Source organism: Shewanella holmiensis, assembly GCF_025370255.1.
Lineage (GTDB): Bacteria > Pseudomonadota > Gammaproteobacteria > Enterobacterales > Shewanellaceae > Shewanella > Shewanella holmiensis.
In genome coordinates, this window is the sequence record NZ_JAMTCD010000002.1 from 115,344 (window position 1) to 346,029 (window position 230,686).

The window sequence follows — 230,686 nt, forward strand, 5'->3', positions numbered from 1 at the left end:
TCCTGCCACCCACCAAAGGCCAATACCCAATCGCCTACTTTGTAATCTGGATGCTGACTCGCTTCAACCTGTGACACAGTCGCGCCCACCATCACCTCGTCAATAGCCACCGGATCCGCATAAGATTTAGCATCATTCATCCGCCCTCGCATGTAAGGGTCTAGTGATAAATAAACCGCACGCAATAACACTTCACCAGACTGTGGTGTCGGTTTGCTTACGGTTTCTAAACGAAAGTTTTCGGCTGTCGGTTCACCCTGTGGACGAGAGGCTAAAACAATACGACGATTGTGAGATGACATGATTAATCCTTTTAATTGCAATACAAAACGCTGACTAGGGTTGATGCAATCATAGCTACAATAGCTAAAACAACAGTGGTAACATCGTCACACGTTTTACTTATTTACGTTACTGTGAGCCATTTTGATCACAGCCCAAGCAGAGTGAGTTATGAAAGAAGACCATCATTTACATCTTGATAATCAACTTTGTTTCGCTGTTTATTCGACATCGCTTGCGATTACGCAGCTGTATAAACCTTTATTAAGCGCAATCGGGCTTACCTACACGCAATACCTTGTTATGTTGATCATTTGGCAAAATGAAGGCTTAAACCTGAAAGATATCGCCCATAAGTTAGCCCAACAACCCGGCGCAATAACCCCTGTTGTCAAGCGCCTTGAAGCGTTAGATTATATTCAACGCATTAGACACCCAGAGGACGACAGACAATTATCATTAACCCTCACAGAAAAGGGCGTAGCGCTGAAGGAAAAAGCCATGCAAATCACTCAGTACGTAAAAGCCCAAAGTGGTATTGATGAAGCCGAAATGGCCGTTCTCAAACTACGCTTAGATGCCTTTCGCCATAAATTACCAAAGCACATTAATCTGCCTTAGCCTTAGCCCTAACATTAACAACGAGTAACGAGTAACGACGTCATTAAGAGAACCTATTAAAGCACATTGTTATCGCGATAATCAATTGTGCGCAATTAAATAAATTAATATTATCTATAAATTATTGTTAAGTGTTAAACAGCCTACTATTTTGTACTTTAAGATCAGTAGGCTGAGATAAGTACCTATATTTAAATTTATTTATCAATCTTGCTTATAAACAATGCCGGACTTCATCACAAAGGGGATATTTAACAAGGTTTCGATGTTTTCAAGTGGACTTTGTGACGTGGCAATAATATCGGCATACTTGCCTTTTTCAAGCGTGCCCAAGCTTGCTGACATATCAATCAATTCAGCAGAATTAACCGTGGCGCTGGTTAAAATATCCATATTACTCATGCCCGCACGATGCATTAAAACTGCTTCTTTAGCATTATCACCATGATGCGATACGCCGCTGTCGGTGCCATAAGCAATCTTAACGCCCGCTTGGTATGACGCTTTAAAGTTAGCGATCATATCGCCGCCAACACGAATGGCTTTTTCTTTAATCGCAGGAGACAACACATCTGTGGTTTTAGCCATTTGCACCACAGTGTCACCAGCCAGTAGGGTGGGCACTAAAAACGCCCCTGTTTTTTTAAATAATTTGATGCTTTCTTTATCGGCATAGCTGCCATGTTCAATACTGTCGACACCTGCACGCAATGCCGCGTTAATGCCGGATGCGGAATGTGCATGGCTGGCCACTTTACGCCCTAAAGCGTGGGCAGCATCAATCACTTCTTTAAGCTCATCATTTTCCATTTGTTGGCCAGTGCCGGTATTGGTATCCGATAACACCCCGCCTGTAGAGGTAATTTTAATCACATCGGCACCAAATTTAATTGCACGGCGCGTGGCTCGACGACAATCATAAGGGCCATCACAAATGGTTTTTTCTGTGTATAAATCCAGTAAGTCAGGGCTCATGCCATCAACATCACCATGGCCACCCGTTACCGAAACGCCGCCAGAGGCTATAATTCTTGGGCCATCAACCCAGCCTTTATTAATCCCATCACGCAAAGCATATATTTGCTCGGCTTTAGCGCCTAAATCACGCACGGTTGTGAAGCCTGCCAATAAGGTTTTTTTAGCAAAATACGCACTGTGCATGGCAACATCTGCATCAGACATACGCAGTTTTTGGCTGTCATTTTTAGGGCCTAACTCACCCTGTAAATGCACGTGCATATCCATTAAACCTGGCATCACAAAGGCTTGCTTTAAATCGATAATCTTTAGGGTGTCATCTTGGTTATGGGTAACGGTGTCGGCATAACCTTGCAGCACGTCAATGATCACTCCATCTTTGATCACTAAGGTTTGCTCTTTGGTTGGCTTGGTTCCTGGCACAGCAAGTAATTGTCCGGCGTGTAATAAGGTAATCTCTGCTGCCTGTGTCGAAAATGCTAATAACAGGCCAGCCATAGCTATGGCCAGTTTGTTAACGTTAAATAAAGTTGTTTGCATATTTTAATCACTCGATGATGAATTTTAAACCTACCTGCAAAGCCGTAAAAAATACCGAATTCTGGCTGTTATTACGGCTAATTTAGTCGCTTTGTCCGATTATTAAACCACTTATGTAAAGTCAGTACCAACAAGGTGTTAATCAACTTTAAATACTGTTAAATTTACACCATTAACAATAAGCCTTTAACCGTAACACCTTAATAACGATTTCGGTATAGATTAGGCGTAAATGTTCATTCACGTGTGTCCAAAAAATGAGAGAAAAACCCGTGTTTAAAAAACTCCTTTCGATGACCAGCGCCACCCAAATGATCGTCGCCATGTTTATTGGTTTTGCCGTTGGCATTTTTTTTGGCGAATCTGTCGGTTGGTTAAGCACCATAGGCACTGGGGTCATTTTGCTGATGCAAATGACCGTATTGCCTTACATTGTGGTGTCGTTAGTGGGCGGCATAGGTAAGCTCAAGCCTGATACCGCCAAACTCATCTTTAGCCGTGCTGGCATCATCATGTTACTACTTTGGGCGTTGGGATTATTACTTGTTGCCTTAATGCCGCTGTCTTTTCCGTTTGTCGAATCCGCCTCTTTTTTCAGTACCAGCATTATTGAACCCGTGGTTGAAATAGATTATTTCAAGCTATACATTCCCTCTAACCCGTTTGAATCTATGGCCGCAGGATATGTGCCCGCTATGGTGGTATTTAGCATTGCCATGGGGCTAGCTTTAATTGGCATGAAGGGCGACAACAAAACCCAGCTATTAGAATTCATGCACACCTGTGGCGAAATGTTTGGCCGCATTACTCAAGGCATGGTGAAAGTATTACCTATTGGTATTTTTGCCATGTCGGCCTCTGCGGCAGGTACTATGGGCGTTGATGAATTTGCGAGTATGCAAGTGTATCTCATCAGTTATTTCGCGCTATGTTTAGTGCTCACCTTTGCGGTGCTACCTTGGATAGTCGCTTCACTTACCCCCATTACTTATTGGCAAACAATTCAAATGTCTAAAGCCAGTTTAGTTACCGCCTTTGCCACGGGTAACATCTTTATTGTGCTACCTGTGATTGTTGAAGAGTGCAAACAGGTAATGAAAAAGCACAATACCACCAGCGAAGATACCGACACCTTAATTGAAATTCTGGTGCCAATTGCGTTTACCTTCCCGAATATTGGCAAGCTCACGGTCATTCTATTCGTGTACTTTTGCAGCTGGTTTAATGGCACACCTATCGAGTTATTAGATCAACTGTCATTATCGGTGAGTGGTTTACTCGCCCTGTTTGGTAGCGTGTATGTGGCCATTCCCTTTATGCTCGACCTAGTCCACTTACCGGCAGATTTATTTCAACTTTTTGTTATGTCAGGCTTTATTACCGGTAAATTTAACTCCATCACCGCAGTAATGAATTTATTTATTTTAACCTTACTAACAGCGGCCATGTTTCAAAAAAACCTCAAATGTTTTTTACCACAACTGATAAAAATGACCTTAGGCGTAGCAGGCAGCATTATCATTACTGTGCTAGTTTGTCGTTTGGGAATGGGGTTATTTATTCATAGCCCAGAGGTCACCAGCGGGGTGATTGCCAACATGCAAGTGGCAGATAAAGTTCCAACTATTGTTAAAACCCAATATCCACAACTGGGTAAAACGCCCACCAGCCCGATTGCCAGTGTCGACATGATTAAACAGCGTGGCATCCTCAAGGTTGGGTACATCCCCAGCAATGTGCCTTTTAGCTATTACAATAATGCAGGTGAATTAGTTGGTTTTGACAGCGCCATGGCCAGTAAACTTGCCGAAGACCTAAACGTTAAAGTAGAGTTTGTGCCCTTTAAAAAGAAAGATTTAGTCGCATCACTGCAGGCGGGTTATTTTGATATCGCCATGTCAGGTTTAGCGATGGACATTGAGCTTATGGGCGATCTTAGCTACACCAATCAGGTGATGGAGCTTAACTTTGCCATTGCCGCGCCTGATCATATGGTCAACCAATTCAAAACTACCGACAGTATCCACACACTCAATAACATCACAGTGGCCTATGTAGAGCATAATAATGCTATACAAGCCATCAAACAAAAGTTTGCCAATATCACCTTTAAACAAATCAGTGGCTATCAGCTGTTTTTTAGGCAAAAAAATAATCAATACGATGCGTTAATCATCAGTGCTGAAGCCGGATCAGCCTGGACCTTATTTTTCCCCAGTTATGGCATTACCTTACTTGAAAATAATGTGCGCTACCCCGTAGCCTATGCGGTCGCCCCAAGTAACCAGTCGCTACTCAATTATGTCAATAATTGGCAAAACTTGCGCCAAGTAGATGGCCATCAGCAGCAATATTATAACTATTGGATGCTAGGCCAAGGGGCAACTAATCCCCCGCCTCGTTGGTCGATTATTCGCGATGTATTGCACTGGGTAGAATAAAATGAATATTGCCGTTTATGGTGCAGGCTCAACAGGATGTTATTTAGCGGCAGAGCTTTTGTTAGCAGAGCTTGATGTTAGCTTAATTTGCCGCGAGCGGATTAAACACAGCATCATCAACAACAAGGGCATCCATATCAGTGATTATCTGGGCATGTCGCAGTCAGTTATGCCAACCGAAATGATCACCGATGTCGAACATGCTCCCCATATTGCCGCACATTTTGATGTCGTGTTTGTCACCGTTAAATGCCATCAGCTCACACAAAGCTATCCACAACTGCTTACCATTACCCACGCTAACAGCAGCATTGTTTTCATGCAAAATGGCCTTGGCAGTTTTGACCTCGCCGCGCAGCATCTGCCTCAGCGAAAATGTTATCAGGGCATTACCCCGTTTAACGTGCTGCAATTAGCCAATGGCTGTTTTCACAAAGGTACCGAGGGGCAATTTATCTGGCCGTTATGCCACCACACGCAGCACATTAGCCACACCATGAGCCAACACGGCCTAAGTTGCCAATTGCATGATGATATGGCCGCAGTAATAAACGGAAAATTGTTGCTGAATCTTAATAATGCCCTAAACGCAATTTGTGATTTACCCATACAAGCACAGCTTAAACAACGGCCATTTCGGCGTTTACTCGCCCAAGCGATGCAAGAGTGGCTTAATGTTTGTCAGCAAGCCAACCGCCCTGTTGCCCAATTGACTAAAGTGCCGCCCAAATGGGTGCCAGTGATCCTCAATCTACCAAATGGGTTATTTTCAATGTTGGCAAAGTCGATGTTAGATATTGATCCCAAGGCCCGTTCATCTATGTGGGAGGACATACAGGCCAAACGCTTAACCGAAATAGATTTTCTTAACGGTGCTGTGGTAAAACTAGGTCAGCAATATCATGTGGCTACGCCAATCAATCAACGTATTTGTGCTGCGATAAAAAGGCTCGAACAAGGTGAAACGCTTGATATAAGTCAATTAAATCCAAACCGTTTGACCGATTAATATTTAACCTCAGCTGTGGATAATAAGTGCATATCAAACAGATCTCAGCGACATTCATTCATCTCTAAACCAGAGTTGAGATTATTTAGCTGCATAAATAACAACATGAGAACATAGCATGAGCAAACAACACTTCTTTTTTGGTCCGTGGCAAGTCAACCCTGCAAGCAATAGCTTGCAACAAGGCGCTGACATCAAGCAAATTGAGCCCAAAGCAATGGATGTGTTGATACTACTCTGCCAACATCCAGGTGAAGTACTCAGCCCAGACGACATAGTCGAGCAATGCTGGGGCCATACCGTTGTGGGCGATAACCCGCTGCACAAAATCATTACCCAACTGCGTAAAGCCTTAGGCGACAGCGCATCTAAGCCACAATTTATTGAAACCATCCGTAAACGCGGCTATCGCACCTTAGCTGAAGTTAATTACCCGTTAATTGACCATGATAATCAAATTGAACAAAACACCTGGCAAGGTGGTTCGCCCTTTCCCGGGTTGCGGGCATTTGATGCCAAAGATGCCGAGGTTTTTTACGGCCGCAGTGAGCAAGTCAGCACCTTACTCAAACGCATGAGCAACCAGGTACAATTTGGTCGCGCATTTTGTTTATTACTTGGGCCTAGCGGCAGCGGTAAATCATCATTATTAAACGCAGGAGTCGTGCCGCAATTTATGCGCCCACAAGGGTTTGATGGCATTGGCATTGTGTCTCACACCTGTTTAGATTTGGCCGATATTAGTCAGGATCGTTTATTTACCGACATCGCCCTTGCTCTGCTGGATTTAGACATCAACGATATACCGGTATTTGATGGCATGACCGCTGAAACGCTCGCCGTCATGTTGCAGCAAGATATGCCCAAGGTCATTGCACAAGCTAAACAGGCCTTAGCCACTATCGAGCAAACTGACATCGCTATTACGCCCAAACTCTCGATATTTATTGATCGCCTTGAAGTGCTATTATCCTCGCCATTATTCACCGAGCCAGAAATTCAAATCGCATTAGATATGATTGAATCGCTCGCCACCAGCGGCTACTTTATGGTGTTCAGTGCGTGTAGAAATGACTTTTATCCGCAGGTGGTCAGTCGCCCCAGTTTAATGGCCGGTAAAGCCAGCGGATCACACTTTGACTTAACCGCACCAAACCGCACCGAGTTACTGCAAATGATCCGTCTGCCCGCTAAAGCTGCGGGCCTTAAATGGGACACAGACCCGCAAACCAGCACCCCATTAGATGAACTACTGTGCGCCGAAGCAGCTAATAACCCTGACGCACTGCCTATGCTGCAATACACCTTACAAGAGCTGTATATACAGCGCGATGAACACGACACCTTATTAGTGTCGGTTTATCAAAAACTGGGCGGAATAGAAGGCGCTATTGGTCAAAAAGCCGAAGGTATTTTTGCCGCATTAGCCGCAAAGCACCAACACAGTTTAAGCAAAGTATTATCGTTATTAGTCACCTTATCCGCCGATGAAACCAACATCACCAGCCGCGCCGCGCGCTTAAGCCAACTGAGCAACGACAACGAAACCGCCCTAGTACAAACCCTGATTGATAACCGCTTATTTGTGTCACACCTGCAAAATGGCCAGGGCTGTTTCAGCGTTGCCCACGAGGCACTATTACGACGCTGGCCACGGGTATTACAATGGATTGAGGCACATCGTGACAGCTTACGGGTTAACGCACGTTTAACCGTACTTAGCCAGCGTTGGCAAGATGAGCAACAGCACAAAGCCTACTTACTGGCCGAAGGTAAACCGCTGCAAGAAGCACTAGCACTGGCCGACAACCCGCTGTTTAATTTAGATACTGAACAACACGCCTTTATTCATGCCTCTAAGAAAAGCGTTGGCGTAAAACGCCTGGCGAAAATGTCGACTATTGCCGTGCTGTGCATGCTGACCCTACTGGCTGTTTTTATGAGTGTAAAAAGTATTCAGGCTGAACAATTTGCTAAACAAAAACAACAACAGGCAGAAAGCTTATTAGGCTTTATGGTCGGCGAGTTCGCCGATAAATTACGTAGCGTTGGTCGCATGGATTTATTAGATGGTATCACCCAAAAGTCGATGGAATATTTTGCTAGTAATGATCAACAAACGAATGCATCAGCCGCCTACAAAAAATTAAGTTATCAAAGCCGCTTACAACACGGTCAGGCATTGGCAGCAAAAGCAGAGGTTGCTTATTCAAGGGGCGATAACAGCAAAGCATTAACAGCATTTATCGATTCTCAAAAAATTCTTCAAGCGCTCTATGATGAAACCAGAAACGCCCCAGATATTGAACTACTCAAACTATTGGGCGCAAACGCTTTCTGGGTAGGTCAAATAGCATTAAATGACAGAAAAGATGCTGAAACACTCAAGCAATTTGAACTTTACCGCGATTACAGCATTAAGATGAATCAAATTGCACCAGACAATATCGATTCGTGGATCGAGTTATCTTATGCCTACAACTCACTAGGCAGTCTATTTTTCAACCAGAACAATTTCAGCAATGCTCAACGCAATTTCGAACTCTCTTTAGAATTAAAGAAAAAAGCTTTAGTGCAGTCGCCTCAAGACAGTTTACTTGCCTCATCTACTGCAGATACCTATTCATGGATAGCGAGCACCGCAATGAAACAGGGGGATTTAGAACTCGCTCTATCTTTGCATGAACAAGCACAAGCAGTATTAGCTGCGCCTTTAGCAGAAACGCCCAATAATGCCCCTTTGCTAGAAATATTGTCTTATAGTCTTATACATCAGGTGAATATTTTAAGTGCACAAGCTAAATGGCAACAGGCTTATCAAAAAAGCGAAACGGCCTATAGTTTATTGGATAACCTCTTTAAACAAGATCCAGAAAATAGAAGTTGGAGAGAAAGAAGATTTAATTTTCAAGCACAAAAATTAGGGATTTCAGCCCAACTTGCAAAGCAAAATGGTTTACCTCTATCGGATTTTACCACGCCTCAAAAACTACTTGAGCAATTAGCAAAGGAATATGCATTTACTAACAAGGTAGCTAACGAATACGAACAATTGAACAATAAAGTAATATTTGAAGCAATTAAATATTATCAAACGTTAGCGCAGTGGCAAGACAGTGAACAACTTCTTGAACAACTAAATATTAACTTGAAAAAAGAACACAAAACTCCGTCATCAAACATTTTTTGGGCGGAAGTTGCCTTGCTTAATGCCACACAAGCAAAACACAATCAACAGCCTAATTTAATGATCACAAGTTGTAAGCTGGCACTAGCGAACGTACCTGAAAAGTATCATCCATTTGAAATTGAAATAAACCAAATTGTTGTGGTTGCAAATTTATGTCTGCAATCGAAAGTATCAATAGCAGAGCAGATTAGTGCACTCAATAAAATGGACATTAATGTCTCGACGCATTACCCACTTTTAACCTCTAAAACGTCCATCCCACTATAAGGAAATAATAATGTCATCTACCAATAAAATTAATGTCACTGTAACTTATGAGCAATCCACCTTTTTATATAATGGTACACCAACCTGCCAATTGGTTGTGCAAGAAGACACATCTATTAGATTTAAATTAGACACCGCGACAGCGGCTAATTATCGATTTGCGGGGGTTATTTTTGACAACCCAAATGACCCAGACATCGGAAAAGTCAGCATAAAAAACCAAGCCACTGAGTTAAAAATTCAAGACACATACTGTAAAAATGACGATGATATTTCATTCAGAATTGTGTTAACGCCACTCAATTCACACGAATGCATTGTCAGTCCTGACCCACAAGTAATCAATAAACCCCCTATGTAATTAATTTAAAAACAATAAGATACAACCAGAAGGTTAACAGAAGGTAGTTTTTTACTTTTTCCAATATAGTGTGTGTCATCGAAATACGTTTATTTGACACGCACTATATTTAAAAAGGGACTGACCATGATAACCTCTAACAAATATCAAGAAATCCATGACACATTAATTCGTGCCACCGAACTTGCTAAGGCGTTATCAGGTAAAAACTTCCCCACGCCAGATCCAAAAAATGTGTCTGTCGCTCCAGCACAAATGACGCTAACCAGCCCCCCAAAAACAGTATCGACACCAAAAATTATTGAGCACACGTTAGACCAAGCAACCCAATTATCTAGCCTAGGTTTTTTAATGAATGCCATTTCAGAAGCCATTTTTGTGGTCAATGATGAAGGCGTCATTGAAATGATTAACCAGCATGCCGCTAAACTTTTTGGCTCGCCAAAAGAGTTATTGATTGGTCAAAAGTGGACTAACTTTGTTAACTCAGCCTACCAACAAGAATACTATGAGTTGTTTGCCCATTGGCGTGAAACCTTCACCCCATTTAACCACGGCCCAAAAGAAATTATACTGCAGCGCGCTGACTCCAGTTTAGTCGATGCCGATATTTCACTATCGTGCTTACCTGTCGGTGAAAATGCCACGCCGTTAATTGTCGGGGTAATGCACAACCTCACTAGCCACAAAGAAAAGTTTGAAGAGCTCACCCGTTTAGCCAATACCGACAAACTCACCAGCTTAGCTAATCGTCATGCTTTTGATGAAGCATTGCAAAATGCCTGGGAAGATAGCATCCAGCATCAACAACCATTAAGTTTACTGCTGATTGATATCGACTTTTTTAAAATGTTCAACGACAACTATGGTCATATCAATGGCGATAAGTGCTTACAAAAAGTGGCTCAGGTGATTAATTCAGCCATGCCTAACCGCGACTGTTTAGCCGCCCGTTTTGGCGGTGAAGAGTTTACCGTTATTCTGCCTAACTTCAGTCAAACACAGGCGCAACGAGTGGCTGAAAAAATTCAGCGCCAAATTAATCAAATTAAATTTACTGACATGGGCTTAACTCAAGAAGTAAAAGTAAGTGTCAGCCAAGGTATTGCCTGCGAGCAACAAGGCCAGTTTCGTACCGCAATGGCACTGATTTGTGCAGCCGATACCGCCCTTTACCGTGCAAAAGCAGAAGGCCGTAACCGTATTAGCCTAAGTTTGTAATAAGGTGGAATGACCAAGTCAGTTAGCACATTTTAGCCTGTGCGCCTTAACCCAAAAACCGCCCAGTGGCATATTGCATCCAGCTATGTCGATTTGCCACTAGGGTAAGGTCAGCGGAACAAAATGAAAAAATAATTGATTTAAAATAACCCTTTTATGTTTTAGCGTCGTTTATACCCACAAATCACTTATCAATCGGCCGCACCTTGCTGTAAATCTGGCCGACACCTTTATTTTTTGTGGAGTACATTTATGACATTACTAACTAAAACCTTTGCCCTTGCATCATTAACCTCAGTGCTAACCTTTACTGCATTACCTGGTCTTGCCGCCGATTACAACTTTCCCCACATTGAAACCTCAGGCGCCAGTGAAATAGTGATAGATGCCGATATGGCAGTGGTTAATATTGAAGTGGTGGTAGACGCGCCAACATCAAAAGCGGCTAAAGATGCCTCAGATAAAGCCATTAGCCAGTTTTTAAGCCGCTTGAAGCAAGCTGGCGTGGATAAAAGTGATATTCAAAGTGCCAATTTAAGCTTACACCCGCAATATCATTACCAAAAAAATGAACCCGCTAAATTAAAAGGCTACCAAGCCAGCCGCAGAATGACCATTACCGTTAAGCAACTTGAACAGCTTAACGACTTATTAGACAGTGCATTAGAGCAAGGCATCAACCGCGTAAACTCGATTGAGTTAACCTCAAGCAAGCGTGCAGACTTTATCGAACAATCTCGCCAAGCCGCGATTGAAGATGCCAAGCAAAAAGCCCAATCGTTAGCCAAAGGATTTGATAAAAAGGTCGATGGTGTGTGGCAAATTCGATACTTTGATCAACACCCTATTCAACCAGTACAGTACAAAATGGCGGCAGAATCGAGTGACGCCAATCAGGGTTATCAGCAAGGACAAGTGACCGTGAGCGATCGCGTTGAAGTGATATTTAAATTGAAGTGATTTTAAAGTTAAATGAATTTTAAATAGTCATAGCGTCTCACAAGCACGCGAAACTAGATTGTTATCGACATAATTGTCATTAGCATAAAAAAGTGGTCAGGCGTATATCGCCTTGACCACTTTTTTGTTCGCCCGTTAGAAAGTTAATTAGTGTTGAGTAACGATTTTTAGCAACCACAAGATAACTAAAGCGTTTTAAGTGTATTAAAGGACCTAAATTGGTAAGCGAGCCATATAATATGGTAATGCCGCATATACGATTGCTCTAGCTTTTTTTTGCATTTACATTTCACCAACAGCGTTTTAACAACAAATTGACAGCGCTGTCAATCTGACGTATAGATACAAAAGTTTAAATATTTTGTAAAAAATAAACTGCGGATTTGTCCTGAATATAAATAGTTACGATGTCGTGGAGCAAAAACTAATCACGATTTAGTGGACTACTCAAAATGCATTCCAAACTATAAAATCATAAAATTAGGAGTAAAAAGTGAGTACTTTAACAAGATTAATCCCTTTAGCTATTACCCTTTCTAGCTTTAACGCATTCGCCAATTTTAGCCAAACAGAGCTAAACGAATTTGCCGACAAAACAAGCTGGTCATGGCAAGTGGTCGATAACTATCATAATGACGATAAATCGCACCTCGCCAATATTGAGTTAATCAATCAATCTAGTGTTGATTTACCTAAAGGCATAGCTGACTGGGTGATTTATACCAATGTTATTCGCCCTATTCTGACTAAGCAGTCCCAAGGATTGGCATTTCAATTTGTCCAAGGGGATCTTTATAAAATCACCCCGACAGTCAACTTTAACGGCCTTAAAGCTGGTGATAAGCTGACGATTCCCTTTGAAGCCGAAAACTGGGCATCTTCTTATAGCGACTTTATGCCGCGAAGCTTTATTACTCAACACTCACTTACCCCTGCAATTTTTAGCTCTACTGATACCGAAGATAGCAGCAAGTACATAAAGCCACTCAATCAGCCTGAGCAATACCAACGCTATAATACGCCTAAAGATCATTGGGAAAAACCTACCAGCACATGGCGTTATGACCGCTATAGTCCTACTCAAAAGTATGCGCTTACAGAAAACGCTGCCAAGCGAGTGATAATCCCGACCCCCAATAAGGTGAAGTACCGTAGCGCTAGCACTCTATTAACTGCTGATTGGCAAATATCTTACCAAGGAAGCTTAAAATCAGAAGCTCACTTACTATCAAAAACGCTAGATAATAAGCTAAACGGCTCGCTAAAAATCACCCCAAACCATCTACCAGCCCAAGATAAAAACCTTATTTCATTATCTATTTATAATGGTGATGAAAACTGGAAGCCTGAAAGTTACAGTTTAGACATTGAAAAAAATCGTATTAACATTATTGGTGCAGATAACGCGGGTGTCTTTTATGCTATTCAAAGTTTATTGAGTTTGACACCAAGTGGCACTCAGCCTCAAATTGAATTACCTCAACTTAGCGCCAACGATGCTCCACATTTTGAATGGCGTGGCTTTATGTACGATATGAGCCGTAATTTCCATGGCGTGGAAATCACCAAGAAACTCATCGACCAAATGGCACATTACAAACTCAATAAGTTACATTTGCACTTAACCGAAGATGAGTCTTGGCGAATAGAGATTGACGGCCTACCAGAGCTGACAGATTTAGGTAGCCAGCGCTGTTTTGACCTATCTGAAACTGAATGTATGTTGCCAACAAGAGGTTCGGGGCCTTTTAAAACCTCACAAACTAATGGCTTTTACAGCAAAGAGGAGTTTATCGATATTCTTAAGTATGCCAAGCAAAGGCATATTGAAGTCATCCCAGAGGTTGATATGCCAGGTCATGCCCGCGCAGCAATTAAGGCGATGGAACTGAGGCACGATAAGTTAATAAAGTCCGGCGATAAAGCAGGAGCTAATGCCTATCTGTTGTCTGACCCACTGGATAAATCCGTTTACTCAACAGCACAGTTCTTTAACGACAACTCCATCAACGTGTGTATGGACTCTACCTATAATTTTGTCGATAAAGTGGCTTATGAATTTCAACAAATGTACCGTCAAGCAGGTTTAAAGCTCACGAATATCCATATCGGTGGCGATGAAGTCGGCGTAGGCTCTTGGTCCGCGTCTCCTATTTGTAATCAATTATACCAAGCTGCCGATAGCGGCGTAAAAGGCCCTGCAGATCTTAAAGCCTATTTCACTCGTCGTGCAGCAGAAGTATTAGCCGCACGCGGGCTAAATATTGCACTATGGGAGGATGGTATTATGTTTGACACAATAACCCCCTTCCCTATCGATCAATTTCCTAATAAGAAAGTCTACGTTAATGCCTGGGATAATATTTGGGAATGGGGCGTATCGGACCGCGCTTATCGACTCGCAAATGAAGGCTATCATTCAATTCTTTCTATGGGCACCCATCTGTACTTTGATCATCCACAAGAGCCAGATCCTGCAGAACGAGGATTATATTGGGCAGCGCGCTATACCGATGTCGAAAAGGTATTTAACTTCATTCCTGACGATGTATACGCCAACGCGGATTTCACCCGTGCGGGTGAGCCAATTGATAACTTAGAAGACCTAGTTGGACGCGCTTTACCTCCGCTCAACAAGCCTGAGAACATTGCTGGTATTCAAGGACAAGTTTGGAGCGAAACAATTCGCACTCCAGAACAATTAGGACAAATGATTTTCCCGCGAATTATTGCTCTAGCAGAGCGAGGATGGCATCAAAATACTGTTCCTGCCGGTGAGCAACAAACGCAAACGCGCCAATGGGCTGAGTTTGCTAGTGTACTAGCGCTGAAAGAGTATCCAAAGCTTGAGGAAGCTGGGGTAAGCTTTTACTTGCCAATTCCTGGTGCCAAACGTATTGACAATCAAGTGCATATAATTACTCAATTACCAGGATTAGCAATTGAGTACAGCCTAGATAATGGTGAAAACTGGCAAGTGTATAATCAGCCTATAAGCTTATCTGACGCCATACAAGTTCGCTCACGCTCAGGCGAGCATACAAGCCGTGTAGGATACTTCGAGTAGATTATTGAGTAAGCCATGCTTGCAGCCAATCTATATTGGCTGCAAGCATCTCACTGCAATCATCTTATTGCAATTATCTGTTTGTAATCAATTACCTGAATGACTCTTTGGAACAAAACGTTTTAAGGTGCCATCGTATTGTGGAAAAAAGTGCTTAAAGTTATCGCACTTTAATACACAAAACTGCCTGAATTGCGCTAAAACGATTAATCGCTGTAGCTAAGCTTTTGTTACCGAGTCACTTTTTGCCATCATAGCGCGGCCAAGTAATACAACACCGACAATTAAAAATGGCACACTTAACCACTGCCCCGCTGTCATCAAGGTTTCACTATAAGCAGTTAGGCTGACCTTAACCGATTCAATCGCAAAACGTGCACTAAACACTAACACTAAAAATAGTCCAAATAGGCCACCGTGTTTTTGTTTCAATTGAGATGTACGATACAAGATCACCAGAATAATAAAGATAAACAGGTAAGCTAAGGCTTCATATAACTGCGCCGGATGACGCGGCAGCATATCAATACGTTCAAAAATAATACCCCAGGGTTTATCTGTTGGCTCACCTAGAATTTCTGAGTTGGCAAAGTTGGCCATCCGCACAAAGAAGCCAAAAATGGCCGTGGCAATCGCCAATCTATCAAGTAAAAATAAGAAAGGTAAACCCACTTTGCGCTTGTAATAGTACAAGGCTAAAATTGCCCCTAGTCCGCCGCCATGACTGGCGAGACCACCTTCCCAAATAGCGAATATTTTCATCGGATGGGCTAAGTAGTAACTCGGGTCGTAAAAGGCACAATGCGCTAATCTCGCGCCAACAATAATACCGATAACGCAGTAAACCAAAAAGTTATCGAGTGATTCTAAATCTAAGCCTTCAGCTTGATAGATTTTTTTCATTACCTGAAAACCCGCTGCTATTGCGGTGGCAAATAATGCACCGTACCAATGTACGGTCAACCCCATAAACGACACCAAAACAGGGTCTAAATTCCAAACAAAATGGTCCAACGTATACTCCAAACATCACAATCGATAATGGCGCTCATGCTACGCTGTTTTATCTCGCCCATAAAGCGACTTGAATTATTATTAATTGAATGCCTTTTTAGTGACAAAATCACGTAAAATAACGCTATATGATTTTCACGATGATGAGCCCTATGCCAGATTTGCCTCAACCAGCTGATACCCCTATCGAATGCCACATTGATATCACACATACCGCTTTGGATGCCGTGACCTTATTGTCACAGCAGTCGGGTTTGTCGAAGCAGGTGATTAAACAGGCAATGCAAAAAGGGGCGGTGTGGCACACCCACGGAAAACAGGTTAATCGTTTACGGCGTGCTAAAAAGGCATTGTCAGTGGGCGATAAAATTCATCTTTATTACAACAGCCATATTTTAGCCGAAGTTCCTGCTGCAGCGCAGTTGATGTTTGACCAAGGTGAATATAGCTTGTGGTACAAACCCTATGGCTTGCGTTGTCAGGCGTCAAAGTGGAGCGACCATACTACGATTAATCGTTATATTGAGCTAAACACTGAGCCGCAACGCAGTGCTTATATTATTCATCGATTAGACCGCGCAGCATCTGGTTTGATTATTATCGGTCACACAAAAAAAGCCACGGCAGCTGTAGCGAAGTTGTTTGAAATACGCCAACTAGATAAGTTTTATCAGGTGATTGTGCATGGCCGTTTTGCTGAAACAACCCAAACAATTGCAACCGATGTTGATGGTAAACCGGCGTTATCCTACGCCACATTGCTGGAATACAATGCCGCGCTTGATCAGTCAAAGGTACGGGTAAAGATAGCCTCTGGTCGTAAGCATCAAATTCGTATTCATATGGCCAGCCTAGGCCATAGCGTAGTTGGCGATCGCTTACACGGTAATGCCCATAGTGACGCGCCTGATTTAAAACTTTGCTGTTGTGAATTTGCGTTTACCTGCCCTGTAACGCATCAGGCTGTCACCTTCAATTTGCCCGAAGCACTTAGGCCGCAATTTGAATAGGGTGGCTTATAAGGTGACTTGAACCGCCAATAGCGATGGCACAACATTAATGGTCTCCAGCATGATAATGGCGTTAATCATTAACGATGTCGCTAAAACTCGCCGTTAATAATGACTGTAAATCAGTTGACGTCATTTGCAGCTCTAACCCTCTTTTACCTGCACTAATATACATGTCTGTTAAACTGGCGGCACTTTGGTGGATAACCGTGGCTAAGCGCTTTTTTTGCCCTAACGGACTCACGCCACCTAATACATATCCTGTTGTGCGCTCAACCTTAGTCGTCTCGGCCATTTGCACTTTTTTCACTTTCAACGCTTTAGCCATCTTTTTGAAATTTAACTGCTGATCTACCGGTAATATTGCCACCGCTAGTTGGTGAGTATCGGTTTCGACCACTAAGGTTTTAAAAACCCATGCAGCAGCCACGTTTAATTTTTCAGCGGCCTCTATACCATAAGAGACCGCCGCAGGATCATGCTGATATTCATGCACGGTAAACTTAAGGCGATGCTTTTTGACTAAGTTAATTGCTGGCGTCATGTGAGATAAAACCTGTTAAAAATAGTAATGAATTAACCTCAACTCAGGCAAAGAGATGAGGTGACTTACAGACGATTAAAGTTATTCTATGCTATAACCCAATATCGCATATACATAATCACGTGCAGGATACATATATGAATCAGCTTTTTACGGCAGTACTTTTCTCGGTGGGTTTAACCAGCCCAATGCTAATGGCTAGCACCTTAACCCTGCCGAGCACGGCAGATATTATTGCCGTTAATGGTCAACCCATTAAAGCAGAGAATACTCTTGATTTAGCTGAGGGCGTTAACCAACTGGCTTTACGTTACACGGGATCATATCGCGACCGTGGCAGTATGGAGCGTTTTGAGTCAGAGGTAGTCATTGTCCGATTTAACGCCGAAAATACATCCTACCAGCTTGTGTTACCCAACATCAGCCAGGCCAAACAGGCCAGCCGTTTTAATCAACAACCCGAGATTGTCATTAACAGTACCAGCGGCCCAATTGCCATTCAAACCGATGTATTAATTAAAAACGGCCTACAACTCGGTCGCAATTACCAGCAGGAACTTGCGGCCTATAATCAAACTCAACAAGGGGCTGCTGTAAGTCAATTTGCCTCGGCTTACGCCGTTGCCGTGCCCGTTGCGCCGGTAAGTATTGCTCCACCACAAGGGGTAACAACACCCACGGTAATATCAGCTGCGACTATTGCACCTGTTTCGCTAGCACCCCCTAGCCCAATTGCCACATCCAAAAGTGTTGTGGAGCCAAAAACCATTGAACAGGATCAAGCTGAGATCCGTGAAATGCTTGATTATTGGTACAGTAAAGCCAATGACAATACCAAGGCCGAGTTTAAACAAAGTATCAACTAAACATTGTGATAGAGAGTTTAAAGCCATAAAAAAAGGAGCTAAATGCTCCTTTTTGGGTGTTAACAGGGGTAGCTAATCAAGGCTTGGTTACATAAACCAAGCACGATAAGACTTGCCCTTTAATTTACCCTTGGTGATTATCGACATCGCTTTTTGCGCGACGTTACGAGATACCGCAACATAGGCGCGAATATCGGTCACTTTAATTTTACCAATATCGTTAAACTCAATACCGTTATCACCCGTTAATGCCCCAACAATATCACCTGGACGAATTTTTTGCTTTTTACCGCCCTCAATTTGAATGGTTTGCATTAGCGCTTGTAGCGGTGCTTTGTTTAATGCACTTAATGGCGGCAAAGTCGCTGCAACGATATCTTTGTTGAGCGCTTCTTCAATCATTGCCATTTTGTAGCCGTCGTTCTCGCCAAAAAAGCTGTAAGCGGCACCATGACTCCCCGCACGACCTGTGCGGCCAATACGGTGAATATGCACTTCACTGTCATAGGCTAAGTGATAGTTAAATACCGCATCTAAAGCATCAATATCTAAACCACGGGCAGCAACGTCGGTCGCCACCAGAATACGCGCACTTTTATTGGCAAACTGCAGTAACATTTGATCGCGATCGCGTTGTTCTAAATCACCATGTAACGCTAATACGCTGAAGCCAAACTCAAGTAATGAATCGGCAACCTGTTGGGTTTCACGCTTGGTATTACAAAATACAACGGCACTTTCTGGTTGCTTATCAAGCAGTAATAAACGCAAGGCTTCTAAGCGACCTTGGTTGTCTTCAATACGGTAAAAATGCTGTTCAATCGTTAAATTGTCGTGGGTAGATTCCACTTTAACCATCACAGGCTTGTACATGATACGCTCAGCAATAGACTGAATTTGCTCTGGGAACGTCGCACTAAATAGCAGTGTTTGGCGCTCATGCGGAGTTTGATCGATAATCGCGTCAATGTGTTCTTGGAAGCCCATTTCCAGCATGCGATCGGCTTCGTCTAATACCAACATATTGACATTGCTGAGGTCCAGGCGGTTACGATCTAAATGATCAATAATACGCCCAGGTGTACCAACAATAATGTGAGCACCGTGTTCAAGCGAGCCAATTTGCGGCCCCATCGGCACGCCGCCACATAATGTCAGCACTTTAACGTTATGAATACCACGGGCTAGAGTACGAATTTCTTTAGCGACCTGATCGGCTAATTCACGGGTGGGACACAGCACCATAGTTTGAATACGAAAACGCTTTACATCCAGCTTGTTGAGTAATCCCAAACCGAAAGCTGCGGTTTTACCAGAGCCAGTTTTTCCTTGGCCTATAACATCATCACCCGCCAAAATTGGCGGCAAACTTTCGGCTTGAATTTGTGTCATAGAGTCATAGCCCATAGTGCTAAGGTTATCTAATAACTCGGGTTTTAAGTTTAATGATGAAAATGCCTGACGGGCAACTTGCGAAGGTGACTGACTCAAGGGAATATCCTGTGCTTAAAGCTAACGGAAAATAATAAGGCCAAAGCAAATGGCTTTGGCCGGAACGCGCTAATTATAGCAATAAACAGTCTACATTACCGCATCATTGTTTTTCGTCACGCTAAAATTTGCACAATTAAACATCAACTCAATGATAACGCACCAAAACGTCCTTGCTGATAATCCTCTATCGCCTGGTTAATTTCAGCTTGGGTGTTCATCACAAAAGGCCCCATGTGCACAATCTGCTCTTTAATCGGAGTTCCTGCCAAAATTAAACACCCTAATCCCGTTACCCCAGCTTGAAATGTTGCTAACATTTGTGGGTTTATACACAGCATAGTGCCAGCTGAAAATGATTTCGTTTCACCGTCAACGTTGACAAATAACGTGCCTTGATACAGGTAAACATTAACCGCCTCAAAGTGGTTTAAGGCCAAATCGACCTGATTATTGGCCGGTAGCGTTAAATCCGCGATGGCGGCATTACCCGCCAACCCTTCAATACTGGTATTGGTGATACTAGAATCACGCATATCGGCAAACTGCCAAGTGCCCGCTAAAGCGGTAAGTGAAGCGCCATTGGCGTGAACAAGCGATGGATTTGGGATCATCGTAGTATCACGATAAATAGCCGGACGCATTTTGTCTTTCGCGGGCATGTTTATCCAGATTTGAAAACCATGTAAGCCTTCATTGGCATCCGCTAGCGGCATTTCTGAATGGATAACGCCACTGCCAGTACTCATCCACTGCACATCGCCTGCACGAATCGCTTTAACATTACCCATGTGATCACGATGTTCAAAACCGCCTTTCATTATATAGGTGAAGGTTTCGATGCCGCGATGGGGATGCGGAGGAAACCCGCCAATGAAATCTTGTTTATCATCAGATTTGATTTCATCTAGCATTAAATAAGGGTCAAAACGTTGCTGGCCAAAATCGGCGACACGCTTAATATTTACGCCATCACCGTCCATCGCTGGTCGCGCCTGAGTCTTACTGATGATATTCATATTGACCTCTAAATAGCCTCACTAACACAACAGTGTATCAGTGTATTGCCTCCACTTTATCGACTATTTAGTTGAAGATAAATTGCATAAAATGCGTAAAAACATTCTATTTATTAGAACACTCAGCATTCCCATAACAGCTTGCGACTTAGGAAATTAATTTTTATATGAGAATAATCTTATACAATTACTTTATAAAACACTCAATATGAGTTGAGTTATGTCGGTTGAGCATGGTGAATTTCAAATATGCCTTGACGGCTGTATCATCAAATCTAAGTTGATAGGTTCATTTAATGAATTCGGAGCAAAATGCTATACCGATGCAGTTATTGAGATCGTCAAAAAATTTGATGGCAAACCCTTTGCTATTTTAGTCAATAACTTAGAATTATTTGGCGGTACGCCAGAAGCATATCAAGTACTTGAACAATATAATATATGGGTTAACCAGCAACACATGTTAGCCAAAGCATTTGTGTTCAATGCCTCTATTTTGGCAACGATAATGAAAAACATGCCACCCTCTATGCAAGCCGACAATATTCAAATGTTTAAAACTTTAGAAGATGCAGAGTCTTGGTTAAAAGAAGTGTTGCTGCAACATGTCGAAATAAGAACCTAATGTCGACTAGGCTAAACCAGATAAACAGCGTATCAGCAAACCTAATCCTGCTTTTTAACCTCTCATCCTATTAGCGTTTTTAGCGCCAGCTCAAGCAGAACTCTTGTTCTGCCAATGCTTATAATGACAATTCTTGTAATGCTAACAGTGCCGCAGAGGCTTTGGCTGATGGAACAAAAATATGGTCGTGATAATAAGCTGCAAAGACATTAGCGCTTATGCCTTTGGCGGTTAGCTTTGCCGACACAGCGGCGGTTAAACCCACGGCCTCTAAACTAGAATGCACGGTTAACGTAATTTGACGAAACGTATTCTCAAACGTTAAACCCGCATTGATCGCGGCCTCCTTTTGAAGCACTAAAGTTAACCCTTCTGACTCCATAAAAGTGGCTATCGGATTTAACGCTAAATAATCACCTAAATGCCCTTGAACTTTACAAAATACACATTCAGTATCAAGTAATTGTGGTTGTATGGTTTGTAAAAGTTTATCGAGTTCGGTAATACCTGACATTGCATTGCCCTTAATTAACAACGATATTGGTTTAGACAATGATTAAGTTTTTTTGAGTATTAACCAAATTGCTCTGATGATGAATAAAAATACCCCTAAAGCCCCCAAAAACACAAACAACATGCTTAGAGGTAAAAAAACGCTTTCAATCAAGACATTTTTTTCATCAAGATATTGATAATAGGTAATTTCAATATAGCCAAAGGCAATGCCAATGATCAATAACAGCCCACTAAACCACAGTAATTTATGCTTCATAATGGCCCCTTGAATAAAGCTTTTTGACATCACCATCATAGTTAGAATTGGAGAGAAAAAATTACTTATCCAATTGATATTACTACATTTAATGTATTGGATATTATTAAGATTTTATAAATTTATTATCCAGAGTGCCGTTATTCACTTCAAAACGGATAAAAATACAAATGAAGCTGAATTAACATCTAACTGTAACGTTGATTACATATTTCCATGTCGTAGCTATACACAACACATTTATTACGGCCATTTTCTTTGGCTTGATAAAGGGCTAAATCTGCTTTTTTACACAATTCTTGAAAACTTTGAAGCGCAAACGCCTGACATTCTGCCACCCCAATACTGACGGTCACCTTGGTAGTACCATTAAATGCCGAACGTTCGATCTCGGTTCGGATCCTTTCAGCTAAATATGAGGCCGTTTCTAGATTGGTATTAGGCACTGTAATAACAAATTCTTCACCACCATAACGACCAACAATATCAATTTTTCTCACACTGCGCTTGATAACCGAGGCGACATTAATAATCCCTTGATCACCAGCATAATGGCCATGTTCATCGTTCAATTGTTTGAAAAAATCGATATCAATCATGATGATGCTGATAGGCTCATCTCTTTTAATCGCCATATAGATAGCTTCATTGGATAACCGTTCTAATGACATGCGGTTATACAATTGACTTAAACCATCCAACTCTGCCAGCTTTTTAGTTTTACACAGCATGTCGAACAATTTAACCAACAACCATAAAATAATGACAAACATAGACACAATGACCAAACGACCATATATGTTTTCAACCACTAGATTTTGCCATTGGTCTTCAGAAAGCTGATAAGCAACGTAAAACTTTCCTTTAATCAAATTAGATAAAATGTAATAACCACCAGAATATTGAGCCAATTTATAATTAACAACCTGTTCATCGAGTTTAAAGCCCACATTCTCTAAGTCTTTAAATGCCTTATTGGCAATCACCTGACCTTTATCAGAAATTAGGCTAATGTCATTATCCAGTGCTGACAAATCAGAATGTAACACTTTATTCAGGTAATCCAACCCCACATCTAATGACACCGCACCTTTAAAAACATCATGATAATAAACTGGAGTGGATACCGAAATCATCAATCCAGCCCCAGCTGCATCATCATACAAATCAGATATCCGAGTCTCTTTATTTGGGTTTTCCTCTGGAGTAGCGATGAGCCAGAAAGGCTTAGAATAATTGTACTCTGTAAAGTGGAACTGCTCTATCGGCACACTTGGGCTCAGTAAAATAAACCCTTTTTGAGAGGTATAATAAGACCATATAAATGGATGACTTTTAGCTGCGATAGGTGCGGATAAATTCAAGCCTAATAGCGCATTGATTTCAGACCACATTTCAGCATCCACATCTTGCATTGAACCTATACCGGTTAAATTGGCTGTCAATGGATGACCGGCAATGGTCTCGTTACCTTGCAAACCAAAAGCATTTAATTCAGGAAAGTTTTTAAATGAAGATATTAATGGATGAGGATTAGATATATCGTGTAAATCGAAATTGAAAATCAGTTGTTCTTTGATGGATTCATTGTAAGCAATGGCCACATCTAACATCTGGCCCACCTCACGCTCATTGTCTTTTAATGTAGAAATAAGCTGCTTTTCAATATTATTTTGACCATGATGATAGACAGTAGCAAGGCCTCCTCCCCAAAGGATAATGATAAGAAAGTAAAAAATTTTCATATCTTACTCTTCGACATAATGTGTTGTGTACCTGCCAATCAATGAACATTCGATTCCAAAATACGACTCAAGTGTGGGGCAATATGTGAAACTTACTGCATTTATCAGATTAGCAGTGATTTACATATCTTGCTGAATACTTACTCTAAAATCTCCACTATTTCATTTTTATATGTGAGGTTAAGCAAGATAATGATTACGGCAGGTTAATGCCTAAGTTTTTTGAGGTAAAAGCGTGTTAATCAAGGTAAGTAGAGCGTGCTAAAACGAACTCAATAGAGCCTGTTTATCTTGACTAATAAAGGATTGTTCAAGATATAAATGAATTAAGCGCAACGAGTTAATTTGTCATCAACGAATATTCGCAACCTGATGTAGGCTTAGCACGCAACTGATTGTGAAAGCGGATGATACTTTGCTACTTATAGGTAATAGTCACCACTTGTAAATAATGATAAATTACACTTATTTTTTATATGCTTACGTTATTTTTTACTGTTATAACCAGAGGTTTTGTTATGGGTATTGCTAAAAAGATATCTCTTGTATTGATAATGTTGCTGGCTTTATCCAGTTGTTCTTTACTCGAAGTAAAATTAGAAAGTGGCATAGAACCACTACCACAAACGCAGCTAAATATGCGCGTGTTTAGCCGAGATTTCAGCCACACCTTTTACAGCGAAGTAGAAACCAGTGCAGACAAAATCATTTTATTAGCATCTAACCCTGAAAGTAACCCCCTCACCACATCTGAGTTTGTGGCATTAAAATCAAATAGTTTAATGTGGAAAATTAACAGCGAACAAGCTTTACAGCGCGCCATATTTCAAGCATCACCAGTATCAGCAATGGTTGATACCTGGGTATTAACCGCCCAGATGAACGCCTTTTTCTCATTGGGCAATGGTCATCAGCTTTTTGGCGAACATCAAGCCATCGCCATCGCCGCAAGTGAGCGTTTACAGGCTAATTTTGAACAGACCATTAAAGGCTTTGTAAAAACAGGGGAGTTTGAACAATATAAACAATTTATCACCCAATATGTTGCTGAACACCCCATTACCGATATTACGTTTACCCGCACATCCGCTTTTAATGCGTGGTTAGCATATCGAAATATCAGCGAATTTGAAGCGATTACAACCTTTGGCTCTGTGCCTGAGGTGATGAGTGACATTTCAGATCGCATGGCAATGTTCGCAGATCAAACGCCTAAGTTATTAACTTGGAAAGCTGAATTGTATGCACTGCATTCCAATATCAGCGCCGATGAATTACAAAAAACCTTAGCCAGTATTAACAACACATCTGCCCGTTTTCAGCAATTAATGGCACAAAGCCCCGAAATGATGGCCAGTTTAGCCAGTGATTTACGCAAAGAGCTAACACCACTGTTAACCCAGTTAAGTGAGTCTACTGATGATAAGTTGGCGCAATTATCCATTGAGCGTCAGGCATTAGAATTAATGGTTAAAAATGAGCGAATAGCGCTAGAAGAAATGATCACCCGCGAGCGCATTGCCGCTGCGGCAAATCTGGATGATATTTCAAAGCATACCGTAGAAGTGGTTTTTAAAGAATTAACCCATACACTAAAAAGCTTGATTCTATACTTTGTGTTATTCCTATTTGTGATCTTTTTTGCACCTTTAGGATTAGGTGTATGGCTAGGTAAGCGAATGGCACTTAAGTCAGAAATGAAAAAATAATCGCAAGATGAGCTGAAAGTCTAACTAGATACTGTTTAACAGAGAAAAGAGCATGGCGGTGAATGATGTGACTAATGAAGCAATGACTTTTCACCATCATCACTATGCCAAATGCTATTTAAGCAATATCGAGTGCATTTGATTTTACATAGAATGACACCTTACACTTAATTGAGCCTGAAGCTCACTGTGCTATTAGCACCTAAGATTTTCTTTTTGTTTTAAGTCTTGTGTAACCAGCTCTTCAATGAGTCCATCTTGTGTTTGATAACGTTCAATAATGCGTTTGATTGTCCGCTTGGTTGTTAAAGATAGCTGTCTTTGTTTTTGATTTGTTTTTTCCCCGGCTAATTAATTTGAACAATTAACATAAGTTTACTGCCATCAGATGCTTGTTAACTGTACAAAATTACACATTTTTTATAAAACAGCTACAATTTATTCACTGCCATCCGGAGTTAACTATTATGTCATACACTGCTGCCATTAATCAGTCCAAAGTAGACGATTCCACCTTTGAGATTGAAACATCAAAAATCATTGTTCCAAATGAAATGTTTGATAACTGGCAACAGACCTTGGATTTACTTTCAGAATTGGCCAACACCCCTGTTTCACTAATCATGCGCGTTCATAAGGCAAGCATCGAAGTATTTGCCTCAAGTCGGACTAATGACAACCCTTATAAAAAACATGATAGCGAAAGTTTAGGGCACGGCCTTTACTGTGAAACCGTGATTAATGAAGCAAAAGAGCTCCATATTCCTAATGCTCTTAAAGACGCACTTTGGAATAACAACCCTGATATAAAACTAGGCATGATCGCCTATTGCGGTTTACCACTTCGTTGGCCAGATCAAAAAGGGACATTTGGAACGATCTGCATGCTTGATAACAAAGAGCATGTTTATAGCGAAAAAATTCGTAGTCTTCTGACGCGTTTTCAAAGCGCGATTGAATCAAATTTGATGACCCTATATCAGCAAACTAAATTACAAATCCAGAATCAAGAGTTAGAAAGAAAAGTACAACTTCGCACTCAAGAGTTAGTTGAACTCAGTGAAAAATTAATAAAAGAAATTGAAAATAGTGCCCTAACTGAAACAACACTTGAATACCACAAAAACTATGACCCACTCACAGGATTACCAAATCGCATCACCCTAATCAATACATTATCTAGCATGCTAGAAAAAGGAAAGCCTAAAGATAAAGTCTCAGTACTGTATCTTGGATTACGTAATTTTAAATCAATTAATGATAGTTATGGTTACTTGATTGGCGATAAAGCACTTTTAATATTAAGTCAGCGTTTACAAAAACTGATTAATAAAAATACCTTTATATCTAGGATTGCAGGCGTCGAATTTGTCATTATTCAAACACATAAATCTTCTAAAAATGCGATATGTTGTAGTAGCTCAGACTTGATCTGACAGTTACCCATTTTTTATGGTGTCTGTCAGCTTAGATTTGAGCTAGATTTTTATCTGCCCAAATCTGTTTCCCATCCAATAATGTTTCAAGTGGCGTTCGACCACAGCACATTTTGCCTTGATGAGTTCGATCATTGTTGTAGTAATTTATCCATGCGTCTAGATCTTTTTGCAACATTTCTAAATTATCGTATAGCTTTTTTCGGAAAGTAACCTGATAAAATTCATTCAAAATTGTCTTATGGAACCGTTCACAAATACCATTCGTTTGCGGTGACATTGCCTTAGTTTTTGTATGATCGATATCATTTATTGCTAGGTATAACTGGTAGTCATGCTGCTCAACTCGCCCGCAGTATTCTGTTCCCCTATCAGTCAATATTCGTAGCATAGGAAGCTCGTGTTGTTCGAAATAAGGCAGAACTTTATCGTTGAGCATATCTGCTGCGGTGATTGGTGTTTTTGTCGTATAGAGCTTGGCAAACGCTACCTTGCTATAAGTATCGACGAAAGTCTGTTGGTAGATCCTACCCACACCTTTTAGGTTACCGACATAGAACGTATCTTGTGAGCCGAGGTAGCCTGGATGATGAGTTTCTATCTCGCCACATGCTTCATCATCATGTTTTTTCTTTTCAAGAGCAGCAACTTGGGCATCGGTTAGTATAATTCCGTCATTGGCGACCTTGTCCTCTAATGCTTTAAGCCGTTTCTTAAAGTTTTCTAGGTTATGGCGAAGCCAAATAGAGCGAACACCACTACCTGACACAAATATCCCCAGCTTACGCAGTTCATTACTGGTTCTATGTTGGCCATGAGCCGGAAAGTCGATAGCATATTTAATTACTGACTGTTCAGTCGCTTCGTCAACTCGATTCTTCAGATTAGGTGTTCTGCGTGTCTTTTCAATTAAGGCGTCAATACCACCATCTTCAACAAGTTCTTGATAGCGATAAAATGTATCTCTAGAGACACCCATTACTTTACATGCTCGAGATACGTTACCCAGCTCTTCAGCTAAATTGAGTAAACCTGCTTTGTGTTTAATGATTGGATTGTTAGTATGCAACATGAGAGTTACCTTTGGTTTTGATTAAAAGATTCGACACCTTTATCAAAACGGGTAACTCTCACTTTTTCAAGTTGAATGTCAGATCAAGTCGAAACTAATACATAGTAGTGCAGTGCTAACATCCGAAGCCTTTGGTACAGCTATTAGGGCTCACTGGCAAACGGAAAATAATCAGCATTGGCTTTTAGATACGCTATTTCAAGAAGATAAGCAGAAAATGTATGATGAGGATGGTGCCAGTATCCTAGCTATTTTAAGGCGTTGGGCATTAAATCTAGTGAAGCTACATCCCGCTAAAACAAGCCAGAACCAGAAATTCAATAGGGCTTGTTGGAGTGATGATTTCAGGGAAGAGATTATTTTTGGCGCTGGTCAAAAAGTGTAATCAGCCCCTGTCAAGTATGGGAATTGCGCAAGCTCCTAATGATGGGATTGAAGCCATTTCGCTTATTCAAAAAGCCAGTGCGGCCATGACGATAAGCAAATCAAATGGATCAAGCCATAGTTTTTTTAACCAACACACTCAACAGAACTTAAATCTACGCTCTCAACTTGAATCACGGTTAATGGATGCATTAAATAAAAATGAGTTAAGCCTTCATTATCAACCGCTAGTTCATCTAAAAACACAAAGAGTTGTTGGTGCAGAGGCATTACTTCGTTGGCATAATCCAGTATTAGGTAATGTCCCTCCTGATAAATTTATTTCTTTAGCAGAACGAAATGGCCAAATTATTGATATAGGTAATTTTGTACTTCACACAGCACTTTCTCAAACGGCTAAATGGTATAAAGCCGTAGAGCATGACTTTAAGATTGCAATTAATATTTCACCATTACAAATCCGTAATCCTCGCTTTCTTGAACACGTTGCAGACTTGCTTAAACTATATCAACTACCAGCTACCGCTTTAGAGCTTGAAATAACTGAAGGTTTATTATTACAAGATGAGCACATAGCTCAGTTTACAATTCAAAAACTACAACAACTTGGGATAAAAATCTCGTTAGATGATTTTGGTACGGGTTATTCATCATTAAGTTACTTACAAAAATACTCATTTAATACCCTAAAAATAGATCGCTGCTTTATAAAAAAACTAGAAGAAAATAAACAAGATAGAGAGCTAACTAAAACCATCATAGCGATAGGTAAAAAACTCAATTTAGAAGTGATTGCAGAAGGTGTTGAAACCGTCAATCAAGATGCCTTTATTCGCAAAGAATGCTGTGATTTGGGTCAAGGTTATTTTTATGGGAAACCAATGACTGCAGAACAATTTGAACGCACTTTTATCCATAAAAAATGCACTTGATCATCGAGTTAACACACCTCATTGAATTAATTGTATGAGCTATAATCCTAGAAAATACTGACTATGAGTAAGCCAAAAGGGCCTTAATAAAGACCCTTAGACACATGGAACAAATTAACTAACCTCAGATCGCAAGAATAAATGCATATTAAACAGCTCTTTGCTGCGCTCACAGCTTTGAATTGGCTTGTAATAGACTCGCTATTAAAGTGTCAATTCACCTTGTTATCAGCACCACATCAAATTTACTATAAGCAATTGAATATTAAGAATATCAATTGCCCCTTAACCCGAGTCGAGGTTAAATACATTTCTAGCTTCGCAGCCCAATACCACGCGATATAAGGTAGTAAGCCAACGTCCATAAGGCGACACAAAAGCCGACCATGATAGCCACCGATAACGGCACGCTGATATCGGCAAAGCCTAAAAAGCCATAGCGGAATACGTTGATCATATACACCACAGGGTTTAACCCTGACACACCTTGCCAAAATTCTGGCAACAATGACAACGAGTAAAACACGCCACCAAGATAGGTTAATGGGGTTAATACAAACGTTGGAATGATACTGATATCGTCAAAGCTTTTGGCAAATACTGCATTAATTAATCCGCCGAGTGAAAATAGCACTGAGGTTAAAAACACCGTTAATATCACCAGACCAACATGATGTAAGCTGATATTAACAAACAACATTGCCACTACAGTCACAATAAGGCCGACACATAAGCCACGGGCCACTCCGCCGCCGACATAGCCGGCTATCATCACATAATGTGGCACGGGTGCGACCATAATTTCTTCTATATTGCCTTGAAACTTAGCGCTATAAAATGATGAGGCCACATTAGAATATGAGTTGGTGATTACTGACATCATAATTAACCCTGGAGCGATAAATTCCATGTAGCTTACGCCACCCATTTCACCAATACGGCTGCCGACTAAGTTACCAAAAATGAGAAAGTATAAGGTCATAGTAATAGCTGGCGGCACTAAGGTTTGCACCCAGATACGGGTGAAGCGATTAATTTCTTTCTTTAAAATACTTCTAAAGGCGACTAAATACAGTGCGTTCATTATTTCGCCCCCTTGGCTTTTTCAACGAGCTCGACAAATAGCTCTTCTAGGCGGTTAGCTTTATTGCGCATTGATAGCACTTCTATGTTGGCAGTGGTTAGCTGGGTAAATAGGCTATTCATGCTTTGATTTTTAGCCACATCAACTTCTAGTGTGTGTGGGTCTATCAAGCGACATGACATGTTTTCCAGCTTAGGTGCGGCGCTGAGATTTTGAGTCAAATCTAAGATAAAGGTTTCAACATTTAACTTACTAAGCAACGACTTCATGCTAGTGCATTCCACTAAACGCCCGGTGTCGATAATACCAATATTACGACACAGCATTTCAGCTTCTTCAAGATAATGGGTGGTGAGAATAATGGTCACGCCCTGGGCATTAATCTGCTTTAAAAAATCCCACATTGAACGGCGCAGCTCAATATCTACCCCGGCTGTGGGTTCATCTAAAATAAGCAGTTTGGGTTCATGCATTAATGCGCGAGCAATCATTAGGCGACGTTTCATGCCGCCCGATAACTCACGTGCCTGCGCATTACGCTTGTGCCATAAATCCAGTTGTGACAGGTATTTTTCAGCACGAACCAACGCAATGTTGCGTGTCACGCCGTAGTAACCAGCCTGGTTAACCACAATTTGCAGCACAGTTTCAAACTGATTAAAGTTAAATTCCTGAGGCACTAAACCAATACACAATTTGGCGCGTTCAAGTTGTTGGTCAATATCAAAGCCAAACACTTTGACGCTGCCTGCGGTTTTTTGCACTAACGAACTAATAATGCCAATAGTGGTCGACTTACCTGCACCGTTAGGGCCTAGCAATGCAAAAAAGTCACCTTGTTTAACCGTTAAACTGAGTGACTTAACGGCTTCAACTCCCCCTTTATAGGTTTTTTGTAGGTTTTCTATCACCAGGGCATCGGTGTGTTCTGTCATGCTAAATTCCTTATTTTATCGAAAAAAACTCCCACAATTGTGGGAGTAATTTGTAATACTGCTGTCGTTATAAAGGCACGACTTTAGCTATGTAAGGCAGATTTCGATATTGCTCGGCATAATCAATGCCGTAGCCCACAATAAACTCGTCGGGAATTGTCATGCCAATAAAATCAACGGGCACATCCACTTCACGGCGTTCTGGCTTATCTAATAAGGTGCATAACGCCAGGCTTTTTGGATTACGCAGCAATAAAATTTCACGCACCTTATTTAAGGTGTTGCCCGAGTCAATTAAGTCTTCAACAATCAATACGTCACGACCAGCAATATCTGATTGAACATCTTTTAATATTTTTACATCGCGAGAACTGGTGGTTGAGTTGCCATAACTTGATACCGACATAAAGTCGATTTCAACATGACCTTTAATACGGCGACATAAATCGGCCATAAAGACCACTGAGCCTTTTAGTAGGCCAACCATTAATAAGCGCTCACTGTTGGCATAGTGGGCGTTAATACGCTCGGCAAGTTGGTCTAAAGTATTGTTGATTTCTTCGGTTGAAATCATAGGTTCAATCGTGTGTTTCATACTGTTCTCAATTATCGATATTTTGGGGGGCGTCAACGCCATAACCCCAGCGATTTGTCAGTGCGTGTGATATTCCCAAATGATCCAGAATTCGGGAAACCATGAAGTTTACCAGATCTTCTATCGATTTGGGATTATGATAAAACCCTGGTGCGGCAGGCATAATGGTTGCACCATTGCGTGTTAGGCTTAACATATGCTCTAAGTGTATGGCGCTAAAGGGAGTTTCCCTAGGAACAAGAATTAATTGACCGCGCTCTTTTAATACCACATCGGCTGCACGTTCTAATAAATTATTACTCATTCCGGTTGCAACTGCGGCTAATGTGCCCGTTGAGCAAGGGCAAATAACCATTTGCTTCGGCGCCGCACTGCCTGATGCTGGCGGCGAAAACCACTCATCTTTGCCTAACACGACTAACTCACCCGTCAGGGCGATTTTTTGCTCGGCAAAATAACTCAATAATTGTGCTCGCGCCTTTTCAGGATTTGCGCTCAATTGCAGTGCATGTTCTGTGGCTAATACCACTCTCGCGGCGCTAGATATCATCAAAAAAACCTGATAATCGGCCGCAAGCAGACATTGCAGTAACTTGATACCGTAAGGTGCTCCTGATGCTCCGGTCCACGCTAGGCTAATTGCTTTCTCTTTTCTGGCATAAGCCATGATTTTTCCTTATTCGGTGCGCCCCATAACCACTGATTTAGCGCATGGGTTATTGGCTCAGCAATGCCTGAATAATTTGCTGATGAATCCCATTAAAACCACCGTTACTCATTACCACAATGGTGTCACCTGGTTTGGCTGATTGACAGACCTTAGCCACGATATGACCAATATCATCGCTCACCGCAACGGGAAGGGTTGCCGAGCGCATATTGTCGGCAATATCCCAGCCCACGTTACTGGCCTGATATAACCAGGCTTCGTTTGCTAAAGCCATTGAGCTGGCTAAAGTGTCTTTGTGTACGCCACTTTTCATGGTGTTTGAGCGCGGCTCAAGTACCACAATGATTTTGCCATCGCCCACTTTAGCGCGTAAGCCTTTTAATGTGGTTTCAATCGCAGTTGGATGATGAGCAAAGTCATCATAAACCGCGATATTATTTGGCGTGGCCAGTAATTCCATCCGGCGTTTTGGCGGGCTAAATTGGGTTAATGCTTCAATGGCATTAACAGGGGTAACGCCAACATGCCTTGCTGCAGCAATGGCCATTACCGCATTTTCAATGTTGTGTTGGCCAATTAAACCCCAGTCTAAAATCCCCTGTGATTCGCCTTTAAAAAACACTTCAAACTGATGACCATCTGCGGCAATACATTTTCCCTGCCAACCGTTTGTGTCCGCTTGCTGGCTAAAGGTCTCTTGCTCGCTCCAGCACCCCATATCAATCACTTGTTGTACGGCTGTAACATCTTTAGGCCAAATCACTTTGCCTTCGCTCGGTACGGTACGGATGACATGGTTAAACTGACGCTGAATGGCGGCTAAATCGGCAAAGATATCAGCATGATCAAACTCAAGATTGTTGATCACTAACGTGCGTGGGCGGTAATGGACAAACTTAGATCGCTTATCGAAAAATGCACTGTCATATTCATCGGCTTCAACTACAAAAAAAGGAGAATTGCCTAAACGAGCAGACACACCAAAGTTTTGTGGCACACCGCCGATTAAAAAACCGGGCTCGTATCCACAATATTCTAATATCCAGGCCAACATGCTTGAGGTCGATGTTTTACCGTGAGTGCCGGATACAGCAAGTACCCAGCGGTTTGGCAAAATATGTTCTGACAAAAATTGCGGCCCAGACGTGTACTTAATACCGCGGTTTAATACGGCTTCAACACACGGATTACCTCGGCTCATGGCATTACCAATCACCACAAGATCAGGTTGGTCTTTACCTTCTTCACCTAGTTGGGAAGGGTCAAAGCCTTGAATTAATTCTATGCCCTGCTGCTCTAGCTGTGTGCTCATCGGTGGATAGACATTGGCATCGCTGCCCGTCACTTTGTGCCCCATTGCGCGTGCTAACAATGCCAAACCGCCCATAAAGGTGCCACAAATGCCAAGAATATGTACGTGCATGCAAAAACTCTATTTAAGAACCATTGAGCGTTATTCTACCCAGTAGCAAAGGCATTGTCAGTTAACAATGCCTTAATTTAACTTCATATTAGTTAATCGGGTTTGCATCAAAGTTTTTATGCTGCCAAAAACTCTGCTCGGGTAGATGGATTGGCTTTGAAGCTGCCGCCTAATGCAGTTGTTTGGGTGCTTGAGGTCGTGTCCATGATGCCGCGCGATTTAACACAATAATGGGTAGCATTAATGCTAACGGCCACATCTTGGGTATCCAGCAAGGTTTGCAATGCCACCAATACTTGCTGGGTTAATCGCTCCTGTACTTGTGGACGCTGGGCAAAGAATCTCACTATACGATTGATCTTCGATAAACCAATAATTTTACCTTTAGGTATATACGCGACCTTGGCGATGCCATCTATGGTGATAAAGTGATGTTCACAGGTGCTAACCACACTGATATTGCTCACTTTTACCATTTCCTCTACGCCCATTTTATTATCAATTTGGCTAATTTTAGGGAAGTTGGCGTAATCCAATCCGGAAAATATTTCATTTACATACATTTTGGCAATACGGTGTGGTGTTTCCGCTAAACTGTCGTCGGCTAAATCTAATCCTAACGTTGCCACGACTTCTGTCATTAATCCTTTAATGCGTTGATATTTTTGTTCAGAGGTCAATTCTGATGGTAATAGTGGCGTTTCTAACCCGTGCTCAACTAATGCTGACTGCACTTTTTGTGCGGCGACTGAAATAGTACTGTTTGCTGCTGACATAAGATAAGTCTCGTAAGTAAGGTTAACGACGGTGCTCTAAAGATAAGGATACTGAATCAGCGAACCTTAAGGCATGTGGTTTGTCGATGGTCACTTTAGCTAATGTCACTGAGGGATGTTCACTGCAGATATCGACAACATCTGCGACTAATTTTTCAAGTAATAGAAACCGCCCTTCTTCAACATGCTGAATCACCTTTTTAGTGATCACTTTATAATTTAAGGCATCGGCAACGTTATCGGTTTGAAATGACTTATCCGCCGGATAATGGATTTCAATATTGATCACCACATCTTGCTGCTTTTCCCTTTCATCAGGATTAAAGCCGATGAAAGTGCGTAAACGCAAATTGGTGACGTTAATAATCGCATTACTATAAGCACCTGTTGTTAAGGACATAATATTGGCTCGAATTTAACTAACATGCTCTTTGATACGCAATTAAATTGACAACGGTTCACATACGAATAAAAAAGCCCTATTCAATAAATAGGGCTTTAAAGACCAACATATATGAGCAACTTAATTGGCTTGGAAGGTTTTGTAATCGCGGTATTTTACCTTGAAGAAAATAATGTAAAACACCGGCACAATCAGTAGCGTTAGTACCGTTGCTACACCTAAACCGAACATCACTACAGCAGCTAATGATTCAAAAAATGCGTCGGTTATTAACGGTAACACGCCCAAGATGGTTGTCACCGCTGCCATACACACAGGCCTAACACGGCTAACGGTAGACTCAAACACCGCCTGAAAGATTTCTTTGCCCTCGTTAATTTCGGTGTTGATTTGATCAAGTAACACAATACCGTTTTTAAGTAACATGCCCGATAAACTTAGCATTCCCAATAGGGCCATAAAGCTAAATGGCTTATCAAGAATGATTAACCCAGACGTAATACCAATAAGGGCTAACGGCACACAACACCAAATCACCAATGGCTTACGCACTGAATTAAATAAGAACACCGTTATGAGAAACATAAACAAAAAACCCATGGGTAAGGTAGCAAATAATGACTCTTGCGCATCACTTGATGATTCAAATTCGCCCCCCCATTGTAACTCGTAACCAGCTGGCAGCTGGATGGCTTCAACTTTAGATTTAACCTGAACAAATAATGCCGCAGGCAAAATATCATAGGCAAAGTCGGCATCAGCAAACACGGTTAACGTACGCTTTCTATCACGACGTTGAATGATGGGATCTTCAAATTTCACATCAAAACCATCAACAACTTGCTGCATAGGGACAAAGGCATTAACCACAGGGCTCCATATGCGCAAGCTTTCCATAGACTCAATATCGATACGCTCTTCTGCGGGAAGTCGGCCAATAATTGGCAGTAACGTTGTTCCTTCCCGATACACACCAATTTGCACGCCAGAGAAAGCAAATAAAAATGATTTATCAACATCACTTTTTACAATCCCCAAACGACGCGCCTGAGTTTCGTTAAAACGTGGCGAAATATATTTTACCCGTTCGCGCCAGTCATGGCGTACGTTGACAGTCCCCGGCGTGGCATTAAAGACACTCATGACCTGCGCGCCAATTTCACGCAGTACGTCTGGATCTGGACCGCTGATCCGAGCTTCAATTTTGGCATCGGTGGATGGGCCAATTTCTAAACGTTTAAATTTAAGTTGAGTTTGCGCAAAGTGAGTTTCAGCAAATTCTCTGAAGGTTAGCATCACGTTTTCTAAAGTATCAAAACTGCTGGTACGAATGGCGATTTGTCCATAAGAACCAAAGTTTTTCTCTGGCGAGTAGGTTAATAAGAAGCGAGGAAAACCTTTGCCTATCGTGGCTGAAACAAACTCTACGTTATCGATAGTGGCCGCTTTGGCCTCCATGGCTTCAATAATGTGCTGAGTTTCACGAATATCTGTGCCTTCAGGCATCCACACATCAACCAAAAATATCGGCGTTGTCGAGGGCGGAAAGAAAGATTGTTTAACATAAGCAAAGCCTGCTACTGATCCTACAAAAAGCACAACAACTGCAATGGTGCTTGCCCAGCGGTACTTCATACAAATATTGAGCAACATTTTGTAGAACACAAAGAAAGCCCCTGCGTAGGGATCTTTCACTTCGCCGTCTTGCTGTTTTTCACCTTCAACCCCAAAAAACATTTGGGCAAAAAATGGGGTGATCGTGATGGCGGTAATCCAAGATAAAAACAAGGAGAACAATAGTACCCAGAACAATGACCCGGCAAACTCTCCTGTTGCATCAGGGGATAATCCAATTGGAGCGAATGCGGTAATGGCAATAACAGTTGCCCCTAATAAAGGCCACATGGTTTGCTTAACGATGGCTTGTGCGGCCTCAAGCGTGGTTTGTCCTCGCTGACGACCAATGAGTATCCCCTCAACCACCACAATGGCATTGTCCACCAGCATACCTAAGGCAATAATTAATGCCCCAAGGGAGATACGTTGTAGTTCAATCTCAGCCTGTAGCATCAACATAAAGGTGCCAAGGCAGGTTAAAAATAAAATTAACCCTATCAAAATACCGCTTTTCAATCCCATAAACACCAATAGCACACCAATCACAATGACTACGGCGGCGATAAGGTTCCATACAAAGCTGCTAACGGATGCATCAACCTCATTAGGCTGGTTATACATGGTTTCAATTTTCATCCCTGCGGGACGGGCGCTATCAATTGAGGCTAGCTTGGCATCAACTAACTTGCCCACCTCCACCACGTTAACCCCAGATGAAAAAGAAATACCTAAATTTATCGCACGATTTTGATTGAAACTTAACAGGTTAGTGGGAATATTTTGAAATCCACGTGACACGGTGGCGATATCTTTTAAGTAGATGAGTTTATCGCCAGTGGTTCCTGGAATAATTAACTCTTCAAGTTCTTGTACTGATTTAAACCCGCCGCTGGTGCGAATTTTTAAATTATCACCTGCCACTTGAATATTACCGGCATCGGATACTAAGTTTTGGGAGTTCAGCAAGTTGGTGACTAATTGTGGATCAATGTTTGAACTGGCCGCTTTATTAAGCGACATTTCAACAAACACTTGCTCCTGTTGCTTACCCGCTAAAGACACTTTCCCTACGCCTGGGATTAACTCTAATTCACGCTTTACGTAATCGACATAATCTGAAATATCACGATAACTATAGTCTTTCCCACTGACCATCAACATGATGCCGTAAACATCACCAAAGTCGTCGTTAACCATTGGCGGACGGGCACCTGGCGGCAAACTAGATGACATGTCATTGACTTTGCGGCGTAATTCATCCCAAATTTGTGGCAGCTCATTCGGGCCATAATTGTTTTTCATGGTCACCGTAATTTGTGACATTCCAGAGGTGCTTAACGAACGAATTTTATCAATATAGGGTAATTCTTGAATCGCCTTTTCGACTAAATAAGTCACCTCTTCTTCGACCTCGGTTGAGGTCGCACCGGGGTAGAGAGTTACCACAACCGCATCTTTAATGGTAAATGGTGGATCTTCTAACTGGCCTAAGCCAGTAAATGCCATTAATCCACCAACAAGTAAAATCAGGGTAAACATCCAACTAATAACGGTATTTTTAACGAAATAACCTGCAATATTCATAGATGATTATCCTTTGACCAATTCAACATGTTGGCCTTCAAGTAATCTTGAGGCTCCGACGGTAACAATTGTTTGGCCATCTTTTAGCCCCTCAACCACTTCTATTTGATCGCCCACAATCACCCCTAAACGCACCGCTTGATATTTCACGGTTTGAGATGTGGCATCATATAACCACACGCCACTTTCCTGTTTAACCAAATCATCACCGTCTTTCATCACCACGGCATTAATCGGCAGTAAATATTCACGATTATAGGTGTAGGTAATATTGCTTAAGTTTATAGACACTTTGGCTGGCATCCCTTCAAGCACTTTAAAGCTAGGGTCTAAATCGCCCACTATGGTGGCTATGTAGGTGGAGGTTTTAGGATCTTTTTCGGTATTCACCTCAAGTAAATGGCCGTCGAAATACTGCCCTTCGAACGCTTCAAATTGCACTTTTAGTGACCCTTCTTCTTTGCCGCGATATGCTACAGCAATTAGCGTATCGGGCATTTGAATGTCCACTTCAATTTGATCAACTTTTTGAACGCTTAAAACCGCCACGCCCGGTTGAACGTTTTCAAATGACTCTAAAAACACATCACTGACCATGCCATCAAACGGTGCGCGAAGTACGGTATATTGTAAGGTTAACTCTGCTTGCTTGGCCTGGGCTTTAGCCACTAAATACTGCGCATTGATTTGATCAAATTCAGCTTGGGCCATGAGTTTTTGGTCAACCAACTGCTTCACACGCTTAGCTTGCTTCTCGGCGACTTCCATACGAGCTTTGCGATCTTCTAAGGTAATTTGATAATCGCGTTTTTCTAACACCGCAAGCACCTGACCTTGTTTGATCTCTTGCCCTTTCGAAACCGGAATTTGCGCAATACGTCCTTCCACTCGAAAAGATAATCGGGTTAAGTCTTGCGCGCGCGCGACACCGTTAAACTCTCGCAATACCTGATTTTCTATGGTCGGTAAAGTGTAGGTATCGATTAAGGTGGGTTTGGCCAAGATTTGCTCTGCTGGCTGACAGGCGCTAACAAGCAGACCTAATACCAACAGGCTTAATACGCGATAGTGCTTATAGTGGGAAATTTGCATATTACAGTCCTCGCTCCTTGATCCATTGTACTGCGGCATCACCGTCTGCTAATTCTGAGGCGCCTGCGATCACCAACCAGTCACCGTCTTCCATACCCGCTATTAATTGACCGCTCTGAAGTTTTACTGCCACTTTTTCAACTTTATTCTCATTAGGTAGCCATCGAAATACAAAATATTGCCCCTGCTGCTCGACAATCGCCCCTGCTGGGATCGTCGGATTACTTTGTGAACCTCTGTATGGCAATTTAACTTTAACCGAGGCGGCCATGCCCGGTAATACATTAAGTTTTTCGGGCATAGGAAGGGTTAGAATAAGCGTGTAGCTGCCGGTGCTGGCGTCGGCTAAGGTGCTCATTTCTTTTAACGTTGCGGGATACCATATCTGGCGACTATCAAATTTAACTTCAATACTGTTGACTGGTGAGCCTTGTTGATTTTGACGTTGAATCGCACCAATAAATTGTTCAGGCAATTGAAAACCCACATCGATAAACGACTCAGTTCTGATCCCAAGCACTGATTCTTGAGCTTTAACAAATTCAAAGGCTCGTTTATCTCGCTTTGAAATCACCCCATCATAAGGTGCGACCAGTTTGGTATAGGTAAGATCGGTTTTGGCTTTATCTAATGCTGCGGTTGCGATGGTAAAATCACTTTTTGATTGGTCATAATCGTTACGCGATACCACGCCTTGTTCTACCAACGAACTGTTGCGTTCAAATAAGACTTTGGCAAGCTCAAACTGAGCTTTAGCCACTTCGTATTGCTGCTGATATAAATCACTGTCTAACTCAGCTAACACATCTCCAGTTTTCACATTCGCCCCTGGGCGTACATGAATATTGGCAATTTGTCCTGCTACCCTAAACGATAACGCGGCTTTATCCGATGCCCTAACCTCTGCAGGTAGCACCCTTTCTCGATTACCTTTGCCAATATCTAATTGAATCACTTTAACTGGGCGAGCAGATGGAGTGTCGCGAGCAATGTTGGCATCTTCAGCTTTCACCGCATGGGAAAATAGCATCAAATTAGACATAACAAGTATCAGTAACCGATTAAAAGACAAGCAAGGTTTCATATTGAATTGATCCATCAACAGCAAAAGTTAATGAAGTGTAACACTTTAGCCGTTAAATCATCACCACTGTGCAAGACATAAACAGCTGCCAAAAAATAAAATAAGATCTAAGCCGTCAAGCTTTGCGTATAATCAGCATGGTTCACCTATCACTAATAAGGCTCATAGCATGGAATTAACCATTTTTTATGACAGTGCTTGTCCACTTTGTTCCAATGAAATGGCGCAGCTTAAAAAGCATGATAGGCTGCATAAAATTCATTTAGAAGATTTGAATTCAGCAGATTTATTAACACGCTACCCCAATCTTGATATTGAAAAAGCCAACACTATTTTGCATGGATTAACCTCTGATGGAAAAATGCTGCTCGGCTTAGATGTCACGGCGATGGCATGGGGATTAACTGGAAAGCATTGTTGGGTAAAGCTGCTGCGCTTACCGCTAATAAAACCTGTTGCCGACAAAGCCTATTTAGCATTTGCGAAGAATCGCTACAATATCTCGTATTTGTTAACTGGCAAAAAGCGTTGTACTTCAGACTCCTGTTCAATTGAACCTAAAGCATGACCACCAATACCTATCTGGTTATCGGCGCATCATCGGGTATTGCTAAAGCCGTTATTGCAGAGCTAATTGCTCAGCATACCGCGCAACAACTACCCGCGAACATTATTTGCATTAGCCGAGGCAAGTTGGATATTGCGGTTGTTGATAACCAGTTAATCACATTACAATCAATAACATGTGATTACCATCCAGCCTCAATTGATTCGGTATGCCAGCAGTTACAGCGTTTTCGCGATACCATTGTGAGGGTATTCATTTGCAATGGTGTACTGCACAAAAATGCTGCTGAACAACCTGACGCTAATTTAAATCTGCCACAACATCACAATATTGCGCCAGAAAAACGCATTGAAGATATCGATGCAGAGGCATTAAAGTGGTTATTTGAGGCTAACAGTATTACGCCAATGATGTGGCTTAAGTACCTTACTCCACTTTTATCTTCCAATGCCAACGCCGAAAAATGCGTGGTGTCGGTATTAAGTGCCAGAGTCGGCAGTATTAGTGATAATCAATTAGGAGGCTGGTATGGTTATCGGGCCTCAAAAGCTGCACTGAATATGCTTATAAAAACCACGGCAATTGAGTACGCAAGAAGATTAAAGCACGTCAAACTTATAGCCTTTCACCCCGGGACAACCGATACGCCTTTGTCTCAACCCTTTCAAGCAAATGTGCCTAAAGGCAAATTGTTTACCCCAGAGTTTGTGGCTAAGCAGTTAATCACCATTGCGGATCAAAGTGATGTGGATGGTGCCGCCAGTTTTGTCGATTGGGCTGGTAAAAGTATTACTTGGTAATTGCCAAGTTAACGCTAACATTGATTGAAAAACCAAGGTAAAGGTTTAAGCTGCACTTAAAGTAAGATGTTAATTTGAGGCATAAAAAAACGCGAAGCATTGCTTCGCGTTTTTATTAGTGTGTCGAATTACTTAACGAATTCAACACCTAATTTAATATCACCTTTTAAAGTGTCTAACATTGCATCGCGAGCGTTAGCTTCAAATGCACTGATTTCACCGTATGGTAATACTTTTTCAACGCCGTTTTTACCCAGTAATACTGGTTGTGCGAAGAATTCAGCATGTTCACTGCCGCCATCTACGTATGCACATTCAACCACGTTCGCTTCACCTTGAAGACCACGTACTAAAGATAAACCAAAGCGACATGCTGCTTGGCCCATTGATAATGTTGCGCTACCGCCACCGGCTTTAGCTTCAACAACTTCAGTACCCGCGTTTTGAATGCGAGTTGTCATTGCAGCAACTTCTTCATCAGTGAAAGTCACGCCTTCAACTTGAGAAAGTAATGGCAGAATAGTCACACCGCTGTGGCCGCCGATAACGTTAACTTTAACATCTGCAACGTTTAAACCTTTCAGTTCAGCAATAAAAGTTTCGCTACGGATAACGTCAAGCGTGGTGATACCGAATAAACGATTTTTGTCATAAACACCGGCATTTTTTAATACTTCAGCAGCAATTGCTACAGTGGTGTTAACTGGGTTAGTAATGATACCCACTAATGCTTTAGGACAAGTTACAGCCACTTTTTCCATTAGGTTACGTACAATACCCGCGTTGATGTTGAATAGATCTGAGCGATCCATACCTGGCTTACGTGCAACACCAGCAGACATTAATACTACGTCAGCATCAACTAATGCAGCAGTAGGATCTTCACCAGCAAAACCTTTTACTTCAACGTCAGTTGGGATGTGACTTAAGTCAACCGCAACACCAGGAGTAACAGGAGCGATGTCATATAGAGACAACTTTGAGCCCGCAGGCAGTTGAGTTTTTAATAATAAAGCTAAGGCCTGGCCAATACCACCAGCAGCACCAAGTACAGCAACTTTCATAATCATCTCCATCTATTTATGCAATGTGTGACATAGATCTTCTATCTATAGTGGCGTCACATTACTGGATTGCTGTAGTAATTTCAATTATCCATTGGTGGAGTGTGGTAAATAAGTGTTTACTAAAATCCAGCCAATAAAGGCTGGGTGTTTAAATATAGGGGTTAGATCATTGTGCTATGAGATATGACAAGTATTCGCAAGTTTAAATACGGATAATTGAGCATAGCTTTTAATAACAGCTATGCCTGAAATCAATACTGGTTTAGATCAAGCCTCAAACACGGTTTCTGTGCTTTTTTGACCAATATGCACTTGATATAATGCCGCGGGAGGCTGTTCTCGTTCGATGAGATAACTCCAATAATCATCATCCAATGCACTGATAAATCCCGCTTCTCCCCGGGCGGTTAATATTAGTCGCCACCATATAACGCCCCATAAACCAAACGTCATTAAGGTTAAGCAAAAATGCAATGGATGGTTAATTTCCCGCTGAGTCTTGGCATCATTGCTGCCGACATCGGTTAAGGAATTATTGATACGAGTAGTATGAGTTGCGGCATCATTTATAGTAGGATGCCGATGCACCCTGAATTGATATTGCTTAGTCATAATTCACCTTTAAATAATCAGAATCTCAGTTTGTGCCGATAAAAAGGTGTTCAAGTCGCTGATGTAGTGCTGATTAAAAAAACATCTACACGAGATAACCATTTGAGTTTTAATCATTAAAATGATCGTAACCGACCTTGATGCCAAATTGAGATTGAATAACGAATACCTTAAGTAGAATAAACTAAGCATAGTAGACTTTAGTCGAATATCGACCCTAAAAAGAGATAAAAAATGAAAATAAGAAAAGGTCAATTAACCGATTTAACCGCTCTAGTGAACTTTAACCAAGCGATGGCGATGGAGACAGAAAACCTGCAGTTAGATAATGACACCCTCACCCGTGGTGTTAATGGTTTATTAAGTCACCCCGAACGTGGTTTTTATTTAGTGGCTGAAGTTGATGGGGCCATTGTGGGTTCATTAATGGTGACCTTTGAGTGGAGTGATTGGCGTGCAAGCCAGTATTATTGGATTCAAAGTGTCTATATTCGCCCGCAAAATCGTCGCCAAGGCATTTACGGCAAACTGTATCAAGCAGTGAAAGATATGGCAGCCGCTAAGGGGGATGCGGCAAGTTTTCGATTATACGTTGAGCATGAAAACAAACCCGCGCAAAGCACTTATGAAGCCCTAGGTATGGAACAGAGCCACTACTTAATGTACGAAGAAAAAGTAAAGTAACCTTACTTTCAACCTCATGAAAATAATCAATGTCGATGAGTTATCTTCAATAAAACAATCATCGACGCTATAAACAACGGGCCAATCGGCCCGTTTTTATATTGTTTGAGATTCAACAGATTAGCCTGCGCGCATCGCCATAATGGTGGCCAAATTGATCGGTTGTGGATATTCGACAAAATCGCTTTGTTGCTGATCCACCGCATAAATTGACATTCTATCGGCCAGTTCATTCCCTTCAATACCCACGTGGGCTGCAACGTGCACGATATTTAAACGATCTTTATATTGATCGTACAAAGCATGGGCCGCTTTAATCAGCGCTAAATTGGCAATTTCGCCCCCTTTACGGGTCCAACCTTTGGCTTTCCAACCGTAAGCCCAATTGCTAATGCAGTTAATCGAATATTGCGAGTCACTGTAAATTCGCACGGTCAAATTATCATTTAGTGCAGAAGCCGCCATTTTGATCGCTTCATGTAAAGCGTTCAGCTCAGCGGTATTATTAGTGCCATGGGGATTAAACAGACCATACCACAAGTTCGACAGTTTGCCGCTTCGATATACAGCTACGCCTGAACCCGCTTTTCCTGGGTTAGGATCGCAACCACCATCTGTATATAACACAAGATCAAATTCACTTAATGCCTCAGGTTGATGCTCAGCCACACTGGTTTTATTTGAGGCGCTTACTGATTTAGCGCCTCTATTGGCAGGACCTTTACTGGCGGTGCTGCTCGCTGAAAAAATCGCTTTGTTGGCCGATTGAGCAAAAGCCGCTTTCGCCTCTGGCTCTGTTGGGAACGATTTATACTTTGCCCCAGGAAACTTATCTACCTGACGTTTAGCTTCATCCCAGGTTGTGTAAATACCCGGTTTGTGTCCTTGCCAAACAACATAAAACTTTTTTGCCATGTGCGATGTTAACCCTGAAAAATGCCCAAAGGGCGATCATGCCATGCTCACCGGATCCAGTCTATCGCTTATCAGGCGAGTCATAGGCAAACAGCTAAAAAGGACCGTAATAGCGCAGCGACTTATCCGTTTACAGGTTCACTTCACCATCAATATGTTGATAATTCACTGCACCAGAGCCGGCACTATGAATAGTTAACCCTTTCGCGTAATCAACATTGATACTGCCTGATCCATCATCTATGGTCACTAGCCCTGACACTCGCTGCACTGTCATGCTACCTGAACCATCGTTAATATCGACATTTCCATCAACGTCAGTCACTTCAATACTACCCGAACCATCTTTGATGCTGACATTACCCAATACATTGCTCGCGTGAATACTGCCTGAACCATCTTTAATCGTCAGCTGCTTCGCACCGTCTAAGGTGATGCTCCCTGAACCATCGGTAAGGATAATGTCGGCATTCATGCCTTGAATATCGATAGAACCAGACCCATCTGTGATATCCATTTTTAAGTCTTTAGGTACCGTCAGTGTCACATCAATACGCGGCGATTCTGTCCCAGTCCAATCAGAATGCTGTTCTACCTGAGCCACTAATTTAGCCAAGGTCCCTGATTTAACTAGGCTTAAAGTCACGTCTGCATCATCGTCAGCAAAAATATCAGCGCTTAAGGTAATGGCGTCAGTATTTTCATCACCTTTAATAATTAGCATACCAGCACCTGTGTCTGCGACAAGTTGCTCAATATCCACGCTAGAGAGACTCAGCACTTGTTGTTTTTGTTCCAGATCGCTGGCAATGCTATACGACACATTAAAGACATCGGTATACATGACTAATAGTGCAGCTGCTGCGCCCACTAATACGAATTTGGTTTTCATGGTGGCCATGTTGTTCATCCTTGTTGTTTAATTGGCTTATATAGCATCAAGTCGATAAATAGCCTGTGGTGATTTAGGCCACTTGTCATAATGATGCAAGGTTAATAACAGATACTAAGCAATTCACGCGCCAAAATTTAAGTTATTGTTTTATATTACATATGACAAAGTTTAATCTGACATCATAAGTCAAAAACACTAACAGTTACGACTTTTCACTCATTTCATTGATACACATCTGCTATCATGACGGTTATATTTGTATCAATACAATCAGTAAAACGCATCATATGACACAACAACATATCTCCATTCTCGTTGGCTCCAATAATCCTGTAAAAATTGCCGCCGCGCGCGATGCCATAGGTCAGTATTTTCCAGATGCTCATATTGAGTGTCACGGCATGCACGCTCCCTCTTTGGTTGCGGATCAACCAATGACCGAAGCAGAAACTAAATTAGGCGCAATTAATCGGGCAAAGTTTTGTCAGCAACATGCAATAGCGACCCATCAGCCCGCCAATTTTTATATTGCGATGGAAGGTGGTGTGGACCAATTTGATCATGGTGCCGCTACTTTTGCTTATATGGCCATAATCCATCAGGATAAATTAAGCATTGGCCGCAGCGCATTGTTGCCCTTGCCGCCAAAAGTCTTTCAAGCACTAGAAGCCGGGGAAGAGCTAGGCCATGTCATGGACAGATTGTTTAATACTGAAAATATTAAGCAAAAAGGTGGCGCTATAGGCTTGCTTACACAGGGCTTAGCTACTCGTGGCAGTATTTATACTCAAGCCATAGTGTTAGCTATGGCGCCTTTTATCAAACCAGCATTTTTTGCTGAATAATTAACGATATCCCTTGTTGAGTAATTCATTATGTCTACAGCCTCACCCATAATTAGAGTATTAACCGCCAATGATGATGCAGGAATTGCGAGTGTGATCCGCTTAGTGTCAGCAGAATATGGGCTCACTCCTGATAAAGGGTTTAGTGTTGCAGACAAAACCTTAGATAGCTTAAGTCAGGTTTATAACCGTGATAACGCCTGTTATTGGGTTATCGAACTTGATGGCAAAATTATGGGTGGCGCTGGTGTGGCTCCTTTGGCAGGGAACACTGCAATTTGTGAGCTTCAAAAGATGTATTTTATGCCTGAAGCGCGCGGTAAAGGACTTGCTAAGACCTTGTCTAACTTGACCTTTGAATTTGCTAAAACACAGGGCTTTACACAAATATATTTAGAAACCACCGCGGTATTGGTTGAAGCCTTAGCCTTATATAAAACCCTGGGATTTGATAGCTGCAAACACTTAGGTGAAACTGGGCATGATGCCTGTGAAATCGCGATGATAAAAACACTTTAATCGACTCGCTTGCTCTACATCTGGTCATACACGATTGAACACCAAAAGGTTTAGCTGGTTTTTTAAGCAACATATTTACTGATGAATCAATAACCTTTGCAATCTGCGCAAAGCTTGATAGCCTCAAAGCATGGGTTTCCATCAGGAGGATGATATGGAATATCGACGTCTTGGGCATTCAAGCCTAGAAGTAAGCAAGATCTGTTTAGGTACCATGACTTGGGGTGAACAGAATACTGAGTCAGAAGCATTCGAACAATTAGACTACGCCATTGGCCAAGGTATTAACTTTATTGATACCGCAGAAATGTATCCCGTGCCACCAACGGCAGAAACTCAGGGGGAAACTGAGCGTATTTTAGGGCGCTACCTAAAAGCCCAAGGCAACCGGGACGAACTTATTATTGCCAGCAAAGTGGCCGCGCCAGGCCTTAAAGGGGATTACATTCGCCCGAATATGGCATTGAACTGGCGTAACATCCATCAGGCAGTTGAAGACTCACTCGCGCGCATGCAAATCGATACTATCGACTTGTATCAAGTCCACTGGCCAGATAGAAACACCAACTATTTTGGCGATATGATGTATAGCCATAATGACAAAGAACATTACACGCCGATTTTAGAAACACTTGAAGCGCTTGCTGAAGTAGTTAAGCAAGGAAAAGTGCGCTATATCGGTATTTCAAACGAAACGCCTTGGGGCTTTATGCAATACCTGCGTTTAGCTGAGAAACATGATTTACCGCGTATTGTGAGTATACAAAATCCGTATAACTTACTGAATCGTAGTTTTGAAATTGGCATGTCTGAAATTAGCTTGCGTGAAAATGTGCCCTTGTTACCCTACTCGCCATTAGCCTTTGGTGCCTTAACAGGTAAATATGAAAATGACCAATGGCCAGAAGGCGCAAGATTAACCATTCATAAGCGTTTTGCTCGCTATAACAGTACGCCAATGGCACTGCAAGCGACTCAAGCTTACGTTGATTTAGCCAGAGAATTTGGCTTAAGTCCTGCTCAAATGGCATTAGCTTTTGTTAATTCGCGCCAATTTGTGGCATCCAACATTATCGGCGCGACAAACTTACATCAGTTAAAAGAAAATATAGACAGCCATAACGTCATCTTGTCTGACGAAATGTCAGCACGATTAAATGAACTGGCGCATTTGTACCGGTTCCCATGTCCATAACGTTGGCTTAAATTAGGTTAACCTTGCATTAGGCATCAATATCATTGAAGATCTTGATGCCTTTTTAATGAGTGTTAAGTGAATGACCGATAGCCAATTTGATCATCAAGCCATACGAAGCCAATTTCCTGCGCTGCAACAACAGCTAGGCGATAATCCTCTGTGTTACTTAGATACTGCTGCTACCAGCCAAAAGCCGCAGTGTGTCATTGATGCAATGAACCACTATTATCGCCTTGATAATGCCAATGTTCACCGCGCCGCACATCAATTAGCTGCAAGGGCGACGCTGCAATATGAACAAGTTCGCGCACAGGTTCAGGGCTTTATTAATGCCGCCTCAACTCAGCAAGTTATCTTTACCCATGGGACGACTGAATCAATCAACATGGTGGCGCATGGGTTAACAGACTTATTCAAAGCCGGTGATGTGATTCTGGTGGATAGCGCTGCCCATCATGCGAATATTGTTCCCTGGCAGGCCCTTGCTCAACGTACCGGAGCCAAAGTCATCCCTATCCCGCTGGACGCCAATGGCTGCCTTAACCTTAGCGCTTATGACGCGTTATTAACCCAAGTCCCAAAACTGGTGGCACTGTCGCATGTCACCAACGCCATGGGCACAATAAACCCTGTCAAAGCCATGGTTGCCAAAGCCAATAATGTCGGCGCCATGACCTTAATTGATGGCGCGCAAGCGGTGGCGCATCTTAATGTTGATGTACAAGCCATTGATTGTGATTATTATGTTTTTTCAGGCCATAAAATGTATGGCCCAACCGGAGTAGGCATACTTTACGGTAAACTTGATGCGTTAGAAAAATTAACCCCTATGCTGACTGGCGGAGAAATGATCAAAACTGTCAGCTTTGAGGGAACCTCTTACACAGAACTCCCTAATAGGTTAGAAGCCGGCACCCCTGCCATTTCAGCAGTGATAGGGTTAGGTGCAGCTATTACGTTTTTATCTGAATTACCTCAAGCGCTTATTCATCAGCATGAACAGCAATTAATTGGCTATCTTCAGCAACAGTTAAGCCAATTAAGCGATATTAGCGTATATGGAGTAACGCCAAACAATGACAATATTGGTGCTGTGGCTTTTAATCTGGCCGATGAACACCATCAAGATGTAGGTATTTTATTAGATCAGCAAGGTGTGGCGATTCGCGGCGGCCATCATTGCGCTATGCCTTTAATGCAAAGTTTGCAGATAAAAGGCTGCTGTAGAGCTTCTATAGGCATATATAGCAACCAGCAAGATGTTGATCGCTTTATTCACGCACTGACTGAAGTAAAATCCATTCTATTGTAAGGCCAAACATGACAAACAACGCCATACCACAACCAGCTTCAAGCTTGTTCTCCCCCCTATCAGAAGACGTGCTCAACAGCGCTAAATTGATAGAACAGGCCAATAACTGGCAAGAGAAATACCGCCAAATAATGTTATTAGGCAAAAAACTGCCAAACTTAGCGGATGAATTGCGCCATGAATGCGCTCAGGTAAAAGGCTGTGAAAGCCAGGCTTGGTTATACCATTGTCAAATTGATGGCCAACATTTTTACCTAGCCGACAGCGATGCGCGTATAGTCAAAGGATTGATTGGCTTGTTACTTGTGGCAACACAAGGACGAACCAGCAGCGAAATTGCCCAGTTTGATATTGCAGTGTATTTCGAAAACTTAGGATTAAACGGACAATTAAGCCCATCGCGGACCAATGGATTACATGCGTTAGCGCAGGCCATTGCCCGTTACGCAACCGAGACAAATTAAAAGGATAAATCGTTAATGTCACATGACTTGCTCACCCGCCGTAAATTACTTAAAGGCCTTGGCGCAGCAGCGTTATGTAGTCCATTTATCTCTCAGCAAGCCTGGGCTGTTGACCACCGCCCTTTATTTATCGACGGTTTATCTTTTTTACCCAAAGATATTAATGATGTAAAAGCCTCTAAGCTAAGCGCGTTTATTGCCGACATATCAGACATTGAAGCCATCAAACAAGCTGACGGCACCACCAATTACAAGCGCAGCTATAATGCCTGCATCAAAAGCATTAAAGCAGCAAAAGCCATCGTCGATGCCAACCCTGATGTCTATCTACAGGGACAAAGTGGTTTAGATATTAGCAGAGCATTTGACTCAAAGCGCACCGCAGTATTTTTTCAAATCCAGGGTGCAGATTGTGTTGAAAATGACAGTAGTCAAACCAATTGGCAGCAATTGGAAGAATTCAAACAACAAGGTTTACGCGTATTACAACTGACCCACCATTATGGTAATCGTTTTGCTGGCGGGGCTCTCGATAATAATGGTAAAACCGGATTAAATTTACCCCTAACGCCCGCTGGACATGAGTTAATCGAAGCGCTGAACCATCGTCATATGTTAATAGATGTCAGCCACTCCAGTCCTAAAACAGCGCTGGATACAGCAAAAGCCAGCAAAAGCCCAATCGTTCAAAGCCATGGCGCGGCGAGAAGTATTGTTAATCATGCCCGCTGCTCACCCGACGAAGTGATACGTGCTATCGCTGATACCGGTGGCGTGTTTGGCATTTTTATGATGAGTTTTTGGTTAACCAATCGGCCTGTTCCGACTATTAACGATTACATTAAACAGATAGATCATGTGGTAAGAATTGCAGGCGTAGACAGTGTTGCCATTGCCAATGATTATCCGCTGCGTGGTCAAGAGAACCTATTAAAGCTGAATAATGATAATGCAGAAGGGGTGAAAGAGTACTTAGATTGGTGGCACAGTTTACGGGCTAAAAATGTGCTCGGTTTTGATGTGGAGCCTAAGCATGTGGTGATCCCAGAATTAAACACCATTGAACGTATGAGCCGCATTGATGATGCATTAAAAAAAGCCCGCTTTAAGTCATCGGATAGAGATCGCATTATGGGAGGTAATTGGCAACGTGTATTAAATCAAGTATTGATTTAATACACTATTTAGGCCTAAATGAATAATCAAATATTGATATAACCACTCAAAAGGATTCGCATGGAAAACCTTACAATCAAGCCTAGTTATGTCAGTTTATTCAGTTGTATTGGGCCTAAATGCGCAGATAGCTGCTGTAATGATTGGATGATTACTTTTGATAAACAAAGCTATAAAAAAACACTGAAAAATAAATACTTAGCTGATGTTGCCAAATTTGCTTTATATGAAACCAAAGACAGTGAAAGCTCATGGGCGATAGTCAATTTAGATAAAAATGGCGCTTGCCCTTTTTTAACACCACAAAAGCTGTGTAACATTCATGCCAAAGCGGGCGAGAAAGCCCTAAGCCATACCTGTAAAACATACCCTAAACGGGATCAGTTTATTGGTCCAGATAAGTATCAAAGCCTGTATTTATCTTGCCCTGAAGTGGCACGTATAGTGTTATTTGATGACAATGCCTTTCAGTTTTCGGCTAACGCGAGTGGCAATAAAACGGTTAACACTCCCAGCCCTGAATGGTTAGAAAAAACCTATGAATACAGTTTAGATCTATTATTAAATTCAGGATTAAGTTGGCAAGAATCGTTTTTAGCTATCGGGCTACTTGTAAAAACCAGTGACGAAGTGCGTACCAATAAAGCTAACATCGAGCAATTAGAGGTGCGTTATAACCAATTGCTCAGCATGTCGAAAATGGGCATGATCTCTAAACAATTCAACACGATTCCATATACATCACTGCCTCAAAAACACACGTTTGTCGCCATACATGATGCATTGTGTACCATGCACTCACGAAGTACAAGGCCTAGGTTTGAATCGATTAACAACGCCATTACCGCCTTGTGTAACGAACAAAATGATTACTCAATTGAGGGGATTAATGGGATTTGGAACACCGAAGTAGAAACACAACTAACGGATCACTCTGAACTATTTACTAAATTCATTCTTTATTCAATGTTCCATAACCATTTCCCTATGCACGCAGAACATGATCCTGAACAAGTATTTCAACAACTTATCATAGACTGCTTTATGATCCGTTGTTATCTCGCTGCGACTTATGCAGCAGAAAAACAGTTAACCGAGGAAAACATTATCAAATGCTTTCAGGTTTATCATGTTGTTCGTCAACATAAACCCAAATTTATAGAACGCATAAAAAATATTTTAAGTGAGTATGACTTAACATCACTACCATCAGCGATAAGCTTACTTAAAACGCAATAACCTCAAAACTATCGGTGTGAAATCAATCACACCGATGCTTTTTTAAATCCCTAGTCCTGCAACCATTTTCTCGCCATCAATAACCTGTAACGCACTTAAATAGTCCACTAAAGCCTGTACCTGAGTGGCTAGATCACCTTTGCTAGTGTCTATCGTTAACTCTGCCGCGTCGGGATCTTCATAGGGTGATGAGATACCTGTAAAGTTCGCAATTTCACCTTTACGCGCTTTGGCATACAAGCCTTTAGGATCTCGAGACTCACACACGCTAAGTGGTGTTGAAACATGCACTTCAATGAACTTACCTTCAGGAAATAAGCCTCTTACGCGCTCACGCTCGGCACGGGTGGGTGAAATAAATGCCGAAAGCACAACCAGCCCAGCATCAACCATCAACTTAGCGACTTCGCCAACACGACGTAAATTTTCATCGCGATCATCTAGGCTAAATCCTAAGTCTTTACACAAACCATGGCGAACATTATCACCATCAAGTAAATAAGTATGAAAGCCGGCCTCAAATAAGGCATGTTCTAATGCGCCAGCTAATGTTGATTTTCCTGAGCCTGATAAGCCTGTAAACCATAATAACACTGGATTTTGATTCTTTTGACGCCCACGAGCGGCTTGATCTATTTCATGCTGATGCCAAACGATATCAGTCATAACAACTCCTTTTATGCCGTAATTCGATACGACATATAACAACTAAAATTCAATTCTTAACCCCAACGGTGGATCAAAAATGAGGTAAATTAATGTTTGCCCGACCTTATATGATGCTTAAAACGGGAAAAAATACGGCACAGCAAAGATAACAGTCAGTGAATACACTACAGATAACGGCAAACCTACTCGCACAAAATCAGACAACTTATAATTGCCGGCGTTGTACACCATTAAGTTAGTTTGATAACCATAGGGCGAAATAAAACTAGCACTGGCACCAAATACCACCGCCATAATAAATGGCCGAGGATCCACGCCATAACTCGTAGCAACGGCATATGCGACAGGAAATGCCAATGCAGACGCAGCATTATTGGTAATTAACTCCGTCACTATCAGGGTGATAAAAAACACCCCTACAAACGCTGCAAATACCCCGTAGCCATTAAATACACTGATAACACCATCAGCTAAATTTTTGGCTAAACCTGTGTCAATCATCAAGGTCGCCAAACACAGAGCGCTGCCAACAATCACCACTAACTCAAGCGGAAAACGACGTTTTAATTCCGATAAACTCACCGCACCAATCGCAAAGTAGCTCAGCAATAAGATCACTAGTCCTTTTGCTAAAGGCACCAACTCGGTAACACTGGCTAAAATGGTCAGCACAAAGCCTAAAATCACCCAGTTACTGCGCTTATCATCAAGGCGAACATTTAAATCTAACCCGCTGATTGCCGCAAAATCGGTACTCAAATTAGGGCTATGGCTAAAGCGATCGCCAGGGGTGATCAGTAACACATCACCAGGCTGTAAAACGATATCACCTAACCCCCCCTTCAGCGGTGCATGACCGCGACGAATAGCCATTACCGCCGAGTCATAAAGCTCACGAAAACGCGCATCTTTTAGAGTTGTGCCAACTAGCTTAGACGAAGGCCCTAATACGGCTTCAACTAGGTTTTGCCCTTTTGCGTGCTGCTTACCAAACCATTCAAGCCCATCAAACTGATGTAATAACTCGACTGATTCGACCGCACCACTGAATCGCAGCATATCGCCAGCTTGTATCACCATATTCGGGGGTACAGGACAAATACGAATACCGCTACGCTCTAACTCAACTAAGTACAATTTTTTTAGCGCACGCAGTCGGTTATCAACTACGCTGTGTCCTACCAACTGTGAGTGTTTAGCAACATGGGCTTCTAGCAGATAAGGTAAAGCTTCGTCTTGATTATCTTCTCGGCGATCGGGCAAAGTATTGGCTAGCAACATTAAAATCAATAACCCTGTCACGACAACCAAAATACCAACCTGAGTAAACTCAAAAAAACCTAGGGGTTTTAAACCTGCGTTTTCTACAAATGAGTTAACGATCAAGTTGGTTGAGGTGCCAATTAAGGTTAATGTTCCGCCTAAAATGGCAGCATAGTTTAATGGCAGTAATAGTTTTGACGGTGCGTGAGCCTGATTACGTCTTACCACTCCAATTAACGATGCCACTACGGCAGTGTTATTGGTAAACGAGGATAATATTGCCGTTGATACCCCCATTTTTGCCAGAGTACTAAATAAGCTACCTTTACCAATCACTTGACTTAATTTACCGATAAGCCAGGTTTTTTCTAGTGCTGTGGCGGCAAGCACCAACAAGACTAAAACAATTAACCCATTGTTAGTAAAACTCATTAATGCTTGATTAAGTTCTACTAACCCTAATAAGTAGGCACTTAATAGTGCCATAGAAAACATTGTGGCAGGTTTGGCGGCTCCCGCTATCAGACCGCCTACCATTGCTAACAATATGATCGCTAACAGCCACATTTCGCTCATAGATTATTTTCCAAGCAAACTAATGTCGCGGGCATTCCAGTGCGGATAATGCTTGCGTACTAGTGCATTAAACTCAAGTTCAAATGGGCTAAACTCACTACTTACTTGCTTTTGACCTTGATAGCCATCAACCACCATCACTGCCGCTACTGTGGCATTAGATAGGCGATCAATTAAGATCATGCCGCCAGTATCACGCACTAAGCTATAAGCATCTAATACTACGGTTTCGGTTAAATCTAACTTCACGCGGGCAATAGTGTTTAAACTCAGTGAGGTTGCGGCACTGCGCTCAAGCGTATTCACATCAGTGATATATTCAATTTCACTAACAACGGCTTGGGTTTTCTTACCGGCCACTTTGACATCATAAAGCTGACCAATTTGTAATGGTTTTTCATCCATCCACACTAAATCAGCCACAATATGATTCGCAAGGCTTGGGGCGCTATCAGGTTTAGCAAGTAAATCACCGCGAGAAATATCAATTTCATCTTCTAAAGTGATAGTCACAGCTTGACCTGCTACCGCTTCAGTTAAATCGCCATCAAAGGTTACAATACGCTCAACTTTACTGCGCTTGTTCGATGGCAGTGCCACTACTTCATCGCCCACTTTTAGTACGCCTGAAGATAATGTGCCTGAAAATCCGCGAAAATCGAGATTTGGACGCAACACATATTGTACAGGGAAGCGCACTGGCAATTCGCTTAACTCACGTTGCGTATCAATCGTTTCAAGCAATTCAAGTAAGGTACCACCTGTGTACCAATCACTTTGAGTGCTGCGGTTAACCACGTTATCGCCATTTAAAGCTGATAACGGTACGTAATGAATATCTAGATCACCAAAATCTTTTACGAAATCAGCAAAGTCAGCTTGAATTTGATTAAATATCTTTTCATCAAAACCCACTAAGTCCATCTTGTTCACGGCGACCACAAAGTGACGTAAACCCAACAAAGATGCGATAAAGGCATGGCGCTTAGTTTGAGTTTGCACGCCATAACGAGCATCAACCAAAATAACCGCTAAATCACAAGTAGATGCTCCTGTTGCCATGTTGCGAGTATATTGCTCATGACCCGGGGTGTCGGCAATGATGAACTTACGCTTTTCACTTGAGAAATAACGGTAAGCCACATCAATGGTGATACCTTGTTCGCGTTCAGCCTGTAAACCATCAACTAAAAGCGCTAAATCAATGGCTTCGCCTGTAGTGCCCATTTTGGCACTGTCGCTTTTTAGGCTCGCTAATTGATCTTCATAAATTTGTGCGCTGTCATGGAGTAAGCGACCAATTAAAGTACTTTTACCGTCATCGACACTGCCACAAGTTAAAAAGCGTAATAGGCCTTTATTTTGTTGAAGGGCTAAATACTGTTTTACGCCATGCTCTAGAATTTCAGCGGCCATACGGGTAGTGTTATTTACTGCTTGATTCATATTCTTTCTCACTCAATTTGAGTTTATCAATCTGGTTACTAACGTGGTTTAGGTACCAAAATTAGAAGTAACCTTGACGTTTTTTCTGTTCCATTGACGCACTTTGATCCGAGTCGATGAGTCGACCTTGGCGTTCGCTTGAGCGAGTTAACAGCATTTCCTCGATAATTTTTTCAAGGCTATCGGCGTCTGAATGCATTGCAGCGGTTAGCGGGTAACAACCTAAGGTTCTAAAACGTACCCGCTCAGTGGTAATTTCTTCACCTGCTTCTAGTGGCAAACGGTCATCATCTTTCATGATTAACTGGCCACCTTTATTGACTACTGGACGATCTGCTGCAAAATACAGTGGCACAATTTCAATGTTTTCTTGGTAGATGTATTGCCAAATATCTAACTCAGTCCAGTTTGATAATGGAAACACACGAATACTTTCGCCTTTGTTTACCGCACCGTTATAAGTACGCCATAATTCTGGACGTTGGTTCTTAGGATCCCAGCGGTGGTGCTTATCACGGAATGAATAAACACGCTCTTTAGCACGAGATTTTTCTTCATCACGACGTGCGCCACCAAAAGCGGCATCAAAACCATATTGATTAAGTGCTTGCTTCAAGGCCTGAGTTTTCATGATGTCAGTGTGTTTAGCACTACCATGAGTAAACGGCCCCACGCCCTGCTCTACGCCTTCTTGGTTGGTATGGGTTAATAGCTCAAAGCCAAACGCTTTTGCCTGTGCATCACGAAACGTAATCATTTCTTTAAATTTCCACCCCGTATCGACATGCAATAGTGGGAAAGGAATTTTGCCTGGGTAAAAAGCCTTGCGCGCTAAATGTAGCATTACCGAAGAGTCTTTACCGATTGAGTAAAGCATCACAGGGTTATCAAACTCAGCGGCAACTTCACGAATGATTTGAATGCTTTCCGCTTCCAGTTGTTGTAAATGGCTTAATGAACGACCTGCCATGATGGATCTCCGTTTGCTAATTAAGGGTGAATCGCTGTTGCGATCCATTAATTTAATTCATATTACAGTGCGTTAACTGAAACAGCACCTTGGTTAACTTTTGCGTTGTCTTGGGTTGATTGTGGCTGAAACCAATTCAGCGTATCTGCAAGCGTGACCACTTCACCAATAATCATTAACGCCGGCATCTCTAAAGCTGGATCGGCAGCAAGTTGCCCGAGTTCACCTAATGTACCAATAAAGCGTTGTTGATCTTGCGTTGTTGCTTTCGACACTATGGCTACCGGAGTGTCTGCACCACGGCCTGCATTGATCAATCCTTTGCTGATCACATCGGCATTTAAAATACCCATGTAAACCACTAATGTATTGTTGGGATTGGCATACCCCTGCCAATCCATTGGACGACTGGCTAGCTGACAATGGCCGGTAATAAAAGTCACACCTTGGGCATGATCACGGTGCGTTAATGGAATACCCGCATAAGCCGACGTACCACTTGCCGCTGTGATACCGGGTACCACTTCAAATGTCACACCAGCCTCAACTAAGGTTTGTAACTCTTCACCACCCCGGCCAAAAATAAATGGGTCACCGCCTTTTAAACGTACAACATTTTTACGGGTATAGGCTTTAGTGACCAGTAACTGATTAATTTCATCCTGGCTAGCACTGTGTTTACCCGCTCGTTTACCTACGGCAATTTTTTCAGCGCCATGGGGAATCAAATCTTGTATATCCTGACTCACTAACGCGTCATAAAGCACAACATCAGCTTGCTTAAGAATGCGATAAGCTTTAACAGTTAATAGTTCAACATCACCAGGACCGGCGCCGACTAGCCACACTTTGCCCTTTGCTTGTTGGCCTGGCATTGATACTAATTCCATCACACTTACCTCGTATTCTTTGATTAGCATCAAATATAGCGTTTTACTTATTCCAAATATAATAGTAAATAGTTAGTTTTTATTCCTTTTGGGTATATGAAAGGATTTTATAGCAACAATATAAAATAAATATTAAAAACAACATGATTTAAATAACACTTTGCCCCTACAATTGGCACACACAATATCAACGTTTTTTAATGGGTTACTAACATGAAACATGCTATATCGTTAAGCTTGTGCATACTTTTTACACTAAGTGGCAGCTTTCAACTACAAGCAGAAGACTCTTTATTGAAAGAAAGGGTAAAAGATGAGTTAGCAACATCTGAGCAACCGTTTGTGCTTACGCCCCATAAAGCGAACTACATTTTACCGGTCACCTATCAAACTCGCCCAAACAATGCCCCTTTTGAAGAAAAATATCCAAATGAGGATGTAGAAGTTGATGAAATGGAAGCTAAATTCCAAATCAGTTTTAAATTCCCTGTTTGGTATAATGTGTTTGGAGACAATGGCCATTTGTTTTTTGCGTATACCAACCAATCCTATTGGCAAGTTTATAATAAGGATGTTTCATCTCCTTTTCGAGAAACCAACCACGAACCCGAAGTGTTCATGTTATTTAACAATGACTGGGAAGTTGCAGGGTTAACCAATTCCTTTTTGGGTGTCGGTGTCGTTCACCAATCTAATGGCCAAGCCGATCCGTTATCGCGCAGCTGGAACCGCATATATGGCAGCATGATATTTGACCGAGGACCTTTCGCATTAGGCTTAAAAGCCTGGTGGCGTATACCTGAAGATGAAAAAGAATTCCCGACAGACTCGCGCGGTGATGACAACCCAGATATTAATGACTATATGGGCAATTTTGAACTGACCGGCGTTTATGGATTAGATAACCACAGGTTTATGATGCTACTGCGTAATAACTTATCATCTGATAATAAAGGTGCATTCGAATTTACCTATAGCTACCCTATTGTGGGCAATTTACGAATCTATGCGCAATACTTTAATGGCTATGGTGAAAGCTTGATTGATTACAATCACCATAACCAGCGTATCGGTATTGGATTAGCGTTAAACGACTTACTCTAACCTAACCACCTTATCGAACAAAAAAAACCTAGAACACTGTTCTAGGTTTTTTTACACGTTTACTTAGCCAAAGTTGAAGTTACTTAGGAGCTTTCGAGCTCATTTTAGAACCGATTTCAATACCTTGACTATTAATATCAACCGTCATCTGTATGCGCATGTTGTAGTCTTTCATCATTGATAATTCTTCTGGCACCTGCTCACCACTTTGCTCAATCATGGTGACTAAAGGCGTGAACATTTTCTCATAGTCAGCGGTTAAATTAACAAGACCATTTGCATCCAGTGCTTGCTTAGTCATTTTATCTGCTAATGCTTGCGCATTGTCACCGGTATACAGTACCAAATGCTGTCCCTTAATCGCCATGTTAACTTGCACACCAAACTCAGGAGGCAACATTAATAATGAAGTCACATCAACGGCATCACCATCAACCGCCAAATTAATTTGTGCTAAAGGTGGGTAAAAAGGTTTAACCATATCTATCAGCATGGCAGGGTTTTCAGCTGATAAACTCACTAATGCATCAAGCTTTTCAAATGCTGGCGAACCATTTTCATCCTTTAGTTGATAATCCATTACGGTGAAGTTTACCCCTTTAACACCATTTGCCATTCCGGTCATCATGCCGATCATAGCGGGATTAAATTCAGCCATTGCATACTGACTTTCAGCTAACGCCTGACACTTGAATGTTGGCGTGGTTAAGTCTTTCCAAACAGCGTTTAATGAAGGGGCTAACTGCGCTACATCCATCCCCAGCCCCACTGACAAAATATGATTTGCAGCATCAGCACCAAAATCAGGGATAAAACCACGCATTTTAGTCAAAGCATCAAGAATAACCGCGTTTTTAGACTCAATAACCACACGAGCATCAAATGTGCTTTCTTGGCGAGAAATGGAATAGGCATTAAACCCCATGACGGTTCTTGGCCAGTTATTGGCAATTGCCATTAACTCAGTTTTGCATTGTTCACTTTGTAATTCTGCAAATGGATTATCATTTTGCAATGAGGCTAATTGGGTAATTTGTTTGGCCAACATGTTGCCATCGGCAGTGGTGATGCCATCGGCAGTGGTGATGCCTTTGATTAACTCAACATGGTTAACAAAGCTAATGCTGTCTTGAGTAAAATCATGCTGCTTAGCGATGTCTTGTAATATCGTCGTCGCAGAAATTGGGTTAACGACTTTTTTAGCACCTAATGCCGTTTCTAGCAATTCAACCTGGTTAAGCGATGTGTTTAACGTTACGGTTAACCAGCCTTTATCTTCAGCAAAAATGATATCAACGGTTTCTTCTGAGTCCGCACCAGTCACTCGATAAGCACGGTATTCGAGTCCTGCTATGGTCGCGGTAGTATGAACTAAACCACTTTCTTGCTCTGCCCGGTCTAACTCAGCCCAAAAAGCGTTAGCATCAGCAAGTTGCAGCTTCATAACAGGTAATGCACCAAGCGTATAAGCATAACTTTGCATTTCATCTGGCAGACCATAATGCGCCACAAGAGTGTCGGGGTCAGTCATTAAGCTCAAATACTGTTTATAAAGGCTAAGAAAAAACTTCTCATGCGGCTCAGTAAAATCACTTAACTCGTTCAATTGCTCAACCGAATACCCCTGAGCATTACCTGCAATGCTATAAAGATAATCTTTAATTGGAAAAGGGCTTAACTGTCCAGAAAACGCTAAGGTATCTGCAGGGACATAATCCAAAATAGGATTCGACGCGACTGTGTTAGATTGCTGGCTAAAATAATATCCACCTGCACCAACGGCTAATACAGCCACTGCAACTGCCATTTTATTCATTTATAAACTCCGATTTATTCACTAATTAACTCTTCCATGAGAGTCTTGATGATTTTCTGCTACTCAAAAGTACCTATCTAAAACATTCTAATACATAGGTAAATATTTCAATAATTTAACATTAATTAGCCAGTAACGCATTAGCTTCAGTCGGTATTAATGAAGCTTTAAAGGGGAACTGGGTTTTGGACAACAGTGTGTAGGCCTTCGAATGAAGGCGTTGGCATTTTGAGCTTATAACATTTGGCTGAGTTGGAATTGGGATTTGTGTTTAAAGTCGAATCTTCATTGTAGTTAAAAGCCTGCGGCTCGCTAATGTGCAGATACTGCTTCGGGACGCTATGCGTCATCCCTGACCGCTTAACGAAAACATCCCTGTTTTCGATACCCTCAGCCGCATCTACACTTGGTTATTTGATCTCTTCGATTTAACCTTTCGGGTATCAATCGGACAATAAAAAGCTAAATCGTTTTTGGACAGAAGCGACTTAGTCACCTAACCATTTTCTGGACAAAAACGCGTCAGGGTTTCAAATCGTGTAGGCTATAGTTTAGAAAAGAGTCTGATACACCTTTAGTTTGTTAGCCAACTTAACTATGCCACACTATGAAATCAGAAGGTTTTAGACAATACTGTACCTGTAAATAATTGACTTGCGATATCTTTTCAAGGTGATGGGCTTTATTACTATGCGATGAAGGGCAACTGAGTAAGATATGGGAAGCTCTACAACACTATGCGCTTTAGCCTGAGAGATATAAGGGACTAAAAATAATGAAAGAATTTGATGTTAAAAAAATAATCAAATCTTTAAAAAGTGCTTACGGCGAAGAGTTTATTTCTAGCATAACAATGCAATTGCACAAGCTTATTGAAGCAGATTACACCTTTGTGGCGAAGTTAGACTTAAATCGTCGAGTTTCTAAAACAATATCTCTTGCTGCGGGAGATAGCTTTGGAAAAAATTTTGAATACGCCCTTCGACACACACCATGTGAAGATGTAAGCCAAAATAATACCTGTGTTTTTTCAAAGGATGTTTGTCACCTTTACCCGAAGGATCAACTGCTGATTGATATGGGAATAGAAGGTTACATTGGTTCGCCGCTAGTAAATTCGTCAGGGCAGGTTTTTGGTCTTATTGTAACCTTGTTCAAACATAAAATAAGCCATTCCGAAAATATTAGCGCTTTGTTTGAGCTCTTTGCTGGGCGTATTTCCTCTGAAGTCGAGCGGTTAGAAAAGGAACAAGAAATAGCGGCCAATAGCCAACGATACAAGGCGGTATTATCAACGTCTAAAGATGGCTTTTGGGAAACAGGCATTGATGGGGAAATATTGGAGGTAAATGACGCCTACTGCCAAATGTCTGGCTATTCAGAAGCTGAGTTAATGGAGATGTGCATTTGGCAGTTAGATGCTGAGCAATCAAAACCAACTGTTCTGAAAATGATAGCAAAAATCTGTGTTGAAGGAGGGGCAATATTTGAATCGAATCATCGCCATAAAAATGGTCAGATATTTCCAGTCGAAATTATGGTTAGCTACTCGGGTATAGAAGGTGGCAGCTTTTTTGTATTTATCAGGGATATCTCAGAAAGAAAAAGGCATGAAGAAAAGATTAAACATATGGCTTATTTTGATGAGTTAACCAACTTACCTAATAGACAATTATTAACAGATCGATTAAAGCAATCGTTATTGATGGCAAATCGAACCAATAAGCTAGTTGCTATATTATTTTTAGATTTAGACGGTTTTAAAGAAGTTAATGATCAGTTTGGTCACTCTGTTGGTGATGAGGTTCTTGTTTCTGTGTCAAACCGAATTATGGAGACATTACGCGACACGGATACCTTTGCTAGAATTGGAGGAGATGAGTTTATCATCATACTACCAGGGCTTGAGTCTGTCTTGGAAGGTGAAAAAATAGCCCAACGCACGATTGAAGACTTTAGTAAGCCATTTGATATACAAGGCAACCGGTTACATATATCTACAAGTATAGGGGTTACCTACTACCCCATTGATAATAATGATACAGACATTTTGTTGCGTCATGCAGATCAGGCTATGTATGCAGCTAAAAAGCAAGGAAAGAATACTTATTCCATATTTGACACCGTTGAAAACACGCTAGAAGCACAGCGACATAAGAAGGTTGCAGACTTTAAGCTTGCTATCGAACAAAATCAGCTACGCCTTTACTATCAGCCTAAAATTTATTTGCGTTCAGGTTGCTTAGCTTCTGTGGAGGCATTAATTCGATGGCAACATCCAGAAAAAGGATTGTTAGCACCAAGCGCTTTTTTACCACATATCAAAGATTCCCCTTTAGAAATCGCATTAGATGATTGGGTGCTAAAAAAAGCGTTAGAACAACAAGCAGAATGGCAAGAGCAAGGATTAGAAATAAAGGTCAGTGTAAATATTTCTCCAAGATATATTAGTCAACAAAGTTTTGTTGACTATTTGAGCCAGCTATTACATTCCTTTCCAAATGGAATCGCTCGTTATCTAGAAATAGAGATTGTCGAAAATCATGAGCTCGGTGATGTTAATGCAGTGGCTAACATTATGAACCAATGCAAGTCCTTAGGTGTTAGCTTTTCTTTGGATGATTTTGGAACAGGATATGCGTCGTTAAGTCACTTTCACAGCTTACCGCTTAGCGTATTAAAAATAGATCAATCCTTTATTTATAATATAGAAACTAATGAGCTTGATAAAAATATTGTTAAGGGAGCTATTCAACTGGCTCACGCGGTAAACATGCCTGTGGTTGCAGAAGGGGTGGAAACAGTGCAACTTGGGAAAATATTAAAGGAATTAGGTTGTGAATTAGCACAAGGCTATGGCATTGCGAAACCTATGCCAGCTAAAGAGCTCTTAACTTGGGCTGAAAACTTCAAGCATGACACTGTATGGAAGTATTTATAACTGAGTTAAAATTAATTTCGTTAACTAAATCATATGTTCATAAGCACTTAAATTATCAATATGCTTTAGTTGAGAGTAGTAACGAAGCATATGTATGTAGAATCAGCTTCAGCTCAAAGCTGCACGTCAATAATTTATTTTGTAAATTGTTTTTGGGCAAAAACAAGTTAGCATTTTTGAAATAATCTTATGTCACTCACTCTTTAAAACTTGCCGACTCAGTAAATACCCGAAAGGTTCATTATGGTGGTTTGCGAGCCGACCATCCGACCCATGGATGGGTCGGCTGAGCTACAAGGACGTACTTGCTGCGTGTCGGTGAGTAAATACCATACTGAAACTATAAAGATAAACTTCACGATGCATTCTTTCCTATGTGCGAAGTTTCATGTTCATAGTGGCCGTAGGCCATATTCCAAACAAACCTTTGGGACAAAAGCACGTTAGCTTTTTACTCGCAACTCACACCAAACAAGGTCGAATCGAAGCGATAAAATGACCAGGTGTAGATACGCCTGAGGGTATCTAAAACAGGACGTCTTCGTTAAGCGGCCATGGATGGCTTACAGCGTCCCGAAGCAGTATCTGCACATAAGGTCGCTCTTTCACATCTGACCCATAGGGATATGGGAAATGTCAGTGTGGCTGCCGGGAACATCACTGACCATGTGACCACGACATTCCGTTCATCCTGAACATCCATGCTGCAGGTAATTGATTACCCAAAAGGTAAAGGTTAAAACAGAAATAACCCATTCCTGCGCAGCTAGACACTAAACCCAACATGACCAATACTGCTCAACGCTACTCAGCTAAATAAAAAATGCCAAAGCTTCATTTGAAGGACACCTAACTTTCGGTCAAAAATGAGTTTCATCTCATCGTAATAACAAAGCAATGATAATATTAATGCTAAAAACAGACTGAACAAGCCATTTTTAGTGCTGCGATGTTGGAATGAAAAAGACAATGCAATATTAAGCCGTTTCTGATTCATCCTTAAACCATCAAAGACCGCCTCGACATCTAGATACTCATTTAACCACTTGAAATCTTATATCTTTCCGAATAAAACGTGACCAAGTAGTTTTGTTGAAGAAAGCTTACGCCGCTAATAAGGGGCTGGGTGACAAGTGGAGGAATAGCTGTCCAGCTCAATCAACCCCTGCAGCAAAATGCCGTGATAACGCGCTTGCACAAGTTGGTAATCTAAACTTGGGGCAAAGTAATAAGTCATCTTTTCTGCACCAGTTTGTTCGATAGGAATTAGCTGCAACTCGCCCCACGGAGCTATGGTGCGGGTTTGCACTTCTTGCACATAGTATTGATAGGGTTCAATGGCATCAGAGGCTTGTCTGATTAACGCAAATTGCTTGCGGCCTTTTAGCAAGGATTCTCGAAGCTGAACCGTTAAGGTATCGACATCTCTAAGGGGGATCTGTTCTGAAGCGTAAGTGCTAACTTTGCCATCAAGATTCACCTCTGATTGCCGCCCATCTGGGCTAAACGTCACCTGCAAATCACGGCTACGAAAGCCGCTCACTTGCTGATGAAAAGACTGGGTTAACCATTCATTAGTCGCGTCTGACCATACTAACTGCGAACGCTGCTGATATTCAGTTCCAATGCCTAAAATACTGGCTTGGCTTGTGGCGTTAATCACCCCTGTATTGCCTTGCCACTGTTCAGTACGGGTCATTTCACCGGTATGAATGCCACTCAGATAAATAGAGTAACTGGCATGGCGACTACATTGAAGTTGCTCATCATTTGCTTGTGCATTCCAACTGCATACGCCTACCAACAAGCCAATAACTAGCCTTGGTACAGGCTTTAACCAGACAGGTTGAAATACCCAGGCTTGATACAGCCAAGATGCTGGAGTTGAAGAGCTTGCAGCAATAATCGATGTCAAAATAGTCGGCTCATGATTGGGGTTAAAAAACTTCATTCACATTTAAATAGAAGTTTGTTTCGTTTTCACCGACACCGATATCAAAGCGTAAATTAATATTGTCTTTCACTCTAAAGCGAAAACCTGTGCCGTAAGAGGTTAATAGCTCATCGGTTAACTGATTTATTTTAGGTGCTACGCTACCCGCAGCGCCCCAAAACACCATGCCATAACGATGAAATATCGGTAAACGGTATTCCACTTGCCCCATCATCATTTGTTCATCACGGTAACGGCCTTTGATATAACCCCGCATGGCGTTTGAGCCACCAAGCGTCGGCAATAAATTCCATGGCATATCGCCATCCGTGAAGTGAGCTTGCACTTGCCATGCAATTAACCCCGGGGCTGAGCTTAAATCGATATAGTTTGCCAGCTCAATGTTATAAGTTGAAAATGACGAAAATTGATCGTTTTGATAAAGCCCTGCATCAACCTGAAACAACCAGCCCTTAGTCGCATTTAAGCGATAATCTCTAGAGTCATAAATACTGGTGATCACCACCCCTGAACTAAAGTTACTTGGCAGGAGCTCACTTGAGTCAATAGGCGTTGGTGTTGCCATGTACTCAAGCTCATTAGCACTGGCATAGATAAAATCAGCACCAATACCAATAAAGTAATTGCTGGCAATTTCGTTCATCCAACGAGGCTTAAAGCTATAAAGCTGCTCATCAAACTCATGCAGGTTTGCATCCATATTGCCCTGTTCAATGCCTTTTCCATAATAAACTGCCGCTTCATTATGTAACTCAACATCAAGCAATAAACGCTGTTTGCCTTGATTGAAAAACGTCATGTTTTCCACTTCAACACCATATGAGCCGTTCATCGACACAAATGAATTAAGTACCAATGATGAGGGTTGCTCATCCGCTGCAGCATTGTCGGTTTTATATAACCCCACCATTAATAAGCCCACACCAAACTTTTTCTCGGGGGTGTAATAAGCGGTAGGTAAATAACTCATATCGATGGCTTTGCTGTCGTCAAACTTACCGTCTGCGCCAAAAACTGACAAAATGTTATCAATCCATGTGGGCTCCATGTCTTCTGGGGTTTCAAATAAAGGCTCTACAGCACAGGCAGAATAAGACATAAACAAGGTAAGCAATAAAATTCGTTTCATAAAAACTCTAATCAAAATGAATGCCAAAGGTGGCAGTTAGTTAGCACAAAAAAACCAAACGAGGTTTAGCGATAATGGTTTTTTCGAGCACATCTTAACTGAATATATCTGTACGACCATATTAAAATACATATCACTCAAAATTAGATTAAAACTTAAAAAACCATTTAAATACTGTGTGATCTAAATTTAGTGGAGTCAGGGTAAACGTTATAAAAAATAAGTAAACCGTTCAGCTTATAGCTTTTTTGATTAATTCTTACCCGTCGTCATCAAGAAACCGAAAGCGCATGAACAAAAAATTAAGGTACTAATAAGCCAAAGACTGTTCAAAACAGGGCGATGTTTCACATATGCCCATAGGAATATGGGAAATGTAAACGTGATGTCGGGTAGATCACTGCCTATGTTATCACGATCCTTAACATCTCTACGACAGGCTATGAGTTCCCATCAAATATTGAACGAGTTACCCTAACCAAAGTCATAGCCGCTGAGTAATTTAGTAGGGTAACGTCAACATTTACAAGAAGATAACTTCTAAGCCAATTTGCCCAAATATAAGACAGGTGATCTTAATTAAGTCTTGGATGCTAAATATTGGTTTGAATTGTGAAGTCTGCTGGCGAGCCAAATACTGTAAAAATGAACCATGGGTGTTTGCTCCCATGGGCGGTGAGCTGTAGGGAAATACTTGTGCAGTCGGTGAGGAAATGCCATAAAAACCCGTAAAAAGTATTTCTGACAAGCTCACTTTGGGACGAGAAACAAGGTCACTTTGGTGTGATAGGTGCACAAAAAGTACAGCTTTGGCTAACAATATAAAGCCCCAACAAGCAATGCTTGTTGGGGCTTAAATTTGATTGCTTATACGCTAACAAGTCAATCAATGTGCTCGAGGATGCGAGCGAAGCTTTTGAAGGTACTTGGACTGCAAAAACAATCCTAAAAAGTGTCGACAAAAACCATCTACGGAAGTGATTAAATGTAGCCGACTCACCTGAGTATTGCCTGTTTTTTTTAAACAAAAATTAACCCATTTTATGGAGTTATTTGAATTTCAAATAGTTACTGATAAATTAATTTTTATCACTTGGCGATTAAATTTCGTAATGAAGACCACATTCTCGTTTCATGCCATTAAAGCGAGTGTCTTCTTCACTCATACCTAATTCTAAAGGCTTACTTGAATGAGTATCGCCCACCGACACATAGCCCTGCTCCCATAATGGGTGATATGGCAAGTTGTGCTCAGTTAAATACACATGCACATCTTTATTGCTCCATTCAATAATCGGCAACAACTTAAAACGGTTACCGTGAATAGCCAATATCGGCAAGGCTTCACGGGTGCTGGCTTGAGTGCGACGTAAGCCTGCAAACCAGGTGCCCACATTCAATTCAGCTAATGCCCGCTGCATAGGTTCAACTTTATTCAGACGGTTATATTGCTCAAGCTCGTCCAAACCTTGCTCCCACAATTTACCAAAGCGCGCCTCTTGCCATGCTGGCGTTTGGGCGGCACGATAAACCTGTAAATTCAGTTTTAATCGCTCGGTTAACTCATCGATAAATTGATAGGTTTCAGCAAACAAGTAGCCAGTATCGGTCAAGATAACCGGGATATCGGCTTGCACCTGGCTAACCATATGCAACATCACTGCGGCTTGAATACCAAAGCTAGACGATAAAGCATGTTCGCCAGGCAAGAAGGCCAGCCCCCACGCCACGCGCTGTTGTGCTGTCAGCCCTGAAAGAAACTGGTTTATGTTATCCAGTTCTACCTTTTGCACCTCTTTTGGCGCGCTGAGCAATTGAACTAATTGCTCAGGGCTAATCAAGGTTTGGGCTGTAGCATTGGCTACAGTATTCATCATAAATCACCCATGAAAGTCTTTAGCGGCATCTAATACCGCCTTTACAACACCAATACGTACCGTAAAGTTACCAAAGGTCTCGCCGGCATCACGCTCTTCAGCGTAGCGACCAAACAAGCCATCCAACTCAGATAGAATCTCTGCTTCTTGGATGTTTTCTTTGTGCATTTTGTTCAAACGTGTGCCTTCAAAGCTAGCGCCTAAATACAGGTTATAACGACCAGGTGCTTTACCCACTAAACCGATTTCTGCCGCAAATGGACGCGCACAACCGTTTGGACAACCCGTCATACGCACCACAATGGCTTGTTCGCTAATACCATGTTTTTGTTGTAATGCATCAATATGATCAATAAACGCTGGGAAATAACGCTCTGCTTCTGCCATCGCCAGAGCACATGTTGGCAATGCCACACAGGCAATGGAGTGACCGCGAGTTGCCGATAACACTTCACCAAGCAAGCCATGCTTACGGGCTAAACCTTCAATTTCAGCTTTATCTTCAGCGGCTACACTAGCAATAATCATATTTTGATTAGAGGTCATGCGGAAATCGCCTTTGTGGATCTTAGCGATTTCACGTAAACCCGTTTGCAATGTTTTACCTGGCATATCTTTAATACGGCCACTTTCGATAAACAAGGTTAAGTGCCACTTGTTATCGATACCTTCAACCCAGCCATAACGATCGCCGCGATCACCAATAACAACGTCGCGCTTAGTCTCAAATTTTACCCCTGCACGCTTTTCAACTTCGGCCTTAAACGCATCATAACCATGATCAACAATAGTGTATTTTAAACGTGAACGTTTACGATTAACTCGATTGCCCCAATCACGTTGCACCGTCATTACAGCTTCAGCAAATTTGATCACATCGGCCGTTTTAATAAAACCAAAGTCATCGGCTAAACGTGGGAAGGTTTCCACTTCGCCATGGGTAGAACCCATGCCGCCGCCAGCAACTAAGTTAAAACCAATTAGTTCACCTTGTTCGGCAATAGCAATAAAGCCTAAATCGTTAGTGTAAACGTCAACATCATTATCAGGTGGCACTGATACTGCCATTTTGAACTTACGTGGCAAATAGGTTTTGCCATACACAGGCTCATGGGTTTCGGTATCTAATAACTTTTCTTCATCTAACCAAATTTCTGCATAAGCACGCGTGTGCGGCAGCAAGTGATCAGATAACTCTTTGGCTACTGCGTAAGCTTGTTGATGTAACTTAGATTCAACAGGGTTTGGGTTACACATCACGTTACGGTTAACGTCACCACAGGCGGCGATAGAATCCAGCGCAGCTCTGTCTAATCCTTGAATCAACGTTTTCAGATTACGCTTTGGAATACCGTGATACTGAAACGTTTGACGCGTAGTTAAACGAATGCTGTTTGAGGTGGTTAAAGTGGACGAAATTTTATCCACATCTAACCACTGTGCTGGTGAACAAATACCACCTGGCACACGCGCTCGAAGCATAAAACTATATAAAGGCTCTAATTTTTGCTCTTTACGTTCATTACGTAAATCACGGTCATCTTGCTGGTAAAATCCGTGGAATTTAATTAACTGCTGATCGCCATCACTAAACGATCCCGTTACTTGAGTATCTAAACCCTCTTGAATGGTACCGCGCAGATAATCACTGTCGATTTTTAAATATTCGTTTACTGCTAACTTTTGCTCACTCATGGTGACCGCCTCTTATTCGATAATCACTTAGCTGCAATATTGCTGTGTAATGACTCATCAAGTCGCAATTTTCACTCGGCAGCTAAGCCTAATATACGTTGTTTAGGTTAACCTTGACGCTTAATACACGTCTTTTTGGTAACGTTTGCTGCTGCGTAATTCTTCAAAATAAGTCTCTGCAGCTTCAGGTGTTAATCCACCCTCGGTAACGGCAACATTCAACAATGCCTGGTGAACATCTTTTGCCATACGTTCGGCATCACCGCAGATATAAACGTGAGCCCCATCTTGTAACCATTGCCATACAAGACTTGCTTGTTGGGTGATGCGATGTTGCACATAGACTTTCTCCGCTTGGTCACGAGAAAACGCGACATCTAATCGGCTTAAGTCACCATTTTTCAGATACTGTTGCCATTCAACCTGATACAAGAAGTCTTGTTCAAAGTGAGGGTTACCGAAGAATAACCAGCTATTGCCCTCTACGCCATCTGCAACACGTTGCTGCATAAAGGCGCGAAAAGGTGCGACACCTGTACCAGGACCAACCATAATCACTGGCGTTTGTGGATTTTCTGGTAAGCGGAAATGATTATTCGGCTCAACATATACCTTCACTTCCTGACCTTCTTCAGCGGATGCTAAGAAGTGTGATGCGCCGCCAAATCTTGCTTGTCCTTCACGCTCATCTTCAACCAAGGCGACCGTTAAGTGCACTTCAGTTTCGACTTCAGCCTGGCTAGAAGCAATTGAATATAAACGCGGTGTTAACGGACGTAATACTTCAACTAATTGTTCAGCAGTCACTTTAGCAGGATAGATTTTGACTAAATCAGCCAGTTGGTGCTTAAGAATAAACTGACGCGTTTGCTCTTTATCTTCACTTAATGCCAACAAATCTGCGTTAGCGCTAAACTCTGCCCAAGCTTTAACAAGACCTGGATATAACTGGGTCAACTCTTTCTTGTCAGTTAATGCAGCTTCCAGACTTAACACCTCTTTACCAACGGTCACTTCAGTTGCTGGATTTAAAGCCAAACCTGAAATAATTTCATTCACTAAGTTTTGGTTGTTACTAAACCAAATACCTAATGCATCGCCGACTTGGTAAGTAATGCCTGACTCGCCTAAATCAATTTCAACGTGGCGAACATCACGGTCAGAATCCCGACCGGTAAGTTTTTGGCTAACTAATACTTCAGCGGTGTAAGGCTTTTGCTTGGTAAACTCACTGCTTGAAGCCTGTGCTGGCGCTAAAGACACCACACTTGCACCCGCTGTTTGAATATGCGGTTTAACCGCTTCAACAACACTGTCTTGCCAATCTGCAGCAGCTTGCTCGTAATCAACATCACATTCAGCTAACGGTAATAATTGCTTAGCCCCTAATGCCGCAAAACGCGCATCAAAGTCTTTACCGGTTTGGCAGTAAAACTCGTAACTTGAGTCACCTAATGCTAATACCGAATAATGTAAGTTATCTAATTTTGGCGCACGTTTTGATGCTAAAAACTTATGCAATTCCATAGCGTCATCAGGTGCTTCACCTTCACCATGGGTACTGACCACGGCTAATAATAAGGTTTCTTGCTTCAACTGGCGCACATTGTACTCGCCCATTGATGTTAAGTTCACCGTATAACCTTGTGCCTGCGCTTTAGCGGCCAATTCAGTTGCAACGCCGCGACCGTTACCAGTTTGGCTGCCATATAGAATGGTAACTGTTTGGCTTGCACTGGTTTGCGCAGCGCCATCAGATGCGACTACCTGACCTTGGTTAGCGCTTGCAGCTAAGTAGCCACTCACCCAAGCAAGTTGTACAGCGGATAACTCAGAGGTGAGTTGTTTTAGCTTATCAACTTGTCCTTGTGACAATGGTGAAGCTAATGCAGATAGTTCTTTTAACAACATAAGACGGCCTTATAACAGTGTAATGTAGCCAAGCTTACTCCTGTCGACTAAAAGCAAAAAAGAATAAAAGATAATTTTTTATTCCATTTAGGAATATGCAAAGGTGTTTTTTTAGGCTACAAAAGTGTGGGTTAGTTAAAACTTTTTAATTTCCCTTAATTAAAACAGCGTTTATTAACCTTGTAGCACTTGTGCGATTGAAGTGTCTGCAGCAAGCTAGACAATTGGATTAACTATTGATTATCTATCAGGTTAATTGTTCTCTGAAAAAGACAATAAAAACCATTCCCAGAAGGAATTGTTAACAGAGACGTATTGATGTTCACCTAGTCACATCAATGCCAGCCTAATTCGATGATTTGTTGATTACGACCGTTAGCAAATCATCATGTGAAACTATGATGCAATTCGGCTGGGGAGCCTTATTGCATTTTAATCATTAACCATCAGGGATCAGTCATGCAGATTGGAATACCGAGAGAAAGTATCGCAGGTGAAACGCGCGCAGCAGCGACGCCAGCAACCGTGGTACAACTAAAAAAGCTCGGCTTTAGTGTGGCCATAGAGGCGGATGTTGGTAAATTATCAAGTTTTGATAATGCCGCATTTGAACACGCTGGGGCCGAAATTGTAGAAGATGCGTTTCAAGCTGACTTTATTTTTAAAGTTAACGCACCTACAGATGATGAAATTGAGAAAATGAAGCCTGGCACCACGATTGTCAGCTTTATTTGGCCTGCTCAAAATCCTGAATTGGTTGAGAAGTTAGCTCAGAAAAAAATCACCGTGATGGCGATGGACATGGTGCCACGTATTTCACGAGCCCAGTCATTAGATGCCCTATCGTCTATGGCCAATATTGGTGGTTACCGTGCAGTCGTAGAAGCCGCACATGAATTTGGACGCTTCTTTACTGGCCAAATTACCGCCGCAGGTAAAGTCCCGCCAGCCAAAGTACTGGTAATTGGCGCTGGTGTTGCCGGTCTTGCCGCGATTGGTGCCGCAGGCTCATTAGGCGCAATCGTGCGGGCATTTGATACTCGTCTTGAAGTGGCTGAGCAAATCGAATCAATGGGTGGTGAGTTTTTAAAACTCGAGTTTGAAAATACCGAAGGCGGTTCTTCTGACGGCTACGCAAAAGTCATGTCAGAAGAGTTTATTGCGGCTGAAATGGCATTATTTGCCGAGCAAGCCAAAGATGTGGATATCATTATTACCACAGCGCTTATTCCTGGTCGCCCTGCGCCTAAGCTTATTACTAAAGACATGGTTGATAGTATGAAGTCAGGCTCAGTGATCGTCGATTTGGCTGCGGCCACTGGCGGTAACTGTGAATATACCGTAACGGGTGAAAAATTTATCACAGATAACGGCGTAAAAGTACTAGGTTACACTGACCTTCCAGGTCGCCTTCCTGCACAATCATCACAACTATACGGCACTAACCTTGTTAACTTGATGAAGTTAATGTGCAAAGAGAAAGACGGTAACGCCGTACTTAACTTTGAAGATGTGGTTATGCGTAACATGACGGTTACCCACGAGGGTGAAATTACTTTCCCACCACCAGCCATTTCGGTGTCAGCTGCACCAGCCAAACCGGCTGCGGCGCCTGTGACCAAAGCGGCTGAGCCCAAAGCCCCTTCTAAGCTTAAGTACGTTTTAGGTGCTGCGGGCATTGCCGCTTTTGCAGCCATCGCATCCGTTGCCCCTACAGAGTTCTTATCTCACTTTACGGTATTTATATTGTCATGTGTGGTGGGTTACTACGTGGTCTGGAACGTGTCTCACTCATTACACACACCGCTAATGTCCGTAACCAATGCAATTTCAGGCATTATTGTGGTGGGGGCATTACTGCAAATAGGCCAGGGATCAGCTTTAGTTACCGCGCTGTCATTTGTTGCTGTGTTAATTGCAAGTATTAACATTTTTGGTGGTTTTACCGTCACTCAGCGCATGCTGAAAATGTTCCGTAAAGATTAAGGGGAATTATCGTGTCAGAAGGACTGGTAACAGCATCGTATATTGTCGCGGCGGTATTCTTTATTTTAAGCCTTGCGGGGCTTTCAAAACAAGAAACAGCTAAAAACGGCAATTTATTTGGCATCATAGGGATGACCATTGCGCTTGGCGCAACCATTTTAAACCCGAGTACCACTGGCGTAGTGTGGATTATTTTAGCAATGGTGATTGGCGGCGCAATTGGTGTCCGTTTAGCTCTCAAAGTTGAAATGACCGAAATGCCTGAACTCGTTGCCATTCTTCACAGCTTTGTGGGTATGGCAGCAGTATTAGTGGGCTACAACAGCTTTATCGATTTACACCCACAAGCCATTAATGAAATTGTGGTTGCCATTGGTAGTGATTTAGATACTACTCTTGCAACCGCTGAGGCGGCATTTGCTCAGGCGAGTCAGGCTCAGCAAGATAGTCATCACCTGACTGGCGCTATGCTGAACATTCACCTTGTAGAAGTTTTCCTCGGTGTGTTCATTGGCGCGGTAACCTTCACAGGCTCTGTCGTTGCATTTGGTAAATTGCGCGGATTAATTCCATCAAAAGCATTAACCTTACCGCATCGCCATAAGATGAATCTTGTAGCAGTCATTGTATCGTTAATTTTAATGGTGCAATTTGTGCAAACCGGTGGCGCAATCACGCCTATCCTCATTATGACTTTAATAGCCTTCGCATTTGGTTGGCATTTAGTTGCCTCTATTGGCGGAGCGGATATGCCAGTTGTGGTGTCAATGCTGAACTCATACTCAGGTTGGGCTGCTGCAGCTGCTGGTTTCATGCTATCAAACGATTTGTTGATCATCGTTGGTGCATTAGTGGGTTCATCAGGCGCGATTCTGTCTTACATTATGTGTAAAGCTATGAACCGCTCATTTATATCTGTTATCGCAGGTGGATTTGGTAACGATAGTGCGGCATCTACAGGCGAGGAAGAAGTGGGTGAATACCGCGAAACCACCGCAGAAGATGTGGCTGATATGCTGAGAAACTCTGATTCAGTTATCATCACTCCAGGCTACGGTATGGCAGTGGCGCAAGCTCAATATCCTGTGGCTGAAATCACCCGTAAGTTACGTGACTTAGGCATTAAAGTTCGCTTTGGTATTCATCCTGTTGCAGGACGTTTACCTGGTCATATGAACGTATTATTGGCTGAAGCAAAAGTACCTTATGACATCGTATTAGAGATGGATGAAATCAATGAAGATTTCTCTGACACAGATACCGTGTTAGTGATTGGTGCCAATGACACAGTAAACCCAGCGGCAATGGAAGATCCAAACAGTCCGATTGCTGGTATGCCAGTGTTAGAAGTGTGGAAAGCACAAAACGTTATTGGCTTTAAACGTTCAATGAATACTGGCTATGCTGGTGTGCAAAATCCGTTGTTCTTTAAAGACAATACCCAAATGTTATTTGGTGATGCCAAAGATAGTGTAGAAGCTATTCTAAAAGCGCTGTAACACCGTTAGCGTAAATCACAAATACCAGCCTAGTGGCTGGTATTTTTTTGGCTTTTTTCGGTGTTATAAATTGGTGAAGATGTTATCTTAAAAATTAATCTAAGGTTTACCCTTAACCTGTAAAATAAACGCTGGTTAAAAATGTAAAATGGCTAAAGTTTTAGTTAATTTATCGCCAGTAATGCGATTAAAGATCTTTTAACACACTCAGGTGATATGCAGATATGCGCCCCTTTAATGTGGTTGTATCTTTGATATCGTCTATTGAGCTTAATGACGTTACTTATTAGGCCGCTAATGTCTCAGCGATAATGGATTCTATACACAAATTAGCACAAGGCATTTTTGAAGGTAATATTTGCCAGCAAGTCGTGATGTAAAAAGGAAAGTTATAGACAAATGGATGGCTCAACAAATGAGTTGCAACAATTACAAGCTAAAATCGCCAAGCTACAAAGCGAGCTATCAGATTACCAATTACAGGTATCTGAGCTAGAAAAAGCAAAACTGCAACTCCAGCAAACTCTCAAACTGACTGAAGAAAAGCTCCATGCGACATTAGATGGCACGGGCTTATGTCTGTGGGAACAAGATATCCCTAGCGGAATTCTGACCATGTACAATCAGGAGTGGGGGGCACTACTAGGTTATACCTTAGAGGAGCGACCTGCCCATATCGACAGCTGGAAATCGCATCTTCATCCTGAAGATAAAGATTGGGTCATTAAAGCGTTTTACGACCATGTGGAAGGTAAAGAGAATGTCTACCGCGCGGTGCATCGAATGATTCATAAAGATGGCAGTGTTAGTTGGGTATCTGATCGCGGCCGGATTATTGAGTTTACACAAAACGGTCAGCCTAAACGCATTATGGGCACCCACACAGATATTACTCAAGAAAAACGCTACGAACAGGAATTGGCACGATTAGCCCATTATGACCCCCTCACTAACCTACTTAATCGTAATGCCCTCAAAAATCACTATCAAAAAAACTTCAAACACCCGCAAGCTAAAGGAGCGTTAATTTTTATTGATTTAGATGGTTTTAAGGGAATTAATGATAAAGCGGGTCATCGTATTGGTGATTTACTCTTAATCCATGTCGCTAATACCATTAGCCAGACGGCTAAAACTATGTTGGACAAAGGCCAGCATGCGATCGCTCGAATTGGCGGTGATGAATTTGTGATTTTAACCACAGTTCATCAAGCAGAAATATTAACCCCCTTTACCCAAACCTTATTACAACAATTTAACCATCCCACCACCATTGAACAGCACAAAGCCCAAATTGGTTTGAGCATTGGGGTGTGTGCTTTTTCAGCCTCGACGACTTTCGCCTATGCTTATGAGCAAGCAGACAAAGCCATGTACCAGGTTAAACAACAGGGTAAGCATGACGTGGTGTTTGTTTCACTACTTTAATCTTAAACCTAACATGACTCGCCTTGGCATTTAGCTCAGTGCGAAAGTGGCCCCAATAAGTAACGCTTATTCATTGCTTGGCGCCATACAAGATTAGCGCTTGAATAGCATCGACAAGCTTTTAATCTGGCCCAAAAACATCAATTGGTGAATGGGGAATATCGACCATTAACGTGATAGGTTAAAAAGACTTAGGGCAATTGAGCTTTGCAGAGTGATGTTATCAGCGTAAAAATATTCGCTAAAGATCAACAAGCATAGATAACAAAAAAGGGCTAACCATCAATCATGGTCAACCCTTTGTAGTGGCTTTTTTGGGATCATCTCAGCTAGAAATAATCACCAGTTAACGATTAAAACTTATAGCTATAACCTAAGGTTGCAGACTGTGGTTTACCAGCAAATACTGAACCGTGTACACGGGTTGTCACGTATGTTTCGTCAAATAAGTTATCAACATTTAAGTACACTTCTGACACATCGTTAATGAAGTAGCGTGCTGATAAATCAAACACTGTTTTAGAACCAATCAACTCATCCGCAGGAATATCACCTTGGCCCGCTTTAGTGCGCATGTCATCAGTGTATCGACCGGCTAGAGTCACCTGCCAGCTTTCTGCAGCTACACCAGCAGATATATACAATTGGTTATCTGGCAAATAAGTTAACGAGTCACCTTTTTTAACGTTATCCCAGCTTTCAAAATCAGATGAGAAATCTGAGCCGAATTCAGCATTAGTAAAGGTATAAGCCATTTTCACAGGGAAAGTTATCTCACCTTTTTGATTAAACTCATAACCTAGGCTTAATTCTAAACCGCTAACATCCACTTCACCGGCATTGTATTGGTTATCAATGTTGTTATCGTCACAACCTTGCGCAGCTGTACAGTTACCATGCATATTGCTGTAGTCACCATAGAATGCAATGGCTTCTGAAGTAAATGCACCTTGGTTATAACGTAAGCCTGCTTCATAGTTCCAGCTTTCTTCCTCTTGACCGTCTGCATTACCTGGCGCTGCTGGAGAGAAACCTTTTTGAACACCGGCTAATAGAATAAGCGCCTCATTCACCTGATAGGTTGCAGATAAAGAAGGCATAACTGCACTAAAACTGTTATCAACATCTTTGCTTGGTTGACCATCGCGACCAGGATTTGCTTTACCCCAATCTAAACGATTAGTAGTGACATCTTCATAACGAATACCCACAGTAATTGCAAAATCGCCTATGGTCATGCGATCTTGTACAAACAACGCCCAAGCATCAGCACTATCGATACGGTTTGAATCTGTACCAGGAATACCACTTTGAGTGCGGTTCATCACTTGGTTGGTGTCTAATTGATAAATGTCCGCCCATTGGTAACGGTCCATTTCATCTTCATGATAGCGCGCACCGAATGCAAGCTCATGATTACCCACATAGTAATTTAATTCAGTTTGTAAACCTTGTGATAAATAACTACGGTTATTGGCTTTCACGCTGACATCAATAGGCGCGGTCACTGAGCCTTTGTCAAAATCAGCGGCGTTTTGTACACCACCGCTACTTAAACTTTTACCATCAACTTTATCGGCTTTATACCAGTTACGGTGAAAGTCGTTATAGTAAGCGGTCGTGCTTAAAGCTAAGTTATCATTAAATTCAATCACATGATTTAACTGAACTTGTTTATGCTCAGTAGTCATCTGATCTTTTTGTGATGCTGAATAACGCATAAATGGCGTTGCAGCATAATCTTCATCCGTTAAGCCCATGTAAGTTTCGTTAGAAACCTCATCAGCATATTTTAGTTTTAATTCTACAATTTGTTGATATTTAGCTGTTTTGTCAGTTTTGACGCTCACTTTTGCTAACGCATCATTCTTCACAAAACCTGTATCACCGCCAACACCGTTGATATCACGGAAACCATCGGCTTGATAGCGATAGATTTCAGTCACAGCACCAATTCTTTCGCCTTGACCACCAGCAAATGCGTGCACTTTACCAAAACCATCTTGGCCAGCAGCAACATCTAATTTACCAGCTAGTTCTGTTTCAGGAATTTGACGAGATAGCATGTTAATTACGCCACCCGTTGTACGAGGTCCATATTTAACCGTTGAACTACCTTTAAGAATTTCAACACTTTGCATACGCCCTGAAGTAGGGAAATAATAAGCAGCAGGTGATGAGTAAGGCGCTGGCGCAGCTAATACGCCATCTTCCATTACGGTGATTTTTTCAGAACGATTTTGTCCTGTGCCACGCATACCTAAATTTGGACGTAATCCGTAGCCATCTTCTTCTTGAATATAAACGCCAGGGATAGACGCCAGAGTGCGCATGATATCGGTATATTTAAACTGCTCAATATCAGCGGCCGAAATAACGTGCGCACTACCTGGCACGGTATTAACAGGATTACGGCTACCAAAAATAGTAATTTGTTCAATGTTAGTGGTGGCCACCTGCGTATCTTGAGTGACTTTTTCAGCGGCAGTTGCGCCCATAGACATTAATAATGCACTTGCTAAAACACTCAAACATAAGGTGTTTGACTGGTTCATCTTTTATCTCCCAATACAACATTTATTTAATACTAATAAGAACAATTCTTATTTGTGTTTCTAATTGTGCGCATTTTTACTTAACTGGACATTAAAATCAACAAATGGACACGATATATTTACAAATAAGGCAGAATTGTTATGTTGCGGGTAAGATGTGTGACACAAATCACCAAAGAGATGTACAAAAAACACTCGTCTTGATATTAAAGCCACAAGAATCCAGTCATCGGGTGAGTTTATTGTGAAATGTGCAGTAAACTGCGCTTAAAAATTATTCCTTACTATATAAGACTCATTCCATCATGTTTTTATCACCTTATTATTCAAAACAAGATCAAAGCGTTTTTATTTCTGCCCAACAAGCCAGTGACTTTGCCAGGCAGGTTGCAGAAGATTTCAACCCCATCCATGATGTTGGCGCGAAACGCTTTTGTGTACCAGGTGACTTATTATTCGCATTGGTATTAACAGAATATGGCTTAAGCCAGAACATGACCTTTAAATTTGCAGGTATGGTAGGTGATGGAATTGAGTTAATACTGCCTGATGCAGTAGAAAATAAATTTACGATCAGCGATATCAAAAACAAAGAATATATGCACGTGGCCCGCCAAGGTGATATTTGCCAATGCGATGTGCAAACCGCTGCGTTTATTAAAAGTTATGTGGCTTTTTCAGGTTTAAACTTCATTCATGTATTAGTGCCTATGATGAAGCAACACAAGATGATGATAAACCCTGACCGCCCATTGGTTATCTATGAAAGCATGTCATTTCATTTAGCACATTTTGACTTTGATGATGTTAGTCTTCATTTAATTGACCAACAATTTTTAATCAATGGTAAACGTGGCGATGTCACGCTTACTTTTGAACTGCGTCAGGACGAACGATTGATTGGTACCGGTAAGAAAACCCTCGTTCTGAGTGGTCTAAGAGAATACGAAGAAGATAAGGCACAACAAATGTGTCATTTTTACGAGTCACGTAAAATCACGTTATAACTCCCCTCGTTTTGTCGGCAATATCGCTTATTCCATAAGGAATGCGCGATATTCGCTATAGATTTTTTTCGAATGTTAACCTTAAGTGAAATCCCCCTTAGTTATGGCTAAAATCACCAGGAAATATGATGAAAAATTTTATTCTTAGTGCCCTTTCATTCTGCGCATTTACTGCCAATGCAAACATTATTTACGACAAATCAGATGTGGATGAAAAAGATTTTATCTTTGATGAACATCAATGCATTGAAATATCCCAGCAAGTTCAAAAAGAAACTCAATCGAGAAGTATTGTCGGCAGTGCAGCTAAAGGCGCCGCGGTTGGAGCAGCAGGCGTAGCAATAGCAGGTGGAAGTGGAACTCAAGGTGCGAAAACAGGTGCAGGCATTGGTGTTGCTACAGGTATTTTAGGCGGCTCTAGCGATCGTAAAGCGAGCCAAGCAAAGTATGAAGCTGAACAAGAGCTTGTTGTACGCAACTGCATGATTAAACGTGGTTATAGTATTTTGAATTAGCCACTCTTTATCCACTCAGTATTTAGCAGGATAACAGGCGGAAGTCACAACTATGCAACTGACCTGCTGTGGCCTTTTTAGCATCCAAGTTTATTGGAAGTGGTGACAACATTCATCAATATTAGTGGACTGAGTAAGCTAATATTGATGATTTATGCGGCTTCTGGTACAGATATATTTTCAAGTAATGCAATTGCGCTATGACCAATAAGTTGCGCCACACATTTCTCGCCCGCTTCGCCTAATTGCAATAACGCGAACTTTTGAGCGGTATTCATGGCTTTAAAGTAGGTGATATTATCGCTATTGGTACCGCAAAGACTGAAAAACAGTTTCAATACGGCTTTATGCTCAGTCAGCTGTAATGCATTTTTCCAACTTGATTCTAATGAGGTAATTGAATCAAAATTGAGCGCATCAACAAACAGCTGGCCAATACGATGATCTAGACGCACCAGAAATTCAGTCTTTTTAGGAAAATGATGACTGATTCCCGTTCGACTGATCCCCGTTGCATTAGACAAAGTCGTGTATGACATAGCATCAAAACCTATCGTAAGAATCTGTTTAAGCGCTTCGTCTAGAATTTGGTTTACAGTTTGCTCGGTTTCAACACGTGAACGTTTGGCCATAGTGCTGCGTCTCTCTAATAATTTGGGGCGAGATCTTACCAGACGAAACCTTAAAATTCCGCACTTAACACCAAAATTTACAACATTTTTAACCGCACATTATCTTATGTAACAGCTCATTACTCATAAAATACGTACGTGTGCAATATTTTATCCTTATAATTCAAATACTATTAGCGAAAACTTCTTTTAAAAATGATAACAAGAAAAATTAAAAGCTAACGTGATAATTAATAAAGTAAAAAAGACAAAAAACGATGAAAGCGCTTACAAGTTATGGTTGGGGATAAAATGTTGACTAAGCCATTTTTGGGCCGCGGTTTCGCCCATCAAATAATTTAAGGTAGGATGTAAAATGGCAGCCAAACTGGGTTGTCGCCAGAACATATAGTTAGGTAAAGGTTGAACAACTCCAGCACCAAAAGTTCGTTGAATTAAGCTTGAAAATTCCGCCATATCTCGGTCAGAGAAATTGGGGAGTAGCGGATAAACCTCGATAATAAAATCCACATACTGAGTCGCAGTTGGTAACTCATATTGTTGCAAGAGAAACTGTAATTGTGGTGCGCTCCAATGCGACAAATTATCACTATCGTGGATAACAGCAAGATTGCGACGATGTAATTGTTGCCAAGCCAAATTGAGTTGCTTAATTTGTCCTAAACGCCAAAACAAATACACATCGGCCAACCATTCATGTTGATAATCACTCAAGATTAACGGTAAAGCCTTACCTTGCAATCCAACATTGTGTAAGTGCCCAATTTCATGCCAGAGACTCAATTGCGCTTGATTAACTAATTCAATGCCGTAGGTATTGAGACCTAATGACCCCGTTTGCGACTTAGGCTCACGCTCAGCTTGAACTATGATAACCCCAGCAATTGATGCATGTTCCACTACAAGCACCATGGCACTTTTTAATCCCATTGCTTGACGGACATTCACCGCTGATAATGCTGCTTGATGTTGTAAAGATAAAGGCAGCTTTTGCAGACAGGATTCTAGGTTCACTAGCTGACAAACTAAGGCTTGCTTGTCGAGAACCTCTACCCAATCGGTAGCTTCTGATAGTAACTTTGGCGCTTGAAGGTTAACGGGCTCTTCAAGCGATTGTGCACAAACATTTAAGGATAACAAGCCAATACAAAATGAGCCGCTGCACAATGCAATAATTCGGCTCACTTTTTCCTGCAATCCAACTAGCGAATTGAAGGGAAGTATTGCTCGCATCAATAGATGCAAATTACTTATTTGCCATAATATTTTGAATAATCGCGGTTGTAGACACGCCATCTTCAAAACCAAGTACTTCAACTTGACCACCATTAGCGATCACTTCTGCACCTCCGGCAATCTCTTCGACCTTGTAATCACCACCTTTAACAAGAGAATCTGGTAGTAATCGTGCTATCACGCGTTGTGGCGTGTCTTCGCTAAATGGCACGACCCAGTCAACAGATGCTAGCCCGGCCAATACTGCCATGCGGCGATCAACAGAATTAACCGGACGACCATTGCCTTTTAAGCGTTTCACTGAAGCGTCATCATTCACAGCGACAATTAAGCGATCGCCCAGCGCGCGCGCTTGCTGTAAATAGCTCACATGCCCTGCATGTAAAATATCAAAGCAGCCGTTGGTCATGACTATCTTCTCACCGCGTAAGCGCGCTTGATCCATCGCATAAGCTAATTGATCTTCGCTCATCACCCCAAAACCAGATTCGCCCTGATTAATTTTAAGCGCATTAATCAATTCAATTCGGCTTACTGTAGAGGTTCCCAATTTACCCACAACAATACCCGCTGCGGTATTCGCAATCGCACAGGCTTGCGCTAAGCTTGCGCCTGCAGCAATAGAAGTCGCTAACGCAGAAATCACCGTATCACCCGCCCCTGTTACGTCGTGAACTTCACGGGCAACAGTAGGAATGTGTAATTCAGGCTCATTCAAAGTAATTAATGTCATGCCTTTTTCTGAACGAGTCACTAAAATGGCATCAAAATCATGGGCGGTTAACAAGCCTTTAGCTTTAGCGATTAAATCGTCTTCGCAGGTGACGGTACCCACGACAGCTTCAAACTCACTCATGTTAGGGGTGATCAATGAAGCACCACGATAACGTTCAAAATCACTGCCTTTAGGATCAACTAAAACACTTACGCCTTTTGCTCGGGCTTTAGCAATAAACGCTTGAGGTTGTGAAATTGCCCCTTTGGCATAATCCGATAACACTAGAACATCTACGTCATCTAATAAAGCTTCGGTTTGGTCGAATAAGCTTTGGCTATAACACGCTTCAAAAGGCTCTTCAAAGTCGAGCCTGATTAATTGTTGATTGCGTGATAATACTCTTAGTTTAGTGATAGTCGGCTTACCTTCAACCGCCAACCATTGAGGCTCAACCCCTAAGGTTCTAACGCCTAAGGTTAGCGCATCTGCGGTTTCATCTTTACCCACTAAGCCAGCTAATTTTACTTGGCCCCCAAGTGTGGCAACGTTTAATGCCACGTTAGCAGCACCACCTGGGCGGTCTTCAATTTGGTTAATTTTTACAACAGGAACCGGTGCTTCGGGCGAAATACGCCCCGTTGGGCCAACCCAATAACGGTCTAGCATCACATCACCGAGCACTAAAACACGGGCGTTTTCAAAAGCAGGAAGAGAAACCTTCATAGCGTAATCACTGTTTGTTGTAAAAAATTACCCCGATTGTACCTAATTTTTCGATAAAAATGAGTTAGAATATGAAAAATTTTAATCAATAAACGAGTCCTTTGTGGTCGAAAAAGCCGAATTCACCTCTAATCTGTATCACCCTAAGTATTGGTTACTTTGGTTCGGCGTCTTAATGATGCGAATCACTCAAGTGCTGCCTTTATCAGTCCAAATGAAACTCGGTGCTGGGATTGGACGGTTTGCGATGGTGCTTGCGGGCAGTCGCACCCATACAGCCAAACGTAATATCAGTTTATGCTTTCCTGATATGCCTGAAGATCAACAACAAGCATTATTAAAACGTAATTTTGAAGAAACGGGTAAAGCCATATTTGATTCCGCGAATGCTTGGTGGTGGTCAGACAAAAAAGTTCAGGCTCACATGACCATGAAAGGCGAGCAACATATTGAAAACAGTTTGCTTGCGGGTAAAGGCGTGATTTTATTTGCCGTACATTGTTTACCATTAGAAATGGGAGCGCGTATTCTTGGCCAATACCGACCAGCTATTGGGGTTTATCGTCCACACAATAATCCCGTTATGGAATACTTACAGGTTAAAGGGCGTTTACGCTCAAACAAAGGACTTGTGCCGAAACGTGATGTGCGACAAATGATCCGTAGCCTGCGAACACCTGATGTAGTTTGGTACACGGCAGATCAAGATTTTGGCCGCTCCAGTGCGGTATTTATTCCCTTTTTTGCCGTCCCTGATGCCGCAACCATTACTGGCGCAACTTCGTTAGCCAAACTGGGCAAAGCCAATGTACTGCCTTTTGTCGTTGAAAGAAGCGCAGGTGACAAAGGCTATAATATTGAAATTATGCCGCCATTGGATAATTTCCCTGGCGAAAACGAGCTTGAAGATGCCCTTCGCGGCAATCAAATTATTGAACAAATTATTAACAAAAATCGTCCTCAATATATGTGGCTTCATAGACGCTTTAAAACCCGTCCAGAAGAAAATGGCCCTTCGCTATACGATTAGTATCGCTGGGTCAGGGATATCGTTATCATAAAATTCAATTGCATCGACTATTCATTAAATAGTCAGCAAGGAAAACAAAAATGGGTTGATATTTTGACCTGAATAAGTGACGATGCGCCCAATTAAAAAGCATTCGCTTATCACTAATTTCCCCCTATAAAATAGGAACACCAAAGCACTATGTTAACCCTTTTAAAATCTGTTATTTTGGCCACAACAGCAACGCTTTTAAGCTTTAACAGCTTTGCTTTGGAATATCGCTTACCCGCTAAAGGTAGTTTGCTCGTAGGCGAAAACCAATACTACGTTGTGCCTGAAGGTAAATTGACACTGGAAGAAATTGCCGCTGAATTTCAATTAGGGTTAACCAATGTATTAGAAGCAAACCCTGGTGTGGATCCATTTTTACCCACCCCAGGCAGCACCTTGGTGATACCGCATCAGTTAATTTTACCTAATACAAAACATGAAGGTATTATCATTAACGTTGCTGAAATGCGTCTGTATTACTTTCCTAAAGGCACGAATACTGTTGAAGTATTACCTATTGGTATTGGCCAAATTGGTAGAGACACGCCAGAAAACTGGGTGACAAGCGTACAACGTAAACGCGCCAATCCTACTTGGACCCCCACAGCAACAACCCGAAAGATTTATGAAGCGCAAGGTATAACGCTACCCGCAGTATGGCCAGCAGGACCTGATAACCCAATGGGTTTACATGCTCTTTATATTGGCAACTTATTTGCAATCCACGGCACTAACGCCACCTTTGGTATTGGTCTTCGTGTCAGCCAGGGATGCGTACGTTTGCGCCATGAAGATATTGAGCATTTGTTTAACACGGTGCCAATTGGCACTCGTGTTGAATTTATTAATCAACCGGTTAAATTTACTGAAGAGCCTGATGGGAATCGTTATTTAGAAGTTCACCAACCACTGTCTAAAACACAAAATGAGTTCGAATCGAAAGAGCCAGTGGCCTTAACGTTCAATAAAGAAACCACACGCTTTATTGCACATCCAGAAACAGATTCGTTTGTATTAAAGCGCCTACTTGAGCAACGTACGGGTATCCCAACACGTATCAATCCATAAGCTTAATGACTCAACATAAAAACGGCTTACATTACTATGTAAGCCGTTTTAGTTTGTATGAACAGCACAAAATTGAACGGATAGTGATAACAGAGAAATACTGAGGAGTTATCGGCAGTAATGTCGCGCTCTTATTGATTTATATCACCCGACTAGCCAATCTTTGCGCCCAGTTGCCATTATGATCTTGCTGACAACTTTGCTCACTGTCGTACACAATCTGCTGTTCTTTAATTACGACATTGATGTCGAGTAACTTTTTTACAATTAACTGACCAAGCACTTGCTGGCTTTGTGCCATGATAAATTGCTTAAGGTTATCACGAGTCTCAAACACACAGATTATGCGTAAACTTTTAGGAAACTGTGCAAAGTTAACCTGGTGAGTGAGCCATACAAAGCCATTAAACTCATCTAATGCAAACTGACAAACCTCGTTTAATTGGTTTATTAGCTGGTTATCAATTTTTTTATCTGTTTTACGCATAAACTCTCTTGGTTCTAACCTCAGACAACTTTCAAACGATTCAGAGCAATAAAGACAACACAATGATGCAGAGTTTAACAATCATAATGGCTAAAATTTTCCCAACCACCCTATGCATTAACCTAAACATTACAGTAAAAAGCTTAACCTAAAAGCTACTGCTTGATACTAGGTTTAGTTGCCACTTGTTGAGTTTTAACAATCTCTTTATCAAGTCTTTTATTTGCTGGCTGAGTGTCTATCGCATCTTTAGCTGCCTCATTATCGTCGGCCATTAATGCATTGGATGCCGCCATTGCATCTAAATCTTCCATCGCTACATCAGGATCAGCTAAACCAGCATTAACCAGCTCTTCACGTTGCTCAATAAAAGAGTGCTCATCTTGCACATCCTTTAACAACTTGGCGGCATTACGCTCAGTCACACTTGCTGGGGATGGTGAAGGTTGGGTAAACAAAGCGGGCTCGTTACTCACAGCTTTGGGTGAGGTCAAGAAATCCAATCCTCCCACCTGCCATAGTCCAACAGCCATCAAGATAAGGGCGCAGACACTCAATAATGCTTTATGTGGTTTGTTATTCGGCAGGATTGTATCGTCAGCAGTTGCAATATTTTTTACAGGCTGAGGTGACAGACTTTTTTGAGTCTCAGTCACTTCATTACCATCACTTGGGGATGAGAGACTGAAAGGTTGCTCAACTTCATCACTCGCTACAGCGTGGGTAGGTAAAGGTAATATACTGGCTTCGGGGCCTGTGGTACGCATACCAATAAACTGGCCACCATCATAAATTTCCATATCATGACTTGACACATCCGCCTCTACTACGCCAGTGCTCACAATAATCAACTTATTGCAAAATAGTTTGCCTTTTAGTGTGCCGCTAACACGAAGCTCTTGGCAAAAAACTTCGCCATCAATCTCGCCACCAAGCTCAATTTTAATTTGATCGCTTGAGCGCACTGTACCTGTGATGTTACCAGCAATTAACGCGGGGCCCTTAATATCTATTTCACCATTAAGTGTCATTTCAGCGCCAATGTAGGTTATCCCCTTACCCTTATTATTCATTAATCTATCCTTTGCGGGTTATCACTATGTTGCAAATTTACATCAATCCCATCATAAACGCGACCCATGATGATATGACACTGATCAGGTATACTGGCTGTAATAGTCCTTTAAAATAACCTTATGACACTTTCCCCTCTTGCTCAATACCAAGCATTAACCCAGATAAACGTGTCGCCTGATGAAGCGCAAACAGAAGCGCTACAAGCACTTGATGCGCTTTTTCAACAATTACATTCAGCCGAGATTGCGACTCATATTAAGGGGCTTTATCTTTGGGGAGATGTCGGCAGAGGAAAAACGTTTCTGATGGATTTGTTTTATCACAGCATGGTAAATACCCCAAAACTGAGACTGCACTTTCACCGATTTATGGCTATGGTGCATCAACGCCTTAATCAAACATATGGCATAAGAGAACCACTTACCTATATTGCTAAAGATATTGCCAAACAATATCGGCTGATTTGCTTCGATGAGTTTTTTGTTACCGACATTGGCGATGCTATTTTGCTAGCCCGACTCTTCGACACCTTATTTGCAGAAGGGGTAGTGTTAGTTGCTACATCAAATATTCCGATTAATAATTTATATAAAGGAGGACTGCAACGAGACCGCTTTATGCCCACTATTGGGCTATTAAAACAATACACGCAAGAAATTCATCTTAATGGCCGCATTGATCATAGATTAACAGCACCTAATAAATCATTAAATCGCCCTGCTAGCTTAACAGCTCCTTCAATGTTGTTTACTTTGCCCTCGATTCAAACACCAGAAGAAATTTACGCCTTGCTTCAACATGAGTGCCGATTTATCTCAGCCAGTTGCAATGCTTTGCAATCAGACCATATTTCAATTTGTCAGCGGTTAATTCCTATTAGGGCAGCAATGGGCAAATTAGCCTGGTTTGAATTTAACGCTCTGTGCGATGGGCCGAGAAGTGCTTTAGACTATATTGAACTTGCGGGAAAATTTAAGGCTATTTTACTCAGCCATGTGCCAACCTTAGGGGGGGAAATTCGTTCCTGGATTAAAGCAAGGGGCACCGAAGATGGTGCAATAGCCACCGTTACAGGAGAAAGGCAATTGGCATATTCGATTCAGGATGATCCTACCCGACGTTTTATTAGTTTAGTCGATGAGTTATACGATCAAAAAGTCTGTCTTATCATTCACTCAGCCCACCCGCTAGAAAGCCTCTATCAAAATGGGGCATTATCCTTTGAGTTTAAAAGAACCTACAGCCGTTTAATTGAAATGAAACGTTGGCTAGCCAACTAATTTTGACTGTATTTTTCAACATCAGTAAAACGGGCCAAAAAATTTTCTAGCGCCTCATTATTTGGGTAATCAAACTTATATTTCTTATGAAAGAAAATATCTAACCTCACCTGAGCATCACTCAAGCTAATGGTATAACCATCAAAATCAGTTAACGCATTTAGACCACATAAACGATAAACCGATTGGATATTATCGGACTGTTTTTCGCCTAAAGTGGCCACTTTATTAAATACACGTAATGCTCTGTGAATATCGATTTCATTTTTCATTGCAGTCTCTTTAATCCAATGTGTTTATCACACGTCTAAATTTAGCTGGGATTGAAATCCCCTTATAACATAAGGTTTTTAGATGAAAATTGTTACAGAAATTTTAGGATGTAACCCCATTAAAAGCATTGCTATCGAATACGATAACAAGGCACAATCAGCCCACAAAATTATGCAATTACACGTTTTTCATTACGAGAGCTTAAATCACTATGCCTGATATTGTTATTGCTTTCTTTGCCTTAGGCTTGCTTGCCGGATTGATCAAATCAGATCTAAAAGTCCCTAAAGCTACCTATGAAACCCTCACCATTTTGTTAATGTTAACCTTAGGCTTAAAGGGCGGCATGGCATTACACGGTGAAACACATACATTACAAATCAGTGAGTTAATCGCAATTATTGCATTGGGTTTTATTATTCCACTCACCTTATATCCCATTTTACGTAAAGTGATTCGACTAGAGCAAAAAGAAGCCATCAGTATTGCAGCTCACTATGGTTCAGTAAGTGCGGGGACGTTCGCCGTTGTGCTCGCTATGGTCGATTATTCCGGTTTACCCTTACGTCCAGAAACCACACTTTACTTAGTGTTATTAGAATTACCCGCCATTATTATTATGTTATGGCTACATCGTCACTTAGAAGCGAAAAACAATCCTCAATTAGCGACCGCTTCCCATGGCAGTGTGTTGCATGAAGCGCTCACCAGTCGCGGAGTGGTATTACTGTGTGGTGGTGTGGTTATCGGTTGGTTGTATGGCACCGAAGGCATGGCGCCATTAACCCCAATCCTAATGGGGGGATTTAAAACACTGTTAGCACTATTCCTGTTAGAAATGGGCATTAGCACGGCAAAAGTATGCTTCCCATTACCTTATAAGCAATGGCGTTTGTTAGCATTTGCTGCTGTTGCTCCCTTTGTATTAGCCTGGGTAGGTATAGGATTAGGCTTTATGCTTGATTTGCCTTCTGGCAGTATTTTAGTCTTAGCAGGATTAAGCGCCAGTGCTTCGTATATTGCCGCGCCAGCAGCGATTAAAGCAGCAATTCCTGATGCTAATATTGGTTTGGCAATGCTGGCATCATTAGGGATAACCTTTCCGGTTAACGTGCTTATCGGCTTACCTCTATACCAAATTTGGATTGAAAAACTGGCACTAAATTAATCCCTTTCATTATCGTCCATAAAAAACAGATTAACGTTTGGTTAATCTGTTTTTTATCTTAATGAGCCATTACAGCAAAAATAACCAATCAAATACCTTAGATAAGTTTACTTATGATGCAACGCTTTAATCGCAAACATCGCTTTATCTGCTTGAGCCAGATATTCATTTAAAGACACTGAACTATTATAAGCTCGATGGGCAACACCTGTGCTGTAAACCAGGTTATAGGGCGAATCACTTTGTTGATTATGGGAATTAACCAAGGCGTCAAACCGCTTCAATACCGCATCCAAATTAAGCTCAGCGTCATAACTTAACAATACGATAAACTCATCTCCAGCAAATCGAGCGATAACATCCGACTCTCTAAAACCGTCTAACAATAGTCCTGCAAATTGCTGCAGCGCTTTATCGCCTTCCGCATGGCCAAATTCATCGTTAATTTGTTTAAAATGATCTAAATCGAAAAACAACAAGCTGGTGTTAATGCCTTGCCGATCACCATTGGCAAGAACCTGACTGGCTAACATTTCAAAACCTCTACGGTTTGAAATCGCCGTCAAGGCATCTAATGTCATTTGTTGAATCGCCACAATTTCATCTTCAACTAAATGACCTAAATCTTCTAAAGCATGACAATCATCTTGTGAAAACTCACGCGGTTTATCATCAATTAAACACAAGGTACCAATACACACTTTGTTTGGCATTGTCAGTGGATACCCCGCATAAAAACGAATATGAGGCGACTCAGTCACTAATGGATTGTCAACAAAACGCTCGTCTTTAAAGGTATCTTCCACAACAAAAACGTCATGATGCATAATCGCATGACCACAAAACGAAATATCTCGACCCGTTTGTTCCGCTTCAATGCCCTGCACAGATTTAAACCATTGTCGATCTTCATCTACCAAACTAACTAAGCATATCGACACGCCAAACAAACGCTTCGCAAGACGGGTAATGCGATCAAAGCGTTCTTCTGCAACCGTATCAAGCACATTTAACCCACGTAATGTTTCTAGCCGAGTATGCTCATTTGCTGGTATTGGTGCACATAACATTCAATCATTCACCTTATAAAAAGACACTATAAACTAAAGCAGTATTGAACAGTTTAATCAAATCGATTTAAAAATTAATATCGCATTTCAAGTATTTGACGATAAATTTCAATCACAGTATCGGTTTTTTCTGCCACGATTGCATTTTCAAGCTGACCACTCATTTGTTGTAGTGTTAGCTCATGATTTTTATCGCGAAGCCAACAATAGGTTTGAGTTAAATGTTGCGCTTGCATAACAGGCATCAACTCTAAATCAGCCAACACCTCAAAAATACGCACATTGTCAGACCATACCGTGAGTTCTTGATATTCATGGGAATATGCTAACACCATAAACTGGGCAATAAACTCAATATCGGCAATGCCACCTGGACTTTGCTTTAGATTGAACATACCTTCACTTGATTGTAGTAAATGATCGCGCATTTTAATACGCATCTCACGCACAGCGGTCGCCAGTTCATTTTTATCACGTGAATTTTGTAAAACTTGAGCACGTAACAGGCTAAAGCGATGGGCTAAGTCATGATCGCCAAACACAAAGCGAGATCGAACTAAGGCTTGATGCTCCCATGTCCATGCCTCTTGATTTTGATATTCACCAAATCGCTCAATTTCACTGACTAATAACCCTGAGGCACCTGAAGGACGTAAACGCATATCGACTTCATATAATTCACCCGAGGTTGTTCGAGTGGCAAATAAGTGCACTATTCGTTGAGCCAGTTTTAGGTAAAAATGGCTGCTGTCGATCGGACGGTCGCCATCTGTACTACCTACACTGTTATTACTATGTAAGAAAACCAGGTCTAAATCAGAGCCATAACCCAGCTCAATACCGCCTAACTTACCATAACCAATTACCGCAAAACCCATTTCATTCTGGTTAGTGCCAGGCGGTACTCCGTGCCGTGCTGCAACTTGATGCCAAGCATGCAGCACAACCTGTTCAATAATGGCCTCTGCTAAAAAGGTTAAGTGATCACTCACCTGCATGACAGGTAACACCCCAGTGACGTCAGCTGCGGCAATTTTTAATTGCTGCGATAGTTTAAATTGACGTAAGGCTTCCATTTGCTGTTCCATGTCATCTTCTGGTACACGTAACAGATACTGGCGAAGCTCGCTGGGATAATCATCAATCGAGGTAATATCGTATAACTGCGCTGGGTCAATCAGCTCATCTAATAGCATTGGGAAGTTAGCAAGCTCTTTTGCAATCCAAGGACTTGCACAACATAAACTAACTAATTGTTGACGCGCACCTGGATTTTCACACAGTAACTCTAAATACGTGGTGCGGGTTAAAATTTTATCTAACACATTAGAAACTGGTTTAAATGCCGCGCTCGGTTTGGTTTGCGCCATCAATTCTTCAAGCAACTTTGGCATTAAACGGTCTAGCGTTTCTCGGCCTCTTGGCCCAATTGAGCGTTTAGAAACCGTATTACGCCAATCGCTGAGCAGCGGCCATAACTCAGGATCTTCAATTTGTTGTTCCTGTAATAAGGTGTCGGCATGGTCATCTTGTTGGATATTCCAAAACAAGCTTGTCCAATGGTCGTTGTGTTCGTGTGAATCACTGCCACCGACTGTCGCATTAAAATGACGATGAATTTTGGCCATTGCCGCTTCGATGTGTGTCCGTAAATCGGTTTCGTTGGTTAAATTCATGCTGTAACACAAACGTTGCCAATCTAATGGATTGTTCGGTAAGGTTTGGGTTTGCTTATCATCAATGGCCTGCAGTAGGTTTTCCACACGGCGTAACAAAATATAAGAATGCTTCAGCTCATCAACCGCCAAATACTCTAGTTGCCCCAAGCTATATAAAATATCAATCGCCCCGAATAAACTTTGCTGACGCAATGCTGGTTCCCGTCCACCACGAATTAACTGGAAGCTTTGCACCACGAATTCCACTTCACGGATCCCTCCCGCCCCTAGCTTAATGTTGTCGGTTAACTGACGACGTCGCACTTCTTGGGCAATCATCTGTTTCATTTTTCGAAGGGATTCAATAGCAGAAAAATCGATGTAACGACGATAAACAAATGGGCGTAATAAATCGTGTAATTCATCACAATAGCCAGTCCATGGTCCTAAAACACGCGCTTTAACCATAGCATAACGTTCCCAATCCCGGCCTTGTTCTTGGTAATAATCTTCAAGGCCTGCAAAGCTCACCACTAAAGGCCCACTTTCACCATAAGGACGTAAACGCATATCGACACGAAACACAAATCCATCGACGGTGACTTGATCTAACAAATTAACGAGCTTTTGCCCCATGCGAATAAAAAACTGTTGGTTGGCAATAGCACGACGCCCACCGATGGTTTCACCATGTTCGGGAAAGGTAAAAATCAAATCAATATCAGAAGAAAAATTCAGCTCTCGGCCACCTAACTTACCCATACCTAAAATTAATAAAGGCTGTGGTTTACCTTCTGCATCTGAAGGTGTTCCCAATTGCTTACATAAATCCAGGTAAAGCCAATCTCGCGCCGCAATCACCAGCGCTTCTGCCAGTGAAGATAAATCAACTAACGAGTCTTCTAGTTTTGAATAATTAGCAAAGTCTCGCCAAGCCAAACGCACCATTTGTTTATTACGATATTGCCGCAATGCCGACTTCACTTGGTCTTCGGTTGTTAAATCGGTCAATATTTGATGCAGTTCTTTATCGAAGTCAGCTCGAACAACTTCGTCAAGCAAACCATTAAAAAGCTCTGGGATCCATTCAGGATGACGATTAAGTTGCTCAGCAATATAATCACTTAAACTGAAAATAGTTTTGATTTCAGATTGCTGACTATCGGTAAGTGATAAAGCCTCAGGCCAGAGGTCGATTAATCTTAACCAGTAACTTTCTGCTGCTTGTTGCATTTGTGCAGATAATACCTTGTTACTTTGTAATGGCATGGCGATAATGGTCCTTTGATTAGATTCAAGGTTGGACATATTATGTCAAGAATGTTATATCTTGATGCAGAGATAATATTTATAGTCTCAAGATACTATACCCTGTCGCAAACGCACATTAAAAATTGCACTCTATGCGCATGAATTTTATAACACTTGGAGAAAACATGGCTGGTAACCTCCCCCGTGTATTCACGTTTTTCATCATCCTTTTTCTTGGCCTAAATTTAACAGGCTGCGGTGATGATCGACCTGAGCAAATCGCAAAATATCAACAGCTAACCACGCAACGTTTAGCGCAACTGAAAAGTGGTCTGGAGGGCAATCAGCTACGCAATGCCACGTTATTGCAGCAATATAGTGATTTACTTGCTAAACAAAGCCCTGACCTAGCACCGCTTTTGCGCGAACTAGCGCTAGATGGCACGACGCAAGGTCCTATGTATCAATCTTTACTGCGTAGAAATAATGACTTGAGTAATGCGGCTAATTTTATCGATTTAGACCAGCAACTCGCAGAAGCGGAAAATGTCTACCAAGCCACGGATCCAAGTTTATATAACGACATGTTATCTGATCCCGTTAACGTGGTTGCAGACTTATCTAACGGTAAATTGGCAAGGGTGAATTCAATCAGCCGTGAAGCGGCCGCATTGGCAAATGGCAGTGAAGATTTTGGCCCTGGTAGCCAGTTGGTCGGTAATCCGTCTTATGGCAGTTGGCAGTCAGACTCAAGCGGTACCTCCTTTTGGGCTTGGTATGGCATGTATGCTATGTTTTCTAATGTATTTCAACGCCCGATACGTTATGACAACTGGTCAAGCCGCCGTAACTACAGTTACTACAATGATGTAGGTAGATATCGTTACACTTCACCAAAACAAGCCACGGCACAAAATAATACTTATCAACAAACAAAAAAGACTTTTGAGCGCCAAGGCAAACGCTTTGACAGCCCCTATGCCAAACCCAAAACTGGCTCAACTAGCTTGTCTCGTCAAAGTGCCAGTGCGCCAAAAGCAAGTACAACCACTCGCACATCAACGAGTAAGTTTCGCTCAAGCTATTCAAAAACTAGTAGTTTCCGTAATTCAAGTAGCCGCACCACTCGCGGCATTAGCCGTGGTAAATAGGTAGGACTGACAATGACATTTCTTCAACATTATGGCATCACAGAGCCACTATTAATTATTCTTGCAATTGACTTAGCCATTGCAATCGTTCTATTAGCCTTGATGCGATACCTTCAAGGTTGGTCAATCAAGGTCAACAGTACTAAAGAGCTTGCTGAGCGCGATAATTTTGCGTTTGGTATCAGCACGGCTGGTGCCGTGGCTGCACTTGGTATTGTCCTTACCGGCGCAATTACTGGAGAGGCGGCATTATCGTACACCACCGAAGCAATCGGCATGACTGCATACGGTTTATTCGGATTAGTACTGATTAAATTAGGTCGTTATCTACATGATAAAATTGCGTTAAATGAATTTCCTAAAAATGAAGAAATTCTCAAAGGAAATGTATCCGTTGCCGTTGTCGATGCAGCTGCAGCCATCGCTACAGCAATTATCATTCGCGCAGTATTAATGTGGGCAGAAGATATTACTATAGATACTTTTATTGCCATTTTCAGCGCATTCTTAGTATCACAATTAATATTGGTGTTGCTAACCCGCTTACGTGAAAGCCGCTATGCCAAACGTAACCAAGATGCCTCAATGCAACAAGCCTTAAAGCAAGGACAAACCGCCTTAGCTATCCGTCACAGTGGTTATATGATTGCCATGGCGTTAAGTTTTAATGCAGCAAGCCACTTTATTTTGTATATCCCTACAGCATATTTAAACAATATTTTTGGCTGGTTAGTCTTCTCATTTGTCATGCTAGTGCTAATGAGCCTAGTTATCGCCTTAGTTAAAAAGTTAGTCTTGGCGGGGATCAATTTAGCCGAAGAAGTCGAAAAACAACACAACATAGGTATCGCCGCAGTTGAGATGGCGATCAGCATTGCTGTAGCCTTAATCTTAACGGCGTTAATGGCATAATAACAATGTCTGACACTTTGCTTGAAGCACAACAACCTCAATCGGCACAGGAGGCGCTCAAGCAAAGTGCTGCTGCGCCCTCTTCTGTACCGCTTACTAAACGAATTACCTGGTTTGATGATGCCTTACTGCTGGGGATTATGGCGCTGCTTGCCGGCTGTGGGTTAATCTATGAGTACTTACTATCACACTATGCGGGACGTATATTAGGTGCATTAGAAGCCGCGATTTATACCATGATCGGCTTAATGATTGTCTCTATGGGTATCGGCGCATTTGCCGCCCGCAAAATCAAATGTGCGTTTACTGGTTTTGCTATTTTAGAGCTCTCGGTCGCTTTGTGTGGCTCGTTTGCCATCATTATTACGGCTGCTGTTATTGGTTTTGGTCAACAACTCCCTTTGGCAATCGCTAACACCTTAGGTTTACCTCCAGATCAACTGCCAAATGGCGGCTTTATTGCTAGTTTACAAACCCTTAGTGAATACCTTCCTTACTTATGGGGCGTACTATTGGGCTTGATGATTGGCATGGAGATCCCTCTGATAGCCAGAGTAAGACAGTCATTATCTGAAGCCCATTTACTGCATAATGCTGGTACGATTTATGGTGCTGATTATATAGGCGCGGGTATTGGCGCCGCAATTTGGGTGTTTTTCATGTTGGCGATTGATATCCAACTTGCAGCCGCCCTCACCGCCAGCGTCAACCTGATTGCTGGAGCCATTTTTATTTGGCGCTTTTGGCATAATATTAATCATGCCAAATGGCTGCTTGTCGGCCATATTATTGCCAGTGTTTGCATTGGACTATTGGCAACCAAAGGGCCTCAGTGGGAACAACACTTCAATAACTTGCTCTACAAAGATAAAGTTGTTTATGCAAAGTCCACCCGGTTTCAACAACTGACTTTTACTGAGCGCTTAAGGGGCAATGGATTAGCGCCAGTCTATAATTTATATATTAATGGCAGACTGCAATTTTCCAGTAGTGATGAACATATTTATCATCAGTTTCTAGTCCATCCAACACTGGCCTCCAGTGCGCGCCATGATAAGGTACTGATTATTGGCGGTGGCGATGGCCTTGGTTTGAAGCTGGTATTAGATTGGGATCCTAAGTCGGTAACCTTAATGGATTTAGATAAAGATTTAGTCAGTTTATTTAAGTCACCCCCTGAGGATATGCCGGGTTTCTTAAGCAAAGCTATGCTGACATTAAATGGTAATAGTTTAAATGATCCACGGCTAACGCTCATTAATGATGACGCATTTAACGGGGTGGATACGTTAATTGCTGATGGACAGCATTTCGACGCCATCATTGTCGACTTACCCGATCCCAGTCACCCGGATTTAAATAAACTTTATTCCGATTTATTCTACCGCAAGCTGAATGAACTACTTAGTGCCGATGGTATTATAACCGTGCAATCCACCTCTCCATACCATGCGCCGAAAGCGTTCATTTCTATCGGTAAAACCTTAGCATCTGCTGGTTTTAACGTAGACCAGTTCCATCATAATGTACCCAGCTTTGGCGAATGGGGTTGGAGCATTGGCAGTAAACAAGGTTTATCACCTAAAAACAGGTTAGCGTCACTTTCTCAATTACCGATAAAAAGCGACTGGTTAACCTTAGGCCTCGTCAATGGTGCATTCGAATTTCCTGGAAATTATTATGCGGAACAGCAAGATGTAAAAATTAACGAAATCGGTTCATTGCAACTTTATCATTATCATTTAGCTGCCTGGTCAGAAAATGAAGCGATGAATCTTTTTTAATGGACACGATAGTGCTTGACATATTATGTCTCGATGCTATCTTTGAACACAGACATAATATGTCAATTAAGGACAACTATGAACATCCATACTATTGCTAACCATTTAAATGGTCTTTGTGACAAAAGTCGTACCGGTTTTCAATTTGATTGTTACCCGATTGACGGTGATGTAGAAGTACTTCAAGTCAATGTTGTAAGCCGTGAAGAAATTCCGGTTTTTGTCTCAGTCACTGACAACCAAATATTGTGTATCAGTTATTTGTGGGGCGAAGATGAAGTTAATCAATCTCGTCGTGCAGAAATGTTTGAGACCATGTTAGAGCTCAACATTCCTATGCCACTGTCTTCATTCGCCAAAATTGACGATAAATATGTGGTGTATGGCGCATTATCAGTCGAATCCAGTATGGAAGAGATTGAGCAAGAATTAGCAGTACTTTCAGACAATTGTTTGGAAGTGATCGACGAACTCTCAGAGTTTTTGAATTAAGGAGTCAATTATGGGCATTTTAAATAAAATTCTTACCGCATTTCGTGGCGGTGCAACAGAAGTAGGCCAAAGCATTGTTGACGCAAACTCAACACGCATTTTTGAGCAAGAAATTCGTGATGCAGAAAAGCATTTAACCAAAGCCAAACGTGAATTAACTGACGTTATGGCCAAAGAAATGCAGGCTAACCGTGAAGTCGACCGCTTAAAGCGAAGTATTGCTGAGCATGAAGGCTATGTGACTCAGGCTTTAGAGAAAGAAAACGAAGCCTTGGCCATCGAGATTGCTGAAAAGATCGCACAACTTGATCAAGAGCTATCTGAGCAACAAGCTGCAAATGACAGCTTCAGCTCACATGCTGTTCGTCTTAAAGATTTGGTTAAGAAAACTGAACGTCAGCTATCTGATTATCAGCGCCAATTAAGCATGGTAAAAACCACTGAAAGCGTACAGAAAGCGACGGCAACCATTACTGATTCATTTGCATCTAGCAACTCAAAACTGCTGAATGCTAAAGATTCATTAGAGCGTATTAAAGCACGTCAGCAACAGTTCGATGATCGCTTAAAAGCCTCTGAAACCTTGGCGGAAGAGAACAGCGATAAGTCTTTGCACGCTAAGCTGGCAGAAGCGGGTATTGGTGAACAAAAATCGAGTGCTAATGCAGTGCTTGATCGCATTAAAGCAAGAAAAGGTTAATTGACTATGGGATTTTTAAGCGGTCTATTTGGCAAAAAAGAAGCCCCTAAGCGTCTGCTTGACCATCCCAGTAAACTGCTCAAGGGTGATATGATCACCCTTGATGACAGTTTTGCTCTGCCTGCGCAACTGCGAGGGCAACAGTTAAAGGTTGAAGCAATCCATACCTATGAATATCAGCGTTCTCAGCAATGTGAATACTTATTACGCGGCCATAGTGACAATGCCATTTATATGTCTTATGTGGTTGAAGACGAAGCCTATTTAAGCTTTTCTATCAAAATCAGTCGCGCTGTGGTTGAACAGCTGTTTGACTTAGATGCTTTTGCTGAAATATTTGAAGAACCCGGCAAGGCTAACCTGACCCCAGAATCTTTACCTGAAGAATTAGCTGAAACATTCAGTCAATGGCTCGCTGACGATTATCATCAAGTGGAGTTTGCAGGTTTTGGTTATTTTCACCGAGAAGATTATCGCAATCAAAAGCCACCTCAAGATGAAAATGGCGCCAGAGGTGAAGCCTTCGAAAGTTATTCATTGATCAATAGTCAGGAAACGCTTGCTGTTGATATTGAAGTTTATGACGGTGGAGATACAGAAGTAATGCTCACCTTATATCGTCCACTAACTGATATTCGTGAATACTGGCCTGCGAGTTAATCAAGGAGAGTCGCCTCTATGAGTAAAGGCAAACCATTACCAGAAAAATGGTTAAATAATCAAAAAGCCGCAAAAGCCACTCAAGTGGCTTTTGATATTGATGAAAAGTTTCAATACTCCATTCGCAAAGCGGCACTTGATCGAGGTGTTAGCCCTTCGGATCAAATAAGAACTATTCTGGGTTTATCGGTTTCAAAGCGCCCTAAACGACCAAGGCTGACGGTTTCTTTAAGTGGTGATGATTATATTTTGTTAGCGCAAAAATACGGGTTAGACTCAGATGCGCAGCTTGAAATCAAAAAACGCGTCCTTGATGATTTAGTACACTTTGTCGATAAAAAGTAATGATCAGATAGTCCGGTATTAATTATTAAAACGCGCTAGACTTTTGCCTAGCGCGTTTTTTATTATGGGGAAGAGAAATTGCCTCAGATTCTACTTATAAACGGACTTTGTCATGTTCAAAGCTAAACGATGGTCATCCAAAAAATTTAACACCCTTGAACCCATTGAATTGGCAATGATGGTATTGTCCTTTTTCTCTGTCATCATAGTGCTCACATTAACATTTGGTAAGCTCGACAAAGAAACTTATCGCCTATTGCTATATATTGACGGTGCTATTTGCTTTATCTTCATGTCCCGCTTCTTTTGGGAGTTACATAAAGCACGCAATAAAATATATTTCCTGCGCCACCACTGGATAGATTTTCTTGCCAGTATCCCCGCGATAGAAGCCTTAAGAATTGCCCGCGTATTCCAAATTCTTCGGGTGATAAGACTGATCCGCATGAGCCGCTCTATTCTTTGGCCATTATTAAGACAAAAAAAACAAGCTACACTCGCAAGCCTTTTATTAGCCACTGTGTTGATCTTAGCTAATGCCTCCGTACTGATTCTATTGGTTGAAAGTAGTAATGAAGGCGCCAATATTCACACTGCCGAACAAGCCATCTGGTGGGCACTAGTGACAATATCAACTGTTGGTTATGGCGATTTCTATCCAGTTAGCACTTTAGGTCATGTCATTGGTGGCATTGTCATTATCAGTGGTGTCAGCTTTTTCGGGGTCATATCGGGTTATATGGCTTCAGTATTTGTTGCTCCTGATGAGCAAGAGCGCAAAGAGTCACAACAGGAATTGATTAGAGTTGAGTTAGAGCAAGTATTGTCTCGAATGGAAGCCAATCAGCATCAAATGGAAAAAAATCAAACTGAAATGTTGAATGAAATAGCTCAACTTAGGAAGGAATTTGCCAAGAAATAAAGCTATTTATTTTCTATTCCAATTCAAGATAAACCCTACAGGCAGCTGCCTTTAAGGTTTATCTTGATTGAAAATGTTAATTAAAGCATTACTCGCCTAACAGCTTTTGCCACCAAGACAAGGATTCGCCACAATTAGCCGCAGGTTTATAACTGACATTGTGGGCGGGTAAATTAATCACATTATGGCAATTAGGCTGCATAGGCGCACCATTAGTGCGATCAAAGTAGCCATTCACAATGCCTTGAACTGGTGACATACGTAAACTCAGCGGTGGTCGCTGTTGTAAAAATGCCTGATAAACTGCCATCGCACCGCTACTGCCGTACAAACCTGTTTTACTGTTATCGTCTTGTCCAACCCAAATAGCCGCAACATTTCGCTCATCAAAACCAGCGAACCAAGAGTCACGACTATCGTTACTGGTTCCCGTTTTACCGGCTAATTTCACCCCTGGGAATGCAGCCCCTAAACGTTTACCTGTGCCTTTGGCAACAACTTGGTTCATGGCGTATTGAACGAGGTAATCTGTCGCGGGATCTATCGCCATTTCACTCGCTGAATGTGTTACTGCTAATGGCGTATTTTGGCTATCCAAAACCGCAGTAATTGAGGTTAATTTACGGTAGCGGCCTTCATCTGCGATCGTTTGATAAACCTGTGCCACCATTAATGGCGAGCCATTCACTGCGCCAAGTAACATCGATGGATATGGGGCAATGGGTTCATTCCAACCTGCTTTTTGCATGGTATTGGCAACATTGTCGACACCAATGGCGAGACCCGCATTCACAGTGGGTACGTTCATTGAATTAGCAAAAGCCTCTAATAAAGATACCTCTCCACTAAATTGCTTATCAACGTTTTTGGGGGACCAAGTTTTGCCTTGCTCATTTGTTAAGGTAATTGGCTTATCAGCTAATGGGCTAGCTAAACTAAACTTATCTCCTTGTGCTAATGCTGTGGCATACACAAACGGCTTAATTAACGAACCGATGGGCCGACGGATCTCAACTGCACGGTTAAAACCTTCAAAACCAGGTTGTTTATCACCAACCATTGCGGCAATACCACCGGTATACTTGTCTGTTAAAACCATCCCCACTTGAACATTTTTAACCCGTTTGTCTAAAGATTTTAAGGTTGAGACTACGGCTTTTTCAGCCGCATCTTGGGCCATGGGATCTAAAGTGGTGTAAACCTTAACGCCAGATTGATTTAATAAACTGTCACCATAGCGATTGCGAAGTTCGTTTTTAACCACGGCAAAAAAAGCCGGTAGTTTTTGATGAACCGATTTTTTGCCGTCTCTTAAACCTAATGGCGATTCTGCTGCCGCCTTGTACTGAGCGACAGTCAACTTATCGTTTTCCATTAATATACGTAATACAAGATCACGTCGTTCCTGAGCACGCTCAGGGTAACGCCATGGATTGTAATACGATGGTCCTTTAATCATTGCCACTAAAAAAGCTTGTTGAGCAACTGTGAGCTCGGCTATAGGACGTCCAAAATAGAATTGCGACGCTAACCCCATACCGTGTACACCGCGGGCTTTATCTTGGCCCATGTAAACTTCATTTAAATATGCTTCTAAAATTTCATCTTTGCTGTAGCGAAAATCAATAATAATTGCCATTAAGGCTTCACGGGCTTTTCGAATTAGCGAACGTTCGCTGCTTAAAAAGAAGTTTTTGGCTAATTGTTGGGTTAAAGTTGACCCGCCCTGTACAGCTCGACCTGCGGTGATGTTTACGATGGCTGCACGCGCAATCGCAAATGGGTTTACGCCGTGGTGTTCATAGAAGCTTCGGTCTTCAACCTGTAACAGCGACTCAACAATTAAACTAGGCATTTCAGTTGTTGGAACAAACAGCCTATCTTCGCCATCGCCCGCAATAATGCGATCGAGTAATACGGGTTCTAAATGAAACACGGCTAATTCGCGTTTATCACTCATACGTTTGACGGAATTAACCCCTAAACTATCAAAACTGATCATTACCCGTTGCTCAGCTTGATTGCCTTCTGGATGTAAGAAAGGACGACGCCATAGCTCAATGCGAGTACTCGAGGCTGAAAACTCACCAACTTGGCGAGGATTGCTGACCTTGCGATAGCCGAGTAGTTTCAACTCAGCCATTAACTGTGGATGGTTTACTGCAGCACCAGGATAAAGCGCCATAGAGCGGCTGAAGATTTGTGCAGGTAGATGCCACTTTTGCCCTTCAAATTTTTGCGCGATAATTTGATCCAAATAAATGGCATAAAACGTTACAAAAGCAATGCCGATTAATGACAGTTTCCATGTCAATGACCATAGGCTTCTTAGCCAACCTTTACTGCGATTTTTGGGGTGCTTCTTTGTCGATTTATTTTTTGCCATGTCTCTCTACAACGTCATGCATTAGATAGGTTCTAACGGGCTTATAAGCCTGGGGTTTTCTTTTTCGTAAATTTGGTCGCGGTGGTATTTACAGGATCATCAGGCCATAAATGTTTTGGATAACGGCCACGCATTTCTTTTTTTACTTCAGTATAAGGTCCTTGCCAAAAGCTGGCTAAATCTGCGGTTGTGGCTAGCGGTCTCTGTGCCGGTGACAATAATTCCATGGTTACGGTTAATTTGCCATTAAATAATCTCGGACTTTGCGCCATTCCCAATGCTTCTTGCAGTCTGACGCTAAGAAATGCTCTTGCTTGTTGATGTTCAAAATAGGCTTGTCCATGCTCATCAACGGGTAACTGATATCGAATTGGCGCATAGGTTCCTGTTGCCATTAGCCAGCGGGTTGGAGCCACATCATTCAACGCTTGTTGTAACTCCCACGATAAATGATTTAACAGCAGTTTATTGCAGTCCAATTTGGCTAATTGTGCCAGATTACGTACATCGGTAAGATAAGGTGTTAGCCATTTTTCAATGCTATCCATCAGACCTTCATCACTGTAATCAGGCCATGCTAGATGCTCCGACAAACAGCTGGCCATGATAACTCTTAATTGCAGCTGCTTAACATTGTCATCCATATTTAAAATAGACAGTCCCTTTTGTCGCACTAAAGCCACAAGAGCGCTGCGGATATCATCGGCACTGATGCTATTATCCGTAACAGATTTCAGCACAATACTGCCAAGTTGCATTTGCGTTTCAGCAAAAAAACGCCCCTTAATATCATCCCATCCACTTACCCTTTGGGTTGTAACTAAATGCGCAAGTTCGTCATTAATTAAGCGTTCATCCAGCGCACAAGCAAGATAGACTCTACCAGCATTTCGACCTTGAGTTTCTTGAAAATCAGCCACCACTAGCCAAGGTGCGTGGCAAAGGGGATCTTGTGGGTCAAGGGTAACTCCCGTACCATTACTGAGCAGAAACCCCAGTTTCCCGCGGGCTTTAGCAATTCTATCTGGATAAGCTAATCCTAAAAGATGCGCAATATCGTAATCATTTGCCCCACTTAAGGCTTGTTTCAAATCACCCTGTAACGACATTTTTTTTTGCCAAACCTTTGCCTGCTGCCCCATTTGCCCTTGGATTGCCATCGATAAATAACCACTGATGTCCGCTCCTTTTGCAGGCAATCCCCGTGCCTCAACAATAGTGGCCAACAAGCAGGCAAGTAATGCAAAATGCGGCGTGGTATTTATCTGTGAAAGCACTTTAGCTTGCAGCAACATATGAGCTAAACGAGGGTGGCAACCTAAGTGATGTGCCTCACGGCCCAACATGGTTAATTTGCGGTTTTTATCCACCAGCTCAAGCTGCTGTAATAACTGCCACGCTAATTGCTCATTTACTTTAGGTGCTGGGGTAAGTAAAGCTAAATCGCTGAATTTTTGGGCTCCCCAACATGCACAATCTAAGGCCACACTGGTTAATTCAGATAACACTATTTCAGGTTGGGTGACTTGTAATAAGCGGCCTTGTTCTTCCTGACTCCATAACCTCAGTGCTTTACCTGCAGATAATCGCCCAGCTCGGCCACTTCTTTGTATGGCAGATGACTGGCTAATTCGGGCTAAACTGAGTTTTGACACGCCGGTTTTGGGATTAAAACTCGCACTGCGTTGATAGCCACTGTCGACCACCATGGTAATGCCTTCGATGGTTAAACTCGACTCAGCGACGTTTGTTGCTAAGACAACTTTTCGCCATCCCACAGGCGCGACTTGAATGGCTTTATCTTGCTCAGCGGGGCTTAAATCGCCATACAAAGTACACAATAAAATATTATCAGCCAGTTTGGGGGCAAGTATTGCTGCAAGTCGATTAATTTCACCTTTACCTGGCAAAAAAGCTAGCAAAGAACCGCGCTCACGACTATGGCTGTTTGAGATGTTCATCCACTCAGCAATAACTTTTGCCATATGGCTTAACCAATCGGTTGCAGCGCCCATCGGGACATATTCGACATCCACAGGAAAACTGCGGCCGTCACTGAATACCACTTGCGCATTAGGCATGATATCTTGCAGTGGCAAGGCCGATAATGTGGCCGACATCGCCAATATAATCAGATCATCACGTAAAGAGGATTGCACCTCTAATGCAAGCGCCAAACCGATATCGGTAGGCAAATGGCGCTCATGAATTTCATCAAAAATGATCATATCAACGCCCGCTAACTCAGGATCGTCCTGGATCATTCTGGTTAAAATACCTTCAGTGACCACCTCTAGCTGAGTATTAGCACTCACCTGGCTGTCACCACGAACTCGATATCCCACTTGCTGGCCAACAGGTTGCTGCAGTTGCTTGGCAATGAATTTAGCAATATTACGCGTAGCCACTCGCCGCGGCTCCAACATTAATATTTTCCCTTTAATAAGACCTGATTGAAGTAAAGCTAATGGTAAGGCTGTCGACTTACCCGCGCCTGTAGGCGCTTGAAGAATGATTTGATTAACGCTCTGAACAGCTTGAAGGATTTCAGGGAGTACCGTCGTAATAGGAACATCGAAAGCAGAAAGGGTCATATTGGTTACATCAGTCATTGGCTAACTTTCAAGTAAATAGCCGTTAAGGCCGTTTTAGGCTGTGCGCTTTATGGGGTGCAGGAATATCACTGTAGGCAAGTTTACTGACACTGACACTTATTGCAAATAACAACCAGATTAAATATCGTAAATCACTTCATCGGGTGAATGCAGAGCTAACCAAGGAGAACGGATCCCCGATTCAAGTGTAGATAAAGGGCAAGGTTTATTGATGGCATAACCTTGGGCATAGTCAACCCCTAATGATTTCAGTTTTAGGCCGATTTCTGCGGTTTCGACAAATTCAGCGATCACTTCAAAATCCATATCTTTTGCCAACTGGCATATCGCTGAAACAATCGCTTTATCACTGCGATCAGAACAAACATTCACCACAAACTGACCATCAATTTTGACAAAATCCACATCTAACGTTTTTAAATAGGCAAAGCTGGAAAAACCTGATCCAAAGTCATCTAGCGCTAATTTACAGCCTAATGGACGCAATAAGTCAATTAATGCAGTGGCTTGATCGAGCTGGCTGACAGCGGCGGTTTCGGTTATTTCAAAACACAATTTATCAACTAATTCTGGCTCTACCATTAAACGCATCTCAAGCCAGCCCATAAACTTTTGGTCGGCTAAAGACATAGCAGATAAGTTAACGGATACCATCGACATTTCACGCCAAATGTTAAGGTTTGCACCGCCCCATTTAAGCAGATTATCAATAACCCATTGATCCACTCGCGAGGCTAAATTATAACGCTCGGCTGCGGGTAAAAAGATAGCTGGCGACACATAGGCACCATCTTCTTGTACCATACGCAGCAAAATCTCCATATGTAGACCATGTTCATTTTTATCAAGCGGTTCAATTAATTGATAAAATAATTCAAACTGATTAAGTGCTAGCGCCCCAGTGATATCAACCGAGGCTACCATTTGGGTATACAGGATGTGGACTTGTGGGTCATCTGAATTAAAATAATGCCATCGGTTTCGGCCCTCTTCTTTCGCTAATCGACATGCAGCATCGGCTTGGCTCATCACCTCATATATGTCTTTCGAGTTATGATCAAATGTCGAAATACCTATGCTCATGCTGACATTATGTTTAACTTTCTTCCATTTAAACTCATGCTCCGACAACTGTTGGCATATGCGTTTTGCCACTTGTTTAGCCGAAACATCGTCAGAGTAGTACATCAAAATACCAAACTCATCACCACCTAAACGGGCAACAACATCGCCTTTGCGCACCAATTGCTTAAGTCGTTTAGAAACCTGTAGCAACAATTCATCACCCGCTTGGTGACCACTAAGATCATTCACAACCTGAAACTGATCTAAGTCGAGAAATGCCACACATGCAGGAATATCTTCATCATTGGCCAGAAGTTCATCCAACATACCTTCAAATTGCACTCGATTAGGTAAACCCGTTAATGCATCATGATTTGAATGAAAAGTCAGTTCATCAGCCAATCGATAACGTTCAGTGACATCTTCGACCATCAGTAATAGTTGTTTTTGCGAGTTCAAGGCATGACAAAAACTCATTTTATACCAATGAGTCGATAACCCTAATTTTAAAGGAACCTCACACCATGCCTGACGCAGTACGCCTTGCCTCACTATGTGCAGGGTATCTTTCAATAACGCATGATCATCGTGTCTCAGGCCATCAAATAAGCTTTGACCAATTTGAAACTTAAGCATATTTTCAGACACGTGATTTTGTAACACCACTTTATCTTCAACATCAATCAAGGCACATGCCATAGGCAAATGACTAAACAACTCTTGATATTGTTTCTCTTTACTGTCGAGTAAAGTCGACAATCGAGTAAGCTCAAATGCACTTGCTAGCTGAAAACAATGCTCATCTAACATTGACTGCCAAAAGCTTTCGCAGCTCAAGGGTTTCTCCTGCTTAGAAAGCGTTTTCGCTGGCTGAAACGTCATAGCAATTAATACCATAGTGACATTGCCAACGCACACAGCAGGAGTGATTTCACCATGAAGTATCCGCACGCTTTTATCTAGGTGCTGACGTAAATGTAGCGATATTATTTGGGCTTGCTGACTATCTGGAGAGGTTAATTCTTGAAAAATATGTACAGGCTGTTGATGGTTTAATAACGCATCAATTAGCGTTTGGTCGCTTTCAATCTTCTTAGTTAATTGACTTTGAAACGATAAATAATCACTAAAATGACTGACCACTGTATTAATGGAAGTATCCACTATCTCTAAACTGGCTGAAAAAGTATTATTGCTATGGCAACTTTTAATCGCAATAACCGCATCACAATTAAGCTGTTTACACACAAATGCCAACACATCATCCAGCATCATAATGGTGGTGTTTTCATTCTCCTGTAAAGAGCCATTCGCTAATGCTAGTTTCAACAATTGTGGGGTACTTTCAGCCATTCATCAACTCAATTAAGTTAGCTTTAACATCTTCGGAAAATCTACTAAAACAGCAGATTCAACCCATATACACACATGATAATCTGTCCCTGATCTGCCAACCAATTTTGTTGTTATGCCACCCAAAAATGTCCGGGACATATTTTTGTTTGTTGATTAATAATCACTCAACAATAACAATAGTAGAAAACAAGGTGTTAGTCAGTAAGACATCATGTTATTTTTTCATATTATGACACTGTATAACTCGACATTAAGAGAAAACGAAAGAAGCGCAATATGCAAAATACCACTAAAAGGTTATTTCTTGGGTTTAGCGTCAAAAAAACACTACACTGTCAATTTATTGATATACAGCAAAAGCTTACACCATACATTAATACAGAAGCTTTAACAGTATTACAACCCAATATACATATTACCCTTGGCTTTTTGGGTCAGGTAAAAATATCTTGCATACCTGCGCTATTGGCTGAGGTCGATTCACTTTACAAACCGTCATTTGAACTTATGTTATCTGCAATATCTTGGTGGCAAAAACCACAAATCATTTGTTTACAAGGCCAGGCTAATGCATCTCTTTTAGCCATGGCCTCAGATGTTGCACAGATAGCGGCTAAGTTCGACTTATATCAGCACTCGTACAGTTATTGCCCTCATACCACCTTATTTAGACAGGCAACCAATCTGGCTTTACCTCAACACCCCATCAAAGGTTTACATGATAAATTACCCATTCATGTTTCAGTGTCACAACTGCACTTATATGAATCATGCAATACCACCTCTGGTGTGCAGTATGACATTTTACACAGCTGGCAATTGGAACAAGATCAACAAACACAAAAATAAAAGCCATCTTACGATGGCTTAATACTTTTAAGGATGAGCTCTACATAAAGAGTAAATCTATCGGCACTATTGCTTAGCGCTTTAATAACTCAGCAACGGTTAGTACTCCGTGAGCTGTTGCTCCTGCCCCCCAAAGGCCTGTTGCTGATGATTCAAATGCCGCCGCTAAGTCAATATGCAGCCAGTTTGCATTGGGTGAAACAAAGCGCCATAAGAAACCCGCCGCATTAGATGCGCCGCCCGCACCGCCACCTTTAACTGGGCGGCTATTTGCTGTGTCAGCATACGCAGATGGACACGCATCACGATGCCAAGGGTCTAATGGCAATGGCCATACATTTTCACCCACTGCGGCGGCACATTGCTGCGCCATTTTGATAGTCTCGGTTTGTGGCGAGAAAATCGCATTATATTCATTACTCACAGCCATCACAGCTGCACCGGTTAATGTGGCTGCATCAATAATTAATTTCGCGCCAGATTCAGAGGCAGCTTGTAAACCATCAGCCAGTACTAAACGACCTTCAGCATCCGTGTTAACAATTTCTACTGTAGTACCATTTTTGTAGGTAAGAATATCACCCAGTTTGAATGCATGACCACTGACTAAGTTTTCTGCACAACACAGATACAGTTTAACGCGCTTATTCAAACCTGACTTTATCGCTAACCCTAAGGCTGCGGTTACCGTAGCGGCACCACCCATATCACATTTCATCGCCAACATGCCTTCTGAAGATTTTAGGCTATATCCCCCCGAGTCGAAGGTAATACCTTTACCGACCAACGCAACATCCACAGGCGCGTCTGCCGATAAAGGGTTAAAATCTAACTCAAGTAATGCTGGCGGACGATCACTGCCACGACCTACCGCATGAATACCAACCCATTTTTTCTCTAATAAAGCCTGACCTTCAATAATATTAAAACTAACCTTGTCACCACCGATCGCTTTTAGCCAGTTAGCCGCTTGAGTTGCTAAAGACACTGGTGAAAGGTCCTCAGGAGTATCATTCGTTAATTGACGAGCAAAATTTGCCGCTTCAAGACGATGCGCTAAGGTTTGTTGTTGTTTTTCATCGCCACACCAAAGTACTTCATAACCTGGTTTTGCCGTAGCAAACCCTTGGGCAAACACCCACTGTAAATCGATCGTCCATAAATCACCTTCAAGTTGAACTTGATTTATACCCTGACTTCGAATTTTACGCGCTGCCATTTGCACTTGGCGTAATGGAGCATTGCCATTTAAATGAATAAAGCTTGTTTGGCCTTCAAAGGTCACATCGGCTTTACCCCAATGCGAAGCTGGAACTGATTGGGTTAAGGTGACGGTCATTACTTGCATGATAAATTCCTTGTTTGCAGCGACTGTGGGTGATGTCAACATGAAAGACTAAATATAACTAAACTGACATCACGAAATTGAAACAAGTATATCAGCAGTCACATTCTTTTATCTAATGCTGTATGGTTGCCATTATTTACAGTAAAAATGTGACACTATGGACTTTACCCCCCCTTTACAACATGGCCGTTTAATCAAACGATATAAGCGATTTTTAGCTGACATCATATTAGATGATGGCACCGAAATCACCATTCACTGCCCCAATACTGGCTCAATGAAAAACTGCTTATATCCAGAGCAAAGCGTGTGGTTCTCGCAATCTGATAATCCCAAACGTAAATACCCATACACTTTTGAAATAATGCAATCAGATGAACATCATCTCATTGGCATCAATAGTGGTAGGGCCAATGCATTGGCAGAAGAAGCGATTAATAAGGGGATCATTGAAGAACTAAACGGCTACACAAGTTTACAGCGGGAAGTCAAATACGGAGAAGAAAATAGCCGAATTGATATTCTTTTAACTGGTCAAGATAAACCTAAGTGTTATATTGAAATCAAGAGTTGTACTTTGTTAGAAGAAGGAGTGGGTTATTTTCCTGATGCTGTTACAATGCGGGGACAAAAGCATCTGCGAGAACTCATCCAAATGGTACAACAGGGCCACCGCGCTGTATTATTGTTTGTGGTACAGCACAGTGGGATCTCAATTGTAAAACCCGCTGAGCATATCGATCCTCTTTACGCAGACTTACTCAAACAAGCAATTAAATTAGGCGTTGAAGTTCTGGCATACCAAAGCTCCATTTCACCCCATGCCAGTGGTATTATCGGTCCATGCAAAGTAATTGTGTAGATCAAATAAAAATGATTTATCCAGTAAAAAGTTTGCCTCGCTATACAGATTCTGGTATAGATAGCGGCCGTAAAATTAAGACGCAATTTAAACGCAAACGATAACAGGAGATGCGTTATGCCTGAAGGCACGAAAAAACTTGGCGTACTCGCTATCGCAGGTGTAGATCCTTACCAAGAGAAAGCCGGTGAGGAGTATATGAATACCAAGCAACGTGGTCACTTTAAGCTGATCCTCGAAGCATGGCGTAACCAATTGCGTGAAGAAGTAGACCGTACACTGACTCATATGCAAGATGAAGCTGCTAATTTTCCAGATCCTGTCGATCGTGCAGCTCAAGAAGAAGAGTTCAGTTTAGAACTTCGCGCTCGTGATAGAGAACGTAAGCTCATCAAGAAGATTGAGAAAACATTACAAAAAATCGAAGAAGACGATTTTGGCTTTTGTGACTCATGTGGTATCGAAATTGGTATCCGTCGTCTTGAAGCAAGACCAACTGCTGATCAATGTATCGACTGCAAAACACTAGCAGAGATCAAAGAAAAGCAAATGGCTGGTTAAATACGTTTAGGGCGAGATTAATCTCGCCCTTTCTATTTATCACCCTCAAATATTATTGCAAAAGATATGTCATATATCGGACGCTTTGCGCCATCTCCGTCAGGTTCACTCCATTTTGGTTCATTAATTGCCGCTCTTGGCAGTTATTTGCGCGCCCATAGTTTATCGGGACAGTGGCTGGTGAGAATGGAGGATATCGATCCCCCTCGCGAAATAGTAGGTGCCAGTGACGACATACTTCGTACACTTGAAGCCTATGGTTTGCGTTGGCATGGTTCAGTCTTATATCAAAGTAAGCGAAGCCAAGCCTACCAAGATTGCATTGAACAATTACTTATCAACAACCAAGCCTATTTTTGCCAATGTACACGTAAAATGATTCACGCCATGGGCGGGGTTTATGATGGTCGTTGTGGTTCAGGATTAAAATCGTATTCAAGCGGAGCAATCCGTGTACGTAACGCCGCAAAAGTGAATCATTTTCACGATATTAATAGGGGTGATATTCATGTTGAACAAGCGTTTGCTGCTGAAGACTTCATTATAAAGCGCAGCGACGGACTTTTTGCATATCAACTTGCGGTGGTCTTAGATGATGCCTTTCAAGGTATCACTGAAGTGGTCAGAGGCAGCGATTTATTAGAAGCGAGTTGCAGACAATTAAGTTTGTTCGATATGTTAAATGTACCTGCTCCGGCATGGTTACATTTGCCGCTAGCTTGTGCCAAGCCTGGGTTCAAACTCTCGAAACAAAACTATGCCCCTGCAATTGATATCAAGGCACCGCAGCAAAGCCTTAATGCCGCGTTAACCTTTTTAGGACAAGCCACTGTCGATGTAGATCATATCGATGTGATGCTTACCCAGGCCATTAGCCAATTTTCGTTAGCGGATGTACCAAAACAAGCAGAAATAATCTTGCCGCAAACAGCTTAGTGCGTGTCATAGCTAAAAGCTGCGAATGAATTTAATCCACAGCACTTATCACATTCCCTATCTACTCATTCGATCGCAATTGGTATATCATACCCGCCAGATTTTTAATCAATGAATTTAGCTTCAACGAGGTGTATTATTTTTCGCCGTATTAGTCAGTTCTGCAAACAATTATTTGATAATAAAGCAGCACCCGAGCTCGAAACGCCGTCTTTAGAAGAAAATGGCTTACGTTTGGATATCATTAACCGTGATAGCCACGATATTTCGCGCCGTCAAATCAGTGAAAATGCACTCAAAGTGCTTTATCGACTGCACAAGTCAGGATTTAAAGCCTATCTCGTGGGCGGTGGTGTTCGTGACATCTTATTAGGTCTAGAACCCAAAGATTTTGATGTAGTCACCAACGCAACCCCTGATGAAATTAAAAAGCTGTTTCGCAATTGCCGTTTAGTTGGGCGCCGTTTCCGTTTAGCGCATATCGTGTTTGGACGCGACGTGATTGAAGTGGCTACCTTCCGTGGTCATCACGGTGAAAACAGTGACAACATTTCCAAATCGAATGCCGAAGGTCGTCTTTTACGCGACAACGTTTACGGTGAAATTGATGAAGATGCCGAGCGACGTGACTTTACCGTAAACGCGTTATATTACGATATCAGTGACTTTTCTATCCGTAGCTATGGCGGTGGCATTGATGACTTACATGCCCGTAAAATCAAGTTAATTGGCGATCCAGAAACTCGTTACCGTGAAGATCCCGTGCGCATGTTACGCGCAGTAAGGTTCGCCACTAAACTAGACATGCAGATCGAAGCCATTACAGCGGCCCCGATTAAATCATTAGCGCCGTTATTAGCAGATATTCCTGCTGCGCGAATGTATGAAGAAGTATTAAAGCTTTTCTTTGCGGGTAAAGCCCAGGCTAATTACCAAATGATGCAAGATTTTGGTTTGTTTGCCCCTTTGTTCCCGCAAATTCAAGGTGTGATCTCTGAATTCCCCAAAGGTCATGCGGCTAAAATGTTAAATTTGGTTATGCGCAGCACTGATGAGCGTGTCAACCAAGACAAACCTGTTACCCCTGCATTTTTCTATGCCGCGATATTATGGTATCCGTTAAAACAACGCGCTGATGATATCGCTCTCGAAAGTGGCTTGCCCTTGTATGATGCGCAAGTTGCCGCTATGGGCGATGTTATGGAAGAGCAGTGCAGAACGATCAGTATCCCACGTCGCTTTAGTACACCAGCAAAAGATATTTGGTTACTGCAAATAAGATTTGAACGTAGTCAGGGAACTCGTGCATTTAAGCTATTAGAGCACCCTAAGTTCCGTGCAGCATATGATCTGCTTTTATTACGCGGTGAAGCAGAAGGCGGTCATACGGCTAAACAAGCTAGTTGGTGGCAAGCCTTTGTTGAAGGCGATGAAGCACAACGTAATGTCATCGCAAAAAGCTCAAACAAAGCCGGCGGTAACAGAAATCGCAGCGCCACTCAGCGTAAAAGAAAACGCAAACCAGCGGCAAAAAGCCCAGATACCTCGGCAGAATAATGACCTTAGTTTATGTTGCTTTAGGCGCAAACCTTGAACAACCTGTGCAACAGCTTAATCAAGCTGTTGCTGCATTGACAAAGATAGCTGATTTAGGCGAAATCACCGTTTCTAGCTTTTATAGCTCAACACCTATGGGCGACATAAGCCAGCCAGATTATATCAATGCGGTTGCCCGATTTCAGACTCAGTTAGCCCCTATTGCGTTATTAGATGCGCTTCAAAATATTGAACAACAACAAGGGCGAGTTAGAAAAGCACACTGGGGACCTAGAACATTAGATCTTGATTTGTTGTTATATGGGCAACAAATGATTGACCAACCCAGACTTCAAGTGCCGCACTATGGTATGAAGCAGCGCAGTTTTGTACTGGTACCTTTAGCTGAAATTGCCGAAGATTTAATCTTACCTTGCGGTCAGGCATTAGCATCTTTGTTGACCATAGAAATGCACCAGTCACTGCACAAAATATCCAGTAAAGAGTTGATTTCGCCACTTTAGAGTATATGCTCCATAGCGTATTAATTTGAATTGTTTTAAGAGTCCACTATGTCAAAAGTCACTAGTTCCACCCTAATGAAGTTTAAACAAGAAGGTAAAAAATTTACCGCATTGACTGCATATGATGCCAGTTTTGCGGGCGCCTTCGACAGTGAAGGGATTGATGTACTCTTAGTCGGTGACTCTATGGGCATGGTATTACAAGGCCATGATGATACCCTTCCTGTTACCGTTACTGACATTGCCTATCATACTGCTTGTGTTCGACGTGGTATTAAGCGTGCGCTATTAATTGCTGATATGCCCTTTATGAGCTATTCAACACCAGAGCAAACCATGGAAAATGCTGCAAAGCTCATGCAAGCTGGCGCCAACATGGTAAAAGTTGAAGGCGGCCATTGGTTATTAGAAAGCGTTAAAATGCTTACAGAAAGAGGGATTCCTGTATGCGCTCATTTGGGGCTAACACCTCAGTCTGTGCATGTGTTTGGTGGCTTTAAAGTGCAAGGGCGTGATGCTGATAATGCGCAACGTATTTTAGATGAGGCTAAAGCATTGCAAGCTGCTGGAGCACAATTGTTAGTACTTGAATGTATTCCTGCCACCTTAGCCAAAGCCATTACAGAAGCATTAATAATTCCTGTTATAGGTATTGGTGCTGGGGCAGATACCGACGGGCAAATTTTGGTCATGCATGACGTGTTAGGTATCTCTAGTGGATACATCCCACGCTTCTCTAAAAATTACTTAAAGCAAACAGGTGAGATTCGTAGCGCCATTCGAGCTTATATCGATGAAGTAGCTAACGGTTCTTTCCCTGCTGAAGAACACATTTTTAACTAATTATTTGTTGCAGGTTTAATTAATCATGATCACTACCGCCGCTATTGCTGACATTCGCGCCCAAGTTAAGGCTTGGCGCACTAAAGGCGAAACCATTGCATTTGTGCCGACCATGGGTAATTTGCATCAAGGGCATATAACACTTGTGCAGCAAGCACGTGAAAAAGCTGACCATGTGGTCGTGTCAATTTTTGTTAATCCAATGCAGTTTGGTCAAAATGAAGATCTTGACGCCTATCCACGCACGTTGGAACAAGACAGCAAAGCGTTAATCGCTGCGGGTGCAGAGTTATTGTTTACGCCAACACCAGAAATCATTTACCCCAAAGGGTTAGCCCAACAGACCTATGTTGATGTGCCTGAAATTGGTGATGAACTTTGCGGTGCAAGTCGCCCAGGACATTTTCGTGGCGTGGCAACTATCGTCAACAAACTGTTTAATATTGTTCAACCAGATATGGCCTTATTTGGTAAGAAAGATTTTCAACAATTATTAGTCATCAAAACCATGGTGGAAGATTTATCATTACCCATCGATATTATTGGCATTGATACCATCCGTGAACCATCTGGTTTGGCTATGAGTTCACGAAATGGTTATTTAACTGCACAAGAAAAAATAAATGCCGCAGCGCTAAAGCAAGCATTAGATGATATGGCAGCAAGCATAAAACAAGGTGTGGATTTAGATACCGCCACTCAAACAGCACAGCAATCATTGCTTGCAGCAAGGTTTACTCCTGACTATCTCGAGCTCAGAAATGCCTATAATTTAAAGCCTGCGACTGATGAGGATAAAGAGCTGGTTATTGTAGCAGCCGCTTATATCGGTAAAGCCAGATTAATTGATAACTTGACCTTTATCCGATAGCCCTCCACTGTTTGCCCTGCATATTCTTGCAATACGCAGGGCATAAACCTCAATTAACCACCTACCGCATTCACATTTAACATCACGTTAACTGCGTCAATTAAAAATCCATTGTCAATAATCTGTTTTTGTCGGTAAACTGTTTCAGGCTTATTTAGCATAAATTCATCCAAATTTTTATGCGGCAACGCTGCGATGAGCCTATACTAATTAACGGTATATCGTGGATTTACAAAAGGATATGTGGCCGCATGGCAAAAATTGTATATTTAGTGGTGTTTTTCCTCAGCCCTTCTTTGGCGCTGGCTAACACTAATGCTATCTATAAATGTATGAAAGATGACAAAGTTGTCTTTAGCCATAGCGTTTGCCCTGAAGCATTTCGGCAACATAAAATTGAATATGAAAATGGTATCACCACTGAAGTCGATTCTGACAAACGTGAAACCAAAGTCGACCCACTTAGAGCCCTTCTGAACAAACAAACTATTTCAAAAGAAAAGTTACTCTTGTTACTTGACGGTGAAATTTATCGGTTAAACCAAGAAAATAGTTATTTTGAGATATTACGAGCCAGTGAAATTCAAAAATTAGATCGCAAACGTTTTTGGCAAACCAAGGCTAAAGATGACCCGAGTTATGGCCTTGAGCTTCAGGAAATCAACGAGCGATTTGACCAACTTATGCTGAACAATACTAATGTTATTGAAGTATTAAACAAGCATAAACAAAAAATTGAAGGTGAAGTCACACCCGATCAACTGATGAGTCAATAATAACAGCAATTAACCACACAGCCTTTAACCACTTCTAAACTATCACTTAGTAACCTGTTACTTCTCAAAAATAGCACTATCAAAGTGAAAGTAACGGATGAGATAAGTTTTCGATATCGCCTATCTCATATCAGCAAGCAGGCTTATTGAGCGTCACCAACACATTCTTTACTCAGGTTTGAACACTCCGATCATATTGCCTGTCGCCTTTTTAGGGACGGCAATATCCGTTTGTTGTTCGCGATAATCACAATCGGTGCACTCTATGGTTTCTATATTATTTTCTTTAAATAATAAGATACTGTCCTTAGCGCCACATTTTGGACATTTTGCCCCAGCCACAAAACGTTTTTTTATTTTTGTCATAATTTACTCTGGTTAATTTTTATCTTAAAAGCAATACGACTATTTTGCCCTATTAGTCTTCTTGCGTCCCGCGAATGTGGGAAAAAAATGGCGAATACGGTATTATCCCCCCACTTTATTTTATAGCGTCAAGTTGCATTCATGATCAGTATTAGCCAAGCCCAATTAATTCGAGGCAGTAAAACCCTACTCGACGAAACTTCTGTGACAATTTATCCTGGTCACAAGGTCGGTTTAGTCGGCGCAAATGGCACAGGTAAGTCATCTTTATTAGCCCTAATTTTAGGACATTTACATTTAGATAAAGGTGAGTTTTCATTACCCGCAAACTGGCAAATATCATCAGTCGCTCAAGAGACCCCCGCGCTTGATGTATCAGCATTAGAATACGTACTTGATGGCGATACCGAGTTTAGACAATTAGAAGCGGAACTGGCCAAAGCTCAGGATGAAAATGATGGTAATGCGATTGCCTTAATTCACGGAAAGATTGATGCCATTGGCGGTTATGCTATTCGCGCTCGTGCTGGTGCATTGCTGGCAGGTTTAGGCTTTAATGATGCCGAACAAAATAACCCTGTTAAAAGCTTCTCTGGTGGCTGGCGCATGCGTTTAAACCTTGCTCAGGCGCTTTTGTGCCGTTCTGATCTATTGTTACTCGATGAACCAACCAACCACTTAGACTTAGATACCATGTATTGGTTAGAGGGCTGGATTAAATCTTATCAAGGCACCTTGATTCTGATTTCCCATGATAGAGATTTTATTGATGCCATTGTTGATGAAATTATTCATGTCGAAAACCACAAGCTCAACTTTTACAAGGGTGGCTACAGCGCCTTTGAACATATTCGCGCCGAACGTTTATCCCAGCAACAAGTCGCTTTTGAGCGCCAACAAAAAGAGCGCGCGCATATGCAATCTTTTGTGGATCGTTTTCGCTACAAAGCCAGTAAAGCCAAACAAGCACAAAGCCGCTTAAAAGCACTAGAACGGATGGCAGAGTTATTACCGTCCCAAGCGGACAACCCTTTTCAAATGGCCTTTCGCCAGCCAGAAGCCTTACCCAATCCATTAGTGACCATGGAACAAGTTTCTGTAGGTTATGGTGAGAAAACTATTTTGAGCAAAGTACAGCTCAACTTAGTGCCCGGCGCACGCATCGGTTTGCTAGGACGAAATGGCGCGGGTAAATCGACCTTAATTAAATTGCTATCAGGACAACTACAGGCGCTATCAGGAAAATATGAACCTAACCCAGGTTTAAATATTGGTTACTTTGCGCAACATCAAATTGAATTTCTACAGCTTGATGATACCCCATTACAGCATCTGGCTCGTCTGGCACCGAATGCCAGAGAACAAGAACTACGTAACTTTTTAGGCGGATTCGGCTTCAATGGTGATATGGCTTTATCAGCGGTAAGGCCTTTTTCTGGCGGTGAAAAAGCCCGATTAGTATTAGCTTTATTGGTTTGGCAACGCCCTAATTTATTACTGCTCGATGAGCCTACCAACCACCTTGATTTAGAAATGCGTCACGCGCTAACTATGGCATTGCAAACATTTGAAGGCGCAATGGTTATCGTATCACATGACCGCCATTTACTCCGCTTAAGCTGCAGTGACTACTACCTCGTAGACCAAGGTGAAGTAAAGCCTTTTGACGGCGATTTAGATGATTACCATCAATGGCTGTTAGATGCAGCAAAAGCGGCGCAAGCCAGTCAAAAGTCAGACAATGTAAAAACCAGCGACGTCGCTCAAATAGATAAAAAGCAGCAAAAACGCATTGAGGCAGAATTACGTCAAAAAGTGTCGCCCCTTAGAAAGCAGCAAGTAAAATTAGAAACTGAGCAGCAAAAAATTACCGACCGTTTAACTGAACTTGAAGCCATCTTAGCAGACGGCAGCCTGTATGAAGCAGAAAACAAAGCCAAAATGACTCAGGTACTTAATGAGCGAACACAGCTAACTCAAGCAATGGATGAAAGCGAAATGAACTGGTTAGATATTCAAGAGCAAATCGAAGCCATTGAACTTAGTGTTAATACTGACATTGGCTAATATTGATAACCAGCAGAAATACCAAGGTTTGTACCAGCAACAAAAGTGATAAGACAGCAAAAATCAAGGAATAGAAATGGGATCTTCTAACACCACATTTTCGATGCAAATTTGGCAACAATGTGAACAACAATACCAAGTAGACCCAAAGGCTTATATCACGCTGCAAGATGATTATCAGGTTAACGTAAATTTATTGTTGTTAGCACAAAGCTTAGATCATCAAGGATACTTAGTTAATATCCAGCAGTGGCAGCAATTAGCGGCTGTAATTGAGCAATGGGAAACCAATGTGTTAAAACCTTACCGTCAATTACGCCGAATTGCTAAAGCTCATCTAGCTGCCACGGAATATCAAAAAATGTTAGATGTTGAGTTGATCATGGAGCGAAAATCGCAAAAAATTTTACTGCAACAGGTCAATCTGATTCAAGGCGAGCCGCTATCAACACATGAGGGTGTGAATAATACCCATCATTATTTAAGTTTATACGGCCTAGATTGTACTCATCTGCCTCAATCTATTTCGAAGCGCTAACCCATTTCCAAGCGTTAATATCAGTCATTGTAAGCCGTCCGTGTTAACCACAACTCTAATGTGTGGCTAAATAATAGAATTCGAGTACGCCACCAGCCAATTACTCGCCGGTATAGTTGAACTTACCAAAAAGATCTTGGCGCATAAACTCGCCATAACGTTAATCCGTCTATGATAAGTAAACCGAACAAAGTTAAGAGCAGCAAGCAACTTTGTAATCAACATTTATTCACGGCTAGTCATCATTAAACAACGCCACAAAAATGAAAAAAGCCAACAACAAGTATCGGCTCATTTAATTAGCGGCAATGTTAACTTGCTTGAGTTAATCGCTTGGCTAACAAAGTGGCATTTCTAGCCACTAATCCATAAATAGATAACTGTGGGTTTGCCCCTAAGCTGGTTTGAAACATTGAACCATCAAACACAGATAAGTTATCAAAATAATGTGATTGGCCAAAACTATCCACCATTGCTTTAGTGGTGTCTTCTCCCATGGGGCAGCCTCCCATAACATGCGCTGAAGCCACAATGGTTTTTAGTAAACCTAAATCCATCGAACCTATCACTTCCTGCGCTTGCTTCCATGAAGTTAAGAAGTCTAATCCGTCATTCATCGGCAAAACCTTTTTCGCACCAGCAGCAAACTGTAATTCAGCCATAGATAAAAATGCCTTTCTTGCCCCAGCCCAAAAACCCTCTGTTAATGGATAATCTAGGGTAAAGCCATGATCTGTTAAGTGTACTTGTCCACCAACACATTGATCATTAAAGCCGTCTCTAATAAGGGCTATAACCACCTGCAATTTATTAAAATTGGCCATTAACTGTGCATGACTCTGGCCAAAACCAATCGTTTTAGAGGCAATTAACACTGGGTGAATTGGCGCAACTTCTAACTTATAGCCTAAGTCCCCAGTCGCACCGTCATGCCAAACAAACTGATCGGAGTAAATAGATTGCGGTGCTCCGCTATGACCATTTATCTGCTCATCAAACATCGCACCTGATAATAATGAAGGGTGTAAAAAGGTTTTACCTAATAGCTGATGTGGGTCTGGCACATTTGACCGCATTAAAATGGTAGGAGTATGGATTGCACCAGCACTTAAAATATAATGTTTAGCACTAAAGGTGAGCGCCACACCGCTTGGCTTTAAACCTTCAGTTAAAGCCTGTGCCGTTAAACCTTTAACCTTATCGCCTTTATGCTCTAGACGCGTTACTTTTGCACGAGAAATTAAGGTCGCGCCCTTATTCAATGCCGCAGGAATGGTGGTAACCAGCATAGATTGCTTAGCATTTACAGGGCAGCCCATACCGCAATAACCCGTGTTCCAACATCCCGTAACATTACGCTTAATAACGGTGTGCTCCCAGCCCAGTTTTTCACATCCTTCACGTAACACGCCATTATTTCGGTTTGGGTCATACTGCCATTCTTTGATATTCAGGCGTTGTTCCATTTTTTCAAACCAGGGCGACATTTCCTCAGCTGAAGTATTGATTACTGAACGCTCAGCGGCCCAAAAATCTAGCGTTGGCTTAGGCGTTCTTATCGAGGTTGTCCAATTGATGGTGGTTGAGCCGCCGACGGTTCGACCTTGAAAGATCCCAATCCCTTTATCAGCGGTTTTCATCGCCGCTGCTTGTTGGTACAAATTAGGGTATGCGTGGCGCTCTTCCATATCAAAATCTTTAGAGGATTTAAGCGAGCCCCCCTCGATCATAATGACAGTTAACCCAGCTTCAGTCAGGATCTCGGCCGCAGTTCCGCCGCCAGCACCTGTGCCAACGATAATAACATCGGCCTCAAAATGACGATTTTGCTGCAAAGTACTGGCATCTATGTGCTGCCAACCAGATGCTAAGCCGGTCGTAATTGGATCGATTATAGCCAATTGAAGTCACTCCTTAATAGCAGAACAAATTATGGTTGCTAGGGTCTGTTGATCTTTGCTGGTTGAATTTTTAACTCGAACCCTTTGGGCAGCGTTTGTTGGCCATTTCTACTGCGTTATCGACTTTTTATGTAGAATAACTACACCTCAAAGCCTCCACTTTGTATAAAAGACCAACAATTCGCTGCAAAAACAACCTTAAAAGATCAACAGACCCTAGGCATTAAGCAAAAAAGTCGGTTTTGCGTAACCTAATTTCCCCCAATGAGCAGGGCTAGAATAATAACTGGCAAGAATCAGCTCTCTTAAGCCTGTATATGCAGTGTGAACCATATCTAAATAATGAAAACGCCATTCTTCAAGCATATCCACTAACTCAATGGGGGAACGCAACATCAAAGGAGTCATACTGCCTGTGAGGAAGAGTAAACCAAGTCGGCTTTCAAGTAGGCTGAGCAATTCTTTAAGCTCAGCCTGTTGCTCATCTGGCAACACAGATATTGAAGCCTGAATGGAGTCTAAAGTGGTATCTATGGCAATCTTTCTTTGGCTTGCAACCTCAGGTAAAGCGCCATCGAGTAAAGCAGGTATTAACACACTGAATAAAACACGATAATTTACATCTTCAGGCACTGGAATGGGATCGGATGAATATAAATTGACACCTAACGCAAGCGCAGCGGTTCCCGCAAAAGCGCTGGTCAAAAAAGTACGACGTTTCATGCGATCACCCCTATTCTTTTGTTGTGAGATTTTTATCTGTGTTAAAGTGATATGAATAGTATTTAAACACACGTTTAAACTTTCACAAACACTCATAGAATGACGCATGCCGACAAAAAGCCTTTTTACGCCACCATGGTGGGCCGCGAACCCGCATATACAGACTATTTTGCCCTTTATATTCAAAGTGGCCAAACCAGATATTTTCCGCCAAAGACAGGAGCTTCCAGACGGCGACTTTATCGATTTAGACTGGTCCGGTACCCCACAAAATGGTGAACCCATTTTGGTGATTAGCCATGGATTAGAAGGCAGTACAGAATCGCATTACGCTCGCAGAATGTTAGTTGCGGCTAAGCAAGAGAAATTATGTTCGGTTGTGCATCATCATCGTAGCTGCTCCGGTGAGCCAAATCGTCTGGCGCGAAGTTATCACAGTGGTGATTTCAACGATCTTGCATTCACGTTGCAACAACTCAAAACCTATTACCCTGACTCACCATTATTTGCCGTCGGTTACAGCCTTGGCGGCAATGTATTAGCCAAATACCAGGGAACGACCCAAAATGATAGCTTACTGGATCGAGCGGTTGTGATATCTGCACCGTTAACACTCAGTGCCTGTGCTAAAAAGCTTGAAAAAGGCTTTTCTAAAATTTATCAAACACATTTAATTAGCCGTTTACAGAAAAAAATGAGCGAAAAACTCGATAATAATGATTTAGTCGCGCAAATGCCGCTAAGCAAAGCGGAATTAAAACAGCTGAAAACCTTTTATCAATTTGATGACAAAGTCACTGCACCTTTGCATGGTTTTAACGGTGTAGAGGATTATTACTTACGCTCGAGTGCATTAGGGTTATTAAAACATATCAGCAAGCCAACCTTAATCATTCATGCCAAAGACGACCCCTTTATGACTGAAGCTGTTATCCCAACTCAAGATGAATTATCAACTAGCATTCGTTATGAACTGCATGATAATGGCGGCCATGTAGGGTTTATTGATGGCGGCTGGCCATGGAAACCAAGCTACTATCTTGAAAAACGAGTACTCACATTCTTACTTGCTAAGCAGCCTGAAACCTTACAAGGTGATAACCAATGATTATTCCCTATGAAACACTACTGGGGTTAGATACAGAAACGCTAAACAATGTGATTAAAGAATACTTACTGACTCAGGTAGAAGATGGCAGCTTTAGTGAATTTAATAGCCAACCACTGTCAGGCATGATTAACCAATGTAAACAGGCCTTAAAAACAGGCGAGCTTGTCGTCGAATACAGTGAAGATGACGAATCGATTGCTATCAGACACAGACAAAACATCGTGAATTCAAAATAATAACTCGACCTAATATTGACCAAAAGGTCTTAACTACCGTATAAATGTTAGTCCAACGACTACATTGCATTAAAAAAGTGCCATGTAAAACATGTTTATCATTATGATTTCTAGGCAGGAACAATGTCAGCTAAACACCCTATTATTGCTGTAACGGGCTCATCTGGCGCCGGCACAACAACAACGACAATGGCTTTTACGCATATTTTTCGCCAATTGGGGATAAACGCAGCCTTTGTTGAGGGTGACAGCTTTCATAATTTCACCCGTGCTGAGATGGAAGTGTTAATTCGCAAGTCTCAAGCTGAAAATCGTAATATTAGTTATTTCGGTCCAGAGGCAAATAACTTCGTAAAACTTGAAGAATGTTTTACCAGCTATAGCGAAACTGGCACTGGTAAAACCCGCAGTTATTTACACACGTTTGATGAAGCAGTGCCCTTTAACCAAATGCCAGGTACATTCACCCAGTGGCGAGATTTACCTCCTAATACAGATATGCTTTATTACGAGGGCTTACATGGGGGTGTAGTCACAGATGATGCTGACGTAGCAAAACATGTTGACTTGCTGATTGGTATGGTACCGATTGTTAACCTAGAGTGGATCCAAAAGATTATTCGTGACACCAATGACCGTGGCCATAGTCGCGAAAAGGTCATGGGATCCATAGTGCGCAGTATGGATGATTATATTAACCATATGACGCCTCAATTCTCTCGTACCCATATTAACTTTCAACGAGTGCCTACCGTCGATACATCTAACCCTTTTAGCGCCAAAGACATTCCAAGTTTAGATGAAAGCTTTGTGGTTATTCGTTTTCGTGGGATGAACAATGTTGATTTCCCTTACTATTTAAGCATGATCCAGGGTGCATTTATGTCTAGAGTAAACACTTTAGTCGTCCCCGGGGGGAAAATGTCTCTTGCGATGGAATTGATCCTGACACCATTGATTAAAGATTTAATGGATAAACGGATTGAACTTGAAAAACTGGATGACTAATGCTGCTTAACAACATCACTATGACTCAATTGTTATACCTATTTTCTACCAAAGTATCGGTTAAATAGGTGAGTGTAAGCTATTGCCTTGTCAGAATAAAATGTAATGCGGATACATTTTTATAGATTATGGTTGATGTAGTAAACAACGATTAATGAAGACTTAAGTTTGCATTAAGCTAGTTATATTATTCTACCGCTATCGGGACTTCAGGCGAAAGAACGATAGCTGATATGCTCATGTGTTAATTCCCCCATATTTATCTGTTAGCACCTTGAGCATATTGGCGTTTAATTCACTTATCTGCCTTCCATTTGTGTTCATCTTAATCCAGTAGCGGGATTACCTCACGGTAAGCTTGATTATTCTCGTACTGCTGTAATCGCTGTAAAAATTCATCACTTTTAGCCACTTCTGGGTAAAGCTTTAAGGCATCAATGGCCTTTTTCTGAATGCTCACAGCTTGCGTAAAATCACCAAGTTCAGCATAACCTGCCGCTAAATTGTCCAGGATAGTTGGATCGCCTTGATTGGCTTCAAGCAGTTTAAGAGACAAACTCACCGCTTTTGAACCATCACGATATTCAGATTCTGGGCACGTTGCCAAAATCCATGCGACATTCCCCAAAGAGACATCATCTCCAGCAGTACCAAACTGGGTCAAAGCTTTACCACAATTACGCTCAATACCATCACCGCCAGCAGCATAAATAAAGCCTAAACGAAAATTAGCCCATTTGTCACCTTGCTCACTCATTGCCAAATACCATCGCTCAGCTTTTAACAGATTACGCGGCACTAACTTGCCTTCAAAGGTTAAATCGGCGATCGTTTGCTGGGCTTTTAAATGTTGCTGATTAGCGGCCTGTTCAACCCACATAAACCCTTCAGGAATATTAGTTTCGACAAACCGTCCCGACAAATACATTAATCCCAATAAAAATTGAGCATCAGCATCACCTTGGGCAGCCTTTAATTGAATATGAACGACTCTAGATTGTGTTTGTGAGGCCATCGTTTGCGGCAGTGTAAATGCTTGTACTTGAGGTAAAATCACCCCATACAATACGGCACAACTTAATCCTATTTGAAATAACTTCTTCACATTAACCTCGATAACGACAGCAACCACTGACTAAACATAAACCATCTGAGACTTGTAATACAACAAAGTATCATAGAACATTCATCATTGATTAATGATAATTAATATCAATACTAAAAATCGCTCTTACATAAATGCTTAGGTGAAATGATTGTGATTTTGACCAGACTATGACATTTTAATTGACCTAACGCCCAAATATGAGCAAATAAATCTAAAATTAAGCTAGTTAATATAGAATGCCGTATTACTAAATTCGATCTCCATCAAAGTTTTACCTTAGTAAACAGCGTAAAATGCTTAATTAGAGATTACTTACTTACTTTTTAATCAATCGAGGAATATACAATGGCTCTGATTGGTAAGCCAAAACCTGATCCAACATTGGAATGGTTTCTGTCACACTGTCACATTCATAAATACCCAGCAAAAAGCACATTAATTCATGCTGGTGAAGATTCTGATACGTTATATTATATCGTTAAAGGTTCAGTTGCTGTATTGATTAAAGATGAAGAAGGTAAAGAAATGATCCTGTCTTATCTCAATCAAGGTGACTTTATCGGCGAGCTAGGTCTGTTTGAAGAACAAGCTGAACGTACAGCTTGGGTTCGTGCAAAACAAGCCTGTGAAATTGCTGAAATCTCTTACAAAAAGTTTAAGCAGCTGATCCAGGTTAATCCTGAAATTCTGATGAAATTATCTGCTCAAATGGCTTACCGCTTACAAAGCACTAGCCAAAAGGTCGGTGATTTAGCTTTCTTAGATGTTGCTGGTCGTATCGCGCAAACATTATTACATCTTGCTAAAGAGCCTGATGCAATGACTCACCCTGACGGTATGCAAATCAAAATTACTCGCCAAGAGATTGGCCAGATTGTTGGTTGCTCACGTGAAACTGTAGGCCGTATCTTAAAGATGCTTGAAGAGCAGAATTTGATTCAAGCGCACGGTAAAACAATCGTGGTTTACGGTACACGTTAAGTTAAGCTTCAGCTTGATTTAAGCCAAGATTATTAAAGTGGTGGCAGTTTATCTGAACACCACTTTTTTTATGTCTTGGAGTGAGTATGTCCTTGTTTATCACTATAGGCTTATTTAGTCTTAGTACATTAAACACCCACTTAGTTGACGCCCAACAACTATTTGAAGTGGATCATGACCATGTGCAACAATTGGTCAGCCAAGGCCATATCCGTTCTTTAAATGAAAGTCTCAATTGGTTAGCGCAATATTGTGATGTTCAGCTAATAGATGCACAGCTGTTCCAACACAACAATACGTGGCGTTATGATCTACAATTACAGTTAAAACAAGGCCACACTGTTAATCTGCAATTTGACGCAAAAAGTGGTACTCTCAATTCGTTAACTCAATTACCTAGTGAATGCACCCAACATGAAACTGCTACTCGTTGAAGACAATCCACTTTTAGTGGCTGAACTTGAAAAGCAACTCAAACAAGCTGGTTATGTTACCGATGTAACAGACAAGGCCGTTGAAGCCGATTACCTCATTAAAGAAACTCAATACGACTGTATTATTCTTGATATTGGCTTGCCTGACGGTAATGGGCTTAATTTAGTCACCAGTTGGCGCGAGAAAGGCATAGAAACACCGGTTATCATGCTCACCGCACGTTCACAATGGCATGAAAAGGTCGAAGGTTTTAACGCTGGAGCTGATGATTACTTAGGTAAACCTTTTCACGCTCAAGAGTTACTCGCACGCATTCAAGCCTTGATTAATCGGGCCCACGGCCGTGCGAATAGCGCGTCAAAACAACTCAGTTTTGCTGGCGTAACCTTAGATGAAGCTGAGCAAAAAGTGATTGTTGCAGAACAGGAATTTGAATTGACGGCGATGGAATTTAGATTGTTAAAAATCTTTTTAATGTCGCCTAAAAAACTACTTTCAAAAACACAGCTAACCGATAAGCTGTATCAATTTGATGATGAAAAAGAAAGTAATGTTGTTGAAGTATATGTCACCCATCTGCGTAAAAAGTTAGGTAAAACCACAATAGAAACACGACGGGGACAAGGATACATATTCCACGGCATAGTAGAACAATGATTTCCATTCGTTCAAAGCTCAGCCTCTGGCTGAGCGGTCTTGTTATTTTAAGCACCATCATAGGTTTAATGCTATTTGAATCTATGCTTAGAGAAGCTTTTCACGACTCAATCATTAATCGTCTTGAAGAAGATTTAGAACATGTCATTCTGGCCACACGGTTACAGGATGGCGAAATCGAAATCGACTCTCGCCAACTGTCTAGCTTTTACAAACCCGCCTATTCAGGCCGTTATTACCAACTCAACTTACCTAATCAAGTAATTCGCTCACGATCGTTGTGGGATGTAGAACTTGAAATAGCACCATTAGCTGATTCAGAAAAAAGGGTATGGCAAGCAAAAGGTCCTAAGAATAATGATATGCAGCTGCTATCTATTGGCATTGGGTCTGAGGCCACGCCTAATACGGCAACCTTAACCGTAGCGCAGGACTTGAGTATCGGTAGGCGCGTTTTCAGTGAAGTATACGGCACTAAATTAGCCATCAATATTGGCATGTTATTGGCCATGATCTGCGGTATTTTTGTGATACTAAGGCAATCATTTAAGCCTGTAAAAAAAATCCAACAATCGTTAGCAAGATTAAGGCAGGGGGAAATCAGTGCCCTTGATACTCTGCAGATACCATCTGAAATTCAACCACTAGCAGAAACCTATAATCAATTGCTCGACTACACCGCAAAACAAATAGAACGCAGTCGTAATAATCTAGGTAACTTAAGCCATGGGTTAAAAACCCCATTAGCGATCATGCAGCAGCAAGTAGAAGCGCTTGGGCTAACCGATCCTGACGCCGCTATTGCCATGCAACAGCAGTTAGATCAAATCAGAAAAATGATCGAGCGTAAGCTCGCTGCCGCAAGAGTTACAGGTGATATGCTTCCTGCAGCACAAATGACAGTGAATAAAGACTTTACTAGCTTAATTAGTACGCTAAATAAAGTTTACCGTCATAAAACCATTACTGGAGAGCTCGTTAACGCTCAACAATTATCGAGAATTCCAATACACAGAGAAGATGGCATGGAGCTGTTTGGCAACCTATTGGATAATGCATTCAAATGGGCAAATTCAAACGTACAAATATCGCTTAAGAAGCAAGATGGTCATGCAATTATGATCACGGTTGAGGATGATGGCCCAGGTGTACCACAGGATCAGTTAGCGCTACTCACAGCACGAGGGACGCGTTTAGATGAAGACGTCATGGGACACGGATTGGGATTATCTATTGTGAAAGAAATTTGTGACCAGTATGGATTTTCACTGCAGTTTAGCGCAAGTGAACTGCTATCAGGTTTAGCGGTTACCGTGATTATTCCGCAAACTAAATCGAGTATTTAATAACACTATACCTGGCTAATAAAAAAGCCTCATCAGCTATAAATGGCAAAGATGAGGCTTAACGTTTCATGCAGCATCGTAATGACACTTTACCATGTAATGATTTACATCATAACATTGGTGCTTTCAAAAATTTTGTCCGCTGATGCAGCCACAAACCCTGTGTAAAGCTTGCCATTCTCCATCGGATAACGACGGGCAAACTCATAAAAACAACTTGGGATCTCTGCATCGCCGTCAGTAAAGCTCACGACAACTTTGTCAGCCATGGTTGAAGATTGTTCTAATAACACTTCAGGAGTCCCTTTAATCTCACCACCCGATGCATTCAATACAAATCCAGCATCTTTTAATGCCTGATTCACATCTTCTATACGCTCAAAATCAGGTAGATCATTTATAGATACAGTGAAGTGGTTAGCACGATAACCAATTGCTGCTACCCATGCGGCATATTCGCTTTCAGCCAATAAAGCCTGATACGTGGCTTTATCTAATTGCCAATGACGACCAGAATAAATAAAGTTATCAGCAACCAAAGCCGACTCATCAACCTGGTCAATAAAACCATTAATGGTCTGTTGTAATTCAGGACTAAATTCTTCTACTAATAGCTCAGAAATAAACACTTTAGGTTGTGTTGGATCTGGATGTTCAAAATGTTTAGCCACTAGCTTTTTCTGCTCAAACTTATAATCACCGCAATCAACATAACCAATGGAAGTAAAATGTTTAGCAAGTACACTTAAGTTTACTTTAGCAATGTTAAAGGTACGTAGTGCGATATGATCATTGATGATCGGCGCACCTTTACCGAGTAATTGATGAATTTTTGCAGCAGATGGGGTCATTTTTATATAGTCTTGCCACATAGCAGCAAACAACGTGTTCACGTCAGTATGCATGGTTAAATCCTTCTAAAAGCAGATTAAAATTGAATTCGGGTAATCGTAATCTGATGTTTCAAATTTAAAGGCGCGTTAAGGGCTAACTTAACGCGCATAAGCTACTGCCCCTAACAATGCTAGGGTAAAATGCAGTTAAATCGATAAACCTGGGCTTAAGCTTGCTGGTAAGCTCACACTATCAGCTTCCATTGATGCGACAGGATAAGCACAATAATCAGCAGCATAAAATGCACTTGCTCTGTGGTTTCCTGAAGCTCCAACACCACCAAAAGGTGCTGCGCCAGATGCGCCAGTAATCTGCTTATTCCAGTTAACAATACCCGCACGGATCCGAGCTAAGAAGTAATCATAATCATCACGGCTATCGGCCAATAAACCTGCAGACAAACCATAACGGGTATCATTTGCTAGGCGAATGGCTTCATCAAAATCACTGTAGCGAACCAATTGTAATAATGGCCCGAAATACTCATCATCTGGTAATTTATCAATCGCCGTAACGTCAATCAGTCCTGGTGACACTATGCCTGTGCCCGCTTTAACTTGTTGAAGCTCAATTAACGATACCCCACCTAACGACTGCAATGTAGCTTGCGCTGCAACCATTCCGCGGGCGGCGGTTTCTGAAATCATCGACCCCATAAACGGTTGCGGCTGACTATTCCATGCACCCACTTTAATTTGTTTTACAGCCGCAATTAGCTGAGCAATTAACTCATCGCCTTCTGCGCCTTGTTCAACATACAAGCGACGTGCACAAGTACATCGTTGACCAGATGAAATATAAGCAGATTGGATAATGTCGTGAACAGCCGCTTTTGTATCGCTTACGCCTTTAATAATTAAAGGATTATTACCGCCCATTTCTAGGGCTAAAATCTTACCCGGATGACCAGCATATTGCTGATGCAAAATATGGCCTGTGCGAGAGCTACCGGTAAAGAATAATCCATCAATTTGTGGATGAGAGGCCAGCGCTTTACCCGTTTCAACTTCACCTTGAACCAAGTTAATAATGCCTGCAGGTAAGCCCGCTTTTTCCCAGCACTTAAGCATTAACTCAGCCACTTTTGGGGTTAATTCTGACGGTTTAAAGACAACTGTGTTACCCGCTAACAAAGCTGGCACAATATGACCATTTGGCAAATGGCCTGGGAAGTTATACGGTCCAAAGACCGCAACAACACCGTGCGGCTTATGACGCAATACCGCTCGTCCTGCTGGTAAATCGTTGGTTTCAGTACCGGTACGTTTATCATGAGCCTGAGCAGATAAACCAATTTTTCCTATCATGGCACCTGCTTCAGTCGCGGTCTCCCATTGTGGCTTTCCGGTTTCTTGAGCAATTGTTTCGGCAATTTCAGCTTTATGGGCTTCTAACTGATCACGATAAGCTTCAACAATCGCTAAACGGCCTTCATAGCCAAGCATAAACCAATCAAACTGAGCTGCACGAGCCGCTTCTACTGCACTATTAACCTGAGCTGCTGTAGCGGTTTTCCCCTGCCAAATCACTTCGCCATTTGCTGGATTGGTGGATTGAACATCATGACCTTCGCCAGCAAGCCATTGACCTTTAATAAATTGAGTCATCGTATTCTCCTACAATGAAAGTACACGAATTTGTTGACCATTTTCAACCATCAAGCCCTGGGCAAGTTCTGGTGATAGGACAACGTTATCATGTTCATCAGATATACTAAGCTTAGCCGCGGTTGCGCGATAATCTGCTAGCTTGGTATTTGAAATAATAAATGAGGTGTCGGTACGAGGCATTTTGCCAATTTCAACGGTCAATAAACGGCTACGTTTAACAGATTTAATATCCGTTAAGCTACATTCAACCGTTGGGCCACCATCAAAAATATCGACATAATTTCTAAATTTGAAACCTTCCGCTTGCAATAGACGCAATGCAGGTTTGGTATTGCTATGCACTTCGCCAATCACGTTTTGTGCTTTTTTAGGTAACATACACACATAAACAGGACTGCGAGGCATCATTTCTGCCATAAACGCTTTCTTACCTAAACCTGACAGGTAATCGGCTTCAACAAAATCAATCCCAAGAAAATGTTTTTGTAACCACTCATAAAAAGGAGAGTCGCCTTTTTCATCACTTACGCCGCGCATTTCAGCAATAACAGTTTCGCCAAAACGATGCTGATGTTGAGCGAGAAACAAAAAGCGAGAACGGGATAACATGCGACCGTTATTCCCTTTACGATAAGCATCTTTTAAGAATAAAGTACATAACTCCGCTGCACCGGTGTAATCATGGCATAGCGTGAGTGTTTCAACTTCGTTGCGAACGGCAATTTGCTTTGAGTGATAAACTTCAGTCCCTAAGCGGTAATGGTAGAACGCGTCTTCCATTCCGACTGCGGCCTCAATGCCACAAGTGCCAACCACTTCTTTTGTAGTGGTGTCTTCAAGGACCATTAAATAGCCTTCATCGAATGGCTTTTTAACGTCTTTAGTAAAAGATGCTTCAGCCCTCGCAATCTTTGAACGCAGTAAATCCTCATTTACTGGTAAAGAAGTGAATCCATGGCCAGACTCTACGGCAATGCCGTAAAGCGCTTCATAATCACTGGCACAGATCGGACGTATGATTAACATCTAAATCTCCTCATGGTATTAAAAATCAAGGAGTTAACAAACATGTAAACCGCCTTTATCTAACACTGACCCAAACAAAAAGAGCGCAAGTAAATGCGCCCTTTATGTATTAACCTGCAACTACTTTGGCAACTGCACGTTCAAAACGCGCTAAACCTTCAGCAATATCAGCCTCTGGGATCACTAATGAAGGAGCAAAACGAACTACGTTGGCACCAGCCATAAGGGTCATAACGCCCTCAGCAACTGACGCAACTAAGAAATCACGACTGCGGCCTTCATACTTTTCATTAAGTGCCGCACCTAATAACATGCCTTTTCCACGCACTTCGCTGAAGACATTGTATTTAGCGTTAATAGCAGCAAGACCATCGCGGAATAATTGCTCACGGTGCTTAACACCGTCTAATACTTCTTTGGTATTCACAACATCCATTACCGCATTACCGATAGCGCAAGCTAATGGGTTACCACCGTATGTTGAACCATGAGTACCAATTTTAAGATGCGCGGCAATTTTAGCTGTGGTTAACATTGCTGCGATTGGGAAGCCACCACCTAACGCTTTAGCGCTAGTTAAAATATCTGGAACAATGTCAGTACCCATATAAGCAAATAATTCGCCTGTACGGCCTACACCCGTTTGAACTTCATCAAAAATAACCAATGCATCATGCTTATCAGCTAAGGCACGAACCGCTTTTAAGAATTCAGGATCACCATTGATAATACCGCCTTCACCTTGTAAAGGCTCAAGCATAATGGCACAGGTTTTGTCAGAAACAACGGCTTCTAATGCTGCGATATCGTTAAATGGTACGTGAGTGATACTTTGTGGTTTAGGGCCAAAACCATCAGAGTAAGCAGCTTGTCCACCTACAGTCACAGTAAAGAATGTACGACCATGGAAAGCTTTATCAAACGCAATGATTTGATCTTTTTGAGCACCGTGGTTATCTAAAGCGTAACGACGGGCAAGTTTCAATGCCGCTTCGTTCGCCTCTGCACCAGAGTTTGCAAAATAAACACGTTCAGCAAATGTGGCGTTGACTAATTTAGTGGCTAAAGTAAGTGCTGGCTCGTTAGTCATCACATTAGATAGATGCCAAAGTTTTTCGCCTTGCTCTTTTAATGCTGACACTAATGCAGGATGACAATGTCCTAAACAGTTAACCGCAATACCACCTGCAAAATCGATAAACTCGTTACCGTCTTGATCCCAAACACGGCTACCTTCCCCTTTAACAGGAATTACCGCTGCAGGCGCATAATTAGGCACCATTACTTCATCAAACTGGGCACGGTTAAGATTCATTTCAACAGTCATTCAATTTCATCCTTTATTTTTATAAACGGCTGCAAAGCCGCTAAATATCGTCGTTTTCATTGTTATTTAATCGGGTAACGACGAATGCTTGTATAACTTATTAACCATTATTAGCGAAAATGTGATCAAAATACCAGTAATCGCCAATTAACTTCTGTTAAGACGTATCGAAAACTGAATAAAGATTGATAAAAATGGCAGATTAAAGCGCTTTAACAGGAGCAATAGAGCATAAATAGTCATAAAAAAAGTTATTTGAACGCAAAATGGGTAGCAATTCATCAAAAATGAATAATTACACAAAATTAACATCGTTATATGCACTGTGGAATAATATTTTTACTTAACTCAATTCAACGTTAATAGAACGATTAATTGGATAAACGTCACTCACAACATATGAGCATTTGAGTGATCCAAAAGGTATTAGAAGATAAAGCCTAGTAAAACGGCATCTCTAGCAAATAACCGATTGTTTAATGATCGTTTATAAACTTGCTTTAAGCATAAATAACTCGAGTTAAGCTTAGTTTTCCTAAACCCTGGTTAGTTAGGCTAAATCCAGTTTTCGATAGTTTTGTGCTTTAAGTCGAATCACTTCTTGCGGCGTGAACTCATAATAATCCAGTAAGACTTTGCGCTCCTGAGGCTCAAGTAGCTGGTGCTCTTCTAATAATATAATTTTGGCAAAACAGCTGGCTTTGGCAACAATAGCGGCATCAATCGATAACTCACTAAAATGGTAATCTTGATCTAACTCTTTTAGTACTTTTGTAATCGCACTGTCGCTAAATTCAAGCTGCTCAAGTAACTGCCAATTTAGATGATGCCCATGCTCCATCACATGATTAAAGATTTGCTCCGCAGGAAACTCTGTCGCCATTACCGCATCATAAACCTCTTTATCACGGCTGTGGCTAGCTTCTCGTAACCAGTTGCCCCAATGTTTCTCAAACACTTTAACACTGCTGCTCAGAATGACTGAAGTCCCTAACTGATAAAGCAAGGCACAGGTATAACTGACGTGAGTTGGACGATTATGCAGTTGTGCTAAGGCTTGTGCGGCAATCGCTGTAATCATGCTATAACGCCATAATTTACGTGTGGTCCAAAGTAAGTTTGCATGACCACTTGGAAGCCAGTGCCGACTACAAAAATATGGGATTAATAATCGCAGGTTTTCAAGACCAATATAATTGAGTATCAACTTAATATCAGTGACTTGTACATCAGATGTTTTAGGGCGACGATGTTTAGACGCCGGACTATTAATCAGGGTAATTAAATCCCGAGACAGCCAGGATATACTGGAAATAATGGGTCGGATCCGACCAAAGTTAGGATCTTTATCAAGCAGTAGATCAAGCAGTAATATCTGCCCTTCTTGCACACCAGAATGTGTTAATAGCAAATCTGGTGAAGCCAATTTATGCTCAATGCTGTTATTGACGGTTTCGGTTAATTGATTAGAAATAGCCTTAAAAACAGCCAAAGCTTTAGTCTGTTTATCTAATCTAACTTGAATGGCTTGGCGTTCAATATCAAGTTTATTGGCATCAGCTTCCAGAGTCTCATTGATATCATCTTCCATGGCAGCAGCCTTGTGCTTACCCACAATAAGATGTTGATATAAACGCCGCTCAACTTCTATCAACTTACCTGGACGAACCCCACCTGCTACCGATACTGCCACGCAATTAAACCTTATCTATAATAATAGTAAACATAATAAAAATTAAGGCCTCCTAAAGGAAGCCTTAATTGATCTAACAAAGATTTATTTTTTTAACTCTTGCTCAAATAGCTTATATATTCGACGATATTCATCAAGCCAGCTTGACGGCTGTTTAAAGCCATGCGGTTCAACCGGATAAATTGCCGTTTCAAACATCGGCTTTTCCAATTCGATTAAACGTTGTACCAAGCGTACGCTATCTTGGAAGAAAACATTATCATCCAACACACCAGTCATAATTAATAACGGCTTTTGCAATCCGTCAGCATGTTCAATCGGTGAACTACGCTCATAGGCAATAGGGTCGATGTCTGGTGTATTAAGGATATTAGAAGTATACGGTGCATTATAATGTGCCCAATCCGTAACAGGACGCAATGCAGCGCCAGCCTGGAATAATTCAGGTTCATTAAATAGTGCCATAAAGGTTAAAAAGCCACCGTATGAACCACCATAAGTACCTACTTTAGCGATATCAACATTGGCATTATTTGCCATCCAAGACACACCATCTTTTAAATCTTCCACTTCAGGTGTGCCCATATTACGATACACGGCTGTTCGCCAGTCGCGGCCATAACCTTTTGAACCACGAAAATCCATATCCATCACCACATAGCCCTGTTGCGCTAACATGTTATGGAACATAAATTCACGAAAATAACCTGAAAAGCCGTAATGGGCATTTTGTAGATAACCCGCACCATGGTTAAAAATCACTGCTGGGTATTTATCAGCACCTTGTGCTTCGAAGCCTTCAGGTAAATACACTCTAGCGTAAACTTCACCCGCGCCATGGTTAGAAGGCACAGCAACCACTTTAGGGGCTTGCCAAGCATATTCCTTGAACGCATTACTTGTGTAATCAGTTAATTGCGAAAGTGTTCCACCAATGGGCTGAATATATAGCTCATTTGGTTTGATCAGCGACGATGCATCCAGTAATAACGATTGTCCATCTGGGCTTAATACGTACGATAACGTGCCAAACCAGTTTGTCAGCTGTTCAATTTTTCCCGATGCAATTTCTACACGATAAACGTTATAACTTCCGGGATGGTCAGCATTGGCTCGATACACAATATGCTTAGCGTCTGGCGATAATGTGACATCATCAACCACAAACTTACCTTGAGTCAGTGCTCGTGCTTTTTGGCCGACTGTTTTTACATATAAATGTGAGTAGCCTGTTTCTTCTGATAAGAAATAAAAGCTGTCGGAGTTCGGCAACCAACCATATTGATTAAAGTTATAATTAACCCATGCATCGTCATGTAAACGATGTTCGGTAGTTAACGAGCCTTTATCTAGGTTTACTGATGCTATCCAGCGGTCTTTATTGTCAACAGCTTCAATCATAACAAGCAGTTTATTTTCTGTTGGATGCCATTGAACCGCACTTTGGTTCCACTCCCAATCCTGCATTAATTGAATTAAACGCGGTGATTTTTTGCTTTCATACTTTTCACCTTTTGCCGCAGCATTTTCTTGTTTAACGTCAGCAAGTACATCTTCATCAAAGCCTGTTAACCCTTCGATAGTAATGTCTTTTTTTACATGTTCGGTTAAATCAAGCAACACCAGTCGTTGACCAGGAAACTTATCCTCAGCCACTCTAGCTCTTGCAGGTACAGCATCCACATAACCATCTTGTCCAAGATAGTTTGGCATAATGTCGTGTTCAGCGCGCCAGGTATAATTTTTATCTGTTAATGCCAATAAGGCATAGCGACCATCTGCTGATAAACTGATGTCAGAAACCACTTCAGCATCACCTAAATACCATGTCTTAGCTGCAAAGCTAGGATCAACCTCTGCTAACTGCTGCTGGTATTGTTGTTGTGCTTTGGCATTATTATGCTGCAGTGCAACATATTCGATTAAACGATGTTGCTGCTTAGCAATATAAGAGCTTGGATCTTCGATTGGTTTAGGCTCATTTGCCATTTGGATATTAGCAATCTGCTCGATCAGGCCTGATGACTGATGTAAACGGAAAATATTATTTCCCTGCCAATAAGCTAAATCACCATTAGAAAGAAAACGTACACCGCTGATGGCTGTATTTTGTTTAGTAATTTGTTTAATTTCACCATCAACTAAATCTTTAACAAAAAGGTTCCCCTGATACAGGTACGCTTTTTTTGTGCCAGCTAAATTAACTACCGCGTTTTTTTGATCGGCTAAATGCAGCTGGTCTACATTCAGTTTGCTGGCCGCTTTTTGATTAACACCTTGCTGATAATAATCCGCTACAGGCGCTTGATGTGCTTGGCGTTTAAAATATATGGACTGACTATCGTCAGACCAGTAAGCGCCTTGAGCAAAAATCCCCAGCCAATCAGGATTAGCCATGATTTGGTTTAACGTTAATGGCTGTTCTGCTTTTGGTGGCTGTGCTAAGGGTGCTTGAACTGTTACGTTATTGCTCATGGTATTTGTTTGAGCAGGCGTTTGTGCTGTAGCACTACAGCCGCTAACAAGTGCAAGCGTCAAGGCACTAAAAGCAAAACGACGTAAGAAAGGCGAAGTGATCGCAAAACCAGACATAATTATCCCTATAATGAAGATGTTATTATTTTAGGGCTACTTTATAGCACAATTGTATACAAGGTTTCGCGCAGAATTATGTGGAAAGTTGTAACAGAAAGACTTTAGAAATTGTATTTTAAAACTACTTTTACATCATTCACGCAAAAAATTAGCCAACAATTCATGACCTTGCTCGGTCAATATGGCTTCAGGATGGAACTGTACACTATAAAGCGGCATATTAAGATGACTCATGCCCATTATCTCACGACCATGGATAGGGTCATCAAACCATGCATCAAGCACAAACCCTTCCGGTAACGCATCAACAAGTAATGAATGATAGCGGGCAACGGTTAATGGCTGATTTAACCCTTGAAATAACCCCTTCCCTGTATGGCTAATGACGCTAGTTTTACCATGCATAACACGTTTGGCCCGTATGACATTTGCGCCAAAAACCTGCGCTATAGCTTGATGGCCTAAACAGACACCCAGTATGGGTAATTTACCTGCATATCGACGGATCACATCCAATGAAATACCCGCTTCATTAGGTGAACAGGGACCAGGAGAGATGACAATGTGTGAAGGGGATAATGTTTCTATATCAGCGACTGTAATCTCATTATTACGTTTAACCACAATCTCTTCACCTAGCGCTTGAAAGTACTGCACTAAATTAAAAGTAAAAGAGTCGTAATTATCTATCATCAGCAACATGCTAATTCCGGCTTAGTTGAGTCATTACCATTAAAAAAACCAGCACTAAGGCTGGTTTCTATTAGACCTTATGTTGTTTACTTAACAACAGTGAGGTGGCTTTTGCGTTTCGGTTTTTCATCAGCTTTTGTTGCTTGAGGCTTTTCGGCCTTAGAGTCAACAGAAGCTAATCCTGGTGATGTTGCTTTAGGCTCATCATTAGGTGTGTAAGCATCTTCCATATCAAACACAGTACCGGCGCCATTTTCACGAGCATAAATAGCAATGATTGAGGCCATCGGCAAATAAACTTGCTGTGGTACTCCACCAAAACGAGCATTAAACTCAACAGCGTCATTATTCATTTGTAAACCCATAACAGCACCAGTGCTGATATTTAAAACAATTTGTCCATCTTTAACAAACTGTTGAGGTACCTGAGTACCTTCTACAAATGCATCTACCACGACATGCGGCGTAAAGTGGTTATCCATTAACCACTCATAATAAGCCCGCAATAAATAAGGACGGTTAGGAGTAATAGCTTTCATTACATGCCCATGCGCATTTCGCGCTCAGCCTCGGTTAACGATGCTTTGAATGACTCACGCTCAAAAATACGTGTCATGTAAGCATTAATCTCTTTCGCTGTACGAGGATCTAAATTGATACCTAATACAGGTAGACGCCATAATAATGGGCCTAAATAGCAATCAGATAAACCAAACTCTTCATTCATGAAGTATGGCATCTCTGCAAATACTGGCGCTAAAGCCACTAAGCTTTCAGTCAACTCTTTACGAGCTGCATCTGCTTTGTCACCTTTACGAATACGTTCTACAAGAGCATACCAATCAGTATCTATGCGATGCATCATTAAGCGGCTTTGGCCACGAGATACAGGGTAAACTGGCATAAGTGGTGGGTGCGGGAAGCGCTCGTCCAAATACTCCATAATGATACGAGATTCATATAACACTAATTCACGGTCAACTAAGGTTGGCACAGAGTTATATGGATTTACTTCAAGTAGTTCTTCTGGCATTTCACTTGGGTCTACCTGTAAAACATCAACGGTAACCCCTTTCTCAGCCAATACGATACGCACTTGATGGCTATATAAATCATCGGCACCAGAAAACAGTGTCATGATAGAGCGTTTGTTGGCAGCAACAGCCATTTATACCCTCCAGAAATCTAAAAAAACAAAACAAACGAGGGGCTAAGCCCCTCGTTTACATTACGCGGATAATACATTTTACCCGTTATTTGATGCTAGTGCACATCTTTCCAGTATTCTTTCTTCAAGAAGTAAGCAATGATGAAGAAAATAAACAGGAATCCGAGTACCCACCAACCTAATGCTTCACGTTCTAACTTAACTGGATCACCTGAATAAACAAGGAAACCTGTCAAATCGCGCATAGCTTGGTCATACTCTTCTGCAGTCATAGAGCCACCAGTAGCAACAAGTGTACCATCCTCTTGTTTAACTGGAAGTCCTTGAAGACCTTGCAAAACATGAGGCATACCCACTAATGGGAATACGGTATTATTCACACCAAATGGACGAGACTCGTCTGCGTAGAAGCCTTTTAAGTATGAATAAACCCAATCAGCACCACGCACTCGCGCAACTAAAGTTAAATCTGGTGGCGCAGCACCAAACCATTTAGCGGCATCTGCAGCAGGAATTGAGTTTTCCATAAGCTCACCAATTTTAGAACCGGTGAATATATACTTATTACGCATATCATCAACTGAAATATTCAAATCCGTTGCGACACGCTCATAACGCTGATACTGAGTACTGTGACAGCCTGAACAATAGTTCTGGAACAAATCCAAACCACGCTCTAGTGAAGCGGTATCATGTAAATCAACGTTAGCACTTTCTAAATGAACATTGTGTCCACTCGCTGCCATAGCAAGAGATGGCACTAATGTTACTAATGCAATCAATAACTTTTTCATTAGTGTGTCACCCTCGTTGGCTCTGGCTTAGTTTTTTCGTTCTTACTGTATACCCATAAGGCAACAAAGAAACCAAAATAAGTCAAAGTAAAGATACGTGCAACAATCGTCAGCTCAGGTGTTGCAGGAACCACACCTAAATAACCTAACACAATGAAAGACACTGAAAATTGAGCAATGTTTATCTTGTGGATGACACTACGGTAGCGAATTGATTTCACTTTACAGCGATCAAGCCAAGGCAGAATAAACAATACCGCAATAGACAAGCCCATACCGACAACACCCAATAATTTGTCAGGAATTGCACGTAAAATTGCATAGAAAGGCGTGAAGTACCAAACCGGTGCAATGTGCTCAGGTGTTTTCATTGGGTTTGCTGCTTCAAAGTTTGGCTTCTCTAGGAAGTATCCACCACCTTCTGGCATAAAGAACAACACATAACAGAACACAATTAAGAAACCAGCCACACCCATAATATCTTTGACAGTGTAATAAGGGTGGAATGGAATTGCATCTACTGGCCAGCCGTTCTCGTCTTTATTCTTTTTAATCTCAACACCATCAGGGTTATTAGAACCCACTTCATGCAACGCGATTAAATGTAAGAACACTAATACAACTAATACTAAAGGCAATGCTATAACATGCAGTGCGAAGAAGCGGTTTAGGGTTGCACCAGAAATAACGTAGTCACCACGGATCCACAATGTTAGGTCATCACCAATAACAGGGATGGCACCGAACAATGAAATAATTACCTGTGCTCCCCAGTAAGACATTTGTCCCCAAGGAAGTAGGTAGCCCATGAAGGCTTCTGCCATTAGCACTAAAAATATCAACATACCAAATAACCAGAGCAACTCTCTTGGTTTTTGATAAGAACCATAGAGTAATCCACGGAACATATGTAAATAAATGACCACAAAGAAAGCCGAAGCCCCTGTGGAGTGCATGTAACGCAGTAACCAACCATATTCAACATCACGCATGATGTATTCAACAGAAGCGAAAGCGCCCTCTGCCGTTGGTACGTAATTCATTGTCAACCAAATACCCGTTAGTAATTGGTTAACTAACACTAATAAAGCCAATGAACCAAAGAAATACCAAAAGTTGAAGTTCTTTGGTGTTGGATATTGACCAACATGACGATTATAAGTCGCCGTCATTGGGATGCGAGCATCAATCCAATCAATAATATTCTTAACCATTAGACCGCTCCTGTATCGACACCGATTAGCACGGTGTTGTCATCAACATATTGATGAGGAGGAACAACGAGGTTCAATGGCGCAGGTACGCCTTGGAACACTCGACCAGCCATATCAAACTTAGAACCATGACAAGGACAGAAGAAACCAGATGGTACACCTTCTACCTGCTCACCAAATGAATCTGGTAAATAGGTCGGTGAACAACCTAAGTGAGTACAAATACCGACAGCAATAAAGAACTCTGGCTTAATTGAACGTGCGGCATTTTGAGCGTACTCAGGTTGCTGCATTTCTTCTGAAGCAGGATCACGTAATTGACCATCTAACGAGGCAAGTCCGTTTAATACAGCTTCTGTACGACGTACGACCCAAACAGGTTTTCCGCGCCATTCAACACGAATTAACTGACCTGGCTCTACTTTACTAATATTTACTTCGACCGGCGCACCTGCAGCTTTCGCTTTGGCACTCGGATTCCATGACTTGATGAAAGGAACCGCTACAGCTACGGCACCTGCACCACCTACTACGGCGGTTGCGGCTGTCAGGAATCTGCGACGTCCGGTATCGACTGGCGCATTGCTCATCCACTTATCTCCCAGAGGGTGTTGGAATTTTTATATTTCAATAATTTAACCCCTGTTAAGGGTCGTGTTAAATTATCATAGTTTGAGGCGGGGCTCATTATAGCGAAAAATTAGAAGCAGATCATAGTGAAAACACACAACTAAATTGCGGATTAAGCCTCTTTGGCGAAAAAATGTAATTTTTTCTGTTTAAAAGTGAATGTTTTCTGAAGAAAATTTAACATCAACAACCAACTAAGCGTTTGATTTAAATCAATATCAGTTTAAACAAGTTTGACTAATTTAGACCAAAGCAGTACAGCTGAAAAATAAATATTTTTTATAGCAAACGATAATCAAAATTAGTAAAGTTCAGCCACAAAAAAGCCCGATCTATATCGGGCTTTTACTAAAAAACTAATAAGTTAGCTTTTATTTTCCATTCATTGACTTCATGTACTTGAAGAAATCACTGTCAGGCTCTAACACCATAATATCTGAATTACCGGCAAAACTTTCTTTGTAAGCTTCTAAGCTACGTAAAAAGCCATAAAATTCGGCATCTTTATTATAAGCATCAGCATAAATCTTTGCCGCTAGCGCATCACCTTCACCACGAATGGTCAACGCATTACGCTCTGCACCTGCAACTTTAACCGTTACGTTGGCATCGGTTGTTGCGCGGATAATTTCAGCCTGCTCTTTACCTTGGGCACGATGCTCTTTTGCCACAGCTTGACGCTCAGCACGCATACGTTGGTAAATACTATTACTGACGTTTGCAGGTAAATTGATTTGTTTAACACGTACGTCAACAACTTCAATACCCAAATTAGAAGCACTTTCAGAGGCATTAGTTAATGCATCAATTTGCAACTCATCACGTTTTCCAGAGACAATCTCACGAATCGTGCGACGACCAAACTCGGTACGTAAATCATTACTGATTTTAGCTTGTAATAACTTTTCAGCATTGGCTTTAATACCGCCATTGGTAGAAAGATAATACTTTTCAAAATCACTAATACGCCATTTCACGTACGAATCAACCATTAAGTCTTTCTTTTCAGAAGTTACAAAACGGTCAGCTGCACCATCTAAAGTCTGAATACGTGCATCCATATAACGTGGTTTATCTACAACCGGAAACTTAATGTGTAAGCCCGGTTGAAATACGCGAGTCACCTCTTCACCATCAATGTTGTCTTTAACCACTTTACCGAAACGTGAAACGATAGCTCGTTCACCTTCGTTGACAACCATCACAGATGAAAAACCAATGCCCAGGATCACCACAAGAATAATTAAACCAAATCTACCCATGAGTTATCCCCTCCCTTGGCGAGTACGCTCTTCACGAGATAAACGACCATCTGTAGGCATACTCGTTACTGGGACATTCGCATTACCTGAAACCGAGTTAATATGACGTTCAACTTCTGGCTCAACCGCTTTACGGTTAGCTTTATCGTTGTTCATCAGCTTATCTAATGGTAAATACATTAAATTGCCGTTGTTTTTCGCATCAATTAACACTTTGTTAGTATCAGACATGACTTCTTGCATCGCGTCTAAATACAAACGCTTGCGAGTAACTTCAGGAGCTGCATGATATTCAGGTAATAGTTTTTCAAAACGAGCGACTTTACCTTCAGCTTCTAAGACAACACGTTGCTTATAAGCATTTGCTTGCTGCGCCATACGCTCAACTTGACCACGAGCTTTAGGTTCAATTTCGCGAGAATAAGCTTCAGCTTCACGAATAAAGCGCTGTTCATCTTCCTGTGCTGAAATCGCATCATCAAAAGCATCTTTGACTTCTTCAGGTGGACGAGCAGGCAAGAAGTTAACGTCTTCAATTTTAAGACCTAACTTATAGGGCTCAATAATACGCTCTAACTCACGCCAAGTGTCGCGACGAATCGCATCACGACCTGTCGTTAAAATGTCGTCCATACGATTATGGCCAACAACATAACGCAATGCGCTATCTGTCGCTTCACGTAAGCTGGCGTTTGCATCGACAGCACTAAAAACATATGAGTAAGCATCTTGAATGCTGTATTGCACAACAAGCTCAACTTTCACTACGTTTTCATCTGATGTCAGCATGCTGCCTGAAGCAGGAATAGTACGATACGTTTTCACGTCAATTGGAAACACTTCATCAATAAAAGTCGCTTTCCAATGTAGACCAGGGCCTACTTCACCAATGTGTTGACCAAAACGTAGCATGACTCCTCGCTCTGCTTCTTTAACCGTATACAGACCCGATAGGCCCCATACAATTAATGCAATAACGACAAGAATAACGAGGAAGGTAGAATTAAAAGGTTGCCCTGAAGCAGTTCCTCCGCCTTTACCACCAAAACGTTTTGAAAGGTTACGAAAAACTTCGTCGAGATCCGGTGGTCCTTTATCGTTACCACCTTTATTTCCCCAAGGGTCTTTATTACCCTTGTTACCGGGCTCATTCCAAGCCATTTAGCACTCCATAATTGGATGAAATAAATGAGATTAACAAGATACTTCTGCTTCTGATGGTTCAAAAACAAGAGTTTCCAATTCCCCCTGACTCTGTTTCATTAATCGGCGCCAATCGGCTTCCGACAGACGAACAGACAAAATACAGTTCCCCAGATCGTCATACTCTTTCTGCTGTATTGCATCCAGTCGATAAAACTGGCCAAGATAATGTCCAGCAGAGGCTGGTATTTTCAAAGTCCGCTCATAGATAACTGCACCAATTAACTCAGTAACAGCTTGTAATAGCAGATCAAATCCAATGCGTTTTTGTGCAGATACCCACACACGCTCAGGCTTGCCTTCATCGTCATAATCAATTCGAGGGGCAAAGTCTTCAAGTAAATCTATCTTATTACATACCACTAATTGGGTGATGTCATCGGCTTCAATCTCCTCTAGTACACTTTGTACCTGATCGAAATTTTCAGTCATGTTGTCATCAGCACAATCAACTATATGTAATAGTAAATCAGCTTGGCGTGTTTCCTGTAGTGTGGCTTTAAATGCCGCAACGAGGTCATGGGGTAAATGACGAATAAAACCAACAGTATCAGCTAATATCACTGCACCATCTGGTAAATCTAACTTACGCAGTGTCGGGTCAAGCGTGGCGAACAATTGATCCGCTGCATATACCTCAGACAGTGTTAAGGAGTTGAACAATGTCGATTTACCGGCATTGGTATACCCCACTAACGCGACTGTGGCCATGTCACTACGTTTACGAGCTCGGCGACTTTGCTCACGTTGTTTATCTACTTTATCGAGGCGCTTATTAATATTCTTAATACGGCCTCGCAGTAAACGTCTATCAGTTTCGAGCTGGGTTTCCCCTGGCCCGCGCATACCGATACCACCTTTTTGTCGCTCAAGGTGAGTCCATCCTCGGATCAGACGCGTTGACATGTGGCGCAATTGCGCTAGCTCCACTTGTAACTTACCTTCATGAGTTCGGGCACGTTGAGCAAATATATCTAGGATTAATGTAGTTCTATCTAATACTCGACACTGACAAACTGCCTCAAGATTACGCTCTTGAGCAGGGCTCAACGCGTGATTAAAAATAACTACATTGGCTTCTGTCGCGGCAACCATAGCTGCCAGTTCTTCTGCCTTACCCGTTCCAATAAAGAACTTACGGTCCGGTGAACGACGACTACCTGTTATTACCCCTACCGAGCGTGCACCTGCAGACTCAACTAATAGTTGTAATTCCAATAAATCTTCACGACGTTCTTCGTCAGAAAACTCGATATGAACAAGTACTGCTGTTTCTCCAGCTTCATAACGATCAAACAAGAAGCATATCCTTTTTAGTTATTATTCCGCATCATCTTCATCAGAGGCATTAGGACCTTGATGATTTGACACGTTAAATGGACGCGCAGGAACGACTGTCGAAATGGCATGTTTATATACCATTTGACTCACTGTATTTTTTAATAGGATCACGAATTGATCAAAAGACTCAACCTGTCCTTGAAGTTTGATACCGTTTACTAAATAAATTGAAACGGGTACACGCTCACGACGTAGAGCGTTTAAAAATGGGTCTTGTAAAGATTGCCCCTTAGCCATTTTGTAATTTCCTTTTTCTTTTTAAAATACGTAATTCAAGTTTTATTGTTTAGTTTGAGTATTATACAGTAACAACTAATTAGCTAGCCGCATTGTCGCATAAGTGTAACTAAATTATTCTCATCGCCGCTTTGAAGCCACTGCAAATCGGGCCAGCTTCTCAACCATGTTAATTGACGTTTGGCCAATTGCCTAGTAGCAGCGGTCGCTTTTTCGACCATAGTCGCATGATCAAACTCATTATCAAGATACTGCCAACACTGCCTATAACCCACACAACGCATTGATGGCATATCTAAATGAAGATCTCCGCGCGCTTTTAAACGAGCAACTTCTTCTGTAAATCCTTGCTCAAGCATTATCAAAAATCGTTTTGCAATCAAATCATGCAATACTTTTCTCTCTGTCGGCGCTATGGCAAATTGTACTACATCATAAGGTAAAGCGGCTGACTTAGTTTGGGTTAACTCTGTCATTGTTTTACCCGTTATACGATACACTTCTAGTGCCCTAGACAATCTTTGTGGATCATTTGGATGAATTCGCTCACCCGCAACAGGGTCGATTTCACACAACTGACGGTGTAATGCTTCCCAACCTAAGCTGTCAGCCTCAGCAAATATTTGCGCTCTGATTGTTTCATCTGCGCTAGGTAAAGGGGATAAACCCTCTAATAATGCTTTAAAATACATCATGGTGCCGCCAACCAATAAAGGGGTTTTACCACGGGCAATAATTTTTTCTATTTCAGTTAACGCATCGCGACGGAAATCAGCAGCAGAATAACTTTCACTCGGATCGAGTATATCGATCAAACGGTGAGGGGCTAATGCGAGTTCTTCTGCTGTGGGTTTGGCGGTGCCTACATCCATTTCTCGATAAATCAGTGCTGAATCAACCGAAATTAACTCACAGTTATGCTGTTGAGCCATTTGAATCGCCAACGATGTTTTACCTGAGGCTGTTGGCCCCATTAAAAAAATAATTTTTGGCCGTTCGATTGTATTCACGCGTTTTCTTTAATCCATGCTTGCCAAGGTAACACCTTAGCATTCAATAAAATTGTCTGCTTAGTTTCATCTTGTAATAGACAAAACTTTTGCCAAATAGTTTGTGCAGCCATGAACTGTTTGGTCGATTGTTGTGCAATCCATAATGCTAAAGCTTCATTATTGGGTTTAGTTGCATTCATCCATTGTAATAGCTCAGGAATGACTACAGCTAATTGGCTATCCCTCAAATATGGGGGCACTTTTTTAATAATCAACTGCCCATAACGAATTGTTAGTTCAATACCCAATTGGCGCAAAAAAGGTTCATTTTGATCTATTGTTAATTGCCAATCAGGCTCAGCCTTTACAGATACAGGCATGAGTAAGGGTTGCCCAATTAATCCAGTAGCTAATTTATGCATAATTTCATGTTGTAGAACCGCCTGCTGCACGGAAAGTATAGGCATTAATTTTAATTCATTTTCAACAACTAAAACCCAAAACTGACCATCGAGCACATTTGGCATCAGGGCCAAATTGGCTACCTCATGACTGACCACCTTTTTTTGGTATGTAGAATCCCCCCCTGCATGTTCAGGGCTTTGTAGCAATTGTCCATAGCTTGTTATCGCAGCTTGGTTAACGTTTTTTTTGGGCGGTTGAGTAAAAGCACGATTTAATTGTTCATGTTTATCTGCGCTAGCATCATAACGGGGTTTTATATCAGAAGAATATCCACCAAATGAATGACTTGCTTGCCCCGGAACATGCATACTGCCAAATTGGCTAACACTATTGGGGCGATGAGGAACATCATGTGAAGCGTATTCCTCACGAGAAATACACTTAGCGGAATCGGCTAAAGCAACGTCATCGTTCTTTGGCTGCGGGTAAGCATATTCCACTTGCTCTGAATAATTACGTTTATCCGCTGCATTTGACGCAGGTTGATGAGAAACTAAGTCAACCATTTGAGATAAAGCCGACTGCAAAGCTTGTAGAATAAAATCATGCACATAACGAGATTGATGAAAACGTACTTCATGTTTTGCAGGATGAACATTCACATCAACTTGATGCGGGTCTAAATCAAGCATTAGCACATAACCGGGTTGATGTTCGACCCCTTGTTCAGCAAAAGCTTGTCGCACAGCATGATTAACTAATCTGTCGCGCACCAAACGTCCATTCACATAAAAATAGCTGCTATCACTGATCACATTATCAAAGGGTGACTGTAAATAACCCCGAAGAGATAAACCATCATGTTCACAGGAAACGGTCAGTGCATTTTCAGCGAATTGGCGACCGCATATTTGCCCTAGGCGCTGTTGGTGCTGTATATCGGTATTCGCTGGACGATATTGACGTACCAATTTGCCATTATGAGTAAGAGTGAAGTGAATATCGCAACGTGCAATAGCTATCCGCTTTAACCACTCATCAATATGAGTAAATTCAGTTTTGTCGCTTTTTAAAAAACGTCTTCTGGCGGGAGTATTAAAGAATAGGTCGACAACATCAATGGTAGACCCCTGAGGATGCGCTGCTGGAGTAATTTTAACATCCATTTGCGAACCTTCGGCAAAGGCTTGCCATGCTTCTGTTTGCTCAACAGTTTTAGAGGTTAACGTTAGCCGCGCAACTGAACTGATACTCGCTAGGGCCTCGCCCCTAAAACCAAAGCTCATAATGGCTTCTAAGTCATCTAAACTGTGTACCTTAGATGTAGCATGACGTGACAGTGCTAAAGCCAGTTCGTCTTTGGGAATACCTACGCCATTATCACGGATCCGAATCAGTTTGCTGCCACCTTTATCGATGTCGATATCAACACGCGTTGCCCCAGCATCTAAGCTATTTTCAACAAGCTCTTTAACCACAGATGCCGGACGCTCTACCACTTCGCCAGCGGCTATTTGGTTTGCAAGTTGAGGTGGTAACAGTTGAATAGCCATGACTATGCCCTTGGTATAATCAATTGCTGGCCGATACGAACCGTATCAGATTTTAAATTATTCGCTTTTTTGATGCCATCAACACTCACACCATAGCGTCTAGCAATAAGCGATAACGACTCTCCAGATTTCACTTTATGTTTAGTGTTTGTTCTTTGTGCAACTAAGGTGCCTGAAGGTGGGTTATTTTCAAAATAGCGAATAACCCCTTTATGAATCGCATTCGCTAATTTTTGCTGATGGTTTCGGTTGATTAATAACTTCTCTTCACCTGGATTAGAAATAAACCCTGTTTCAATCAAAATAGATGGTATATCCGCCGCTTTTAATACCGCTAGACTTGCCGCTTCAGGGGCTTTTTTGTGTAAATGAGTTACCGACCCAAGATCCCGTAAAATGTCTTTGGCAATGTCATTACTCATCACCATTGAGTTGTTTTTCTGCATATCTATAAGGGTTTGCACTAAATATTTTTCAACATCAGAATTTTGAATAATATCGCCAACACCTCCGAGCAGCTCAGAATGTTTTTCGGTTTGCTCTAACAGTCGGCCTAGCTCACTGTCGGCTCGGCGCATTGAGAGCACCCACACAGATGCCCCTCTTGGCTGAGGCGAGGTAAATGCATCTGCGTGAATAGACAACAATAAATCCGCTTTACTTCGGCGCGCTAATTCAGAACGGCGATTTAAGTCAACAAAGTAGTCTCCAGTACGCGTCATCACTGCCTGCATACCGGGCGTTGCATTGATTTTGTCTGCTAAGCGTTTTGAAATATCCAATACCACCCGCTTTTCATACATACCCGATGGACCGATTGAACCTGGGTCTTCTCCGCCATGGCCTGCATCAATGGCAATGATAATGTCTCGATTGGTTCCTGAAGAATGTATGGTCGTTTTTGCTCTGGCTTCTTCACTGAATGAATCATCTAAATCGACAACTAAGCGATTACCGTATGGCGGCGTTGGGGATAATGTGAAAAGGTTCGATTTAATCGGTTTTGTAAGGTCCAGCACCAATCTAAGTGTGCCTTTCACCGGGGGGCTACTGACTCGAATACGTTTAATCAGTTTGCTATTGTTGCTTAATTTATCCAGTTTGACTTTATTGCTGGCATTTTTAATGTCTACAACTAATCTGTCTGGCCCTGTCAGGGTGAAAGAATCATATTCAGGCGCTTGAGATAAATCAAAAACCACACGAGTGGATTCTGGTGCAGCCCAAATACGCACACTATCAAGATCATTCGCGCTCTGCGCTGCAAATGAAAAGCTGGTTACGACTAAAAAGGCGCAATAAAAAAATATTTTATTTACAGTCATTATTATTTTAATTTTGTCAAAATGGCCTGCCCAGAAGCAGACAACGCGTTAATTTCAATTTCTCGTTGATTATCTTTATAGCGTAAATGTAGATGAATGTCTGCTGCAGGTAGCATTCCCTGACCATGTTCTGGCCATTCAACCAAACAAATACTGGTGGAGTTAAAGTAATCACGAATTCCCATAAACTCTAACTCTTCAGGATCGGCTACACGATATAAATCAAAATGATATACATCAAAACCGTTAAACTCATAGGGTTCAACTAAGGTGTAAGTAGGGCTTTTCACTGCACCGTTATGGCCTAAAGACTGAATTATTCCACGGCTTAAGGTAGTTTTACCCGCCCCCAAGTCACCGGTTAAAAAAATCGTCAATGGAGGGGTTAGACCTTGGGCTACAATTTGCCCCATCGCCACTGTAGCTTGTTCATTTTCAAGATTTTTAACAATAGAAGTCATATCAAACAGCCAATAAACTCATAAAAGATAACCAAACGTACAATATACCAGAGTTCTATATTCAACTCCTACAGCTGCTGTGGGCTTTTTTCAACAAATAAAAATGCCAGCAATCTAATTGCTGGCATTATTGAATGCGGTCGGTACATCACTTAACGCTTAATGTTAGATATCATCCATCCGCAATACACTGTGCACTAATCTTTTTTGTTGAGTTTGCGCAACACGAATAACATCTAATAACGCACTTTTTGCATCATTTGATGATGTCAGCTCTGCGGTTTTCTCAAGAAGCGCAATAAGGCGGTTCTCTAAATCAAGGTGTAACTCTAACAATTGCTCTTCATCCATATTCGCGGGTAAAGATGTTTCATCACAGCGCTTGAGAAAATCTTCAAACACCACATCCTGATACCAAGTATCAAGGATTTTTGCAGGTGCATCTTCAATATAGCTTTCTATGGTGTCGTAAATATGCTTCTCATGTTGTTGAAAGTACTCCAACATTAGCTTAACGCGAGACGAGTCAGCATTTCGATGTAATCGTTTGTACAACTTACTCATACCCAAACGACAATTGGCAATATACTCTAGTAATTCACTTAATTGCTGAATACGCATATCTTACTACCTCACTTTACAGCCTGATATTCTCAGGTAACCTTGTTAATTTCATTATTAGAAATTTTTGTTAACTATTATTTGAACAAGGTCATATTTTTTGATTATGGCAGAGAGATATATTAGGGATAGATGAAGAAATGGGTTGTAGATCACTTATCTGTATTCATTCGGGTTTTAAGCATATAAACATTCACTACTAAAAACTGAAATCAGATGAGATAGATTGAATGTTGCCAAATCATAAACTTAAGACATTGGGGTTAGTTCAACCGTCTAAAAACCATATTATCAAGGTTCAAACCAACAAGGATAGCAAACAACAGGGAGGATTTTGGAGCGGCCTGATCAAATAAAATGTGGTTCAAACCGATGACCAATACCTTGAAAAGAAAAGTATCGACATTTTTTAACAGACACAATTGAGCAATCGTTTGAACAACGATTTATTGAATTTAGATTTAAGATTATTAAATTTAGGAGAATTGGGATTAGGGTAATTGGAATGACGATTAAAACAGAGGAAAGCTTGGAGCGACATATCGCATTCGAATCGATGACCTATACCTTGGCAAAAAAAGCGTATCAACTCTTTCAATTAACTCAACTGAGCTAATTTATTATCAATTTGAATTTGGATTTGGATTTGGATTTGAATAGAGATTTGGAGCGACATATCGGGTTCGAACCGATGACCTATACCTTGGCAAGGTATCGCTCTACCAACTGAGCTAATGTCGCATATTGTTGCTTAACTAGTATCAATCTAAAAGGTATCGTCTTTCTACCGTCCAACTGAGCTAATGTCGCATATCTTGGCAATGAGATTTGGAGCGACATATCGGGTTCGAACCGATGACCTATACCTTGGCAAGGTATCGCTCTACCAACTGAGCTAATGTCGCATATTGTTGCTTAACTAGTATCAATCTAAAAGGTATCGTCTTTCTACCTTCCAACTGAGCTAATGTCGCATATTGTTGCTTAACTAGTATCAATCTAAAAGGTATCGTCTTTTTACCTTCCAACTGAGCTAATGTCGCAAATCTTAGCATTGAAATTTGGAGCGACATATCGGGTTCGAACCGATGACCTATACCTTGGCAAGGTATCGCTCTACCAACTGAGCTAATGTCGCAAACTTTCAAATTTCTGTTCTACTTTCTATGGTTCAGAGTTTGGCGCTCTGTAGAAAGTTGAGGCCGCATTATAGGTAATATTTACTATGCTGCAACCCCTTTTTTCACTCTTTTTACAAAAACTGAATCGTTTGCTTAAATTTTAAATACCTGGCTACGATAAAACTGCAATTCTGCAATCGATTCTTTGATGTCTTCTAACGCCTGATGAGTATTCTTCTTTGTAAAGCCATCCATAGTTGCAGGGCTCCAGCGGCGAACTAACTCTTTAATGGTACTTACATCAACATTGCGATAATGGAAATAATCTTCCAGTTCAAGCATGTACTTATTCAAAAAGCGACGATCTTGACCAATGCTATTACCGCACATTGGTGAAGCTCCCTTAGGAACATATTGAGATAAAAATGCAATGGTCTGCTCTATCGCATCTTGTTCAGAAACCTGACTAGCCTTGACGCGATCAATTAAACCTGACTCACCATGATGCTTTTGATTCCAGTCATCCATCCCCGCTAAAACAGCATCGGTTTGATGAATCGCTAAAACAGGTCCTTGAGCAATAATATTTAAATCTTGATCTGTCACTAAGGTAGCAATCTCAATAATTCTATCCACTTCAGGTTCAAGCCCCGTCATTTCAAGATCAACCCATATCAAATTTTTCGCATCAGCCGCCATTTGTTCGCCTTATTCTATCTATCGCCCTAAATTCAGGCTTTTTTATTTCATTGGGTGTATCATAATCCTTTTAAGACACAAAAAAATACCTTTATTGATGAAGATCTGCCTGTGAGTAAAAAGAAACCCCTAAGCCAAGGCCAATTAAGGCGCATGCGTGCCAATCAATCAAAACGATTAAAACGCTCCGATTCCGCCAGCGATAATGCTGACCTTCAAGATCATTTGCTCACACCAGAACAAGCTGGTGTGGTGATATCTCGTTTTGGACAACATGCGGACATTGAAACCCAAGATGGCACTATTACCCGTTGTAATATTCGCCGCGCCGTCACCAGCTTGGTTACTGGAGACAATGTTATCGTCCGTTTAGCGACTGAAGTACAATCAGGCTCCAATATTGGCGGGATTGTAGAGGCGGTACATCCTCGAAAATCGTCTCTAACACGCCCAGACCTCTATGATGGCGTTAAAATTATTGCCGCCAACATTGACCAAATTCTAATTGTGTCATCGGTTTTACCTAGCTTCACAACTCAAATTATCGACAGATACCTAGTTGCCTGTGAAGATACCGATATCGCACCTGTTATAGTACTAAACAAAATTGATTTATTGACCGATGAGAATCGTCCTGAAATTGAGCAGGCACTTAATCGTTATCGTGAAATTGGTTATCAAGTTTATCAACTCAGTAGCCATACGGGTGAAGGGATTGACGATCTAAAAGCATTATTGAAAGATAAAGTCAGTGTATTTGCAGGTCAATCTGGTGTCGGTAAATCATCGGTGATCAATGCATTAATGCCTGAAGCTGATTTATTAATTGGCGATGTATCTGATAATTCAGGTTTAGGCCAACATACGACTACCACAGCTAAATTATTACATTTTGCCAGTGGCGGGGATTTAATTGATTCTCCGGGAGTACGTGAGTTTGCCCTATGGCATTTAGATGCACAAAGAGTCGGTTGGTGCTTTATCGAGTTTAGAGACTTTTTAGGCACCTGCAAATTCAGAGACTGTAAACATGGGGATGACCCTGGTTGCGCGCTGCAAGAAGCGTTAAAAGAAGGCAAAATAGCCCAAGATAGGTTTTATAATTACAGCCGTATTATTGCCAGTCTTGACGAGCAACGCCATGCTCGACATTTTCGAGCCATCGATGATATCTAAATGAATCATGTGACTCATTGCTTAATAAATATAATAAAATAATCCAACAACCAATATTTTGGTAAAACGACATAAAAAAGTAAGGGAATTCAATTGGACTCATTAAAAATTGCGTTGCAATACATTATGCCAAAACACTTTTTATCACGCTTAGTAGGTAAATTTGCAGCTGCTGAAGCCGGTGTATTAACCACTGCATTTATTAAATGGTTTATCAAACAATACAAAATTGATATGTCTGAAGCCGCTAAAAGTGAGCCAGAAGCCTACAATACATTTAATGCTTTTTTCACCCGTGAATTAAAGCAAGGTTTACGTCCAATAAACCAGCAAGCAAGCATCATGGCACACCCCGTTGATGGTGCTGTCAGTCAATGTGGTCCTATTGAAGCTGGCAATATTTTTCAGGCTAAAGGACATAGCTACACGTCACAAGCCTTGCTAGGTGGTGATAAAGCTGATGCTGAACGTTTTGATGGTGGCGACTTTGCCACAATTTATCTTGCACCTAAAGATTACCATCGGATTCATATGCCGATAAAAGGCACCCTATCTAAAATGACCTATGTACCGGGTGATTTATTTTCCGTTAACCCACTAACAGCACAAAATGTACCAGGATTATTTGCTCGTAATGAACGTGTTGTGGCCATTTTTGAAACAGAAATAGGCCCATTAGCCATGGTGCTAGTTGGCGCAACTATCGTGGCCAGTATTGAAACGGTATGGGCGGGAACGGTAACGCCACCTGGTGGCAAGCAAGTATTTAGCTGGGATTACCCAACAACAGGACCGGAAGCATTAACATTAGACAAAGGCGCTGAAATGGGGCGTTTTAAGTTAGGCAGTACGGTTGTTATGCTGTTTGCTCAAGATGCAATTGACACCTTTGCTGATGGTGTTGAACCAGGCGAGACCACGCGTATGGGTCAAGCTTTTGCAAACATTAACCTTAAATAACCAGTGTTAATGTGACAACTGTTAACCCTCGCTCAGGTCTTATTGAAGTCCATTTAGCCGTACTACTGTTTGGTGGTACGGCGTTATTCTCTAAGCTTATTCCGCTAAGTGCACTTAATATTACTTTTTTGCGCTGTGCGGTTGCGGCGTTAGTGCTGGCATTATTAGTCAAAGCCAGTAAACAAACTCTAACGCTAAGACATAAAAATGATTACTTCATTGCCATCTTGCTTGGCGTATTAGTTAGCTGCCACTGGGTCACCTACTTTGCCGCAATGCAACTGTCCTCTGTTGCAATAGGGATGATCGCTTTTTTTACTTATCCTGTGATGACAGTCTTAATTGAACCCTTCATAAACCGAACCCAATTAAAAGTGGTTGATGTTTTATCAGGTATGGCTGTATTGGTTGGTGTGATACTGCTAATCCCCGAGCCCAACCTCGACAACGATATTACCTTAGGTATTATCATTGGCGTCATATCGGCAATGTTATTTACCGCACGTAATTTGCTGCATAAACGCTACTTCACCGGTTATAGCGGCCCTCACGCCATGTTTTATCAAACCTTGGTTGCCGTCGTATTTTTAAGCCCCTGGCAAGATGTGACCTTGGCAGACTTAAATCAGCAAACGGTGGGATTAATTATTTTATTAGGGGTTGTGTTTACTGCAGCGCCACATGCATTATTCACTACAGCATTACGCTATTTAAGTGCTAAAACAGTAGGATTAGTGTCATGCTTACAACCTTTTTATGGTGCTATGTTGGCCTTAATTATTCTTGATGAGCAATTGAGTACTAGAACTTTATTTGGCGGTGCCATTATCGTCGCCACAGCCTTATTTGAAACACAACAAAGTCATCAAAAAAATAAGCGCTAACAATAGTTCTTTGCTACTATCCCCATGTCTTTCTTAGAGCTTATTATTATGTTACGTCTGACTAAAACATTGCTCATCTTCATTTTAACCCTCGGCTTTACCTCGTTAAGCTGGGCGAATTCTCCGTTGCAATTAAATAAACCTTTTGGCTTGAACCAAGCTAATAGCCAGCCTGCTGCGTTAGATATCAATACGCAGATAGCAACACTCAAGGACCTCATCAGTCAATCTTCGGCAGAAGAGCAGCATTTTTTAAAAATGGATAAAAACAGTGCTAGTAAAAAAAGAGCACTCGAAAGACAGGTTAACGCCCCTAATATTGCTCCTAAATTAAAAACAGACACCAGTATTACAGAGCAGACATCAACCGCATATCAAACGTTATCGGCCTTAAAACAAACCGATACAGACTTAAATGAACAACTCAACGCCTTAATTGCTCGCCAACGGTTGCTCCCTAATTTGCTGACTCAAATTGAAGCAGCAATCAGCCAACAGAATAAAACTCTAGCCCCTCCTCTGGAGACACCTGTCGGCGAGCGCTATGAGCTTCAAACCCGTTTATTGCTTCAACAAAAGGCCAGTTTAGCAGCTGAATTAGATACCAGTCCAAAGCAAGCAGAAATTATCCGCTTACGTCAGCAACTGAATCGTTTGCAGCTTAACCAACAAGAAGGGCTCATTGAGCTAATAAACCATCACAACATTGAAAATCGTCAACAAAAAACGGCTTCTACTCTAGCGGTTAACTTGATTGAGCAGCAGCAATTTTCAGACCCACTGTCTCAGCAAATTCACTCATACAATCAAGAGCTCGGCGAACGTTTAATATCGTTGAACAGTAAAATATCAAACTCGATTGATTTACAAGAACAAACGGAAAAACGCTATCAAAGGTTGGCACTGCAATTAACCAATGTTCAGGAGCAACTGACGTGGGTAAAAAGTAATGCGACTTTTGGTGAGCGATTTCTAGAAATATTACATTCATTACCTAAACCTCCTAATCAGGAACTATTACAAAGTGATATCACAGATAGTCGCTTTGAGCGTTACCAATTAGAGCAACAGCAATCAGCTAATGCACAACAACTCAGCGCTGCAAATATGCTGAGTGAAGAACAAATAGCCGTACTGCGATCACAACAAACGTTAATAGACCAATTAATTGAAAGCTATGATCATTACTTATCAGAGCTGGCGAAACTGAACATCAGTTATGACCAATATATTGTTTTGCATGAGACCCTCAAAAACACCCTAAATGAACAATTATTCTGGGTACCCAATGCCGCACCTATCAACACCTTATGGCTTAAGGATTTAACACAAAGTGGCTTGTGGTTATTTCAAGATGCGCAATGGCAGCAGTTAATCGATTCTTTGCACAATTATGACTATCCATGGGCATGGTGGATTATCATTGTCATCCTGTGTTTTATGGCACAAGATTTATTAACCCCCCATTTTAATCAAGTCATGCATCGATATAGTGAATATGTCGGTAATGTGACCCAGGATAAATTTAAATACACTGTAAAAGCCTTAGTTTTTACACTTATTTATTCCATATTTAAACCGCTTCCCATCTTACTGGCGGGGATCATTTTATTTGATTCATCGAATAACTTTACCCATGCCATCGGTGCTGGTGTGTTATCTATCGGTGTGGTTTACCTCATTTATCAATTTGCGTTTATATTGTCTCAAGATAAAGGCATCTTAATTAGCCACTTTGGCAGCCCCAAAGATCTCATCCAAGACTCCCATAACAAACTCCAAACCTTGATGATTTTCTCATTGCCGGTTATTGGTATTTTGGGATTTACAGAAGCGATTGATAATACGACGTTTAGAAATAGCATTGGCCGCGGAGCCTTCATTTTTTTCTGTTACATATTATGGTTAATGTATAAGTTTTTACTGGGTACTATTCAACAATATCGCAGTGATAAACTCGATAACCTCAACATGAAAATGTTCCAAAAAATCATGTGGACTATATTGCTTTCAGCGCCAATCATCAGCGCCGTGCTCTCGGTGATAGGGTATTACTACACCGCGTTCCAAATGCTGATCCAATTACAAATATCGCTTCTTTTTGGTTTCGGTTTTTTATTGGTGTATCAACTAATTAAAAGATGGATGCTCATTGAACGCCGCCTGATCGCATTTGATCGAGCAAAAGCCAAAAGAGCAGAGCGTATTGCCCTAAGAGAAAGAGAAGGTGCTAACGATATTGAATCTCTCGATAATTTTGAAGAGCCAGTAGTCGACTTAGAAACCATATCCAGTCAATCACTCGATTTGGTAAGATCACTGCTTATTTTGGCCTTTTTTGCCACCACTTTAGCCTGGTTATCACAAACCCATACCGCGTTACTGCCATTTTTAGATGGCATTACCTTATGGACCACCACAACCAATTTAAATGGTATTGAACAACTTTTACCTATTACCTTAAAGTCACTGTGTATCAGCGGTATTATCATCGGTTTATCGGTAATGATATCCAGAAACCTCCCCGGTTTATTAGAGCTTACCTTGTTACAGCGTCTGGATTTATCGACTGGAACTGGATTTGCGATTACCACCGTCAGCAGCTATTTGGTGCTGTTTATTGGTACGTTAGCAAGTTTTGGCTCCTTAGGTATGGAGTGGTCAAAACTGCAATGGCTAGTCGCCGCACTTTCAGTTGGTTTAGGTTTTGGCTTGCAAGAAATTTTCGCCAATTTTATCTCAGGTTTAATCATCTTATTCGAAAAGCCGATTCGAATTGGTGATACCGTCACTATTCGTGATTTAAGCGGCACGGTAAGTAAAATTAAAATCCGAGCAACGACAATTGTTGATTGGGATAGAAAAGAAATTATTGTCCCCAACAAAGCCTTTATTACTGAACAATTAGTTAATTGGTCATTGTCTGACCCCATTACGCGCGTCATTGTCACCGTTAACGTAGCCAGAGATTCAGACCCCAATAAAGTTGAAATGCTATTACGTCAGGTGGTGAGTGAATGTGAATTTGCATTAAAAATACCAGAACCTGATGTTTGGTTTGCTGGTTTTGGCAGTCACACGTTAAACTTTGAAGTGCGCACCTATGCAAAAGATATGGATGCACGCTGGCCACTTCGTCATTCATTGCATAAACAAGTAGTGCAAAAGCTCAAAGACAATCATGTGGAATTAGCTTATCCACAAATGGATTTACATATTAATCAGAAACCGTCTGAAAATAAGTCAGTCTTTACAAAACCATAATCAATAACACTGAGGCTAACCTATGTTGATATTTGCCCATCGAGGCGCAAGTGGTTATCAAACTGAAAACACATTAGCCTCCATGCAAGCTGCATTAGACCTTGGCGTCGAGGCGGTGGAACTTGATGTCCACAATGTGGAAGGGCAATTGATTGTATTTCATGACCGCCGTCTTGAAAGCAAATCGACGGGTAACGGCTTAATCAAACAAAAAACGCTTGCTGAATTACAACACATCAACATAAAAGGACACCCGATCCCGACGTTGTGGCAGGTGTTGAGCTTGATAAACGGTCAATGTATCGTCAACATAGAACTAAAAGGCGATAACACCGTCGCGCCTATGTTAGCCATGTATGATGATGTTATTAGTCAGCTAAACTTTACCCCTGATCAGTTGCTTTTTAGCTCTTTTAATCATCCCTATCTAGCCCAACTTAAACAGGCTAAGCCTCACGCCTATGTCGCCCCATTACTGGGCGGCATCCCCCTTGATTTAGCAAAGTCGGTCAGCGATTTAAAAGCATATTCATTGCATATCGATTTGGGGTTTATCAGTCAGGCACTGATTGATGACGCCCACCAGCGTGGCGCTAAAGTGTACGTGTATACGGTAGATAATCCTGATGACATTCGCGCATTACAAGCGATAGGCGTTGATGGGGTGTTTAGTAATTATCCCGATAGAGCCAAAGCGGCGATAACAACCAATGAAAACCAATATCACGGCTGGTTTGAGTCAGGGGTAAACTAAATGATCGCTCGCCGCTAAACGGACGTACCCTTAATGGACAAAAGACATTAAATGGCGTACATAAACAAGGACAAGTATGAGCATTATTGTTGCACTGAAAAATATCAACAAAGGCTTTAAAGATGGCAGTACATTTCATCAAGTGCTTGATGATGTCAGCTTAAGCTTGCATCAGGGACAGACTGTCGCCTTAACCGGCCCAAGTGGCAGCGGTAAAAGCACTTTGTTAAATATCATTGCCGGTTTTGAACACTTAGACTCTGGTCAGCTATTACTGCCATCAGCCACAAATACCCTCGCTTCAATCCACTTAGATGACACCTCGCCATGGCAAGATCAACACTGGAGCCGATTTAGGCGTCAGTCACTCGGCGTCGTATTTCAACAATTTAATTTACTCACGCCTTTGAATGTCAAAGATAACATCAGTTTTTCTTTGTCATTAAATCAGCAAGCATGGAGCCCATGGTGTGATGATTTATGTGAGCAATTAGGCATAGTTGAGCTGTTATCTCGTCCTGTAGAAACTTTATCAGGTGGTCAGCAACAACGCGTTGCCATTGCTAGAGCCCTCGCCCACAAGCCGCAATTACTGTTAGCAGATGAACCTACAGGTAATTTAGATGAGCAAGCAGGGATGCAGGTAATGGCACTGTTAACGGATTTAGCCAAACAATCCAATACGTGTATTCTAATGGTTACCCACAGTGATCAATGCGCCGCCTTTATGCAAACTCGCTGGCATCTGCAACAAGGGCATATTATTGAAACCCATGTTCATGCATCGGCGTAATTACCTATGACACTTTCATTGCCACTTATATATCGCAGCTTAGGGGTTTTCAGTCGTCATTACCTTAAGGCGCCTATTCAAGCCAGTGCCATTTTATTGGGCATCATTCTCGCCGTCACCCTGTTAATAGGCGTCAAAGCCACCAATGAAAATGCTAAACAAAGCTACGGCAATGCCACCGAATTACTTAGCCAGCGTGCGAGCTTTTACCTCAGTAATAACGATCAAACCAGTATTGATGAAGGTGTTTATTTCGCCCTACGCCGTGCAGGTATTCCGGCATTAGCCGTCATAGAAGGTATCGTGAGTGATCCCCAAGGACGTTCATGGAAAGTCACAGGCAGCGATATTATGGCTGCGGTATCAATTAAGCCAACATCTCCCCCCCAAACAGCTTCTCCAACGTCGCCCCCCCCATCAAAATCAATACCACTGGAGCGCTTGTTAAACGGCCATGCTGCGGTGATGATGTCAGCTAGTGTGGTTGATAGAGTGAATGCATTGGCCAAAGGGCCATTAGTACTAAATGATATTCCGCTTGAGCTGATTGCAGTAGAAGAAAGCCTTGGCTTAGGTAATAACATGTTAGCGGATATCTCATTTGCTCAGCAGTTATTGCAAATGCCTGATCAGTTAAGTTATATCGCGGTATTTTTTCCCAAAAAAACCGACGTCGTCGATATCGAGGCGCAAACAAACATCATCATTAATGCGCTCGAAGATGCCAAACTGGATAGCCGCCAAATCAGCATAAATCGTCAAGATGATGGTGAGTCGCTCAGCGCACTGACCAATAGTTTTCATCTGAATTTAGATGCAATGAGTATGCTCGCCTTTGTTGTGGGATTATTCATTGCCTATAACGGGGTGCGCTACAGTTTGATGAAGAGACAAAAGTTGTTCATTCAACTGCTCCAGATGGGAATAGGCCGCCATAATTTACTTTGTGCACTTGTGGTTGAAATCGTCTTGCTGGTTGTTATTGGCAGCATTGTCGGCTTTATTATGGGACTGCAACTCTCACAATGGTTACAACCCATGGTTGCGATGACATTAGCACAAATATACGGTGCTAAACTCTTACCCGGTTTGTGGCAATGGCAGTGGTTTGCTCAGGGGTTGGGGCTAACTTTATTCGCCTCATTAGCCGCGTGTTGGCCATTACTATTGCAATTATCACGGGTTCCGCTGGCTCAGGGAGGACAACGTCAGGCTCAGTTAATGCCGTTTGAAAAACTATTCAAACGCCAAGCGTTTGCGGCCTGCCTAATATTAGCGACAACTGCACTACTGTTTAGTATTACCACCCAATATAAACTCAGTTTACTTTTACTAGGGTTAGTGACAATTGCCATTCCATTACTTTTACCAATGACTATCAATGTCTGTGTAAAACTAATATTACCTTTTATGCCAAAAGGAATTTGGCATTACGTGGTTGCTGAAACAAAAGAGATTATCGCCCCGCTTTCTTTAGCCATGATGGCAATATTGTTAGCATTATGTGCCAACATCTCCATGAACACCTTAGTGGGCAGCTTTGAAGTCACCCTAAAACAGTGGTTAGATGCTAGGCTTCATGCTGATTTATATATCAAGCCTAATCCCAATGCTATCCCTGAAATTAATGCATGGCTGCAAGCCGAACCTAAGGTCAGTGCGATATATCAACAATGGAGCACCAAAGCCAAGCTTGAAGTTAAGACTCAATCATCGGTGCCTATTAACTTAGTCAGCAGAGATATTTACTCTATCAAACACACCACAGCATTTAAGTCCCCCAGCACAAGGTCTGCATTATTCTGGCAACAATTCCAACAGGGGCAAACGGTACTGATCAGCGAGCCTTTATCAATAAAATACCAACTCAATGTGGGCGATAGAATTAAAATAGACAAACTACATAACCAGTCTTCTAAAACATCTGCAGCTATACAGACTCAAGCAACACCCGAATTCATCATTAGTGGGATCTATTTCGATTACGGTAACCCCGTTGGTGAAGTCATCATTGCTCCGAGTGTTTGGCAACAACATGCATTGCCACTCCAGCCCATCAGTTTAGCGGTTAATTACCAGGGTAACATTGAAGCACTACAGCAAGAATTGATCACCCAACAAGGGTTATCATCTGCTCACATGTATAGCCAACAAAGCATTAAAGATGAAGCCATTAAAATGTTCACCAAAACCTTTTCGATAACCGTCGTACTGAATAGCTTAACCTTAATGGTCGCAACCATTGGCTTGTTTAGTGCTTGTATTATGCTGACTCAAGCAAGGCTAGCACCTTTAGCAAGGTTGTATGCGTTAGGGGTGAGTAGAACACAACTCAGAGTGATGGTGACCTCTCAGATGATGTTAATTGTATTATTTACCTGCTTGCTTGCACTGCCCATGGGAGCAATATTAGGTTATTTACTTATTAACAAAGTTACCTTACAAGCCTTTGGCTGGACCATTGCCATGCTATGGGACTGGCCTGCATATGGACGCGTTGTCGTAATCGCAATGATAAGTTGTCTGGTTGCTGTGGCGTTACCTTTATATTGGCAAACACGTAAGCCACTCATAAGTAGCCTGCAACAGGAGTCATTATAATGAACCGCTTACGCACGATATTACTTTGTGGTTTGACGCTGCTTGGTTTGATGCTATGCACGAGTGGTTGCCAACCTAATGCGCAAAAAAATGACCATAATGATAAGCAAAATTCTGGCATTTCGATGGGTAAGTTATTAGCCGCAGATGATGCTTTATTACAATACCATCAAGTGAGTAGAGATAATCGCATTGAGTTTCCTAAAGATCATTTACCCCACGAAGGATACCGGATCGAATGGTGGTATATCACTGCCAATCTAACCACTTCAGAAGGTGAGCAAGTCGGTATTCAATGGACTCAATTTCGCAGCGCATTAAGTCCTCCAGACACACAAGAATCGAGCCCAAAATCGGCATGGGCGACTAATCAGATGTTTATGGCGCACGCCGCGCTTACAACCCAAACGAAACATTATAGCGCGGAAAAGTTTTCCCGTAGTCACCCTGAGTTTGCCCATGTCAGTGCCGTTCCCTTTTCAATTTACCTAGAAAATTGGCGCTGGCAAAGTGAAACTCAACACCCCTTCCCGGCCACCTTGAGTGTTGAAGAGCCTGAATTTGCATATCAACTCGAACTCAACAGCACGGCGCAATGGCAGTTGCAAGGCGATCAAGGATTCAGCGTAAAAAGTGCTGATGCACAAGTCGCCTCGCATTATTACAGCCAGCCTTATATTGAAGTCACGGGCACCATCACCCGTGAAGGTAAGACAGTGTCTGTATCAGGGGATGCCTGGCTAGATAGGGAGTGGAGTTCACAGTTATTAACCCAAAGCCAACAAGGATGGGATTGGTTTTCTATCCGCCTCAATGCACAACAAACGTTAATGATGTTCAGGTTAAGAGGCCAACATCCACAAGATAGCTTTTATAGTGCCAGACTGATGTTCGCTGACGGCACTGGCCGCAATATTAACAGCGCGACTCACCCCGATGATATCGTCATGCAGCCAATATCGTGGCATACCCAAAATAACACTCGCTACCCAACAGCCTGGAAAATCGACATTCACAGTGAAAACATTCATATTGCCACCCAAGCCTTAAACCCTAGTAGCGAGATGTCACTATCCACCACTTACTGGGAGGGGCCGATAAAAATCAGCGGCTCACATTCGGGCAAAGGGTATATGGAGCTAACTGGGTATTAATCACGACCAATAACACTCCTTTATGAGTATGCTAACTATTTAGCTAGGACTCTATAAAAGCGTTATCTAAATCAGCATTTTCATTAGTAATAAAATGGGATCTACCTCACGCTAAAAAATGTGACATCGAGCAACTATTAATCAGTATACCCATTCAGGGGTATACCCTTACAAATTATCAGGTTTACACTCAATAACATAACAAACATGAATTACATGTGTATTTGTGAGTTTAAATCAATAAAGAGTGAGGGACACCATGAGCATAAGCCGTCGCGAGTTTCTAAAGGCCAACGCAGCTGCAGCAGCAGCCTCTGCCGTTGGCTTAGCAATACCTATTAGTGTCGTGAACGCTGCCGAAGGTAGCAATGACGTCAAATGGGACAAAGCCCCGTGTCGTTTTTGCGGCGTGGGTTGTAGCGTTTTAGTGGGAACCAAAGGCGGCAAAGTTGTTGCTACCCAGGGTGACCCAGAAAGCCCAGTCAACAAAGGCCTTAACTGTGTTAAAGGCTACTTCCTATCAAAAATCATGTATGGCAAAGACCGCCTAACATCTCCTTTATTGCGCATGAAAGATGGCAAATACCACAAAGAAGGTGAATTCACTCCTGTAAGCTGGGATGTTGCACTTGATACTATGGCCGACAAATGGAAAGCCAGTATTGCCAAAAAAGGCCCAACCTCTGTAGGTATGTTTGGTTCTGGACAATGGACAATTTGGGAAGGCTACGCTGCAGCTAAACTGCATAAAGCCGGCTTTTTAACTAACAACCTAGATCCAAATGCTCGCCACTGTATGGCATCTGCGGTAGGCGGTTTTATGCGTACCTTTGGTATTGATGAACCAATGGGATGTTATGACGACTTAGAAGCGGCTGATCATTTCGTGCTTTGGGGCGCGAACATGGCTGAGATGCACCCTATTTTATGGGCACGTCTTACTGACCGTCGTTTAAGCCATAAAGATGCTCGCGTTCATGTGTTATCAACCTTTGAAAACCGCAGCTTTGATCTTGCTGATAACCCAATGATTTTCAAACCACAAACGGACTTAGTCTTACTTAACTATATTGCTAACTACATTATTCAAAATAATGCTGTAAACAAAGACTTCGTTACCAAGCACACCAAATTTGCCCTTGGTGTCACCGACATTGGTTATGGTTTACGTCCTGAGCATCCGCTACAGAAAAAAGCTAAAAACCCTGACAACGGTGGAGCAACCCCAATTAGCTTCGAGGAATATGCTAAATTTGTTAGCACTTACACCGCTGAGTACGCATCTAAAATGAGTGGTGTACCGGTTGAAAGCCTTGAAACTATGGCCAAAGCTTATGCCGATCCTAACATCAAAGTGATGAGCTTGTGGACCATGGGTATTAACCAGCACACCCGTGGAGTGTGGGCTAATAACATGCTTTACAACATCCACTTGTTAACCGGTAAAATTGCCACACCAGGGAACAGTCCGTTTTCATTAACAGGTCAACCTTCAGCTTGTGGTACTGCACGTGAAGTCGGAACATTTGCCCATCGTCTACCTGCTGACATGGTGGTAAATAACGATAAGCACCGTGAAATTACCGAAAAACTATGGCAACTTCCTGCAGGCGCTATTCCGCCAAAACCAGGTTACCATGCCGTACTTCAAAGCCGTATGCTTAAAGATGGTAAGCTCAATTGTTACTGGACTATGTGTACTAACAATATGCAAGCTGGCCCTAACATCAATGATGAAATTTACCCAGGGTTCCGTAACCCTGAAAACTTTATTGTTGTATCAGACCCATACCCAACCGTAACCGCAACCGCCGCCGACCTTATCCTCCCAACAGCAATGTGGGTAGAAAAAGAAGGTGCTTACGGTAACGCCGAACGCCGTACCCATATGTGGCATCAACAAGTGCCTACACCTGAAGGCGCAAAATCTGATCTATGGCAATTAGTTGAGTTCTCAAAACGCTTTAAAGTATCTGAAGTTTGGCCAGCTGAACTTATCGCTAAAAAGCCTGAGTATGCAGATAAAACCTTATACGACATTCTGTTTGCAAATGGTGTTGTGAATAAGTTCCCTGCATCTGAATGTAAAGGCGCCTATAACGACGAGAGCAAAGACTTCGGCTTCTATCTGCAAAAAGGTCTGTTTGAAGAATATGCGCAGTTTGGCCGTGGCCATGCGCACGATTTGGATACCTTTGACAACTACCATGAAAACCGTGGTAAACGTTGGCCTGTTGTTGACGGTAAAGAAACACTACGTCGCTTTGTTGAAGGCAGCGATCCCTACGTTAAGGCTGGCGAAGGGTTTAACTTCTATGGCAAGCCAGACGGTAAAGCTGTCATTTTTGCACTGCCATATGAGCCTGCAGCAGAAGAGCCTAACAGCGAATATGATTTATGGATGTCAACGGGTCGTGTTCTTGAACACTGGCACACTGCATCGATGACCGCCCGTGTACCTGAGCTACACAAAGCTTATCCTGATGCACAAATCTTTATGCATCCTGAAGATGCTAAAGCGCGCGGCGTCAATCGTGGTGATGAAGTCATTGTGGCCTCACCACGCGGTGAAATCAAAACACGCGTTGAAACCAAAGGCCGTAACAAGCCACCTAGAGGTGTGGTGTTCATGCCATTCTTCGATGCTAGACAGCTTGTAAACAAACTATTGTTAGATGCAACTGACCCGTTATCGAAAGAGACTGACTTCAAAAAATGCCCTGTTAAGGTCATGAAAGCATAAGTCAGGTACACCATTAAAGATGTGGTGAGTTTAGGCTAATTAGCGTGACTTGATTAGCCGCTCACCACGACAAGAATTTGAAACATTCATCTAGGATGTTACGGAGTAAAACATGAAAATATTATTGAGTGTGGCGACATTAGTCCTTGGTTTAACCGCCTTTGGTGGACAAGCTGAAACCGCGTCTGTAGAGGTTAAATCATTACGCCAGGCTGAAGTCAGTACAACATTATCTGCTGATGCTGTGCCGACTTACCCAAGTAAAGGCAAAGCGATTGAACGTACCTTTATCCATCAGCCACCATTGATCCCGCATAAAGACAGCTATTCTATTACCACCAAAAAGAATGGGTGCCTAACCTGTCATAGCACAGAAAAAGCGACCAAGATGAAAGCCACTGCGGTTGATAAATCTCATCTTGAGGCTGATGGAAAATTTAACAATGAATACTACTTCTGTGTTCAGTGTCATGTCGCACAAGCTGACAATAAAGACGCTATCGTGGGCAACAACCACAGCAAATAAGCTTGATGAATAACTAAAAAATGCCACTTCATTTGAAGTGGCATTTTTATTGGTTAAATATCTAATCTTAAATGAGGTTTCTGGTTATGGCATCACAACATTAAACCAAAAATTGTAATCATCTAACATGGCTAAAAATGAGCTAAATAAAGCTTTATCACCAGCCATTTTAATGTCGCCATTCTTAATCGCATCATCAAAAGACATTTCTTTTAATTGAATACGATTCATGGTTTTCATACTCATGACCAACGCCACATCTGGGTCTTTCACCTGATTTTTACTATGATGTAAAACTGCATTTTCAACGGTCAATGTGAAGTTTTGCTTCAGATCAGTAAAGTCGATATTAATATCAATATTTTTACCTTCCGCTTTAGCTGGATCAAGCCTAACGGCAAGATAGTCAAACAACATTTCTGGGGTCATAGCGCGAATAGTATCTGGTGTAGCCGTTTGAGTGCCACCAGCTGAAGGAATGCCGTTGCGTAACTCATAAGCGCCTTGTAAATACACCGAGCGCCATGGGCCTGACTCAGCTTGATATCCTAACTGCTCAAGGCTATCTGCCAGTAATTCTTTAGCTTCCGTACTATTAACGTTCGCAAACACAGCATGTTTCATGACTTCAGCAACCCAACGGTATTCACCTTTGGTAAATGAGTCACGCGCTTTAGCAATCACCGCTTTTTCACCGCCCATATATTCCATATATTTTTTGGCGACTTGCTCTGGCGGTAAATTATTTAAATTTGCTGGATTACCATCATACCACCCCATATAACGTTGATATACCGCACGGCTGTTATGGCGTAAGGTGCCGTAATAGCCTCGTGTAGCCCAGTTTTGCTCAAGTTCGGCAGGCAATTTGATCATTTCTGAAATCTCTTCCCCCGTATAACCTTGGTTCATTAACCTTACAGATTGATCATGGGTAAACTTATAAATATCACGTTGCTTTTTAAAGTAAGGAACAATATTTTTACTTTCCCATAATGGCCAATGATGACTTTGGAACTTGACCTCAACCTTATCACCCCAAAGGTTAATAGTTTCATCTAAAAAGCTGGACCAAATTAGCGCATCACGCACCTGAGCACCACGCAGGGTTAAAATATTATGCATGGTATTGGTAGTATTTTCTGCCATCCATAATGCTTTAAACTGTGGGAACCAAGTATTCATTTCAGCTGGCGCTTCCGTACCGGGCGTCATCTGAAATACCATTTCAACACCATCAACGGTCACTGATTCACCCGTTTTGGTAATTTCTTTGCTCGGCACAAGCAATCCTGCTAAACCAGTAGAAACCGTCATGCCTAAACCACCGTTAACACCGCCTTTGGCATTTCGAGGTAACAAGGCCCCGTACATATATACAGCACGACGTCCCATGGCATTACCCGCTATCACATTCTCAGAAACCGCATGCTCTGTAAAATGTTCTGGCGCGATCACTTGCACTTTACCCGAGGCCACATCATCGGCTGTTGCAAGGCCAGTTGCACCGCCGTAGTGATCAATATGACTATGGCTATAGACAATGGCAACCACAGGGCGTGGACCGAGTTGTTGATTAATAAAATCCAGAGCCGCTTTAGCTGTTTCAGGTGAGATAAGTGGATCAAATACGATCCAACCCGTTTTCCCTTTAATAAAGGTAATATTACTTAAATCGAAACTCCGAATCTGATAAATATTTTCACGAACCTCAAATAGACCATGCTGCATCACTAATTGAGAATTTCGCCACAAACTTGGATTCACGGTATCAGGGGCGGATTTTTCTTCACTGATGTAGGTCTTGTATTGCTCAAGATCCCAAACAACATTTCCTTTAGCATCCTTAATAGTAACAACATCAGGCTTGGCAATAAAACCACGTTTGGCATTTTCAAAATCTTGTTTATCACTAAATGGCAACGCTTCTAGTACAGCATTATTAGCTTGTTTTGTATGGTCGGTGGCGGGTTTAGGTTGGGTTGCAGCAACAGTATCAAATGAAACTGCAAGTGAAAGCATGGCAGCAGAAAGATGTAACAACTTCATGTAAAACTCCTTTTCACAAAAACTTATTGAATCTGATTAAATTTAAACCACTTTACAGTTTAATTCTATTATTTAATTTTTATCTTGCTTTACAAATGTTCACTACTGCCATTCTTCAAATTTTAAGCATAAAAAAACCGCTGCAAGCAGCGGTTTTTTAAACTGTTAAATTAAGAATTACTTCTTAGCTTCAGCAGCTTTACGTTCTTTAACTTGAGCAACAACTTTCTCAGAAACGCTGTTTGGACATGGTGAGTAGTGAGCGAACTCCATAGAGAACTGACCACGACCAGAAGTCATTGTACGTAGTGAACCGATGTAACCGAACATTTCTGATAACGGTACGTCAGCCTTGATACGAACACCAGTAACGCCAGCGTTTTGATCTTTGATCATACCGCGACGACGGTTTAAGTCACCAATTACGTCACCAACGTTATCGTCTGGGCTGAACACGTCAACTTTCATGATAGGCTCAAGAAGTTGTGGCTTAGCTTTAGCGATTGATTGACGGAAAGCGCCTTTAGCAGCGATTTCGAACGCGATTGCTGATGAGTCAACTGCGTGGAATGCACCGTCAGTTAATTCAAATTCAACGTCTAACACTGGGAAGCCAGCGATAGTACCTGTGTTCATCATGCTACCGAAACCTTTCTGAACCGCAGGCCAGAATTCTTTAGGTACGTTACCACCAACAACTGATGATTTGAACACGAAGCCAGTGTTTGCTTCACCTGGACGGATCTTATAGTCGATCTTACCGAACTGACCAGAACCACCAGACTGTTTCTTGTGCGTGTAGCTATCTTCAACTTCTGCTGTGATAGTTTCACGGTAAGCAACTTGAGGCTCACCAACGATTAGTTCAACACCATAAGTACGCTTAAGGATGTCTACTTTAATGTCTAAGTGAAGCTCACCCATACCTTTAAGGATGGTTTCACCTGAGTCTTCGTCAGTTTCTACGCGGAAAGATGGATCTTCTGCAATCATTTTACCGATAGCGATACCCATTTTCTCTGAACCACCTTTATCTTTTGGCGCTACAGCGATAGAGATAACTGGCTCTGGGAATACCATGGCTTCAAGCGTACATGGGTGCTTAGGATCACATAGTGTGTGACCTGTTTGTACGTTCTTCATACCAACGATAGCGATAATGTCACCCGCTTGCGCAGATTCAATTTCGATACGGTCATCGGCATACATCTCAACCATACGGCCAACACGCTCAGATTTCCCAGTGAACGAGTTAAGGATGGTGTCACCCTTTTTAAGACGACCAGAATAGATACGTACGAATGTTAATGCACCGAAACGGTCATCCATGATCTTGAATGCTAGTGCTTTTAATGGCAAGTCAGCATCAACGATGGCGAATTCGCCGTTTTCAACACCTTCTTCGTCAGTAAGAGGTTGTGGATCAACTTCATCTGGTGCAGGTAAGTAATCAACAACAGCATCAAGCAATAACTGCATGCCTTTGTTCTTGAACGCACTACCACAGTATGTTGGGAAGAATGCCATTGTACGAGTACCCGCACGGATACAACGCTTGATGTCTTCCATAGATGGCTCAACGCCTTCCATGTATGCTTCCATTACGTCATCGTCTTGCTCTACAGCAGTTTCGATTAGCATTTCACGGTATTCTTCAACTAAGTCAACCATGTCAGCTGGCACATCTTGAACTACGAAGTTTTCTGGTAAACCAGAATCATCCCAAATGTGTGCTTTACGAGTTAATAGGTCAACAACACCAGTGAACTCGTCTTCGATACCGATAGGTAGAACCATAACCAATGGGTTAGCTGCTAAAACGTCTTTAGTTTGCTTAACAACACGTAAGAAGTCAGCACCCATACGGTCTAACTTGTTTACGAAGATGATACGCGAAACTTCAGAATCGTTAGCATAACGCCAGTTGGTTTCTGATTGAGGCTCAACACCACCAGAACCACAGAATACGCCGATACCGCCGTCAAGTACTTTAAGCGAACGATATACTTCAACTGTGAAGTCAACGTGGCCTGGAGTATCGATAACGTTGAAACGGTGGTCATTCCAGAAACAGCTTACTGCTGCTGACTGGATAGTAATACCGCGCTCAGCTTCCTGTACCATGAAGTCAGTAGTAGATTCACCATCGTGAACTTCACCGATTTTGTGGATCTTACCGGTTAGCTTAAGGATACGCTCGGTGGTCGTGGTTTTACCCGCGTCAACGTGAGCGAAGATACCAATGTTTCTGTATTTGGATAATTCGGTCATGATTCAACTTTAATGATTAGTTTAAGAAGTAGACGGAGCATGCGAAAAAACTACCGACACACCGCACATCAGGTTATTTAAGGCGCATATTGTAAATTGGAACCTTGCTGGGCGCAAATGGCAGTTGCAATATTTATGATGTTTCGTCAAAAAAAATACGTTTTTTAGACCTTTAATCTATAAAAAACAATAAAATAAAAATAATCGAATATTTTTTAATCAAACAGTAAAAAAACCTAAGTTTTAGCAAAAAGAGCCCATTCGAGCATTCCTGTGTCAGATACAGAGGTTGATATTAAAAAATGCGCTCGATTCGAACAAAAAAATACCCGCTAATAGCGGGTATTTTTATCACAAGATAACAACATTATTTTACTGCCATCTTGTAGGCTTTAATTAAGCTTCAACTGGCGAAATCACAAATAACAGATCGTTTTGGGAAACTTGCTGACCGTTACTGTTTAAAATACGCTCAATTCGGTATGTCTGATCTTCAGGATACAACACCGCATCTTGACGGTTGAACCCCGCCAAGGTGACTTGAGAGAACATTTTCATCGCTTCAGTAAGTGCTAGGGTTTGGTCAACCGTTACTATGTCGCCTTCCTTAACAAAATCAGCTTCACCTGGTGCTGGAGAGCTATAGAAAATACCCGCGCCCTGTGCCAACACTTTAAGCTCATTACTTTCACCAACACGCAGTGATTCAGTATCCACTTTAACGGTTTCGGCAGCCGCTTCCATTTCAGCGATAAGCTCAGGAATATCTAACTCGGCCATTAAGCGTGGTAAGTAATTGGTATCATAAACACCTTCGTTAAAGGTGGTATCCTTCAGAATACGTTTCAATAACGGAATGTTAGTCGCAATACCTTTGATCACTACAGTATCTAGATAGTCATACATTTTCTTGACGACATCTTCACGATCGCTACCGCGAATAATGATCTGTGCGATTAAGCTGTCATAGTATGGCGAGACTTCTTTACCGGTTTCAGCAATCGAAATCAGCTCAACATCATCACGCTGTGGCATGATGCATTCAGTAATTTTACCTGGGTTAGGCAGCAATTGCAGAATACCATGGCTGTCTAAGGCGGCTTTTTCGGCCGTGACACGCACTTCCATGGCATAACCTTGCTCAACCGGCTCTAGCTTCTCAATTGAGCGACCTGCGGCGATATCAAACTGTGCGCTGACGATATCTATACCTGAGGTAGCTTCAGTAACTGGATGCTCAACCTGTAAACGGGTGTTCATTTCCATGAAGTACACTTCGTTAGCATCTAAGTTGTAGATAAACTCAACCGTACCTGCACCCATATAGTCAGTAGCATCACCTAAGGCACGGGTATAATCCATCACCTTTTGCTTCAACTCTTCAGGCAACATAGTTGAACCAGATTCTTCAATCACTTTCTGGTTATTACGTTGTACAGAACAATCACGAATACCCAGTACTTTGGTATTACCAAACTTGTCACGCAGTAACTGCACTTCAATGTGGCGTAACGAGGTAACGTATTTCTCTAGATATAAGTCGCCATTACCAAATGCCGCCGCAGCTTCTGTTGCGGTTTTTTGGAATAAACCAATCATGTCTTCAGGACGTTTAACAACCTGAATACCTTTACCACCACCACCTTGAACGGCTTTAAGTAGCACAGGATAACCAATTTCAAGCGCCACATTCACCGCTTGTTCAGCGTTAGTCAAAATACCATGACTACCTGGAACAACCGGTACATTTTGCGCTTGTGAAGTATGGATAGCATTAGACTTGTTACCCATAGTCGTCATTGAGTGCACGCTTGGACCGACAAAGTTTACGCCGTTGTTAACACACAATGCCGCAAATTGAGGGCTTTCAGATAAGAAACCAATACCTGGGTGTAATGCATCTACGTCTTCGTAATCAGCGACTCGCAATACAGAGTAAGCATTTAAGTAACTTTCATCTGAAGTGTTACCACCAATACAGACGAGCTTGTCGTTCTCTTTCAACATATCCGCTGGTACTGAGGTCATATCAGGATCTGATGCTACCAATACCACGTTGATGTTGTTGTCATGGGCTTTGCGAATTAATTTAACCGCGGTACAACCACGAGCATGGATCAAGACTTTGTTGATAGGCTTCATTAGGGCACGGGGATCATCTTGAAGAATCACTTCTTCAACCTCAACCACTTCTGGCACTAATGTTGATAAAGCTTGACCAATAACATCTTCAATATGAGCTGTTGGTAACGGCATTAATGGATCAATACCGCTTAGCTGGCCATCCAAAGTGTCACTGAACGGGTTATAAACCAAACCTGTCATTGCCCCTGGTACTTTGGATAAGTAGTTAGACAACGTCGCGGTAGATGGTAAATATGCAGGTACAACCATTTGACCCGCAAATGGCATGTTTGTCCCTGACAAATAATAGGTTTGCACTAATGGATGGGTCACAAAGCTAGCTTGTGCACCACCGGTACAGTCACCAAAACCAAACATCAAGACTGGTAATTCATTATCACGAATAAAGCGCGTGATACGGTCATTCACTACCGCCATTGAGAACAGTGCTGCTGCACCTTCTTTCGTTTGCATACCACCTGAACTGATAAAACAAATCACCGGTAATTTACGCTTCGCACATTCAATTAATAGCGCACTGAACTTTTCAGCACTGGCCATATCGAATGCACCCGCTTGGAATGCAGTATTTGATACCGCAACACCAACACGTAATTTTTTACCGTTATGTTTAAAATCAGCCAAACCAGTTATTAAACCGCATGGACGAATTTTCTTATCGATAGCATCTTCAATCGACAAACGGAATCCTGGGAAGTTAAGCAAGTTTGCCGACATTTTGTCAGCATTGATCTCGTCAAACTGAGTGAAGAACTTAGCAATAACGCTCTCCCAACCCATTTTGCCTTTTTGCTTTTCTTCACGAAGCACTTTCTGGATTAACAAATCTTGATAACCCATGGTCAAGCGGTTCCAGAAGTCTTTACGACGACCAATACGCACAGGGTTAATTGCCCCTGTGTACTTGTCGTGCTCGTCTTCACTGTCGAAGTATTCTGGTAATAAACGCTCGAAGAAGTAGGTTAAAATAACGAATAATGAATCGTTAAGTTGTGGGAAACCGACACTCTTCCATTGCTCTACGCGGGTTAATAACTCAGCACGGTTAGACTGTGCCATAAAGTATTTAAGCCATTTGTAGAACTTAGCTTTGTCGTTAGCTTCATCATTAGTTGATAACGCGATATCAATCGACTTGTGTAATAACTTATCAACCGAAGTACGAGCTAAGCTTTTAGACATCATCGCTTCTTTAGAAATCGACGCTAAGCTACCGACGACGTTATCATATAGGGCGTTGAAGATAAGAATGTTATGACATTGCCAAATGAAGTCTTCACGCAACTCGTCATTTACAACCACATCCAATACCGTCAGTTGGTTCAGCTCTGGCCAAGGCGCTTGGGTAACAGACTTAGGTAATGACTCTAAATGCTGAATTAAGCCTTTAAAGTTGTTTGCAGCGTTGCTTTTCCAGCGATGATACAAGGACCAACCAATGTTGAACAATAAAGCCTTACGGGCTTTTTTATAGTTCTCTTTTGGTTCACCTAAAATAAAGCGCGTAATCACGTTACGCTCGGTCGACACTTCACTGCGCTTAGCAGTAAAGTTGCCCCATAACTTGTTGAGCTCTTCGTCATAAACCAATTTATCTGGGTTAGTTAACCAAGCTTGGAATACACGTTCTTGCTCTTGCTTGATACGCTCAAGTAAGTCACCTTCAGGTACGCTAACTTTCGATAAACGACCATACTGCTCTAATGAAATAGAGTGAATGCGGCTGCGTAAAGTTAAGTAACGTAAATAACGGTATGCACTACCAAAAATGTTGTGGTGCATCGTCGGGTTGCTAGCGACAGCCAAACCTGTGTTATTTTCAAGTGTGATCAGATTTTTAGACGGCGCTAAGAAACGCTGTAAACTGCGATCGTAGTGTTCTTTTAAATCGTCAGACTCACGCACAAAGTTTACTGCAGCACGTTCAATGGCTTCAATAGAACTGATAATGGCACGACGTAAGTTATGCTGACGTTCGTCTTTATCACTTGGGGTGAAGTCAACAATGCCGTCAATGCAACCCGCGGTATACAACTCTTCAGGTGATACCCCAACTGACTTAGCACATTCCTGCCAAGATAAGTTGTACTTACGTGCAATACTTTGTAAGCCCTGAGGTTGAATAGTATTGAAAATACCATCACGAATAGACAATAAAATGTTGGCGGCAGCCAGTGGAATAGCACCACCAGAATAGCCAGCACCAATAACAATACCTACAGTAGGCACGTCAACGTTGGCACTTTCGGCAATCGCTTTAGAAATGGTATGTGCTTGGTTTTGACTATTAGCCACTTCACCAGCATCAGCACCTGGGGTGTCGATAAGGAAAACAATCGGCATAGACAGCTCAGCAAAGTGACGGATCGCTTTACAGGCCGCTAAATGATGTTCTGGCATCCAAGCGCCGTTTGCAGTACTGCGCTCTTGGGCAATAAAACCAACGCGGCGAGTACGCGTACCGAAGTTTAGTTCCACTTCAGCACGGTAAAATGACCCTATGTGGCTTTCTGAGATGATTTTGCCTTTAAGGTCAGCAATCATACGCTTAGCGCCGGGACGATTTTTATCTTGAGATGGTAAAATAACTTTGTTGACGTATCCGTCAACATCTAAAGATGCCAAACCTTTTAAGTTTGATTGAATTGCATCTTCAGTTAATAACCCTTTAATTTCTTCCGACAAACTCTGCTTACTATGAGCAGGAAATAACGAAAAATCTTTTGCCAAGTGTTCAGCTTGTAAAAATAATGGATCTGCTGAAAGTACTTGGGTCTTGTTAGCGGGCTGCTTTTTGCTGGTCATCCTTAGATCCTCTGCGTCGTTAGCCTCTGAAATTTTTAGCCCGTAAATATAACTTTGTTAATAGGCTAATTACCATATAAACTACCTTGAACGCTTCGTTCCATTTTTGAGACAGTGAGGGCAAGATGCCGGATTTGAACGGTATGATGCTGTTTACAGCGGTAGTAAGGGCTAACGGATTCTCTCAAGCTGCACGAGACATCGGACAACCTAAATCAACAATTAGCCGAAAAGTTGCACAACTTGAAGAAGAATTAGGGGTCCGTTTATTACAAAGAGACTCTAGAAATATCAGTCTAACGCAAATTGGCGCACTGTTTTTTCAGCATTGTGAAACCATCAGTCAAGAAATTGAAGCCGCAAAAGCGATAATTGAAAACACTCATAGTGACATTGCAGGCTCCCTAAGAATTGCCATTCCTGTGTCTTTTTCTCAAGAAGTCATTGGCCATTTATGCTCAAGTTTTATGCGGCTATACCCTAATATTGAATTGGATATTCAGTTTACCGATAACGACATAGGTTTAGTCGGCGAAGGTTACGATATCGCAATAAAATATGGCCCATTACAATCGTCTGACTTAGTGGCAAGATTGCTTTTTGAACGTCAGCCGATTTTAGTTGCCAGCCCCAATTACATCAAAAAACACGGTGCCCCCGCCACGCCACAAGAGTTAACTAAGCACCAAGGTATTTTATTAGGTACCAGCTTATCGGCGCCGATTTGGTCTATTGGTAAAGGAAATCGTAAAATCATGGCGACATTTCAGCGTAAAGTGAGGGTTAATAGCGCCAAAATGGTAAAACGTTTCGCACTGGATGATTTTGGCATCGCCCTGCTGTCCAACACCAGCTGTAAACAAGAAATTGCATCTGGCAGCCTAGTGCCTATATTACAAGAGTGGCCAATGGATCCGATTAAAGTATACGGGGTGTATTCCAGCCGCAGACAACTCGCATCAAATATCAGTGCCTTTTTAGACTTTATCTCTAAACGATACAGCAACCAAGAATCACTGACTTCAATCGTTAAGTAAGCCGCTGCCATTTATAGGCCTTTCTATGCTATAACCAAATAACCATTGCCTGATATGTGCCGCCAGAACAAGGACCGACAAGATGATATCCAAGCACTTACTGAGCTTATCAACCTTATTACTTATAACCACTAGCGCGATGGCTCAGGCCAATACCCTATCAAAAGATGTGGAAGAGTTACGTGTGCCACTGGCCAGTAAAGCCATGCCGCAAGTGGTGGAACGTTACCAAGGCATCTCTGAAAGCTTAAGTAACAAACTCCTGAGCGAAACTAACGAGTTAACCATGACTCAAATGGTTGCTAATGAAGGTCAGCGTTTATGGCAGCAAGCCGTTCGAGATGTGCAATCAGGTAATAGCGATGATCGCACCTTGTACTGGAGTCGTCTTATCATGCGCGCCAGCCTAAAAACTCAACCAGCTGGCTTTAACATGGCAAGTTGGCAGCGTGAAATACTGGTCAGTGCAATAGAAAAATCGTCGCGCGGCTTTAGTGATATCAATTTCAAACCCGACAGCCGCATCAAAATTCTGCTAACAGGATTTGACCCGTTCTTTCTAGACAAAGACATTGGCCAAAGTAACCCCTCAGGGGTAACGGCTTTAGCCTTGGATGGTTACACATTTAACGTTAATGGTAAAAAAGCCCAAATTGAAACCGTGATGATCCCGGTGCGTTTTGCCGATTTTGATAACGGTATGATTGAATCGTTATTAACCCCGATTTATCGTGACAACAGTGTGGATATGATTTTTACCGTCAGTATGGGACGTGAACAATTTGATATTGAACGTTTCCCCTCTCGAAATCGCACCGCCGCCGCCCCAGATAACCTAAATGTGTTAACCGGTGCATCAACAACCAAGCCTATTGCCCCATTACTGAATAACAAAAGCTTAAATGGTCCTGAATTTGTGGAGTTTTCTCTTCCCGTTGCCGCCATGCAACAGGTCAAAGGCAAATGGGCCGTTAATGATAACCATCAGGTCAGCACGGTTTCAGGTGGGCAATTTGATGCAAAATCCCTTAATGAGTTACAGAACGTCATCTCTGTAGAGGGATCTGGCGGGGGATATCTTTCAAATGAAATCTCTTACCGAAGCATATTACTTATGCAACAATTTAATCGAAACCTACCCGTCGGACATATTCACACCCCTATAGTGAAGGGACATGACGCTGAAGTTGAACACCAGATTGTTGAACAAATTAAGGCTATGGTTGCTGCCGCAGCTGCAACTTTGTAATATCAAGCACCTTGTTAATGTATCGATTTTCTCAATAGGTTATTTCTGCAAATGCAGCAGTATTTTAATAAGCATTTACGTCATATTGGTCACGCGCTGGGGTTGGTTAATACCAAACCCAGCACAGCTAAAGCGCGTGTACCAAAACCGCAAATAATCACGCCACTGCAACAAACTATTTTGGATAAAATAGAAGTCGATTACCAACTCGCTGAGCACTACTTTAATAAATCATTCCCTCGCCCAGAAGTGCAATTCACCTTAAGGGGAAAAAGTGCTGGCACCGCACATTTACAGTTAAATAAATTGCGCTTTAATCCTGTATTGTTAGCGGAAAATGTCAGCGCCTTTTTAGATGATGTCGTCCCTCACGAAATCAGCCACCTAGTCTGTTTTCAAGTCTTTGGTCGCGTAAAACCCCACGGTGCAGAATGGCAAAGCATTATGCGTAAGGTTTATCAACGTGTCCCTAAAACCACCCATAAATTAGACACGCTATCGGTTCGCGGTAAACAATTTGAGTATTTTTGTGGCTGCGGCAGTGTGCAACTTAGCATTAGACGACATAACAATGTTGTACGTGGTAAAACCCAATATCGCTGTAAAACTTGCCAACATATGCTGCAAAGCGATCCTATTTAACGCATACGCCTATACTGGTGAAGCAAATAAGTGTCACTCATCTCTGCATGCTAAAACCGTAACCGTTTTTTATTTTACTAGCAGTTCAAAATGGCATTTAGCTAATAGGGTTAACATTAACACATCATTGGTTGATTATTTTTTGGCTTAATGGCAAATTTGAGAACACCTGCTACAAACCAAAGCCATACAAAGGATCTGTATGATAAATAACATCAACAAAACACAAAGCTACCTCGGCATCACTTGGACATTGTCTCTATTCAATATTATATTTTTAAGTCCTGTTGCAGCAGTCTTAATCGCCTTCACTCTTTCAAGCCATGGTTTTCCACTTGAATTTATGTTTGAAAATTGGGGGCTATCTGCTTATATCTGCATTTCATTTATCAGTTCGATTATTTTTATTTTAAAAAGTAAATCGTTCGACTCTCATAATTTTAAATCGACATTTATGTATAGTTACTGCCAAATATCAGCATGACACTTTTTGTACTGTTTATTTTATTCATTTCAAGTAAACCAGTAGTTATGACTATCTCCTCGCATTAACGGCTCAATAAATAGCCTTAAAATCAATATTGAGCAGATTTCATCCCCCATCATTGCATCAGTCGAAAGTATCCCTTACCATCACGCAAAAATGACAGACAAGCTGTGTCTTTTAGCCGCTTGAGTCTGCAGAATTCATCATATTTAAGGTCAGCGCTATTATGCTTTTTCCAACTATCAAAATGCGTTCAATCGTATTTTGCAGCTTGCTATGTGTTTTCATTGCTCCTATTACCGCTCACTCTGCTTCACACCCAACGAGTTTTAATCAGGCTAAAAAAATGATCCGCAAGATCTACCAAAATAATTTGCCTTTGCAGAGCTTTTACTGTGGTTGCGATATCACCATAGCCGGTAAAGTATGGCAGCCAGAACTGGAAAAGTGCGGCTATCAAGTGCGTAAGCAGCAAGTTCGCGCCAACCGTATTGAATGGGAACACGTAGTTCCAGCGTGGGAATTTGGTCATCAACTGCAATGCTGGCAGCAAGGTGGGCGTAAAAATTGTGGTAAAACCAGCCCTGAGTTTAACAAAATGGAATCCGACTTACACAACCTTACTCCAGCCATTGGTGAAGTGAACGGCGATCGCAGTAATTTTCGTTTTAGTCAATGGAATGGCAAAGCCGACCAATACGGTCAATGTGACATGATTGTAGACTTCAAAGGTAGAAAAGTGCAGCCACCAGCAAAAAGTCGTGGCGCGATTGCCAGAACCTACTTTTATATGCAGCAATCATACAAGTTACAAATTTCATCTAGCCAGCGCCAACTTTTCCAAGCATGGGATAAAATGTACCCCGTGGATAAAAATGAATGTAAACGTGATAAGTTAATTGCTAATGCGCAAGGCAATCATAATGATTTTGTCTACAAACAATGTCAGAATCTAGGCTTTAACTAATAACACTCAGCTCGGATAACGCAACCTATGAGAATCCCAAAGATTTACCAAGCGATTGATGCCTTAAATATCGGTCAAATTGTTGCTTTAGATGAAGATGGCGCAGCGCATATTGGCAGAGTGTTACGCATGAATGAAGGCGATCAAATCAGCCTTTTTTGTGGTGATGGTAATGATTATTTAGCTGAAATAACTCAATCCAGTAAGAAAAATGTCTCAGTAAAGGTCTTATCTACAACGGCGAATTTGACCGAGTCACCATTAGATTTACACCTCGGGCAAGTCATCTCTCGCGGTGACAGAATGGACTTTACCATTCAAAAATCGGTAGAGTTAGGCGTAACCACTATTACCCCATTATTTTCTGAACGCTGTGGTGTTAAGCTTAGCGGCGAACGTTTAGAGAAAAAGATCCAGCAGTGGCAAAAAATTGTTATCAGTGCTTGCGAACAATCGGGTCGCAGTGTTGTGCCACAGGTGCGCCCAGCAATGGATTTAATAGATTGGTGCCAAGAACAAACCCAGGCATTAAAGCTGAATTTACATCCGCGAGCCGCTCACGGTATTAATGGCTTAACCCAATTAGGCCAACACAATAAAGTGCGTTTGCTTATCGGCCCTGAAGGTGGCTTATCGGATCAAGAAATTAGCATGACTGAACAATTTAGTTTTACAGACGTATTGTTAGGCCCAAGAGTGCTTCGCACCGAAACCGCGGCTCTCACGGCAATAACGGCATTACAACTCAAATTTGGTGATATCGGTTAATGAGCCCAGCTCACACCCAATAACATAATCACATTTTAAGGATATCTACATGATCAAGCTCGGCATCGTGATGGACCCAATCAGCGACATCAACATCAAAAAAGACTCAAGCTTCGCCATGTTACTTGCAGCCCAGTCTCGCAGCTACCAGTTGTTCTATATGGAAATGCAAGATTTAGCGATGGTTAACGGTAAAGCAATGGGTAATATGCGCCCGTTAACCGTTTACAATGATGCAGCTAAATGGTTTGACTTGGGCGAAGCAACAGATACACCTTTATCAGACCTAGATGTGGTGTTAATGCGTAAAGACCCGCCGTTTGATACCGAATTTATCTATGCAACTTACATGCTTGAACGTGCAGAAGAAGAAGGCACACTTATTGTCAATAAGCCGCAAAGCTTGCGTGATGCCAATGAAAAACTGTTCACTGCGTGGTTTTCAGAGTTCACGCCAGAAACCATCGTTACCCGAGATGCCAAACGCATTCGGGCGTTTCACCAACAAAAGTCTGACATTATCATTAAACCGTTAGACGGTATGGGCGGCAGTTCTATTTTCAGAATTAAGCAAGATGATCCCAACGTGGGCGTTATTATTGAAACCTTAACCAATCACGGCCAACAATACGCTATGGCTCAGGCTTTTATTCCTGAAATCACTTTAGGTGATAAACGCATTTTAGTGGTTGACGGTGAGCCGGTACCATACTCACTGGCACGCATTCCGATGAAAGGAGAAACCCGTGGTAATTTAGCGGCAGGAGGCAGCGGCGTTGCCCAACCCTTATCAGAAAGTGATTGGAAAATTGCCCGAGCACTGGGCCCAGAATTAAAAAAACGCGGCTTAATATTTGTCGGTTTAGATGTGATTGGTGATAAACTCACCGAGATAAATGTAACCAGCCCAACCTGTATACGTGAAATAGAAGCCGCATTCGACGTAGACATTACCGGAATGCTGATGGATGCCATCGAGGCTCGTGTAAACAACGCTTAATAATCAGGAATTTTCATGCTGTTTTTAAACACTTACCGTGGTTTTATTGCTGCATTCATTTTAGCATGTAGCCAATTCGTTACCATAAATGCTGACGCTAATGACAATGATTTAGCAACACAAAAGCAAGCTTTAGCAAGTACGCCAGCGGCGATTGCAATGGCAAACAATGCGCAAAACATTTCTCAATCTCGTCCTAAAAATATCATTATTATGATAGGCGATGGAATGGGGCCCGCTTACACCTCGGGATACCGTTACTATAAAGATAATCCTGAAACCGAAGAAGTTGAGCAAACAGTATTTGACCGCCTTCTGGTTGGCATGGCCAGCACCTATCCTGCCAGAGTCAGCGGTTATGTAACTGATTCGGCCGCGGCGGCAACAGCGTTATCAACCGGTTTTAAAAGTTACAATGGCGCGATCAGTGTTGATGTGGAAAAACGTCAACTTGCCACCTTACTTGAAAAAGCCAAAGCACTGGGATTATCTACGGGTGTCGCTGTCAGCTCGCAAGTGAACCACGCCACACCAGCGGCTTTTTTAACCCACAGTGAAAGCCGTAAAAACTACACGGAAATTGCTGAGCGCTATCTTGATACCGACGCGGATGTAATTTTAGGGGGTGGACAACGTTATTTTTCAGAAGAACTGATCAACAAGTTCACCGCGAAAGGTTACCAGCACATCACAGAAATGAGCCAACTTAACTCAGTGACCACACCTAAGGTGTTGGGGTTATTAGCTGACGTACAATTACCTTGGGTAATCAATGACAAACAAGCTAATCAGCTCAGTTTACTAACACAAAAGTCACTCGAATTACTGTCTCAAAACCCAAACGGCTTCGTGTTATTGGTTGAAGGCAGCTTAATTGACTGGGCTGGACACAGTAACGATATCGCTACCGCCATGGCTGAAATGGATGGCTTTGCCCACAGTATCGAGGTGGTTGAGCAATTTGTGCGCGAGCAAAAAGACACTTTAATGATAGTCACCGCTGATCATAATACAGGAGGGTTATCTGTGGGTGCTAACGGTGAATATGTGTGGAAGCCGGAAGTATTACATCAGGTAAAAGCCAGCCCAGACATGATTGCCGCGCAAGCGATTGCCGCACAGGAATGGCAGCCGATAGTGACAAATTTATTAGGGTTTGAACCAAAAATTCAAGAATTTGCCACACTGACTAATGCCCGTATGCAAGGTAATGAAGCCATGGCGATTGCCTTGCGTAAGCTTATCGACATCTATTCAAATACCGGTTGGACAACAGAAGGTCACACGGGCGATGATGTGCAAGTATTTGCTGCTGGCCCTGGTGCAAAACTATTTTCAGGCCATCAAGACAATACCGATATTGCCAACAAGATTTTTAGCTTACTGCCCTCATCTGCGCAGTAACGCAACATGATTGCTAGCAAAGTAGAATGAATGATTATATGGCCTAAATTTAGCCACATAAGATTACCTTTGAAGCGCCCCCTGTCGCTTCAAATTTTTTAACGGCTCCGCTAAAAAACTGATAGTAGGTCAACGTGTTAACAAATCCATCTCAATTAATATTAAGAAACAGCGACGAATTTGCCGGTCTTAACCTGCTTATCATTAATTATGAGTCCGATACGTTAGCGCAGCAGTGCCTCGAAAGCGCCAAACAGGTTACCGCCTTGGCGTTAGACTTTCACCATCACCTGGCCTTAGCACCTTTAGCAAATGACAACCTGCGCTGTTACTTTGGCCACAAATTACCCGACACGCTTGATGGTGAAAAATTTGATGCTGTCATAGTGTATTTCCCTAAAGCCAAGCCCTTAGCAGAATACTTATTTACCCTAGCAGCCACTCATCTTAGTGACGACGGTTTATTACTTGTCGTCGGTGAAAACAAAGGCGGGATTAAATCTGTTAGCAAATTACTGCCCGATTTTTTCAGCCCTGCAACCAAGCTTGATAATGCGCGACACAGTTTACTATATCGGGCCTTTTTAACCCGTTCTGCGCCTACATTAGTGATGCAAGATTGGATCAGCGAATATACTTTAACGACTCCGCAAGGTGATATTACTATTTGTAACTTTGTTGGGGTATTTAGCGAGAAAAAGCTCGACCTTGGCACAGAGTTACTGCTGTCTCACCTTCCAAAATTAAGCGGGCGTGTATTAGATTTTGGCTGTGGCGCAGGCGTAATTACCGTGGCATTACTCAAACAATACCCGGACCTGAACATTGAATGTATCGATATCAATGCAATGGCACTAGCATCATGTCAGTTGACCTTAAACGCCAACAACATGCAGGCTAAAGTGTACCCATCGGACGGGTTTAACCAAATTAGCGATAAGTTTGACGGCATTATTTCTAACCCACCTTTTCATGATGGTTTAGACAGTACCTTTGCTATCGCCAATGCGTTTGTTAGCCAAAGCGCCGCACGTTTAAATCCCAAAGGGGTTTGGCAAATTGTGGCAAATAGACATTTACCCTATGCCGATAACATTGCCAAGGCTTTTGGCTCAGTCATAGTGCCTGCGGAAAACAACAAGTATAAATTGTACTTTCAAAAACTCTGAACCTGAAAGCTAGGTTAAAGGACACACTTTACAGCCCGCTACAGTCATTGATGCTGGATTATCAAGCTGAATTCGGCTAGATTTAGGCTATGTTGATATTTATCAAACCTAATATCTCAAATAAAAACAATAAACAAAGGATGTTATGTTAGAACCTACTCTTGCCGTATTAAGTGCAGACCTATCAAAGGTCGAGCTGAGGCTTACCCCAAATACTCACGGGCCGATTTCAACTGAGGATGTCACTCAGTTACTTAAGCAGCCTGAATTTGCGATGTTATTTCCGATCACCCCAGCTATTGATAAAGCCGTCAACGAAGTTAACGCCCTTTATGGTCAAAATCCTGGTAAACACGAACTTTTTTTCACTATTGCTGAACGTAAAGATGGCACGATCAATATTAAAGTCAGCGATGACAAAATGCATGCATCAATGACAATCACCTCTGCATGGGGTGGAAAAGACATTGTATTAGCTGATGTGTTGAACACCCTTAAAAGCCATAAAATTAAAATGGGCTTAAGTAAGCCTAAAATCATGGCGTTGATGCAAAGGTTAGATATTTTACCGCCTGGCGAAAGCTGTGAAGGTGAAATTGCCACGGGCAAAGCTCCTGTTAATGGCGAACACGCCATATTAACCCGGAAAGTCCCGTTAGCCCGAGAAAGACTATTGCAACCTCAGGAGCGCGAAGATGGCTCTGTCGATATGCGAAACCTCGGAGCGCAGGTTACCGTTAAACCCAATGATGTGTTAATGATTAAAAAGCCAGCTACCAATGGTGTAGCGGGTTATAACGTGCATGGTGATACCTTAAACCAAATCCCCGGCAAAGATCAGTTAATGATCCCCGGTGATGGTACCGCTTTGCATCCTAACGATGCCAATAAACTGATCGCCACTGTATCGGGTCAGCCGGTAGAAAACCGTAAAGGCATGCAAGTTGATGACGTACTACAAATTAAAAATGTCGATGTAAAATACGGTCATGTCGATTTTAAAGGCAGTATTTTAATCACGGGTGATGTGCACGAAGGCATGGAAGTGAAGTCCAGCGGTGATATTACCGTAATGGGCTTTGTCGACTCCGCCACCCTTGAAGCTGAGGGCGACGTTATTGTCAGTAAAGGTGTCATTGGCCGATTAATTAAAGACCATGAGTTAAGCACCAAAATTTCAGCTCAGGGACAAATTTGTGCTCAGTTTGTGCAATATTCTGAGTTAAAAGCCCAGGGTGAAATCCTAGTCACTAAACAGTTATTACATAGCCACTCAGAATCTGGCAGCACTATTACCGTCAGTGATGCAACGGGTAAACGGGGTGACTTAGTCGGCGGTAAAGCAACCGCTGCTAAAGGTATTCATGCTATTGCCTTTGGTGCAACGGCGGGAACAAAAACCGAATTATTTTGTGGTATGCAACAACAAGAACTAAAGCAAAGCTTAAAAGCATTAGATGAAAGTATTAAGCAATTAGTTGTCGCTGGGCTTGATATCGAATCAAGATTAAGAAAACTACCCCCCAAGACAGAATGGCAAAATGATGCAGGGATGATTGAGCAAGTGAAAATGATGCTTGATCAAAAAAATCAGATTGCCGCTGAACGTTTGAAAGAAGAAATTGAATTCGAACAAATTAAAAATGAAGTCGAAGATTATTACGATAAATATTTTATTAAAGCAGGCCGAAATATATTCGCCAACGTTGAGGTGCATATTGGTAATGCCCAAAACCGTACTCAACGTGAGCACGGCCCTTGTGTTGTAAAAAACATTAATGCTGAAATCAGTTATGACTACAGCAAGTAAATCAGGAAGCCACTAACGTTATGAACACGTATTATCCTGCTAAGTGTGTTCACAGCCATGGATAATGTCCACTGGCCAGCCATCGTGCAACTGCATTTGCACGATGAGCTCATCTACATAAACACCCCTCAAGCGTGGCAAGACTTTCTTATCACTGATGCGATCCATCTGGTGACCGAAGACCTACTGATTGACAGTAGCGGCCAAAGCTATTCATTTTGTCAGCAAGCAAATCAGCACAGTCTTACCCCCTCTGGTAAGTTAACCGTCAGCCAGTTTATCCCTGTAGTACAACAATTTGCTCAATTACAGGGGCATTGCTGCAGCAGTAAGCTGATGTTTACCAGCTTCGAACAAGGTTTTGCGATAATAGATCAGCTAGATTGATTGAGCTATTGCTAACCCTCTGGCAAAATAGGGCTAATTTTAGTGAGTGAACTTGAGAGTGTGCATGGAGTTATTAAATATTGAGTGTTTGGGTAAACGGTTACGTTTAGAAGGCTCAATGGCAGGTTGGCAACAGTTATTCTGGGACAATCAACTGGTATCGCAAAAATCAGCCTCACCAGATAACCAAGTATTTAATATTCATCAATTTGAGTTAACCTTACAGCCATCGTCGCCCCCTTCAGATGAGGCTTTATCACAACCGCTCCAAACTGACACCCTAGTTGAAACTCACCTAAAAAAAATTCCCGTCCGTCTTGAAGTCGACGTTAAATGGCAGCCATTTAATCTTCAATATTGTGTATTAATTGATGAAGAACAGGTTAGTCAAGGACAGCGCACCACTAAAGATATTGAACAACAAGTACCTGAAATCCCAACACCCAAAGCCAACAAAATCAGCATAGTGGGCTTAGCCTCATTAGGTTTTAAACTATTAAAAAGCGCTAAGGTGGTGAAAGCCTTGTTAGCCGGAGCCAGTGTTGCCGCTTATTCATGGCTATTCTCTATTGAATTCGCCCTCGCCTTAATTGCCTGTTTAGTATTTCATGAATATGGCCACATTAGAGCTATGAAGCACTTTGGCATGAAAACCAAAGGTATCTATTTAATCCCCTTTATGGGCGGTTTAGCCTTAAGCGATGAGCGAATTAACACCCGCTGGCAAGATGTGGTTATCTCCATCATGGGGCCAACTTTTGGTTTGTTTTTGTCTATCGCTTGCTTGGTAGCTTACTGGATCACCGGCAATGTTTTTTTTGCCGGCGTAGCCGCCTTTAACGCGTTACTCAACCTGTTTAATCTGTTGCCTATTCTGCCATTAGATGGTGGCCATATTTTAAAAAGCATCAGCTTTTCGATGAATAGCGTCACAGGGTTAATCGCCTGTGTTGCCGGAGCCGCTATTGGGGTATTTATCAGTTACAGCTTAGGCTTAGCCTTGTTAGGTTTCTTATTATTAATTGGTAGTGTAGAGATTGTTTTTGAATGGCGCGGTCGTCATCAAAGTCATTTGTTACCGCTAGACCGTTATGGACAGATCTTTTCAGCTATTTGGTATTTGCTAACCGTTAGTGCGTTAATCGGCATTATTTGGGTTATTGCGGGTACGGGTGATGATATGCTGCGGATGCCGCTAGAGATATTAAAAAGCTAATTGATATGAAGTGAGTTTGAGGTGTGTTTGAAATTTATTGAAGCCGCCTCAACTTACTTTTTGGTAAACTTCCAACGACCGTTAAACCGCTTTTTATGCCGTTTTATATACATCAGGAGTCCAAAGCTCCATTACAAAATGGTGGGAGATCCAGACACTGCGAATGTCACCCACAATCGCCGATAATCATCGTTCACCCAACGTTTAAAAACTCATTTGCTCAAGATTTTTGGCAAACTTGGCTAAGGCTGGCAAACTAGGGGGAGACCCCGTTAACTATAAGCTTTCGATGATAGATACTCACCCATACAAACTTGATCAACTCGACTTAACCATTTTGCGTTTACTGCAAACCCACGGCAGGTTATCTAACCTCGAACTGGCTAATAGGGTCGGCTTGTCGCCTTCCCCTTGCTCGCGCCGTGTTAAAGGCCTAGAAGAGGCCGGTTATATTGCCGATTATACGACGCGTCTGTCGGCGGATAAGTTCAACCTACATTTGACCGCTTATATCCATGTGCGGATGGAAAAACACACGCCGGCGATCCTCAATCAATTTGAAAATAATGTACTGTCCTACGAAGAAGTCCAAGAATGCGCGCTGCTCACAGGTTCAGAAGCCGACTACCAACTTAAAGTGCTAGTACAAGATATGGCGCACTTTCGCACTTTCCTGTTAGATAAACTGACGACAAATGTGCATATCGCGGGTGTGCATTCCAGCTTTGTGTTGAAAAAGGTCAAAGACCACACCGCCATTCCCTTAAGCCATATCAACATTCAACCATAAGCTCTGTAAAAGATACCGCGTCAGACACAGGGTGCTGCGACATCTCAGACTTATCAAGTTCCAGTAGCAGCTTAGGTAAAGTCATAACGTCAAAATAGCTACGAAACATCTGCCGTGCGGTATTTTTTTGACCGTAAGAACACAATTTATGGCATTTTTATCATCGCTATTATTCACTAATGCAAGGTCGCTAGCTGAAGCTATCAGCAATATAGTCTTGTATAAAACCCTCAAGAGAAATATAACACCAACATATTTGTATATTAAGAATAAAAATTGCCAAGCGACACTAATTCAACGCACTTAAATTGCGTTGAATTTCTTATTTATCCGTCTAAGATAAGCCCTCTTTTTACTGGAGGTACAATGCAATCTGCCAATGCAAGCTCGACTAATCATTTCAGCTCACGCTTAGGTTTTATCATGGCGGCAGCCGGTAGCGCCGTCGGCGTCAGCAACATTTGGGCATTCCCCACTCAAGCAGCTACCCATGGTGGCGGCGCCTTTTTACTGGTTTACCTCGTGCTCATTTTTATCCTAGGTATTCCCATGCTGATGGCCGAACTCATGATAGGTCGCCACGGACAAACCAACCCCGCTGATGCCTTGGGCAAACTGGGCTTCAATGGGCTCACCCGTAGTTTAGGTAAGGCCATAGGTTTGATTTCCATTGTCACAGCGGGATTAATCTATAGCTTCTACGGTATTCTTTCAGGCTGGTTTGTCAGCAACGCCATCGCGCCCATTGCCAAGGCTTTGGGCTCGAACGATACCGCCGCTTGGTTAGTGGATTTCTCGCTGTCGCGCAATCTCGTGTTCACACTAATCTTTAGTGTGATAGTGTTTCTGGTATTGCTGCAAGGCGTGCAAGAAGGCATAGAAAAATGGTCGAAACGCTTAATGCCGTTATTGTTGATCATGCTTATCGCAGGCGTGGCCTATATCTTCACCCTTAATGGCGCAAGCGAAGGCATTAGCGCACTATTAATACCTAATTTTGCCAAGGCACTGGCGCCAGATACTTTGATCAGTGCGCTCGGACAAACCTTCTTCTCTCTCACCATAGGCACGGGTGCCATGATGGTTTATGGCAGCTATTTAAGCCAGAAAGAGAATATCGCCAAGCTGACCGTCTGGGTTGCCTTTACCGACAGCGGCATTGCCTTTCTCGCCGCTTTTTTGATTATTCCCGCCATGTATGTGGCCCAACATAATGGCGTGGAGATTTTTAACGCCGAGGGTAAGTTGCTCGATTCTGATGCATTGGTGTTTACTGTTTTACCCGCCTTATTCTCGACCTTAGGCGACACGGCCAATCTTATCATCAGTGTGGTTTTCTTTATTCTGCTGATCATCGCTGGCCTGACTTCTGCCATGTCAATCGCCGAAGTCCCAACTAGCTATGTGATGCAGAAATTCGGACTCAGCCGTCAACGCGCCACCTTGATCATCGGCCTATTGCTGACCTCATTATCCCTATTGCTGGCGGTATTTTTTGAGACGCTATTTAGCTTCACTATCATGCTGACCACACAAATCGCCCAGCCGCTAGTAGCCCTCGGCATTGCAATTTATTTAGGTTGGATTTGGCGCCAAACACTATTACTTAAAGCGATTAGTGAACAAGATGGTATCGATACCACAGGAGTCTTCTGGCGCATTTGGCCAAGGTACGTGAAGTATGTGTGCCCTTTGCTGATTATCGCTATCGCCATCAGACAATTTGTATAACCTCTTTCAAATCTAAAATGCCCGCTAAGTGCGGGTTTTTTATTTAGCAATCGATGATCTCATTAACGTCTTCGAAATAATCAAAGCCTTGCCACCGCCAATGGTGAATACGATGACTGCGGTATTTGTCAATTTATCAATAAAGTTGAACGGCTACGAAGACTAACCTCAAGAGATTTAGGCTGAAGAACCCTACCCAAAAGACTACTCCAAAATCCTAATAATTAATTTTTTAACCTTTAAGTATTTTTTGACACTAAATTTTTAAAATACAAATTAAAAACCAAATTACAATTACTTAAACAAAAACAAACAAGGTTATCTAATGTGAATATCTGTCAAAAAACCATCGCGTTAAAAATATTTATCCTAATAGTATTATTTTATTGCATTTTCGTAAAATTTAAGCTTATTCTAATAAACCAGTGACAACGCTGTCATTTGGTTGAGAAAGGCAAACCAATTGAAAGATTGGGACGCAAAGCCTCCGGTCTAAGGGTCGTTTTTACCTATGATAGCGGGGACACCACAGGGATCCTTCTTCATGCATTTTTTACGCATGAGTTTTAGAAATAACAGCTGTCCTGTTCGCGTTTTTGCCTTATTGGTTTAATTAATTCAATAGGGAAGTCTCATGTTTAATACACGTATATCAACATTAGCGTTGATTATTTCATCTTCGTTATCAGCTCAAGCGATGGCCGCCGCACCAGGTAAACCCACCATTGGTTGGGGTGAAACTAAATTTGCCATCATTGAAGTTGATCAAGCCGCAACAGCGTACAACCAACTAGTGAAAATCAAGGATGCTGCCGATGTATCCGTTAACTGGAACCTTTGGAGTGGCGATATAGGCACAGTGGCGAAAGTACTGCTTGATGGTAATGCAGTATGGGAAGGTCCATCAACTGCGTCTGGTTCTGCAAGCTTCAAGGTACAACAAGGTGGACGCTATCAAATGCAAGTGCAGCTATGTAACAGCGATGGTTGTACGGCGAGCGATGCCAAAGAAATCCTCGTGGCTGATACCGATGGCAGCCATTTAGTGCCACTCAATACTCCGCTTAAAGAAAACAATCGTCCATACGCTAACAAGTCGGGCAAAGTGGTCGGCAGTTACTTTGTAGAATGGGGTGTGTACGGCCGTAAGTTCCCAGTCGATAAGATCCCAGCACAGAACTTAACTCATATTTTATATGGCTTTACCCCTATTTGTGGTGGTGATGGCATTAACGATAGTTTGAAAGAAATCGACGGCAGTTTCCAAGCGCTGCAACGTGCCTGTAGTGGCCGTGAAGATTTTAAAGTCGCTATCCACGATCCTTGGGCGGCGGTCCAAATGCCACAGGCGGGCGTGAGTGACTACTCCGATCCCTACAAAGGTAACTTCGGCCAATTGATGGCGCTCAAGCAAGCCCACCCCGATCTAAAGATTTTGCCTTCGGTTGGTGGCTGGACGTTATCTGATCCCTTCTTCTACTTTGGCGATAAAACTAAGCGCGATACCTTTGTCGCATCGGTGAAGGAATTCCTGCAAACGTGGAAGTTCTTTGATGGTGTCGACATTGATTGGGAATATCCAGGTGGTGGCGGTGCGAATCCAAACTTAGGTAATGCCAATGACGGTGAAACCTATGTGACCCTGATGCGTGAGTTACGTGCAATGCTGGATGAGCTAAGTGCTGAGACTGGCCGTACCTATGAGCTAACGTCTGCAATTGGTATTGATGACAAAAAAATGCAAAAGGTGGATTATCAGGCTGCTCAGCAATACATGGATTACATCTTCCTGATGAGCTACGACTTTAGCGGAGCGTTTACTTACACAGGTCTTGCCAATCAAACGAATCTTTACCCTTCTAGTTGGGATCCTAATACACGTTTCAGTGTTGATAAAGGGATCAAAACCCTTTTAGGTCAGGGTGTTACTCCAGGGAAAATTGTAGTTGGTGCAGCCATGTATGGCCGCGGCTGGACAGGTGTAAATGGCTATACAGATGGAAATCCATTTACAGGAACGGCTACAGGGCCTGTTAAAGGGACTTGGGAAAATGGTGTAGTCGATTACCGGCAGATAGTAAACGAATATATGGGGAATGGTTGGACCTATCTATACGATGACGTTGCCGAAGCGCCTGCTGTTTTTAACGCTGCAACAGGTGACTTAATTACCTTCGATGATGCTCGTTCCGTTAAAGCTAAGGGCCAATATGTGCTTGCCAATCAGCTAGGTGGTTTATTTGCATGGGAAATTGATGCCGATAACGGCGATATTCTTAATGCGATGCACGAAGGTTTAGGCCATGGCGAAGGAACTACGCCACCGGTGAATAAAGCGCCAATTGCCAATGCGGGCGCGGATGTGAATGTCACAGGTCCCGCCGATGTGGTGCTCAATGGTAGCGGATCGCGCGATCCTGAAAATGAGGCGCTGACGTATCTTTGGACGCAAGTGTCTGGCCCAACCATTGCCATTGCGAACGCCGATATGGCGAATGCGGCGATTCAATTGGCTGCAACGCAAACTGATGTTGCTTATGGTTTTAGCCTTAAAGTGACTGATCCAGAAGGGCTATCTGCCACAGATTCAGTGACAGTGACCAATAAGGCGGATACTCCGAACCAAGCTCCCGTGGTGAGTGTAGCTGCCACTGCAACAGTGGAAGCGGGTAAAACTGTTAGCATAGTGGCGAGTGCCTCTGATGCCGACGGTGATGCCTTAACTTACGCTTGGACTGTGCCCGCTGGCGTGTCGGCAACCGGACAAAATAGTGCCACCTTAGTGGTCACTGGGCCTAATGTCACCGAAGCGACCAGCTATGGTTTGAGTGTGCTGGTTTCCGATGGTGCCTTGGATGCGAGCGCATCGACGAATCTCACCGTGACGCCAAAAGTAATCGGTGGTGGTTGTGATGCAACCGATCCTAATGCAGGTAACTATCCTGCTTGGCAAGCCAGTGTGGTGTACAACACGGGTGATACTGTGAGCCACAGTCAGTTGGTATGGAAAGCGAAGTACTGGACGCAGGGCAATACGCCATCTCGCACCGCTGATCAATGGCAGCTACTCAGCCAAGTTGATCTCGGTTGGGATGCGGGTGTGGTGTATAACGGCGGTCAAACCACCAGCTATAACGGTCGTGTGTGGAAGGCGAGTTACTGGACTAAAGGTGATGTACCAGGCGTTGCGGCGGTATGGGTTGATATTGGCACAGCGACATGCCCCAATTAGGTTAACGGGTTTGTATCACTTACCATAAATAAAAAGCTCTGCAATTTTGCAGAGCTTTTTATTTGAAAATAGTGAGCGCTCGAGTGCAGATTCAATACCTTCTATACAATAGAATTTTATACAGCTTTAACCCTCAGGTTCAATTGCATCACTAACATGGGAATTCAAACACATTAGTCATCACTTTATACAACTCTGTCCCTTGATGCACTGACGCCGAGGCGAAGTGCAAAATAGGCACGCAGTCTTTATCTAAACTCAGCGACGTACACGCCTTGTCTGAACCATATAAATCTAAACGTAATATATTCACCAACGTATTGCCAGCCAATAATGGCTCGCCCACTTTAGCGCAATACTCGACCATGCCAGATTGCGGTGCATGAAATTTTTTATAATCCTTTAAGTAACATGCATAACGCGGCATTTTAGCAGGTTGAACAGCTTCTTGAATAACACCGCGATGGCTTAAATACGCCATAATACCTTTAGCATCGACCAGCGCATCAGCCATATCAATCCTCTCTTGACTAGCAAGTTCAAGAGTAAAAGCTGCCACAGGCACATCGAAATGACGGCCTTGACTGGCCGCATATTCAGTGAGTTGCCACCAGGGACAAAAAGCCGCCTCGTCCATGGCGCCGCCAAAACTGTTAGGTATGATCAAACTGTAAGGTATGGAGAAAAACTTAGCTGAGTCCATGTCGTATTCTGGGCAGTACAAATGTTTACAGGATTTTGGCCCAGTGTGCAGATCTAAAACAATATCAGCACTGTGAGCCAAAGATTGTAAATTCACCGCTAAACGGTGACCTGTGGTGATGCCCCAAGGCTGTTGTAGCTTGGTATGACAAGCCTCTGTTAGCGTCGCTTTAAACGATTTAATCAGCTCGTCATTAGGTAAATCTTGATGCTGTTTATACCAGGCTGCTATGTCGATTTTATGATCTAAATATTCACGATTCCAGTTAACCCCTGTAATGGGGTCAAATCGACCTAAGGTAAACTCACCACTTTTTTGGTTAATACCTAGCGGGTTCGCCAAAGGGGCAAATACGATATCCCCTAATACATGACAGTTTTCTAACAGGGTCATCAGCTGGTAAATCACGGCATTACCTTGCACTTCAGCGCCATGCACATTGGCCTGTACATACACTGTCGGAGCACGGTTATCTGTGCCTTTAAAAGTAAATAAAGGCACGCTGAGTACTTGGCCTGCGGCAAGTTCACCGACATTCAGAGCGCTAGTTATTGCTTTGGTCATTAATGACTCCGTCACCCATTACTCAAACAGGTTTTGATGTAATGCTAACACCACTTGCGCAGCTTCTGCTTCATCCACTAGCACACATAAGTTATGTGGGCTGGCACCTTGGCAAATCATTCGCACATTGTGCTTTTCTAATACCTGAAACACTCGACTGCAAATGCCCGCTGTTGAGGCGATTTTATTACCAATAATCGCCACTAAGGCTAGCTTATCTTCAACGCGAACACGGCAATGTTGTGACAATTCTTGCAATAAAGATTCACTTAACAATCCCTGACCACTGGAATCTGAACCTGTTTTGTCTAAAGTAAGTGAGACGTTTACCTCTGAGGTCGTGATCAAATCGACCGAGATTTTATGACGTGCTAATGTGGCAAAGGTTTCAGCTAAAAAGCCCTGAGCATGGAGCATTTGTAAACTGTGAAGATTTAATAAGGTTTGATCACGACGTAATGCAACCGCGCGATAAACAGGCGTATCTTCGACTTGATGGCGGATCCAAGTTCCACCGGCTTCAGGGTCTTTACTTGAGCCGACAAACACCTGAATTTTCTGACGAACGGCAGGTAAGATAGTGGCAGGATGCAAGACTTTGGCACCAAAAGTGGCCATTTCAGCGGCTTCGTTAAAACTGATTTCTGCAATTGGGCGCGCATTGGGGGCTAAACGAGGGTCAGTAGTATAAATACCTGCAACGTCAGTCCAAATTTCAACAGCATGGGCTGATAACGCTTCTGCTAATAGTGCTGCAGAGTAATCACTGCCACCACGGCCTAATGTGGTTGTACGCCCCTGTTCGTCAGCACCAATAAAGCCTTGAGTCACTATCACTTGATTGGCTAATAAGGGCTGTAAAAAATCACCGGACAAGTTGGCAATTTGTTCAATTTGCGGCTCAGCTCGGCCAAAATGGCTATCAGTACGTAATACCTGACGCACATCAAACGCACTTGATGCAGACCCCTTTTCACGGATAACCGCGGCAAATAACACTGATGAGCACTGCTCGCCCATTGAAAGCAACTCATCCATTAGGGCTTTGCTGCGATCGAGTACCAATGATTCGCTTAACACTGACATCCGGCTAAGTAATTTATCAATTTGTGCGGCAATATCTTGCGGGCGGCCCAGCTCGTCAATAATACGATATTGAATTTGCGCGACTTGCTTTAATAAACTTAAACGACGTTCGTCATTTACGTTGGCGCTGGTGAGTTCTACCAGCAAATTCGTCACACCACTTGATGCACTAACGACAACAACGCGGGTATTAGGATTAGATAAAACGATATCCGCGCAACGACTCATTGCAGAGTAATCTGCAACAGAGGTTCCACCAAACTTGGCTACAACTAATTGATTTGACGACATGAAATACGCTCCGAACTAAACTTCGTTCGAAGAGCCTGGTGCAAAGATAACGCACCCTTAAAGAAGGGAAACAGCAATCACCACCAGAAGCTCTCCACCAAAAAAACAGGTGACAATCGTTAGGATTCAACCCAATCGACCGATAAATAAAATAACCAAATTTGATTTATCTCGGCGTTAATCTCCCTCGTAAGCGGTCATCGGAATTGGTCTTCCTCAAGCTTACTACCTAGTTAACGCTCCTCTTCTGTGCCTCCATTAAGGAGGGATGTGCAAAATAGCAATAAACCTATGGCTAAGTCAATGGACAAAATATCAACTTGAAGCGTTAAAAAATAAATGCACTATTTTATGTTCCACACAATGAAACAATCGCTTGATGATGGGACAGATAAAAAATGACAAATTACAGCGGTATTGGTGTGGATGGGATGAGCATAATGTGTAAATCAGTCATAGGTATTAGAAAATCAATACTATTTGTTAATTTTATTGTCTCATAAAAAAATTAACAAATGTGCGAGAGCGGAATTTACTACAACTCAGGTAAATCACTGACTAATTTCAAACGCTGATGAAACAATCCCATAGGTACTTCATCTCGGTGAGGCTCAAAGCAAGCGATTAGTGACAGTAAGCCTTGATTTACATAATAAATAGCATGCTGCCCAAACTCTCTACCCAGCTCAAGCGCTTGATCTTTATCTATAAATATAGCCCAGCTTTTTTCCATATGCGACAAATCAGGAGCCGCACCAATCAAGCAGCGATACGGACTTCGGTATTCGAGAATCTTTGATTGAAGCGCCCTGTCTCTCAAACGGTTTTGGCTTGGGGTTAACACGCTACCTAGGGGATTATGTGCTGTAACAATTGCAAAAGAAAAATCATTGGATAAAGGCTGAGTAAGTAAAAATTCAGTTTTTTGATAATCCTGCCACAGCATGTCGATAACATTTTCCATAATAAATCTCACCAAATAAGCCGAAAACAGTGTAGCAGATAGGTTTAAATAACGAAAGATTTGTGACGTTAGTCACAATACAGAAAAGACACAAAGACTATATAAATCAATTAAATAAATTAAATATACGACTTTAACTAAACCTTTGTTAATAATTTTATTAACAATTCATTTGTTAACAAATACAGAAAAAGGGTACAATAGCCATCAGTAGCTCATAAATCGTCACAAAAAGCCTACTTCAGCGATATTTTGTAACGTTTCTATTTATGATTTATTGAGCTAAAGTTTTACCACTGCACAATAAATGTTCTACTTTTAAAGGCCTGTGAGTAAATACAGAGGTTTAGTTAACATCTACAGGAACTTTTAACGTATTTTAAGTTCACAGTGTATAGCAGCGGTATTACCCTTTTTTGACAAAGACGTTTTTAACGGCTTGTGTAAAACTCATTCGGATATCAAATGAGAGAGTGTTTAAGTTCAGGGTAGACATAGTTAAACACCCAATAATAGAGATTTTTACGTGTGCAGAAGCGCAGACGGACAACGCTAGCCTAGATGCTAGATAACGAATTTTATCATTTTTATTTTAGGTAACTTATTATGCAAAACCCACATATTTTAATTGTTGAAGATGAAGCTGTAACTCGTAACACCTTACGTAGCATTTTTGAAGCTGAAGGCTATGTTGTCACTGAAGCAAATGACGGCGCTGAAATGCACAAAGCAATGCAAGAAAACAAAATTAACTTAGTGGTGATGGACATTAACCTACCAGGTAAAAATGGTTTGTTATTGGCTCGCGAACTTCGTGAAATCAACAATATCGGCTTAATCTTCTTAACCGGTCGTGATAATGAAGTTGATAAAATTTTAGGTTTAGAAATTGGCGCAGATGATTACATCACTAAACCATTTAACCCTAGAGAATTAACTATTCGTGCACGCAACTTGTTAACTCGCGTGAACAGTGCTGGCACTGACAACGAAGAAAAGGGTTCAGTTGAGCACTATCGTTTCAACGGTTGGAGCTTAGAAATCAACAGCCGTTCTTTAGTTAACCCACAAGGTGAGTCTTACAAGCTTCCTCGCAGCGAATTCCGCGCGATGCTTCACTTTGTTGAAAACCCAGGCAAAATTTTAACTCGTGCCGACCTGTTAATGAAAATGACTGGCCGTGAGCTTAAGCCACACGACCGTACGGTTGACGTGACTATTCGTCGTATTCGTAAGCACTTTGAAAGCCTAGCGGACACGCCGGAAATCATCGCGACTATCCACGGTGAAGGCTATCGTTTTTGTGGTCAATTAGAAGACTAATTATCATCTTCGATGCGATTTGGATCAGATGAACAAAACCGAGCATTAATGCTCGGTTTTTTTATGCTTATCCTAATTCTAAACCTTGCTGGGTTATGATTACTGATGCAAATATAGACTAAACCTGACGGTTTTTCTGCGCCCAAAAGCCTAACAGCATAAAACTGCCCAATACAATTAATAGCATCCAATAACCAGGCATTAATTTAAGTTGTTTTGCCAGTATTGGACTTAATGCCACAATGGCTAATCCATAACCAAATGCATTAATCATCACAAACACCAATGTGCGTAAAATAAAACCCTGACCTGTTAATAATCGTCTAACAATACGATTGATATCAACAGCAAACATCACTATCACACAAGCCACAATGGCGGTGCTCACTTCACTTACCCATGGCAACATAAAGCTTGCCAGCTGATTTAACATCGAAATAATTTGATTCAAATACACCTCATATCTACTATTGCGCTATCAACTCCTTGATATCACACTACTGGGTCATTGTTATGGTTAATAAGTTACTATTGCTAACACGAGAAAACGAGGTTTATCGTGATTTATTAATAAAACGCAATTTAACGGATTTAGTCATCTTAGGCGACTCCCCTAATAGTATAACCGAAGCGAATATTTGGTTTGCTGAACCATCTCTTGCCACACCTTTACTGAACCACGCTAGGCAGTTACGTTGGTTGCAATCAACCTTTGCAGGGGTGGATAAGCTGATGTCACCAAAGCTTAGACAAGATTATCAATTAACCAATGTGCGCGGCATATTTGGCCCATTAATGAGTGAATATCTGTTTGGGTATTTACTGGCGCACAATAGGCAGCATCAGCATTACCATCAACTGCAACAACAAAGACAGTGGCAACCTGGTCATTATAAAACCCTTCAAGGTAAACAACTGTTATTACTAGGCACAGGCTCTATAGCACAACATATCGCGACGACTGCAAAACACTTTGGCATGACGGTTATAGGGATTAACCGACAAGGGCAAGCCATATCAGGTTTCGACCTTGTCGATAAGATTGATAATTTATTGCTGCATTTGCCTGAAGCTGACGTCATTGCCAGCGTGTTACCGGATACGCCTGCAACCAAAAATATTCTCAACCGTCACAGTTTAGCCCGACTAAAATCTGATGCTGTATTGTTTAATTTAGGACGAGGCAATGTGCTCGACCTCGATGCATTGGCCGCACAATTAGTACTAAAGCCTGATCAGCAGGCGATTTTAGATGTTTTCAACCAAGAACCCTTACCCAGCAATCATCCCATCTGGCTAGCGGCAAACGCCATCATCACACCACATGTCGCCGCCCCAAGCTTTCCGCAGCAAATTATTGATGTTTTTAGTCAAAATTACGCTTTATGGTGTAATGATCAACCATTAAATTTTCGCGTTGATTTTGAAAAAGGTTATTAATTATCAATCTGTTATAAATACATCATAATGAGTAAACCTGACTAAAAGTGATAAATGTATCATTTTTACTCAAAAGTTATTGCCAATGATAACTGTTTTCATTTAGAATTAGATTCATTGAAGAACGCTATGTTGTTTATAACTTATTTCACTAGATGTAGAGGCTAATATGTACGTTTGTCTTTGTCATGCAATTACAGATAAGCAAATTAAAGAGGCAGTTAGCCAAGGCGATTGCTCATTGGCTGATGTTAAAAAACGTCTAGGCGTGGCAGATCAATGTGGAAAATGTGCCAGAATGGCAAATCAAATTATCCAAACTCAATTAGAGTTCGAGCCAAACTTTTACGAAGTGGCATAACGTTAACATTTTATCCTTGATATTCTTGCGCAGAGTGTTTAAGCGCTCATCGCAATACTCGCAGAACCTCCCTCGGCTGAATAACTTTACCCCTGTAAGTTAACATATTTTCATTGCACAGTTTACGAGCAAAAAATCCGCTTAATTCTGGTAACTTTTTTGTCGATGCAATTGACGATTTAATCAAATAAACAGCGACATCAGCATTGCTCATATTTATTAACTGACAATAAAACTAGAACCCTATACAGATTTACAACGCCTAGATCCACTTGAGCCGCCAATAGCAAGGCTCTGTTGCCAGTGAGCTATGCCAAGTTTTGCAGTAAACCTCTGCTTGATAAGCGTTTATTATGTCAATATGAGGTTATCAACTGATTGATAAAATGCTTATCAATAAAAAAGCCCACGTGTTCACGTGAGCTTTTATGGTTTATCAGAGAATAAAGTTTATGACAATAAGCTATTCTTCACTGTTCTGTGGCTCTGAAGCGGTATCATCAATAGCCAGTTCTACTGTTTCAATATCGACACTATCAACGCGCTGCAAGCCTCTTGGCAATTTAGCCCCTCTACGCCCGCGTTCACCACGATAATGCTCTAAATCGCTGGCCTTAAGTGTTAGCTTGCGCTTACCAGCCCAAAGCGTCACTGCAGCACCATTAGGCACAACATTTAAATGCAGTAATAGCTCTTCACGATTTTTGGCACGTTCACTTGGAATACCGATAATCTTGTTCCCTTTACCTTTAGATAATTGTGGTAAAGCATCTAAACTGAACATCAACATACGGCCTTCACTGGTGATCGCCAGTAATGATTGATCTTTGTCTTTACTGATCAATTTTGGCGTCATGACCTGTGCGTTAGCAGGTAAAGATAATAATGCTTTACCTGCTTTATTACGGCTAACCATGTCTGCATAGGCTCCAATAAACCCATAACCCGCATCACTGGCTAATAAATAGCACTGTTCATCTTCACCCATGATAACGTGTTGCATTACCGCACCAGGTGCCATATTAAAGCGGGTGGTGATGGGTTCGCCCTGACTTCTGGCTGATGGTAGTGTGTGGCTGTCGGTGGCAAAGGCTCGACCGGATGAGTCCACAAATACGGCGGCTTGATTACTTTTCCCCATGGCACTGCATAGGTAACTGTCACCCGCTTTATAGTTTAATCCTTGTGCATCAACATCATGGCCTTTAGCGCAGCGCACCCAACCCTTTTCTGACAACACAACAGTCACCGCTTCCGTTGGGGTTAACTCTTGCTCGGTTAATGCTTTAGATTCTTTACGCTCAATAATCGGTGAGCGACGGTTGTCGCCAAAGGTTTCACCATCTTGAATAAGCTCTTTTTTAACCAGGGTTTTTAAACGACGATCTGAACTTAAAATCAATTCCAGTTTGTCACGCTCAGCCATCAATTCATTTTGTTCAGCGGTAATTTTAAACTCTTCTAGCTTGGCAAGATGACGTAATTTTAACTCTAAAATTGATTCTGCTTGTTTATCACTTAAGTTAAAGCGAGCCATTAATTCCGCTTTAGGCTCATCATGGAAGCGAATGATTTCAATCACTTCGTCTATATTCAAAAACGCAATCATTAACGCTTCTAAAATGTGTAATCGCGCTAACACCTTATCTAAACGGTATTGTAAACGGCGAGTCACGGTTGATACCCGATACTCTAACCATTCGGTTAACATGGGCAGCAAGCCTTTGACTTGCGGACGTCCATCTAGTCCTAACACGTTTAAGTTGATGCGAAAGCTTTTTTCTAAATCGGTTGTCGCAAATAAGTGCGCCATCAATTGATCGCAATCAACCCGATTAGAGCGCGGTACAACAACTAATCTAACTGGGTTCTCGTGATCAGACTCATCACGTAAATCGCTGACCATGGGCAGTTTTTTGGCCTGCATTTGAGCCGCGATTTGTTCTAAAATTTTGCCACTACCTGCCTGATGAGGCAGCGAGGTAATGATGATTTCGTGGTTATCGACATGATAAACCGCACGCATTTTGATAGAACCGCGACCGGTTTGATATATTTTTTCGATGTCAGTACTTGGGGTAATGATTTCGGCTTCTGTTGGGTAATCAGGGCCTGGTACCAACTCCATTAAGCGCGCAAGGTCAGTTTTAGGATTATCCAATAACTCAACACAGGCTGATACTAACTCACGCACGTTATGCGGCGGAATATCGGTAGCCATGCCAACAGCAATCCCCGTAATACCGTTTAATAAAATGTGCGGTAATCGTGCAGGTAATGTTTTAGGTTCTTTTAAGGTACCGTCAAAGTTAACGCCCCACTCTACTGTACCCTGGCCTAATTCAGACAATAGTACTTCAGAGAATTTAGACAGTTTTGCTTCGGTATAACGCATTGCCGCAAATGATTTAGGATCGTCTGGCGCTCCCCAGTTACCCTGACCATCTACCAACGGATAACGATACGAGAAAGGCTGAGCCATTAATACCATCGCTTCGTAACATGCGCTGTCACCGTGAGGGTGATACTTACCTAATACGTCACCAACTGTACGGGCTGACTTTTTAGGCTTTGATTGGGCGGATAGCCCAAGTTCGCTCATTGCATAAATAATGCGTCGCTGAACAGGCTTTAAGCCGTCACCAATATGCGGTAATGCACGATCCATAATCACGTACATCGAATAGTTTAAATAAGCCTCTTCGGTGAATCGGCGCAGTGGCATTTGCTCTACGCCATCTAAGCTTAATTCAATCGCATCACTCATCGGTGCTTTCCTGTGTTTGATCAGCGGCTTTATAGAACAAACGGTACACGTTGCCTTTTAAGTCATCTGAAATATAAATTGCGCCATCTGGTGCGGTTAGCAAATCAAATGGTCGAGCGACGGGAAACTCTCCGTCTAAAAAGCTCACAACGGTTTCCCGATCTGAGATAGTGGTTTTAGGTTGGCTGTGATCTAGGGTTAACATCACAATTTGATAACCCACTTTGCTTGAGCGATTCCATGAACCATTTTCAGCTAAAAACAACTGCTGTTGGTAACGCTCAGGAAATTGCTTACCATGATAAAAATGCACCCCTGTTGGTGCAACATGGGCGGGTAATTCGAAAACTGGCGGAGTAATTTTTAAATTAGTGGGTTTGTCGTAAGCAGGCTCTTTGACATCAGCAGCATGAATATAAGGAAACCCAAAATGCGCACCTTTTACATCAATGCGATTAATTTCATCGGCAGGTAAATTATCACCCATCCAGTTGCGCCCAAGATCGGCAAACCACATTTGATTTGTCCCCGGTTCCCAATCAAAACCTGTGACACTGCGAACGCCTAATGCAACTTGCTCGCTCGCCCCAGTTTGCACGTTAATCGCTAAAATACTGCCATAAGGAGCAGGTGCCTCGCATACGTTACAAGGCATGCCTAAAGCGATATATAAACGCCCATCGGGCCCAAAGCGCATTGCTCGGGTATAACGTTTTTCTAAATCAGGTAAGTTGTTATACACTTCTTTCGCACGAGATGGCCGGCGTAAACGCTCTTCAATCTCTTCGTATTTGATGATGCGGTCTTCTTCACTGACGTACAAATCACCTTTATAGAAAGCAAGCGCATCTGGGTTTTCCAACCCTTTAGCCACCACATATCGCTTATCCACCTGACCATCTTGATCGTTATCCACTAAAGCGTAAATCGTACCGTTTTTTTGTGACCCCACAAATAACGTACCATTATCACCTAAGGCCATTTGCTTAATATCACCTAAATCAGAGGCGTATAAAGACAAGCCAAATCCTTTAGTGACGGTAATCATGACCGATTGAGTTGCATGAGCATAACCGACAATAACCGTGCTCAGCCCAAGCAATACACAGGCTTTAACGATCCATTCCCAACCATACTCGAATGACTTCGATTTGATATACAACATCTAATTATTCTTTTGCCTCTAATTCTTATTATTGGCGGTAAAAAACTGCTGGAATAACGCTTTCAATAAACACGATGTCACTAGAAGCTTGTGTTTAAATTTGCGCTAAATCCCCTTTCGTTTCTAACCAACTCTTTCTATCTGGCGAACGTTTTTTAGCAAGTAACATATCCATCAATGCGTCGGTGCCATCATCATCATCAATGGTCAATTGCACCAAACGACGGGTATTAGGATCCATGGTCGTTTCACGCAATTGCAATGGGTTCATTTCACCTAGACCTTTAAAGCGCGTGACCTGAACTTTACCCTTTTTATTTTCTGCCTTAATACGATCTAAAATGCCGGTTTTTTCTGCTTCATCAAGGGCATAAAAAACCTCTTTGCCTAAATCGATACGAAATAACGGTGGCATTGCAATATACACATGGCCTTTTTCAACTAATACGCGGTAATGCTTTAAAAATAAAGCACAAAGTAGCGTGGCAATATGTAAACCATCCGAGTCAGCATCCGCTAAAATACAAATTTTACCATAACGTAACTCATCGATGTTGGCACTGTCTGGGTCACAACCTATGGCAACTGAAATATCATGAACTTCCTGCGAAGCCAACACCTGAGCAGAGTCAACTTCCCATGTATTCAGAATTTTACCACGTAGCGGCATAATAGCTTGAAACTCACGATCTCGCGCCTGTTTGGCGCTGCCTCCCGCAGAGTCTCCTTCCACTAAAAACAGCTCTCCACGCATCGGATCCTGGCCTGAACAATCAGTCAATTTACCGGGTAAAGCGGGACCTGATGTGACCTTTTTACGTGCCACTTTTTTAGCCGCTTTTAGACGTCGCTGTGCATTACTGATACAAAGCTCGGCTAACTGCTCTGCTAACTCTGTATTTGAATTTAACCATAACGAAAAGGCATCACGCACAATGCCTGACACAAACGCAGAACTTTGACGACTAGACAGTTTTTCTTTTGTTTGCCCTGCAAACTGAGGATCTTGCATTTTAATTGAAACAATAAACGCCGCTTTATCCCAAATGTCTTCTGGTGATAATTTAATGCCACGGGGCACTAAGTTGCGAAATTCACAAAATTCACGCATCGACTCTAACAGGCCTTGTCTAAAGCCGTTAACATGCGTGCCACCTAATGGCGTGGGAATAAGGTTAACGTAACTTTCGTTAAGACTTTCACCACCTTCTGGTAGCCAAGTAATCGCCCACTCTGCGGCTTCAAGTTCACCTTTAAAGCTCCCGACAAAAGGCTCTTCAGGTAATAAAGGTGAATCCTTTACGGCTTCTTTTAAGTAATCGGTTAAGCCACTTTCGTAAAACCATTCATGCACTTCACCGTTTTGCTTATTGGTGAACTTAATTCTTAGCCCTGGGCATAATACGGCTTTGGCTCGCAAAATGTAGATTAGCTTTGAAGTAGAGAAGTTAGCTGAATCGAAATAACTGCTATCCGGCCAGAAATGCACGCTAGTACCAGTATTGCGACGACCACAGGTGCCTGTAACCGTTAGCTCTTCAACTTTGAAACCATTTTCGAAAGCCATTTCGTACACTTGAGCATCGCGACGAACGGTAATTTGCACACGTTTTGACAGCGCGTTAACCACTGAAATGCCCACCCCGTGTAAACCACCGGAGAACTGATAATTTTTATTAGAAAACTTACCACCTGCGTGCAGTTTGGTCAGAATAAGTTCGACCCCAGGAATCCCCTCTTCTGGGTGAATATCCACAGGCATACCACGACCGTCATCAGTCACTTCAAGGGAGTTGTCGGCGTGTAAAACCACTTCAATTTTTGATGCATGACCAGCCAGTGCTTCATCGACACTGTTATCAATAACTTCTTGACCTAGATGATTGGGGCGAGTGGTATCGGTATACATGCCCGGACGGCGTTTTACCGGGTCGAGTCCATTGAGGACCTCAATTGCATCTGAAGTATATTGGTTAGTCATATTCCACACATTTTGTTATTCATTAAGCAAGGGCTTAATTTTGATTGTTAAGGCAGCTGAAGAAATCGACAAATTTTATCAAGCTGTTGCTCGTATCCCACAAAACTGTGGTCGCCATTAGGTTCGAGATGTAATTCACAGCAATGATACTTGTGCAAAGCCTGACGATAATCTAACACTTCGTCACCAGTTTGCAACAAAACCAAGAATCTATCGGGATGGCGAATGACATTTGTGTCATATTCAGCCACAGCAATACGATCTTCATCTACGACCTGATAATGTTCACCAGTGTAGGGATTATATTGGTCGCCCAAAAACTCTTCAAATAAATCATACGGTTTTACTGCAGGATTCACTAAAACAGCTTTGCCACCGTATTTTTCGGCTAAAAAACTTGCAAAATAACCGCCTAATGACGAGCCAATAAATCTTACAGGCTCACCCTCGGCAACGGCGCGTTCGGTTAATGCGGTTAATAATGCCATTGCATCATGGATTGATGTTGGTACTTGGGGCTGATGAAACGTTAAATTGGGATAATGTTGCTGGATGTACTGCGCCGTTTGTACCGCTTTATCTGATTGATTAGAGCTATTAAATCCATGTATATAAAGCAGCATATATCCTCACGCTACGGTTAAGAATCTTAACGCGTTTTCACAAGCTTTTTAAGTAAGTGTTTCGAGAGAAGTTAGTAGCCGCTGGCTTCATTGTCTGGGGTAAAATGATCACCTGCAACACGGTAAACTTCAGAACGAATGCTACCATCGCACAGCAACTCCAGCAAACGATAACCGGGTTGAACACCATCTAAAGCAAAATGATCTGATAAAGGCTTGAATTGAATACATGTGGAAGGTGTAGCCATTAACGCCACATCACCATGCGGCCCAGCATGCTGTTGGTTAACCTGCTGATGCACATGTCCCCACAATAAACCTTTTACTTGTGGATACTGACTGACACGTTCAACAAACTCTGAGCCATTTGCCATGCAATGCTGATCTAGCCAACCACATTGCATTAATATCGGATTATGGTGCATCACCAATAACACATGTTTATCAGGCTCAGCGTTAATAGCTGCATCAATCAAAAGAAACTGCTGCTCGTCCATGAAACCACCTGGTTTACCACGAACGGTAGAGTCCAACATCAAAATTTGCCAGTTACCAGCGAGAATGCGTTGTTGCCCAAACACATCTTTACCCTGCATATGTAACGCCATCATACGCGGGTCATCATGATTACCTGGCAGGTAATGACAAGGCAAATTCACACTGGCAATTTGGCTAACGAAATTATGGTAAGACGTGGCAGAATAATCCTGGCTGATATCACCAGAAGCAATCAGTAAATCGGCTTGTTCTGGAGAGTTTACGAAGGTATCAAGTACCGCTTGCAGACTCTTTGCAGTATTCACACCCAGAAGTTGAGATTCAGGATCAGCAAAAAGGTGCGGATCCGTAATTTGGATCAATCGCACCGATTGGTTGTCTTCAAAAGTGTAATTAACAGCTGACTTCAGCACTTACTATTCCCAAAATCTATTATTTCAAGTTATTACGACGGCACAATACTGTGGCATCCAATTTTTAATAACTCTTCCAAAAATGCATTCACCTGAAATTTCTCGTCTGCCTGATGCATATGTATATTGGGATAATCATATACTGGTTTAAAACTAAAAATCTGTTGGCTAGTTAACACTTCTGCTAATTGGGCATCATGATAAACCCGAACCACAACTTTAGGCGATGATACAAATAAGCTATGGGGTAGCCTGCGTGATATTTCAATTAACTGGGTATATTTGGTATTTTCCAGCAATGTAACCGCTAAAGATCCGAACTCACCTTCAATGGTCCATAGGCTGTCATGCTCAGATTCATCCGGTAACCACTTTAAAATCAGCGCATAGTTACGCCCACATAAGGCTAAAAAAGCGCTTACGTTAGGTTGGTATTTATTTTTTTCTAGCTGATTTAACCTAGTCACCTGATTAACCGCGCTCTCTGTTTGTTATCAACAACATAAAATATTTTAGTTTTCTGACTGATATTGCTGATAATTCAACATCAACCATTGGATCCCAAGTACCGTTGATGCGTTATCAATTCGTCCCGACTGTACCCATTCATAGGCTTGAGCACGGCTAACAACATGCACTTTAATGTCTTCATCTTCACTATCTAAGCCATGTAAACCTTTAGCTTGGCTGGCATCAACCCGACCAAGATATAAATAAAATCGCTCACTGGTGCCACCGGGGCTCACTAAATAACTATTGATATAGTCAATATGACTGGCGATAAGGCCAGCCTCTTCAAAGAGCTCCCGACTTGCTACTTGCTCTGGGCTCTCGCCGGGCTCGATCATACCTGCCACAAGCTCAAGAAGCCAGATTGATTTAGTCGTTGCTAATGCTGGTACGCGCAATTGTTCAATTAATACGACCTTGTCCAAAATAGGATCATAGGGCAACACCACGACGGCATGGCCGCGTTCAAATACTTCACGGGTGATTTCTCCACTCCAGCCACCGGCAAACAATCGATGTTTGAAGCGATACTCATCTAATCGAAAAAAACCTTTATAAAGAACACGTTTTGACAATAATTCAAAATCATCATCAGCGGTAAAACCTTCTGTCGTTTTATTATCTTTCATGGGTATTCCGGCGTTATGTCGGCTAAATGCCAAGTGAAAAGTGCAACTTACATAAATGGTAATAGCATATCGTTATAGCGCTAACTCTAGCGTGAAATAAAATCTGTTACACTTCAAAGTTGACTTACTATGAGAAGTTTTTAATATTCAATATTCTAACAAGTAAAATTTTACTTCTAATGAGTAACCCCTTACTCTGACAACTATAAGACAACATCGCTCAGAAGCGGAATCACTTTTGAACTGACAATGTTGCAATAGAGTAAGTGATGTAACATCTGACTATAGAGTTAGTAAATGTTTATACTATTAACTAGATAGTTAACAACTAAATTATTTATGCTTGGTAAAAAGGTGTTTTACACTAGCAATCCAGCATAGTGCTAGTCGCTTTTATGTAGGTAGTTTCTCTTCATTGAGCGCTTTTATCAAACTAGCCACAAACTAAAACCTTAAAAAAGTTTGTTATTTCTATAACCAAATACATAAGCATTGTCTAGAAGGGCAGAAAATGAAATTCAAAATGGGTTCTTTATACGCAGCGTTATCGTTTGCAGTGATTGCACCGACAGTACAAGCTGACGATTTAATGCAAATATACCAACAAGCGCTGACAAGCGATCCAGTCGTATTACAAGCTCAAGCACAACGTGATGCCTTATACGAAAGGATTGAAGAAAATCGTGCTCCATTATTACCAACCATTAGTGCAACCGTGGGTTACGCTAAAGCATGGAACAAGTATGATGGTCAAGAGACTATTAAGCCTGAAGGCTTTACTGGTGGAGTGAAGTTAAGCCAGTTAATTTACGATCACAGTGCTTGGGTTGGTTTAGACCTAGCAGAAATGGCAGCATCTCAAGCGGATGCCGCTTATGCAACGTCATTACAAACGCTAATTACTCGTGTCACTAAAGCTTATTTTGATGTATTAACGGCTAAAGACACCTTTGAATTCCAAGGTGCTGAAAAAGCAGCAATTGAGCGCCAACTTGAACAAACAAAACAACGTTTCGCTGTCGGTTTAACCGCCATTACTGACGTACACGAAGCACAAGCACAATATGACCTAGCGTCTGCACAAGAAATTTTAGCTGAAAATAATCTTGCGAACAGCTATGAAGCGCTGCGTGAAATTACCGGCATCGATCATAAATCGCTAAACATTTTAGACACTAACCGCTTTTCTGCTGGCGCTCCTGCTCCAGAAAAATCAACCGACTGGTTAAAAATGGCAGAAACGAGCAATCTAGCGTTATTAGCTCAACGCATTGGTAAAGATATCGCAAGTGAAACGATCAAACTTTATAACGCTGGCCATATGCCTTCATTAAGTTTAGATGCAGGTTACACCAAAGGTTTTGACCAAAGCCCAACAGAAGACTTTGATAACAGTAACATTGGTATCACTTTACGCGTGCCAATCTTTGAAGGCTTTAAAGTGTCTTCGCAAGTAAAACAAGCGCAATTCCAATATGTCGAAGCAAGTGAAAAACTTGAACAAACTCATCGTGGTGTTGTAAAAGATGTGCGTAATAACTTCAATAACGTATCGGCTTCTATCAGTTCTATCAGAGCTTATGAGCAATCTGTGGTGTCTTCAGAAAGTGCTTTAAAAGCGACTCAAGCAGGTTTTGAAGTAGGTACCCGTACTATCGTTGACGTATTAAACCGTACTCGTGACTTGTACGATTCAAAGCGTAAATTATCAGATGCACGATATGGTTATATCAATTCAATTGTGGCACTAAAACAAGCTGCCGGTACATTGAATGAAGATGATGTTATTGCCATCAACAATGGCCTAATGCCTCAATAGTGTTAAGTCGCTTGTAAATAAAAACGGCCTATTATGGCCGTTTTTTTATGCATAGAAATCCCTGTTTCAGATTAACACTCACTTAATTGAATATGATTAAGCTTAGGGTCTGATGTTTAAGGTTTGTTTTTTGCAGTGAATTGTTGACCATTTATGCAAGACAAAAGCCTTGTTGAGTGAGTTTTGCTTAGATGACTAAGCTGCACTCCACTCGTCGCGGTTAATTCGTCTTTATCTCGAAAAATACGCCGCCAGCAAAGACCTAGTCTTGTTCGAATTCAAGCCATTAAAAACCAGCCATTCTTTCGAAGAGGCTGGTTTTTAATGCAAATCGTTAAGCCAAAGGCTTAACCAACAATTATGCTTGTGGGCGCATCGCTGGGAACAAGATCACGTCACGAATGGTATGAGTGTTAGTGAATAACATCACTAAGCGATCAATACCAATACCCTGACCCGCTGTTGGCGGTAAACCGTGCTCAAGCGCCGTAATGTAATCAGCATCATAGAACATAGCTTCGTCATCACCGGCATCTTTTGCATCAACCTGTGCTTTAAAGCGGTTGTCTTGATCTTCAGCGTCATTTAACTCGCTGAAACCGTTGGCCACTTCACGACCACCGATGAAAAACTCAAAACGGTCGGTGATAAAATCATTGTCATCATTACGACGCGCTAACGGAGAAATATCCGCAGGGTAGCCAGTAATGAAAGTAGGTTGCATCAACTTAGGCTCAGCTGTCTCACCAAAGATTTCTTCTAAAAGTTGACCACAAGTCCAGAATTTCTCTAACTTGATGCCTAAGCTCTTAGCTAAATCACGCATGAACTCAACGTCTTTAACTTGCTCGTAAGTCATTGCTTGAATGGTTGCATTATCAGGGTTGTGCAGCTGAATGGCTTCTAACATGCTTAAACGAGCATACTTACCACCAAACTCAACGGTTTCTTCTCCGTAAGGCATGCTAGTACTGCCTAATAAATCCTGGGCAATTGAGCCAAGCATTTCTTCGGTAAGATCCATTAAATCTTTGTAATCAGCGTAAGCCATATAGAATTCCATCATAGTGAATTCTGGGTTATGGCGTGGTGATAAACCTTCGTTACGGAAGTTACGGTTAATTTCGAACACACGCTCGAAACCACCTACAACTAGGCGCTTTAGATACAGTTCTGGCGCAATACGTAAGTACATGGCCATGTCTAATGCATTGTGATGAGTAATAAATGGACGTGCTGAAGCACCGCCAGGAATAACATGCATCATTGGGGTTTCAACTTCCATGAATTCTTTTTTGATCATGAAGTTACGAATAGCAGAAACCACTTTAGAACGCATTACAAATGCATTGCGCGAGTCTTCGTTAACGATTAAGTCAACATAACGCTGACGATAACGCATTTCTTGGTCTGTTAAGCCGTGGAATTTCTCTGGTAAAGGACGCAATGCTTTGGTCAGCAATTGGTACTCTTCCATATTGACATAAAGGTCGCCCTTGCCAGATAAATGCAACTGACCTTTAACACCAATAATGTCACCGATATCTAGGCCTTGATAACGTTCTTTTAAATCACCTTGAACAGACTTTTCTGCATAAGCTTGAATACGGCCAGATACGTCTTGGATCACTAAGAAAGGACCACGTTTAGCCATGATACGGCCAGCAATACTGGTTTGAAAACCTAATGCTTCTAACTCTTCCTTGGTGTTCTCACCATATTTAGCTTGTAACTCTGCGGCTTTATGGCTGCGTTCCCATGTGTTTGGGTGCGCGTTAGCTGGACAGTTAGTGCGGATATGCTCTAATTTAGCACGACGCTCTGCAATCAGTTTGTTTTCATCTTGTACTTGTTCAGTCATGGTATATTCTCGTGTGTACTTGCGAGGGCAAGCCCTCGCGCGAATGTTAATTCGATTAAAGTCCTGATTTTAGGCTGGCTTCGATAAATCTATCTAAATCGCCATCCAACACAGATTGAGTATTACGATTCTCAACCCCTGTTCGTAAATCTTTAATGCGCGAGTCATCTAAAACGTATGAACGAATTTGACTGCCCCAACCGATATCCGACTTGGCGTCTTCAGCGGCTTGCTTATCAGCATTTTGTTTATACATTTCCAACTCGTATAGCTTGGCTTTCAACTGCTTGAATGCCGAGTCACGGTTTTTATGCTGTGAGCGGTCATTCTGACACTGCACCACAGTATTGGTTGGAAGATGGGTAATACGTACCGCAGAATCCGTTTTGTTTACGTGCTGACCACCGGCACCAGATGCGCGGTAGGTGTCAATGCGTAAATCTGAAGGATTAATTTCAATTTCAATGTCATCTTCGATTTCAGGATATACAAACACTGAGCAAAATGACGTGTGGCGTTTACCTGAAGAATCGAATGGCGATTTACGCACTAAACGATGCACACCCGTTTCAGTTCTCATCCATCCAAAAGCATACTCACCGGTAAATTTAATCGTTGCGCCTTTAATGCCTGCAACATCACCTGCGGTGACCTCAATTAATTCAGGGCTAAAATCATGGGCTTCACCCCAACGCAAATACATGCGCAAGACCATATTGGCCCAATCCTGTGCTTCGGTTCCGCCTGAGCCTGATTGAATATCAAGATAACAGCTTGCTGCATCATTTTTGCCCGAAAACATGCGACGGAATTCTAAATCAGCAAGACGCGCCTCTAAGCTGGCGATTTCATCGCTGGCATCGTTGAAGGTTTCTTCGTCATCTTCTTCAATGGCTAATTCCAATAAACCTTCTACATCTTCAAGGCCGCTGTCCATATCATCAATGGTCTTAACCACAGCTTCTAATGCTGAACGCTCTTTGCCTAAGGCTTGGGCGCGTTCAGGTTCGTTCCACACTTCAGAACTTTCTAACTCTCGGCTAACCTCTTCTAAACGCTCGCTTTTCGCAGCGTAGTCAAAGGTACCCCCTAAGAAGCTCTGTGCGCTCGGCCAGCTCCTTAATCTTGAATTTTACCGGATTAACTTCAAACATGAATTTTCAACTTTAAAATAGCGGTTAACAAAAGGTATAACGGCGTATTTTACCCCAAGCTTGACACTAAACCTAGACCGAAATAGGCATAATTAACAATCTATGCTGGAATAAATTTCACTCACCTACATCAAGACCAAAATCGCTGGCTATACTGTAATAATGAACCAAGAGAAACCCACTTGTTGTTACCATGAAGATGAAGGGTTTTCTTGCCATGAAGTTGCTGAGCCATCAGGACTTTGTTACTGGCATGACCCCCGCATCATTAAGAATAAGCCTGACGATAAAGTCAGGCTTGAAGCATTCGCTCGTACTGGTGGAATGCTTCGTGGCATAAGCTTAAAGCGCGCTAACTTAAGTGGCATCGATTTAGTTAAACATCACTCTAAAACCGGGTTTGATATGACCCACGCTGAGCTTTATCGTGCCAATCTGCAAGGCGCACATATGTTTAATTTGAATCTCGAGCATGCCAGTTTAATGAAGGCTGACTTGCGAGATGCCAATGTACATTGCGCTAACTTGACCAATACCAATTTATTAGGCGTAAAGTGGAAAGGCACCAAAATTGAAAATATTTATACCGGCAAACAAATCAAACAAGAACGCATGGCAAGAGAAGCCGACAAGCTTGGGGAGGTTGAAATAGCCTTAGACTATTATGAGCAGTCTGAAGAAATTTATCGTGATTTACGCAAAGCCGCTGATCGCGAGGGCTTGTTTGCTATGGCGGGGCACTTTATGCGTAAAGAGCTGATTATGCGACGCCACCAAATGCCGAAATGGTCATCCACTCGGATTATTTCTAAGTCTATTGATCTTTTCTGTGGATACGGAGAAGCCCCTTTAAGGGTCATAGGTTTTTCAATGGTGCTGATTTTCTTTTGCGCTCTGTGCTACTTTTTCACAGGACTCAGCTACAGCAATCAAATTCATCAATTCAACTTTTCAAATAACTTTGAACAGAACATTAATCTGCTACTCAATTGCATTTACTATTCCGTGGTAACTTTTACCACCTTAGGTTATGGTGATTTCATCCCCATCGGCTACTCTAAAGCCGTTGCCGCAATTGAGGCCTTTACCGGCAGTTTTACTATCGCATTATTCGTGGTGGTATTTGTCAAAAAAATGAACCGCTAAAAAGCGGTTCAGGTTCATTTCACAGCTTAAATCTTAAACTGGTCGACCAACTTACTCAGATGATTACCTGAATTAGCGACGCTATTACTCATATCAGCAGCCTGACGGCTTGAGTCGAGTAACTGATTAACGATTTCTTGCACTGAGGTAATGTTGCGATTGATTTCTTCGGTAACCGAGCTCTGCTCGGTTGCTGCGGTCGCGATTTGAGTACTCATGTCATTAATATTGGTAACCGAAGATGTTACCGCGCCTAAGCTTTCCGAAATCGCTTTAGAGGACTCTACCGAGCGAATACCACTTTTTTGGCTTTTATCCATGGCGTCAACCGCCTGCGAAACGGAACGATGTAATTCAGTCAGCATCTCATTAATTTCAACAGTACTGGTTTGAGTTCGACTAGCCAAATTACGTACTTCATCAGCCACCACAGCAAAGCCTCGCCCTTGCTCACCCGCCCTTGCCGCCTCAATGGCAGCATTTAATGCTAACAAATTGGTTTGTTCAGCAATACCGCCAATCACACTGAGTACTGAATTAATCTTCTTCGACTGCTCACTTAGCGATTGAATATTGGTGGCCGCATCGTCGATTTGCATCATCAACTCTGAGACTTCAGACAATGAGTTATCAACACACTCTTGTGCTTGCATGACATAGCCAGATGCCGTTTGGGTAGATTCTGCAACACGATTAGTATTTTGGGCGACATCATGTGCAGTTGCAGACATTTCAGTTATTGCGGTGACTATTTGGTCAATTTCGCTGTTATGGCTATACAGCTGATCCGATATAGTTACCGTTTGTTCATTGATATTTTTAGCAGCATGTTTAACATCATTGGTGGCTACAGATACATCGCTAATGATATTTTGCAGCTTATCAACAAACACATTAAAAGCTAAGCCTAACTTGGCGATTTCATCTTTGCCTTTTACATCAAGACGCTTGGTTAAGTCACCTTCACCGCTGGCAATATCATTCAATGAATTGGCCATATTTTCGATGGGTTGCACCATCGCTTTCGCGGTAAACATGACCCCTACCGTAGTGAGTAGGCCTAAAGTTGATGTCAGAATAATAAACATCATTAAATTTTGATGCATTTGTTCGGTTTTAATTTGCTTAAAACTCGCCGTCACTTCATCAATATCATCAATATAAGCACCAGAACCTAACATCAAATTGGTATTAGGGATCATTGCACCAAAGCCTAACTTCTCTGTTAGCCCTTGGGTATTGGGTTTTTGGTAAAAGTAAGTCACATGACCATCACCATGCTGGGCAGCATTCAACAGGCCAACGACAATTTTAGTGCCGTTGGGATCGGTCATATCCATTTTATTTTGACCTTCAATATCAGGTTGCACCGCATGAAAAACACTATTGCCATCGGTATCGTAAATAAAAAAATAACCTGCTGTACCAAAGCGTAAATCACGTAATGCTTGATTCACATTACCAGCCTCACCTAAAGCGCGCTGATAACTGACCACTCCGACACCAATTTCAACCGCTTCTTTTAATTGCTTTTTACGCTCTAAAACCAACTCTTGTCTAAAGTCAGTGATATCTGCTTCTAATGAATCACTTTCGTTCACATAGAATAACACCAGAACCACACTTAAAATCAAAGTAAGAGGAACAAGAGAAAGGGCAAGCAGCTTATTACGCAGTGATAAATATTCCATAACTTGAGACCTTTTTATGACTTAATCATATATGAACAATATATGTTCAAGTATGAGTATAGACACGTTAAAGGGGCATGCGTTAAAACAGTGGTAATATATGAACTTCCATCACATTTTTTGACCTTTTATATGCCATTAAACTCCGCGGCTGTTGATGAAGCTTATCTAGATAACACCATGATATTGAAATACTAATTAGATTGAATTCATATGGGGAATGTATTTATTGAAACAAACTGGTGATGATGCCAGCAAGGGCAAAACCTACGACTAGATAGACAATATTAGGTTTAAATATTTTTAATAACCCAAAACCTAATATCGCTAAAGCCATATCAAGTGATAAATTAACCGCAGTAATAAAAACAGGTTGGTACAAGGCTGCCAATAGCAAACCAACAACCGCAGCATTTACCCCCGCCAAGCCACCAGCGATAATGGGGCGCTGACTAATCGCCCCCCAGCTATTAAGTGTGACTAACATTAGCAAAAAGCCTGGAACAAAAATCGCAGTTGTCGCAATGAGTGCTCCTAAAATAGGTGATTCTTGCCAAATATCGGCGCCTAAAAAAGTGGCCATGGTAAACATTGGCCCAGGTACAGCTTGTGCTAATGCATAACCAGTTAAAAAACGGTCTTGACTGATTAGTTCACCCACATTGGCTTCCAGTAACGGCAGTACAACATGTCCGCCACCAAACACTAAACTGCCGACCTGATAAAACTGACCAAAAATTTGCCCTAGGCTATCTGGCTGAGAAGCTAGAATGAATGACGCGATTAACCCCAAAATGAAGAGAACTAACCATCCCCAATTTAATTTAATCTCAGGCGCTTCTGGTGAGATATTTTCACCGCGAGTTAACACCAGGCCGCCAATAATAGCCGCGACCACTAATACTGCTATCTGAGTCATTAAAGAAGGGAATAATATGATACAAACCGCTGTCAACATCATTAGACATTGGGCTGTTTTACGTTGGCAAAATTGTTTAAACATGCCAAAGGTTGCGTCAGCAACCACCACCACAGCAAGTAATTTAAGGCCATGAATCGCCCCTGCCACCCAATCTAATTGCAGCCAACTTGCGGTTGAAACCGCAAATAAAAACAACAACAAAAAAGACGGTAGCGTAAACCCCAAAAAGGCGGCCAAGGCCCCCATTAAACCACCTTTATGGTAGCCAATAGCAAATCCTACCTGGCTGGATCCAGGGCCTGGCATAAACTGGCTTAGTGCCACAATACTGGCATATTGTTTTTCATCTAACCAATTTAACTCATGCACAAATGTCTGTCTAAAATAGCCAATATGCGCCGCTGGACCACCAAAACTAATTAAGCCCAATGCCAGAAAACGACTAAATATTTGCCACATATATGCAGATCCTTTGATTAAGATAACAACTTAAGATTATGACATTAATATGAACATTTAATGACTAAGCGGTGTTTTTTCTAACATCACCAGCACTTCATAATGATCTGTGTGTGGAAACATATCAAATAACTGTACTTTGGTGATCCGGTACCCTGATATCATCGCCAAATCTTTTACCAAACTTTTAGGATTACAGCTTGAGTAGAGGATGGCATTAGGCGCAAACTCAGACAAAGACCGACACAAAGATTCACCAATTCCGCGTCTTGGCGGGTTAACAATGATCAACTCTGGTCTGTCATTTACATCAACACCGTTAGCAAAGTCAGTTGAATCTAATGCCCTGAAACTTATGTTGTTCAGCCCCATTTCTGTCGCTGACATTTTGGCGCATTCAATAGCTTCAGCTTCAATTTCAATGCCGGTTAAACGAATCGAATGGCTTGCACAGTGAAGACCAAATCCTCCTACACCACAGAATAAATCCCAAATATGTTGCGGCTTAAATGCGCCTACCCACTCGCGGGCAGTTTGATAAAGTTGTTGTGCTACCGCAGGGTTAGTTTGAAAAAAACTCTTAGGGCGAATATACAAAGGTACATCATTAAACTTGTCGGCTAGACGGGTTTGTTCGGTCAAGAAAATCTCTTGCTCACCCTCTAAAATGGCCATATGAGTTGGTTGCAGATTGACAGAAACCAAACTGATTTTGGGGACATCGGCCATGAGTTTAGGCAATTCACGCTGAATTCGTGCAATGGCTTGCTCACTTCGAAGCACAAAGCGCAGCATAAACTCACCGGAAATATAGCTTCTGGTTAACAGGATAAACTTAAGCTCACCTTTACTTTTATCCACTCGATAAGGCGGAATACCGGCTGTTTGCACAAAATGCTGTAATCGCTGCAGTAGTTGCTGCATATCATCAGGGTATAACTGACAATCACAAAGACTTACGGGTTGCCCTTGGGGATCGACAATACCTAAAATAGGCTGATGTGCCGCCCCTAACACGACCATTTTGGCTTTATTGCGAAAATGATTTTCTTGGCTTGCTATCGGATCAAGCCATTGCGCAACCGGTAACGAACCAAAAAACTGTTTCAGCTTAATCATCTTATGCTGTAATTGCTGTGATATCGGCGTTTGAATATCTCTACAAGATAAGCATTGGCCATTTTCAAAATACTCACATTTCACAACTTGAAGCCTTATCCGAATTTAATACTTTTAATGCGTTATCACACAAACTTTTCAGCTGTTGCAATTGCTCAATATCACCGCCAACCTTACAACGCATCATTTCAGGCACTTTCTCTGCTTGTTGGCGTAATGCTTGGCCTTCTTTAGTAAGATGTAACACACGCACTCGCTCATCTTGCTCACTGCGACCGCGGATCACTAATTTTTTTACTTCTAGACGTTTTAGTAATGGTGTTAATGTCCCAGAGTCTAAATGCAATTTTTCCCCTAAGGTTTTAACGCTGATACCAGGCTCTTTCCACAAAACCAACATGGCTAAATATTGTGGATACGTGAGTGATAACTCTTCCAACAAGGGACGATATGCGCGGATCATCGCGTTAGTCACGCTATATAAGGAAAAACACACCTGATTTTCAAGTGCTAATGGGTTGGTTGATGACATAATTATCCTCTCTCAATTTCGAGTCAGTATATCATAATCTAATTGCGCGCAATCTATAACCTTTTGGCAAGATGCATATTGATACACTATTATCATATAGAATATTGGCAAACCGCCGATAAAATGAAGTAGCACAATTTTTGTGTGTAATGAAAACGAGGTTTCTATGACAATTTCAGTAAATGCCCCAAGCAATATGCCTACTTCTATCGATTCAGCCAGCAGCCTCAAGGTTGCCGTTATGGCTAAAAATCAACAGAAAGTTGAAGGGCAAATGGCAATGCAACTTATTGAAGCAGCGGTTCCTCCTGCGCCAGTGGGAAACACAGGTCACAACATTAATACCACAGCTTAAATATGATTCATCCTGAGTGATAGAGACTTTACCTGCAAGATGACAAGATGTTAATTTGCCACTAAATTGACAATTAAGTTATGATTGTTATCTTGTAAAACAAGATGTTAATTTGCCACTAAATTGACAATTAAGTCATGATTGTTATCTTGTAAAGTAACTATCTCGTAAAGTAACGAAGGAAATCAGCGGATGAAAAATTTATGGATACTGAGTTTAGCCAGTTTAGGGTTAAGCTGCTCAGCTTTAGCAAACTCGTCCTCACCCAGTTATGACTGCAGTAAAGCCCAAGGTTCAATTGAAGAATTAATATGTCAATCTGATGAGTTATCGACGCTAGATAGACAGTTGCAGCCGTTATATTCACAAGCTATTAAGCAACTTAGCAGTGATGATGCCCAAACCTTGAAAGCCCAACAACGCGGCTGGATTAAAGGCCGTAACGACTGCTGGAAAGCAGATGACAAAACCGAATGCACCCTTACAAGTTATCAAACTCGTATCACTGAATTGCAAATTTCAACAGCAAGCATTGAGGTGCCCAGTGCAACGTATTATGTATGTAACAATGAAGCAGCATTTAAATTAAGTGTTTATTTTTATAATGATACCTTAATCCCTGCAGCGGTCTTTAGTTATAACAAGGCGCAACAACTTAGTGAACCAGCCGTAGGTTTACTTACCCGTACGGCATCCGGCGCCAAATACCAAGCTCAAAATGCAACCTTATGGACCCATCAGCAAGAAGCCACCTTGACGCTTTTTGATCAACCACCGATGAATTGCAAAATTCAGAAATAATCTAAAGTAGCATAGACTGTTAAGCATAATCTTATGCCAGTCTATTTTGCTGCTATTCCCCCCCCTGTTAATTTGCTTGTCCCCATCATGATTAACAACAACCAAGTGTGGCTAAACCTTATTCAAAAAACAGGCACACGCACATTTTTTTTACAGAAATAGCGTATCAACACAACAAAAATATTATACAAAAAACAATAACCTAACACTTAACATGCGCAAGATCACACTTCTAAAAATCCCCTGTAATCAGCTTAGCTACTCAGCTTAAAATAAAGGTGTTGCATGCTCTTTCCAGTGAATATTGATTCCGAGCCGTCATGTAACAACATCAAAAATCTCTTCATTTTTGAAATATTAAGCGTTAATTATCACGCTTACAGGTATTTTTATGAAATATATATTTGTCATCAGGCATATCTGTTATGGCGGAGCAGAAACATCAACATTGCTTCTATCTAAAGCATTAGCATCACGTGGACATACCATTGAAATATGGAATTTAGGTAAGAGTACTGAGGATGATCTCAATAGATGGCTCCCCTTCTCATCAGTAAAAGCGATTAAAAAGTGGCAGTTACTTAGTTATAAAGTTAAACCTTCTGAATTATTGGTGTTAGTCAATAATGCCGCACATCGTTACGCACCCAAAAAGGGGACAGTTACGATTGTGCATGGCGATCCAACATATAAGTTAACTCAAACAACATCCTTTTTCGGCAGAGTGAAGCAACGGATTAAATTGCATCAACAGCACTATAGTCGCAATAACTTCGTGATATCTAATCAATTAGCTACCCGACTCACACCCTTTACAAAACAATCACCTGTATACCTACCAAATCCTTTTGATGCGCACTCTGTGGTCGAAAAAGCCAAACAGCCGTGTGATATTGATTTACCAAAGCATTTTATTGTCCATATTGGACGTTTTGGTCCAGAAAAAAAACAAGACATACTGTTAGCCTCATACTTAGAGAATCAAGCACTCAACTCAACAGTGGATTTGGTCTTTATCGGGGATGAACCTCAAAAAAATGGCCCAATAACGGCAAAACTCCACTCAATGGCGAGTAAAAGTGATTTGAGTAATAAGATCCACTTTCTCGGTAACCAAGCTAACCCTTGGAATATTTTAGTAAAGGCAAAATGTCTAGTGCTATGCTCTGAATTTGAATCTATGGGGTATGTGCTGTTAGAGGCAATGGCATTAAATATCCCTATCGTTTCAACGACAACCATTGGCGCTAAAGAGGTGCTGGGTAACGACTTCCCTGGTTTAATTAATCTTTTTCCAGAAATGAAAAATAATCAAAAGGCTAATACCGAATTAGATTATAAGCCATTAGAGAAAAACACCGAAATATTGGCTGAAAAGCTCGTCCAAGTAATTAATAACCCGCTGGGGTTTACCCAAAAACTGTCGGATGAATATAGCGTAGATATCGTTGCTAATAAATTTGAAACCTTAACTCAGATAGATGTTACCGAACAAATTAATAACCAACGAACACACGTTACAACAGTATGATTTAGTCCAATGCCCTCATCAGCTAAGGGGTTAGACATGAGTCTCCCAATGTCTACCCCCCTAAACCTGTTAGTAAAAGAGGGTTGCGATACCCAAAAGCGCAAACAATACTGCACATAATCGATGAATTAATTTCATCGGCAGCTTATCGGCACTAAAATGTCCAAGTAATACAACCGGCACATTAGCAATTAACATACCTAAGGTAGTGCCAAACACTACCATCGATAACGCATCATATTTAGCCGCAAGCACCACAGTAGCAATTTGAGTTTTATCACCCATTTCGGCAATAAAAAATAACATAAAGGTTGCAGCAAAAGCGCCGAGTTTATAAAAACGGTTATCGTCATCATCCATTTTATCTGGCACAAGCACCCAAATTGCGATGGCAAAGAAAGATGCGGCGATCAAGTAACTCGCCCATTGAGGGTCAAGCCAACCAAAGGCAAATTGACCTAGCCAGGCAGCAGCAAAATGATTAATCAATGTCGAAAGGAAGATACCAAGAATGATGGCCGATTTATTGCGAAATCTTGCAGCTAACAGTAATGCAAGTAGTTGAGTTTTATCGCCAATTTCAGCTATAGCTACCGTGAAGGTTGAAGTGAAAAGTGCTTCCACAGAAATATCCTAAAGTTGAGGGTAAAGTTTAACCAAGCACAAGCAATAGCCTACCCTCAAAGTCGCTATTACCGTACTAGGTCTTGCTTAACAAAGTATTATCTTTGTTGTTTATACCATGGCGATATGGCCAATTATGTTGATATAAACGCCTGAATTGATGATGTGTAAAAAACCAATTGAAGCTAGCTACTCCCCTAAACGAGGCGGCAATATACCCTAATATAAATATGGGATCAATATATCGAACTGTAATGCTGCACCATTGCAATGACAAGGTTTAATTAATCGCTCACAAATGTTATGTAATTGTTTCTAAACAGTGCTAAAGCCCTTTAAAGGTGTAAGTCACTTGCTTGAGTTGTTGGCATTCTGCTACTGTCGTTTGCAATTAGAATAATAATTTTTGGGACGCGTTCGTGAATTTTAAAATACTTGGATCGATTTCAATAGTCGCTGGCACCGCAATCGGTGGTGGTATGTTAGCACTACCATTGGCAACCGCAGCATTAGGCATTATACCTGCACTTCTGCTTCTTATCGTCATTTGGGGCATTTCAGCTTACACCGCACTATTAATGCTAGAAATTAATTTGCGTACTGGAGTGGGTGACAATGTGCATGCTATTACCGGTAAAACATTGGGTAAAACGGGGCAGTTAATTCAAGGTGGATCATTTTTAAGCCTGTTATTTGCCCTCACCATGGTGTACTTGATGGGTGGCTCATCTTTACTTGAAACTCGCCTTGCCCCTTTGGGAGTCGATCTAAGCAACCAAGGCGCGGTAATCCTCTTTACCCTTGTATTTGGTGGCATCATTGCAGTGGGCGTCACTTGGATTGATAAAGTATCGCGCCTTTTGTTTAGTGCAATGGTGATGTTATTAGTCTTAGTGGTTGCCTTCTTATTACCTGATGTAAACCTAGCTGTAGTATTAACCAATACCGTCAGTGAAGTCGCTCAGGGCAGCGAATTAAACCATCTGTGGCTTGCTGCGATCCCGGTAGTCTTTACCTCATTTGGATTCCATGTATGTATTGCCACTATCGTTAGATACTTAGATGGCGATGCGATTTCATTGCGCAAAGTGTTGCTTATCGGCTCTACCATCCCTTTAGTCTGCTATATATTGTGGTTACTTGTTACCTTAGGCACATTAAGCGGTCCAACGGTACACGGATTAGAGGGATCACTACCTAAATTGGTGTTAGCGCTTCAAGGATTAGCTGAATCTGAAATTGTTAGTCAATGTATTGATATTTTTGCCAATCTAGCCCTGATAACCTCTTTCTTAGGGGTAACCATGAGTTTATTTGATTATGTTGCTGAACTCACCAGAGCAAGCAACAACTTAGTCGGTAGAATACAAACCTGGTTAATTACTTTTATTCCACCGTTGCTGTGTGCATTATTTTACCCAGATGGCTTTTTTAAAGTACTGGGCTTTGCAGCCATTCCTTTAGTCGTGATGATTATCTTGTTACCTATTGCTATGGCACTAAAACAACGTGCGCAAAACTTAGGTGGATATCAGGTTGCTGGCGGTATACCCGCGTTAATCGTCACTGGATTAATGGGTGTGATTATCGTGATTGCACAGCTCACTGTAGCGTTAGGATAACTGCCACAGTTATCTTGTTTGTAACGGAGTTTTTCCAACACTGTTAAGCCAGTAAAAGTTTTGTTAAAGTCAGGCTCCGGCCTGACTTTTTTATTGGTGCATACCGCCATAAAATCTCGCCCGTAACTCAATCCTAACAATAATATTAAAATGTCATCTTACTTTAGGTGATAATTTATTTATTTGGGTAAACGACCTCAAATAATGACTTAAAAAATGGACTTATCTCAATGAAAAAATGGTTACTAACGGCTGCAATTGCTGCCAGTTTTACTGCACAGGCCGATGAAGGAATGTGGCAGCCACATCAGTTACCCGCTATGGCTGATATGCTTAAAGAAAAAGGCTTAGAAATCGATGCTAAATCTATTTCTAAGCTCACAGAATTCCCAATGAATGCCGTAATCAGCTTAGGGGGTTGTACTGCCTCTTTTGTATCGCCAAAGGGGCTAGTGGTCACTAACCATCATTGCGCTTACGGGTCAATTCAATACAACTCTACCCCAGAGAAAAACCTTCTCAAAGACGGTTTTTTAGCAAAAACATACAAAGAAGAATTACCAGCAACCCCAGGCTCTCGAGTGTATGTCACCGAAGCGGTTACCGATGTCACCAGCAAAGTGACAAGTGGCCAAATGGGCAAAGTCGGTAATGATTTTTATGCTGGTATTGAACAACAAGAAAAAGCCTTAGTGGCTGAGTGTGAAAAAGACGCTGGATATCGTTGTCAGGTATACAGTTTCCACGGTGGTTTAGAATATTATCTTGTTAAACAACTTGAGATCCGTGATGTACGTTTAACCTATAACCCAGCAGGCAGTGTCGGCAAATATGGTGG

The 230,686-nt window shown here is 41.9% G+C and carries 190 protein-coding genes, 3 tRNA genes, 3 pseudogenes and 2 riboswitches (2 of these 198 only partly in view); of the genes and pseudogenes, 96 read left to right on the top strand and 100 right to left on the bottom strand.

All coding sequences use genetic code 11. The features are described from left to right. Window positions 1-302, bottom strand: the 5' portion of a protein-coding gene (locus tag NE535_RS02095) for an NADP-dependent oxidoreductase (RefSeq protein WP_261297042.1). Its footprint begins 733 nt before the window's first position; 302 of the gene's 1,035 nt are visible here — the first part of the coding sequence; its start codon is at window positions 300-302; the stop codon falls past the left edge of the window. Between the two features lie 151 nt (window positions 303-453). Between NE535_RS02095 and NE535_RS02100 the strand changes: the two genes are divergently transcribed. Further along, window positions 454-903 carry a MarR family winged helix-turn-helix transcriptional regulator gene (locus NE535_RS02100; protein WP_261297043.1) on the top strand — a complete coding sequence of 150 codons (450 nt, stop codon included), beginning with the start codon at window positions 454-456 and terminating at the stop codon, window positions 901-903. 204 nt (window positions 904-1,107) lie between these two features. Here NE535_RS02100 and NE535_RS02105 read toward each other — a convergent pair whose 3' ends face one another. After that, entirely contained in the window at window positions 1,108-2,421 is a 1,314-nt protein-coding gene (locus NE535_RS02105; protein WP_261297044.1) for a metal-dependent hydrolase family protein, read from the bottom strand. A gap of 272 nt (window positions 2,422-2,693) precedes the next feature. Here NE535_RS02105 and NE535_RS02110 point away from each other — a divergent pair, with 272 nt between their 5' ends. The 7 genes from NE535_RS02110 (at window position 2,694) to NE535_RS02140 (ending at window position 14,937) form a co-directional block, all read left to right on the top strand. Next, window positions 2,694-4,862, top strand: a complete 2,169-nt coding sequence (locus NE535_RS02110; RefSeq protein WP_261297045.1) for a cation:dicarboxylate symporter family transporter — start codon at window positions 2,694-2,696, stop codon at window positions 4,860-4,862. A gap of 1 nt (window position 4,863) precedes the next feature. Continuing rightward, on the top strand, window positions 4,864-5,871 hold the full coding sequence (locus NE535_RS02115) for a 2-dehydropantoate 2-reductase (RefSeq protein WP_261297046.1): 1,008 nt from the start codon (window positions 4,864-4,866) through the stop codon (window positions 5,869-5,871). 118 nt (window positions 5,872-5,989) lie between these two features. Beyond that, entirely contained in the window at window positions 5,990-9,328 is a 3,339-nt protein-coding gene (locus NE535_RS02120) for an nSTAND1 domain-containing NTPase (protein ID WP_261297047.1), read from the top strand. A 10-nt stretch (window positions 9,329-9,338) separates the two neighbouring features. After that, window positions 9,339-9,689, top strand: a complete 351-nt coding sequence (locus tag NE535_RS02125; RefSeq protein WP_261297048.1) for a DP-EP family protein — start codon at window positions 9,339-9,341, stop codon at window positions 9,687-9,689. 126 nt (window positions 9,690-9,815) lie between these two features. Beyond that, window positions 9,816-10,910 (top strand): sensor domain-containing diguanylate cyclase, encoded by a 1,095-nt coding sequence (locus NE535_RS02130; protein WP_261297049.1) that lies wholly within the window; start codon window positions 9,816-9,818, stop codon window positions 10,908-10,910. A gap of 252 nt (window positions 10,911-11,162) precedes the next feature. Further along, window positions 11,163-11,870 carry an oxidative stress defense protein gene (locus tag NE535_RS02135; protein ID WP_261297050.1) on the top strand — a complete coding sequence of 236 codons (708 nt, stop codon included), beginning with the start codon at window positions 11,163-11,165 and terminating at the stop codon, window positions 11,868-11,870. 493 nt (window positions 11,871-12,363) lie between these two features. Continuing rightward, a complete protein-coding gene (locus NE535_RS02140; protein WP_261297051.1) occupies window positions 12,364-14,937 on the top strand; it encodes a family 20 glycosylhydrolase in 2,574 nt (857 codons plus the stop codon). Window positions 14,938-15,156: 219 nt separating this feature from the next. Here the strand turns inward: NE535_RS02140 and lgt are convergent, their stop codons facing one another. Beyond that, entirely contained in the window at window positions 15,157-15,951 is a 795-nt protein-coding gene (lgt, locus tag NE535_RS02145; RefSeq protein ID WP_261297052.1) for a prolipoprotein diacylglyceryl transferase, read from the bottom strand. A 152-nt stretch (window positions 15,952-16,103) separates the two neighbouring features. Here lgt and NE535_RS02150 point away from each other — a divergent pair, with 152 nt between their 5' ends. Then, window positions 16,104-16,961, top strand: a complete 858-nt coding sequence (locus NE535_RS02150) for a pseudouridine synthase family protein (protein ID WP_261297053.1) — start codon at window positions 16,104-16,106, stop codon at window positions 16,959-16,961. Window positions 16,962-17,034: 73 nt separating this feature from the next. Here the strand turns inward: NE535_RS02150 and ybaK are convergent, their stop codons facing one another. Next, on the bottom strand, window positions 17,035-17,505 hold the full coding sequence (gene ybaK / locus NE535_RS02155; protein ID WP_261297054.1) for a Cys-tRNA(Pro) deacylase: 471 nt from the start codon (window positions 17,503-17,505) through the stop codon (window positions 17,035-17,037). A 137-nt stretch (window positions 17,506-17,642) separates the two neighbouring features. Between ybaK and NE535_RS02160 the strand changes: the two genes are divergently transcribed. Further along, the gene (locus NE535_RS02160) at window positions 17,643-18,371 is read left to right on the top strand and encodes a YccT family protein (protein ID WP_261297055.1); all 729 of its coding nucleotides are present in this window, start codon (window positions 17,643-17,645) and stop codon (window positions 18,369-18,371) included. A gap of 87 nt (window positions 18,372-18,458) precedes the next feature. Here the strand turns inward: NE535_RS02160 and dbpA are convergent, their stop codons facing one another. Both dbpA and NE535_RS02170 read right to left on the bottom strand, forming a co-directional pair. Further along, window positions 18,459-19,778 (bottom strand): ATP-dependent RNA helicase DbpA, encoded by a 1,320-nt coding sequence (gene dbpA / locus NE535_RS02165; RefSeq protein WP_371931118.1) that lies wholly within the window; start codon window positions 19,776-19,778, stop codon window positions 18,459-18,461. 227 nt (window positions 19,779-20,005) lie between these two features. After that, entirely contained in the window at window positions 20,006-20,881 is an 876-nt protein-coding gene (locus NE535_RS02170; RefSeq protein WP_261297057.1) for a pirin family protein, read from the bottom strand. A 220-nt stretch (window positions 20,882-21,101) separates the two neighbouring features. Between NE535_RS02170 and NE535_RS02175 the strand changes: the two genes are divergently transcribed. Next, window positions 21,102-21,506: a hypothetical protein gene (locus tag NE535_RS02175; protein WP_261297058.1), complete on the top strand. Its 405-nt coding sequence runs from the start codon at window positions 21,102-21,104 to the stop codon at window positions 21,504-21,506. Between the two features lie 118 nt (window positions 21,507-21,624). Here the strand turns inward: NE535_RS02175 and NE535_RS02180 are convergent, their stop codons facing one another. The 3 genes from NE535_RS02180 to NE535_RS02190 form a co-directional block, all read right to left on the bottom strand. Further along, on the bottom strand, window positions 21,625-22,020 hold the full coding sequence (locus NE535_RS02180; RefSeq protein ID WP_261297059.1) for an ACT domain-containing protein: 396 nt from the start codon (window positions 22,018-22,020) through the stop codon (window positions 21,625-21,627). Between the two features lie 42 nt (window positions 22,021-22,062). After that, window positions 22,063-22,278 (bottom strand): hypothetical protein, encoded by a 216-nt coding sequence (locus NE535_RS02185; RefSeq protein ID WP_261297060.1) that lies wholly within the window; start codon window positions 22,276-22,278, stop codon window positions 22,063-22,065. A gap of 188 nt (window positions 22,279-22,466) precedes the next feature. Beyond that, a complete protein-coding gene (locus NE535_RS02190; protein ID WP_261297061.1) occupies window positions 22,467-24,023 on the bottom strand; it encodes a sensor domain-containing diguanylate cyclase in 1,557 nt (518 codons plus the stop codon). A 518-nt stretch (window positions 24,024-24,541) separates the two neighbouring features. Here NE535_RS02190 and NE535_RS02195 point away from each other — a divergent pair. Beyond that, complete coding sequence (locus tag NE535_RS02195; protein ID WP_261297062.1) at window positions 24,542-25,732, top strand: chemotaxis protein; 1,191 nt, start codon at window positions 24,542-24,544, stop codon at window positions 25,730-25,732. 204 nt (window positions 25,733-25,936) lie between these two features. Here NE535_RS02195 and NE535_RS18735 read toward each other — a convergent pair. Further along, window positions 25,937-26,032: pseudogene (locus NE535_RS18735) on the bottom strand (transposase); the annotation flags it as partial. 167 nt (window positions 26,033-26,199) lie between these two features. On the opposite strand from NE535_RS18735, the gene NE535_RS02200 reads away from it, so the two are divergent. Continuing rightward, entirely contained in the window at window positions 26,200-27,168 is a 969-nt protein-coding gene (locus tag NE535_RS02200) for a sensor domain-containing diguanylate cyclase (protein ID WP_261297063.1), read from the top strand. Between the two features lie 31 nt (window positions 27,169-27,199). Here the strand turns inward: NE535_RS02200 and NE535_RS02205 are convergent, their stop codons facing one another. Next, the gene (locus NE535_RS02205) at window positions 27,200-28,240 is read right to left on the bottom strand and encodes an IS481 family transposase (RefSeq protein WP_261297064.1); all 1,041 of its coding nucleotides are present in this window, start codon (window positions 28,238-28,240) and stop codon (window positions 27,200-27,202) included. 103 nt (window positions 28,241-28,343) lie between these two features. On the opposite strand from NE535_RS02205, the pseudogene NE535_RS02210 reads away from it, so the two are divergent. After that, window positions 28,344-28,625, top strand: a pseudogene (locus NE535_RS02210) (ISAs1-like element ISSpu13 family transposase); the annotation flags it as partial. Between the two features lie 10 nt (window positions 28,626-28,635). Further along, window positions 28,636-29,556: pseudogene (locus tag NE535_RS02215) on the top strand (putative bifunctional diguanylate cyclase/phosphodiesterase); the annotation flags it as partial. A 313-nt stretch (window positions 29,557-29,869) separates the two neighbouring features. On the opposite strand, the gene NE535_RS02220 reads toward NE535_RS02215, so the two are convergent. The 10 genes from NE535_RS02220 to NE535_RS02265 all read right to left on the bottom strand — a co-directional run bounded on the left by NE535_RS02220 (window position 29,870) and on the right by NE535_RS02265 (window position 40,777). Further along, on the bottom strand, window positions 29,870-30,640 hold the full coding sequence (locus NE535_RS02220) for an ABC transporter permease (protein WP_226413527.1): 771 nt from the start codon (window positions 30,638-30,640) through the stop codon (window positions 29,870-29,872). Beyond that, a complete protein-coding gene (locus tag NE535_RS02225; protein ID WP_261297065.1) occupies window positions 30,640-31,575 on the bottom strand; it encodes an ABC transporter ATP-binding protein in 936 nt (311 codons plus the stop codon). The genes NE535_RS02220 and NE535_RS02225 overlap by 1 nt, the downstream gene beginning before the upstream one ends. Before the next feature lie 67 nt (window positions 31,576-31,642). Continuing rightward, a complete protein-coding gene (gene hpt, locus NE535_RS02230) occupies window positions 31,643-32,170 on the bottom strand; it encodes a hypoxanthine phosphoribosyltransferase (protein ID WP_261297066.1) in 528 nt (175 codons plus the stop codon). Between the two features lie 7 nt (window positions 32,171-32,177). Next, a complete protein-coding gene (locus tag NE535_RS02235) occupies window positions 32,178-32,837 on the bottom strand; it encodes a flavin prenyltransferase UbiX (protein ID WP_261297067.1) in 660 nt (219 codons plus the stop codon). 49 nt (window positions 32,838-32,886) lie between these two features. After that, window positions 32,887-34,263, bottom strand: a complete 1,377-nt coding sequence (gene mpl, locus NE535_RS02240) for a UDP-N-acetylmuramate:L-alanyl-gamma-D-glutamyl-meso-diaminopimelate ligase (RefSeq protein ID WP_261297068.1) — start codon at window positions 34,261-34,263, stop codon at window positions 32,887-32,889. A gap of 116 nt (window positions 34,264-34,379) precedes the next feature. Next, window positions 34,380-35,039, bottom strand: a complete 660-nt coding sequence (gene folE, locus NE535_RS02245) for a GTP cyclohydrolase I FolE (protein WP_261297069.1) — start codon at window positions 35,037-35,039, stop codon at window positions 34,380-34,382. Window positions 35,040-35,061: 22 nt separating this feature from the next. Continuing rightward, window positions 35,062-35,439, bottom strand: a complete 378-nt coding sequence (gene folX, locus NE535_RS02250) for a dihydroneopterin triphosphate 2'-epimerase (protein WP_261297070.1) — start codon at window positions 35,437-35,439, stop codon at window positions 35,062-35,064. A gap of 123 nt (window positions 35,440-35,562) precedes the next feature. Then, a complete protein-coding gene (locus NE535_RS02255; RefSeq protein WP_261297071.1) occupies window positions 35,563-38,643 on the bottom strand; it encodes an efflux RND transporter permease subunit in 3,081 nt (1,026 codons plus the stop codon). A gap of 6 nt (window positions 38,644-38,649) precedes the next feature. Further along, window positions 38,650-39,735, bottom strand: coding sequence for an efflux RND transporter periplasmic adaptor subunit (locus NE535_RS02260; protein WP_261297072.1), 1,086 nt, complete (start codon window positions 39,733-39,735; stop codon window positions 38,650-38,652). Between the two features lies 1 nt (window position 39,736). Continuing rightward, window positions 39,737-40,777 carry an efflux RND transporter periplasmic adaptor subunit gene (locus tag NE535_RS02265; RefSeq protein ID WP_261297073.1) on the bottom strand — a complete coding sequence of 347 codons (1,041 nt, stop codon included), beginning with the start codon at window positions 40,775-40,777 and terminating at the stop codon, window positions 39,737-39,739. Window positions 40,778-40,988: 211 nt separating this feature from the next. Between NE535_RS02265 and NE535_RS02270 the strand changes: the two genes are divergently transcribed. After that, window positions 40,989-41,387 (top strand): thiol-disulfide oxidoreductase DCC family protein, encoded by a 399-nt coding sequence (locus tag NE535_RS02270; RefSeq protein ID WP_261297074.1) that lies wholly within the window; start codon window positions 40,989-40,991, stop codon window positions 41,385-41,387. Further along, on the top strand, window positions 41,384-42,187 hold the full coding sequence (locus tag NE535_RS02275; RefSeq protein ID WP_261297075.1) for an SDR family NAD(P)-dependent oxidoreductase: 804 nt from the start codon (window positions 41,384-41,386) through the stop codon (window positions 42,185-42,187). The genes NE535_RS02270 and NE535_RS02275 overlap by 4 nt, the downstream gene beginning before the upstream one ends. Window positions 42,188-42,315: 128 nt before the next feature. Here NE535_RS02275 and mdh read toward each other — a convergent pair whose 3' ends face one another. Further along, complete coding sequence (mdh, locus tag NE535_RS02280; protein ID WP_261297076.1) at window positions 42,316-43,251, bottom strand: malate dehydrogenase; 936 nt, start codon at window positions 43,249-43,251, stop codon at window positions 42,316-42,318. A 270-nt stretch (window positions 43,252-43,521) separates the two neighbouring features. Beyond that, window positions 43,522-43,866, bottom strand: a complete 345-nt coding sequence (locus NE535_RS02285) for a hypothetical protein (RefSeq protein WP_261297077.1) — start codon at window positions 43,864-43,866, stop codon at window positions 43,522-43,524. 234 nt (window positions 43,867-44,100) lie between these two features. Here NE535_RS02285 and NE535_RS02290 point away from each other — a divergent pair, with 234 nt between their 5' ends. Beyond that, window positions 44,101-44,550, top strand: coding sequence for a GNAT family N-acetyltransferase (locus NE535_RS02290; protein WP_261297078.1), 450 nt, complete (start codon window positions 44,101-44,103; stop codon window positions 44,548-44,550). 120 nt (window positions 44,551-44,670) lie between these two features. Here the strand turns inward: NE535_RS02290 and NE535_RS02295 are convergent, their stop codons facing one another. Both NE535_RS02295 and NE535_RS02300 read right to left on the bottom strand, forming a co-directional pair. Continuing rightward, complete coding sequence (locus tag NE535_RS02295) at window positions 44,671-45,465, bottom strand: ribonuclease H family protein (protein WP_261297079.1); 795 nt, start codon at window positions 45,463-45,465, stop codon at window positions 44,671-44,673. A gap of 130 nt (window positions 45,466-45,595) precedes the next feature. Further along, on the bottom strand, window positions 45,596-46,366 hold the full coding sequence (locus tag NE535_RS02300) for a DUF4097 family beta strand repeat-containing protein (RefSeq protein WP_261297080.1): 771 nt from the start codon (window positions 46,364-46,366) through the stop codon (window positions 45,596-45,598). 281 nt (window positions 46,367-46,647) lie between these two features. On the opposite strand from NE535_RS02300, the gene yjjX reads away from it, so the two are divergent. From yjjX to fliB, 7 genes are all read left to right on the top strand, one after another. Then, complete coding sequence (yjjX, locus tag NE535_RS02305) at window positions 46,648-47,205, top strand: inosine/xanthosine triphosphatase (RefSeq protein ID WP_261297081.1); 558 nt, start codon at window positions 46,648-46,650, stop codon at window positions 47,203-47,205. A gap of 30 nt (window positions 47,206-47,235) precedes the next feature. Beyond that, window positions 47,236-47,724: a GNAT family N-acetyltransferase gene (locus NE535_RS02310; protein ID WP_342454479.1), complete on the top strand. Its 489-nt coding sequence runs from the start codon at window positions 47,236-47,238 to the stop codon at window positions 47,722-47,724. 154 nt (window positions 47,725-47,878) lie between these two features. Then, entirely contained in the window at window positions 47,879-48,919 is a 1,041-nt protein-coding gene (locus tag NE535_RS02315; protein WP_261297082.1) for an NADP(H)-dependent aldo-keto reductase, read from the top strand. A gap of 82 nt (window positions 48,920-49,001) precedes the next feature. Beyond that, entirely contained in the window at window positions 49,002-50,234 is a 1,233-nt protein-coding gene (locus NE535_RS02320) for an aminotransferase class V-fold PLP-dependent enzyme (RefSeq protein ID WP_261297083.1), read from the top strand. An 8-nt stretch (window positions 50,235-50,242) separates the two neighbouring features. Continuing rightward, window positions 50,243-50,698 carry a SufE family protein gene (locus tag NE535_RS02325; RefSeq protein ID WP_261297084.1) on the top strand — a complete coding sequence of 152 codons (456 nt, stop codon included), beginning with the start codon at window positions 50,243-50,245 and terminating at the stop codon, window positions 50,696-50,698. Window positions 50,699-50,713: 15 nt separating this feature from the next. Next, a complete protein-coding gene (locus tag NE535_RS02330; protein WP_261297085.1) occupies window positions 50,714-51,874 on the top strand; it encodes a membrane dipeptidase in 1,161 nt (386 codons plus the stop codon). A gap of 60 nt (window positions 51,875-51,934) precedes the next feature. After that, entirely contained in the window at window positions 51,935-53,113 is a 1,179-nt protein-coding gene (gene fliB, locus NE535_RS02335) for a flagellin lysine-N-methylase (protein WP_261297086.1), read from the top strand. A gap of 42 nt (window positions 53,114-53,155) precedes the next feature. On the opposite strand, the gene cysC is transcribed toward fliB, so the two are convergent. The 5 genes from cysC to cobA all read right to left on the bottom strand — a co-directional run bounded on the left by cysC (window position 53,156) and on the right by cobA (window position 58,927). Continuing rightward, a complete protein-coding gene (gene cysC / locus NE535_RS02340) occupies window positions 53,156-53,779 on the bottom strand; it encodes an adenylyl-sulfate kinase (RefSeq protein WP_261297087.1) in 624 nt (207 codons plus the stop codon). A gap of 117 nt (window positions 53,780-53,896) precedes the next feature. Further along, window positions 53,897-55,621 carry an SLC13 family permease gene (locus tag NE535_RS02345; RefSeq protein WP_261297088.1) on the bottom strand — a complete coding sequence of 575 codons (1,725 nt, stop codon included), beginning with the start codon at window positions 55,619-55,621 and terminating at the stop codon, window positions 53,897-53,899. Window positions 55,622-55,624: 3 nt separating this feature from the next. After that, a complete protein-coding gene (gene cysN, locus NE535_RS02350) occupies window positions 55,625-57,067 on the bottom strand; it encodes a sulfate adenylyltransferase subunit CysN (protein WP_261297089.1) in 1,443 nt (480 codons plus the stop codon). Between the two features lie 61 nt (window positions 57,068-57,128). Next, window positions 57,129-58,037: a sulfate adenylyltransferase subunit CysD gene (gene cysD, locus NE535_RS02355; RefSeq protein WP_261297090.1), complete on the bottom strand. Its 909-nt coding sequence runs from the start codon at window positions 58,035-58,037 to the stop codon at window positions 57,129-57,131. A gap of 62 nt (window positions 58,038-58,099) precedes the next feature. Continuing rightward, window positions 58,100-58,927: a uroporphyrinogen-III C-methyltransferase gene (gene cobA, locus NE535_RS02360; RefSeq protein ID WP_261297091.1), complete on the bottom strand. Its 828-nt coding sequence runs from the start codon at window positions 58,925-58,927 to the stop codon at window positions 58,100-58,102. A gap of 213 nt (window positions 58,928-59,140) precedes the next feature. Here cobA and NE535_RS02365 point away from each other — a divergent pair, with 213 nt between their 5' ends. Beyond that, on the top strand, window positions 59,141-60,031 hold the full coding sequence (locus NE535_RS02365) for a phospholipase A (RefSeq protein ID WP_261297092.1): 891 nt from the start codon (window positions 59,141-59,143) through the stop codon (window positions 60,029-60,031). A 79-nt stretch (window positions 60,032-60,110) separates the two neighbouring features. Here the strand turns inward: NE535_RS02365 and NE535_RS02370 are convergent, their stop codons facing one another. Further along, window positions 60,111-61,847: a hypothetical protein gene (locus tag NE535_RS02370; RefSeq protein ID WP_261297093.1), complete on the bottom strand. Its 1,737-nt coding sequence runs from the start codon at window positions 61,845-61,847 to the stop codon at window positions 60,111-60,113. A gap of 775 nt (window positions 61,848-62,622) precedes the next feature. Between NE535_RS02370 and NE535_RS02375 the strand changes: the two genes are divergently transcribed. Then, window positions 62,623-64,788, top strand: a complete 2,166-nt coding sequence (locus tag NE535_RS02375; RefSeq protein WP_261297094.1) for a sensor domain-containing protein — start codon at window positions 62,623-62,625, stop codon at window positions 64,786-64,788. 218 nt (window positions 64,789-65,006) lie between these two features. On the opposite strand, the gene NE535_RS02380 is transcribed toward NE535_RS02375, so the two are convergent. The 6 genes from NE535_RS02380 to NE535_RS02405 all read right to left on the bottom strand — a co-directional run bounded on the left by NE535_RS02380 (window position 65,007) and on the right by NE535_RS02405 (window position 73,354). Beyond that, complete coding sequence (locus tag NE535_RS02380; RefSeq protein WP_261297095.1) at window positions 65,007-65,147, bottom strand: hypothetical protein; 141 nt, start codon at window positions 65,145-65,147, stop codon at window positions 65,007-65,009. Between the two features lie 752 nt (window positions 65,148-65,899). Beyond that, the gene (locus NE535_RS02385) at window positions 65,900-66,601 is read right to left on the bottom strand and encodes a hypothetical protein (protein ID WP_261297234.1); all 702 of its coding nucleotides are present in this window, start codon (window positions 66,599-66,601) and stop codon (window positions 65,900-65,902) included. Window positions 66,602-66,725: 124 nt separating this feature from the next. Further along, window positions 66,726-67,871 carry an outer membrane protein assembly factor gene (locus NE535_RS02390; RefSeq protein WP_261297096.1) on the bottom strand — a complete coding sequence of 382 codons (1,146 nt, stop codon included), beginning with the start codon at window positions 67,869-67,871 and terminating at the stop codon, window positions 66,726-66,728. 1,100 nt (window positions 67,872-68,971) lie between these two features. Then, window positions 68,972-69,748 carry a phosphoadenylyl-sulfate reductase gene (locus tag NE535_RS02395; RefSeq protein ID WP_261297097.1) on the bottom strand — a complete coding sequence of 259 codons (777 nt, stop codon included), beginning with the start codon at window positions 69,746-69,748 and terminating at the stop codon, window positions 68,972-68,974. 3 nt (window positions 69,749-69,751) lie between these two features. After that, window positions 69,752-71,443, bottom strand: coding sequence for an assimilatory sulfite reductase (NADPH) hemoprotein subunit (gene cysI / locus NE535_RS02400; protein ID WP_261297098.1), 1,692 nt, complete (start codon window positions 71,441-71,443; stop codon window positions 69,752-69,754). A gap of 120 nt (window positions 71,444-71,563) precedes the next feature. Then, window positions 71,564-73,354, bottom strand: coding sequence for an assimilatory sulfite reductase (NADPH) flavoprotein subunit (locus NE535_RS02405; protein WP_261297099.1), 1,791 nt, complete (start codon window positions 73,352-73,354; stop codon window positions 71,564-71,566). A 459-nt stretch (window positions 73,355-73,813) separates the two neighbouring features. On the opposite strand from NE535_RS02405, the gene NE535_RS02410 reads away from it, so the two are divergent. From NE535_RS02410 to NE535_RS02420, 3 genes are all read left to right on the top strand, one after another. Beyond that, window positions 73,814-75,340 (top strand): Re/Si-specific NAD(P)(+) transhydrogenase subunit alpha, encoded by a 1,527-nt coding sequence (locus NE535_RS02410; RefSeq protein ID WP_261297100.1) that lies wholly within the window; start codon window positions 73,814-73,816, stop codon window positions 75,338-75,340. 11 nt (window positions 75,341-75,351) lie between these two features. Further along, on the top strand, window positions 75,352-76,839 hold the full coding sequence (pntB, locus tag NE535_RS02415; protein WP_261297101.1) for a Re/Si-specific NAD(P)(+) transhydrogenase subunit beta: 1,488 nt from the start codon (window positions 75,352-75,354) through the stop codon (window positions 76,837-76,839). Between the two features lie 399 nt (window positions 76,840-77,238). Beyond that, complete coding sequence (locus NE535_RS02420) at window positions 77,239-78,267, top strand: diguanylate cyclase domain-containing protein (protein ID WP_261297102.1); 1,029 nt, start codon at window positions 77,239-77,241, stop codon at window positions 78,265-78,267. A gap of 353 nt (window positions 78,268-78,620) precedes the next feature. Here the strand turns inward: NE535_RS02420 and NE535_RS02425 are convergent, their stop codons facing one another. Beyond that, a complete protein-coding gene (locus NE535_RS02425; protein ID WP_261297103.1) occupies window positions 78,621-80,822 on the bottom strand; it encodes a TonB-dependent receptor family protein in 2,202 nt (733 codons plus the stop codon). A 305-nt stretch (window positions 80,823-81,127) separates the two neighbouring features. Here NE535_RS02425 and NE535_RS02430 point away from each other — a divergent pair, with 305 nt between their 5' ends. Together NE535_RS02430 and NE535_RS02435 are read left to right on the top strand one after the other, a co-directional pair. After that, window positions 81,128-81,829: a DUF3581 domain-containing protein gene (locus NE535_RS02430; RefSeq protein WP_261297104.1), complete on the top strand. Its 702-nt coding sequence runs from the start codon at window positions 81,128-81,130 to the stop codon at window positions 81,827-81,829. A gap of 128 nt (window positions 81,830-81,957) precedes the next feature. Continuing rightward, window positions 81,958-82,344, top strand: a complete 387-nt coding sequence (locus NE535_RS02435) for a glycine zipper family protein (protein WP_261297105.1) — start codon at window positions 81,958-81,960, stop codon at window positions 82,342-82,344. A gap of 152 nt (window positions 82,345-82,496) precedes the next feature. On the opposite strand, the gene NE535_RS02440 is transcribed toward NE535_RS02435, so the two are convergent. The 3 genes from NE535_RS02440 to hldE all read right to left on the bottom strand — a co-directional run bounded on the left by NE535_RS02440 (window position 82,497) and on the right by hldE (window position 85,653). Continuing rightward, window positions 82,497-82,976, bottom strand: a complete 480-nt coding sequence (locus NE535_RS02440) for a TetR family transcriptional regulator (RefSeq protein WP_261297106.1) — start codon at window positions 82,974-82,976, stop codon at window positions 82,497-82,499. Between the two features lie 267 nt (window positions 82,977-83,243). After that, window positions 83,244-84,161 carry a hypothetical protein gene (locus NE535_RS02445; protein ID WP_261297107.1) on the bottom strand — a complete coding sequence of 306 codons (918 nt, stop codon included), beginning with the start codon at window positions 84,159-84,161 and terminating at the stop codon, window positions 83,244-83,246. 61 nt (window positions 84,162-84,222) lie between these two features. Continuing rightward, a complete protein-coding gene (hldE, locus tag NE535_RS02450) occupies window positions 84,223-85,653 on the bottom strand; it encodes a bifunctional D-glycero-beta-D-manno-heptose-7-phosphate kinase/D-glycero-beta-D-manno-heptose 1-phosphate adenylyltransferase HldE (RefSeq protein WP_261297108.1) in 1,431 nt (476 codons plus the stop codon). Window positions 85,654-85,756: 103 nt separating this feature from the next. Between hldE and lpxL the strand changes: the two genes are divergently transcribed. Further along, window positions 85,757-86,683, top strand: coding sequence for an LpxL/LpxP family Kdo(2)-lipid IV(A) lauroyl/palmitoleoyl acyltransferase (gene lpxL, locus NE535_RS02455; RefSeq protein ID WP_261297109.1), 927 nt, complete (start codon window positions 85,757-85,759; stop codon window positions 86,681-86,683). Between the two features lie 180 nt (window positions 86,684-86,863). After that, on the top strand, window positions 86,864-87,781 hold the full coding sequence (locus NE535_RS02460; RefSeq protein WP_261297110.1) for a L,D-transpeptidase family protein: 918 nt from the start codon (window positions 86,864-86,866) through the stop codon (window positions 87,779-87,781). A 139-nt stretch (window positions 87,782-87,920) separates the two neighbouring features. Here NE535_RS02460 and NE535_RS02465 read toward each other — a convergent pair whose 3' ends face one another. Together NE535_RS02465 and NE535_RS02470 are read right to left on the bottom strand one after the other, a co-directional pair. Then, a complete protein-coding gene (locus NE535_RS02465; RefSeq protein WP_261297111.1) occupies window positions 87,921-88,268 on the bottom strand; it encodes a Fis family transcriptional regulator in 348 nt (115 codons plus the stop codon). A gap of 155 nt (window positions 88,269-88,423) precedes the next feature. After that, the gene (locus tag NE535_RS02470) at window positions 88,424-89,341 is read right to left on the bottom strand and encodes a bactofilin family protein (RefSeq protein ID WP_261297112.1); all 918 of its coding nucleotides are present in this window, start codon (window positions 89,339-89,341) and stop codon (window positions 88,424-88,426) included. A 123-nt stretch (window positions 89,342-89,464) separates the two neighbouring features. Between NE535_RS02470 and zapE the strand changes: the two genes are divergently transcribed. Further along, window positions 89,465-90,625 carry a cell division protein ZapE gene (zapE, locus tag NE535_RS02475; protein WP_261297113.1) on the top strand — a complete coding sequence of 387 codons (1,161 nt, stop codon included), beginning with the start codon at window positions 89,465-89,467 and terminating at the stop codon, window positions 90,623-90,625. Here zapE and NE535_RS02480 read toward each other — a convergent pair. Next, window positions 90,622-90,897: a DUF3081 domain-containing protein gene (locus NE535_RS02480; protein WP_261297114.1), complete on the bottom strand. Its 276-nt coding sequence runs from the start codon at window positions 90,895-90,897 to the stop codon at window positions 90,622-90,624. The genes zapE and NE535_RS02480 overlap by 4 nt on opposite strands. Before the next feature lie 212 nt (window positions 90,898-91,109). Between NE535_RS02480 and NE535_RS02485 the strand changes: the two genes are divergently transcribed. Beyond that, window positions 91,110-92,066, top strand: a complete 957-nt coding sequence (locus NE535_RS02485) for a sodium-dependent bicarbonate transport family permease (RefSeq protein ID WP_261297115.1) — start codon at window positions 91,110-91,112, stop codon at window positions 92,064-92,066. 107 nt (window positions 92,067-92,173) lie between these two features. Here the strand turns inward: NE535_RS02485 and NE535_RS02490 are convergent, their stop codons facing one another. Both NE535_RS02490 and glnE read right to left on the bottom strand, forming a co-directional pair. Continuing rightward, entirely contained in the window at window positions 92,174-93,136 is a 963-nt protein-coding gene (locus NE535_RS02490; protein WP_261297116.1) for a sensor domain-containing diguanylate cyclase, read from the bottom strand. A 74-nt stretch (window positions 93,137-93,210) separates the two neighbouring features. Further along, the gene (gene glnE, locus NE535_RS02495) at window positions 93,211-96,063 is read right to left on the bottom strand and encodes a bifunctional [glutamate--ammonia ligase]-adenylyl-L-tyrosine phosphorylase/[glutamate--ammonia-ligase] adenylyltransferase (RefSeq protein WP_261297117.1); all 2,853 of its coding nucleotides are present in this window, start codon (window positions 96,061-96,063) and stop codon (window positions 93,211-93,213) included. Window positions 96,064-96,230: 167 nt separating this feature from the next. Between glnE and NE535_RS02500 the strand changes: the two genes are divergently transcribed. The 8 genes from NE535_RS02500 (at window position 96,231) to NE535_RS02535 (ending at window position 103,011) form a co-directional block, all read left to right on the top strand. Then, entirely contained in the window at window positions 96,231-97,196 is a 966-nt protein-coding gene (locus NE535_RS02500) for a hypothetical protein (RefSeq protein ID WP_261297118.1), read from the top strand. A 12-nt stretch (window positions 97,197-97,208) separates the two neighbouring features. Further along, window positions 97,209-98,108 carry a DUF350 domain-containing protein gene (locus tag NE535_RS02505; RefSeq protein WP_261297119.1) on the top strand — a complete coding sequence of 300 codons (900 nt, stop codon included), beginning with the start codon at window positions 97,209-97,211 and terminating at the stop codon, window positions 98,106-98,108. Between the two features lie 5 nt (window positions 98,109-98,113). Further along, entirely contained in the window at window positions 98,114-99,892 is a 1,779-nt protein-coding gene (locus tag NE535_RS02510) for a polyamine aminopropyltransferase (RefSeq protein ID WP_261297120.1), read from the top strand. Window positions 99,893-99,970: 78 nt separating this feature from the next. Continuing rightward, window positions 99,971-100,384, top strand: coding sequence for a YjfI family protein (locus NE535_RS02515; protein WP_261297121.1), 414 nt, complete (start codon window positions 99,971-99,973; stop codon window positions 100,382-100,384). Window positions 100,385-100,394: 10 nt separating this feature from the next. Continuing rightward, a complete protein-coding gene (locus NE535_RS02520) occupies window positions 100,395-101,084 on the top strand; it encodes a PspA/IM30 family protein (protein WP_261297122.1) in 690 nt (229 codons plus the stop codon). Between the two features lie 6 nt (window positions 101,085-101,090). After that, window positions 101,091-101,744 (top strand): hypothetical protein, encoded by a 654-nt coding sequence (locus tag NE535_RS02525; protein WP_261297123.1) that lies wholly within the window; start codon window positions 101,091-101,093, stop codon window positions 101,742-101,744. Between the two features lie 18 nt (window positions 101,745-101,762). Next, window positions 101,763-102,089, top strand: coding sequence for a hypothetical protein (locus NE535_RS02530; RefSeq protein ID WP_261297124.1), 327 nt, complete (start codon window positions 101,763-101,765; stop codon window positions 102,087-102,089). 112 nt (window positions 102,090-102,201) lie between these two features. Then, on the top strand, window positions 102,202-103,011 hold the full coding sequence (locus NE535_RS02535) for an ion transporter (protein WP_261297125.1): 810 nt from the start codon (window positions 102,202-102,204) through the stop codon (window positions 103,009-103,011). A gap of 88 nt (window positions 103,012-103,099) precedes the next feature. Here NE535_RS02535 and mrcB read toward each other — a convergent pair whose 3' ends face one another. From mrcB to NE535_RS02550, 3 genes are all read right to left on the bottom strand, one after another. Then, window positions 103,100-105,397: a penicillin-binding protein 1B gene (gene mrcB, locus NE535_RS02540; RefSeq protein ID WP_261297126.1), complete on the bottom strand. Its 2,298-nt coding sequence runs from the start codon at window positions 105,395-105,397 to the stop codon at window positions 103,100-103,102. A gap of 41 nt (window positions 105,398-105,438) precedes the next feature. Continuing rightward, complete coding sequence (gene hrpB, locus NE535_RS02545; RefSeq protein WP_261297127.1) at window positions 105,439-108,009, bottom strand: ATP-dependent helicase HrpB; 2,571 nt, start codon at window positions 108,007-108,009, stop codon at window positions 105,439-105,441. A gap of 120 nt (window positions 108,010-108,129) precedes the next feature. After that, window positions 108,130-110,430, bottom strand: coding sequence for a putative bifunctional diguanylate cyclase/phosphodiesterase (locus tag NE535_RS02550; protein ID WP_261297128.1), 2,301 nt, complete (start codon window positions 110,428-110,430; stop codon window positions 108,130-108,132). A gap of 279 nt (window positions 110,431-110,709) precedes the next feature. On the opposite strand from NE535_RS02550, the gene thpR reads away from it, so the two are divergent. Next, window positions 110,710-111,282, top strand: coding sequence for an RNA 2',3'-cyclic phosphodiesterase (thpR, locus tag NE535_RS02555; RefSeq protein WP_261297129.1), 573 nt, complete (start codon window positions 110,710-110,712; stop codon window positions 111,280-111,282). Between the two features lie 73 nt (window positions 111,283-111,355). Here the strand turns inward: thpR and pepB are convergent, their stop codons facing one another. Continuing rightward, window positions 111,356-112,630 carry an aminopeptidase PepB gene (pepB, locus tag NE535_RS02560; protein WP_261297130.1) on the bottom strand — a complete coding sequence of 425 codons (1,275 nt, stop codon included), beginning with the start codon at window positions 112,628-112,630 and terminating at the stop codon, window positions 111,356-111,358. 157 nt (window positions 112,631-112,787) lie between these two features. Between pepB and sfsA the strand changes: the two genes are divergently transcribed. From sfsA to NE535_RS02600, 8 genes are all read left to right on the top strand, one after another. Then, the gene (sfsA, locus tag NE535_RS02565; protein ID WP_261297131.1) at window positions 112,788-113,492 is read left to right on the top strand and encodes a DNA/RNA nuclease SfsA; all 705 of its coding nucleotides are present in this window, start codon (window positions 112,788-112,790) and stop codon (window positions 113,490-113,492) included. A 117-nt stretch (window positions 113,493-113,609) separates the two neighbouring features. Next, window positions 113,610-114,053 carry an RNA polymerase-binding protein DksA gene (gene dksA, locus NE535_RS02570; RefSeq protein WP_261297132.1) on the top strand — a complete coding sequence of 148 codons (444 nt, stop codon included), beginning with the start codon at window positions 113,610-113,612 and terminating at the stop codon, window positions 114,051-114,053. 66 nt (window positions 114,054-114,119) lie between these two features. Further along, window positions 114,120-114,989: a tRNA glutamyl-Q(34) synthetase GluQRS gene (gluQRS, locus tag NE535_RS02575; RefSeq protein WP_261297133.1), complete on the top strand. Its 870-nt coding sequence runs from the start codon at window positions 114,120-114,122 to the stop codon at window positions 114,987-114,989. A 111-nt stretch (window positions 114,990-115,100) separates the two neighbouring features. Next, complete coding sequence (gene pcnB / locus NE535_RS02580) at window positions 115,101-116,546, top strand: polynucleotide adenylyltransferase PcnB (RefSeq protein ID WP_280925349.1); 1,446 nt, start codon at window positions 115,101-115,103, stop codon at window positions 116,544-116,546. Continuing rightward, a complete protein-coding gene (folK, locus tag NE535_RS02585) occupies window positions 116,546-117,049 on the top strand; it encodes a 2-amino-4-hydroxy-6-hydroxymethyldihydropteridine diphosphokinase (RefSeq protein ID WP_261297134.1) in 504 nt (167 codons plus the stop codon). Before pcnB ends, folK begins: the two co-directional genes overlap by 1 nt. 48 nt (window positions 117,050-117,097) lie before the next feature. Continuing rightward, window positions 117,098-117,892, top strand: a complete 795-nt coding sequence (gene panB / locus NE535_RS02590) for a 3-methyl-2-oxobutanoate hydroxymethyltransferase (protein WP_261297135.1) — start codon at window positions 117,098-117,100, stop codon at window positions 117,890-117,892. A gap of 25 nt (window positions 117,893-117,917) precedes the next feature. Continuing rightward, window positions 117,918-118,763, top strand: coding sequence for a pantoate--beta-alanine ligase (panC, locus tag NE535_RS02595; protein ID WP_261297136.1), 846 nt, complete (start codon window positions 117,918-117,920; stop codon window positions 118,761-118,763). Between the two features lie 251 nt (window positions 118,764-119,014). Then, window positions 119,015-119,539: a DUF4124 domain-containing protein gene (locus NE535_RS02600; RefSeq protein ID WP_261297137.1), complete on the top strand. Its 525-nt coding sequence runs from the start codon at window positions 119,015-119,017 to the stop codon at window positions 119,537-119,539. A gap of 168 nt (window positions 119,540-119,707) precedes the next feature. Here the strand turns inward: NE535_RS02600 and NE535_RS02605 are convergent, their stop codons facing one another. Then, window positions 119,708-119,905: a YheV family putative zinc ribbon protein gene (locus tag NE535_RS02605; protein ID WP_261297138.1), complete on the bottom strand. Its 198-nt coding sequence runs from the start codon at window positions 119,903-119,905 to the stop codon at window positions 119,708-119,710. A gap of 141 nt (window positions 119,906-120,046) precedes the next feature. On the opposite strand from NE535_RS02605, the gene NE535_RS02610 reads away from it, so the two are divergent. Both NE535_RS02610 and NE535_RS02615 read left to right on the top strand, forming a co-directional pair. After that, the gene (locus NE535_RS02610; protein ID WP_261297139.1) at window positions 120,047-121,972 is read left to right on the top strand and encodes an ABC transporter ATP-binding protein; all 1,926 of its coding nucleotides are present in this window, start codon (window positions 120,047-120,049) and stop codon (window positions 121,970-121,972) included. Between the two features lie 76 nt (window positions 121,973-122,048). Next, window positions 122,049-122,510, top strand: a complete 462-nt coding sequence (locus NE535_RS02615) for a TIGR02444 family protein (RefSeq protein WP_261297140.1) — start codon at window positions 122,049-122,051, stop codon at window positions 122,508-122,510. A gap of 311 nt (window positions 122,511-122,821) precedes the next feature. Here NE535_RS02615 and NE535_RS02620 read toward each other — a convergent pair whose 3' ends face one another. Together NE535_RS02620 and NE535_RS02625 are read right to left on the bottom strand one after the other, a co-directional pair. Further along, entirely contained in the window at window positions 122,822-124,411 is a 1,590-nt protein-coding gene (locus NE535_RS02620; RefSeq protein ID WP_261297141.1) for a GMC family oxidoreductase, read from the bottom strand. Window positions 124,412-124,627: 216 nt separating this feature from the next. Next, window positions 124,628-125,134, bottom strand: coding sequence for a TAT leader-containing periplasmic protein (locus NE535_RS02625; protein WP_261297142.1), 507 nt, complete (start codon window positions 125,132-125,134; stop codon window positions 124,628-124,630). A 106-nt stretch (window positions 125,135-125,240) separates the two neighbouring features. Here NE535_RS02625 and NE535_RS02630 point away from each other — a divergent pair, with 106 nt between their 5' ends. The 3 genes from NE535_RS02630 to NE535_RS02640 all read left to right on the top strand — a co-directional run bounded on the left by NE535_RS02630 (window position 125,241) and on the right by NE535_RS02640 (window position 127,489). Continuing rightward, window positions 125,241-126,242 (top strand): hydrolase, encoded by a 1,002-nt coding sequence (locus tag NE535_RS02630; protein WP_261297143.1) that lies wholly within the window; start codon window positions 125,241-125,243, stop codon window positions 126,240-126,242. Then, window positions 126,239-126,481, top strand: a complete 243-nt coding sequence (locus tag NE535_RS02635; RefSeq protein WP_261297144.1) for a YheU family protein — start codon at window positions 126,239-126,241, stop codon at window positions 126,479-126,481. The genes NE535_RS02630 and NE535_RS02635 overlap by 4 nt, the downstream gene beginning before the upstream one ends. Before the next feature lie 123 nt (window positions 126,482-126,604). Continuing rightward, on the top strand, window positions 126,605-127,489 hold the full coding sequence (locus NE535_RS02640; protein ID WP_261297145.1) for a phosphoribulokinase: 885 nt from the start codon (window positions 126,605-126,607) through the stop codon (window positions 127,487-127,489). A gap of 325 nt (window positions 127,490-127,814) precedes the next feature. On the opposite strand, the gene NE535_RS02645 is transcribed toward NE535_RS02640, so the two are convergent. Continuing rightward, a complete protein-coding gene (locus NE535_RS02645) occupies window positions 127,815-128,504 on the bottom strand; it encodes a tetratricopeptide repeat protein (RefSeq protein ID WP_261297236.1) in 690 nt (229 codons plus the stop codon). A 438-nt stretch (window positions 128,505-128,942) separates the two neighbouring features. Here NE535_RS02645 and crp point away from each other — a divergent pair, with 438 nt between their 5' ends. The 4 genes from crp to NE535_RS02665 all read left to right on the top strand — a co-directional run bounded on the left by crp (window position 128,943) and on the right by NE535_RS02665 (window position 132,016). Next, a complete protein-coding gene (gene crp, locus NE535_RS02650) occupies window positions 128,943-129,578 on the top strand; it encodes a cAMP-activated global transcriptional regulator CRP (protein ID WP_188840258.1) in 636 nt (211 codons plus the stop codon). An 86-nt stretch (window positions 129,579-129,664) separates the two neighbouring features. After that, window positions 129,665-130,012, top strand: coding sequence for a PepSY domain-containing protein (locus NE535_RS02655; RefSeq protein ID WP_261297146.1), 348 nt, complete (start codon window positions 129,665-129,667; stop codon window positions 130,010-130,012). Beyond that, the gene (locus tag NE535_RS02660) at window positions 129,993-130,670 is read left to right on the top strand and encodes a response regulator (protein ID WP_261297147.1); all 678 of its coding nucleotides are present in this window, start codon (window positions 129,993-129,995) and stop codon (window positions 130,668-130,670) included. Before NE535_RS02655 ends, NE535_RS02660 begins: the two co-directional genes overlap by 20 nt. Beyond that, complete coding sequence (locus NE535_RS02665) at window positions 130,667-132,016, top strand: ATP-binding protein (protein WP_261297148.1); 1,350 nt, start codon at window positions 130,667-130,669, stop codon at window positions 132,014-132,016. Before NE535_RS02660 ends, NE535_RS02665 begins: the two co-directional genes overlap by 4 nt. A 104-nt stretch (window positions 132,017-132,120) precedes the next feature. Here NE535_RS02665 and NE535_RS02670 read toward each other — a convergent pair whose 3' ends face one another. The 25 genes from NE535_RS02670 to orn form a co-directional block, all read right to left on the bottom strand. Then, window positions 132,121-132,921 (bottom strand): DUF1338 domain-containing protein, encoded by an 801-nt coding sequence (locus NE535_RS02670; RefSeq protein WP_261297149.1) that lies wholly within the window; start codon window positions 132,919-132,921, stop codon window positions 132,121-132,123. 135 nt (window positions 132,922-133,056) lie between these two features. Next, window positions 133,057-134,517, bottom strand: coding sequence for a succinylglutamate-semialdehyde dehydrogenase (gene astD, locus NE535_RS02675; RefSeq protein WP_261297150.1), 1,461 nt, complete (start codon window positions 134,515-134,517; stop codon window positions 133,057-133,059). 9 nt (window positions 134,518-134,526) lie between these two features. After that, the gene (gene astA, locus NE535_RS02680) at window positions 134,527-135,546 is read right to left on the bottom strand and encodes an arginine N-succinyltransferase (RefSeq protein WP_261297151.1); all 1,020 of its coding nucleotides are present in this window, start codon (window positions 135,544-135,546) and stop codon (window positions 134,527-134,529) included. A gap of 109 nt (window positions 135,547-135,655) precedes the next feature. Next, the gene (locus tag NE535_RS02685) at window positions 135,656-136,873 is read right to left on the bottom strand and encodes an aspartate aminotransferase family protein (RefSeq protein ID WP_261297152.1); all 1,218 of its coding nucleotides are present in this window, start codon (window positions 136,871-136,873) and stop codon (window positions 135,656-135,658) included. 550 nt (window positions 136,874-137,423) lie between these two features. Then, window positions 137,424-138,566, bottom strand: a complete 1,143-nt coding sequence (locus NE535_RS02690) for an HDOD domain-containing protein (protein WP_261297153.1) — start codon at window positions 138,564-138,566, stop codon at window positions 137,424-137,426. Window positions 138,567-138,650: 84 nt separating this feature from the next. Further along, window positions 138,651-141,158, bottom strand: coding sequence for a S9 family peptidase (locus tag NE535_RS02695; RefSeq protein ID WP_261297154.1), 2,508 nt, complete (start codon window positions 141,156-141,158; stop codon window positions 138,651-138,653). A 135-nt stretch (window positions 141,159-141,293) separates the two neighbouring features. Continuing rightward, window positions 141,294-141,863 carry an anthranilate synthase component II gene (locus tag NE535_RS02700; protein WP_261297155.1) on the bottom strand — a complete coding sequence of 190 codons (570 nt, stop codon included), beginning with the start codon at window positions 141,861-141,863 and terminating at the stop codon, window positions 141,294-141,296. 77 nt (window positions 141,864-141,940) lie between these two features. Continuing rightward, window positions 141,941-142,393: a ClpXP protease specificity-enhancing factor gene (locus NE535_RS02705; RefSeq protein WP_261297156.1), complete on the bottom strand. Its 453-nt coding sequence runs from the start codon at window positions 142,391-142,393 to the stop codon at window positions 141,941-141,943. Beyond that, complete coding sequence (sspA, locus tag NE535_RS02710) at window positions 142,393-143,022, bottom strand: stringent starvation protein SspA (protein WP_188840246.1); 630 nt, start codon at window positions 143,020-143,022, stop codon at window positions 142,393-142,395. Before sspA ends, NE535_RS02705 begins: the two co-directional genes overlap by 1 nt. Before the next feature lie 95 nt (window positions 143,023-143,117). Beyond that, window positions 143,118-143,816 carry a cytochrome c1 gene (locus tag NE535_RS02715; protein WP_261297157.1) on the bottom strand — a complete coding sequence of 233 codons (699 nt, stop codon included), beginning with the start codon at window positions 143,814-143,816 and terminating at the stop codon, window positions 143,118-143,120. Further along, window positions 143,816-145,030 (bottom strand): cytochrome b, encoded by a 1,215-nt coding sequence (locus NE535_RS02720; protein WP_261297158.1) that lies wholly within the window; start codon window positions 145,028-145,030, stop codon window positions 143,816-143,818. The genes NE535_RS02715 and NE535_RS02720 overlap by 1 nt, the downstream gene beginning before the upstream one ends. Continuing rightward, on the bottom strand, window positions 145,030-145,620 hold the full coding sequence (gene petA, locus NE535_RS02725; protein ID WP_261297159.1) for a ubiquinol-cytochrome c reductase iron-sulfur subunit: 591 nt from the start codon (window positions 145,618-145,620) through the stop codon (window positions 145,030-145,032). The genes NE535_RS02720 and petA overlap by 1 nt, the downstream gene beginning before the upstream one ends. Before the next feature lie 411 nt (window positions 145,621-146,031). After that, window positions 146,032-146,922, bottom strand: coding sequence for a protease modulator HflC (hflC, locus tag NE535_RS02730; protein ID WP_261297160.1), 891 nt, complete (start codon window positions 146,920-146,922; stop codon window positions 146,032-146,034). Between the two features lie 3 nt (window positions 146,923-146,925). Further along, window positions 146,926-148,083: an FtsH protease activity modulator HflK gene (gene hflK, locus NE535_RS02735; RefSeq protein ID WP_261297161.1), complete on the bottom strand. Its 1,158-nt coding sequence runs from the start codon at window positions 148,081-148,083 to the stop codon at window positions 146,926-146,928. A 33-nt stretch (window positions 148,084-148,116) separates the two neighbouring features. Beyond that, entirely contained in the window at window positions 148,117-149,424 is a 1,308-nt protein-coding gene (gene hflX, locus NE535_RS02740; protein WP_261297162.1) for a ribosome rescue GTPase HflX, read from the bottom strand. Window positions 149,425-149,445: 21 nt separating this feature from the next. Further along, window positions 149,446-149,703 carry an RNA chaperone Hfq gene (hfq, locus tag NE535_RS02745; RefSeq protein WP_188840239.1) on the bottom strand — a complete coding sequence of 86 codons (258 nt, stop codon included), beginning with the start codon at window positions 149,701-149,703 and terminating at the stop codon, window positions 149,446-149,448. 83 nt (window positions 149,704-149,786) lie between these two features. Beyond that, window positions 149,787-150,713, bottom strand: coding sequence for a tRNA (adenosine(37)-N6)-dimethylallyltransferase MiaA (gene miaA, locus NE535_RS02750; protein WP_261297163.1), 927 nt, complete (start codon window positions 150,711-150,713; stop codon window positions 149,787-149,789). Further along, entirely contained in the window at window positions 150,710-152,653 is a 1,944-nt protein-coding gene (gene mutL, locus NE535_RS02755; protein ID WP_261297164.1) for a DNA mismatch repair endonuclease MutL, read from the bottom strand. The genes miaA and mutL overlap by 4 nt, the downstream gene beginning before the upstream one ends. 2 nt (window positions 152,654-152,655) lie before the next feature. Then, window positions 152,656-153,978, bottom strand: a complete 1,323-nt coding sequence (locus tag NE535_RS02760) for an N-acetylmuramoyl-L-alanine amidase (RefSeq protein WP_261297165.1) — start codon at window positions 153,976-153,978, stop codon at window positions 152,656-152,658. Between the two features lie 2 nt (window positions 153,979-153,980). Continuing rightward, window positions 153,981-154,439 (bottom strand): tRNA (adenosine(37)-N6)-threonylcarbamoyltransferase complex ATPase subunit type 1 TsaE, encoded by a 459-nt coding sequence (gene tsaE, locus NE535_RS02765; protein WP_261297166.1) that lies wholly within the window; start codon window positions 154,437-154,439, stop codon window positions 153,981-153,983. A 165-nt stretch (window positions 154,440-154,604) separates the two neighbouring features. Next, window positions 154,605-155,060 (bottom strand): hypothetical protein, encoded by a 456-nt coding sequence (locus NE535_RS02770; protein ID WP_261297167.1) that lies wholly within the window; start codon window positions 155,058-155,060, stop codon window positions 154,605-154,607. A gap of 665 nt (window positions 155,061-155,725) precedes the next feature. Beyond that, window positions 155,726-155,801 (bottom strand) — tRNA-Gly (locus NE535_RS02775). 88 nt (window positions 155,802-155,889) lie between these two features. Further along, window positions 155,890-155,965 (bottom strand) — tRNA-Gly (locus NE535_RS02780). A 157-nt stretch (window positions 155,966-156,122) separates the two neighbouring features. After that, window positions 156,123-156,198 (bottom strand) — tRNA-Gly (locus NE535_RS02785). 136 nt (window positions 156,199-156,334) lie between these two features. Then, a complete protein-coding gene (gene orn, locus NE535_RS02790) occupies window positions 156,335-156,880 on the bottom strand; it encodes an oligoribonuclease (RefSeq protein WP_261297168.1) in 546 nt (181 codons plus the stop codon). Window positions 156,881-156,991: 111 nt separating this feature from the next. Here orn and rsgA point away from each other — a divergent pair, with 111 nt between their 5' ends. The 10 genes from rsgA to NE535_RS02840 all read left to right on the top strand — a co-directional run bounded on the left by rsgA (window position 156,992) and on the right by NE535_RS02840 (window position 171,735). After that, entirely contained in the window at window positions 156,992-158,056 is a 1,065-nt protein-coding gene (gene rsgA, locus NE535_RS02795; RefSeq protein WP_261297169.1) for a small ribosomal subunit biogenesis GTPase RsgA, read from the top strand. 93 nt (window positions 158,057-158,149) lie between these two features. Beyond that, the gene (gene asd / locus NE535_RS02800; protein WP_261297170.1) at window positions 158,150-159,016 is read left to right on the top strand and encodes an archaetidylserine decarboxylase; all 867 of its coding nucleotides are present in this window, start codon (window positions 158,150-158,152) and stop codon (window positions 159,014-159,016) included. 11 nt (window positions 159,017-159,027) lie between these two features. Next, window positions 159,028-159,900 (top strand): DMT family transporter, encoded by an 873-nt coding sequence (locus NE535_RS02805; RefSeq protein ID WP_261297171.1) that lies wholly within the window; start codon window positions 159,028-159,030, stop codon window positions 159,898-159,900. A gap of 48 nt (window positions 159,901-159,948) precedes the next feature. Further along, window positions 159,949-163,164 (top strand): mechanosensitive ion channel domain-containing protein, encoded by a 3,216-nt coding sequence (locus NE535_RS02810; protein WP_261297172.1) that lies wholly within the window; start codon window positions 159,949-159,951, stop codon window positions 163,162-163,164. Window positions 163,165-163,186: 22 nt separating this feature from the next. Continuing rightward, window positions 163,187-163,918: a glycerophosphodiester phosphodiesterase gene (locus NE535_RS02815; protein ID WP_261297173.1), complete on the top strand. Its 732-nt coding sequence runs from the start codon at window positions 163,187-163,189 to the stop codon at window positions 163,916-163,918. Window positions 163,919-163,994: 76 nt separating this feature from the next. After that, on the top strand, window positions 163,995-164,711 hold the full coding sequence (locus NE535_RS02820; RefSeq protein WP_261297174.1) for an ABC transporter ATP-binding protein: 717 nt from the start codon (window positions 163,995-163,997) through the stop codon (window positions 164,709-164,711). 6 nt (window positions 164,712-164,717) lie between these two features. Then, window positions 164,718-167,312: an ABC transporter permease gene (locus NE535_RS02825; protein WP_261297175.1), complete on the top strand. Its 2,595-nt coding sequence runs from the start codon at window positions 164,718-164,720 to the stop codon at window positions 167,310-167,312. Next, window positions 167,312-168,466 (top strand): lipocalin-like domain-containing protein, encoded by a 1,155-nt coding sequence (locus NE535_RS02830; RefSeq protein ID WP_261297176.1) that lies wholly within the window; start codon window positions 167,312-167,314, stop codon window positions 168,464-168,466. Before NE535_RS02825 ends, NE535_RS02830 begins: the two co-directional genes overlap by 1 nt. Window positions 168,467-168,725: 259 nt before the next feature. After that, a complete protein-coding gene (gene napA / locus NE535_RS02835; protein WP_261297177.1) occupies window positions 168,726-171,209 on the top strand; it encodes a nitrate reductase catalytic subunit NapA in 2,484 nt (827 codons plus the stop codon). A gap of 112 nt (window positions 171,210-171,321) precedes the next feature. After that, window positions 171,322-171,735: a nitrate reductase cytochrome c-type subunit gene (locus NE535_RS02840; RefSeq protein WP_261297178.1), complete on the top strand. Its 414-nt coding sequence runs from the start codon at window positions 171,322-171,324 to the stop codon at window positions 171,733-171,735. Between the two features lie 84 nt (window positions 171,736-171,819). On the opposite strand, the gene NE535_RS02845 is transcribed toward NE535_RS02840, so the two are convergent. The 3 genes from NE535_RS02845 to NE535_RS02855 form a co-directional block, all read right to left on the bottom strand. Next, on the bottom strand, window positions 171,820-173,784 hold the full coding sequence (locus NE535_RS02845; RefSeq protein WP_261297179.1) for an alkyl/aryl-sulfatase: 1,965 nt from the start codon (window positions 173,782-173,784) through the stop codon (window positions 171,820-171,822). 177 nt (window positions 173,785-173,961) lie between these two features. After that, window positions 173,962-176,055 carry an elongation factor G gene (gene fusA, locus NE535_RS02850; RefSeq protein ID WP_261297180.1) on the bottom strand — a complete coding sequence of 698 codons (2,094 nt, stop codon included), beginning with the start codon at window positions 176,053-176,055 and terminating at the stop codon, window positions 173,962-173,964. A 396-nt stretch (window positions 176,056-176,451) separates the two neighbouring features. After that, on the bottom strand, window positions 176,452-181,005 hold the full coding sequence (locus tag NE535_RS02855; RefSeq protein ID WP_261297181.1) for an ATP-binding protein: 4,554 nt from the start codon (window positions 181,003-181,005) through the stop codon (window positions 176,452-176,454). Window positions 181,006-181,130: 125 nt separating this feature from the next. Here NE535_RS02855 and NE535_RS02860 point away from each other — a divergent pair, with 125 nt between their 5' ends. From NE535_RS02860 to NE535_RS02925, 14 genes are all read left to right on the top strand, one after another. Then, window positions 181,131-182,042 carry a LysR family transcriptional regulator gene (locus tag NE535_RS02860; RefSeq protein WP_261297182.1) on the top strand — a complete coding sequence of 304 codons (912 nt, stop codon included), beginning with the start codon at window positions 181,131-181,133 and terminating at the stop codon, window positions 182,040-182,042. A gap of 82 nt (window positions 182,043-182,124) precedes the next feature. Then, window positions 182,125-183,291, top strand: a complete 1,167-nt coding sequence (locus NE535_RS02865) for a C15 family peptidase (RefSeq protein ID WP_261297183.1) — start codon at window positions 182,125-182,127, stop codon at window positions 183,289-183,291. 51 nt (window positions 183,292-183,342) lie between these two features. Continuing rightward, entirely contained in the window at window positions 183,343-183,933 is a 591-nt protein-coding gene (locus tag NE535_RS02870) for a SprT family zinc-dependent metalloprotease (RefSeq protein WP_261297184.1), read from the top strand. A gap of 734 nt (window positions 183,934-184,667) precedes the next feature. Further along, entirely contained in the window at window positions 184,668-185,387 is a 720-nt protein-coding gene (locus tag NE535_RS02875; RefSeq protein WP_261297237.1) for an endonuclease, read from the top strand. A gap of 27 nt (window positions 185,388-185,414) precedes the next feature. Then, a complete protein-coding gene (gene rsmE / locus NE535_RS02880) occupies window positions 185,415-186,155 on the top strand; it encodes a 16S rRNA (uracil(1498)-N(3))-methyltransferase (protein ID WP_261297185.1) in 741 nt (246 codons plus the stop codon). Between the two features lie 49 nt (window positions 186,156-186,204). After that, the gene (gene gshB, locus NE535_RS02885) at window positions 186,205-187,155 is read left to right on the top strand and encodes a glutathione synthase (protein WP_261297186.1); all 951 of its coding nucleotides are present in this window, start codon (window positions 186,205-186,207) and stop codon (window positions 187,153-187,155) included. A gap of 159 nt (window positions 187,156-187,314) precedes the next feature. Further along, window positions 187,315-188,559: an alkaline phosphatase gene (locus NE535_RS02890; RefSeq protein WP_261297238.1), complete on the top strand. Its 1,245-nt coding sequence runs from the start codon at window positions 187,315-187,317 to the stop codon at window positions 188,557-188,559. A gap of 134 nt (window positions 188,560-188,693) precedes the next feature. Next, the gene (locus NE535_RS02895; protein ID WP_261297187.1) at window positions 188,694-189,728 is read left to right on the top strand and encodes a methyltransferase; all 1,035 of its coding nucleotides are present in this window, start codon (window positions 188,694-188,696) and stop codon (window positions 189,726-189,728) included. Window positions 189,729-189,873: 145 nt separating this feature from the next. Then, window positions 189,874-191,538: a flagellar assembly protein A gene (locus tag NE535_RS02900; protein WP_261297188.1), complete on the top strand. Its 1,665-nt coding sequence runs from the start codon at window positions 189,874-189,876 to the stop codon at window positions 191,536-191,538. A 57-nt stretch (window positions 191,539-191,595) separates the two neighbouring features. Beyond that, on the top strand, window positions 191,596-191,925 hold the full coding sequence (locus NE535_RS02905) for a DUF4144 domain-containing protein (protein ID WP_261297189.1): 330 nt from the start codon (window positions 191,596-191,598) through the stop codon (window positions 191,923-191,925). Between the two features lie 64 nt (window positions 191,926-191,989). Then, window positions 191,990-193,141, top strand: coding sequence for a site-2 protease family protein (locus NE535_RS02910; protein WP_261297190.1), 1,152 nt, complete (start codon window positions 191,990-191,992; stop codon window positions 193,139-193,141). Between the two features lie 289 nt (window positions 193,142-193,430). After that, entirely contained in the window at window positions 193,431-193,931 is a 501-nt protein-coding gene (locus NE535_RS02915) for an Lrp/AsnC family transcriptional regulator (protein ID WP_261297191.1), read from the top strand. A 366-nt stretch (window positions 193,932-194,297) separates the two neighbouring features. Then, window positions 194,298-195,662 carry a sodium-dependent transporter gene (locus NE535_RS02920; RefSeq protein WP_261297192.1) on the top strand — a complete coding sequence of 455 codons (1,365 nt, stop codon included), beginning with the start codon at window positions 194,298-194,300 and terminating at the stop codon, window positions 195,660-195,662. A 443-nt stretch (window positions 195,663-196,105) separates the two neighbouring features. Continuing rightward, a riboswitch (cyclic di-GMP riboswitch) is annotated at window positions 196,106-196,193 on the top strand. Between the two features lie 103 nt (window positions 196,194-196,296). Continuing rightward, window positions 196,297-198,894, top strand: coding sequence for a glycosyl hydrolase family 18 protein (locus NE535_RS02925; RefSeq protein ID WP_261297193.1), 2,598 nt, complete (start codon window positions 196,297-196,299; stop codon window positions 198,892-198,894). Window positions 198,895-199,045: 151 nt separating this feature from the next. Here NE535_RS02925 and NE535_RS02930 read toward each other — a convergent pair whose 3' ends face one another. The 3 genes from NE535_RS02930 to NE535_RS02940 form a co-directional block, all read right to left on the bottom strand. Continuing rightward, window positions 199,046-200,161 (bottom strand): succinylglutamate desuccinylase/aspartoacylase family protein, encoded by a 1,116-nt coding sequence (locus NE535_RS02930; RefSeq protein ID WP_261297194.1) that lies wholly within the window; start codon window positions 200,159-200,161, stop codon window positions 199,046-199,048. A gap of 18 nt (window positions 200,162-200,179) precedes the next feature. After that, window positions 200,180-201,538 carry a lysine-sensitive aspartokinase 3 gene (lysC, locus tag NE535_RS02935; protein WP_261297195.1) on the bottom strand — a complete coding sequence of 453 codons (1,359 nt, stop codon included), beginning with the start codon at window positions 201,536-201,538 and terminating at the stop codon, window positions 200,180-200,182. A gap of 79 nt (window positions 201,539-201,617) precedes the next feature. Beyond that, window positions 201,618-201,793: riboswitch (Lysine riboswitch) on the bottom strand. 280 nt (window positions 201,794-202,073) lie between these two features. After that, complete coding sequence (locus NE535_RS02940; protein ID WP_261297196.1) at window positions 202,074-202,502, bottom strand: DUF3293 domain-containing protein; 429 nt, start codon at window positions 202,500-202,502, stop codon at window positions 202,074-202,076. 606 nt (window positions 202,503-203,108) lie between these two features. Between NE535_RS02940 and arcA the strand changes: the two genes are divergently transcribed. Beyond that, a complete protein-coding gene (gene arcA / locus NE535_RS02945; protein ID WP_261297197.1) occupies window positions 203,109-203,825 on the top strand; it encodes a two-component system response regulator ArcA in 717 nt (238 codons plus the stop codon). A gap of 118 nt (window positions 203,826-203,943) precedes the next feature. Here arcA and NE535_RS02950 read toward each other — a convergent pair whose 3' ends face one another. After that, window positions 203,944-204,276: a DUF3392 domain-containing protein gene (locus NE535_RS02950; protein WP_261297198.1), complete on the bottom strand. Its 333-nt coding sequence runs from the start codon at window positions 204,274-204,276 to the stop codon at window positions 203,944-203,946. A gap of 62 nt (window positions 204,277-204,338) precedes the next feature. Between NE535_RS02950 and NE535_RS02955 the strand changes: the two genes are divergently transcribed. Then, on the top strand, window positions 204,339-205,265 hold the full coding sequence (locus NE535_RS02955; RefSeq protein WP_261297199.1) for a D-2-hydroxyacid dehydrogenase: 927 nt from the start codon (window positions 204,339-204,341) through the stop codon (window positions 205,263-205,265). 169 nt (window positions 205,266-205,434) lie between these two features. After that, a complete protein-coding gene (locus NE535_RS02960; protein ID WP_167675466.1) occupies window positions 205,435-205,626 on the top strand; it encodes a bacterioferritin-associated ferredoxin in 192 nt (63 codons plus the stop codon). A gap of 463 nt (window positions 205,627-206,089) precedes the next feature. Here NE535_RS02960 and parC read toward each other — a convergent pair whose 3' ends face one another. The 7 genes from parC to nudF all read right to left on the bottom strand — a co-directional run bounded on the left by parC (window position 206,090) and on the right by nudF (window position 214,212). Then, window positions 206,090-208,393 (bottom strand): DNA topoisomerase IV subunit A, encoded by a 2,304-nt coding sequence (gene parC, locus NE535_RS02965; protein WP_261297200.1) that lies wholly within the window; start codon window positions 208,391-208,393, stop codon window positions 206,090-206,092. After that, complete coding sequence (locus tag NE535_RS02970) at window positions 208,386-209,558, bottom strand: PQQ-dependent sugar dehydrogenase (RefSeq protein ID WP_261297201.1); 1,173 nt, start codon at window positions 209,556-209,558, stop codon at window positions 208,386-208,388. Before NE535_RS02970 ends, parC begins: the two co-directional genes overlap by 8 nt. 94 nt (window positions 209,559-209,652) lie before the next feature. Continuing rightward, window positions 209,653-211,539: a DNA topoisomerase IV subunit B gene (gene parE / locus NE535_RS02975; protein WP_261297202.1), complete on the bottom strand. Its 1,887-nt coding sequence runs from the start codon at window positions 211,537-211,539 to the stop codon at window positions 209,653-209,655. A gap of 47 nt (window positions 211,540-211,586) precedes the next feature. Further along, window positions 211,587-212,162 (bottom strand): YqiA/YcfP family alpha/beta fold hydrolase, encoded by a 576-nt coding sequence (locus NE535_RS02980; protein ID WP_261297203.1) that lies wholly within the window; start codon window positions 212,160-212,162, stop codon window positions 211,587-211,589. A 71-nt stretch (window positions 212,163-212,233) separates the two neighbouring features. Continuing rightward, window positions 212,234-213,073 (bottom strand): 3',5'-cyclic-AMP phosphodiesterase, encoded by an 840-nt coding sequence (gene cpdA / locus NE535_RS02985; protein WP_261297204.1) that lies wholly within the window; start codon window positions 213,071-213,073, stop codon window positions 212,234-212,236. A gap of 32 nt (window positions 213,074-213,105) precedes the next feature. Beyond that, window positions 213,106-213,540 carry a DUF1249 domain-containing protein gene (locus NE535_RS02990; RefSeq protein WP_261297205.1) on the bottom strand — a complete coding sequence of 145 codons (435 nt, stop codon included), beginning with the start codon at window positions 213,538-213,540 and terminating at the stop codon, window positions 213,106-213,108. 45 nt (window positions 213,541-213,585) lie between these two features. Next, on the bottom strand, window positions 213,586-214,212 hold the full coding sequence (gene nudF, locus NE535_RS02995) for an ADP-ribose diphosphatase (RefSeq protein WP_261297206.1): 627 nt from the start codon (window positions 214,210-214,212) through the stop codon (window positions 213,586-213,588). A 511-nt stretch (window positions 214,213-214,723) separates the two neighbouring features. Between nudF and tolC the strand changes: the two genes are divergently transcribed. Next, on the top strand, window positions 214,724-216,031 hold the full coding sequence (tolC, locus tag NE535_RS03000; protein WP_261297207.1) for an outer membrane channel protein TolC: 1,308 nt from the start codon (window positions 214,724-214,726) through the stop codon (window positions 216,029-216,031). Between the two features lie 358 nt (window positions 216,032-216,389). Here the strand turns inward: tolC and lysS are convergent, their stop codons facing one another. Together lysS and prfB are read right to left on the bottom strand one after the other, a co-directional pair. Then, on the bottom strand, window positions 216,390-217,892 hold the full coding sequence (gene lysS, locus NE535_RS03005; RefSeq protein WP_261297208.1) for a lysine--tRNA ligase: 1,503 nt from the start codon (window positions 217,890-217,892) through the stop codon (window positions 216,390-216,392). Window positions 217,893-217,947: 55 nt separating this feature from the next. Then, a protein-coding gene (prfB, locus tag NE535_RS03010; protein ID WP_188840196.1) for a peptide chain release factor 2 occupies window positions 217,948-219,046 on the bottom strand; the annotation gives its coding sequence in 2 pieces (ribosomal slippage) (window positions 217,948-218,970 and window positions 218,972-219,046; 1,098 coding nt in all). 162 nt (window positions 219,047-219,208) lie between these two features. On the opposite strand from prfB, the gene NE535_RS03015 reads away from it, so the two are divergent. Further along, window positions 219,209-220,192, top strand: a complete 984-nt coding sequence (locus NE535_RS03015; protein ID WP_261297209.1) for a pentapeptide repeat-containing protein — start codon at window positions 219,209-219,211, stop codon at window positions 220,190-220,192. Between the two features lie 26 nt (window positions 220,193-220,218). Here NE535_RS03015 and NE535_RS03020 read toward each other — a convergent pair whose 3' ends face one another. The 4 genes from NE535_RS03020 to ohrR all read right to left on the bottom strand — a co-directional run bounded on the left by NE535_RS03020 (window position 220,219) and on the right by ohrR (window position 224,915). Next, window positions 220,219-221,883 carry a methyl-accepting chemotaxis protein gene (locus NE535_RS03020; protein WP_261297210.1) on the bottom strand — a complete coding sequence of 555 codons (1,665 nt, stop codon included), beginning with the start codon at window positions 221,881-221,883 and terminating at the stop codon, window positions 220,219-220,221. A 226-nt stretch (window positions 221,884-222,109) separates the two neighbouring features. Further along, entirely contained in the window at window positions 222,110-223,264 is a 1,155-nt protein-coding gene (gene chrA / locus NE535_RS03025) for a chromate efflux transporter (protein ID WP_261297211.1), read from the bottom strand. Between the two features lie 57 nt (window positions 223,265-223,321). Further along, window positions 223,322-224,419 carry a 23S rRNA (uracil(747)-C(5))-methyltransferase RlmC gene (gene rlmC / locus NE535_RS03030; protein WP_425347438.1) on the bottom strand — a complete coding sequence of 366 codons (1,098 nt, stop codon included), beginning with the start codon at window positions 224,417-224,419 and terminating at the stop codon, window positions 223,322-223,324. A 37-nt stretch (window positions 224,420-224,456) separates the two neighbouring features. Beyond that, window positions 224,457-224,915 carry a transcriptional regulator OhrR gene (ohrR, locus tag NE535_RS03035; RefSeq protein ID WP_261297212.1) on the bottom strand — a complete coding sequence of 153 codons (459 nt, stop codon included), beginning with the start codon at window positions 224,913-224,915 and terminating at the stop codon, window positions 224,457-224,459. A gap of 166 nt (window positions 224,916-225,081) precedes the next feature. Here ohrR and NE535_RS03040 point away from each other — a divergent pair, with 166 nt between their 5' ends. The 3 genes from NE535_RS03040 to NE535_RS03050 all read left to right on the top strand — a co-directional run bounded on the left by NE535_RS03040 (window position 225,082) and on the right by NE535_RS03050 (window position 227,602). Beyond that, entirely contained in the window at window positions 225,082-225,270 is a 189-nt protein-coding gene (locus tag NE535_RS03040; protein ID WP_261297213.1) for a cytoplasmic protein, read from the top strand. 192 nt (window positions 225,271-225,462) lie between these two features. Further along, a complete protein-coding gene (locus tag NE535_RS03045; RefSeq protein ID WP_261297214.1) occupies window positions 225,463-226,071 on the top strand; it encodes an MliC family protein in 609 nt (202 codons plus the stop codon). A gap of 391 nt (window positions 226,072-226,462) precedes the next feature. Next, complete coding sequence (locus NE535_RS03050; protein WP_261297215.1) at window positions 226,463-227,602, top strand: glycosyltransferase; 1,140 nt, start codon at window positions 226,463-226,465, stop codon at window positions 227,600-227,602. Window positions 227,603-227,671: 69 nt separating this feature from the next. Here the strand turns inward: NE535_RS03050 and NE535_RS03055 are convergent, their stop codons facing one another. Continuing rightward, entirely contained in the window at window positions 227,672-228,226 is a 555-nt protein-coding gene (locus tag NE535_RS03055; protein WP_261297216.1) for a TMEM165/GDT1 family protein, read from the bottom strand. A 419-nt stretch (window positions 228,227-228,645) separates the two neighbouring features. Between NE535_RS03055 and NE535_RS03060 the strand changes: the two genes are divergently transcribed. Both NE535_RS03060 and NE535_RS03065 read left to right on the top strand, forming a co-directional pair. Continuing rightward, window positions 228,646-229,848, top strand: a complete 1,203-nt coding sequence (locus tag NE535_RS03060) for an aromatic amino acid transport family protein (RefSeq protein WP_261297217.1) — start codon at window positions 228,646-228,648, stop codon at window positions 229,846-229,848. Between the two features lie 230 nt (window positions 229,849-230,078). Beyond that, a protein-coding gene (locus NE535_RS03065; RefSeq protein ID WP_261297218.1) for a S46 family peptidase crosses the window boundary here: on the top strand, window positions 230,079-230,686 show its 5' end (the start). The gene runs 1,549 nt beyond the window's last position; 608 of the gene's 2,157 nt are visible here — the first part of the coding sequence; the start codon lies at window positions 230,079-230,081; its stop codon lies off the right edge, out of view.

Excerpts from the sequence above, each read along its gene's own strand:
- NE535_RS02100 (WP_261297043.1), top strand. The coding sequence starts at position 454 with ATGAAAGAAGACCATCATTTACATCTTGATAATCAACTTTGTTTCGCT.
- NE535_RS02105 (WP_261297044.1), bottom strand. The coding sequence starts at position 2,421 with ATGCAAACAACTTTATTTAACGTTAACAAACTGGCCATAGCTATGGCT.
- NE535_RS02115 (WP_261297046.1), top strand. The coding sequence starts at position 4,864 with ATGAATATTGCCGTTTATGGTGCAGGCTCAACAGGATGTTATTTAGCG.
- NE535_RS02120 (WP_261297047.1), top strand. The coding sequence starts at position 5,990 with ATGAGCAAACAACACTTCTTTTTTGGTCCGTGGCAAGTCAACCCTGCA.
- NE535_RS02125 (WP_261297048.1), top strand. The coding sequence starts at position 9,339 with ATGTCATCTACCAATAAAATTAATGTCACTGTAACTTATGAGCAATCC.
- NE535_RS02130 (WP_261297049.1), top strand. The coding sequence starts at position 9,816 with ATGATAACCTCTAACAAATATCAAGAAATCCATGACACATTAATTCGT.
- NE535_RS02135 (WP_261297050.1), top strand. The coding sequence starts at position 11,163 with ATGACATTACTAACTAAAACCTTTGCCCTTGCATCATTAACCTCAGTG.
- NE535_RS02150 (WP_261297053.1), top strand. The coding sequence starts at position 16,104 with ATGCCAGATTTGCCTCAACCAGCTGATACCCCTATCGAATGCCACATT.
- ybaK (WP_261297054.1), bottom strand. The coding sequence starts at position 17,505 with ATGACGCCAGCAATTAACTTAGTCAAAAAGCATCGCCTTAAGTTTACC.
- NE535_RS02160 (WP_261297055.1), top strand. The coding sequence starts at position 17,643 with ATGAATCAGCTTTTTACGGCAGTACTTTTCTCGGTGGGTTTAACCAGC.
- dbpA (WP_371931118.1), bottom strand. The coding sequence starts at position 19,778 with ATGGGCTATGACTCTATGACACAAATTCAAGCCGAAAGTTTGCCGCCA.
- NE535_RS02170 (WP_261297057.1), bottom strand. The coding sequence starts at position 20,881 with ATGAATATCATCAGTAAGACTCAGGCGCGACCAGCGATGGACGGTGAT.
- NE535_RS02175 (WP_261297058.1), top strand. The coding sequence starts at position 21,102 with ATGTCGGTTGAGCATGGTGAATTTCAAATATGCCTTGACGGCTGTATC.
- NE535_RS02180 (WP_261297059.1), bottom strand. The coding sequence starts at position 22,020 with ATGTCAGGTATTACCGAACTCGATAAACTTTTACAAACCATACAACCA.
- NE535_RS02185 (WP_261297060.1), bottom strand. The coding sequence starts at position 22,278 with ATGAAGCATAAATTACTGTGGTTTAGTGGGCTGTTATTGATCATTGGC.
- NE535_RS02190 (WP_261297061.1), bottom strand. The coding sequence starts at position 24,023 with ATGAAAATTTTTTACTTTCTTATCATTATCCTTTGGGGAGGAGGCCTT.
- NE535_RS02195 (WP_261297062.1), top strand. The coding sequence starts at position 24,542 with ATGGGTATTGCTAAAAAGATATCTCTTGTATTGATAATGTTGCTGGCT.
- NE535_RS02200 (WP_261297063.1), top strand. The coding sequence starts at position 26,200 with ATGTCATACACTGCTGCCATTAATCAGTCCAAAGTAGACGATTCCACC.
- NE535_RS02205 (WP_261297064.1), bottom strand. The coding sequence starts at position 28,240 with ATGTTGCATACTAACAATCCAATCATTAAACACAAAGCAGGTTTACTC.
- NE535_RS02220 (WP_226413527.1), bottom strand. The coding sequence starts at position 30,640 with ATGAACGCACTGTATTTAGTCGCCTTTAGAAGTATTTTAAAGAAAGAA.
- NE535_RS02225 (WP_261297065.1), bottom strand. The coding sequence starts at position 31,575 with ATGACAGAACACACCGATGCCCTGGTGATAGAAAACCTACAAAAAACC.
- hpt (WP_261297066.1), bottom strand. The coding sequence starts at position 32,170 with ATGAAACACACGATTGAACCTATGATTTCAACCGAAGAAATCAACAAT.
- NE535_RS02235 (WP_261297067.1), bottom strand. The coding sequence starts at position 32,837 with ATGGCTTATGCCAGAAAAGAGAAAGCAATTAGCCTAGCGTGGACCGGA.
- mpl (WP_261297068.1), bottom strand. The coding sequence starts at position 34,263 with ATGCACGTACATATTCTTGGCATTTGTGGCACCTTTATGGGCGGTTTG.
- folE (WP_261297069.1), bottom strand. The coding sequence starts at position 35,039 with ATGTCAGCAGCAAACAGTACTATTTCAGTCGCCGCACAAAAAGTGCAG.
- folX (WP_261297070.1), bottom strand. The coding sequence starts at position 35,439 with ATGTCCTTAACAACAGGTGCTTATAGTAATGCGATTATTAACGTCACC.
- NE535_RS02255 (WP_261297071.1), bottom strand. The coding sequence starts at position 38,643 with ATGAATATTGCAGGTTATTTCGTTAAAAATACCGTTATTAGTTGGATG.
- NE535_RS02260 (WP_261297072.1), bottom strand. The coding sequence starts at position 39,735 with ATGCAAATTTCCCACTATAAGCACTATCGCGTATTAAGCCTGTTGGTA.
- NE535_RS02265 (WP_261297073.1), bottom strand. The coding sequence starts at position 40,777 with ATGTCTAATTTGATGCTATTTTCCCATGCGGTGAAAGCTGAAGATGCC.
- NE535_RS02270 (WP_261297074.1), top strand. The coding sequence starts at position 40,989 with ATGGAATTAACCATTTTTTATGACAGTGCTTGTCCACTTTGTTCCAAT.
- NE535_RS02275 (WP_261297075.1), top strand. The coding sequence starts at position 41,384 with ATGACCACCAATACCTATCTGGTTATCGGCGCATCATCGGGTATTGCT.
- mdh (WP_261297076.1), bottom strand. The coding sequence starts at position 43,251 with ATGAAAGTTGCTGTACTTGGTGCTGCTGGTGGTATTGGCCAGGCCTTA.
- NE535_RS02285 (WP_261297077.1), bottom strand. The coding sequence starts at position 43,866 with ATGACTAAGCAATATCAATTCAGGGTGCATCGGCATCCTACTATAAAT.
- NE535_RS02290 (WP_261297078.1), top strand. The coding sequence starts at position 44,101 with ATGAAAATAAGAAAAGGTCAATTAACCGATTTAACCGCTCTAGTGAAC.
- NE535_RS02295 (WP_261297079.1), bottom strand. The coding sequence starts at position 45,465 with ATGGCAAAAAAGTTTTATGTTGTTTGGCAAGGACACAAACCGGGTATT.
- NE535_RS02300 (WP_261297080.1), bottom strand. The coding sequence starts at position 46,366 with ATGGCCACCATGAAAACCAAATTCGTATTAGTGGGCGCAGCAGCTGCA.
- yjjX (WP_261297081.1), top strand. The coding sequence starts at position 46,648 with ATGACACAACAACATATCTCCATTCTCGTTGGCTCCAATAATCCTGTA.
- NE535_RS02310 (WP_342454479.1), top strand. The coding sequence starts at position 47,236 with ATGTCTACAGCCTCACCCATAATTAGAGTATTAACCGCCAATGATGAT.
- NE535_RS02315 (WP_261297082.1), top strand. The coding sequence starts at position 47,879 with ATGGAATATCGACGTCTTGGGCATTCAAGCCTAGAAGTAAGCAAGATC.
- NE535_RS02320 (WP_261297083.1), top strand. The coding sequence starts at position 49,002 with ATGACCGATAGCCAATTTGATCATCAAGCCATACGAAGCCAATTTCCT.
- NE535_RS02325 (WP_261297084.1), top strand. The coding sequence starts at position 50,243 with ATGACAAACAACGCCATACCACAACCAGCTTCAAGCTTGTTCTCCCCC.
- NE535_RS02330 (WP_261297085.1), top strand. The coding sequence starts at position 50,714 with ATGTCACATGACTTGCTCACCCGCCGTAAATTACTTAAAGGCCTTGGC.
- fliB (WP_261297086.1), top strand. The coding sequence starts at position 51,935 with ATGGAAAACCTTACAATCAAGCCTAGTTATGTCAGTTTATTCAGTTGT.
- cysC (WP_261297087.1), bottom strand. The coding sequence starts at position 53,779 with ATGACTGATATCGTTTGGCATCAGCATGAAATAGATCAAGCCGCTCGT.
- NE535_RS02345 (WP_261297088.1), bottom strand. The coding sequence starts at position 55,621 with ATGAGCGAAATGTGGCTGTTAGCGATCATATTGTTAGCAATGGTAGGC.
- cysN (WP_261297089.1), bottom strand. The coding sequence starts at position 57,067 with ATGAATCAAGCAGTAAATAACACTACCCGTATGGCCGCTGAAATTCTA.
- cysD (WP_261297090.1), bottom strand. The coding sequence starts at position 58,037 with ATGGCAGGTCGTTCATTAAGCCATTTACAACAACTGGAAGCGGAAAGC.
- cobA (WP_261297091.1), bottom strand. The coding sequence starts at position 58,927 with ATGGAATTAGTATCAATGCCAGGCCAACAAGCAAAGGGCAAAGTGTGG.
- NE535_RS02365 (WP_261297092.1), top strand. The coding sequence starts at position 59,141 with ATGAAACATGCTATATCGTTAAGCTTGTGCATACTTTTTACACTAAGT.
- NE535_RS02370 (WP_261297093.1), bottom strand. The coding sequence starts at position 61,847 with ATGAATAAAATGGCAGTTGCAGTGGCTGTATTAGCCGTTGGTGCAGGT.
- NE535_RS02375 (WP_261297094.1), top strand. The coding sequence starts at position 62,623 with ATGAAAGAATTTGATGTTAAAAAAATAATCAAATCTTTAAAAAGTGCT.
- NE535_RS02390 (WP_261297096.1), bottom strand. The coding sequence starts at position 67,871 with ATGAAACGAATTTTATTGCTTACCTTGTTTATGTCTTATTCTGCCTGT.
- NE535_RS02395 (WP_261297097.1), bottom strand. The coding sequence starts at position 69,748 with ATGATGAATACTGTAGCCAATGCTACAGCCCAAACCTTGATTAGCCCT.
- cysI (WP_261297098.1), bottom strand. The coding sequence starts at position 71,443 with ATGAGTGAGCAAAAGTTAGCAGTAAACGAATATTTAAAAATCGACAGT.
- NE535_RS02405 (WP_261297099.1), bottom strand. The coding sequence starts at position 73,354 with ATGTTGTTAAAAGAACTATCTGCATTAGCTTCACCATTGTCACAAGGA.
- NE535_RS02410 (WP_261297100.1), top strand. The coding sequence starts at position 73,814 with ATGCAGATTGGAATACCGAGAGAAAGTATCGCAGGTGAAACGCGCGCA.
- NE535_RS02420 (WP_261297102.1), top strand. The coding sequence starts at position 77,239 with ATGGATGGCTCAACAAATGAGTTGCAACAATTACAAGCTAAAATCGCC.
- NE535_RS02425 (WP_261297103.1), bottom strand. The coding sequence starts at position 80,822 with ATGAACCAGTCAAACACCTTATGTTTGAGTGTTTTAGCAAGTGCATTA.
- NE535_RS02430 (WP_261297104.1), top strand. The coding sequence starts at position 81,128 with ATGTTTTTATCACCTTATTATTCAAAACAAGATCAAAGCGTTTTTATT.
- NE535_RS02435 (WP_261297105.1), top strand. The coding sequence starts at position 81,958 with ATGAAAAATTTTATTCTTAGTGCCCTTTCATTCTGCGCATTTACTGCC.
- NE535_RS02440 (WP_261297106.1), bottom strand. The coding sequence starts at position 82,976 with ATGGCCAAACGTTCACGTGTTGAAACCGAGCAAACTGTAAACCAAATT.
- hldE (WP_261297108.1), bottom strand. The coding sequence starts at position 85,653 with ATGAAGGTTTCTCTTCCTGCTTTTGAAAACGCCCGTGTTTTAGTGCTC.
- NE535_RS02460 (WP_261297110.1), top strand. The coding sequence starts at position 86,864 with ATGTTAACCCTTTTAAAATCTGTTATTTTGGCCACAACAGCAACGCTT.
- NE535_RS02465 (WP_261297111.1), bottom strand. The coding sequence starts at position 88,268 with ATGCGTAAAACAGATAAAAAAATTGATAACCAGCTAATAAACCAATTA.
- NE535_RS02470 (WP_261297112.1), bottom strand. The coding sequence starts at position 89,341 with ATGAATAATAAGGGTAAGGGGATAACCTACATTGGCGCTGAAATGACA.
- zapE (WP_261297113.1), top strand. The coding sequence starts at position 89,465 with ATGACACTTTCCCCTCTTGCTCAATACCAAGCATTAACCCAGATAAAC.
- NE535_RS02480 (WP_261297114.1), bottom strand. The coding sequence starts at position 90,897 with ATGAAAAATGAAATCGATATTCACAGAGCATTACGTGTATTTAATAAA.
- NE535_RS02485 (WP_261297115.1), top strand. The coding sequence starts at position 91,110 with ATGCCTGATATTGTTATTGCTTTCTTTGCCTTAGGCTTGCTTGCCGGA.
- NE535_RS02490 (WP_261297116.1), bottom strand. The coding sequence starts at position 93,136 with ATGTTATGTGCACCAATACCAGCAAATGAGCATACTCGGCTAGAAACA.
- glnE (WP_261297117.1), bottom strand. The coding sequence starts at position 96,063 with ATGCCATTACAAAGTAACAAGGTATTATCTGCACAAATGCAACAAGCA.
- NE535_RS02500 (WP_261297118.1), top strand. The coding sequence starts at position 96,231 with ATGGCTGGTAACCTCCCCCGTGTATTCACGTTTTTCATCATCCTTTTT.
- NE535_RS02505 (WP_261297119.1), top strand. The coding sequence starts at position 97,209 with ATGACATTTCTTCAACATTATGGCATCACAGAGCCACTATTAATTATT.
- NE535_RS02510 (WP_261297120.1), top strand. The coding sequence starts at position 98,114 with ATGTCTGACACTTTGCTTGAAGCACAACAACCTCAATCGGCACAGGAG.
- NE535_RS02515 (WP_261297121.1), top strand. The coding sequence starts at position 99,971 with ATGAACATCCATACTATTGCTAACCATTTAAATGGTCTTTGTGACAAA.
- NE535_RS02520 (WP_261297122.1), top strand. The coding sequence starts at position 100,395 with ATGGGCATTTTAAATAAAATTCTTACCGCATTTCGTGGCGGTGCAACA.
- NE535_RS02525 (WP_261297123.1), top strand. The coding sequence starts at position 101,091 with ATGGGATTTTTAAGCGGTCTATTTGGCAAAAAAGAAGCCCCTAAGCGT.
- NE535_RS02530 (WP_261297124.1), top strand. The coding sequence starts at position 101,763 with ATGAGTAAAGGCAAACCATTACCAGAAAAATGGTTAAATAATCAAAAA.
- NE535_RS02535 (WP_261297125.1), top strand. The coding sequence starts at position 102,202 with ATGTTCAAAGCTAAACGATGGTCATCCAAAAAATTTAACACCCTTGAA.
- mrcB (WP_261297126.1), bottom strand. The coding sequence starts at position 105,397 with ATGGCAAAAAATAAATCGACAAAGAAGCACCCCAAAAATCGCAGTAAA.
- hrpB (WP_261297127.1), bottom strand. The coding sequence starts at position 108,009 with ATGACTGATGTAACCAATATGACCCTTTCTGCTTTCGATGTTCCTATT.
- NE535_RS02550 (WP_261297128.1), bottom strand. The coding sequence starts at position 110,430 with ATGGCTGAAAGTACCCCACAATTGTTGAAACTAGCATTAGCGAATGGC.
- thpR (WP_261297129.1), top strand. The coding sequence starts at position 110,710 with ATGCAAAATACCACTAAAAGGTTATTTCTTGGGTTTAGCGTCAAAAAA.
- pepB (WP_261297130.1), bottom strand. The coding sequence starts at position 112,630 with ATGCAAGTAATGACCGTCACCTTAACCCAATCAGTTCCAGCTTCGCAT.
- sfsA (WP_261297131.1), top strand. The coding sequence starts at position 112,788 with ATGGACTTTACCCCCCCTTTACAACATGGCCGTTTAATCAAACGATAT.
- dksA (WP_261297132.1), top strand. The coding sequence starts at position 113,610 with ATGCCTGAAGGCACGAAAAAACTTGGCGTACTCGCTATCGCAGGTGTA.
- gluQRS (WP_261297133.1), top strand. The coding sequence starts at position 114,120 with ATGTCATATATCGGACGCTTTGCGCCATCTCCGTCAGGTTCACTCCAT.
- pcnB (WP_280925349.1), top strand. The coding sequence starts at position 115,101 with ATGAATTTAGCTTCAACGAGGTGTATTATTTTTCGCCGTATTAGTCAG.
- folK (WP_261297134.1), top strand. The coding sequence starts at position 116,546 with ATGACCTTAGTTTATGTTGCTTTAGGCGCAAACCTTGAACAACCTGTG.
- panB (WP_261297135.1), top strand. The coding sequence starts at position 117,098 with ATGTCAAAAGTCACTAGTTCCACCCTAATGAAGTTTAAACAAGAAGGT.
- panC (WP_261297136.1), top strand. The coding sequence starts at position 117,918 with ATGATCACTACCGCCGCTATTGCTGACATTCGCGCCCAAGTTAAGGCT.
- NE535_RS02600 (WP_261297137.1), top strand. The coding sequence starts at position 119,015 with ATGGCAAAAATTGTATATTTAGTGGTGTTTTTCCTCAGCCCTTCTTTG.
- NE535_RS02605 (WP_261297138.1), bottom strand. The coding sequence starts at position 119,905 with ATGACAAAAATAAAAAAACGTTTTGTGGCTGGGGCAAAATGTCCAAAA.
- NE535_RS02610 (WP_261297139.1), top strand. The coding sequence starts at position 120,047 with ATGATCAGTATTAGCCAAGCCCAATTAATTCGAGGCAGTAAAACCCTA.
- NE535_RS02615 (WP_261297140.1), top strand. The coding sequence starts at position 122,049 with ATGGGATCTTCTAACACCACATTTTCGATGCAAATTTGGCAACAATGT.
- NE535_RS02625 (WP_261297142.1), bottom strand. The coding sequence starts at position 125,134 with ATGAAACGTCGTACTTTTTTGACCAGCGCTTTTGCGGGAACCGCTGCG.
- NE535_RS02630 (WP_261297143.1), top strand. The coding sequence starts at position 125,241 with ATGCCGACAAAAAGCCTTTTTACGCCACCATGGTGGGCCGCGAACCCG.
- NE535_RS02635 (WP_261297144.1), top strand. The coding sequence starts at position 126,239 with ATGATTATTCCCTATGAAACACTACTGGGGTTAGATACAGAAACGCTA.
- NE535_RS02640 (WP_261297145.1), top strand. The coding sequence starts at position 126,605 with ATGTCAGCTAAACACCCTATTATTGCTGTAACGGGCTCATCTGGCGCC.
- NE535_RS02645 (WP_261297236.1), bottom strand. The coding sequence starts at position 128,504 with ATGGCCTCACAAACACAATCTAGAGTCGTTCATATTCAATTAAAGGCT.
- crp (WP_188840258.1), top strand. The coding sequence starts at position 128,943 with ATGGCTCTGATTGGTAAGCCAAAACCTGATCCAACATTGGAATGGTTT.
- NE535_RS02655 (WP_261297146.1), top strand. The coding sequence starts at position 129,665 with ATGTCCTTGTTTATCACTATAGGCTTATTTAGTCTTAGTACATTAAAC.
- NE535_RS02660 (WP_261297147.1), top strand. The coding sequence starts at position 129,993 with ATGAAACTGCTACTCGTTGAAGACAATCCACTTTTAGTGGCTGAACTT.
- NE535_RS02665 (WP_261297148.1), top strand. The coding sequence starts at position 130,667 with ATGATTTCCATTCGTTCAAAGCTCAGCCTCTGGCTGAGCGGTCTTGTT.
- NE535_RS02670 (WP_261297149.1), bottom strand. The coding sequence starts at position 132,921 with ATGCATACTGACGTGAACACGTTGTTTGCTGCTATGTGGCAAGACTAT.
- astD (WP_261297150.1), bottom strand. The coding sequence starts at position 134,517 with ATGACTCAATTTATTAAAGGTCAATGGCTTGCTGGCGAAGGTCATGAT.
- astA (WP_261297151.1), bottom strand. The coding sequence starts at position 135,546 with ATGTTAATCATACGTCCGATCTGTGCCAGTGATTATGAAGCGCTTTAC.
- NE535_RS02685 (WP_261297152.1), bottom strand. The coding sequence starts at position 136,873 with ATGACTGTTGAAATGAATCTTAACCGTGCCCAGTTTGATGAAGTAATG.
- NE535_RS02695 (WP_261297154.1), bottom strand. The coding sequence starts at position 141,158 with ATGTCTGGTTTTGCGATCACTTCGCCTTTCTTACGTCGTTTTGCTTTT.
- NE535_RS02700 (WP_261297155.1), bottom strand. The coding sequence starts at position 141,863 with ATGTTGCTGATGATAGATAATTACGACTCTTTTACTTTTAATTTAGTG.
- NE535_RS02705 (WP_261297156.1), bottom strand. The coding sequence starts at position 142,393 with ATGAAAGCTATTACTCCTAACCGTCCTTATTTATTGCGGGCTTATTAT.
- sspA (WP_188840246.1), bottom strand. The coding sequence starts at position 143,022 with ATGGCTGTTGCTGCCAACAAACGCTCTATCATGACACTGTTTTCTGGT.
- NE535_RS02715 (WP_261297157.1), bottom strand. The coding sequence starts at position 143,816 with ATGAAAAAGTTATTGATTGCATTAGTAACATTAGTGCCATCTCTTGCT.
- NE535_RS02720 (WP_261297158.1), bottom strand. The coding sequence starts at position 145,030 with ATGGTTAAGAATATTATTGATTGGATTGATGCTCGCATCCCAATGACG.
- petA (WP_261297159.1), bottom strand. The coding sequence starts at position 145,620 with ATGAGCAATGCGCCAGTCGATACCGGACGTCGCAGATTCCTGACAGCC.
- hflC (WP_261297160.1), bottom strand. The coding sequence starts at position 146,922 with ATGGGTAGATTTGGTTTAATTATTCTTGTGGTGATCCTGGGCATTGGT.
- hflK (WP_261297161.1), bottom strand. The coding sequence starts at position 148,083 with ATGGCTTGGAATGAGCCCGGTAACAAGGGTAATAAAGACCCTTGGGGA.
- hfq (WP_188840239.1), bottom strand. The coding sequence starts at position 149,703 with ATGGCTAAGGGGCAATCTTTACAAGACCCATTTTTAAACGCTCTACGT.
- mutL (WP_261297164.1), bottom strand. The coding sequence starts at position 152,653 with ATGGCTATTCAACTGTTACCACCTCAACTTGCAAACCAAATAGCCGCT.
- NE535_RS02760 (WP_261297165.1), bottom strand. The coding sequence starts at position 153,978 with ATGACTGTAAATAAAATATTTTTTTATTGCGCCTTTTTAGTCGTAACC.
- tsaE (WP_261297166.1), bottom strand. The coding sequence starts at position 154,439 with ATGACTTCTATTGTTAAAAATCTTGAAAATGAACAAGCTACAGTGGCG.
- NE535_RS02770 (WP_261297167.1), bottom strand. The coding sequence starts at position 155,060 with ATGCGTATTCAGCAATTAAGTGAATTACTAGAGTATATTGCCAATTGT.
- orn (WP_261297168.1), bottom strand. The coding sequence starts at position 156,880 with ATGGCGGCTGATGCGAAAAATTTGATATGGGTTGATCTTGAAATGACG.
- NE535_RS02810 (WP_261297172.1), top strand. The coding sequence starts at position 159,949 with ATGTTACGTCTGACTAAAACATTGCTCATCTTCATTTTAACCCTCGGC.
- NE535_RS02815 (WP_261297173.1), top strand. The coding sequence starts at position 163,187 with ATGTTGATATTTGCCCATCGAGGCGCAAGTGGTTATCAAACTGAAAAC.
- NE535_RS02820 (WP_261297174.1), top strand. The coding sequence starts at position 163,995 with ATGAGCATTATTGTTGCACTGAAAAATATCAACAAAGGCTTTAAAGAT.
- NE535_RS02825 (WP_261297175.1), top strand. The coding sequence starts at position 164,718 with ATGACACTTTCATTGCCACTTATATATCGCAGCTTAGGGGTTTTCAGT.
- NE535_RS02830 (WP_261297176.1), top strand. The coding sequence starts at position 167,312 with ATGAACCGCTTACGCACGATATTACTTTGTGGTTTGACGCTGCTTGGT.
- napA (WP_261297177.1), top strand. The coding sequence starts at position 168,726 with ATGAGCATAAGCCGTCGCGAGTTTCTAAAGGCCAACGCAGCTGCAGCA.
- NE535_RS02840 (WP_261297178.1), top strand. The coding sequence starts at position 171,322 with ATGAAAATATTATTGAGTGTGGCGACATTAGTCCTTGGTTTAACCGCC.
- NE535_RS02845 (WP_261297179.1), bottom strand. The coding sequence starts at position 173,784 with ATGAAGTTGTTACATCTTTCTGCTGCCATGCTTTCACTTGCAGTTTCA.
- fusA (WP_261297180.1), bottom strand. The coding sequence starts at position 176,055 with ATGACCGAATTATCCAAATACAGAAACATTGGTATCTTCGCTCACGTT.
- NE535_RS02855 (WP_261297181.1), bottom strand. The coding sequence starts at position 181,005 with ATGACCAGCAAAAAGCAGCCCGCTAACAAGACCCAAGTACTTTCAGCA.
- NE535_RS02860 (WP_261297182.1), top strand. The coding sequence starts at position 181,131 with ATGCCGGATTTGAACGGTATGATGCTGTTTACAGCGGTAGTAAGGGCT.
- NE535_RS02865 (WP_261297183.1), top strand. The coding sequence starts at position 182,125 with ATGATATCCAAGCACTTACTGAGCTTATCAACCTTATTACTTATAACC.
- NE535_RS02870 (WP_261297184.1), top strand. The coding sequence starts at position 183,343 with ATGCAGCAGTATTTTAATAAGCATTTACGTCATATTGGTCACGCGCTG.
- NE535_RS02875 (WP_261297237.1), top strand. The coding sequence starts at position 184,668 with ATGCGTTCAATCGTATTTTGCAGCTTGCTATGTGTTTTCATTGCTCCT.
- rsmE (WP_261297185.1), top strand. The coding sequence starts at position 185,415 with ATGAGAATCCCAAAGATTTACCAAGCGATTGATGCCTTAAATATCGGT.
- gshB (WP_261297186.1), top strand. The coding sequence starts at position 186,205 with ATGATCAAGCTCGGCATCGTGATGGACCCAATCAGCGACATCAACATC.
- NE535_RS02890 (WP_261297238.1), top strand. The coding sequence starts at position 187,315 with ATGGCAAACAATGCGCAAAACATTTCTCAATCTCGTCCTAAAAATATC.
- NE535_RS02900 (WP_261297188.1), top strand. The coding sequence starts at position 189,874 with ATGTTAGAACCTACTCTTGCCGTATTAAGTGCAGACCTATCAAAGGTC.
- NE535_RS02905 (WP_261297189.1), top strand. The coding sequence starts at position 191,596 with ATGGATAATGTCCACTGGCCAGCCATCGTGCAACTGCATTTGCACGAT.
- NE535_RS02910 (WP_261297190.1), top strand. The coding sequence starts at position 191,990 with ATGGAGTTATTAAATATTGAGTGTTTGGGTAAACGGTTACGTTTAGAA.
- NE535_RS02915 (WP_261297191.1), top strand. The coding sequence starts at position 193,431 with ATGATAGATACTCACCCATACAAACTTGATCAACTCGACTTAACCATT.
- NE535_RS02920 (WP_261297192.1), top strand. The coding sequence starts at position 194,298 with ATGCAATCTGCCAATGCAAGCTCGACTAATCATTTCAGCTCACGCTTA.
- NE535_RS02925 (WP_261297193.1), top strand. The coding sequence starts at position 196,297 with ATGTTTAATACACGTATATCAACATTAGCGTTGATTATTTCATCTTCG.
- NE535_RS02930 (WP_261297194.1), bottom strand. The coding sequence starts at position 200,161 with ATGACCAAAGCAATAACTAGCGCTCTGAATGTCGGTGAACTTGCCGCA.
- lysC (WP_261297195.1), bottom strand. The coding sequence starts at position 201,538 with ATGTCGTCAAATCAATTAGTTGTAGCCAAGTTTGGTGGAACCTCTGTT.
- NE535_RS02940 (WP_261297196.1), bottom strand. The coding sequence starts at position 202,502 with ATGGAAAATGTTATCGACATGCTGTGGCAGGATTATCAAAAAACTGAA.
- arcA (WP_261297197.1), top strand. The coding sequence starts at position 203,109 with ATGCAAAACCCACATATTTTAATTGTTGAAGATGAAGCTGTAACTCGT.
- NE535_RS02955 (WP_261297199.1), top strand. The coding sequence starts at position 204,339 with ATGGTTAATAAGTTACTATTGCTAACACGAGAAAACGAGGTTTATCGT.
- NE535_RS02960 (WP_167675466.1), top strand. The coding sequence starts at position 205,435 with ATGTACGTTTGTCTTTGTCATGCAATTACAGATAAGCAAATTAAAGAG.
- parC (WP_261297200.1), bottom strand. The coding sequence starts at position 208,393 with ATGAGTGATGCGATTGAATTAAGCTTAGATGGCGTAGAGCAAATGCCA.
- NE535_RS02970 (WP_261297201.1), bottom strand. The coding sequence starts at position 209,558 with ATGTTGTATATCAAATCGAAGTCATTCGAGTATGGTTGGGAATGGATC.
- parE (WP_261297202.1), bottom strand. The coding sequence starts at position 211,539 with ATGACTAACCAATATACTTCAGATGCAATTGAGGTCCTCAATGGACTC.
- NE535_RS02980 (WP_261297203.1), bottom strand. The coding sequence starts at position 212,162 with ATGCTGCTTTATATACATGGATTTAATAGCTCTAATCAATCAGATAAA.
- nudF (WP_261297206.1), bottom strand. The coding sequence starts at position 214,212 with ATGAAAGATAATAAAACGACAGAAGGTTTTACCGCTGATGATGATTTT.
- tolC (WP_261297207.1), top strand. The coding sequence starts at position 214,724 with ATGAAATTCAAAATGGGTTCTTTATACGCAGCGTTATCGTTTGCAGTG.
- lysS (WP_261297208.1), bottom strand. The coding sequence starts at position 217,892 with ATGACTGAACAAGTACAAGATGAAAACAAACTGATTGCAGAGCGTCGT.
- NE535_RS03015 (WP_261297209.1), top strand. The coding sequence starts at position 219,209 with ATGAACCAAGAGAAACCCACTTGTTGTTACCATGAAGATGAAGGGTTT.
- NE535_RS03020 (WP_261297210.1), bottom strand. The coding sequence starts at position 221,883 with ATGGAATATTTATCACTGCGTAATAAGCTGCTTGCCCTTTCTCTTGTT.
- chrA (WP_261297211.1), bottom strand. The coding sequence starts at position 223,264 with ATGTGGCAAATATTTAGTCGTTTTCTGGCATTGGGCTTAATTAGTTTT.
- ohrR (WP_261297212.1), bottom strand. The coding sequence starts at position 224,915 with ATGTCATCAACCAACCCATTAGCACTTGAAAATCAGGTGTGTTTTTCC.
- NE535_RS03040 (WP_261297213.1), top strand. The coding sequence starts at position 225,082 with ATGACAATTTCAGTAAATGCCCCAAGCAATATGCCTACTTCTATCGAT.
- NE535_RS03045 (WP_261297214.1), top strand. The coding sequence starts at position 225,463 with ATGAAAAATTTATGGATACTGAGTTTAGCCAGTTTAGGGTTAAGCTGC.
- NE535_RS03050 (WP_261297215.1), top strand. The coding sequence starts at position 226,463 with ATGAAATATATATTTGTCATCAGGCATATCTGTTATGGCGGAGCAGAA.